Genomic DNA, 225,036 nt, shown 5'->3' on the forward strand with positions numbered 1-225,036 from the left:
CGGTCGTTCGGGGATCGGCGCCTCGAGCGTGGCGCCAAGGGCCAGCCCCAGTACGTCGCGCGTCTGCACGGGGTCGATCACCCCGTCGTCCCACAACCGCGCGGTGGCGTAATAGGGGTTGCCCTCGTCCTCGTATTTCTGGCGGATCGGCGCCTTGAAGGCTTCGGTCTCCTCATCGCTCCAGCTGTCGGCATCGCGGTGGACCGTCGCCAGTACCGAGGCGGCCTGTTCGCCCCCCATCACGCTGATCCGCGCGTTGGGCCAGGTGAACAGGAAACGCGGGCTGTAGGCGCGGCCGCACATGCCGTAATTGCCCGCCCCGAAGCTGCCGCCGATAACCACGGTGATCTTGGGCACGCTGGCGGTGGCGACTGCAGTGACCAGCTTGGCGCCATGCTTGGCAATGCCTTCAGCCTCGTACTTGCCGCCCACCATGAAGCCGCTGATGTTCTGCAGGAACAGCAAGGGGATCCGGCGCTGGCACGCCAGTTCGATGAAATGCGCACCCTTCTGCGCGCTTTCGGAAAACAGCACGCCATTGTTGGCGAGGATCGCGACCGGCATGCCCCAGATATGGGCAAAGCCGCACACCAGCGTGCTGCCGTAATGCTGCTTGAATTCGTGGAACTCGCTGCCGTCGACCAGCCGGGCGATGACCTCGTGCACGTCATAGGGCGCGCGGACATCGTCGGGGATCAGCGCATAGAGGTCCTCGGCATCGAATTGCGGGGCGCGGGCATCGCGCCGTTCCACGCTTTGCGCGGCGGCCGGGTTCTCGCCCAGATGGCTGACGATGTCGCGCACGATGGTCAGCGCATGCTCGTCGTTCTCGGCCAGATGGTCGACCACGCCCGACTTGCGCGCATGCAGATCGCCGCCGCCCAGGTCTTCCGCGCTGATCTCCTCGCCCGTCGCGGCTTTCACCAGCGGCGGACCGGCAAGGAAGATCGTGCCCTGTTCGCGCACGATCACCGTTTCGTCGGACATGGCCGGGACATAGGCCCCGCCCGCGGTGCAGCTGCCCATCACGCAGGCGATCTGCGGGATGCCAAGCGCGGACATGTTCGCCTGGTTGAAGAAGATGCGCCCGAAATGGTCGCGGTCGGGGAAGACCTCCGCCTGGTGCGGCAGGTTCGCCCCGCCGCTGTCGACGAGGTAGATGCACGGCAGGCGGTTTTCCTGCGCGATTTCCTGTGCGCGCAAGTGCTTCTTGACCGTCAGCGGGTAATAGGTGCCGCCCTTCACCGTGGCATCGTTGCACACGATCATCACCTGCCGGCCCGCAACGCGGCCGATTCCGCAGATCAGCCCCGCGCCGTTGATTTCGTCCTTGCCGTACATCCCGTTGGCTGCAAGCTGGCCGATCTCGAGGAAGGGCGAGCCGGGATCGAGCAGCCGCTCGACCCGTTCGCGCGGGAGCAGCTTGCCCCGCCCGACATGCCGCTCGCGGCTGCCTTCGGACCCGCCGAGCGCGGCTGCGGCGACGGCGGAGCGCAATTCGGCTGCGAGCGACCTGTTGTGCGCGAACCGCGCCTTGGCGTCGGGCGCTTCGCGGTCGAGCGTCGAGGTCAGGACCGGTGCGGTCATCCCGCCGCCCCGATGAGCTCGCGGCCGATCAGCATGCGGCGGATCTCGTTGGTGCCGGCGCCAATGTCGAGCAGTTTGGCATCGCGCATGTAGCGTTCGACCGGCCAGTCGAGCGTATAGCCCGCCCCGCCCAGCGCCTGGACGCTTTCGGCGGCCACACGGAAGGCGCTCTCGCTTGAATAGAGGATCACGCCGGCGGCATCGAAGCGCGTCGTCTGGTCGGCATCGCAGGCCTTGGCGACCGCATAGGTATAGGCCCGGGCGGTTTGCAGCGCGACATACATGTCGGCCACCTTAGCCTGCATCAGCTGGAAGCTGCCGATCGGCTTGCCGAACTGCTTGCGCTCGCGCAGGTAGGGGATGACCGTGTCGAGACAGGCCTGCATGATGCCCAGCTGGATGCCCGACAGCACCACGCGTTCGTAATCCAGCCCGCTCATCAGCACGCCGACGCCGCCGTTCAGCGGCCCCATCACGCGGTCTTCGGGCACGAAGCAATCGTCGAACACCAGTTCGGCGGTGGGCGACCCGCGCATGCCGACCTTCTCGATCTTCTGGCCGATGGAGAACCCCGCATCGTCCTTCTCGATCAGGAAGGCGGTGATCCCGCGGCTGCCCGCGCTGCCATCGGTCTTGGCATAGACCACCAGCGTATCGGCATGGGGCGCATTGGTGATCCAGAACTTGGTACCGTTGAGGCGGTAGCCGCCATCGACCGCTTCGGCCTTGAGCTTCATCGACACCACGTCCGATCCGGCGGAGGCTTCGGACATGGCGAGGCTGCCGACATGCTCGCCCGAGATCAGCGGGGGGAGATACTTGGCCTTCTGCTCGGCATTGCCCCAGCGGCGGATCTGGTTGATGCACAGGTTCGAATGCGCGCCGTAGCTGAGGCCGAGCGAGGCCGAGGCCCGGCTGACTTCCTCGACCGCGATGACGTGTTCGAGATAGCCGAGACCGAGCCCGCCATCCTCTTCGCTCACGGTGATGCCGTGCAGGCCCAGCTCGCCCATCTGGCGCCACAGTTCTTCGCGCGGGAAATAGTCTTCGCGGTCGATCTTCTCGGCCTGGGGGGCGATCTGTTCGTCGGCGAAGCGGGCCACGGTGTCGCGGATCATTTCCGCGCTTTCGCCAAGCTGGAAATCGAAATCGGGGGTCGCGCGCATGCTCTCTCCTTGGGGCTGGCGAAGGTTCTCTTTAGTTGCGCGGGCCGATAGCCGAGCGCGCCAGATGGGGCAAACGCAATAGGCCTGCTTTGCCCGCACCTGCGTGGAAATGCTTTACGCCATAGACGCTTGCTTCTAACCGCCTTGGCTGACCGATGTTTCGCAAGACGAGCATTCCATGGCCCGAAGGCAAACCCCCTTCGGATGCCTATTGCGACGACGAGCGCCGGCTCGCGGTGCTTGCTGCACACGGTACCGACGGGATGATCGACGATCCCGAGCTGCAGGGTATCGTCAATCTCGCCGCGAAACTGTGCGATGTGCCGATGGCCATGGTGACCATGGTCGAACAGGAACGGCAGCTGTTCCTCACCCGCACCGGGATCGATGCGCGCGAGACCCCGCGCTCGACCAGCTTCTGCGCGCATGCCATGCTCGAAGCCGAACCGATGGTGGTGCCCGACGCGCGCGAGGATCCGCGTTTCGCCGAGAATCCGCTGGTTACCGGCGAACCGCATATCCGCTTCTACGCGGGCCAGCCGCTGATCTCGGCCGAAGGCGCCCCGCTGGGCGCGCTGTGCGTGATCGACGACAAGCCGCGGCCCGAAGGCCTGACCGAACTGCAGCGCGAAACGCTGGCGGTGCTGGCCAGGTCGACCATGCGCGCGATTTCGCAGCGCCGGCTGGGCGAGACCGCGCAGGAAGCGGTGCACATGCGCGAGAGCTATCTCCAGCGGATGATCGACAGCGTGCCGGGGATCGCCTGGTCGGCCGATGGCGCGGGCAATTTCGACTATGTCAGCGCGCAGTGGAGCGAGCTGACCGCCACCGCCCAGCCGCGCCGGCTGGCCGACTGGCAGAATGCGGTGCACCCGGAAGACTGGGCGCAGGCCTCGGGCGCGTTCCAGGCCTCGCTCGAGAGCGGCAAGCCGTTCGAATACGAATGGCGGCTCAAGCTGTCCGACGGCAATTACCGCTGGATGCTGGCGCGCGCGGTGCAGACCCCCACCACCGAAGGGCAGAACCGCTGGTTCGGGACGGTCATCGACGTCGACCGGCAGCACCGCCTGTCCGAAGCACGCGACCTGCTGGCGAACGAACTGTCGCACCGGATCAAGAACATCTTCGCGGTGGTGTCGGGGCTGATTGCAATCCGCGCGCGGGGCAAGCCCGAGATCGCCGAATTCGCTGCCGAGCTTAACGATACGATCCGCTCGCTGAGCGCTGCGCACAATTACGTCCGCCCCGGACACGGGCAGCGCGCCAGCACGCTATCGGGTCTGCTGGCCGACCTGCTCGCCCCCTATGGCACGCCGGACCAGGAGCGTTTCAGCGTGACCGGGCCGGGCATCAGGATCGGCGCGCGCGCGGCCACGCCGCTGGCGCTGATCTTCCACGAACTGGCCACCAACTCGGCCAAATACGGCGCATTGTCGGCCCCCGACGGGTTCGTCACGGTGACGGTCGAGGCCGATTGCGAGGGCGACGACACGGTCTGCGTCACGTGGGACGAGAACACTCGCGGCGGCGCCGTTCCCACGCCGGGATCGCCCGAAGGCTTCGGTTCGCGGTTGCTGCGCATGGCCGTCGAAGGCCAGCTGAGCGGCACGTTCGAGCGCACCTATTCGGACGACGGGCTCGACATCCGGATCGTTTTCCCGCGCGCATCGATCCAGACCTGACCCGGGCTGCGCCTTGCGTGTGGGGCGCGGCTGTGCTTTGCCAGACCTCATGCTGAGCGATGCGAAATTCCTGCCGCGGCGACTGGCGCTGGCCGGCCTTGTCCTGTCCGCGCTCGCCGCCTGCAGCCCGACCGAGCAGCAAAGCGAAACGCTCACCGCGACGCAGCAGGCCATCGCCACTCCCACCGGCGAACCCGCGCCCGAGGTGTTCGCCGCGACCGCCTGGCGGGTGCTGGCGGCCGATGGCGCGCGCTACACCACCTATCTCGACCAGGACGGCACCTACCGCGACCTGCGCAACGGCGATCCGTGGCAGACCGGCAGCTGGCGGTATTCGGAGGAAGAAGGCAACGGCAAGCAGCTGTGCCTGCGGCCCGATGACGAAAACGGCGTCGAACGCTGCTGGGAACCGGACCGGATGCGCACTGGCGTGATGCGCGCCGAAAACGATGCGGGCACGGTGATCGAACTGGAAAGCGTCACCTACGCCCTGCCGGTCGAGACCGCCGACGAAGCCGCGTGAGCGGGGACCCGCCAGCGCTGGTCGAATTCAGCAACGTGCGCAAGAGCTATGGCCCGACGCTGGCAGTAGCCGGCGTGTCGCTGGCGGTCGGCGATGGCGAATTCGTCGCGCTGGTCGGCGCCTCGGGCTCGGGCAAGTCGACGCTGCTCAAGACCGTCAACCGCCTGATCGATCCGACCGCCGGCGCAGTGCGGTTCGCGGGCGACAATGTCGAAGGCCTGCCCTTGGCGGCGCTGCGCCGCCAGATCGGTTACGTGTTTCAGTCGGTCGGGCTGTTCCCGCACATGACGGTGGGCGAAAACATCGCCATCGGCCCGCGGCTGGTCGGCGAACGGCTGGCGGGCGAACGGATTGCCCGCCTGCTCGAACTGGTCGATCTCGAACCCGAAATGGCGGACCGGCTGCCCGACGAATTGTCGGGCGGGCAGCGCCAGCGGGTCGGTGTGGCGCGCGCACTGGCCAATGAACCGCGCTTGCTGCTGATGGACGAACCCTTCGGCGCACTCGATCCGATCACGCGCGACGCGCTCGGCGACCGGGTCCGCGCCCTGCATGGCGAATTCGGCCTGACCACGGTGATGGTCACTCACGACATGGCCGAAGCGTTGCTGCTGGCTGACCGCGTGCTGGTGATGGATGCCGGGAAAGTGGTCGCGGACGAAACCCCGCACGCGCTGCTGTCGGGGGCCGGCGGCGCCATCGCGCAGGGTCTGGTCGCGGTTCCCCGCGCGCAGGCCGACCGGCTGGCGGAGCTGGCCCGGTGAGCGCGATCTGGACCACGCTGCTTGGCCTCGGCGACAAGCTGGCCGCGCATGTGCTGCTGTCCGCTGCGGCGATCGCGCTGGGGATTGCAGTGGCCTTGCCGCTGGCGGTCTGGGCCAGCCGTTCCGAACCGGTCGCGCGCGCCACGCTGGGCTTTGCCAGCCTGGTGCAGACGATCCCCGCACTGGCGCTGCTCGCGCTGTTCTTCCCCATATTGCTGTCGCTGCGCGCCGTGTTCGGCGAAGGCCTGCCCACACTGGGTTTCCTGCCCGCGCTGCTGGCGCTGGCGCTGTATGCGCTGCTGCCGATCCTGCGCAATGCGGTGACCGCGCAGGTCAATCTCGACCCGGGCGTGATCGAGGCCGCGCACGGCGTCGGCATGAATTTCTGGCAGCGCCTGCGGCTGGTCGAAGCTCCGCTGACCGCGCCTTACATCATGGCCGGCATCCGTACCGCATCGGTGTGGACCATTGGTGCCGCCACACTGGCCACCACCATCGGCCAGCCAAGCCTGGGTGATCCGATCTTCGCCGGTCTGCAGACGCAGAACTGGGTGCTGGTGCTGGCGGGCTGTATTGCCAGCGCCGGTCTGGCGCTGGTCGCCGATGCGCTGCTTGGCCTGATCGAGAAAGGGCTCGCCACGCGCCGCCGGATGCTGACGTTCGGCGGACTGGCGGCGGTCCTGCTGGGCATTCTGGCCGCGCTTGCCGTCCAGTTCGGCGACCGGGGGGGCGACCGCATCGTCATCGGGGCCAAGGGCTTTTCCGAGCAATACATCCTCGCCCGCCTGATCGGGCAACAGCTGGAGGCGGCGGGGTACGGGGTCGAATACCGCGACGGGCTGGGTTCGGCGGTCGCGCATCAGGCGGTATCGACCGGGGCGATCGACGTGCTGGTCGATTACACCGGCACCATCTGGACCAACCAGATGGAACGCAGCGACAATCCCGACCGCGAAACCATGCTTGCCGAGATTGCCGCGTGGGAAACCCGCACCAGCGGCACGCATGTGCTGGGCCGGCTGGGATTCGAAAACGCCTATGGCCTCGCCATGCCGCGCGCGGCGGCCGAGGCCGGCGGTTTCGCCAGTATCGGTGATCTGGTGGGACGCGCGCAGGGCATGACCATCGGCGGCGATCCCGAATTCTTCGAACGGCCCGAATGGATCGCGGTGCGCGAGGCCTATGGCCTGCGCTTCGCCGCACGGCGCAATTTCTCGCCCACCTTCATGTACAATGCGCTGACCTCGGGCGAGGCCGACGTGATCGGTGCCTACACCTCCGACGGGCGGATCGCGGCGGATGACCTCGTGATCCTCGACGATCCGGAAGGCGCCTTCCCCAATTACGATGCGATCATCCTGCTCGCCCCCCAAACCGGGACGGACGACGCGCTGGTCGCCGCGCTCGAGCCGCTGATCGGTGCGATCGGCGTGGAAGCAATGCGCGAAGCCAATTATTCGGTCGATCGCGACGAAGACAAGCTGTCGTTCGGGGAGGCCGCGCGCCGCCTCGCCGAACGGATCGGCGGGTAGGCTAGCGTGCGCGCTGCCAGACCTGCGTCTGGCAGAAGGGGCCGATGCAGCCCTTGACCTCGAGCCGGTCGGGACCGCGGCGGCGCACTATCGAACGATAGGTCTTGCCGTTGTTCGGATCGTAGATCTCGCCGCGCCACGAATCCTCGTCTTCGGTGAAGCCGGTGAGGATCGCCATGCCGAGCAGCTTGCGGCTGCGCTTGGCGGCATCGCGGTTGTTGACGTCGCGCTGGTCGGCGCCCTGCGGCGGGGTGACGAGGAATTTGGCGATCCGCCCGCAGATGCTGCGCCCGCAATCGCCGATCTGCACGATGGCATCCCGGTGTTTGGTCACCCAGCGCCCCTCGATCGGTTCGGCGGCGGCCAGCGGCGTGGCAGCCAGTGCAAGCGCAGCCAGGGCGAACAGGTGTTTCATGACGGCGGCGTCCTTCGCTGGCCTTCGGGGAAACCCGCGCCGCGCGGCCAGTCGCGCGCGGACAGCGCCATGCATTTGAACAGGTCGCCCATGGCATCCTCTTGCACGAGGCGGTCATGCGCTTGCTGCACTTCGCGCGCGCGGCCGGGCGCCGCAGCGACCAGTGCCTGCGCGCGCAGGCCGATGCCCATCGCGGTCAGCCAGGCGCCCTGCGTGGTCAGCGAACTGGCCACGCCCTCGCGCCGCGCAATCGTGTAGAGCGTGGCGAAATCGACATGCGCGGTGAGGTCCATTTCGCCCGGTGCAGCGAAGACATCGACCTTTTCATGCGCACGGACGGCCTGCAGCGTCGCCCCGGTGCGAGGGGCGAGATGGCCGTAATCGATCAACAGCGCCGCGCCGCCCTGGACGTCGATCCGCCGCGCCAGCGCCTCGACCAGCGCCGCGGCGGCGGGGGAGGTTTCGATGACCGTGCCGACCGGCGCACTGCGCTGCGCGTCGGGCACCGCCGCGTCGAGCGGGCTCGGCCCCGAAACGAAGGCCAGATCGCCGTCCTCGATCCCGACCATCCGTTCGCGCCAGCCGGTTTCGGTCCGAACCAATTGCCGCACCGGCAGTGCATCGAGAAACTCGTTGGCGAGCAGCAGGATGGGGCGATCGGTCGGCAGGCTGTCGAGCGAATCGTGGAACTGCGCCCCGGCCAGCGCCGCTCCCTGGACCGCGCGCAGGGCCTCGGATCCCTCGACCAGATGCACCTGCGGGCGCAGCCCCTGGCTGGCCATCGCACGCAGCGCATCCTTCGCCAGCGTCCCCCGGCCCGGCCCGAGCTCGACATAGAGCGCGTCTTCCGGGCGCCCCGCCCGGGTCCAGATATCCGCCAGCCACAGACCCGCCATTTCGCCAAACATCTGGCTGATCTCGGGCGCGGTGGTGAAATCGCCGGCCGCGCCCAGCGGATCGCGCGTGGTGTAATAGCGGGCGTTGCTTTCGCCCATGTAGCGCGTGACGGGCATCGGCCCGTGCTGGGCGATCAACCTGCGGAAACTGTCCGCCAGCGGGGTCGAAACGGCTTCGCTCATGCGCGGCGGGTCTTGCCCGCCCCGGCGCTGCCCGTGGCCGGGCGCAGCAGCGCATAGACCAGGACCACGACACCGATCAGGATCATCGGCAGGCTGAGCCACTGTCCGCGCGAAAGGCCGGTTTCGACCACCACATAGGCGAGGTGCGTGTCGGGTTCGCGGAAGAATTCCATCAAAAACCGCCCCAGCCCCATGCCGATGGTGAAGACCGCCACCAGCAGGCCGGGCCGGTACCGGGCACGGGTCTGCCAGAACAATGCCAGCAGCAGCAGCCCCAGCAGCAGCCCTTCGAAGCCTGCCTGGTACAGCTGGCTGGGGTGGCGCGGGAGCTGGTCGGGATCGGTCGGGAAGACCATCGCCAGCGGGTAATCGCTGGCAACCGCGCGTCCGTAGAGTTCGCCGTTGACGAAATTCGCCAGCCGCCCGAGCATGTAGGCCAGCGGCACGTTGACCGCGATATAGTCGCAGATGCGCAGCCAGTTGAGCCCGCCGCGCCAGGCGACCCAGCTGATCGCGATCAGCACGCCGATGACCCCGCCGTGGAAACTCATCCCGCCTTCCCACAGCTTGAACACGTCCGCGCTGGCGAACAGTTCGGGTTTGTAGAACGCCGCATAGCCGATCCGCCCGCCAAGGATGACGCCGAGCGTGCAATAGAAGAACAGGTCGTCGGCATGGCGCTGCGCCATCGGCGCGCCGGGGGCCTTGATCATTTTCGACAGATGCCAATAGGCGAACAGGATGCCGAGCAGGTAGGCGAGCGAGTAGAACCGCAGCTGGAACCCGCCGACCTCGAACAGATAGGGCCGCAGCCCCAGATTTTCCCAGTAGATCGGCTCTGCCGCGCCCGATGCAGCCAGTAGTGACAGCAAGTGGTTATCCCCTTAGAGGTGAGTCGAAGGCCGCAACCGGCGACCCATCGGGGCGGCTTTTGGCATAGCAGGGGTTTTGGGGAAAGCCTGCGTCGAGCCGCAATTACTGCGCGAGCCTCGATCACGGGGCCGCGCGCCGATTTGGAGAGGACACTACACCACCCATGCCGACACAACTCGACAAGGATATCAGCCGGATCACCCAGGCGGTTACCGCACCGGGACAGATGTTCGAACTGACCGAAACGACGCGCCGCGGCGTCACCATGCCGGCGTTCAAGAACGCGCCGCCCAGCCTGGCGCATTTCTTCGCGCATTTCTGCAACGAGAAGAAGGACGAGCTGTTCATCGTCGATGGCGACATGCGGCTGACCTTCGGCGAAGTCTGGCATGCCGCCAGCCATGTGGCGCATAGCCTGTCAAGCCAGCACGGGATCGAAAAGGGCGACCGCGTGGGTATCGCCGCGCGCAATTCGGCCAATTGGATCATCGCCTATATGGGCGTGATCATGGCGGGCGGCTGCGCGACGCTGCTCAACGGCTGGTGGACCGGCGAGGAAATGGCCTACGGAATCGGCCTGTGCGATTGCAAGCTGGTGCTGGCCGATGCGCAGCGCGCTGAGCGGCTCGAAGGCGTCGAACACGGCGCGAAGGTCGTCGTGTTCGAGCACGGCGTCCCGTCGGAAGGCCTCGCTCCCGTATGGGCGGCGGGCGACACCGCCATGACCATGCTGGGGCAGATCGGCCCCGACGATCTCGCCACCATTCTCTACACTTCGGGTTCGACCGGCCATCCCAAGGGGGCCTATTCGGATCATCTCGGCGTCGTTTCGGGCACGATGAACTACGTCTGCCAGACCGCGATGATGCTGCAGCTGCTGACCGAGCGCGGCGAAGCCCCGACGGTCCAGCCCAGCGCGCTGGTGGCGGTGCCGCTGTTCCACGTCACGGGCGAGGTCCCGCTGTTCCTGCAGAGCTTCGCCATGGGCCGCAAGCTGGTGCTGATGCCCAAGTGGGATGCGACCAATGCGCTCGAACTGCTCGACCGGGAACAGATCACCTATTTCGTCGGCGTGCCGCTGATGAGCTACGAGATCGCGGTTCACCCGGAACGCGAGAAATACGATCTGTCGCAGTGCAAGACCTTTGCCGGCGGCGGTGCCGCGCGCCCGATCGAACACGTCAAGAAGATCAAGGATGCCTTCAAGGACGGCTTCCCCGCGCTGGGGTATGGCCTGACCGAGACCAACGGCGTCGGCGCGGGCAATCTCAACGAGAACTATCTCGCCAAGCCCAACAGCACCGGCATGCCTTCGCTGCCGCTGGTCGACATGGCGATTCTCGACGACGATGGAAAGCCGCTGCCGCAGGGCCAGATCGGCGAGGTCTCGATCCGCTCGGTGTGCAACTTCCTCGGCTATTGGAAGAACGAGGATGCTACTAAGGCGGCCTATTCCGACGATGCCTATTTCCGCACTGGTGACCTCGGATACCTCGATGAAGACAATTACCTCTTCATTGTCGACCGCAAGAAGGACATCATCATCCGCGGCGGCGAGAACATCAGCTGCATCGAGGTGGAGGAAGCGATCTACGCGCATCCCAAGGTTGCCGAATGCTCGGTCTTCGGCCTGCCCGACGAACGCTTCGGTGAAATCCCGGCCGCAGTCTATTACCCGCATCCGGGACAGACGCTGTCGGTCGAGGAATTGCAGGACTTCCTGCGCGAGCACATCGCTCCCTTCAAGATCCCCTCGGTGATGTGGCAGAGCGAGGAACAACTGCCCCGCCTCGGCACGCAGAAGGTCGACAAGCGGACGGTCAAGGCCACCTACGCCAAGGAGCATCTTCCGGCTTGAGCACGACCCAGGTTCCCCGCCAGCGCGCGATCATCGACAGGCGCAGGCTTGCCTCCGAAATCGGCTCGCTGGTGGAGGAGCATGGCGAGCAGGCGCGTGGGCCGGTCGTGCAGCTGCTCAAGACCGCGCTCGACAAGGGGCGCGCCGAACTCGAGAGCCGGCTGGAGGCCAAGCCTTCGGCCGGCCACGAGAATGCGGGCGGTTTCGCCTTCCTCATCGACCAGCTGATCCGGGTGATCCACGATCACGCGACCACCCATCTCTACCCCAGCGCCAACCGTTCGCAGGCCGAACGGCTCACGGTGATCGCGGTGGGCGGCTATGGCCGCGCGGAAATGTCGCCGCATTCGGATGTCGATGTCGCCTTCCTCGTCGGCGGGAAGAAAACCGCCTGGTGCGAACAGGTGGTCGAGGCGATGCTCTACCTGTTGTGGGACCTCGGGCTGAAGGTCGGCCATTCGACCCGCACGCTGGACGAGGCGATGCGGCTGTCGAAGAACGATCTGACCATCCGCACCGCGCTGCTCGAAGGACGTTACGTCTGGGGCGACCAGGAGCTGTTCGAGGAAGGGTCGCGGCGGTTCACCGCCGAGGTCGTGCAGGGCAACCAGCGCAATTTCGTCACCGAGAAACTGGCCGAACGCAACGCTCGCCACAAGCGCATGGGCGACAGCCGCTACGTCGTCGAACCCAATGTGAAGGACGGCAAGGGCGGGCTGCGCGACCTCCACACGCTCTACTGGATCGGCAAGTTCATCCACCGGGTACGCACCGCTTCCGAACTGGTCGATGTCGGCCTGTTCACCCCGGCCGAGTATCGCAGCTTCCGGCGCGCGGAAAACTTCCTGCTGGCGGTGCGCAGCCACATGCATGTGATCACCGGCCGCGCCGAGGATCGGCTGACCTTCGATCTGCAGCGGCGCATTGCCGAACGCATGAAATTCGCCGAGCGGCCGGGCAAGAGTTCGGTCGAACGGTTCATGCAGTTCTATTTCCTGCAGGCGAAACGCGTCGGTTCGCTGACCGGCGTGTTCCTCGCGCATATCGACGACCAGTTCGAAGCCAAAACCGCGCGGCGCGGCTTCTTCGCCGGCTGGAAGCAGAAAGCCCGCCAGCTCAAGGGTTATCGCGTGTTCGGGGGCAAGATCGCCGCGCCTTCGGACGACTGGTTCAAGAAGGACCCGGTCCGGCTGATCGAGATCTTCCAGCTGGCCGAGGCCGAAGAGCTGGAGATCCATCCCGAAACCATGCGGCAGGCCGACCGCGACAGCGGGGCGATCGACAATGCGGTGCGCGAGGATCCGCGCGCCAACACGCTGTTCCTCGACCTGCTGTGCGGCCGCAACGATCCCGAAATGGTGCTGCGCTGGATGAACGAGACGGGCGTGTTCGGCAAGTTCGTGCCCGATTTCGGCAAGGTCAATGCGCAGATGCAGTTCGACATGTACCACCATTATACGGTGGACGAGCACACCATCCGCGCGATCGGCCTGCTCAACCAGATCGAGAAGGGCGAACTGGCGGACGACCATCCGCGCGCCACGCGGCTGATCCACAAGGTCGGTTCGCGCCGCACGGCCTATGTCGCGGCGCTGTTGCACGATATCGCCAAGGGCCGCGGGGGGGATCATTCGGTCCTCGGCGCCGAAGTCGCCGAGGACCTGTGCCCGCGGTTCGGCCTCAGCCCCAGCGAGACCGAAATGGTCGCCTGGCTGGTGCGCAACCACCTGCTGATGAGCCACACCGCACAGAAGCGCGATCTGACCGACCCCAAGACGATCGAGGATTTCGTCGCACTGGTGCAAAGTCAGGAACGGCTGCGCCATCTGGCCATCCTGACCGCGGTCGATATCCGCGCGGTCGGGCCCGGTACGTGGAACAGCTGGAAGGGGCAGTTGCTGGGCGAGCTGTACGATGTCTCAAGCGAACGGCTGCGGCTTGGCCACATGCGCCACGGGCGCGAACAGAAAATGGCCTACAAGCAGCAGGAAGTCGCCAAATTGCTGGGCGAGGACGCCGCGCTGGTCGATGAACTCGCCAAGACCATGGGCGATGCCTACTGGATCGCCGAGCCGACCGATATCATCGCGCTCAACCTGGTGCATTATGCCGCCGCCCGCGCGGCCGAACACGAGCTGTCGATCCACTGCGAATATTACGAAGCACGCGGGGCGACGCTGGTGACCGTGATCGCCGCCGACCATCCGGGCCTGTTCTACCGCATTGCAGGCGGCATCCACCTGGCGGGCGGGAACATCATCGACGCGCGCATCCACACCACGCGCAAGGGCTGGGCGCTGGACAATTTCCTCGTCCAGGACCCGCATGGCGAACCCTTCGCCGAGGCCGGCCAGCTCGACCGGCTGAAGAAAAGCATTGCCGATGCGCTGGCCAACAAGGTCGACCTCGCCCCGCGGCTGGCGCAGCGCCCGCTGCCGCACAGCCGGGCCCGCGCCTTCGACGTCGCCCCGCGGGTGTTGTTCGACAACAAGGCGTCGAACAAGTTCACCGTCATCGAAGTCAATGCGCGCGACCGGTCCGCGCTGCTCAACCGGCTGGCCCGGGCGCTGTTCGAAAGCCGGCTGGTGGTCCATTCCGCGCATGTCACCAATTACGGCGAACGCGCGGCGGATACCTTCTACGTGACCGATCTCACGGGCGGGAAACTGCAGCCGGGCGACCGGATGAACCGGATCGAAGCGCGGCTGATGGAAGCGGCCAGCGATGCCACGCAGGACCGGCTAGAGAACGCCTAGCTCTGCACTCCTCCGCCTTGCCGTTCGAGGACGGTCCAGTAGCTACCCCGCAGCAGGGCGGGCGCCGAACAGGGCCGTGCCCACGCGCACATGCGTCGCACCCAGCTTGATCGCGGTTTCGTAATCCCCGCTCATTCCCATGCTGCGCCCTTCCAGCCCGTGATCGCGCGCCAGCTTGTCGAGAAAAGCGAAGAACGGAGCTGGCTCGATGTCCTGCGGGGGCAGGCACATCAGGCCCGCTAGCGGAATGTCCGCCTGCCGCGCCTGTTCGATCAGCGCGGGCAATTCCGCCACCGGGCAGCCCCCCTTCTGGTCCTCTTCACCGACATCGACCTGGATGAAGCACGGCACGCGCTGGCCTGATTTGTCCATCGCCTTGCCCAGCGCCTTCACCAGGCTGGGGCGATCGAGCGAGTGGATCGCGTCGAACAGGGCGACCGCGTCCTCCGCCTTGTTCGATTGCAGCTGCCCGATCAGGTGCAATTGCACCGCCGGATAGGCTTCGCGCAACGCGGGCCATTTGCCCTGCGCCTCCTGCACGCGGTTCTCGCCGAAGTGGCGCTGTCCTTCGCCCAGCACCGGTTCGATCGCCTCTGCGGGATGCATCTTGCTGACCGCGATCAGCGTCACTTCTTCCGGTTCGCGGCGGGCGATCCGGCAGGCGGCGGCAATATTGGCCTGCACGTGTTGAAGCGGGGTCTCTGCCTTTTCCATCGCAGCGCGCTATAGCGACAATATGCGCGATAAACAGTCCCTGCCGCTGATCTGGTTGCTGAGCGATGCCCGCAACGATGCGCAGCTGGAACAGGCGCTCGCCGACCTGCCGCGGGGATCGGGTTTCGTCTTTCGCCACTACCACCAGTCCCCCGAGGCGCGGCGCGCGCGATTCGATACGCTCGCCGCGCTCGCGCGCCGGAGTGGGCATGCGGTGGTCCTTGCGGGGACGCAGGACTGGGGCGCCGATGGCCGCTATGGTGCGCCCGAGCGGCTGGGGCCGGGCCTGCGCCTCGCGACTGCGCATGACCGCGCCGAGATCGAAGCCGCGCTGGCCGCGCGCGCCGACGGTATCTTCCTGTCGCCGGTGTTTCCCACCGCGTCGCATCCCGGGGCAAGCACACTGGGCAGCGCCGGGTTTCACGCGCTCGCACGCCTGTCGAGCGTACCGGTGATCGCGTTGGGGGGCATGACCGCGGCGCGCGCGCGCGACCTTGGCTGGCCGCGCTGGGGGGCAATCGACGGACTCGCTTCGACGAAGGCCGCTTGACGGGCGACTCCCCGAAGATTCATACTGCACGCTTTCTACGGATCAGGGGAACACCGATGGCCTCGCGCGCAGGCGCAGCACCAGACTGGCGCGCGGCATTTCGCCGCAGCTTCCGCCGCGCCACGCACATGGCGGGCGCAGGACTGCTGTTCGTGCTGCTGGTCTTCCTGACGCTGGCGCTGGCCAGCTACACCCAGACCGATCCCAGCCCATCGACTGCCGCGAGCGATGCCAACATCGGCAATTGGATGGGCGCCAGCGGGGCCTGGGCCAGCGAACGCGCGCTCAATTTCCTCGGCCTGCCCGCCGTCCTGCTGCTGCCATTGCTCTATATCGCAGCGCGCCGGCTGTGGAGCGGCGTCGAGCGCGACGACGAGGACGAGACGCCCGGTCGCTGGTGGCGACCGCTGGCCATGCTGCTGGCCGCAATCGCCTTGCTCGGCACGGTGCTGGCGCTGGTGTTCGAACCGGGTAGCGGCAGCCTGCCCGCAGGACCCGGCGGTCTGTTCGGGCAATTGGGCGGCCTCGGGATCGAAGCGGTTGCCGAACGCTTCGGCGGCAGCTTTGCCGGCTGGATCGTGCTGGCGCTGGCGCTGGCTGCGCTGGGCGGCGGTATCGCGCTGGTCACCCGGGTGTTCGCGCTCGACTGGGCGCAGTTCCTGACACTGCCCGAATTCGTCAAGCGCAAGGCGCAGCTCCCCGAATTCGACCTGCCGCTGGCGCCCAAGAAACAGAAGCGCGCCGCCCCCGCCGCAAACGCGCCCGAAGACGCCGACCTGCCGGTTCGCGAACCGCGCCGCGCGCCCGAAATCGCCGACCCGGCGCCCACCCCCGCCCAGCCCAAGCCGGCCACGGCGAAGCAGCGCGACATGTTCGCCAATTACCAGTTGCCGAGCCAGGACCTGCTCGACGACGCGCCCGACAACACCGCGCCCAAGCTCGACAAGATGGCGCTCGAACGCAATGCGCGGCTGCTCGAGAACGTGCTCGACGACTTCAACGTGAAGGGCGAGATCACTGCGGTCCGCGCCGGTCCGGTGGTGACCATGTACGAGCTCGAGCCGGCGCCGGGCATCAAGGCCAGCCGCGTGGTCGGCCTGGCCGAGGATATCGCGCGCAACATGAGCGCGATCAGCGCGCGCGTTTCGCCCATCCCGGGACGCACGGTGATCGGCATCGAACTGCCCAATGCCGACCGCCAGATGGTCAGTTACAAACAGCTGTCCAATTCGGCCGCCTTCGTCGACCACAAGGGCAGCCTGCCGATGATCCTGGGCAAGGACATCGCCGGCGAACCGATCGTCGCCGATCTTGCCGCCATGCCGCACCTGCTGGTCGCGGGCACCACCGGTTCGGGCAAGTCGGTCGGCCTCAATGCGATCCTGCTGTCGCTGCTCTATCGCTTCACGCCCGACGAATGCCGCCTGATTCTGATCGACCCCAAGGTGCTGGAACTCAAGAGCTACGACGATATCCCGCATCTCCTCAGCCCGGTCGTCACCGAACCGCACAAGAGCGTGCGCGCGCTCAAATGGGCGGTCGAGGAGATGGAGAAACGCTATCGGATGATGTCGTCGGTCAACTCGCGCAATATCGCCGGCTTCAACGAAAAGATCCGCAAGGCAGCGGAAAAGGGCAAGCCGCTCGGCCGCCGCGTGCAGACCGGCTTCGACCCCGAAACGGGCGAGGAACTCTACGAGGAAGAGCAGCTCGATTACCAGCCGCTGCCGCTGATCGTGCTGATTGTCGACGAGCTGGCCGACCTCATGGTCACGGTGGGCAAGGAAATCGAGGTCCTGATCCAGCGCCTGTCGCAGAAAAGCCGCGCCGCCGGCATCCACCTGATCATGGCGACGCAGCGCCCCTCGGTCGACGTCATCACCGGCGTCATCAAGGCCAACCTGCCCACCCGGATCAGCTTCAAGGTCACCAGCCGCATCGACAGCCGCACGATCCTGGGCGAACAGGGTGCCGAGCAGCTGCTGGGCAAGGGCGACATGCTCTACAAGCCCAATACCGGCGCGATGATCCGCGTCCACGGTCCCTTCGTCTCCGACGAGGAGGTCGAGCGGGTGGCCGATCACTGGCGCGGACAGGGCAAGCCCGACTATGTCGATGCGGTCACCGAGGAGCCCGAGGACGGCGGCTTCAATTTCGAGGACGAGTTCACCGCCAGCGACAATCCCGACGAGCGCAAGTATCGCCAGGCCTGCCAGATCGTGATCGAGAACCAGAAGGCATCGGGTTCGTGGCTACAGCGCCAGATGGGCGTGGGCTACAACACCGCGGCCAAGTGGATCGAGCGGATGGAAAGCGAAGGCCTGGTCGGCCCCGCCAACCATGTCGGGCGGCGCGAGATCTTCCGCGATCAGGACGGCAACCCGCTGTAGCCATGCCCCGCACCGGCCCCACCGGGCAAATTAGGCGCGACGCGAGCAGATCAACGGGTTAGATCATCCGGCGATGAGTATTGCGAGCGAAACGACCGGACAGGTCGCCCGGGAAGAAAAGGCCGACAAGGCGGATGGCACTGCCCGCCGGCCGATCAGCCGCTGGACGATCCTGCGCGCATTGGCCGAAATCCGTATCTGGTGGCGCGACGGCGTGGTCGCCGATCTCGATCATGTCGCCACGGTCGAACGGGTTCGCGGCGAATCGCTGCTGACCAGCCGCTATATCTTCATGACTGCGATGAGCGCAGGCATCGCCATCCTCGGCCTGCTGCTGTCCTCGCCAGCCGTGGTGATCGGCGCCATGCTGCTATCGCCGCTGATGAACCCGATCATCGGTACCGGCTTCTCGCTCGCCACCGGTGATGCGGGCTGGTTGCGCCGCTGCGGCAAGGCGCTGATCGCCGGGTCGATCTTCGCCATATTGTTCTGCGCGCTGATCGTGTTCCTTTCGCCGCTGCAAACCGTGACCGAAGAAATCGCCGCGCGCACCCGGCCCAATCTGTTCGACCTGCTGGTCGCATTGTTTTCCGCGCTGGCAGGTTCCTATGCGGTGATTCGCGGGCGCGAGGGCACGATCGTGGGGGTTGCCATCGCCACCGCCTTGATGCCGCCGCTGGCGGTGGTCGGCTTTGGCCTCGCGACGTTCAACTGGACGGTCTTCGGCGGCGCGCTGGGGCTCTACGTCACCAACCTCGTGACCATCGGGCTGACCGCGGCCGTGATGGCGCGGCTGTACGGCTTCCAGTCGGACCTGACGCACCGCCAGAGCCGGGTGCAGTCGATCGGCATCATGGCGATTTTTATCGCGCTGGCGGTGCCGCTTGCCTTCTCGCTGCGCACCATTGCCTGGGAAGCCAATGGCCAGCGGATCGTCAATCAGGAAGTGGCGGAAGCCTTTACCGACCGCGCGCGGGTGGAACAGCCGATCGTCAACTGGGCCGCCAAACCGGTGACGGTCTCGGCCAGCGTCTTCACGCCCGAGTTCAACCCGTCGGCCGACACCGATGTGGCCGAGCGCTTGGCCGAACGGCTGGGCCGGCCGGTGGTCGTCACGATCGACCAGTTCCAGGTCGGCACCGATCCGCGCGCAGCCGAACAGGCGGCGCTGGCGCAGGCGCGCGCACGCGAGGCCGCCGAAGCAAGCGAGCGCCAGATTGCCGCGCTGGGCCGCAGCCTCGCGCTGATTGCAGGGGTCGAGCGCAAGGATGTGCTGCTCGACCGGGAGAACCGCCGCGCGCGGGCCGACGCGCGGCCGCTCGAGGGGCTCACGCTCGCCGGCTACCGCGAGCTCGAACAGCGGCTTGAAAACTCCACCCCGGGCTGGGCGGTCGAACTGCGCCCGCCGCTGTCGGCATTGCCCGAGATCAGCGTTGCCGAAGACGGTCTCGACAGCGCGAATGCGGGCCGGGTCGCCCTGATCGCATGGGCGGCGCAGCGTTCGGGCGTCAGGGTATCGCTGTCGGGGAGCGAAGCCGCCTTGCAGGCGGTCACCGGCGCGCTTGGCGATGACACCCGCCTGTTCGACACGCGAACCGAAGGCGAAGGCAATACGGTCGTGGCCGACTGGAGTGTGGCGACCGAATAGCGGCGCGGGAGCAGGCTGAAACGAGCGGCACGGGCCCCGGGGGCAAGGCGAAGCGGACGGGCCGGGCTTGCCGCATCTTGGTTGCAGTTGTAACGGACGCGCGCAATCAAGGAGTCCCCCCATGCGCATCGGCAGCCCCAAGGAAATCAAGAACCACGAATACCGCGTCGGCCTGACGCCCGAGAGCGCGAAAGAGCTCGTCATGCAGGGCCACGAGGTGTGGATCGAGACCCAGGCGGGTGCCGGCATCGACGCCAATGACGACCAATATGTCGCCGCAGGGGCGAAAATCGTCGACGGTCCCGATCCGATCTTCGCCGAATGCGAAATGGTGGTGAAGGTCAAGGAACCCCAGTCGGTCGAGCGCAAGAAGCTGCGCGAGGGTCAGATCCTCTACACTTACCTGCACCTGGCACCCGATGCGGACCAGACGAAGGAACTGCTCGACAGCGGCGTCACCGCGATCGCCTATGAGACGGTGACCGGTCCGCGCGGCCAGCTGCCGCTGCTCAAGCCGATGAGTCAGGTGGCCGGCCGGATGAGCGTACAGGCGGGCGCTACCGCGCTCGAAAAGGCGCATGGCGGACGCGGCGTGCTGCTTGGCGGTGTCCCGGGCGTCATGCCGGGCAAGGTCGTGGTGATCGGCGGCGGCGTGGTCGGCTTCAATGCCGCGCAGATGGCGGTCGGCCTCGGGGCCGACGTGACCATTCTCGACCGCGATCCCGAAGTGCTCGAAAAGGTCGGCACGCATTTCGAGGCGCGCGCCAGCACGCGTTTTTCCAACGCCGCCAATCTCTACGACGCAGTGACCAATGCCGACCTGGTGATCGGGGCGGTGCTGATCCCCGGGGCCGCGGCACCCAAGCTGGTGACACGCGAGATGCTCAAGGACATGCACAAGGGTGCGGTGCTGGTCGATGTCGCGATCGACCAGGGCGGGTGTTTCGAAACCAGCCGCGCGACCACGCATGCCGAACCGACCTATGTCATCGACGATGTCGTCCATTATTGCGTGGCCAACATGCCCGGCGCGGTGGCACGCACGAGCACCTATGCGCTCAACAATGTGACGCTGCCGCATGCGCTGCGCATCGCGCGGATGGGCTGGAAAGATGCGCTCGCCGCCGATCCGCATCTCGCCGAAGGGCTCAACGTCCACCGCGGCGAAGTGACCTATGAAGCGGTCGCCACCGAACTCGGCTACGACTATCGCCCGACGGCGGAACTGCTGCGCTAGGTCAGACGAACGGCGCGATCACTTCGGGGCGCACCCGCGCGGGGCGCCCCGAAGTGCGATCGAGCATGGCCCAGGTGGTCGCCGCGCTGACGATCACCCGGCCCGCAGAATCGCGAAAATCGACGCGGCGTAGCGACTTGGCGCCGCGTGCCCCGCCTTCGATCCAGGTCGTCCCTTCGACGCTTTGCCCCAGGTCGATATTGCCGCGGTAGTCGATCTCGTGGCGGACCACGAGCCAGACATATTGCTCGCGGTCATCGGGCCGCGCCGCGGCGTCCCAATGCGCGGTCGCCATGTCCTGTATCCACTGCACCCACACCGCATTGTTGACGTGCCCCATCTCGTCGATGTGGCGCGCCTCCGCGGTGAAGCTGCGAGTGAAGCTGGGTATCACTCGGCCTCGCCCATCTGCCACAGGATGAAGGCGACCTCCTCGGCGGTTTCGTAGATCGACTGGAAACGGCCCGACTTGCCGCCATGGCCCGCGCCCATATTGGTCTTGAGCAGCAGCTCGCTGTCGCCGGTCTTCACCTCGCGCAGCTTGGCCACCCACTTGGCGGGTTCCCAATAGGTCACGCGCGGGTCGTTGAGGCCGGCGGTCACCAGCATCGGCGGATAGTCCTGCGCGGTCACCTGGTCATAGGGGCTGTAGCTGAGGATATAGGCGAAGGCCTGCTTGCTCAGGATCGGGTTGCCCCATTCGGGCCATTCGCCCGGCGTCAGCGGCAGTTCTTCGTCGAGCATGGTCGACAGCACATCGACGAAGGGCACATGCGCCACCACCGCGCCCCACAGCTCGGGATCGGTGTTGACCACCGCGCCCATCAGCTCGCCGCCCGCCGAACCGCCCGAAATGCTGATCCGGCCTTTCTCGGTATAGCCCTTGGCGACCAGCCCCTTCGCCACGTCAACGAAATCGTTGAAGGTGTTGGTGCGTTCGTTGAGCTTGCCCTGCAGGTACCACTTACGGCCCAGGTCGTTGCCGCCGCGGATATGCGCGATGGCATAGGCATAGCCGCGATCGACCAGGCTCAGCCGCGAGGTCGAGAAGCCCGGTGGCACCGCATAGCCGTAAGCGCCGTAGGCATAGAGGTGCAGCGGCCCGGTCTTCGGCCGGTCCTTGCGCATGATGATGCTGACCGGAACCATCGTGCCGTCGCGCGCGGCGATCTCGACACGCTCGGTGGTGTAGAGCGCGGGGTCGTAACCGCTGGGGATTTCCTGCTGCTTGAGCAGTTCGAGTTCGCCCGTGGCGACGTGGTAGTCATAGACCGAATCCGGCGTGACCATGCTCTCGTAGGCCAGCCGCAGGATGTCCTGGTCGTATTCGGGATTGTTGCTCAGCCCTGCGCTGAAGCTGGCCTCGGCAAAGGCGATCGGCTTGACCAGATTGGCATCCTTGTAGGACCGCAGCTGGATCTGGTCGAGCCCGCGCAGTCGCCCTTCGGTGACATAGAAGTCCTTGAACAGTTCGAAACCGGTCAGGTAAAACTCGTCCGATCCGGAAATCAGCGTGGTCCAGTCGCCCGGCGTATCGAGCTTGGCGGTCGCCAGCCGGAAATTGACGTGGTCGTCATTGGTATGGACCCACACCATCCCGTCGCGCACATCGACATCGTATTCGACGCCCTTCTGCCGCGGCTTGACCAGCACCTGCTCCGCCGTGGGATCGTTCGCCGGAACCAAGCGGACTTCGCTCGTCTCGTTGTCGCCGGTCGAAATGATCAGCCAGTCTTCCTGCGCCGACAGGCTGGTGCCGACGCGAAAACCCTCGTCCATGGTTTCGCGGTAGAGTTCGACGTCTTCGCTGACCGGCGTGCCGAGGACATGCATGGTCGCATCGTGGACGCGCCAATTGTCGTCCGCAGTGCCATAGACCAGCGCCGTATCGTTCTTCACCCAGACGAGGTCCGACAGCGTGCCGGGGATCTCGTCGGGCAGCAGTTCGCCCGTTTCCAGGTCCTTGATTCGCGCGGTAAAGCGTTCGGAGCCGTTGGTATCGGCCGAATAGGCGAGGTAGCGGCCGTTCTGCGACACCGAAAACGCGCCCAGGCGGAAATATTCCACCCCTTCGGCCAGCGCGTTCTCGTCGAGGATCAGGACGTCGTCGCCCCCGGCAACCGGCTTGCGGTAATATTTGCGGTATTCCGCGCCTTCCTCGAACTCCGACCAGTAGAGATAATCCCCGCGGCGCTGCGGCACGGTGGAATCGTCTTCCTTGATGCGCGCCTTCATCTCCGCGAACAATTCGTCGACCAGCGGCTGCTGCGGCTTCATCCGCGCTTCGAACCACGCGTTTTCGGCCTTCAGATGGTCGAGCACGTCCTCGTCGTCGATCGTCGGATAGGACTGGTCGCGCAGCCAGTGGTAGGGGTCGGCAATCGTTATCCCGTGATGCGAATAGCTGTGGTCGCGTTTTTCGGCAGTCGGCGGCGAAGTCGGCTGTGGCACTGTGGTCCCTTCGGAGTTCTGGGCGTGGAGCGGCGCGCTGAGCGCCAGCGATGCGGCAGATAGGAACGCGGCGTATCGCATGAAAGGCATAGGTGGTCCTCCCCCGGGCGGCGCAAAACTGGAAAGGATCGCCGCGGATGACTATGACGGGGGAGTGATTATGCGGCTGCGCCACGCGCCGCAAGCACCGAGTCGCTCCCCAGCGCGACCGGCGCGAAGGAAAGGATTTCTCGATGCTGATGCAGACCCATGAAGCCCGTCTCGACGGATTGCGCAAGGAACTGACCCGCCGCGGCCTCGACGGCTTCGTCATTCCCATCTCGGACGAGCACATGAGCGAATATGTCGGCTCCTATGCCCAGCGGCTCAACTGGCTGACCGGTTTCGGCGGCAGCGCCGGAAGTGCCGCCGTGCTGCAGGACCGCGCAGCGATGTTCACCGACGGGCGCTATACCGTCCAGGTACGCGAGCAGGTCAGCGGAACGCTGTACGATTACGAGGATGTGCCTGCCACATCGCCCGCCAAATGGATCGCCGAACATGCGCCCGAGGGGGCGAAGATCGGCTATGACGCATGGCTGCACGGGATCGGCTGGGCCGAGGAAGCCGAAGCCGCGTTCGCCCGCAAGGGCATCGAACTGGTCCCGGTGGACGGCAATCCGATCGATGCGATCTGGGACGACCGTCCGCAGGCCTCGCGGGCCGCAGCGGTGCCGCATGGCGACGCGCACGCCGGACGGTCGAGCGCCGACAAGCGTTCCGAAGTGGCCGACTGGCTCAAGCAGGAAGGCTATGACGCGACCGTCGTCAGCGCGCTCGATTCGGTCGCGTGGCTGCTGAACATGCGCGGCAGCGATGTCGACAACACGCCGGTCGCGCTGTCCTATGTCCTGGCGCATGCCGATGGCACCGCCGAACTGTTCATCGCGCCCGACAAGGTCACGCCCGAACTCACCCAGCATCTCGGCAATGCGGTGACGGTGCGCGACCGCGCGGAATTCGTACCCGCGCTCGAGGCGCTGGAGGGCAAGCGGGTCGCGGTCGATCCGAACCATGCGGTGGCGGGCATCTTCCACGCGCTGGAGCAGGGCGGCGCCAGCGTGGTGCGCACCGACGATCCGACCGTGCTGCCCAAGGCGATCAAGAACCCGGCCGAACAGCAGGGCCACCGCGATGCCCAGTCGCGCGATGGTGCCGCCGTGGCGCGGTTCCTGCGCTGGCTCGGCATCGAAGCGCCCAAGGGCGCCGTCGACGAGCTCGCCGCGGCGGCCAAGCTGCGCGAATTCCGCGAAGCGGGCGGCCTGCTCAAGGATGCGAGCTTCGACACGATCAGTGCCGCAGCGGGCCATGCCGCGCTGCCGCATTACAAGGTCGATGAAGACAGCAATATCCCGATCCCACCGTCGTCGATCTACCTCGTCGATTCGGGCGGCCAGTATCTCGACGGCACCACCGACATCACCCGTACCGTGTGGATCGGCCCGGGCGAGCCCAGCGCCGAGATGGTCGAGCGCAACACGCGCGTGCTCAAAGGCCATATCCAGCTCGACATGCAGAAATTCCCCGATCGCACCACGGGCGGCGCGCTCGACGCGCTGGCCCGGATGCATTTGTGGAACGGCGGGGTCGATTACGGCCACGGCACCGGTCACGGCGTCGGCAGCTTCCTTTCGGTCCACGAGGGCCCGCAGCGGATCAGCAAGCCGGGCGGCGCCTTCCCCGGCACCGAAACCCCGCTGCGCGAGGGGATGATCCTGTCGAACGAGCCCGGTTACTACAAGCCCGGCGAATACGGCATCCGAATCGAGAACCTCGTGCTGGTGGTCGATGCGGGCCTTGCGGACAGCGAGGGCAAGTATCTCGGCTTCGAAACGCTGACGATGGTTCCGCTCGACCGGACGCTGGTCGACCGCGCGCTGCTCAGCGAGGCCGAAATCGGCTGGTGGAACGACTATCACACCGCGGTCTACGCTACGCTTGCCCCGCAGCTCGAGGGCGATGATCTCGCCTGGCTCGAGGAACAATGCGCGCCCTTGTAGGCCAGATCATGTTCCCCTAATGTTCCGCCGGTCGCGAGTCGTTTTCGACAAGGAGAGTGCAGATGATCGGATATGTGACACTGGGGACCAACGATCTCGAGCGGGCGGCTCGGTTCTACGATCCCATCGCGGCCGAACTGGGCGTGGGGCGGATGATGGATTTCGACAGCTTCATTGCCTGGGGCAATATGGACGGCGCGGCGGGTATCGCTGCGACCAAGCCGTTCGACGGGAACGAGGCCAGTGTGGGCAACGGCACGATGGTGGCGCTGCAGGCGAAGGACCGCGACCAGGTCCGCCGGCTGTATGACATTGCGCTCGCCAATGGCGGCAGCGACGAGGGCGAACCGGGACCGCGCGGCGAGCCCGATGCCAATGGCATGGTGTTCTATGCCGCCTATTTCCGCGATCCCGACGGCAACAAGCTCAACGCCTTCCTGATGGACAAGGCGGCCTGACGGGGCGATCGCGCCGCCGCGCTTGCTGCGCGATGAACGCGGCCGGCGGCGTGATACCTTCCGTTACAATTCAGGCCAGGTTCGGGATATTGCTGCGACATTGCCGGCCTAGAACAGGGACACGAGCTGCGGCGGGCCTGACCTCCCTCCCCTCAGACCCCAGTCCGTCGCAGCTCTCCAGACCTTTGGAGATATCCTATGAACAAGACCATCCTTGCCCTTTCCGCCGCCGCACTGGCGCTGACCGGTACCACCGCGATCGCGCAGCACCGCGGGGCGCATAATCCCGATACCGATGGCAACGGCAGTGTCACGCTGACCGAAATGCAGGCCGCGAGCGCCGAACGTTTCGCCCGCATGGATGCCAATGGCGACGGCGTGATCAACGCTGCCGACCGGCAGGCGCGCGGTGCCCAGATGTTCGCCCGCGCCGATGCCAATGGTGACGGCGAGCTCACCGCAGCCGAAATGCAGGCTGCCCGCGAGGCGCGCAAGGCCGATCGTCCCGAGCGCGGCGAACGCAGCGAACGGCGGGCCAAGCGCGGCGGTGACCGGACCGAACGGATGGCCCAGCGTTTCGCGCAGGCCGATACCGACAATTCGGGCGGCCTCTCGCAAGCCGAACTCGCCGCAATGCACGAAGCGCGCGGCGAACGCGGCAAGCGGGGCAACCGCGGCGGGAAGCGCGGCGGCATGTTCCTGAGCGCCGATGCCAATGGCGACCAGGCGATCAGCCGCGCCGAATTCGATGCCGCGGTGCAGGCACGTTTCGCCAAGCTCGACAGCGATGGCAATGGCGCGATCTCGGCCGAGGAGCGCGAAGCCCACAAGGCGGAACGCCGGGCCGAACGGCAGGCCAAGCGCGGCGAGCGCCGCGGCCAGTAACGCTTGATCGCATGGACCGCTGGACGGTAGGCGCGCAAGTGCAAGACCTATGACCGAACCCGCGCCCACCTCCATCCTGCTCGTCGATGACGAGCCCAGCCTGCGCGAACCCCTGGCGGAGTATCTCTCCCGCCAGGGGTTCGTCGTGCGCGAGGCGGACAGCGCCGCGCAGGCGCGCACGCTGATCGCGCAGGAATTGCCCGATCTCGCCCTGCTCGACATCATGATGCCGGGCGAGGACGGCTTGTCGCTGTGCCGCCACCTCGTCGAAAGCCGCGGCCTGCCCACGATCCTGCTGACCGCCAAGGGCGAAGCGATGGACCGGATCATCGGATTGGAAATCGGCGCCGACGATTATGTCACCAAGCCGTTCGAACCGCGCGAGCTGGTGGCGCGCATCCGTTCGGTGCTGCGCCGCGCCGAACGGCCGGCCGCTGCGGCAGCGGACGAGGAACTGCTCTACCATTTCGAGGACTGGCAGCTCGATCCGCTCAAGCACCGGCTGACCGATCCGACCGGCGCGCTCGTACCGCTGTCGACTGCCGAGTTCCGCATGCTCCGGGCGTTTTGCGATCATCCGCGCCAGGTGCTCGACCGCGACCGCCTGCTCGATATGGTGCAGGGGCGCGAAGCCCAATTGTTCGACCGCGCGGTCGACAACCAGATCAGCCGGCTGAGACGCAAGATCGAAACCGACAGCCGCAATCCCCATTTCATCCAGACCGTGCGCGGCGGCGGCTATCGCTTCGGCGCCGAAGTGACGCGCGTCGCGCGCGGCGAGACGGCATGACGCGGCTACTGCCGCGCAGCCTGCTGGGCCAGGTCATGCTGGCACTGGCCGCGGCGCTGCTGATCGCACAGGCGATTTCGGCAGTCATGCTGTACCGGGCCGCATCCGAACGGCGCGAGTTCGCACTGGCCAGTGCCGCCAGTTTCCAATTGCTGGGCGGCCAACGGCGCGATCTGCGCGGCGAGCGGCGTGCCCCCGGACCGCCGCGTTCGATCACCCGCCGCATCCCCGGTGCCGAGCGCGGCCTGCGCCTTCCCCGCCGAATCCGCTTTACCGAGACGGCTGCCGTTCCGCTGCTTCCCGGCGAGAGCCGCAACCCCGCGCGCGAAGCCACCATAACCCAGCAGCTCGAACGGCAGGGGCTGGCCGTGGCCGAAGTGGTCGCGACCGAGCGCGACGTATCGGCCGATCCGCTGATCGCGCAGTCCGCGGCCGATTCCCCCGAATGGCGCGAGCGGCTGCCCGCAAACCGCGAGACATTGCTGGTCGTGGGGCTGAGGCAGGCGGGCAGCGACGACTGGCAGGTCGCGCGCCTTGCCGTGCCACCGCCCGATCGCGGACCCGTGCGCTCGCTGGTGCTGCAGACGGTGATCCTGTTCCTCGTGCTGGTCGGCCTGCTCTATTTCGTCCTGCGGCGTATCACCCGCCCGCTGGCCGCGCTGGCCGAGCGCACGCGGCGTTTCGGCAGCGGCGCGGTCCCCGGCGATCCGCTCAGCCCGAGCGGTCCCGACGATGTCCGTCGGCTGATCCACGCGCATAATGCGATGGAGGCGCGGATCGGTTCGATGCTCGACGAGAAGGACGTCATGCTCGGGGCGATCGGCCACGATCTCAAGACCCCGCTGGCGGCGCTGCGCGTGCGCATCGAAAGCGTCGAGGACGAAGCCGCACGGGCAAAGATGGCGGCCACGATCGAGGACATCACCCGCACGCTCGACGAGATCCTTTCGCTCGCGCGGATCGGGCGCAGCGATGCCGCGCCCGAGATGACCGAACTGGGCGCGCTGGCCGCTTCGGTGATCGAGGAATTCGAGGACATGGGCCAGCCGGTCACGCTTGCCAGCGGGAGCCGCATCGCCGCGGCGGTCCATCTCACCTGGCTCAAGCGCGGGCTGCGCAACCTGGTCACCAATGCGCTGCGCTATGCCGGCACGGCGAATGTCAGCGTGCTGCGCGAGAGCGGCATGGCGGTGCTGCGGGTGGAAGATGGTGGCCCCGGCATCCCCGAAGAGCGCATCCACGACATGCTCGAACCGTTCACGCGCGGCGAGGCCAGCCGCAATCGCGAAACGGGCGGGTCGGGGCTGGGGCTGACGCTGGCGCGTGCGGTGGCCGAACAGCATGGCGGCACGCTGTCGCTCGCCAATCGCGCGCAGGGCGGCCTGCGCGCCGAGATCCGCCTGCCGCTCTAGCGCATCAGGCCGCCGACCAGATTGCGGACGAAACGGCCCGCGATGCTGCCGCCGAATTCGGTGGCGATCGTCCCCGCCGCAGAGGTTGCCGCAGTGCGCACCGGATTGGCACGGCTGGTCCGGCCCATCACCTTGGCCGCGATGATCGAGGCCGCGCTACTGGCGGCGGCCCCTGCCGCGGCCTTGCCTGCACGCTCCCATAGCGAAGTGGTCTTGCGGCTGCGCTTGCGCACTTCCTTCTCGCCCTTCTCGGCGACTTCCTCGGCAGTGGCGGCGGCGTCGGCGGCCTTGGCAGCAAGCACTTCCTCGGCGCTTTCACGATCGACCGCGACGTCGTATTTGCCATCGACCGCGCTCACCGAATTGACGATCGCGCGTTCCTTCTCGGTCACCGGGCCAAGCCGCGATTGCGGAGGCTTGATCAGCGTCCGCTGGACCACGGTGGGCGCGCCGTCCCCGTCGAGCGTCGAGACCAGCGCCTCGCCCACCTTGAGCTCGGTGATCGCCTGCTCGACATCGAGTTCGGGATTGATGCGGAAGGTCTCCGCTGCCGCCTTGATCGCCCGCTGGTCGCGCGGGGTGAAGGCGCGCAGCGCATGCTGGACGCGGTTGCCCAGCTGGCCGGCGATCTTCTCGGGAATGTCCACCGGGTTCTGCGTGACGAAATAGACCCCGACGCCTTTCGAGCGGATCAGGCGGACGACCTGTTCGACCTTGTCTTCGAGGGCTTCGGGCGCATCATCGAAGAGAAGGTGCGCTTCATCGAAGAAGAACACCAGTTTCGGCTTGTCCGGGTCGCCCACTTCGGGGAGGCTCTCGAACAGTTCGGCGAGCAGCCACAGCAGGAAGGTGGCATAGAGCTTGGGCGCGCGCATCAGCTTGCTCGCGGCGAGCACGTTGATGACGCCGCGCCCCTGCGCGTCGCATGCGAGGAAGTCGTCGATTTCCAGCGCGGGCTCGCCGAAGAACCTGTCGGCGCCCTGGCTCTCGAAGCTGAGCAGCTGGCGCTGGATCGCGCCGACGCTCTGTTTGGCCACATTGCCGTATTTGCCCGACAGGTCTTTCGCATTGTCGTAGGCATAGGCCAGCATCGATTGCAGATCGCCCAGGTCGAGCAGCAGCAGCCCGTTGTCGTCGGCATAGCGGAAGACGATGTTGAGCACGCCTTCCTGCGTCTCGTTCAGGTCGAGCAGCCGTGCGAGCAGCATCGGCCCCATTTCCGAGATGGTGGTGCGGATCGGGAAGCCCTGTTCGCCGTACAGGTCCCAGAACACCGCGGCGTTGTCGGCATAGGCGTAATCGTCCATGCCCAGTTCCTGTGCGCGCGCCTCGAGCTTGTCGGCATGCTTGAACTGCGGCGATCCCGCCAGCGAGACCCCGGCGAGGTCACCCTTCACATCGGCGACGAACACCGGCACCCCCTGCGCCGAAAAGCTTTCGGCAAGGCCCTGCAAAGTAACCGTTTTCCCGGTCCCGGTGGCGCCCGCGATCAACCCGTGCCGATTGGCCTGGTCGAGCCGCAAGTGCTGGCGCTGGCCATTCGCGCCCAGTCCCAGAAAAATCTCGCTCATGCACTCAATCCCCATTCCGCAGGCCCGCCGATGCCGGCCATCTGACGCAGCCTTGTGGGTGCGGTCAAGCAATCCCTCGACAGGCGCTGCGCTTGCGGTAAAGGCTGGCACCGATGGCGGAACGGCAGCCCTTTGTCCTGCTCGACGATGCGCGTGAAACGGGCGCAGCCGATGCCTTGCTGTTCGAAAAGCCGCGCCGGGTCTTCGTCGCCCACCGTCCCGAACAGGTCGCCCGGGTGCTTGCCGATGCCGATGACGCGCGCCGCGAAAGCGGCGAGCTGGCGGGCTATATCGCCTATGAGGCCGGGCTCGCGCTCGAAGACCGGCTGGCCGACCGCGCGGCGGTGCGCAGCGGCGGTGCGGGTCCGCTGGTGTGGCTGGGCCTGTTCGGCGAACCGGTCCGGATCGCCGCTGCCGAAATGCCGCACTGGTTGGCGGCGCGCGCACCGGGCGGCGGCAGCATCGGCCCGCTGGAACCGCAGCTTTCGCCCGGCGGCTATGCGCAGGCCTTCGCGCAGCTGCAGGAGGCGATCCGCGCGGGCGATATCTACCAGGCCAACCTGACTTTCCCGCTGGCGGGCGGCTTCTCGGGCGATCCGCTGGGCCTCTATGCCGCGCTCAGGCCTGCGGCGCAGGCCGGTTACGGCGGCGTGGTTTTCGACGGCGCGCACTGGCTGCTCAGCCTCAGCCCCGAACTGTTCGTGTCGCTCAAGGACGGCGAGGCCAAGGCCAAGCCGATGAAGGGCACGCGCCCCCGCGGCGGAGATAGCGCCGCGGACGACGCGCTGGCGGGCGAGCTGGCCGCTTCGGTCAAGGACAAGGCCGAAAACCTGATGATCGTCGACCTGATGCGCAACGACCTGTCGCGCGTCGCGGAAGCGGGCAGCGTGCGCGTCGACAATCCGTTCGCGGTCGAGAGCTACCCGACGGTGCACCAGATGGTCAGCGTGGTGCGCGCGCGGCTCAAGCCGGAATGCGGCGCAGCCGATCTCGTGCGTGCGCTGTTCCCCTGCGGGTCGATCACCGGCGCCCCCAAGATCCGCGCGATGGAACTGATCGACGCCGCCGAACGCGACCCGCGCGGGCCCTATTGCGGCGCGATCGGGCGGATCGGCGCGGGGGGCGACGCCGCCTTCAACGTCGCGATCCGGACGCTGCGGCTGACCGAGATAGAAAACGCCCGCGGCAAGGCCGTGCTGGGCGTCGGCGGGGCGATCGTCGCCGACAGCGAGCCGCGCACCGAATGGCGCGAAGCACTGCTCAAGGGCGCTTTCGCGCGCACGTCCTCGCCCGCGCACCAGGCCGCGCAATTCGACCTGATCGAAACCATGCGCTTCGTCCCCGAAACCGGGATCGCCATGCTCGAGACCCATCTCGAACGGCTGAAGGCGAGCGCTGGAGAACTGGGCTTCTCCTTCGACCGGCACGATGCTCGCAACCAGCTGCACGCGCTCTGCTTCGTGCTGGAGAAGCCAAGCCGCGTGCGCCTGCTTGCTGCACGTTCGGGTGCGATCGCGCTCGAGGCGCAGGACATGCCCGCGCCTTGGGGCGAGCCGGCCCGCTGCATTATCCTGCCGCTGCCCGTCGATCCGGGCGACTGGCGGCTGCGCCACAAGTCCAGCGACCGCGGGTTCTACGACGAAGCGCGCCGCGTGGCGCAGGCGCATGACGCCGACGAGGCGCTGTTCGTACGCGAGGACGGCCTGCTCACCGAAGGCAGCGTGACCAACATCTTCGTCCCCGGCCCCGACGGAGTGCTGCTGACCCCGCCCGCCCGGCTGGGCCTGCTGCCCGGTGTCTTCCGCCGGACACTGATCGAGGAAGGCCGCGCGCGCGAAGCGGAATTGCGAATCGAGGACCTCGCGGGCGGCTTCATGCTCGGCAATGCGCTGCGGCTGATGATGGATGCGCGGCTGGTCGGGGAATGACGCCCGCACGCCTGCCGCTTGTCGCGCGGCAGGTTTTTCTCCAAGGACGGCGCATCCCTCCCCCTACGGCCCTTCGACACGCTCGGGGCGAACGGAAAGCTCTATGTCCCATATCCCCATCCTGTTCGAAGACGGCGAAGCGCTGGTCATCAACAAGCCTTCCGGGCTGCCGATCGAACGCCCCCGCCGCGGCGGGGCCTCGCTCGAGGACCATTTCGAGGAATTGAAGCTGGGTTTCCAGCGCGCGCCCATGCCCGTGCACCGGATCGATACCGATACCAGCGGGTGCCTGCTGCTGGCGCGCAACGCCAAGGCGCTCAAGCGCTTTGCCAAGGCGTTCGAGGAACGTCTGGTCGAAAAGCGCTATCTCGGGGTACTGTCGGGCGTGCCGGCCGATAGCGAAGGCACGATCGAACTGTCGCTGTCCAAGATCAGCAGCGCGGAAAAGGGCTGGCGGATGATCGCCGCGAAAAAGGGCAAGCCCTCGATCACCCACTGGCGGGTGCTGGCCGAGCACGGTGGACACACGCTGGTGGAATTCCGCCCCGAAACCGGGCGAACGCACCAGATCCGCGTGCATTGCCAGGCGGGGCTGAACCTGCCGCTGCTGGGCGACCCGGTCTATGGCAATGGCAAGGGCGCGCCGCGCACCATGCTGCATGCCGCGGCGCTGACCGTGCCGCGCACGGGCAAGCCGCCGATCGATGCCGCCGCCCCGCTGCCGCGCGATTTCGCCGCGCTCGGCTTTGCCGATGGGTAAGATTGCCGACCGGGCACTCGAAATCGCCGAAGAGAAGTTCATCGCTTCCTCCGGCCCCGGTGGGCAGAACGTCAACAAGGTCGCAACCTCGGTCCAGCTGCGGGTGGACGTCTTCCAGATCGGCCTGCCGCCCGAGGCTTTCGAACGGCTGAAGGACATCGCGGGAAGCAAGCTGACCAAGAATGGCGAAATCGTCTTTACCGCCAACGAATACCGCACGCAGGAGCAGAACCGCGAGGCCGCGCGGGAACGGCTGGTGGCGCTGCTCCACGAGGCGCTGAACCCGCCGCGCAAGCGCAAGAAGAGCCGGGTTAACCGCGTGGGCAAGGTCAAGCGGCTGAAGGCGAAGAAGGTCCGCGGCGATGTCAAAGCCAAGCGCGGCAAGGTGGACTGGTAGGATAATGCAAAGGCCCGCCCGCCGGCGCAGCGCCGCCGGGGGGTCGACCGGCAGCGCAAATTGCCGCCGCCGGATGCTTGACTTTCGCGCGTGAATCGCCCAATGGCCGCGCCGGAACGGCGGTGCTGTGCGCGCCGCCCTTGTTTTTTCGGGCCCGACCGGCCCCTTTCAGATCTTTAGGAACACGCCATGGCGAAGCCCGCAACCGTCAAGATCAAGCTCGTCTCGACTGCCGATACGGGCTTCTATTACGTGACCAAGAAGAACCCGCGCAACCACACGGAAAAGTTCACCTTCCGCAAGTACGATCCGGTTGCCCGCAAGCACGTCGAATTCAAGGAAGCGAAGATCAAGTAAGGCGCGCCTTGCTGAACCGCGGGAACGCAGTTGGTTCAGTGATGGTTCAACGCTCCGTGTCTATCAGCAGGAGCATGAGCACCTTGTCTTCGAAATCGAACAAAACGATCCGCGCCGCGCTGGCTCTTTCGCTGGCTGCGGCGCTTCCCGTATCGGCCGTGCTTACGCCTGCGCCCGCAGTGGCGGCTGAAGGCGATCTCGATCGCGCGGTGACCGCGCTGCGCGGGATTTCCACCATGAAGGCCGATTTCGTCCAGACCGACCGCAGCGGCCAGACGGTCCGCGGCGTGATGACGCTCAAGCGTCCCGGCAAGATCCGCTTCGAATACGAAAAGGGCGTCCCCATGCTCGTCGTGTCGAACGGCAAGTCGATGTACATGGTCGATTACGAGGTCAATCAGGTGCAGCGCTGGCCGATCAGCAATTCGCCGCTGGGGGCGTTGCTCGACCCCAGCCGCGACGTGAAACGGTATGGCAAGCTGGTCCCGACCAGCCATCCCGATGTGGTCAGCGTCGAGGTGCGCGACACCAAGCGGCCCGAATTCGGCGTGATCACGCTGATTTTCGCACGGGACCGCGCCGCGCCCGGCGGGCTGCGGCTGACGCATTGGGTCTCGCTCGATTCGCAGAACCACCGGACCACGGTGCAGCTCGCCAACCAGCGCTATGGCGTCGCGGTGGCGGACAGCGCGTTCACCTTCCGCGATCCGCGCCGTTCATCCCGTCGCCCGGGATAAACGGCCTCGCGGCGAACGGTGCGCGGTGTGCGATATCCCGCAATGGCGCGTTCATAGAACAGCAATCGGCCCCGGCCTAATTTAACCATCACGAGACGACACGAAGCGGGTTTCCCCCCTGTTGACCCCTTCGATCCGGTTCATCTCGTACCAAGCGTGACGAACGCTCACAGGAAACCCCCGCACCAATGCCCCCGGTGCGGGGGTTTTTTGTGTCTGGGCGCCGTGCTGGTGGCGGCCCGGACGCAAGGTCCGGGCCGCGCCGCCGATCAGTCCGCCGGCCAGCCGTATGCCTTGCGGATCACGTCGTAGATCAGGTTCTGCTCCATCACGCCGCGCACGCTGCCCGCGCCCGGGCCATTGGCGTAGAGCGCGACATCCTCGCCCGCATGCGTTTCCGAGCCCAGGGGGACCAGCGCCTGCTGATGCGCCATCACCCCGGTTTCGGGGGTCGGTCGGCCGGCGCCCGCATCGTGCTTCACAGCCCCCGGACCATTGGCATAGCCAAGCGTGGTGTAGGGCTGGCCATCGGCGGCCAGCATCGGATCGGCGTCGTCCCCGCCCCCGCCGGCGGGCGGGACGACGAAGCCGAGGATATCGTTGCCGCGCCGCGGATAGCCCGCGATGGTGAACACATGGCTGTGATCGGCCGTGACCATGATCAGCGTTTCGGCCGGGTCGGTGTTGTCGATCGCCCACTGGATTGCGCGCGCGAACTCGACTGCTTCCTCCAGCGCGTAGCCCGCCTGCCCCGCGTGGTGGCCGTGATCGATCCGCCCGCTTTCGACCATCAAATAGAAGCCGTCCGGGTCGCCTGCCAGCCGGGTAACGGCCGCGGCGGTCATGTCGGTCAGCGTGGGTTCGCTGCTCTCGGCGTCGCGATCGACCATGTAAGTCATGTGGCTGGGCGAAAAGAGCCCGAGCAGCGGCGCATCGGCAGGAGCTGCGGCCAGATCGGCGGCGGTGGTGACGAAATGGCCCCCGGTGGCGGCCTGCCAGTCGCCGGGCAGGTCGGCGCCGTCATCGAGCCGCAGTCCGCCGTTCTGCTTGCCATAAAATGCCACGCTGCCGCCGCCCAGCGCGACATCGAACGGCGCGGCGACCAATTGCTGCGCGATGTCGCTGCAGCCGCGTCCGCGCTGGTCTTCGGGAATGGCGGTATCGCCTTCCCAGTCGCGCGACACGCTGCGCGCATAGACCGAGGCGGGGGTCGCATGCGTGAGCCGCGCGGTGCTGACGATGCCCAGCGCCAGTCCGCGCTGCTTCACCTCTTCGCCCAGCAGGCCCAGTTCGTGCCCGCTGCCCGAAGCGCAGTCGCCCGTGGTCACGCCGGGCCCGTAGCCGAGCACGCCGATCCGGGTTTTCACGCCCGTATGCATGGCGCTGGCCGTGCCCGCGCTGTCGGCAACCTGCGCGTCGGTGTTGTAGGTCTTGACCAGCGCGACATTGTCGAAAGTCTCGAACGGCAGGACGTATTCCTCGCCGCTCTGCCCCTGCTTCTGGCCCGCATAGATGCGCGCGGCGGTGACGGTGGAAATCCCCATGCCGTCGCCGATGAACAGGATGACGTTCTTCGCCTTGCCCGCTGCCTGTGTTTCGCTGGCAACCGGTGCGGCGCGCGCCTTGTCGGGATAGTTGTAATTGTTGGTGGTGGTGCAGCCACCCAGCAACAGCGCGGCGGATGCCGCCAGCGCGGCGAAGGAAGGGGTCCGGATCATGTAGCTCTCCTGGCAATCGCCCCCCGCGCTATCGGCTCGATGCGAAAAGGGAAAGGTGGAGTTTTCCCGGCGCGCGTCCTAAGTCGCTGGCCATGGTTTCTATCGCTACCTGGAACATCAATTCCGTCCGCCTGCGCATGCCCATCGTCGAGCGCTTCATCGAAGAGCAGGCGCCCGATGTGCTGTGCCTGCAGGAGATCAAGTGCCAGGAGCACCAGTTCCCCTACGAGGCGTTCCGCGCGCTGGGATACGAGCATTTCGCCGTGCATGGGCAGAAGGGCTATCACGGCGTCGCGACGGTGGCGAAAACGCCGCTCAAGGAATTCAGCCGCCACGACTGGCAGGACAATGGCGAGGCGCGCCATGTCGGGATCGAGCTGACCGAGCATGACGGGATGATCGTCGAGAATGTCTATGTCCCGGCGGGCGGCGACGAGCCCGACCGCGAGAAAAACGCCAAGTTCGGCCAGAAGCTCGATTTCCTCGACCGGATGACCCGCTGGGCCGATGCGGTCGACCGCCCGACGCTGATCGTCGGCGATTTCAACATCGCCCCGCTCGAAAGCGACGTGTGGAACCACAAGCAATTGCTCAAGGTGGTCAGCCACACGCCGATCGAGGTCGAGAGCCTGCAGCGCTTCATGGACGCGCATGGCTGGAGCGATATCGGGCGCGAACACGTCAAGGCTCCCGAACGCTATTACAGCTGGTGGAGCTACCGGTCGAAGGACTGGAAGGTGAACGACCGCGGCCGCCGACTCGACCACATGTGGGCCAGCCCCGAACTCGCGCGGCAGGCCACCGGCCATTCGATCCACGAATACGCGCGCGACTGGGATAAGCCGTCGGACCATGTGCCGCTGGTGACGGAGTTCACGCTCTGAGCACGGCCTCCCCTTCACGGCGTGCGGCGCAGGCGGTGGACGCGCTGCGCCACGGCTGGCCGCTCGCCATCGAAGGGGCCCCGCTGCTGCAACCGGTCGAAACCGCTTTCGGCGAGCTGGCGGGATCGGCCATGCTGATCTCCGCCACGCGCGCGGCGACGCTCAAGCTGGCCAACCAGATCGAAGCCGCCGCGCCGCGCCAGCCGGTGCTGATGCGCGGCGCCGACCGGTTCGACCTGCCGGCCGCGCTGGCGGTCGCCGATCCGGCGCTCGACATGGCCAACCCGCTCAAGGGGCCGTTCAAGGCCATGGCGCTCGAATGGGAGGAGCAGGCGCGCGCCGCGCTCGACCTCGCCCGCCTCGCCGGCGTGCTGCCCGCCTTTCTGGTCGATCCCGAGAATGCCGGCGAAGCGGTTGCGCTGAATGCTGCCGATGTGGGCGCCTTTACCAATGCCGCGCGGCTGCAGATCGCCTCGCGCGCGCGGCTGCCCGTGGCCGCCGCCGACGATGCGCGGATCGTCGCCTTCCGCAGCCCCGACGACACGCGCGAGCATGTCGCGCTGATCATCGGCGAGCAATCGGCCGACCGCATTCCGCTGGTCCGGCTGCACTCCGAATGCCTCACGGGCGATATCCTCGGCAGCCTCAAATGCGACTGCGGCCCGCAGCTCGCCGCCGCGCTGCAGGCGATGGCGCAGGAAGCGGACAAGGGCGGCTGGGGCATATTGCTATACATGCGGCAGGAAGGCCGCGGGATCGGCATCATCAACAAGCTGCGCGCCTACCGCCTGCAGGATCAGGGCTTCGACACGGTCGACGCGAACACGCGGCTGGGCCTGCCCGACGAAGCGCGCGATTTTCCCACTGCGGCGCGGATGCTGGAGCTGCTCAATGTCGGGGAGATCCGGCTGATGACGAACAATCCGGCCAAGGTCGCGGCGCTCGCCGCGGTGGGCGTACCGATTGCCGAACGCGTGCCGCATGCGCTGCCCGACAACCCGCACAACGCCCATTACCTTGCGACCAAGCGCGACCGGTCGGGACATTTGCTGTGACCGCGATCGCGATCCGGCCCGAACGCGGCGGCGATGCACCGGCGATCTTCGCGCTGACCGAGGCGGCGTTTCGGGACATGCCCCATGCGGACGGCGACGAGCAGCAGCTGGTCGACCGGCTGCGCGCCGAAGGCGATCTGGCGCTGTCGCTGGTGGCCGAGGATGCGACGCGGATCGTCGGCCATGCCGCGTTTTCGCCGGTCACCATCTCCGATGGCAGCAAGGGGTGGTTCGGGCTCGGCCCGGTCAGCGTCTCGCCCGACCTGCAAAGGCAGGGCATCGGTTCGGCGCTGATCAAGCGCGGCATGGCCGATCTGCGCGAAAGCGGTGGGCGCGGGATCGTGCTGGTCGGCGACCCGGCCTATTACGCGCGCTTCGGTTTCGAATGCGATCCCGCGCTGCGCTACGACGGGGCGGAGCCCCGCTATTTCCAGCGATTGGTGCTTGGAGGCGACGCACCGCGCGGCGCGGTGACCTTCGCTCCAGCGTTCAGCGCCGCTCGAAGCGCCTGACGTTGCTGCCGAGCCTGTTGTTCTCGATCACCAGCGCGTCATTGGTCCAGTCGGCAACAAAGGCCGGACTGCGCGACAGCCCCGGGACCATCCGCGCATCGTTGTCGGCAATGACCAACCCGTCGGACGTGTAACGCGCGCCTTCGGCGCCGATGGCGATCATCGTCGACCAGTTTTCCTTGTCGCGCCCCTGGACGAACCAGTTTCCGCGGATCGCACCGGTCCCGCCATTGGGCAAGTCGATCAGGTAATTGGTACCGTGGCCGTTGGCATCGTCGAAACTGTTGCCCTCGATCACGTTGCGCGCCGCGCGCGACTTGAGATAATGGCCGCCGGTGCCCTGTTCGAACCGGCTGCGCGTCACCGTGACGCGGCCGTAATCGCCGGCATAGATCGAATGGGCGCAGCCGCCCGAATTTTCGCAAGTGCCCAGCCGGGTGAAGGTCGATTTGTCGACCACCAGCTCGCTGTCGACACCATTGGTGGTCAGAATGCCCTGCTGGCTGTCACGGAACCAGCTTTGCGAAACGCGCAGCGGCCCCTCTTCAAGACGGATACCCGCGCCATTGCCATCGGCAACCGCGATATCGGCAAACACCAGGCCTTCGACGCTGGCCCCGCGTCCGCGCAGCACCAGCGATGCCTTGCCTTCGCATGCCTTGCCGCCCAGCAGCGCTTCGCCCGGCTGTTCGGCACGGAAATGCACCACGCCGTCACGTTGCACGGCGCATTCGTTCCAATTGCCTGCGGCAATCACCACCGTGCCTTCGCTATCGCCGATCGCATCGACTGCAGCCTGCAGCGAACTGTAGCCGCGGCCGGTTTCGGCCACGGTGAAACTGGCGCGGCCCTCCCCCTGTGCCAGCAGCGCGGCCAGCGGGATCACGCCCACCGCCGCCGCGGCGATTGCGGCGAGAAGCCAGCGCGGCAGGCGCGAGGCAGGAGGGACGAAAGGCGAAGCCATGGGCAACGCCTAGCCCATAATGGTTAACGGCGGAATAACTCCGTCCATCGCGCTGTTCCTGTCAATCGCGTTCGCCGTGGCGCCAGCGCCAGCCGCCGCGTGTCTTGCGCTTTGCGACGAGCAGGAAAAACGCTGTCGCGAAAATCCAGACGGCTGCGGCAATGCCGGTACCGAGAATGGGATCCCATTCGAGGAGAGGGGTGGGGGCGAGCATCACCGCGATGTAACCGGCCAGCAACGCCCAGCCCTGCCAAGCGATCGGCAGCCCTGCGCCATAGCCGAAGCGTTTGGGTGCAAACCATGCCCCGTCATCACGCTCGCTCATTCGCTTGCTCCCCTATCGCGCGTCACGAAATCCGCCACGCCCGCGACCAATGCGCGCGATACCGGGAGCGAGGGGTCGCCATAACTTGCGCGGTTCGCTGCGGCCGCGCCGTCCGGAATTTCCTTGAGCACATGGTTCATCGCCGGAATTTCGAGATACTCGGCCTGTGGAGCCGCCGCACGAAGCATTTGGGCATCCTTTGCAGTGGCTTGCAGATCGGCGCCGCCATGGACGATCAGCATGGGCAGGTCGGCCTGCTGTGCCAGCGCTGCGGGATCCAGCGCCATCAGATCGATGAGAAAGCCCTGCACCGCGGGCGCGAAGAGGCCCTGGAGCGCAGGATGCAGCGGGGTGACATCGACGCGTTCGCCGGTTTCCAGAGTCGCGATGGCCGCCTCGGCTTCGTCCAACAAGGGCGCATTGGCGGGATTGGCGCGCAATTGCTCGCGCAGCACGGTGGCCAGCGGGCGGCCCGGCACAGCGACGAGGATGATCCCGCACAGATGCGATATCTCCTGCGCCGCAGCGAGCGCGACGATCCCGCCCTCGCTATGCCCCAGCAGCCAGAGGCACTCGGCCCCGGTCGCAGTGCGCGCCGCGCCAACCCAGCTTGCAGTGTCGGTGACATAATCGGCAATCGTGACCCCATTGGCGTCCGCTACCGCCGCCTTGCTGGCGAACATACCGCGCTTGTCGATCCGCAATGTGCCGATGCCGCGCTCGGCCAGCGCGTCGGCGAGCAGGCGATAGGGTGCCGCAGTCACTCCCAGCGGACTGTTTCCATCGCGGTCAGTCGGGCCCGAACCCGGGATGATCAGGACCAGCGGCTGCCCTTCGACGGGCGCAACCAGCGTTCCTGCAAGATCGCCTTGCGGCCCGGGGGCAACCAGCGTTTCCTGGGCCACCACGGGCGCGGTGCCCACCGATGCCAGCAGGGCCCCGGCGCTCAGCCAGTGAATCACTGTCATCTCACTCCTCCTCCTTCTTTGGTCGGCCGCGCTTGGGCGGCTTCGAAACCGGCACCTCGATCCCGCGCTTTGCCAGCGCTTCGCGCAGCAGCATTTCGATCTGCGCATTGGCGCTGCGCAATTCGCTTGCCGCGAGCCGCTCGATCGCGGCGTGGACCGCCGGGTCGAGGCGCAGGGCGAAGGCCTTCTTCGTCATCGGATCGCGGGGCTGGGCATGGCTACTGGTAGAGCGAGCCCGCATTGATGACGGGATGCACGTCCTTCTCGCCGCACAGCACGACCATCAGATTGCTGACCATGGCCGCGCGGCGTTCGTCGTCCAGTTCGACGATGTCGTCCTGCGCCAGCTTGGTCAGCGCATCCTCCACCATGCCGACCGCGCCGAGCACGATCTTGGCCCGTGCCGCGATGATCGCATCGGCCTGCTGCCGCTTGAGCATGGCGCTGGCGATCTCGCTGGCATAGGCGAGGTGAGTGAGGCCCGCCTCGTCGACGAGGATCCCGGCAGCTTTCAGCCGGTCGTTGAGTTCCTCGAGCAGTTCGCGGTTGATGACGTCGGCGCTGCCGCGCAGCGTCACTTCCTCGTTCTCGAAATCGTCATAGGGATGGCGCGACCCGACAGTGCGCAGCCCCGCCTCGATCTGGATGTTCACGAATTCCTTGTAAGCGTCGACGTCGAAACTGGCCTGCGCAGTATCCGCCACCCGCCACACGACGTTGCAGGCAATTTCGATCGGATTGCCGCGCAGATCGTTGATCTTCACCCGCTCCGAATGGATGTTGTGCGCGCGGACCGAGAGCTTGGTCCGGACCATCCACGGCCACACCCAGCGCAGGCCCTCGCGCCGCTCGGTGCCGCGATAGGCGCCGAACAGCGTGATCACCGCGGCCTGGTTGGGCTGGATCATGAAAAAGCCCGCCGCCAGGAAGGCGAGCACCAGTATCGGCAGGATCAGCAGGCCGACGAAGGTCAGCTTGGCGGCCCTGTCGGCGTCATGCAGCGGCATGTTGCCCGCGATGTTCCATGCCGCCAGCACCAGCAGCAGCGCGATCAGCGCCAGCACCGGATAACCACTGAAGCTGGAGCCCGGATGCTCGCTGCTGGTTTTCATTCCCCTGAGTTCGACAGCCATGACGAATCATCCCTCCAATAATTATGATATCACTTTTATATCACAGGGTGACGGGGTTCAATGGTCTCCGATCACACGGAGGAAGCGCTCGCCATAGGCTTCGAGCTTTTTCGCTCCGATACCGGGGAGCCGGCCCAGTTCGCCGAGCGTGCCGGGGCGCGCGCCGGCCATCTCGCGCAGCGTCGAATCGTGGAAGACGACATAGGGCGGCACCTGCGCTTCCTCGGCCAGTTCCTTGCGCAGCGCGCGCAGCGCCTCGAACAATGGATCGCCCACCGGGTTGGGGGTCGCATCGCCGCGACGGCGCCGCTGGCGCTTGGGCGGCACAACGATCTCGACCGCGCGCTCGCCGGTCAGGATCGCGCGCGCCGAGCCGCCCAGCGCGAGTCCGCCATGCTCGGTCGCGACCAGGTCGCCGCGCGCCTGCAACGCCCGCGCGACCGGCTGCAGCAGGCGCGCGTCCTCGCCCTCGACGATCCCGAAGACACTCAACCGGTCGTGCCCGCGCTGGCGCACGCGCTCGTCCTCGCTCCCGGTCAGGACCTTCTGCAGGTGGCCCATGCCGAAGCTTTGCCCCGTGCGGTAAACCGCCGAGAGCAGCTTGCGCGCCAGCTCGGTGACATCGGTCACGCTCGGCTGTTCGAGGCAATTGTCGCAATTACCGCAGGTCTCGGGCGGGTTCTCCCCGAAATGACGCAGCAGCACCGCGCGGCGGCAGGCGGCGGTCTCGACCAGCCCGGCAAGCGCGTCGAGCCGCGCACGCTCCGCACCGCGCCGCGCCTCGTCGATTTCGGCCAGCCGCTGCCGCGCGGTGGCGAAATCACCCGCGCCCCAGAACATCACCGCTTGGGCCGGATCGCCGTCGCGCCCCGCCCGGCCGGTTTCCTGGTAATAGCCCTCGATCGACTTGGGCACGCCGACATGCGCGACGAAGCGCACGTCGGGCTTGTCGATCCCCATGCCGAAGGCGACCGTGGCGACGATGACCATGTCCTCGCTGGTCACGAATGCCGCCTGGTTGGCAGCGCGCGTCCCCGCATCGAGCCCCGCGTGATAGGGCAGCACCGCGCGCCCGGTGGCAGCGGCCAGCTTGTCCGCCAGATCCTCCACCTTGCGCCGCGTCGGGGCGTAGACGATCCCCGGACCGGGTGCGGCGGCCATCAGATCGGTCAGCTGGCGCACCGGGTTGTCGCGGTGGCGAATGGCATAGCGGATGTTGGGCCGGTCGAAGCCTGCGAGCACCAGCCCGTCGTCGGGGATGCCCAGCTGCGTCATCACGTCGCTGCGGGTCTGCTTGTCGGCGGTGGCGGTCAGCGCCAGCCGCGGGACCTGCGGGAAGGCATCGAGCATGCTGCGCAGCATGCGGTAGTCGGGGCGGAAGTCGTGCCCCCATTCGGACACGCAATGCGCCTCGTCGATCGCGAACAGGCATAGCGGTGCGGCACCCAGCAGGTCGCGGAAACCCGGCTGGCTGGCGCGTTCGGGCGCGACATAGATCAGGTCCAGCTCGCCAGCGCGGAAGGCATCCTGCGTTTCGCGCCAGTCGGCATCGGCGCTGGTCAGCGTGGCCGCCCGGATGCCGTTGGCGCGCGCGCTGCGCAGCTGGTCGTGCATCAGCGCGATCAGCGGGCTGATGACCACGCAGGTCCCCGGCAGCATGACTGCGGGCAGCTGGTAGGTCAGCGACTTGCCCGCCCCCGTCGGCATGACCGCCAGCGTCGACTGCCCGTCCAGCACGCGCGCAACGACCTCTTCCTGCCGCCCGCGGAAACCGTCGAAGCCGAAGACATCCTTGAGGGAATGATATGCGCTGGCGATCCCGGTCATGTGCGCCTGATGGCAGATGGTTTGGCGCGCGCAACCGGCGCACCGCGATTTTCCCCTTGCCCAGCGCCCGTCGCTTGCGCTTTACCCGCCGCGCAAGTTCGAAACCGGAGAGAGAACCGCCATGAAATTCCGTATCGCCCTGACTGCTGCCGCCTCGCTCGCGCTCGCCGCCTGTGGCAGCAGCGAAGATGCCTCGACCGAAGCCGAGGCCGACACCGTCGAAATGACCGCCGACGAAGCGCTGACCGATGTCGAGGAAATGCCCGTCGAGGATCCCGCCGCCAACACCGCCCCGGTCGAGATGGACACCGCCTCGCCGAGCGAGGAAGCGGAGATCCAGGAAGCCGGCGACAGCGCCGCCGACACCGCTGCCGCAGCCATGGATGCGATGGCCGAAGACGCGAACTGACCGGCCTGCACACGCGCCGCGTTCTTCCGGACGCAGCCACGCCGTAACGTCCTTTGCGCGGCCCGTGTGTACGCCTAGCCTTCGCGTCCATGACCCGACTCGTCGCCCCTGCCGCCGCGCTGCTTGCGCTGTCCGCCACGCTCGCCTGCAGCGATAGCAGCGAGGGCGATCAGCCGCCCGGAGCCGTGACCCAGAGCGAGGCTGCCGCGCTCGACGATGCGGCCGCCATGATTGACGAGCGGCGCCTGCCCGAAGGCCTCGTGCCCGACGACGGGGCGATGCCGCCCGCCGCGGCCCCGCGCGAAACGGGCGGACCGGAACCAATGGAGCTTCCCCAATGAGTGTCACCACTGCCCCCGGCATGGATGCCGAAACCTTCGACCAGTTCCTCGACCAGCTCGAACGCTATGTCCGCGAACGGCTGATCCCGGCCGAGACCGAAGTCATCGCCAACGACCGCATCCCCCACGAGATCGTCGCGGAAATGAAGGAGATGGGGCTGTTCGGCCTGACCGTGCCCGAGGATTTCGGCGGCGCCGGCCTCAACACCACCCAATATGCCAAGGTCGTGCAGACGATGGCCTATGCCGCGCCCGCCTATCGCTCGATCTTCTCGATCAATGTCGGCATGTTCAATTCGGCGATCAAGAATGGCGGGACCGACGCGCAGAAGGCCGAATGGTGGCCCAGGATCGCCGAGGGCGCGATCGCCTGCTTCGGCCTGACCGAACCCGGTTCGGGCAGCGACAGCGCCGCCATGGCGACCACCGCGCGGCCCGATCCCGAAGGCAACGGCTGGATCCTCAACGGGACCAAGCGCTACATCACCAATGCCCCGCATGCCGATGTCGGGCTGATCATGGCCCGCACCGAGAAGGACGCGCAGCCCAAGAACGCGCATGTCAGCGCTTTCATCGTGCCGATGGACACGCCCGGCGTATCGACCAGCAGCCCCGACAAGAAGATGGGCCAAGCGGGCAGCCATATCTCCGACATCATGCTCGACGACGTGCACGTCCCCGGCGATGCGCTGCTGGGCGAACAGACCGGGCAGGGCTTTCGCTTCGCCATGATGAGCCTCGACAATGGCCGTATCTCGGTCGGTGCGGCAAGCACCGGCTATGCGCGCCGCGCGCTCGATTCGGCGCTCAAATACGCCAATGAGCGGCAGGCCTTTGGCGAACCGATCGCCAATTTCCAGCTGATCCAGCAGATGCTCAGCGAAAGCTGGACCGAAATCTACGCTGCCGAGGCGATGATGGCCGATGTCACCGCGCGGGTCGATCGCGGCGAGAACACCGTCAAGCACGCCGCGGCATTCAAGGTGTTCGCCTCCGAAATGTGCGGCCGCGTGGTCGACCGGGTGGTGCAGATCTACGGCGGCGCGGGCTATCTGGCCGAATACGATGCCGAACGCTTCTTCCGCGATGCGCGCATCTACCGCATCTATGAAGGCACCACGCAGATCCTCCAGCTGCAGATCGCCAAGCACATGCTGCGCGATTACGCGGCGGGGATCTGAGCGTGTACCAGCTTCTCGACGGACTGAGCATTATCGAGGCCTCGAGCTTCGTCGCCTCGCCCACCGCCGGCCTCTATTGCGCGCAACTGGGCGCCGAGGTGATCCGCGTCGATCACAAGGAAGGCGGGCTCGATTACGACCGCTACATGCTGACCGAGCAGGGCCGCAGCCTGAGCTGGGAAAACCTCAACCGGGCGAAGAAATCGGTCGCGCTCGACCTGCGCAGCGGCGAGGGGCGCGAACTGCTGGTCGCGCTGTCGGCCAACACGGGCAATCTCATCACCAACCTGCCGGAAAAGAGCTTCCTCGGGCATGGTGCCATCGCCGCGCAGCAGCCCGAAGGCGCGCCCGAACTGGTCAGCGTGCGCATCATGGGCTGGCACGATGGGCGCCAGGCGATGGATTTCACCGTCAACGCGGCAAGCGGCTATCCGCTGATGTGCGGGCCCGAGGACTGGGACATGGCCAATGCGCCGCCGGTCAACCAGGTACTGCCCGCATGGGACTTCATCACCGGCGCCTATTGCGCCTTCGCGCTGCTCGCCGCGCTGCGCCAGCGCGATGCGACGGGCCAGGGCAGCGAATTGCGCGTGCCGCTGGGCGATGTCGCGATCGGGACCATGGCCAACAGCGGCGCATTGGCCGAGATGCTCTATCGCGGCGGCGACCGCGAACGTCTGGGCAATGCGATCTGGGGTGCGTTCGGGCGCGACTTCCGCAGCCGCGACGGGGTGCGCTTCATGGTCGCAGCACTGACGGCCAAGCAATGGGACGGCCTCGTCGCCGCCTTCGGGATCGCAGACGCGATTGCCGCGCTCGAGGCCGAGCTGGGCGTGCGCTTCGCCGATGGCGACCGGCCACGCTTCGAAAACCGCCACCGCCTGTTCGCGCTGTTCCAGGAACGCGCGGACAGGATGGACTGGGACGAATTGTCCGCCAGTCTCGCGGCGCATGGTACCACTTTCGAGCGCTACCGCACTATGCACGAGGCGGCGAACGACGCCGCACTGGTGGCCGACAACCCGCTGTTCGGTGCTTCGCCCGCCAATCCCAGCGGCTTCGAATATCCCGCCACGCGCAGCTTTGCGAATATCCCTTCGCGCGAAGCCGGGGCGCCCGCGCCCGCGCCCTATCTGGGCCAGCACACCGAGGAAGTGCTCGCCGAACGGCTCGGCCTGTCCTCGGGCGCGATCGGCAAGCTCGTCGATCGCGATATCGCCCGCCTCTCCGACAAGGATTAAGCCATGACGACACTCCGCCGCGTAGCCATCTGCAAGCCCCTGCGTACACCGGTCGGCAAGTTCCTCGGCAGCCTCGCCCCGCTCGAGGCGGGCGCGCTCGGAGCAGTGATCATCAAGGCGCTGGTCGAACGCAGCGGGATCGATCCGCTGCGGGTGGACGATGTGGTGTTCAGCCAGGGCTACGGCAGCGGCGAGGCCCCCGCGATCGGGCGCTGGAGCTGGCTGGCGGCGGGCTATCCGATCGAGGTACCCGGCTTCCAGCTCGACCGGCGCTGCGGCTCGGGCCTGCAGGCGGTCGCGACTGCGGCGATGATGGTCCAGACCGGCGTCGCCGACTGCGTGCTCGCGGGCGGGGTCGAGAGCATGTCCAATGTCGAACATTACACCACCAAGGCGCGCCACGGCGCACGGCTGGGCGACATGGTGCTGTGGGACCGGCTGACGCGCGGGCGGTTGATGAGCCAGCCGATCGAACGCTTCGGAGTGATCACCGGCATGATCGAAACCGCCGAAAATCTCGCCAAGGATTACGACATCAGCCGCGAGGCTGCCGATGCATTCGCGGTGCGCAGCCACCAGAACGCCGCCCGCGCCTGGGCCGAAGGCAAGTTCGACGAACAGCTGGTCCCGGTGGAAATCCCCCAGCGGCGCGGCGATCCGGTGGTCTTCGCGCGTGACGAGGGTTTCCGCGAGGATGCCAGCATGGACACGCTGGGCAAGCTGCGCCCGATCGACGGCAAGCGCGATGCGGATGCGATCGTGACGGCGGGCAATGCCAGCCAGCAGAACGACGCCGCCGCCGCCTGCCTGGTGGTGGCGGAGGACAAGGTGGAGGAATTGGGCCTCGAACCGATCCTGTGGTTCCATTCGTGGAGCGCGGCCGGCTGCGATCCCAGCCGGATGGGGATCGGCCCCGTTCCCGCGGTCGAACGGCTGTTCGCCAAGACCAATATGGGCTGGGACGATATCGGGCTGATCGAACTCAACGAGGCCTTCGCCCCGCAGGCGCTCGCCGTGCTGAAGGGCTGGGGTTTCGCCGAGGACGACAGCCGCCGCGAGCTGGTCAACGTCAACGGGTCGGGCATTTCGCTGGGCCACCCGATCGGCGTGACGGGGATCCGCATCCTCGCCGACATGGCGCATGAAATGCAGCGCCGCGAGGTGCGCTACGGACTCGAGACCATGTGCATCGGCGGGGGCCAGGGAATGGCCGCCGTCTTCGAACGCGCCGCCTGATGTCCGATTGGGCCGACTGGATCGGGCGCGAGCAGCGCGCGGCAGACCGGCTCGATCCGGCGCTCGCCGCGCGGTGGTACGCGACCTTCGATCACGGCGCGCCGGCCTCGACCGCCATGCCGCAGGGGATCCATTTCTGCCTCTGCACGCCCGAAGCACCGACTGCGCGGCTGGGCCCCGACGGGCATCCGCTGCGCGAGGACGACCCGGCGAGCTTCCTGCCCCCGATCCCGCTGCCGCGGCGGATGTGGGCGTCGAGCGATATCGAATTCCGCGCCCCCATGACGATCGGTGCGACGATCGAGCGGACCAGCCGCGTCGTCTCGATCACGCCCAAGTCGGGGAGCCGCGGCGAAATGGTTTTCGTCGAGATCGACCACGAGACCAGCGCCGACGGCAAACTCGCCGTGCGCGAGCGGCAGAGCGCGGTCTATCTCGAGGCGCTGGCACCCGATGCCCCCCTGTCGCCGCCGGCACCATCCCCCGAAGTGTTCGACCCGCAGGCATGGGACCTCCATCGCCAGCTTGTGCCCGATACGCGGCTGCTGTTCCGCTATTCGGCGCTGACCTTCAACACCCATCGCATCCATTACGATGCGCCCTATGCGCTGGAGCAGGAGCGTTATCGCGGCCTGGTGGTCCACGGCCCGCTGACCGCCAGCCTGCTGCTGCAACTGGCCGCCGAACGCTTCGGCGAGAACCGGCTGGCGCAGTTCGGTTTCCGCGGGGTCAGCCCCGCGATTGCCGGCGAAGCGTTGCATCTGGTCCTGCGCGGGGCCGGCGACGACATCGAGCTCGCCGCATTCGCGGGGGACGGGCGGCAGGTGACAAAAGCCTCTGCCCGCCTCGCCTAGTCGCTCGGGAAGCTCTCGATCGGTTCGATCACCGTATAGCGTTCGACCTTGGGCTCGCGGCCCAGCGGCGGAAAGTCGATCTGCGGCGGTGCGACACGCGTATCCGGCAGGCGGTCGAGCAGGTCGCGCAGCAGCGTCAGCCGGCCGCGCTTCTGGTCGTTGAAATCGACCAGTGTCCACGGCGCCCATTCGGTATGCGTCGCCGCCAGCATCGCCTCACGCGCTTCGGTATAGGCATCGTATTTCTCGCGCGCCGCCAGGTCGACGGGGGACAGCTTCCAGCGTTTGAGCGGATCGTCCAGCCGTTCGCGCAGCCGTTCCTCCTGCTGTGCCTGATCGGTACCGAGCCAGTATTTGAACAGCAAGATGCCGTCATCGACCAGCATCTTCTCGAAGGTCGGGGCCTGCTCGAGAAACCGTGCGACCTGCGGCGCATCGGCATAGCCCATGACCTTCTCGACGCCCGCGCGATTGTACCAGCTGCGATCGAACAGCACGATTTCGCCCGCGCTCGGCAGGTGCCGGACATAACGCTGGAAATACCACTGGCTCTGTTCGGCCTCGGTCGGCTTGGCGAGCGCGGCGATATGGCACTGGCGCGGATTGAGTTTTTCGGACACCGCGCGAATCGCGCCGCCCTTGCCCGCAGTATCGCGCCCCTCGAACAGGACGACGATGCGCTGCCCCGTCGCTTGCGCCCAGCGCGCCATGGCGGCCAGTTCCTCACGCATCGGTGCGAGCGCGGCCTTGTAGTCCCTCGATTTCATCACGCCCTCGGCATTTGTGTGCGGGCGCCAATGATAGTATCATCCGCGACGATATGGCTACACTTGCACAGACCGAACAGGATTTTACCCGTTTGCCGGACCTTCCGGCAGAGGTATTCACCGCCCCGCTCAAGAAACCAAACCGCGTGGGCGACGACTGGCTCGAGCCCGAACAGACCCAGTATTCGAGCGACGACGACGCGATCTGGAACGCCCTGTTCGAACGGCAGATGAAGGTGCTGCCGGGACGCGCGGCCAGCGCGTTCATGGCCGGGCTGGACAAGCTCGACCTCAGCCGCGGCGGGGTGCCCGAATTCGGCCGCCTGTCCGAAGAGCTCGATACGCTCACCGGGTGGAGCGTGGTTCCCGTGCCGATGCTGATCCCCGATCACGTGTTCTTCTGGCACCTGGCCAACCGGCGCTTCCCCGCGGGCAATTTCATTCGCACGCGCGAGACCTTCGATTACATCCAGGAACCCGACGTGTTCCACGACGTGTTCGGCCACGTCCCGATGCTGACCGATCCGGTCTATGCCGATTACATGCAGGAATATGGCCGCGCGGGCTGGAAGGCGATGCGCTACAACCGGCTCAAGGCGCTCGGTTCGCTCTACTGGTACACCGTCGAATTCGGGCTGCTGCAGGAAGCCGACGGGATCAAGGCCTATGGCGCGGGGATCCTCTCGGGCCCGACCGAGGTGGTCTATGCCACCGAGGCCAAGAGCCCCAACCGCATCATGCTCAATGTCGACCGCGTCATGCGCACCGATTACGTGATCAGCGATCTGCAGCCGACATATTTCGTGATCGAGAGCTTCGAGGACCTCTACCGCCAGACGGTCGAGCGCGATTTCGACCAGCTCTACAAAAGCCTCGGGCCCGGGTTTACCTATGCCAACACCGCGGTGATCGATGTCGACCATGTGGTGAACCACGGCTCGCTCGAATACACGCTGCGCGGCGGGCGCGGGTCGGGCGCGGCCCCGGTCTGACCTCCGCAAGGTCCGGCGAAAACCAGCGCCCAACAAAAAACGGCCCCGGATCGCTCCGGGGCCGCATGATCGCATAACGATCGACGATGCTTACATTTCGTCGATTTCGTCAGCCTGCTCTTCCATGGATTCTTCCATGGCGTCGGTCTGGTCGTCCATGACGTCGGCCTGGTCTTCGGTGATTTCACCGGCTTCTTCCATGGCGTCAACCTGGTTGTCGCGAGCGTCTTCCATCTCTTCGATGTTTTCTTCGGCTTCGTTTTCTGCTGCGCTGTCGCAAGCGGCAAGGCCGAGGCTCATGGCGGCGGCGGTAGCGACGAGCGTTGCTTTATTGAACTTCATGTAAATTCCCCTTTTGTCGTTCCAGCCGCGTTTTCGAAATGCGGCAAGAATGTGATGAACGGACTATTGTTCCTTCGGTTCCCGGCAGTCAAGCAAGAACGCCGGGGGTGGAGGTTTGCCGTATCGGATACGAAATGGCCCGGGGAACGCCCGGGCCGTCAACCATATGCGAGACGCCAATCCATTCCGTCCGCGTTTGTACCCGATGATCGGGCGATGTGAAGCGGGATTCAGTTATAGGCCCGCTGGCGGATGAGGTTGAACACCCCGATCGCGACGACCGATCCGAGCACTGCCCACAGCAGCGCGACGCCGCTGACCGTGCCGAAAACCGCCCCGTTGCCGGCGATCAGCCCGGTCACGAGCGAGCCGAGCACGCCGACGAGCGCATTGGCGAGGATGCTGCGGCCATCTTCGATCCTGAGAATAATCGTTGCCAGCCAGCCCAGGAGGGCTCCTACGACAACCAGAATCAACAAACCCATCGGTGCGTACCTTTGTCTTTCATTCACCGGAGACAAGCACGCAAATGATCAAAGGTTCCTTACGGCAGACCCCGGATCGCTCGCTCCGTGGCATCCATGCCACACTTCGTCAGGCGAAAGTCAGCCAGGCCAGGGCGGCGGAACCGGCGATGATCCGGTACCACGCGAAGGGCGTGAAGCCGCTGCGGCTGACATAGGCGACGAAGGCGCGGATCACGAACAGCGCGACGATGAAGCTGACCGCGAAGCCGAGCGCAATATGGTCCCAGCCCACCCGTGTCGCGCCGGCCATCATCTCGTCGTATTTGGTGGCGACTTCGAGCGTGGTCGCGCCGACCATCGTCGGCACCGCCAGGAAGAAGGAGAATTCAGCCGCCGTCTTGCGATTGATGCCCATCGCCAGCGCCCCCATGATCGTCGCGCCCGAACGGCTGACGCCCGGCACCATGGCGAGACATTGGGCGAACCCGACGCCGAGCACCTTGGCGAGCGGCAGTTCGGCCACGCCGCGCCCTTCGTCGCGGGGGTTGGCCGCGCGTTCGATCACGATGATCGCCACCCCGCCGGCAATCAGCGCCCAAGGCACGATCCCCGGGTTGCCGAGCATGGCCTCGAAGCTTTCGTAGAGCGCGAAGCCGATCACTGCACTGGGCAGGAAGCCGAGCAGGATGTTGCGTGCGAACATCAGCCCTTCGCGTTCGCGCTTGAGCACGCCGATCCCGGCCGACCAGAAGGTGCCCCAGTATTGGTAGACCACCGCCAGGATCGCGCCCAGCTGGATCACCACGTTGAACATCGCCCATTCGTTGGGATCCGCGCCCGACAGTTCGGTCGCGAGAATGAGGTGACCGGTCGATGAAACCGGGATGAATTCGGTGAGCCCCTCGACGATGCCGAGGAAGATCGCGGTGATGTAATCGTTCATTGCGGGACGCCCCAAGAGCAGTGGACTGCGCGAGTCAAGCGGTCAGGCGCTTTCCAGACCGAACTGGAGCGAAGCGAGCCGGGCGTAGAGCCCGCCATTGGCCGACAGCGTGTCGTGCGTACCCTGTTCGACGATCCGGCCATCCTCCATCACGACGATGCGGTCGGAAGCGCGGACGGTCGACAGGCGGTGGGCGATGACCAGCGTCGTACGCTCGCGCATCAGGTGTTCGAGCGCATCCTGCACCAGCCGCTCGCTCTCGGCATCGAGTGCGCTGGTTGCCTCGTCGAGAAGCAGGATCGGCGCAGCGCGCAGCAGCGCGCGGGCAATGGCGATGCGTTGGCGCTGGCCGCCCGACAGCTGCGTGCCGCTTTCCCCGAGATAGGTGTCGAGCCCCTGCGGGAGCTTGTCGAGGAATTCGGCAGCATTGGCCGCCTGCGCAGCGGCCCGGATCTCGTCCTCGCTCGCATCCCAATTGCCATAGCGCAGATTGTCGCGCGCATTGGCGCTGAACAGGACGCCTTCCTGCGGGACATAGGCGATGCGCCGCCGGATTTCGGCGGGATCGGCGCTGGTCAGCGGAATGCCGTCGAGCCGGATCGAGCCTGCCTGCGGATCGTAGAAGCGTTCTGCCAGCTGGAAGATGGTCGACTTGCCCGCCCCCGACGGCCCCACGATGGCGACGGTTTCGCCCGGTTCGACCTCGAGGCTGAAATCGGTGATCGCCGGCGCATCGAGCCGGGTCGGATAGCGGAAGGTGACATTGCGGAACGACAGCCCGCCGCGCGGCGGCGCGGGCAATGCCTGCGGCCGTGCGGGTGCGGTGATCGAGGGTCTTTCCTCGAGCAGTTCGGACAGCCTGCTCGCCGCGCCCGCGCCGCGCAGCAGGTCGCCGTAGACTTCGGTCAGCGCACCGATCGCGCCTGCGACGAGGCCTGCGGTGAGCACGAATGCGGCGATCGTCCCGCCCGAGATTGCGCCTTCGCTGACCGCCTGCGCGCCGCGCCAGACCAGCAGGGTGATGCCGCCGAAAACCAGCAGGATCACGATCGCGGTCATCGCCGCGCGGATGATGACCCGGCGCCGCGCGACCGAGAAGGTGCGTTCGACCGCCTCGCGGAAGCGCGCATGTTCGCGTTCTTCCTGGTTGAACCCCTGGACGATCTTCATCGCCGACAGCACTTCGGTGACCATTGCCCCGATATCGGCGACGCGGTCCTGGCTGGTGCGCGAGACCTTGCGCAGGCGCCGCCCGAACAGCGTGATCGGGATAACGATGGCGGGGATCAGCAGGAACAGCCCCATGGTCAGGCCGGGGACCAGCCAGAACAGATAGGCCGTGCCCCCGATCGCCATCAGCGCATTGCGCAGCGCGACCGAGACAGTGGTGCCGACCACCTGTTCGATCAGCGCGGTGTCGCTGGTCATGCGGCTGGAAATTTCCTTGGGACTGTTCTCTTCATAGAACCCCGGCGCCAGGCGCAGCAGGTTGTCCTGCACCCGCAGGCGGATGTCGGCGACCACGCGCTCGCCCAGCCAGCTGACGAAATAGAACCGCATTGCAGTGCCTGCGGCAAGCACGGCGACGATCATCAGCAAATAGCGGAACCAGCGGCCCATGTCCTCGGGCGTCGCCCCTTCGGCAAAGCCGCGGTCGATCACCATCTTGAAGCCCGCGGGGATCGCCAGCGTCGCCGCCGCAGTGATGAACAGCGCGAGGATGGCGAGCGCGACATGGCCGGGATAGCGCGTGCCCGCCTGCCATACCATGCGCAGTGAACCCAGCGAACGCTGGCGCGGGGCATCCGCAGCGGCGCGCTTGCGTGCGAACCGGCCGCGGCCGTCGGTTTCCGTCTGGTCCTTGGCTGACATGCGCACGCAGTTACGTCGCCGCGCGGTTAAAATCCACTGTGCTGCACATGCTCAGGCACATTTAAACCGATTGTGCATTGCACAATTATCGATCGAACGGCAGGATTGCCATATTCCACCCGCACGACACAGCCATACAATGCCGGGTACGCAGGGGACATTTATTGCTCTACCACGCCTATGAACTGCAGCGCAGCTGGCTCAACTCGGCCAGCGCCTTCGCCTCGATCGGGGTGGAAATGCTGAACAACCCGGCCAATCCGTTCAATTACGTCGGCCCGATGGGCTATATGAACATCGGCCCGGTGGCGGCGAGCGCGCTGGAAGTCTTCGCGCATGCGACGGCATCCTACGGCAAGCCGGCGTGGAACCTCGAGGCGATCGATGTCGATGGTAAGCCCGTGGCGATCGTCGAATCGACTGTGGTCAACCGGCCCTTCGGCGATCTGAAGGCGTTCCACCGCGAAGACCTGCCCGAAGACGCCCCGCGCCTGCTGGTCGTCGCGCCGATGAGCGGGCATTACGCCACGCTGCTGCGCGGCACGGTCGAACGGATGCTGCAAGGCTACCGCGTCTATGTCACCGATTGGGCCGATGCGAAGACCGTCCCGCTGCACGAAGGGACCTTCGATCTCGATGATTACATCGATTACGTGATCGGCTATCTCGAACACATCGGCCCCGATGCACAGGGCGGCGGTGCGCATGTGATGGCGGTGTGCCAGCCTTCGGTGCCCGTCTTTGCCGCCACTGCAATCATGAACCGCGATGGCCATCCGTGCACGCCGCGCACGCTGACCATGATGGGCGGGCCGATCGACACGCGCTGTTCGCCGACCAGCGTCAACGATCTGGCGATGGACCGCCCGATCGAGTGGTTCCGCCACAATGTCATCGCCACCGTGCCGATGCAGTATCGCGGCGCGGGCCGGCGGGTCTATCCCGGCTTCATGCAGCTGGCCGGGTTCATGAGCATGAACCTCGGCAATCACATGATCAGCCATTACGAGATGTTCAAACACCTCACCGTCGGCGACGACGAAAGCGCGCAGGCGACCAAGGATTTCTACGACGAATACCGCAGCGTGTGCGACATGACCGCCGAGTTCTACCTGCAGACGGTGCAGGAGGTGTTCCAGGACCATGCGCTGCCCAACGGCACTTTCCTGCATCGCGGCAAGCGCATCGACCTGGGCGACATCACGCAGACCGCGCTGCTGGCGATCGAGGGCGAGCGAGACGATATCTCGGGCCTGGGGCAGACGCGGGCCGCGCTCGAACTGACGCCGCAGCTCGATGCCGGCAAGAAGCGGTATTACATGGCCGAAGGCGCGGGCCATTACGGCATTTTCAACGGCAGCCGCTGGCGCGACAAGATCGCCCCCGTGGTCGAGGAGTTCATCGCCGAACACGGCTAGGCGTCGGCGGCCTCCCACGCGGTCAGCCGCGGTGAAGCCGTTCCAGCAAGCATGCCAAGAAGAAGGGCGGCGCGGGGTTTTGCCCCGGCCGCCCTTCTCGGTTTCAGGCTAGGTTGACCCTAGAAGATTTCGAACAGGCCGGCTGCGCCCATGCCGCCGCCGACGCACATGGTGACGACGCCGTATTTCGCGCCCATGCGCTTGCCTTCGAGCAGCACGTGGCCGGTGCAGCGTGCGCCGGTCATGCCATAGGGGTGGCCGATCGAGATCGAGCCGCCGTTGACGTTGAGCTTGGCGTTATCGATGCCGAGCTTGTCGCGGCAGTAGAGCACCTGCACCGCGAAGGCTTCATTCAGTTCCCAGATGCCGATGTCGTCGACGCTCAGGTCGAAGCGCTTGAGCAGCTTGGGAATCGCGAAGACCGGGCCGATGCCCATTTCGTCGGGTTCGGTCCCGGCGACTGCCATGCCGACATAGCGGCCGAGCGGCTCGAGGCCCTTCTGTTCGGCGACCTTGGCTTCCATGAGCACGCTGGCCGACGAACCGTCCGACAGCTGCGAAGCGTTGCCCGCAGTGATCGTGGTGCCGTCGCCCATCACCGGCTTGAGGCTGTTGAGGCCTTCGAGCGTGGTCTGCGGGCGATTGCCCTCGTCCTTGTCGATGGTGATTTCGACGTCCGAAATCTCGCCCGTTTCCTTGTCCTGCACCTTGTGCGTGGTGCTGACCGAGACGATTTCGTCGTCGAACTTGCCGGCTTCCTGCGCGGCGGCGGTACGCTGCTGGCTCTGCAGCGCGTATTCGTCCTGCGCTTCGCGGCTGATGCCGTAACGCTGCGCGACCGTTTCGGCGGTCTGCAGCATCGGCATGTAGATCGCGCCGTGCATGTTAACCAGCTCGGGATCGGGCATCACGCGCATTTCCTTGGTCTGCACGAGGCTGATCAATTCCTGCCCACCGGCGGCCACCACGTCCATGCGGTCGGTGATGATCTGCTTGGCGGCGGTGGCGATGCTCATCAGGCCGCTCGAACACTGGCGGTCGATGGTCATGCCGCTGGTGCCGATCGGGCAACCGGCGCGCAGCGCGACCTGGCGGGCGAGGTTGCCGGCCTGCGCACCCTGCTGGAGCGCGCTGCCCCACAGCACGTCGTCGACCTCGCCGGCGTCGATGCCGGCACGCTCGATCGCGGGCTTGAGCGAATAGGCGCCGAGCGTCGGGCCCTTGGTGTCGTTGAACCCGCCCTTGTAGGCACGGCCGATGGCGGTGCGGGCGGTGGAGACGATGACTGCGTCACGCATGGGTATTTCCTTGGTTGTGGTTGTGTCTGGATCCTCGCCGGGGAGGAGGGGGAAATCAGACGAAAATCTGGGTGATCCACTCGGTGATCAGCGCGGGCTTTTCCTCGCCCTCGATCTCCATGGTGATCTCGCAGGTCTGCTGCCACTGGCCGGGACGCTTCTCGGTCATTTCGACCAGCTTCCAGTGGCCGCGGATGCGCTTGCCGCTGCGGACGGGCGAGATGAAGCGGGTTTTGTTGCCGCCGTAGTTCACGCCCATCTTCACGCCGTCGAGCTTGGGCATGTCCGATTTGGCGCTTAGATAGGGGATCATCGACAGCGTGAGGAAGCCATGCGCGATGGTGCCGCCGAACGGCGTCATCTTGGCCTTTTCCTCGTCGATATGGATAAACTGGTGATCGCCGGTGGCATCGGCGAACTGGTTGATACGCTCCTGGCTCATGTCGACCCATTCGCTCGTGCCGATGTTCTCGCCGACCTTGTCTGCCAGTTCCTGCGGGCTCATACGCCTCTCCTCTGTTCGAAAATCATGGTTTGGCGCGACTCCGGTCGCGCGTGCGGCGCGAGTCATGGCGCATGTGCGGGATGCGCGCAACACCGCCGAACGTGCCGCTACGGCATGGGGAAGCGCCATGTCCGGTGATGGAGGAGGCGGCACGTATTGAGCCGATTCGTACAGGCGGTATGGTCCGGCAGGCGGCGCACCGGTGCCCGCGATGCTGGAGAAACCATGCTGGCCCGTATCCTCGGCACTGCGCTCAAGCCTGCGCTCGGCGTCCCGCTGGTCGCTGCCATCGTCGCCGCCGCAGAGCTCATCGTCGCCGACCGCAAGTACGGCGTGTTCACCGGCGGGTTCGGCCAGTCGAGCGCGGTCGACACCGGCGGGGAACTGGCCCTGTTCCTGATCGGCTTCACGCTGGCGCATACCGCAGTCGCCCTGCTCGCCTGGAAGCTGGCCGCTCGGCTGGCCCGATCTTCCGGGGCGCAGTCCGCCGTACTGCATTTCGCGTTCCTCTATGGCGGAACCAGCCTGCTGGTGCTCAGCCTGCGTTACCAGCTCCATTCCTATTTCAGCGATGCGGTCAGCTTCGCGCTGCTAAAGCAGCTGGGCGGTGGCAGCGCGGCCGATGCGCTGCTGTTCGCCAAGAACGAGATCATGCTCGGCGTGGGCGCGCTGCTGCTCTTCCTCGCGGCATGGTGGCTGGCAGCACGCCTGCTGCGCGGATGGCTCGGCAGACAGCCGGCGCTGGCGTCCCCCTGGCCGCGCTGGAAGACAGTCGCCCTCGTGTGGCTGGCCTTCGCCGGCGCGGTAATCGTGTTGCCGCGTCTCGGCGGCGATGCGCCGCGCGGTCTGGAGCGGATCGTCGCCTGGCAGGGGCTGGCCGACGGGCTGGCACTGGCGAGCGATTTCGACGGCGATGGTTACGGCCTTGCCGGGCGGACCATCGACCCGGCCCCGTTCGATGCCGGCCGCCATCCGCTCGCGCTCGACATTCCCGGCAATGGGATCGACGAGGATGGCTACGGCGGCGATCTTGCGCTGGTCCCGGTTGCCGAGCCCCTGCCCGCCACGCCAATCGGCGGCGCGAAGCCGCATCTCGTCATCGTCGTTTTCGAAAGCACCCGCGCGGATGTGCTGGGCAAGCGCATCGACGGGAAACCCGTCGCCCCCAATCTCGCGCGCGTGGCGGCGCAGGGCGGCGCCCTCGCGCCCGCCTACAGCCATGTCGGTTTCACCACCGCCTCGCTCAAATCGCTCTTCGCGGGCAGCTTGGTCGTGCCGCCCGGATCGCCGAGCCTGTTCCGCGAGCTCGATGCCAGCGGTTACGAGATCGGCGTGTTCTCGGGACAACCGGAGGATTTCGGCGGTATTTCGGCAGCTGTCGGAATGCGCGAGGTTGCCGACCGCTTCGTCGATGCCGAAGTGCTCAAGGACCAGCGCGCCTTCAGTTTCGCCGCGCAGGGCTCGCTGCTGGTCGACGAGAACATCGTGCTCGATCGCTTCGACGCCGCGCTCGGCGATGCCGCAGCGTGGGAGACGCCGCAATTCGTCTACCTCAATTTCCAGACGCCGCATTTCCCCTATCACCACGACGCCGTCCCGCACCGCTTCGCCACCCCCCCGCTGGAACGCGGCCAGATCGCCGAAGACAATCGCGAGGCGCTGGAGCGGACCTACTGGAACGCGGTCGCGCACACCGACGCCGCGCTGGGCCGGCTGATTGCGAAGCTGGAAACGATGGGCGTGTGGCAGGACACCGTGCTGATCGTCACCGGCGATCATGGCGAGGCCCTGTTCGAGGACGGCTTCCTCGGCCATGGCCATGTCATCAACGACCGGCAGAATGCGACTTTCCTCGCCAGCAACCGTCCGCTGGGCGCGGCACGCGCGCCGCTGGCGCTAAGCGACTACCGCGCGATAATCCTGCGGCTTCTGGGCGCGGATGTTCCCGCCGCCGCGCCGCCCGCGCCCTTCCTCCACATCGGGCCGCTCGGCGAACCGACCGCGATCGGTCTCGCGCATGAAGAGCTCGGCGTGATTTCGCTGCGGCTCGACAGCGGCGAAGCCTGCGTCACGCGCGCGCGGCAGTGTGCGGATTACGCCTCGCTCCCCGGGGCCGAACGGGCCGCGTTCGATGCGCTGGTGGCGCGTTGGGGCTCCGAGCGTTGGGCCGCGCGCCTGCGCGAGGAGCGCGGCTCGGCGGCCGTTTCCTCGCAGCGCTTGAGATAGGTCCACAGCCCGCATTGCAGGGCGATGATCAGCAGGATCACCGGCTGGTAGGCGATCCCCTGGAACAGCGACCCGACCAGCGCGATGACCTGCGTCATCTGTAGCGCGCTTGCCAATGGCGATTGCCAGCTTGCCCCCTCGCGCCCGCGCCACCGCCGCCGCAGCTTTTCCATCTGCCACAGCCCGCTGGCATGGAGCCAGACCCACAGGAACAGGCCGATCCACCCTTGTTCACCCAGCACCTCGAAGATCGACGAGTGAAAGGCGCGGGCTTCGTCGACCACGTCCTTGTATTCGACGGTGGTCGTGCTGCCATTCTCGCTGACCTGCGGCAGGCGGTATTCGAACTTGTTGCCGCGGTAGGAATCGAATCCGCCGCCAAGCGGGTTCTCAAGCGCGTATTCATAGGTCCATTGCCAGACCGCAAGGCGGGTCGATGCCGACTGGTCCTGTTCGTGCCCGGTGATCAGCCCCATGCGTTCGTAATAGCTGGTCGGCAGGAAGGGCGCGGCCATCAGCACGAGGGCAATGCCGCCGACGATGAAGGTCATCCGCCGCTTCACGTCGCGCAGCAGCAGCAGCGCGAGAACGCCGATACAGACGAGCCCGGTACGTGCTTCGGTTCCGACGGGGATCAGCAGGCAGGCAAAGATGAACGCGCCGCCGAACAGCTTGACCCGCCAGTCGGGCGGGAAGATCCGCCCGTGGTTCATGAACCACCAGATGATTGGGATCAGCCCGATCGCGACCGTCGAGAGCGTCGAACTTTCGTAGATGTTCGAATTGTCGTTCACGAAGAAATACAGGCTGCCATAGCCCCCGCCGCCAAGCGCGGTCTTGAGACCGGAGGAAATGATAATGGCCCCCGCGGTGAGCGTGACGACCAGCAGCGCGAGCTCCAGCCGCAAGCGCGTGACCAGCGTGAAGGGCAGGAAGATGGCGAACACCATCGCGCGCCAGACCCATTCCCACTTGTAGGCCGCATCCTCGGGGAAGTCGGCCCATTGCAGCGTGAGGAAGCACCATCCCAGGAAGGCGATGAGAATGCCCTGCCGCAGGGTGAAGCGGATCTGCGATTTCGCATCGACCAGTGCCCATCCTGCGAAGGCGAGCATGAAGGCGATGAAGGAAATCGGCAGCATCGGCGTAAGCGTCCAGCCGATCTTCTGCGGGGCCAGGATGTCGATATAGAGATAGGCGAGCACCCAGACGAAGGGGCGCCTGAGGCCGAGCGCGAACAGCGTCATCACGAAAAGGAACAGCGCCGCGTCAAGCATTGCGCGCCTTTCCGCCTGCGCGCCGCGCACGGCGGGCCTCGCGCCGGCTCGGTTTCGCCTCCTCCGGCTCCGCGCCCGGCCGATCCTCGCAGTCGAAGTCGTCGCGCATGAACACGCGCAGGATCGCGATCAGGATCAGCGCATGCGTCAGTGCGAGGGCGAGATAGTCGATCACGAGTGCTTGGTCTCCGTAGCGGCTCCTAATGCATCGCAGTTGACGCGCCGTTAAGCGTAATGTGACACATCGGCCCGCGATGACCCGCGTGCTTCACATCCTCGACCATTCGCTGCCGCTGCAATCGGGCTATACGTTCCGCACGCGTGCGATCCTCACCAGCCTGCAGAAAGCGGGGGTGGAAGTGCGCGCGATTACCGGCGCGCGGCATTCGGCCGAAGGTCCGCCCCGGGAAACGATCGACGGACTGACTTTCGAACGCCTGCCGGCTGCGCCTGCGCCGGGGGGGGCACCCGGCCTGCGCGAATGGCGCGAGATCGAGACCTTGCGCAAGCAGATCGAACGCGTCGCCCACGACTGGCAGCCGGATATCCTGCATGCCCATTCGCCCGCGCTGTGCGGAATGGCCGGCCTGCGCGCGGCGCGGCGGCTGGGCCTGCCACTGGTCTATGAAATCCGCGCTTTCTGGGAAGATGCCGCGGTCGGCAATGGCATGGGCCGCGAAGGATCGCTCAAGTACCGCCTCACGCGTGCGCTCGAAAACCGCGTGGTCGCGGGGGCCGAAGCCGTGTTCACGATCTGCGAAGGGCTGCGTGCCGACTTGGTCGGGCGCGGTCATGATGCAGGCAAGATCGCCCTGTCGCCCAACGGTGTCGACCTGTCGCTGTTCGGCGAACCCGTCCCGCGCGACGATGCGCTGGCGCGCGAAATCGGTATCGGCGAAGGCCCGGTGATCGGCTTTATCGGCAGCTTCTACGATTACGAGGGGCTCGATGACCTGATCGCCGCGCTGCCCGCGCTGCGCGAGCGGCACCCCGGTGCCCAGCTGCTGCTGGTGGGCGGCGGACCGATGGATGCGGCGCTGCGCGCGCAGGCCGCGGCCTCGACTGCGACCGGCGCGATCGTCTTCACCGGACGCGTGCCGCATACCGAGGTCGAACGCTATTATTCGCTGATCGACGTGCTCGCCTATCCACGCAAACGCTCTCGGCTGACCGATCTGGTCACCCCGCTCAAACCGCTCGAGGCGATGGCGCAGCAGCGTATCGTCGCGGCCAGCGATGTCGGGGGCCACCGCGAACTGATCGAAGCTGGAACCACCGGTCTGTTGTTCCCGCCCGGCGATCCGCCCGCGATCGCGGGCGCGCTGGCCGCGTTCATCGATGCCCGCGACAAGTGGCCCGACATGCGCCGGGCGGGCCGGGAGCATGTTGCCCGTCACCACGACTGGGCGCGGAATATCGATGGTTATCAGCATGTTTACCAAAAGCTGCTAGCAACCAATTCTTCCGCAGCCGCATAAGCGCCTGCCTAGTCTATAACGGGATCCCATGAGCGCAGCGAATCACCCTGCCCCGATCAGCAATCACCCCGCTTTCAAATGGGCGGTAGGCGCGTGGTTCGCGCTGTTGCTGGGTCTCGGCCTCTTCGTCATGCCGGCTGCCGTCCATCTGTCACTGGGCGAACGGCTGGCGCTCGACACGGTGCTGACCGATCCCGCTCTCTTGCGGATGGCGCTATCGGCCCTCGCTGCCTTGCTCGGCCTGCTTCTCGGCCTGGCGATCGCGGGGCGCATCGCCGCGCTCACTGATGCAAGCTATGGCGAAGATGATCCCGTCGAAGACGCCCCGAGCGAATCCGAGCCCGAAACGAAGATCTGGCTGGGCGATGTGGATGAGCCTGCCGCACCCGTCCCGCACGCGCCGCCCGAGCCGGCAGCGGCACCTGCGCCGCGGCGGCTGTTCAACCCGCGCGAGGATCTGGCCGAGGAAGGCATTGCTCCCTTCCGCGATCCGACTGCCATTCCGCCGCTCGCGATCGATCCTGTCGAAACGGCGCCGCAGGACGCCGAATTCGAGAATATCGAACCGGCTGGTCAAGACCCGTTCTCCACCGAGCTATGGGCCGACCCGCTATCCGGCGACCGCGACGATGACGCCTGGACCGTGACGGAACACGATCCGCTGGACCATCCGGAAGAACCGGTCGAGTTGCCGCCCTCCGCGCCCGAACCTTCGATCACCGCGCCTGCCGACCCAGAGGAGGAGGAGGAGGATCACTATCCCATCGCCCGCCAAGCGACGGATGAAACTGGTTTCGGGATGGCCGGAGAAGGCGATTGGCAATCGGCGGACCCATCGATCCCCCCGGCCTCGCTCAGCGAACTCTCGCTCGAGGAACTGACCCAGCGCTTGGGTGACGCGCTGGCAGCCTGCAAGGCCGGCGATGAGGATGCCGGGGCGCCGGCCGATTCGGTGGTTGCATTCCTCCAGCGCGAAACCGGGCGCGAAGCTGGACAGCACCACGTGGCTCAAGGCGAACCGGAGCAAGAGGATCCGCAGGCCGAACTGCGCCGCGCGCTCGACAAGCTTACCCGGATCGGGAAGCCCGACTGAACCCTACGGGCTGACCCGGGGCCTTCCGTTACGGAATCCCGCAATACAGCGTAATTCTTGCGACGGCTGAAATTTTGCTACGCGTCTCGCAGTTGCAAAATTTCGATGCTGTCGGCATGAAGCTTCTTCGCGCAATTTTGCAGGTGTCGCCAGCGGCACTGCCAGACCATGCTCCCGGCCGCCCCGCCATCGCTGCGAGGCCGGTCGGCGGGCCCGAAGAAGGACGCTTCGCCCATGGGACGCACGCCGCCCCAAGCCGCCACGGGTCTTTACGATCCGCGTAACGAACACGACGCCTGCGGCGTCGGCATGGTCGCGCATATCAAGGGCGCGAAGAGCCATGACATCGTTACCCAGGCGCTCAAAATCCTCGCCAATCTCGACCACCGCGGGGCGGTGGGCGCCGATCCGCTGCTGGGTGACGGCGCTGGGATCCTGCTGCAGGTGCCCGACCCGCTGTTCCGCAAATGGGCGGACGAGCACGGCCACTACCTGCCGCAGGCAGGCGATTATGCGGTGGCGATGTGTTTCCTCCCCGCGCAGGACGAGGCGCGCGATTTCGTCGAGAAACAGCTCGAGCGGTTCGCCGAGAAGGAAGGCCAGCGCGTGGTCGGCTGGCGCGACGTTCCCACCACGCTCGACGGTCTCGGCAAGGCCGTGATCAATTCGATGCCCGTCATCCGCCAGTGCATCATCGCGCGCGGCGAAAACTGCCCCGACGGCAACGCGTTCGAACGCAAGCTGGTGGTGATTCGCAAGCAGACGCTCAATCCGCTGGCTGCGCTCGAGGGCAAATACGACCTTCCGGGCCTGACCACTGCCTACATCCCGAGCTTCTCGAGCCGCACCGTGGTCTACAAGGGGCTGCTGCTGGCGAACCAGGTGGGCAGCTTCTACGATGACCTGCGCGATCCCGATTGCGTATCGGCGCTCGGCCTCGTCCACCAGCGTTTCAGCACCAACACCTTCCCCAGCTGGCGGCTGGCGCACCCCTATCGCTTCATGGCGCACAATGGGGAAATCAACACGGTTCGCGGCAATGTGAACTGGATGGAAGCGCGCCGCCGGACGATGGAAAGCGAGCTGCTCGGCTCGGACCTCGACAAGATGTGGCCGCTGATCCCGCATGGCCAGTCGGACACCGCCTGCCTCGACAACGCGCTCGAACTGCTCGTGACGGGCGGTTACAGCCTCGCGCATGCGATGATGATGCTGATGCCCGAAGCCTGGGCGAAGAACGCGCTGATGGACCCGGCGCGCCGCGCATTCTACGAATATCACGCGGCGCTGATGGAGCCGTGGGACGGCCCGGCGGCGGTGTGCTTTACCGACGGGCGCCAGATCGGCGCCTGTCTCGACCGCAACGGCCTGCGCCCGGCACGCTGGTGCACCACCAAGGACGATCTCGTCGTGCTGGCGTCGGAAAGCGGCGTGCTGCCGTTCGACGATGCCGATATCACGCGCAAATGGCGGCTTCAGCCGGGCCGCATGCTGCTGATCGACCTCGAACAGGGCCGCATCGTCGAAGACGAGGAGCTCAAGACCGAGCTCGCCAATGCGCAACCCTATGAGCAATGGCTCAAAGCGGCGCAGTACAAGCTCAAGGACCTCGACCATATCGAGCCCGATCTGAGCGAGATCCCGACCACCGCCACCAGCCTGCTCGAACGCCAGCAGGCGTTCGGCTACACGCAGGAAGACGTGTCCCGCTTCCTCGAGCCGATGGCCCGCGGCAGCGAAGACCCGATCGGATCGATGGGCACCGATACCCCCATCGCGGTGCTGTCCGACCGCAGCCGGCTGCTGTACGATTACTTCAAGCAGAACTTCGCCCAGGTGACCAATCCGCCGATCGATCCGATCCGCGAAGAACTGGTGATGAGCCTGCTGTCGATGATCGGTCCGCGGCCCAATTTGCTGGGGCGCGATGCCGGTACGCACAAGCGGCTCGAAGTCAGCCAGCCGATCCTCACCAATGAAGGCCTGGCCAAGATCCGATCGGTCGAAGTCGCGCTCGACGGGGCATTCCGCACCGCCACCATCGACATCACCTGGGACGCCAGCACCGGGGCCGAAGGGCTTGCCATGGCGCTCAAGGAAATGTGCTGGGCGGCGACCGAAGCGGTGCTGGGCGATGCCAACATCCTCATCCTGTCCGACCGCGGCCAGGGCCCGGACCGCATTCCCATGCCCGCGCTGCTGGCGACCGCCGCCGTGCATCACCAGCTGGTGCGCCAGGGGCTGCGGATGCAAACCGGCCTCGTCATCGAAACCGGCGAAGCGCGCGAGGTGCATCATTTCTGCGCGCTGGCGGGCTACGGCGCCGAGGGGATCAACCCCTATGTCGCGTTCGAGACGCTCGAGGACCTGCGCGCCAAGCGCTTCCCCGACCGCGATCCCGCGGACGTGCGCCAGAACTACGTCAAGGCAGTCGGCAAAGGCATTCTCAAGGTCATGTCCAAGATGGGCATCTCGACCTACCAGTCCTATTGCGGCGCCCAGATCTTCGACGCCGTCGGGCTCAATTCCGAGTTCATCGATACCTATTTCACCGGCACCGCGACCACCATCGAAGGCATCGGCCTCGCCGAGGTAGCCGAAGAAGCGGTGCAGCGCCACGCGCAGGCTTACGGCAACAATCCGCTGTACAAGGGCATGCTCGATGTCGGCGGGATCTACCAGTACCGCCTGCGCGGCGAAGCGCATGCCTGGACCCCGCAATCGGTCGCGCAATTGCAGCATGCCGTGCGCGGCAACGACGCGAAGAATTACGAGGAATTCGCGCGTTCGATCAACGAACAGAGCGAACGCCTGCTGACCATTCGCGGGCTGATGGAACTGACCCCGGCCGAACAGCCGCTGTCGCTCGACGAGGTCGAACCCGCCGCCGAGATCGTCAAGCGGTTCAGCACCGGCGCGATGAGTTTCGGCTCGATCAGCCACGAAGCGCATTCGACGCTGGCGATCGCGATGAACCGCCTCGGTGGCCGTTCGAATACCGGCGAAGGCGGCGAGGAGCCCGAACGGTTCCTGCCGCTCGACAATGGCGATTCGATGCGCAGCCGGATCAAGCAGGTCGCCAGCGGCCGCTTCGGCGTGACCACCGAATATCTCGTCAATTCGGACGATATCCAGATCAAGATGGCCCAGGGCGCGAAGCCCGGCGAAGGCGGCCAGCTGCCCGGCCACAAGGTCGACAAGCGGATTGGCGCGGTGCGCCATGCGACGCCCGGCGTCGGGCTGATTTCGCCCCCGCCGCATCACGACATCTATTCGATCGAGGATCTGGCGCAGCTGATCCACGACCTGAAGAACGTCCAGCCCGAAGCGCGCATTTCGGTCAAGCTGGTGTCCGAAGTGGGGGTCGGCACGGTTGCCGCGGGCGTGTCGAAGTCCAAAGCCGACCACGTCACCATTTCGGGCTATGACGGCGGCACGGGCGCCAGCCCGCTGACCAGCCTGACGCATGCCGGAAGCCCATGGGAAATCGGCCTCGCCGAGACGCAGCAGACGCTGCTGCTCAACGATCTGCGCAGCCGGATCGCGGTGCAGGTCGACGGCGGGCTGCGGACCGGGCGCGATGTCGCGATCGGCGCGCTGCTCGGCGCGGACGAGTTCGGCTTCGCCACCGCGCCGCTGATTGCGGCGGGCTGCATCATGATGCGCAAGTGCCATCTCAACACCTGCCCGGTCGGGGTCGCCACGCAGGACCCCGAACTGCGCAAGCGCTTCACCGGCACGCCTGAGCACGTCATCAACTACTTCTTCTTCGTCGCCGAGGAATTGCGCGCGATCATGGCAGAGATGGGCTTCCGCACGGTCGAGGAAATGATCGGCCGCGTCGACCGTCTCGACATGCGCCGGGTGGAACGCCACTGGAAGGCGCACGGCGTCGATCTCAAGCGCGTGCTCCACGCGGTCCCGCTCGAGGAGGGGCGCGAGCTGTTCCAGACCGAGCGGCAGGACCATGGCCTGGCGGCGGCGCTCGATGTCGAACTGATCGAAGCCTGCAAGCCCGCGATTGAAAGCGGGCAGGCAGTGCAGCTCACCCGCCCGATCCGCAATGTGAACCGCACGGTCGGCGCGATGCTGTCGGGCCGGATCGCCGAAGCGCATGGTCATGCCGGGCTTCCCGCGGACACGATCCGGATCGACTTCACCGGCGTGGCCGGCCAGAGCTTCGGGGCCTGGCTCGCGCATGGCGTCACCATCAGCCTGACGGGCGATGCCAACGACTATGTCGGCAAGGGCCTGTCGGGCGGACGGATCATCGTCCGCCAGCCCGAAGAGGCGCCGCGCGCACCGGGTGACAACATCATCGTCGGCAACACCGTGCTCTACGGCGCGATCGCGGGCGAAGCCTATTTCGAAGGTGTCGCGGGCGAACGCTTCGCAGTGCGCAATTCGGGCGCGGTCGCAGTGGTCGAGGGCACGGGCGACCATGGCTGCGAATACATGACGGGCGGCGTCGTCTGCGTGCTGGGCGCAACGGGGCGCAATTTCGCGGCCGGAATGAGCGGCGGGATCGCCTATGTCTACGACCCCGAGCGCCGGTTCGTGGATCTGTGCAACCCGGCGCAGGTCGATGTGCTCGATGTCCGGTCGGGCGATGGCGAAGGCGCCGACAAGAGCTGGGGTGCCCCGCAGCAGCGGCCCGTCACGGTCGAGAATGCCGGGATGGGCGATCCGCTCTACCACGATGCCGAACGGCTCAAGATCCTGGTCGAGCGCCACCACCTGCATACCGGCTCGGCCAAGGCCAAGAAGCTGCTCGACAATTGGAGCGCCGAACTGGGCAATTTCCGCAAGGTCATGCCGCGCGACTACCAGCGCGCGCTCAAGGCCCTCGAGGACGAACGCGAACAGGCCGCGATGGAAGCGGCGGAGTAAGGGTCATGGGCAAGGAAACCGGCTTTCTCGAATACGAGCGCGAGGATCGCACCTATCGCGATCCCGAAGAACGGCTGACGCATTACAAGGAATTCGTGGTCCCGCTGAGCGAGGAGCAGCTGCGCCGGCAGGCGGCGCGCTGCATGAACTGCGGCATTCCCTATTGCCACAACGGCTGTCCGGTGAACAACATCATCCCGGACTGGAACCACCTCGTCTATGAAGACGACTGGAAGAACGCGCTCGACGTTCTCCATTCGACCAACAATTTCCCCGAGTTTACCGGCCGGGTCTGCCCCGCCCCGTGCGAAGCGGCCTGCACGCTCAATATCGTCGATTCGCCGGTAACGATCAAAAGCATCGAATGCGCAATCATCGACCGCGGCTTCGACGAAGGCTGGGTCAAGCCGCAGCTGCCCGAACAGCGCACCGGCAAGTCGGTCGCGGTGATCGGCAGCGGGCCTGCCGGCCTGGCCTGCGCACAGCAGCTGGCCCGCGCGGGCCATGCAGTCACCGTGTTCGAGAAGAGCGACCGGATCGGCGGATTGCTGCGCTACGGCATTCCCGACTTCAAGATGGAAAAGCACCTGATCAACCGCCGCGCGGTGCAGATGGAGGCCGAAGGCGTCCAGTTCCGCACTTCGAGCGAAGTCGGGGTCGAAGTGAGCTTCCAGGCGCTGAAGGAGAATTTCGACGCGGTGGTGCTTGCGGGGGGTTCGGAAGAAGCCCGTATGCTCGACATCCCGGGTTCCGAACTCGACGGCGTGCGGCTGGCAATGGAATTCCTGACCCAGCAGAACAAGCGCAACGCGGGCGACGACGAAGTCCGCGCCGCGCCGCGTGGCAGCCTGACCGCAACGGGCAAGCATGTCATCGTGATTGGCGGCGGTGACACGGGCAGCGACTGCGTGGGCACCAGCAACCGGCAGGGCGCAGCCAGCGTCACCCAGCTCGAGATCATGCCCAAGCCGCCCGAAAAGGAAGACAAGGCGCTGACCTGGCCCGACTGGCCGCTCAAGCTGCGCACCTCGTCGAGCCACGAGGAAGGCGTCGACCGCGACTGGGCGGTGCTGACCAAGCGCGTGATCGAGGAAAACGGCGTTGTTTCAGGGCTCGAATGCGTACGGGTCGAATGGAAAGACGGCCGCATGCAGGAAGTGGCCGACAGCACGTTCACGCTCAAGGCCGACCTGATCCTGCTCGCCATGGGCTTTACCGGTCCCAAGCGGCGCGGCCTCCTCGACCGGGCGGGAGTCGATCTGGACGGGCGCGGCAATGTCGCGGCGGACACCGACTGGTATCTCACCAGCGAAGCCAATGTGTTCTCCTGCGGCAACATGCGGCGCGGGCAGAGCCTGGTGGTGTGGGCGATCCGCGAAGGCCGGCAATGCGCCCGCGCCGTCGACCTGGCCCTGATGGGCGCAACCGAACTGCCGCGCTAACCAATCGCGGGGTAGCGGCTTCGCGCGGCTATCCCTGCGTGCGGCCGCGCGCCTGGACGGCGGCGCGGCGGGCTTCGAGCTCGGCGGGGCGCACGGCGCTGTTGGCGGCCGAGGACTGCCGGTGTTCGATCGCCAGCCCCTCGCCGAAACTGGCGGCATAGCCTTCGTCGATCAGCCGCTTGTATCCGGCAAGGAAGGCGGGGTCGACGCTTGCCATGTCGGCGGCCAGGCGGCGCGCCTCCGCGAGCAGCGACTCCGGCGCGACCACGCGGTTGACGAGCCCCCAGCGTTCGGCCGTGGCGGCATCGAGGAAATTGCCGGTAAAGCTGAGCTCCTTGGCGCGACTGATGCCGATCATCCGGCTGAGTTTCTGCGACAGCCCCCAGCCCGGCACCACGCCGACCCGCACATGCGTATCGGCGAAGCGCGCGTTGCTGCTGGCAATCAGCACGTCGCAGGCGAGCGCGACTTCGAACCCACCGGTGATCGCCACGCCATTGATCGCGCCGATCACCGGCTTACGGCAGCTTTCGATCGCCTTGACCGGGTTTTCGTCCGCCCCCTCGGCATTGGCTGCGCCCAATGCGCCTTCCTGCGATCCCAGTTCCTTGAGATCGAGCCCGGCAGTAAACGCCCGCGTCCCCGCGCCGGTGAGGATCACTGCCCGCACACCGTCATCGGCATCCAGCGCGGTCATCACCTCGTAGAGATGATGGCGCAGCGCTTTCGACAGGGCATTCATCGCTTCGGGGCGGTTGAGCGTGACGGTGGCAATGCCGTCGGCGATCTCGGTCAGGATGAGGTCGGTCATCCTGCCAGCCTAGCGAACAAGTTGCATCTTGCAATCTTTCGCCCGCTGCCCTTCACTGCGCGCCGAGCGAGAGGAGACGCAAATATGGCTTTCAAACCCTTCGACCTGACCGGCAAGACGGCAGTGGTCACCGGCGGCAATGGCGGTATCGGCCTGGGCATGGCCGAAGGGCTTGCGGCAGCGGGCGCCGACGTCGCGATCTGGGGGCGCAATGCGGACAAGAACGCCGCCGCGCTCGAACGGCTCAAAGCGCATGGTACGCGCGTGGAGGCGCTGGAGGTCGATGTTGCCGATGAACAGGCGGTGGTCGATGCGATGGCCGAAAGCCTGTCACGCCTAGGCCGGATCGACAGCTGCATCGCCAATGCCGGCGTGGGCGGCGGCGCGCCGCTGACCGAACAGACGACCGAGCAGTGGCGCAAGGTCACCGCGGTCAATCTCGATGCGGTGTTCTGGACCTTTCGCGAAGCGGCGAGGCACATGGTCGCGCGCGCCGAGGAAGGCGACAAGGGCGGATCGCTGCTGGTCACATCGAGCGTGTCGGCGATCCATGGCGCGCCGCAGAACCAGGCCTATGCCGCGACCAAGGCAGGCGTACTGGCGATGGTCCGCGGTACCGCAGTCGAACTGGCGCGCCACGGCATCCGCGCCAATGCGATCCTGCCCGGCTGGATCGCCACCGAAATGACCGAGCGGTTGCAGAACTGGGATGCGTTCAACGACAAGGCGATTGGCCGCGTGCCGATGCGGCGCTGGGGCGAGGGCGAGGATTTCGCCGGCATGGCCGTGTATTTCGCCAGCGATGCGAGCAAGTTCCACACCGGCGATTCGGTGGTGATCGACGGCGGCTATTCGATCTTCTGAGCTAGAGGCCGCGCAGCCGGGGGGAAAGGTTCGCGTGCCGGCGGATCGCGCGGACCTGCCCGGCTGCATCGCGTTCGAAAGTCACCGCCTCGCGTTCGGCCCCCTTGTCGGTCACCACGCGGAAGCGGTCACCGCCCAGCGGTTTCAGGCGCCACAGCGCGCGGGCAGGCTCGACCGCATCGGGATCGAGCCAGGTCAGCCCGCCGGCCCAGGGAATCAGCATGAAATCCGAATCCCACGGCTGGCCGCTATACACGCCGGCATAATCTGCCAGATCGACCCCCGCGACGGGGTCGAACGGCGCCGCTTCGCCCCGGGCCTTGACCAGCGCGGCAATCCCGCGGGCGATGCCGCCGGGATCATCCATCGCATTCATCGCCACGGCCACGCCCGTGCCTTCCGACGGCGCCAGCATCAGCACGCTGCGATAACCCGGGCACGCGCCGCCATGGCCAACGACCGTGGTGCCGCCTTCCTGCCGGACGGAGAAGCCGAGGCCCCAGCTCGTTTCCCAATCGGGCGAGATATAATGGACGCGCTGCATCTCGCGCAGGGTCGAGGGGCGCAGCACTTCTTCCTCGCCGCTGCTCGCCAATCGGAAGGTCCAGCTAGCGAATTTGGCGAGATCGGCCACGCTGGCGGTGAAGCCCGCCGCAGGCGTGATCCCCGCCGGATCGAACAGGCCGACCTCGGGCCGCGTGCCGTCGGCTTCGAGCGCGCCCCAGCCGACGGCCATCTGCTGGCCATAGAGCTGCGCAGGAATGCCGGCACGCGTATCGTCCAGTCCCAGCGGGCCGAGGATATTGGCGTCGACATAATCGGCATAGGGCGTGCCGCTGACCGCCTCGACGGTTTCGCCCACCAGCGTGAGCCCGAGATTCGAATATTGCCAGGTGGTCGATGCGGGATAGAGCGGCGTCTGCTCCCGAATCGCCACGCGGACCTGCGCTTGGGAAGGGAAGGCGAAGTCGGGCCCAGTCCAATAGGGGAAGTCGGCTTCGCGCGGCAGGCCGGCCGAATGCGTCAGCAGGCCGCGCAGCGTGATCGGCACGCTGTCCCGCGGGTCGTCGGCCAGCCGGGCCCAGGGAAGATAGCGTTCGATCGGCGCGTCGAGAGCGACCGTGCCGCGTTCCCACTGCTGCATCAGCGCAACGGTGGTGAACAGCTTGGAAATCGAACAGATCGAATAGATCGTATCGGGCGTCGCCGGGATCCGGCCCGCGCGGTCGGTGGTGCCGAAGCCCTTCGCCCAGACGGTGGCATCGCCCCGCACCAGCGCGGCCGAGATTGCGGGAATCCTGCGATACCGCCGCTGCCCGTCGATCCACAGTTCGGCAGCGCGCATCGCCTCACCCAGGGCGGCGGCCTTCGCCGGATCGAGCGCCTCGGCGCCGACCGGCGGGGCATCCTGCGCACCTGCGGCGCCCGGAACCGCCATGCCCAAAGCCGCGAGTGCCGCGCCTGCCCGGAAAACCGCCTTCATCGCTCGTACTCCCAGAGTGGAGCGCGACTGTCCTATACGCGCCGGCCCATGGCAAGCGGCTCCGCCTTGGGGCAGCTAGACCTGCCAGTCGACCGGGGCGCGGCCACGCTCTGTCAGGAATGCGTTCGCGCGGCTGAAGGGGCGCGAACCGAAGAACCCGCGATAGGCCGAGAGCGGGCTGGGATGCGGGCTTTCGATCACGCAGTGCTGCCCGGCACGCAGTCCTTCGATGCGTTTCGCCTTGGCCTGCGCATGGCTGCCCCAGAGGATGAACACGCTGGGCTCCGCGCGCGCCGCCACTGCAGCGACGCAGGCATCGGTGACCGTTTCCCAGCCGCGCCCGGCATGGCTTGCGGCCTTGCCGCCTTCGACCGTCAGCGTATTGTTGAGCAGCAGCACGCCGCGGCGCGCCCAGGCGCTCAGGTCGCCATGCGCGGGGCACGCGATGCCCAGGTCGGCTTCCAGCTCCTTATAGATGTTCGCCAGGCTCGGCGGGACCTTCACGCCTTCGGGAACCGCAAAGGACAGCCCCATCGCCTGCCCCGGCCCGTGGTAGGGGTCCTGCCCCAGGATCACCACCTTGACGCTGTCGAGCGGGGTGAGCTCCAGCGCCTTCAGCCGGCACCCCTGCGGCGGATAGACCGGCTTGCCTGCAGCTTCCTCGGCCACCAGGAAACCGCCCAGTTGCCGGACCTCGGGCGCCGCTAGCGCGGGTTCGAGTACGGGCCGCCAGCTTTCGGGGATCGCATCGCTTGCCATGGCAGCAGGAGTAGGCCGCTGCGCAGGCGCGCGCCAGCACCCCCTTCCCAGCAATCCCCGATGCGCCTAAGGCCTCGGCCATGGCAGTGCATTTCCACGAAGAAGACCTCCCCGCAGGCGTCCTCGCTGATGGCCCCGTGGCCGTCGATACCGAAACCATGGGTCTTGTCACGATCCGCGACCGGCTGTGCGTCGTCCAGATCAGCGACGGCAAGGGCGACGAGCACCTTGTCCGCTTTGCGCCCGACAGCGATTACGACGCGCCCAATCTCAAGGCGGTGCTGGCCGATCCCGCACGGCTCAAGCTGTTCCATTTCGCGCGCTTCGACCTCGCCGCGATCGAATATTACCTCGGGGTGGAAGCGACGCCCTGCTATTGCACCAAAATCGCCAGCAAGCTGGTCCGTACCTATACCGACCGCCACGGGCTCAAGATGCTGGTCGAGGAACTGCTCGGCGAAAGCATTTCCAAGGCACAGCAGTCGAGCGACTGGGGCGGCCCCGACCTCAACGACGCGCAGCGCGACTATGCCGCAAGCGACGTGCGCTACCTGCACCGCATGAAGGAAGAGCTGGACCGCCGGCTGGCGCGAGAAGGCCGTACCGAAATGGCGCAGGCCTGCTTCGATTTCCTGCCCACCCGCGCGCGGCTCGATGTCGCCGGCTGGGCGGATCACGATATTTTCAGCCACATGTAAGGATCACGCGGGTTGGCGGGACACATGGCATTGCGGCAGCGCAGGATCGAAACCCAGGAGGCGAAGGAGCGCCGCGGCGAACGCCGCCTCTGGGCCGAGCCCGGCGGCTCGCACGACCGGCTGGTCGCCGTGCTGGCCCGCGTGTTGCCGATGGGCGTCGGCGTGCTCGCCGCGCTGATGGTGATCACCCCGCTCAGCCCGCGCGGCGAGATCAGCTTCCTGCTCGACCGGAACAAGGTCGCGGTGATCGAGGACCGGCTGCGCGTCGATAACGCGCTCTACCGCGGCGCCGACAACCAGGGCCGGCCCTTTTCGCTGACTGCCGGCGAAGCGGTCCAGCGCTCGAGCGCGGAGGGCATCGTCAGGATGAACGATCTCGTCGCGCGGTTGCTGCTCGAGGAAGGTCCCGCGCGCCTGAGCGCGCAGGCCGGGCTCTACGATATCGACGAAGACACCGTGGCGGTGACCGGACCGATGCGGATGATCGCGGCGGATGGCTACCGCATGATGGCGCGCGATGTCTCGGTCGATCTCGAAACCAAGCAACTCGTCGGTGCGGGGGGCGTCGAAGGCGCGATTCCCGCCGGGACGTTCAGCGCCGATCGCTTGACCGCCGATCTGTCGGCGCGCACCGTTACCCTGACGGGCAATGCGCGGCTGCGCATGGAGCCCGGCAAGCTGAGGATGCCCTGATGAAGCCCCTGCTCTCCACCATCGCCCGCTGGGGCATCGGATCGTTTGCCGTCACCGCCGCAGGTTTCGCCGGCATCCAGCTGTCGGCGCAGGCGATCGCCTCGCACAATTCGAACGCGCCGGTTTCCTATGCCGCCGACCGGATCGAATTGCAGGACCGGGAAAACCGCGTCGTCCTGTCGGGCAATGTTCAGATCACGCAGGCCGGGCTCGGCTTGTCCGCAGCGCGCACGATCGTCAGCTACTCGGACGCCGGCAGCCTCAGCATCCAGCGGATCATGGCGACCGGCGGGGTAACCGTATCGCGCGGCAACGAGCGCGCGCGCGGCGATACCGCGGTCTACGACTTCAACCGCCGGATCATCACCATGGCCGGCAATGTTCGGCTCAACCGCGGGGGCGATACGCTCAACGGGGGACGGCTGGTGATCGATCTGGCCTCCGGCGTGTCGAGCGTCGACGGCCGCGCCAGCGGCTCGTCCTCGGTTACGGGCGAAGGCCAGTCGGGCGGCCGCGTAACCGGCAGCTTCTCGGTCCCCGAGAACTGAGCCGGCTGCGGCGCGCCTAGCGCGCCCGTGCCCCGGCAACGCGGGCGATATCGGCGAGACCCTGCGCCAGCAGCAATTCGGCAGCCTGGCTGTTGGTCAGCAATTCACGGTGCAGCGTCACCAGCCTCTGGGTCAGCCGGCCCAGCTTGTCGCCGTGCCGCCACAGCGCCAGCTGCTGGCCGATGTCGCGCTTTTCTTTGAAGAAGATCCCCAGCCGCGCTTCCTCGCCGCGGTCGAGATCGCCGAAAGACCGCGGGCCCAGCGCGGCGGCGATGCGCGCGAGCTGCGCCGCCCGGCGTTCGAATGCCAGAAGCACTCCGACAGGGTTGAGCCCGAGCTGCTTCATCCGCGCCAGTTCGGTGCCTACCTTGGCCGCCTGTCCGCCCATCACCGCATTGACCAGCGGGGTGAAGCCATCGTCCTCGCTCGCCGCGCCGATCGCATCGAGGTCTTCCGCGCCGGCGCTCTGCGGGCTCTGCGCTGTGGCATCGAGATAGAGCGCCAGCTTCTCGACCTCGCTCTTTGCCAGCCGCACGTCGAGATTGGCCGCGCGTGCAATCCGTTCGGCCAGGTTGCCGCCCAGGCGCACCCCCGCCCCGTCGGCAAGGCCGCGCACGCTGCGGGTGACCGATTGCAGGTCGGGTGGATAGAACATCGCCACCAGCGCATCCTTGCGCTTTTCGAGCAGCTTGGCGGAGCGCGACTTGTCGGTGGCCGAGGTGGCGATCACGATGACCGGGCAAGCCTCGCCGCCGCCCGCTTCGCTGGTTTCAACCAGCACCTTGAGCGCTTCATGCGCCTCGTCGCCGTTGGCCCGCACCCAGATATGCCGCTGGTCGCCGAACAGCGAATTGGTCCGTGCCTCGTCGCCCAGCCGCGCGGGATCGCTGCGCAGCTCGGCACCCGACATTTCGACGCGTTCGCCCGGTTCGGGCAGCCAGGTCACGAGGTCGTTGGCCGCCGCACTCGCGCCCGCTTCGTCCTGTCCGCAGAAAAAGAAAATGCCGCAGCCCTGGGCGGCGCTGCGTCCCTTGGCCGCGAAATCGCGGTTGCTGAGCTTCACTGTGCCGCGTCGCCCTGCCGCCGCAAGGCCAGCGCGATCCGCGTCACCATCCGCTGCGCAAGATCCTGCGACAGGTTCTGCAGCGCGGTCTGTTCAGCGGCAATAACCGCATATTCGCTCGACACCACGTCGATCCCGGCATCCGAGCCATCGGTCGCGTCGAGCAGGATCTCGCCCGTGGCGAGGTCGACCAGCTGATAGCGCGCCCGCAGCGTCCGCCGTTCGCGGCTGATCGTATCGTCGCGCAGCACGGCGAGCCCTTCGAGTTGGTCGTCGAGCCGGACATCGATCCGGTATTGCGGGCTGACCATGCCTGCTGCGCCGAAGCGTTCCTCGAGCGCACTGCGGACCAGCCAGCCGGCCCGCCCTTCGATCGGCGCGACCTCGATCGCGGCCATGGATTGCGCGACCGCGCCGCTGCCGCCGCCCGCATACATGGGCGACAGACCGCAGGCCGAGAGCGTGCAAAGGGAGAGGCAGGCGAAAACGATGCGCATCAAGTGACGATATTCACCAATCTGTCGGGCACCACAATGACCTTGCGGATTTCCGCCCCGTCGAGCGAACGCTGCACCTTTTCCGAGGCCAGCGCCATTGCTTCGAGATCTGCCTTCGAAGCGCCCTTGGGCGCGGTCAGCGTGTCGCGCAGCTTGCCCTTGTGCTGGACCGCGATGGTGACCTCGTCCTCGACCAGCAGCGCGGGATCGACTGCGGGCCAGGCGGCATCGGCCACCAGGCCATCGGCGCCCAGCGACGCCCAGGCTTCCTCGGCCAGATGCGGCATCATCGGCGCGACCAGTTGCACCAGCGTGCGGATCGCGGCCGACCGGCTGGCCGAAGGCTGCGCCTTCTCGACCGCGCCGGTCAGTTCGTAGATCCGCGCCACCGCCTTATTGAAACCCAGCGATTCGATGTCCTCGGCCACCGCCGCGACCGTCTGGTGCATCTTGCGCAGCAGCGGCTTGTCCTCGCCTTCGGCCCCTGCGTCATGGGCCGCGAACAAGCGCCACAGGCGATGCACGAAACGGCTGCAGCCCTCGATCCCGGCTTCGGACCACGGCAGGTCGCGTTCGGGGGGGCTGTCGGACAGCATGAACCAGCGCACCGCGTCGGCGCCATAGGTGTCGACGATGGTGTCGGGGTCGACCACGTTCTTCTTCGACTTGGACATCTTGATGACGCGGCCGATCTCGACCGCGCCGCCATCTGCCTTGAGCAGCGCGCGTTCGGCTTCGCGGCTGATCTCGTCCGGCGCGAAGTAGAGCGTCTTGCTCCCGTCCTTGCGGCTGTAGGTCTCATGCGTGACCATGCCCTGCGTGAACAGCGAGGCGAAGGGTTCGGTCACGTCGATCTGGCCCATATGCGCCAGTGCGCGGGTCCAGAACCGGGCATAGAGCAGGTGCAGGATCGCGTGTTCGATCCCGCCGATATACTGTTCGACCGGCAGCCACTTGGCGATCTCGTCCCTGTCGAACGGCTTGTCGGCAGGCTGGCTGGCGAAGCGCAGGAAATACCACGAACTGTCGACGAAAGTGTCGAGCGTGTCGGTCTCGCGTTCCGCCTTCCCGCCGCATTTGGGGCAATCGACATGTTTCCAAGTGGGATGGCGCAACAGCGGATTGCCGGGGGTCCGGAAATCGACATCCTCGGGCAGCGTGATCGGCAGGCTGTCCTTGGGCGCGGGGACCACGCCGCATTTCTCGCAATGGATGAAGGGGATCGGCGTGCCCCAGTACCGCTGGCGCGACACACCCCAGTCGCGCAGCCGCCACACGGTCTTGCCGCTGCCGCATCCCTGTTCCTCGATGCGCGCGATGATTGCGCGCTTGGCGTCCTCGACTTCCATCCCGTCGAGAAAGTCCGAATTGACCAGCACGCCCTCGCCCGCCTCGGCCTCGCCGTCGAAGGGCTTGTTCGCCTGATCGGCGCTGGGCGCGACGACCCGGGGGATCGGCAGTCCGTATTTGGTGGCGAATTCGAAATCGCGCTGGTCGTGGCCCGGTACCGCCATGATCGCGCCGGTGCCGTAATCCATCAGCACGAAGTTCGCGATATAGACGGGCAGGTCTGCGCCGGTGAACGGGTGCTTGGCAGTGATCCCGGTATCGAAACCCAGCTTCTCGGCGGTTTCGAGTTCGGCCGCCGTGGTGCCGCCCTTCTTGCATTCGGCAATGAAGGCGCGGGCCTCGACGCTGTCGACCGCTTGCGCGACCGGATGGTCGGCGGCAACGGCGACGAAGCTCGCCCCGAAGATCGTGTCGGGCCGCGTGGTGTAGACCGGCAGCGTGTCGCCATTCGACAGATCGAAAGCGAATTCGAGCCCCTTGGACTTGCCGATCCAGTTTTCCTGCATCAGCCTGACCTTGTCGGGCCAGTTCTCGAGGCTGCCGAGCCCTTCGAGCAGCTCTTCGGCGAAATCGGTGATCTTGAGGAACCACTGGTTCAACTTGCGCTTCTCGACCTCGGCGCCGCTGCGCCAGCCCTTGCCGTCGATCACCTGTTCATTGGCGAGCACGGTCATGTCGACCGGGTCCCAATTGACCTCGCTTTCCTTGCGATAGACGAGGCCCGCTTCGTAGAGATCGATGAACAGCGCCTGCTCGTGCCCGTAGTAATCGGGTTCGCAGGTCGCCAGCTCGCGCGACCAGTCGAGCGCGAAGCCGAGGCGCTTCAGCTGCGCCTTCATGTGTTCGATATTGTCGCGGGTCCAGCCGCCCGGATGGACGCCCTTTTCCATTGCCGCATTTTCGGCGGGCATGCCGAAGGCGTCCCAGCCCATCGGGTGCAGCACCTCGTGCCCCACCGCCTTCTTGTAGCGCGCCAGCACGTCGCCCATCGTGTAATTGCGCACATGGCCGATATGGATGCGCCCCGAAGGATAGGGAAACATCTCGAGCACGTAGCTCTTGGGCTTGGGGGAATCGCTATCCGCGCGGAAGGTCTGCGCCTGTTCCCACGCGCTTTGCCAGCGCGCATCGGCGCGGGCGGGATCGAAACGGGTTTCGCTGCTCATGCGAGCGGCGTTTACGGATTTTGCGGGCTATGGGAAGGCGCTTTTCCGGTTGCGCCCCCGCGATCAGCTCACCGCTTCGCGGCGCAGTTCGCGGGCCTTGGTCAGGATGATGTCTTCCAGCCGCTGGACGGTCGCCGCCTGGACCGGTGCGTCGACCCAGTTGCCCGACTGGTTGACCTGGCGGCTCGCCGCCACGCGCAGCGCGTCGGCGCGCAGGTCCGAATCGAGGATCGTCACCGTCACCTTGACCCGTTCGCCCGGGTTGCTGGGATTGGCGTACCAGTCGCTGACGATCACGCCGCCATTGCTGTCCGCCTGCAGCAGCGGGGCGAAGCTGAGCGCATCGAGCGCCGCGCGCCAGAGGTAGGAATTGACGCCGATCGTAGTGACCTGCGCCGCCGCCATGTCCGCCTGCGGCCGTTCACGCCCGCCGCCGCATGCCGCGAGGCCGACCGTGGCGGCAATCGCAACGGCAAAGGTTGCAGGGCGGCGAATGGTTGCAAAGGCGCTCATGTCGATCCTTGGTATCACTGACGTTCCCGGCTCTATAAAGACTGCGCGCGCACGGGCAAGCGTTCGTCCCGCGCGGCACAGTGCCCGTCTGGCCTCCATGCCACTGAATGCCGCCTGAATTCGCACGGCGGCATGCCGCGATCATCGTATGCCGGGCGAGCAGGCCGCCGCTCCGCAGCGGCCGTGCATCGCGGGGCGTTCCAGAGCGCGGAGGGCATCGCCCATGCTGCTTGCGGCATTCGATAAGTTACCGGGAAGAGCCGGAAAATTCCGCTGGCAGGCACTTTGCCACCGCGCTTGTGGGCAAACCGCAACACCTTTTGCGAAACTGTCGCAGATGCTGTGGAAAAGCTGGCCAAGGCACCGCCCGCTGGTACCATGGCCGGAGAACAGACAGGACTCGGCTGCGCTTGTGCAGAAATACAGGAACCGTTCAGCGGACCTGTGACTTGAAGTTCCTGAAGATGAAGGGTGCGGGTTCGCAATGGCACGTTCGGGTACAGATCAGGGCAAGACGCGGTTCGTTCCGGCAGCGCTTATTGCTGCCGGTCTGGCGCTGACCATTCCCGCCGCCGGTCTCGCCGTGGTGCAGGCCGACGGGGCCGAAGCCCTGCCCGAAACCGTATCCTACCTCCCCTTCACGCCCGCCAATTCGGATCCGCGGCTGGCCGCACGCGTCGCTGCCCTGATCGGCGAAGACGGGCTGCGCTTCACCCCTGCGAACAAGTCGGGACTGGCGAAAGACCGCACCGTCACCGTCGCGGTACGGGTGGACGATGCCACGGCGCGGGCCATGTCGGTGCGCACGGCAATCGATTCGGTGGGCACCGCCGGCAGCGCCGAACGCGTGCTCGCGATCAGCCCGACCAGCTACAATCTGGGCATCTCGCGCGGCTACCAGAGCTTCGCGCAGACCGCCAAGCCGGCCACCGTTTCGGTCGGCCTGCGTGACATGGGCATGCCCGATCTCGCCAATTTCGCGCCCGACAAGGGTGACAAGCCGGCAAAACCTGGGCGGTTCGATTCGCGGCTCGCGCTCGAGAAGCAGGACAATGCCGGCCGTGCACCGCGCACGCTCGAAGGCATGGGCAACCAGAGCGTCGATCTCAGCACGTCCTACCGCGTGGTCGGCAATCTCAACGTGACCGCCGGCGTGCGCCTGTCCAAGGACAGCAACCGCCTCGCGCCGCTGACCGACGGGGTCGAAGACGACCAGGCCGTCTACGTCGGCACCCGCGTCAGCTTTTAGGCTCCGCCCCATCCGGTAAATACGTCTGCACGCGCCCCGCGCGCGGACAAAGCGCTTGGCGCGATCGGCTCCGCTCGCTTAGTCTGCGCGAACGCTACGGCAAGTTGGGGGGAAATCTATGTCACGGGTGGCTATCGTAACCGGGGGCACGCGCGGGATCGGCCGCGCGATCTGCGAACGGCTGCGCGACGAGCGCGGGTTCACCGTCATTGCCAATTACGCGGGCAACACCGACGCGGCGGCGCGGTTCACCGAGGAGACGGGCCTGCCCACCGCGCGCTTCGATGTCGGCGATCCCGACGCGGTCCATGAGGCCTGCGCCCGGATCGAACGGGAACACGGGCCGATCGACGTGGTCGTCAACAATGCCGGCATCACCCGCGACGGCACGCTGCTGAAAATGAGCTATGACGATTGGGACGCGGTCATGCGCACCAATCTGGGCGGCTGCTTCAACACCGCCAAGGCCACTTTCGCGGGAATGAAGGAACGCGGCTGGGGCCGGATCGTCAACATCGGGTCGATCAACGGCCAGGCGGGACAATACGGCCAGGTCAATTACGCCGCCGCCAAAAGCGGGATCCACGGCTTCACCAAGGCGCTGGCGCAGGAAGGCGCGCGCTTCGGGATCACGGTCAACGCCATTGCGCCGGGCTATATCGACACCGAAATGGTCGCCGCGGTGCCCGAGCCGGTGCTGGAAAAGATCGTCGCCAAGATCCCCGTCGGCCGGCTCGGCCGCGCCAGCGAGATCGCCCGCGGGGTAAGCTTCCTGTGCTCCGAACACGCCGAATTCGTCACCGGTTCGACGATGAGCATCAATGGCGGACAGCACATGTATTGATCGGGTGCGCCGAGGCGCACCCTCCCGCCGCGCCCCGGGAACGTTCCGGGGCCTCTCGCGAAAAAAATCGTGGTGCGAGCGCTGCGGATATGTAGAGGGGGCGCCGATGACTCCCCCCTATCACCCGCCGAAGAAATACTCGGTCCGCATCGACGGCCACCGTACCTCGATCAGCCTCGAACCCCTGTTCTGGGAAAAGCTCACCACTGCAGCGCGGATGCGCAACCAGTCGATCAACGCGCTGGTGGCGCAGATCGACGCCGAACGCATCCGTGCGGATACGCCGCCCGGGCTGGCCGGCGCGATTCGGATCTGGCTGGTCACGCACGAAAAAGGCGGCTGGATCACTCCAGCCGCCCCGGTGTCGGAACTGGCCGACAGCTGAACCCTTCCGGGTCAGTATTTCGCGGTCGCGTCGCTCGCCGGATAGGTTTCGTCGAGCGCTTCGTCGGTTGCGCTCATCGTGTCGCCCTTCGTGCCGGTCGCTGCCGCGCCCGCATCGCGGAACTGGCCCTCCGGCTGGCCGTCGGCAAAGGCGACGCCATTCTTGTCGACACGGTTCTTCTCGTAATAGCGATAGCCGGCATAACCGAGACCGCCGAGTGCCAAAAGCTTGAGTAACATGAGAAAACTCCTTTCTTGCTGCCCCAACGTACGGGTCGCCGGAAAGGTCCTTCAATCATGCCTCAATCGTCGCCGACGCGCTCCACATCCGCGCCCACCAGTTGCAGCTTCTCTTCCAGCCGCTCGTAGCCGCGATCGAGGTGGTAGAGCCGGCGCACGGTGGTCGCGCCTTCGGCGGCCAACCCGGCGATCACCAAGCTCATCGAGGCACGCAGATCGGTCGCCATCACTTCGGCGCCGGTGAGACGCGTGGGCCCGCGCACGATCGCGGTGCGCCCCTCGGTCTCGATATCCGCGCCCATCCGCGCCAGTTCGGGCACATGCATGAAGCGGTTCTCGAAGATCGTTTCCTTGAGCACGCTGGTGCCCTCGGCGCGGGTCAGCAAGCTCATCAGCTGCGCCTGCATGTCGGTGGCCAGCCCCGGGAAAGGCGCGGTGGTGAGATTATGCGCCTTGAGCGGCCCGTTCGCGGCCACGTTGATGCCGTGCTTGTCGCTCTCGATCTCGACCCCGATGTTGCGCAGCGCATGCAGCGTGGAGCCCATGTCGCCCGCTTCCGCCCCCTCGAGCCGCACTTCGCCGCCCGTGATCGCTGCCGCGCAGGCATAGGAGCCCGCCTCGATCCGGTCGGGCATCACCCGGTAGGTCGCGCCGTGCAGCTTGCTGACCCCGTGGATCGTCAGTTCGGACGTGCCGACCCCTTCGATTTCCGCCCCCATCGCGGTGAGCAGGTTGCACAGATCGACAATCTCAGGTTCGCGCGCGGCGTTGACCAGCCGGCTGGTGCCCTTGCACAGCACCGCCGCCATCAGCGCATTCTCGGTCGCGCCGACCGAGACCACGGGGAAGTCGAATTCGCCGCCGGGCAGCCCGCCGTCGGGCGCGCTGGCTTTCACATAGCCCTGCGCCAGTTCGATATGCGCGCCAAAGGCTTCGAGCACCTTGAGATGCAGGTCGATCGGGCGGTTGCCGATCGCGCAGCCGCCGGGCAGCGACACGGTCGCCTCGCCGGTGCGCGCCAGCAACGGACCGAGCACGAGGATCGAGGCGCGCATCTTGCGCACCAGATCGTAGGGCGCGACCGAACTGGTGATGCGCATCGCCTCGAGCGTGACATTGCGACCGAACTCCTCGGGCCGCTTCCCGGGGATCGTATGGCTGACGCCGAACTGCGTCATCAGGTGCTGGAAGCCGTCGATATCCGCCAGCCGCGGCAGGTTGCGCAGCGTCAGCGCCTCTTCGGTCAGCAACGCGCAGGGTATCAGCGTGAGCGCGGCGTTCTTGGCGCCCGAAATGGGGATGGTCCCCGACAGGCGGTTGCCGCCGCGAATGATCAGTTTGTCCATGGAACCGTGCTTTACCCTCGCGCGTCATGCTGGCAAGCGTCACGATAGCGTCGCAGCGCCGCACCAGCGGATGTATCGTCGACCGATCCCGTGCGCCCCCTCGCGCGAAAACAACCGCGCAAACAGGCAGGAGGAACAGAGATGTCAGCCCGTAAACCGATCAAGAAGGCGGTGTTTCCCGTCGCCGGTCTCGGTACCCGCTTTCTCCCCGCGACCAAGGCGATCCCCAAGGAATTGCTGCCGATCGTCGACCGTCCGCTGATCCAGTACGCGGTCGACGAGGCGCGCGAGGCGGGGATCGAGCAGATCATCTTCGTCACCGGCCGCGGCAAGACCGCGATCGTCGAGCATTTCGACGTTGCCTTCGAACTCGAAACCACCATGGCGGAGCGCGGCAAGGACCTCTCCGTGCTCGAACCCACCCGCGCCACGCCGGGCGATATCATCACCGTGCGCCAGCAGGTGCCGCTGGGGCTGGGCCATGCGATCTGGTGCGCGCGCGCGATCGTCGGCGACGATCCCTTCGCCATCCTCCTGCCCGACGAGCTGATGGTCGCGGCCAAGGGCGGCGGCACCGGCTGCATGAAGCAGATGGTCGAAGCCTATGAAGAGGTGGGCGGCAATCTGATCTCGGTGCTCGAAGTGCCGCATGACGAAGTGTCGAGCTATGGCGTCATCGCGCCCGGCGCCCAGCTGTCCGAGACGCTGACCGAGGTGACCGGGCTGGTCGAAAAGCCCCCGGTCGACGAGGCGCCGTCGAACAAGATCATCTCGGGCCGCTACATCCTCCAGCCCGAGGTGATGGGCGTGCTCAAGGACCAGGGCAAGGGCGCGGGCGGCGAAATCCAGCTGACCGACGCCATGGCGAAAATGATCGGCAACCAGCCCTTTCACGCCGCCACCTTCGCCGGCCGCCGCTTCGACTGCGGCAGCAAGACCGGCTTCGTCGAGGCGACGCTGGCACTGGCACTCGAACGCGAGGACATGGGCGCCGAAGTCCGCGCAATGGCGCAGCGGTTGCTGGCGGAGTAGGCTTCCGGTCCGCCGCATCGGCAGCCGCCGTTCGAGCGATATCGTCACTCTGAACCTGGTTCGGGGGTTTTACGCGCGCTCTCTTTGAACTGGAGGGCCGCAGCTATCGGCGCGATTGCTATGCGGCCAGGAGCGCCGGGCCCCATACTGCGTGGCTGGGCGATTTTCCTACACCGCCGGCGTTTGGTAGCCTTCGTCCGGTGCTGCGTTCTTTCCTCTCCCTTTCACACCCTCACCAAAGGGCGTTCCGTCGCCAGAGACGGCTTGCGGTCACAGAACTGGATGGCCGGAAGGTCACAGTCAGACGCGGCACCGTCCCCGTGCACCCACGCTTCGCGGCGGCAGGCAGCGGAAGGTCACGCTTTCTCACAGCGCGATTGCCGGTCCAGCGCGGCGCAGGTCGCCGTGAGGCCGGTCAGGCTGCAGTGAAGCGCAGCGGCAGCGTCTTGAGCCCGCCGACGAAAGTCGATTTGGACCGCGCGGGTTTGCCCGCCAGTTCGACGGTCTCGATCCGGTCGAGCAGCACTTCGAACAGGATGCGCATTTCCAGCCGGGCGAGATGCAGGCCGAGGCACTGGTGCGCGCCCGCGCCGAAGGCGAGGTGGCGGTTGGGGCTGCGCGCAGCATCGAAGCGGCGCGGGTCGTCGAAATGCGCCGGGTCGTGATTGGCGGCGACATAGTTCATCATCAGCCAGTCGCCCTTGGCGATGGCCTGCCCGCCGACCTCGGTGTCCTGGGCCGCAGTGCGCATGAAGTGCTGCACCGGCGTGGTCCAGCGGATCGCTTCCTCGACGATACCGGGCAGCAGGCTGCGATCGGCGCGCACCCGCGCCCATTGGTCGGCATCCTGCGCCAGTGCGAGCATCGCGCCCGCGGTGCTCGCACTGGTGGTGTCGTGCCCCGCGGCGGCAAGGATGATGTAATAGCCCATCATGTCGCGGTCGTTGAGCGGTTCGCCGTCGACCACCGCATTCGCGATCGCGCTGGCGACATCGCTGGTGGGATTCGCCCGGCGCTTGGCGGTGAGCTTGGCAAAATAGGCCTCGAAGTCCTTGACCGCGCCCGCCACCAGCTGGGTGATCGCCTCGGGCGGGAGGTCCTTCATCCCCGACTGGTTGAGGTCCTCGTCGCTACCGCCGAACATCTGCTGCGTGAGCGTCAGCATGCGCGGCTCGTCTTCCTCGGGCACGCCGAGGATCTGCATCACCACATGCAGCGGATAGGGCGCCGAAACAGTCTTCACGAAATCCGCCTCGCCGCCGCCCGCCAGCAGCCGGTCGACCGCCGCATGCGCGATGCCGCGGATCTCGTCCTCCACGCCGCGCAGGTTCTTGGGCATGAACCATTCCTGCGTCAGCTTGCGATACTTCATGTGAACCGGCGCATCGAAGGTGACGAGGCTGGCGACCATGTGTTCGCTGCCGCCGGTGAGCGCCTTGGCGAACTCGATCCCCTCGGTCAGGCTGAAGACGACGCTGTGCGGGTTGTTGAGGAAGGTCGCATTGTCCTTCGACATGCGCATCACGTCGTCATAGCGCGTGACCAGCCAGAACGGCGGGTGCACCGCATCGTCGGCCGGCTCGACCCAGGCGACGGGGGTATCCTCGCGCAGGCGGTCGAACGTGTCCAGCAGGCCGTCCCATTCGGCATAGCTCTGCGGGTCGATCACCGCGCGGGCGGTGGCGGGATCGAGCCGGGGCCGGTCCTGCGCCGCCATCACGCCTGTTCCGTCTGCTGCTCGGCCTGCTGCTGGTATTCGTCGCGCAATTCGCGCTTGTACAGCTTGCCATTGGCCTCGCGCGGGAGCTGGGCGCGGAAGTCGAACAGCTTGGGCATTTTGATCTTGGACAGGCTGGGAGCGAGGAAATCGCGCAATTCGGCCTCGAGCGCATCGCCCGCGTCGGCCATGTCGATCGGCTGCACCACCGCGACCACCTTCTCGCCGAAATCGGGGCAGGGCGCACCGATCACCGCGGCGTCCATCACCTTGTCATGCGTGACCAGCAGATTCTCGATCTCCTGCGGGTAGATGTTGACCCCGCCCGAGATGATCATGTGGCTCTTGCGGTCGGTGAGATAGAGGAAGCCGTCCTCGTCGACATGGCCGATATCGCCCAGCGTCATCCAGCCCTTGGGATGCATCGCTTCGCGCGTCTTCTCGGGATCGTTGTGATAGGTCGGGATGAGATCGTTCTCGAAATAGAGCAATCCGTCCTGGCCCGCGGGGACCTCTCCCCCCTCGGCATCGCAGACATGCAGCGTGCCGTGGATCGCCTTGCCGACGCTGCCGGGATGGGTCAGCCAGTCCTCGGCCTTGATCAGCGTCATGCCGACGCCTTCGGAGCCGGCGTAGTATTCGTTGATGATCGGCCCCCACCATTCGATCATCTCGCGCTTGATCGGCACCGGGCACGGCGCGGCGGCGTGCAGCGCGCGCTGGTGGCTGGAGAGATCGTAGCGCGTGCGCACCTCGGGATCGAGTTTGAGCATGCGCACGAAATGCGTCGGCACCCACTGGCTGTCGGTGACCTTGTATTTTTCGATCGTCTCGAGCGCGTGTTCGGGATCGAACTTCTCCATCACCACGACCGTGCCGCCAAGCCGCTGGGCGGTGGTGCACCAGCCGATCGGTGCGGCATGATAGAGCGGCGCGGGCGAGAGATAGACCATGCTGCCATCGGCGGGCATGCCGGCGCCCATCACCGCGAGGCCCATCAGCGGATTGGTCGCGAGGATGTCGTCATCCTCGGGCGGCGCGGGCTTGACCCCCTTGGGGCGGCCGGTGGTGCCCGAGGAATAGAGCATGTACTGGCCCGGCGCCTGGTCGGCGATCGGCTCCGCAGGCTGCGCGGCGAGCGCGGCTTCGTAATCTTCCTCGCCCTCGCCATCGACGATCAGCAGCGGCAGGTCGGCGCATTCGTCGCGGATGCCCTCGATCGCCTCGGCATAGCGCGTGCTGGTGAGCAGGAACTTGGCTCCCGCATCCTTGAGGATGTAGCAGATCTCGGGCGCGGTCAGCCGGGTCGAGATCGGCACCATCATCGTGCCCGCACGCTGCGACCCCCACACCACCTGCAGGTAATGGACGTTGTTTTCCATCAGCACTGCGAAATGGTCGCCGCGCTTGAGCCCGCGTGCCCGCAGCAGTTGCGCAAAGCGGTTCGCATAGGCGTCCATTTCCGCGAAAGTCACGGTCTGGCCGCTACCCGCCATGATCATCGCGGGATGGTCGGGGCGCGTCTGCGCATGGGTGATGGGGTGCATTGCTGGCTCTCTCCTCTCTGTCGGTCCGCTGTTCGTGCGCGGACTCGTCCAGTTTCGAGAAGAAACCTACCTATGCGTTTCACATGGGCAAGGAAAAAGGCGCCGGGATCGCTCCCGCCGCCTTTTTATCCTGCCCGGAAGGCCGGCTCGATCAGTTGTCGTCGCCGTCGCCCTGCCCGCCAGTGCCGGTGGCGAGCGCGAAAGCCCGCTGTGCTTCCGATTCGACCATATAGGGAACCGGGTTCACGGCCTTGCCGGCGATGCGGACTTCGTAGTGGAGGTGCGGGCCGGTCGAGCGGCCGGTCGAACCGACATAGCCGATGACGTCACCCTTCTTCACGCGGGTGCCGGCCTTCACCGTAATGCCCGACATATGTGCAAACCGCGTCTGCAGATCGGCGCCATGTTCGATCGAGACGAACTTGCCGTAGCTCGAGAACCATTCCGCCTTGCTGACATAGCCATCGGCGGTGGCATAGATCGGCGTGCCGGTCGGGGCCGACAGATCGACACCCTTGTGGCTGCGGCGACCACCGAGCACGGGGTGCGTCCGCATGCCGTAATCGCTGGTCAGCCGCGTATCGTCGAGCGGCATCCGCGAAGGCACCGAGACCCGCGCCGCTGCCGGCGTCGAGCGGTCGAGTTCGTCCCATTTGGCGAACAGCTGCTGGAACTGGGCGTCGTCACCCGGCTGGGCCGACTGGGCCACCTTGCTCATGTCGATGGCACCGACCGCCGCAGCGGCGTTGGTTTCCTGCGCTTGCGCCGGAGCGGCAGCAAGACCGAAACCGGCCATAATTGCGAAAGCAAGCGTTGCGCGCTTGGTGATCATGCTAACCCGTCCATCCGACGCTTTGCGCGCCTTTTGCTCTTGGCGAAGACAGCGTCCCATGCCGCTTTCGCCATTTTTACGTCACTGCCGGAACCCCCCGGCGTCTCGTGAGTTTGGGTTATCGGGTAAAAAATCGATCAGGCAAGTGCTGCGGAACGGACGCGCGGCAGGCCGCAAGCGAAACGCGTTGAGTCGTTGAAACCCCGCTCCCACCCCCCGAAAATCGACTTCGACACGCGATTTTGCAGCGATTTCCGATATTTTCGACCGAATCCGGCAGTAATCCGCGAAATCGGTTGCAGCCGAACCGGGCAATACCTGCAGCAGGGTCAACGATTCGCTAGCTGCAGACCGCAGGAGCGCCCGGTGCTTGCCCGCCGCCTGCGCGGTCAGGCGGTGCGCGCGGCTTCGAGGACTTCGTCGACGTGGCCCTTGACCCGGACCTTGGGCCAGATGCGCAGGATGCGCCCGTCTTCGCCGAGCAGGTAGGTCGAGCGAATCATGCCCATATAGGTGCGGCCGTAATTGGTCTTCTCGCCCCACACCCCCAGCGTATCGGACAGACCGCCTTCCTCCTTGTCGGTCGCGAGCGCGACGGTCAGATCGTGCTTGGCGATGAAATTCTGGTGCTTCTTTGGCGAATCCTTGCTGACACCGAGCAGGCGCGTTCCCGCCTTCTCGAATTCCTGCTTGAGCGCGGAAAATTCCTTCGCCTCGGTGGTGCAACCGGGCGTGTTGTCCTTCGGGTAGAAGAAGATCACCGCCTTGCTGCCCGCGAGGTCCGCCTTGGTTACCGTGCCGCCGTCGGGGGTTTCCATGCTGAAGTCGGGAAAGGCATCGCCTTCGGTAAAAGTATCGGTCATCCATCCATCTCCAAAGTTTCGCCGAACACGTCCTGCCAGGCCGCCGCGACGCTCTCGCGCGCGCCTCGCAGGCTGCGCAGCAGATCGGCATAATTATCGCAGCCGCTTTGCCGCGCGAGCAGGGCCGCCGCGGCGGGATCAGGCCGATCGAGGTCGGGCGCCAGCAGCCGTGTACCGACCAGCAACCGCGTCATCAATCCATGCGCATCGGCAATCCCGGCGGGCAGCAGGCCGGCTTCGGCCAGCTCGGCCATAGCCTGCGCAAGACCCGGCACCAGACCTTCGTGATCGCGCAGCTGGAGAAAGTGGACGAGGAATTCGAGATCGACCAGCCCGCCGCGCAGCAGCTTCGCATCCAGCGGACCCTTGGCAGGCTTGTGCCCCGCCATCTCGGCGCGCATCTTCAGGACATCGCCGCGCAGCCGGTCGGCATCGCGCCGTTTGCACAGGATACCGCGGACCACCGCGTCGACCTCGTCGCGGGCGCCGGTGCTGCCGACCAGCACGCGTGCACGCGTCAACGCCATGTGCTCCCACGTCCAGGCGTCCTCGCGCTGGTAGCGCGCGAAGCTCTCCACGCTCACTGCCAACGGCCCCTGGTTGCCTTGCGGACGCAGCCGCGTATCGACTTCGTACAGCGCCCCTTGCGCGGTCGGCACGCTGAGCGCAGCCGTGACGCGCTGCGCCAGGCGATTGAAATAGAGTGTCGCGCCAAGCGGGCGCTCGCCATCGGATTCGCCGTCATGCGTGCCGGTGAACAGATAGACGATGTCGAGATCGGATGCATGCGTGAGCACGCCGCCGCCCAGCCGGCCCAGACCGAGCACGACCAGTTCGCTGCCCGCGATCCGTCCGTGCTTGGCGGCGAATTCCTCTTCGGCGGCAGTCACGGCGACCTGCAAAGCGGCTTCGGCGGTTCGCGCCAGTCCGGCGGCGATCGCCAGCGGGTCGTGCGCCGCCTCGACCAGTTGCACTGCCAGCGCGAACCGCTCTTCCCCGGTCACCACGCGCAAGCGGTCGAGCTGCATTTCGTAGTCGTCACCGCGTTCGCGGCGGCCCATCTTGGCCGCAAGTTCATCGACCCCGCCGGGAAGATCCAGCGCAGTGCGATCGATCAGCGCATCGAGCAGGTCGGGGCGCCGCGCGAGTTCGTCGGCCAGCGGCGGAGCGAGCGTCAGGCAATCCGCCAGCAGGGCGAACAGACCCGGCCGCGCTTCGAGCAGGCGGAACAGGTTTACCGCGCTGGGGAGACGCGCGATCAGGCTTTCCCAGCGGAGCACTGCGGCATCCGGGTCGGGCGAGGCCGCAATCGATGCCAGCAGGTCGGGCCGGATCGCGTCGAACGCGCTCAGCGCGGCCGAACTGCGCAGCGCCTGATATTTGCCGCTGGTCCACCCGGCGACGCGCTCCACCAGTTCCGGAGCGATATCGGGGGCATGGCTGTCCTCGCCCAGCACATGCGGCGCGCTTCTGGGAACCGATATACGGTCCTCGTCCAGCAGCGCATCGAAGCGCTCCGCGACCGGGCGGGCAAGCGTCTCCACCGCTTCGACCAGCTGCGCGCCGGTATCGAGACCGTGCAGCCGCGCGACCTCGTCCAGCGCCTGGCCGCTTGGGAGGCTGTGGGTCTGCTGGTCCCCGACCATCTGCAGCCGGTGTTCGATCGTGCGCAGCCCGTCATAGCTGTCACCCAGCCGGCGCGCGTCACTCTCTCCGATACGGCCGGTTGCCGCCAGCGCATCGAGCGCTTCGCGTGTCCCGCGGCCGCGCAGCGAGGGATCGCGCCCGCCATGGATGAGCTGGTGGGTCTGCGCGAAGAATTCGACTTCGCGAATGCCCCCGCGGCCCAGCTTGAGATGGTAGCCCGGACCCGGTTCGGCAGGCCCGCGCTGCTCCTCGCGGATCCGGTGGGTCAGCCGGCGCACTTCGTCGATCGCGCCGAAATCCAAGTTGCGTCGCCATACGAATGGCCGGATATGGTCGAGAAACGCCTCGCCCGCGGCGATATCGCCCGCGCAGGAACGCGCCCGGATGAACGCCGCGCGCTCCCAGGCCAGCGCCGAGCTTTCGTAATGCGTGATCGCCGCATCGAGCGGCAGCGCCAGCGGGCTCACTTCGGAAGCGGGTCGCAGCCGCAGATCGACGCGAAAAACATACCCCTCGCTGGTGACTTCGGACAGCAAGCGCACGGTTTCACGGGCATAGCGTTGCGCCGCTTCACCCGGCTCGTCGCGCTCGCGGCGTGGCAGCGTCGCGGGATCGTAGAGCAGGATGGGGTCGATGTCGGATGAGTAGTTGAGCTCGCCTGCCCCGTGCTTGCCCAGCGCAAGGCCGATCATCCCCGCTGGCTCCGCATCCGGAACGCGCTTGCGGATCGCCGCTTCGATCGCTGCATGGAGTGCGCGATCGGCGAAAGTCGAAAGTTCGCGCATCACCTTGTAGAGATCGAATGCCCCGGCAAGGTCGCCCACGGCCAGCACCAGCGCGAGGCCGAGCCGTTCCTGCCGCAACGCGCTCGCGACATCGGTTGCGCGGACCTGCTTGGCGGCGCGCAGCGCAGCCTCGCCATCGCCGCTTGCCATGAGTTCCGCCAGCTCGGGGCGGCGTTCCAATGCGCGGGCAAGGAAAGGCGCGTGTTCGCGGGCGCGGTTGAGCGCAGAAGTCCAGTCGGCAGCCATCGCCTGTCCCTCTGCCGCAAGGCGGCGCGGATGCGCAAGCTTGCCCTTGCCGCGCCATGCTGACAAGACGCGCGCATGTTCGAATTGAGAGGACGCCCTTCGATGAAACGCTTCGTTCTTGCTGCCTGTTCGGCGCTGCTGCTGACCGCCTGCGATGGCGCGCTGGAAACCGGCGCAGGCGCCGATGCCATGCTCGACCTGCCCGAAGTCGCCGACGGCACGCTTTCGGAAGCAACGATGAAGCGCGTCACCGAGCGCCTGTCGTCGGACGAATTCGAAGGCCGCGCGCCAGGCACCCAGGGCGAAGAAAAGACCGTTGCCTATCTGATCGAGGAATTCGAGAAAGCAGGCCTCGAACCGGGTAATAACGGCAGTTGGGTACAGGAAGTGCCGCTGGTCGAAATCACCGGCAAGGATTACGCCCCGCTGACGATCGCAGGCGCCGATAGCGGCCCGATCGAACTCGACTACGCCTCCGACTGGGTCGGCGTGAGCTATCGCGAGGATGTCGAGACCGCGCTGGAAGATAGCGAACTGGTCTTCGTCGGCTATGGCATCAACGCACCCGAAAAGGGGTGGAACGACTATGCCGGGCTGGACATGGCAGGCAAGACCGCGGTCATCCTCGTCAACGATCCCGATTTCGGCGCCGAGACGCTGGAAGGCCCGTTCAACGGCAAGGCCATGACCTATTACGGCCGCTGGACCTACAAATACGAGGAAGCCGGGCGCCAGGGCGCAGCCGGGGCGCTCATCATCCACGACACCGAACCCGCCAGCTATGGCTGGAACGTGGTCGAAAGCAGCTGGTCCGGCCCGCAGGCCTATGCCTCGCGCGGGGACAACCCACCGCCGATGACGCAGCTCAATGGCTGGGTGCATAACAGCGTGGCTGAACGCCTGTTCGCCGCGGCGGGCAAGGATTTCGGCGAACTGACCGCCGCCGCGCGCGAAGAGGGCTTCGCCCCGGTCGCGCTCGGACTGACCGCCTCGACCAGCTTCCGCAACGACATCCGTACCTTTGCCTCGAAGAACGTCATCGGCATGTTGCCGGGCAGCGAACGGCCTGACGAATATGTGATGCACACCGCGCACTGGGACCATCTCGGCCGGTGCACGCCGGCACCCGATGGCGACGACATCTGCAATGGCGCGGTCGACAACGCTACCGGCACCGCCGCGCTCGTCGCATTGGCCGAAGCGCATGCCAAGGCCGGCCCGGCCAAGCGCAGCCTCGTCTTCCTTGCGGTGACCGCGGAGGAATCGGGCCTGCTCGGCGCGGACTATTACGCTGCCAATCCGGTGTTCGCGCTCAACCAGACGGTCGGCGGCGTCAACATGGACGCCTTCCTGATGGCGGGCGCTGCGAAGGACGTGACCGTAGTCGGACCGGGCAAGTCGCAGCTCGACCTGTTCCTCGACAAGGCGCTGATGAACGACAACCGCGTCACCACGCCCAATCCGAACCCTGAAGCGGGCTATTACTATCGTTCGGATCATTTCGCCTTCGCCAAGCGCGGCGTGCCGATGCTCTATCTCGACGGCGGCGAAGACCTGATCGAGGGCGGCACCGAAGCGGGCGCCGCCGTGGCCGCCGATTATCGCGAAAACCGCTATCACGGGCCGAAGGACGAATACGATCCGAACTGGAACTGGTCGGGCGTGATGAGCGATCTCGCGCTGTTCTACCGCATCGGGCGCATGCTGGCCAATTCGACCAGCTGGCCCAACTGGAACGAGGGCGACGAGTTCAAGGCCACGCGCGACGAGGATTGCGCCGCCGAAGGCGCTGGCTGCGCCGCCTGACCCTGCCGAGCGGGAGAACCGGTCCATGACGTTGCGCATGCCGCCCGAATGGGCACCGCAGGACTGGCTGTGGATCGGGTTTCCGCATGACGCGAATGAATGGCCCGCAGTGCTCCCGCGCGCGCAGGAGCAGATCGCGGCCTTCGCCAATACCGTGGCCGAGAGCGGACAGGAAGTTCGCCTGCTGGTCCGCGACGCCGCCAACGAGGCACGCGCGCGGCAGCTGGTAACCGGCGCCGTCACGCTCGAACGGCGCAGCTACGGCGATGTCTGGCTGCGCGACACCGGCCCGCTGGTGCTGAGCGACGGATCAGGCAACCGCGCCGCGCGGCGGTTCGGTTTCAACGGCTGGGGCGGCAAATATCTGATGGACGGCGACCAGACGGTCGGCGCCGAACTGGCCGAAGAAGCCGGGCTGCCGCTCGCAGTAGCGGACTGGATCCTCGAAGGCGGGGCGATCGACGGCGATGGCACCGGGCTGGTGGTCACGACCGAGCAGTGCCTGCTCAACCCCAACCGCAATCCGCAACTGTCGCGCGAAGAGATCGAGGCCCGGTTGCGGCGCGATCTCGGTTTCACGCGCGTGCTGTGGCTCGGCGAAGGGCTGATCAACGACCACACCGACGGTCATGTCGACAATCTCGCGCGCTTCGTGGCACCCAACACGCTGTGCCTGCCGCGCGCAACCGGGTCCGACGATCCCAATGCGGCGATCTATGCCGATGCCAAGGGGCGCGCCGAGGCCGCCGGCGTGACCGTCGCAGAGATTCCCTCGCCGGGGCGCGTGACCAGCGGCGACCGCATCGAACCGGCGAGCTATGCCAATTTCGCGATCACCAGCCATCTCGTGGTCGTGCCGACCTTCGACAGCCCGCATGATGCCGAAGGCGTCGCAGCCGTAGCCGAACTGTTCCCCGACCGCGCAACGATCGGCCTGCCGGGCGATGCCGTGCTTGCCGGCGGAGGCGGGTTCCATTGCGCCAGCCAGCAAATGCCCGCGGCCGGATGGCGGCCTTAACCTTTCATTAGCTATTGCAGCCGAGAATGGCGGTCATGGTCAAGTCCACCGCTCTCTCCCGCACGCAGGCCCCCGCCCAGTCGGTGGTCGATCTCGCGCGCGCGCTGATCGTCGGTGGCTGCGGCCTTGCGCTGGTCCTCGCCGGACCGGTGCTGCCGTTCTGATCGCCTAGAGCAGTCGTATCAGCGCCGCGAGCGCAGCCCCGCCCAAAATCACGCCGACGACCGCGCGCCACAGCGCGTCCCCGATCTGCCCCGCAGCCCGATCCCCGAGCCAATTGCCCAGCAATACGGCGGGGAACAGCAACGCCGCCAGCAGCGGCAAGCGCCAGGCGAGGATTCCCAGTGCGGCGCCCGAAACCAGGCCCGCGCCTGCCGCAATGGTGAAGATCAGCATCATCGAGGCCTTGGCCGTCTCGCGCGGGATGGCCCGCCCGACATAATAGGGCACGACCGGCGGGCCGGGCATTCCGGCATAGCCCGTCATCAGCCCGCTGAGCACCCCCACCCCTCCGGTGGCCAGATGCCCCGGTTCGGTGCCCGCCCGGCGTGGCAGGAGAATGGCGAAGAAGGCGGACAACGCAATCATCGCGATCAGGAAGCGCGCGAGGTCATCGCTCGTCGCGGCCAGCGCCAACAGGCCGAGCGGGGTAACCAGCACTACGAGGATGGATATCCGCCACGCCGATCGCTCCGCCCCGCGCACCAGCCGCCGAACCTCGCTCAGCCCGATGAAGAGCGAGAGGAAATTGGCCAGCAGCACCGCCTCCACCGGCGGCAATGCCAGCGCGAGGATCGGCACCAGCAGGATCGCCATGCCGAAACCGGTCAGGCCGCGCACGAAGGCCGAGCCGAAGGCCGCGGCAAGCGCCGCCGCCAATTGCCACGGCGCATAGGCCGCCAGCAGGTCCATCGAGTGCGGTCCTTCTAGCGCAGGTCGGGCGGCGTAGCTTCGCTACGCAGCATGGCGATCGCTTCGTCGAGGCTCATCACGCGCTGGTCCTTCTCGCCCAGCGTACGAACGGCGACCGTGCCTTCCTCGGCTTCGCGATTGCCCACCACCAGCAGGTGCGGGACCTTGGCGAGGCTGTGCTCGCGCACCTTGTAGTTGATCTTCTCGTTGCGCAGGTCGCTCTCGACGCGGATGCCCGCGGCCTCGAGCTTGGCTACCGCTTCCTTCGCATAGTCGTCGGCGTCGGACACGATCGTCGCGACCACCGCCTGCACCGGGGCGAGCCAGACGGGCAGGCGCCCGGCGAAATGTTCGATCAGGATACCGATGAAGCGTTCGTAGCTACCAAAGATCGCACGGTGCAGCATGACCGGGCGATGCTTGTCGCCATCCTCGCCGATATAGGTCGCATCGAGACGATCGGGGAGCACGCGGTCACCCTGGATCGTGCCCACCTGCCAGGTCCGGCCGATTGCATCGGTGAGGTGCCATTCGAGCTTGGGCGCGTAGAAGGCGCCTTCGCCTTCCAGTTCTTCCCAGCCGAACTCCTCGCTCATCATGCCGGCTTCCTCGACCGCATCGCGCAGTTCCTGCTCGGCCTTGTCCCAGTCCGCATCCGAACCCAGACGCTTCTCGGGCCGCAGCGCCAGCTTGATCGCGAAGCTGAAGCCGAAGTCCTTGTAGACCTCGGCGGCGAGGCTGCAGAAGGCGCGCACTTCCTCGACGACCTGTTCCTCGGTGCAGAAGATATGCGCATCGTCCTGCGTGAACTGGCGCACGCGCATGAGGCCATGAAGCGCCCCATGCGGTTCGTTGCGGTGGCAGCAGCCCATCTCGCCCAACCGGATCGGCAGGTCGCGATAGGAGGTGATGCCCTGCTTGAAGACCAGAACATGCGCGGGGCAGTTCATCGGCTTGATCGCCATCCAGTCGGCGTCCTTGGCGACGCTGGGATGCGCACCCGCACCGCTGTCGTCGACCTCGGGCACCAGGTCGGGCACCGCGAACATGTTCTCGGCATATTTGCCCCAGTGACCCGATTGCTCCCACTGGCGCACGTCCATCAGCTGCGGCGTCTTGATTTCTTGGTAGCCGGCGCCGTCCATCTTGCGGCGCATATAGGCTTCGAGTTCGCGCCAGATACGGTAGCCCTTGGGGTGCCAGAAGACGCTGCCATGCGCCTCTTCCTGCAGGTGGAACAGGTCCATCTCGCGGCCCAGCTTGCGGTGGTCGCGCTTGGCCGCTTCTTCCAGCCGCGTAAGATGCGCGTTGAGCTGCTTCTTGTTAAGCCAGCCGGTGCCGTAGATGCGCGTGAGCTGCGCATTCTTCTGATCGCCGCGCCAATAGGCACCCGCCACCCGCATCAACTTGAACGCCTGCGGGTCGAGCTTGCCCGTGCTCGGCAGGTGCGGCCCGCGGCACATGTCGAGCCAGTCCTCGCCCGACCAATAGACCGTCAGTTCCTCGTCCTCGGGCAGTTCGCGCGCCCATTCGGCCTTGAAGGTCTCGCCTTCGGCTTCCCACTTCTCGATCAGCTGCTGGCGGCTCCAGACCTCGCGCCGCAACGGCTTGTCGGCCTTGATGATCCGCCGCATCTCTTCCTCGATCGCGGGCAGGTCGTCCATGCTGAACGGGTCGCGGCTCTCCGGCGCTTTCACATCGTAATAGAAGCCGTCGTCGGTCGCGGGGCCGAAGGTGATCTGCGTGCCCGGCCACAGCGCCTGCACCGCTTCGGCGAGCACATGCGCGAAATCGTGCCGCGCCAGTTCGAGCGCATCCTCTTCGTCGCGCGCGGTTACCAGCGCCAGCTCGGCATCGCCCTCGAAGGGGCGGTTGATGTCGCGCAATTCGCCATCGACGCGCGCCGCGATCGCCGCCTTGGCGAGGCCCGGTCCGATCGCTGCGGCAACGTCGGCCGGCGTCGAGCCCTGTTCCATTTCGCGCACCGATCCATCGGGCAGGCTGATCTTGAGCAGTTCCGTCATGTCATTCGTCGTCCGTCTGGTTGCGGCGCCCATGGCACAAGGGCGCGCGCGCTTGAAGCGGCGTTTGCGCAAAATCCTGTTTCGGGAGGAAACGCCATGCCACCCGAAACCGGGCAGCGGCGGCGCGGATCAAGCCGCGACCGACCGCCCCCGGTCACCCGGGGTGGTGGTAGTGGTCGTGGTGATGCGCGCGTCGGGCATGGCCTGCACATTAGGTGCGGGCCGCGGGTTTCTCAACCCATATCGAGCGCGCGGCTTCCCGCCTGCGTCGAAACGCGGCGGGTATCGTTCACCCCGGCGCCCTTCTCGCGCACGCTGGAAACGAAGCGGAACTCGCTCGATGCGCTGGCCGGGGTGAGCTCCACCGCCATGTATCCGCGGCGCGATCCGTCCATCCACTTGAGCTGGCGATTGTGCGCAACCGTCTCGCGTTCGAGGACATCGACCGGGAGGTAGGAGGCGTAGCTTTCGAGTCCCGGGGAGGTCACCCCCTGCACGCCGAATTCGACGCCGACCTTCTCGCCCGCATGATCGAGATCGAAAGCCCAGGCATTATGCGTGTCGCCCGCCAGGCTGATGAGATTCGCATTGGCGTCGAGTGCGGCCCTGAACACGCGTTCGCGCGCGGCGGGGTATCCGTCCCACGCATCCATGTTGAGCGGCAATTCGGCGCGGCCGGCCATCGCCCCGGCCAGGATGCGCTGGCGGATATAGGCGGGCAGATCTGCGGGCAGCCCTTCGGTCAGCCGCGGCGCCGTGGCCAGATTGCCCATCAGCACCTGCTGCACCAGCACCTGCCACGGCTTGCCCGCCGATGCCGAGCGCTTGAGACCTTCGGTCAGCCAGGCCTGCTGCTTCATTCCGAGCAATTCGCGGCTGCCATCGCGGTAGTCGCCCTCGCGGAAGGCGACGAGCGCCGCCATCGCGGCTTCGGGACTGGTCTTGCCCGACAGGATCTGGCCGTAGGAAAACTGCTCGGCGCGGGCGGTCAGCCGCGTCTCGAGCCGGTAGAGCGTCGCGAGGTCGCCCACTTCATAGGCGGCCCATGGCTCGTCCGACACGGGCATCCATTCGCGGTAGGCCTTCGCTGCGGCGGCCTTGCGCACCGACCATTCGCCCTCGGTTTCGCTCTGGTGGTTCTGCGCGCCGCCTTCCCACGAATCATTCGCGCTCTCGTGATCGTCCCAGCCGGCGATCATCGGGAACAGCTGGTGCAGCCGGCGCAGGTCCGGATCGCGGCGATAGGTCGCATAGCGCATGCGGTAATCCGCCAGGCTGACGATCTCGTGCGCGGGAAACAGCACGCGGCCCGATTGCGCCTCTTCGTTCGAGGGATAGGTGCCGGGACCGTATTCGTAGAAATAGTCGCCAAGGTGCAGCGCGCAGTCGAAATCGCCATCGGCGGCGGCATGCGCATAGGCGTTGAACCAGCCGAACCCGAGGTTCGAACAGGAGAACACCGCCATCCGGAACTTGTCGGTCTTGCCCACCGGCAGCGTCTTCGTGCGGCCGACGTCCGAGTGCGACCCGTCGGGTGCAGTGAAGCGGTAATAGTACCAGCGGCCCGGCTCGAGCCCTTCGGCCCAGGCCTTGCAGCACCAGTCGTTCTCCGCGCGCGCAGTCACAGAGCCTCCGGCCGCGACGCGCGAAAAGTCGAGCGTTTCGCTGACCTCGAATTCGAGCGCGGTGTCCTGCGCGCCCACAAAACGGCTCCATAGCAGAACTCGCTCGGCCGCCGGTTCGCCGCTGGCGACGCCGTGGCTGAACCCCTTGCCCCCCGACTGCGCAGCGAGAGGGGCGCCGGCCACCCCCAGCCCGAGAATGCCGGTCTTGAGCAGCGTGCGGCGGTTAAGTGCGGATAGCGGGGCAGCGGCAGGCGGTTCGGTCGCGAACATTCGAATTCTCCTCTTCCGGCCCCCTGCCTGCGCCCGATGACGGTGTGGTGACAAGCCAATTTGCGAAGCGACAAGCACGCACGACCTATTGGAAGGCATGCTTGACAATGGGCCTAGCTTATGACAAACATGCTTTACATTACGGAAAGGACCATTGCCATGTCACTCAAGACCCCCCTCTTGTTCGCCAGTGCGATCATCGCGATTGCCGTGCTGGCGATCTTCGACGTTATCCCTGAGCAATTCGCGCGGTTCAGCGTGATCCTCCTGCCCGCGCTGGCAGCCATCCATATCGCGCGCCGCGGCTCGTGCGGGTGCAGCGCGAAGTTCGGCGCATGAGCGGTTCCGGCAGGCCCTGGCTGCTCACGTCGCCGGGACGCTGGGTCGCGCTCTATTTCCTCAGTGTCGTCATCATAGCGGCGCTGAAACTGACCGGGGCGATCGAATCGCCGGTCGGATTCATTCTGCTGGCAGCGGCAACCTGCCTGCTCTTGCCACTGGCACGGCGCCGGCCCGACGGCTGCACCAGCCGCGCCATGGCCGATTACAACCGGCGGATCGTGTTCAGCAGCCTGGGCTACGTTCTCGGGCTCGGCATCGCCGTAACATTATGGGATCGTTATGAACTGTCGGACGCGCTTGTTTTCGCAATCGCGCTGCTCCCGACACTCCCGACCTTCGGCATCATCTGGGCGATGGGGCGCTACCTCGCCGAGGAACAGGACGAATATCTGCGCCACCGCACGATCATGGCCGCCCTGGTCGCGCTCGGCCTGGTGCTCGCGCTGGGCATCTTCTGGGGCTTCCTCGAGATGTTCGAGCTGGTGCCGCATGTCTGGGCCTGGTGGGTGCTGCCTGTCTGGGCGATCGGCCTGGGTCTGGCGCAATTGTGGCAGAAGGTGCGCGGCGCATGAAGAACCGCCTCAAGGTGCTGCGCGCCGAACGCGACTGGAGCCAGCAGGACCTCGCCACCCGGCTCGAAGTGTCGCGCCAGAGCGTCAACGCCATCGAGACCGGCCGCTACGATCCGTCGTTGCCGCTCGCCTTCCGCATCGCCGATGTATTCGGTCTGACCATCGAGGAGATCTTCCTGCGCACCGAGTAGTCATGCACCATGATTGACAGGATCGTTCCGATCCTCGACCCGTGGCGGCGGGTTTTTCAAGGGACACGAACTTGCTCGATGGGTCGCACCATGCCGACAGCGCGGACAGCGCTTTCACATTCGAAGGCAACTGGCAGGATTTTGCGCGGATCGCGCTGCCCAACCTCCTGCTGACGATCGTCACGCTGGGCATCTACCGGTTCTGGGCCACCGCGCGCGAGCGGCGCTATCTGTGGTCGCGCACGAGGTTCGTCGACGAGCATCTCGAATGGGCAGGCACCGGGATGGAGCTGTTTGCCGGTTTCGTCATCGTGCTGGTGCTGTTCGGCGTGCCCTATTTCGGAGTGAGCTTCGTTTCGCAGGCGCTGATCGCCCGCGGCTACGAGGCGCTGGGATCGGCGCTCGGCGTGGGGGCGCTGCTTTCGATCTTCTATCTCGGCGGAGTCGCGCGGTTCCGCGCCCTGCGTTATCGCCTGTCGCGCACGCGCTGGCGGGGCATCCGCGGGGGCAGCGACAGCAAGGGCTTCGCGTTCGGCCTGTCCTACATGTGGAAGACCGCGGTCGGCTGGCTGCCATTTGGACTGCTGCTACCCTGGTCGATGACCAGCCTGTGGAACGAACGCTGGAGCAAGATGAGCTTCGGCCCCTTCGCCTTCCGCAGCGATGGCGAGGCGGGCGGGGTGTTCGCCCGTTTCCTGCTGTTTTACCTCGCTCCCTTCGTGCTGTTCGTCGGCGGGGTGATCATGGCCGGCATGGGCATGCTCGCCGGCTATGGCATCGGCGGCGAGAACGGAGTGGCACTGGGCGGCCTCGTCGGGCTGATCGGCCTGGTGCTGTTCTTCTATCTCGGCCTCGGCCTGATCGCTGTGGCATTCTATGCCAAGTTCTACCGTGAAATGGTCGGCGCGACACGCTGGCGCGACCTGCGTTTTAGTTTCGAGGCCTCGACGCTCGACTGGGTCAAGCTGCTGCTGGGCGATGCGCTGCTGGTGGTCTTCACCCTCGGCATCGGGCTGGTCTTCCTGTCGTACCGCCACTGGAAGTTCTTCATGACCCATATCGAGGCGAGCGGCGAGATCCTGCTCGACGAATTGACCCAGTCGCGGACCCGGACCGCCGGGCATGGCGAAGGCCTGCTCGATGCGTTCGACATGGGCGCGATCTGAGCCGATGGATACCAGCTTCCAGCTTGCCGCCGAATGGTACGACGGACGCAGCGCCCTGCGCCACGCGGGCGAGTTGCACTGGGACGGGCACGCCGGGCTGGTGCTGCATGCCCCGACGGCGCGCGCCGAATTCGCGGTCGACGACCTGCAATTCGCCGATACGCGGCCCGGGCAAATGATCTATCGCCGCAAGAGCCAGCCCGATTTCCGGCTGATCCTGCCCGCGGACATGCCGCCCGGCCTGGCGGCCCGGCTGCCGCGGCCAAGCACTTACGGCCGCTGGATCGACCGGCTCGGGCTGGGCCGGGCAGCGGCGATCTTCGCCGTCGCAAGCGCGGCGGCGGTGGCGCTGTTCCTGACTGCACCCGCTTGGCTCGGCCCGCGTATCCCGGCCGGCTGGGAACGCCAGATCGGCAACGCGTTGATCGGCGATTTCGGCGGACGGATCTGCCATACGCCCGCAGGCGACGCCGCGCTCGCCAAGCTGCTGGCCAAGGTCGACCCGGCCGACAACGCGCAAGACAAGGTGCGCGCTGGCATCGCCAACATGGACATGGTCAATGCCGTTGCCCTGCCCGGCGGCCAGGTCCTGCTGTTCGACGGGCTGGTCCAGCAGGCCGAGAGCCCCGAGGAGCTGGCGGGCGTGCTGGGGCACGAGGTAGGACATGTCCGCGAACGCCACGTGATGACCGCGCTGCTGCGCCAGTTCGGCATGTCGATCCTGCTGGCGGGGGCCGATTCGGGCGTCACCAACGGGGTCTTCGGCCTGGCCGCCATGGGCTATTCGCGCGACGCCGAACGCGAGGCCGACGAATATGCCCGCGCAAGGATGGCCGAAAGCGCGATCTCGCCGCTGGGCGCGGCCGATTTCTTCGCCCGCATGGCCGACGAACGCAGCGACAGCGAGGAGGGCCCCGCCGTGCTCGGCTGGCTCGCCAGCCATCCCTCGGCCGGCGAACGCGCGCAGGCCTATCGCACCGCTGCCCGCACGGCCCCGGCCTATCCCCCGGTCCTGTCCGATGCCGAGTTCGCTGCGCTGAAATCGATGTGCGCCGACGATCCCGATGTCGCGGAATTCGACTTTTTCTGACCCTTGCAATCGCGCCCTGCGACGTGAACAGCATGCGCGCATGAGCGACATCCAGTTCCACGCCATGCCCGACGGGCGGCGCATCGCCTATCGCTTCGCCCCCGGCAGCGGCCCCGCACTGGTGTTCCTGCCCGGCTACATGTCCGACATGGCCGGCAGCAAGGCGACCGCGCTGTTCGACTGGGCGCAGCAGGGCGGGCGCGCCTGCCTGCTGCTCGACTATTCGGGCTGCGGCGAGAGCGATGGCGATTTCGCCGATGGCACCTTGTCGCGCTGGCGCGAGGAAGTGCTGGCGCTGGTCGAGGCTCACATCACCGGCCGCGTGCTGGTCATCGGGTCGTCGATGGGCGGCTGGCTGATGCTGGCGGTCGGCGCAGCGCTCGGGCCGCGCCTTGCCGGCATAGTCGGTATCGCTGCCGCGCCCGACTTTACCGACTGGGGCCGCAGCGCAGATGAAAAGGCGCGATTGCGGGCGGGCGAGACGCTGTACGACCACAATCCCTACGGGCCCGAACCCACCCCGATGCATGCCGGTTTCTTCGCCGACGGCCAGGCCCAGTTGCTGCTGGGCGGCGAAATCCCCATCGATGCGCCGGTGCGGCTGATCCATGGCCAGCGCGATCCGGACGTGCCCTGGGACATCAGCCTGCAGCTTGCCGAACGGCTGCGTTCGGACGATGTACAGGTGGCGCTGGTAAAGGATGGCGACCACCGCCTGTCACGCGAACAGGACATCGCCCTGCTGCTGCGCACGGTGGCTACGCTTTCGAAAGGTCCTGCATGATTGCCTCCGCTCTCGCCCTGCTGCTGATGCAGGTCGGCCCCGACCCCACCCAGGGCAGCTTTCCCGGCATTCCCGAGGAATTGCGCGACCGGCCCCAGCGCGAGAGCGTGGCTGCGCCGCCGGCTACCTTGCCGTCATCCGGTGGCAAGCTGGCCGAATGCGTTACCCTGGCGACGGAGGACGCTTCCGCAGCCAGCGATATGGCGCAGACCTGGCGTGAAACCGCCGCCAACCAGCTCGAGCTGGCCCAATCGGCGCATTGCCTTGGCTTGGCCCTGGTCCGGCTGGACGATTTCGACGGCGCCCAACGCGCCTTCGACCTAGCTACCGACGAAGTGCCCGACGGCGCCCCGGCCTACCGGGCGCGGCTGGCCGCAATGTCGGGCAACGCCGCGATGGCGCAGGGCAAGCCCGCGATTGCCGAGATCGCCTTCGCGCGTGCCAGCCGCTTCGCTGCCGCGTCCGCCGATGCGCCCCTTACCGCCAGCATCGCAGTCGACCGCGCGCGCGCACTGGTGGCGCTGGACCGCCGCGAGGAAGCCGCTGCGGAACTGGCGCAGGCGCGGGCGAGCGATCCCGCCAATGGCCGCGCATGGCTGCTCTCGGCCACGCTCTCGCGCCGGCTGGACCGGCTGGGCGAGGCGCGTGAACAGATCGCACAGGCTGCATTGCTGGCACCGCAGGATCCCGCCGTGGGCCTCGAAGCGGGCGTGATCGCCGCGCTTTCGGGGCGCGAGGACGATGCGCGCAGGAGTTTCGAATCGGTGCTGCAGGTCGCGCCGCAAAGCCCCGAAGCGACCCGCGCCCGCAGCTATCTGGAGCAACTCGCCACATGACCGATTTTTCCGTTCTCGATCTCGTCCCCGTCCGCGAAGGCGGCTCGGTCGGCGATGCCCTTGCCGCCGCGACCGCGCTCGCCCGCACGGCCCAAGACGCGGGCTGCAAGCGGTTCTGGGTTGCCGAACACCATGCGATGAAGGGCATTGCCGGGGGAGCGACTTCGGTCGTGCTCGCGCATATCGGCAATGCGACCTCCACGATCCGCATCGGATCGGGCGGGATCATGCTGCCCAACCACTCGCCGTTCCAGATCGCCGAACAATTCGGCACGCTGGATGCGCTGTTCCCCGGCCGGATCGACCTGGGGCTGGGCCGCGCGCCGGGGGCCGGCCCCGAACTGCAGCGCGCGCTGCGCAAGGACCTGCACCGGGCGGCGGAAATGTTCCCGCAGGACGTGGCCGAACTGATCGCGCTGATGGCAGGCGAAACCGCCGTCCAGCCCACTCCCGGCGTTGGTGCGAAGCCGCAGTTCTGGATGCTCGGGTCGAGCCTGTTCGGGGCGCAGCTCGCCGCCAAGCTCGGGCTGCCCTACGCCTTCGCCAGCCATTTCGCGCCCGATCACCTCGATACCGCGCTCGAGCTCTACCGCCGCGATTTCCAGCCCTCCGAAGCCTGCGAAAAACCGCATGTCATGGTCGCGATGAACCTGTTCGTCGCCGACACCGAAGACGAGGCTGAATATCTCGCCACCTCGCAATTGCAGGCCTTCGTCGCCTTGCGCACGGGCACGCCGGGCAAGCTGCCCCCGCCCGTGCGCGGCTATCGCGCCAGCCTGCCCCCGCAGGCACAGGCCATGCTCGCGCATATCGGCCAGGCCAGCGCGACAGGTACGCCGCAGCAGGCTGCCGAGGCCGTGCGCGCGTTCATTGCGCGGACAGGCGCCGACGAAGTCCTCTTCGGGGGGAGCATGTACGATCCCGAAGCGCGCTGCCGCTCGCTGCGACTGGCGATGGAGGCGCTTGCGGCTTGAGCGTGCCGTAGCGTCGGCGGGGCGCTGCCGCGCCACCCACGGGCGTGCGAATTCTGTCGCACGGCACCTTGCGGGGCGCCTGCAACAGGGATAGGCGCGGCGCTCAGGTCGTGGCGGACACGGCCCAATTATTTCGCGGCGCTGAAACGATCATGCGCCGACAGGAGAGAGGCCCCGTATGGGTTCGAACACTGCCGCGCTGCCCAAGAAGCTCCAGAACGCAATTACCGAACGCATGCGGCTGTCGCTGCTGTCCGGCAACACGCCCTTCGAGAAGGCACGTCTCGAAGATGCCGCCGCTTTCGTCGGGGAGCTGGCTTCCCAGCGCACGCGCGGCCGGTCGGCCATGGCGATCGAAAGCGTCAGCGACGACCGGCGGCTGACGCGGATCGCGATCATCAACGAGGACATGCCCTTCCTCGTCGATTCGGTCGCGGCGACCATCGCCGCGCTGGGCCTGTCGATCGACCGGCTGGTCCACCCGGTGATCCCCGTCGAGCGCGACGGCAAGGGACGCCTGCAGGCGATACCCGACCGCGACAAGGACGATGCCGACCGCGAATCGATGATCTACATCGAGACCGCGCGGGTCGATGCGAAGACCCGGCGGCAATTGCAGGAAACGCTCAAGCTGACGCTGGGCGACGTACGCGCGGCGGTGTCCGACTGGCCGCAGCTGCGCGACGCGATGGCGGCCGATGCCGAACGGATCGCCGGCGACAGCGAAGAGGGCGCCGAACTGCTCGAATGGCTCAATTCGGGCATGCTGACGCAGCTGGGCCATGTCACCCGCTACCGCGACGGGCGCCAGGAAGACGAGCTCGGCATCTGCCGCAAGAGCGCGGCGCAGCTGCTCGCCGAGGCATCCTACGACCGCGCCTTCGCCTGGTTCGCCGCGGGCAACGACCCACGCCGCCCGCTGATTATCAAGGCCAACCACCTCAGCAATGTCCACCGCCGCGTCCCGCTCGACCTGTTCATCGTGCCGGTCGAGGACAATGGCGAAACCGTCGCGCTGTCGCTGCATGCAGGCGTCTGGACCAGCGCCGCGCTGGCGGCCCCGCCGCGCAATGTGCCGCGCCTGCGGCGCCAGCTCGACATGCTGCGGGGCCGCCACGGCTTCGACGACGGCGGCCATGCGGGCAAGGCGCTCGTCCATGCGCTGACCACGCTGCCGCACGACCTGCTGATCGGCTTCTCGGAAAGCGACGTCGAACGCGTCGCAATCACCATGATGAGCCTGGTCGACCGCCCGCGTCCGCGCCTTGCGCTGGTCGAGGCGCCGCTGGCACGCCACCTGTTCGCCTTCGTCTGGCTGCCGCGCGACATGGTCGCCACGCAGGTCCGGCTGGAAATCCAGGCGCTGCTCGAGGAAGCCGCCTCGGCGCGGCTGCTCGACTGGAGCCTCGAGGTCGAGGGCGGCAATCTCGCCACGCTGCGGTTCGTCTTCGATATTCGCGACGGCAACCAGGCGCCCGACGAGGCGGCGCTCGAGGAGCAGATGCAGACGCTGCTGCGCGGGTGGAGCGAAGCGGTCGAGGCGGAGCTTTCCGCGCTCGAGGACAGCTCGCGCGCGGCAGCGCTGGCAATGCGTTTCGCCGAGCATTTCCCGACCGGTTTCCGCGGCCGGTTCGGCCCGCGCGAAGCCGCGCTCGACATCGCCCGCCTCCACGATCTGGGGGCCAGCCTCGAGAGCGAGGAAGTCGTGCGCGGCGCGCGGATGTATTATTGCGAGCGCGATACCGAGGGCTGCCTGCGGCTCAAGCTGTACCAGTCCGAAGGCAGCCTGCCCCTGTCCGAAGGCGTGCCCGCGCTGGAGGATTTCGGGTTCTACGTGCGTTCGGAAATGCCCACCGTGCTGGACGATGGCCGGCTGGGCACGGTCCACGACTTCCTGCTCGACCTCAAGCCGGGGGCCGACCCCAAGGGGCTGATCGACCGCGCCGATGCGATCGAGGAAGCCATTGCCGCGGTGCTCAACGGCGAAGCCGAGAACGATCCCTTCAACCGGCTGGTCCCCGAAGCGGGTCTCTCGTCGCGCGAGGCCAATTGGCTGCGCGCCTTCTATCGCTATCTGCGCCAGGCCGGGATGGGTTTCACCATCTACACCGTGGTCGACGCGCTGGCCGCCGCGCCCGACGTGACCCGCGCGCTGATCGCGCTGTTCACCGCGCGGCACGATCCCGAGTTCGGCAACGGCCGCGACGCCGCCATCGAAGAGGCGCGCGGCGCGATCAAGCGCGGCCTCGCCAAGGTCAAGGCGATCAACGACGACCGCCTGCTGCGGCTGTACAACGCGCTGATCGATTCGATCCTGCGCACCAATGCCTTTGCCGATGCCGCCGCCGAGGCGCTGGCCTTCAAGATTGATTCGGCCAGGGTTCCCAACCTGCCCAAGCCGATCCCCTACCGCGAGATCTTCGTCTATTCACGGCGGGTCGAGGGGATCCACCTGCGCAGCGGCCCCGTCGCGCGCGGCGGCCTGCGCTGGTCCGACCGGCGCGACGATTTCCGCACCGAGATCCTCGGGCTGATGAAAGCGCAGCGGGTCAAGAACGCGGTCATCGTGCCGACCGGCGCGAAGGGCGGGTTCTATCCCAAGCAACTGCCGAATCCGGCGCTCGATCGCGAGGCCTGGGCGGCCGAGGGGCGCGCCAGCTACGAGACCTTCATCCGCACGCTGCTGTCGGTCACCGACAACATCGTCGACGACCAGGTCGTGCATCCCGACGATGTCGTCATCACCGATGGCGAAGACCCCTATTTCGTGGTTGCCGCGGACAAGGGCACCGCGACCTTCTCCGATGTCGCCAATGCGATCGCCAAGTCGCGGGACTTCTGGCTCGACGATGCCTTCGCCAGCGGCGGTTCGAAGGGCTACGACCACAAGGCCATGGGCATCACTGCCAAGGGCGCCTGGGTCAGCGTCCAGCGGCACTTCCTCGAAATGGGGGTGGACGTGCAGGAAGACCCGGTCGAGGTGGTCGGCTGCGGCAACATGTCGGGCGACGTCTTCGGCAACGGCATGCTGCTGTCAAAGGCGATCAAGCTGGTGGCGGCCTTCGATCATCGCCACATCTTCATCGATCCCGATCCCGATCCGGCGGCCAGCTGGAAAGAACGCAAGCGCCTGTTCGACCTGCCGCGATCGAGCTGGGAGGATTACGACACCGCGCTGATCTCGCGCGGCGGCGGCGTGTTCCCGCGGGATGCGAAAAGCATCAAGCTGTCGAAGGCGGCGCAGGCGAAATTCGGCATCGACCAGGCCCAGATCGAGCCCGAGGCGCTTATTTCGGCGATCCTCACCGCGGCAGTCGACCTGATCTGGTTCGGCGGCATCGGCACCTACATCAAGGCCGCGCACGAGAACAACGTCCAGGTCGGGGACCCGGCCAACGACGCGCTGCGGGTCGATGGCCGCGACGTGCGCGCCAAGGTGATCGGCGAAGGCGCCAATCTCGGCATCACCCAGGCCGGCCGGATCGAATTCGCGCAGCGCGGCGGCCGTTCGAATACCGACTTCATCGACAATTCGGCGGGCGTCGACTGTTCGGACAATGAAGTGAACATCAAGATCGCGCTCGCCGCGGCCAAGCGCGCGGGCAAGCTGAGCGAACCCAAGCGCGTCGACCTGCTCGAATCGATGACCGAGGAAGTCGGGCAGATCGTGCTCGAGGACAACCGCCTGCAGGCTCTTGCGCTCTCGATCGCCGAATATGGCGGCGCACGCGCCATGGCCTCGCAGCGGCACATCATCGACACGCTCGAGGCGGGCGGCAATCTCGACCGCAAGACCGAAGGACTGGCCGACGACCAGACCTTGCAGCGCCGCGCGGCGGACGGCGGCGGCCTGACCCGCCCCGAGCTCGCAGTGCTGCTGTCGTCGTCCAAGCTGGTCCTGCAGGACGCGATCGAGCAGGGCGAGCTGGCGGACGATCCGCTGCTCGAGGACACGCTGTTCGAAGCCTTTCCCGAACCGATGCGCAAGAAGTTCAAGGCGCAGATCAACGGGCACCAGCTGCGCCGCGAGATCATCGCGACCAAGCTGGCCAACCGCATCGTCAACCGCATGGGGATGGTCCATCCCTTCGAACTGGCCGAAGAAGAGGGCGTCGAACTGCACGAAGTCGCCGCCGCTTTCGTGGCTGCGGAAGAGCTGTTCGACTTGCCCGCACTGTGGGCCGCGATCGATGCCAGTGCCATGCCCGAAAGCGCCCGGCTGATGCTGTTCGACCGCATCGCCGCAGCCGCTGGCAACCTCATGTCCGACGTGCTGCGCACTTCGTCGGGCAGCGTCGACCCGACCCGACTGGTCGAAGAGATCGGCAAGGCGGTCAGCAAGCTGGCGGGTGCCACTGGCGAATTGCTCAGCGCCGAATCGCGCCAGCAATCGGATCGGCTGCGCGATCAGCTGGTGTCGGCGGGCGCGCCCGAGGCGCTCGCTGCGCGCGTGGCGCATCTCTACGACCTCGACGGGGCTGTCGGGCTGGCCAAGCTGTCGAGCGAAACCGGCATAGCGCCGATCGGCCTGACCGAGGCCTTCACCGATGTCGGCCGCCGTCTGGGCCTCGACTGGGCGCAGTCGACCGCGGCGCTGATGAGCCCGTCGGACGTGTGGGAACGCCTGCTGGTTTCGGGGCTGGCGCGCGATTTCCAGCAGATGCGGCTCGAACTGCTGCGGCGGTTGGCGCGGCGCAAGGATGCGAAGAAGGATCTGGCTGCCGTCGTCGCCAAATGGGCCGAGGAACAGTCCACCGCGGTGACCAATTTCCGCAGCATGATCACGCGGGCGCAGGGCCAGTCCCCCGTGGCCCCGGCCATGCTGGCACAGGTCGCCAGCATGGCGCGCAACCTGCTCGGACGTTAGCACTGCGCTTGACCGGCTGGCGTTTTCGCGTCAGCCAGCACGGCGATGGAACATTACGACGTCGTTATCGTGGGGTCGGGGCACGGGGGTGCCCAGGCCGCTATCGCACTCCGCCAGAACGCGCACGAGGGCTCGATCCTGATGGTCAGCCGCGATCGCAACCCGCCGTATGAGCGGCCCCCGCTGTCGAAGGAATATCTGGCGGGCGAAAAGCCGTTCGAACGCATCCAGATCCGTCCAGAACAGTTCTGGGCCGACAAGGACATCACGCTGCGCCTGGGGCGCAACGTCAATGAAGTCGATCCGGTCGCGCGCGAACTCGGCCTGTCGGACGATACGCGGGTCACCTATCGCAAGCTGATCTGGGCCGCCGGCGGCGATGCCCGGCAACTGTCCTGCCCGGGCAGCGACAATGCGGGCATTCACTACATCCGCACGCGGCGCGACGTCGATACGCTGAAGGGCGAGCTGGCGGCCGGCGCCCGGCGCGCGGTCATCATCGGCGCGGGCTATATCGGGCTCGAAGCGGCGGCCGTGCTGCGCAAGCTCGGCCTGGACGTTACCGTGGTCGAAATGCTCGACCGCGTCCTCGCACGTGTCGCGGGTCCGCAGCTGTCGGAATTCTACGCTGCCTATCACCGCGAGCAGGGTGTCGACCTGCGCCTGTCGACCGGCGTCGAGACGATCAGCGGCAACGATGGCCGCGTGACCGGCGTGGTGACCGACAGCGGCGAGACGATCGCCTGCGACGTAATCATTGCCGGGATCGGCATCGTGCCGTCAGTCGGGCCGCTGATCGCGGCGGGCGCGGCGGGATCGAACGGGGTCGACGTCGACAGCATCTGCCGCACCACGCTCGATGACATCTACGCCATCGGCAACTGTGCGAGCCATGCGAATGCCTATGCCGACAACAAGGTCATACGCCTCGAATCGGTGCAGAACGCCAACGACATGGCGACCATCGCGGCCAAGGCGATCATGGGCGACAAGCAGGATTACGACGCCGTCCCGTGGTTCTGGTCGAACCAGTACGATCTCCGGCTGCAGACGGTCGGCATGTCGATCGGCTATGACGCCACCGTGCTGCGCGGCGATCCGGCGGACAAGAAGTTCAGCGTGGTCTATCTGCGCGAAGGCGTGGTGATCGCGCTAGACTGCGTCAACAACACCAGGGATTACGCGCAGGGGCGCAAGCTGGTGATGGCGCGCGCCGAAGTGGATCCCGACCTGCTGGCCGACGCTGCGGTGCCGCTCAAGGACATGCTGTGATCGCGGCCGGGGACGGTCGCGCGATGTTCGAAGGGCTTCGCGTGATCGACATGACCTCGGTCGTCTTCGGGCCCTATTGCACGCAGATCCTTGCCGATTTCGGGGCCGAGGTGATCAAGGTCGAGGCCCCCGGCGGCAACGTGTTCCGCTATGGTGCGCCCTCCGCGCGCAGCAAGGCGATGGGGCCGGGATACATCGCGCTCAATCGCGGCAAGCAGTCGCTGGTGCTCGATCTCAAGCAGGAGGCCGACCGCGCGATACTGCACGATTTGCTCGCCGATGCCGACATCTTCATCCACAATGTCCGCGCCGAAGCGATCGAACGGCTCGGATTCGATTCCGACAGCGTGCGCGCGCTTGCTCCCGACATCATCTATGCGCATTGCGTCGGCTTCGGCTCGGGCGGGCCCTATGCCGGGCTGCAGGCCTATGACGACGTGATCCAGGCCGCCAGCGGCACCACCACCCTGCTGCCGCGCGCGGACGGCAACGAGCGCCCGCGCTACCTGCCATCGCTGATCGCCGACAAGGTCGCCGGGCTGCACGCCGCTTATGCGGTGATGGCCGCCGTGGTACACCGCCTGCGGACCGGGCAAGGCCAGCATGTCGAAGTGCCGATGTTCGAGGCCTTCAGCAGCTTCATGCTCAAGGAGCACCTCGGCGGGAACACTTTCGATCCGCCCGTCGGCCCGCCCTGCTATGGCCGCCAGGTCGACCCGGATCGCCAGCCGTTCCCGACCCGCGACGGATATGTCAGCATCGTGCCTTACCGGCTCGACCATTTCACCAGGGTGATCGCGCTGATGGGCGACGAGGCCTTCGCGCAAGAGGCGCGCTTCGCCACGCCTGAGGGGCTGATCGCGGGGCAGGCCGAACTCTATGCCCGGATCGCCGAACTGACCGCCGGTTTCGCGACCGACGAACTGGTCGCGCTGATGCACGCCAATGCGATTCCCGCAATGCCGGTGCGCGACATGGCCGACATGGCACAGGAGCCCCATCTTGAAGCCGGGGGCTTTTTCATGCGGCGCGAACACCCCACCGAGGGAACGCTGGTCGAGATGCGCGAACCGTCGCGCTTTTCCGCCTGGGACGCCCCCGATCCAGCGCCCGCCCCGCTGCTGGGCGAGCATGACCGGGATTACCGCGAGGGCTAGCCGAGCCGCCGGGCGGCCCAATCAGCCGCTTCGGAAACCGCGGGATCGGGATCGCCGCGCAGCCCTTCGACCAGCGGAGCGAGAGCTGCCGAACCGCTATTCCCTGCCGCATAAAGGCAATTGCGCACGAAGCGGTCGCGGCCGACGCGCTTGATCGGCGAGCCCGAGAAGAACTGCCTGAAGCCCGCATCGTCAAAGGTCAGGAAGCTCGCCAGGTCGGGCGCCATCAGCTCCTCGCGCGGCGCCAGCTTGAGGTGCCGGTGCGCCGTATCGGCAAACTTGTTCCACGGGCAGACCGCGAGGCAATCGTCGCAGCCGTAGATGCGGTTGCCCAGCGCCTCGCGAAACTCCTCGGGGATCGGCCCCTTGTGCTCGATCGTGAGGTAGGAAATGCAGCGCCGCGCATCGAGCTGGTAGGGCGCGGGGAAGGCGTCGGTCGGGCAGGCATCCTGGCACGCGCGGCAATTTCCGCAGCGATCGGGATGCGAGAGGTCGGGCGCGAATTCGAGCGTCGAATAGATTGCGCCGAGGAACAGCCAGCTGCCATGCGACCGGCTGACGAGATTGGTATGCTTGCCCTGCCAGCCGATCCCTGCCGCCTCCCCCAGCGGCTTTTCCATCACCGGGGCGGTGTCGACGAAGACCTTCAGTTCGCTTGTCGGCTCGCGCGCGATCAGCCACCGCGCCAGCGCCTTGAGCGCCTTTTTCACGACGTCGTGGTAATCGCGCCCTTGCGCGTAGACCGAAACCCGCGCTTTTTCCGCCGCGTCGGCAAGCGCCAGCGGATCGACATCGGGGGCGTAGCTCATCCCCAGCGCGATCACGCTGTTGGCTTCGGGCCATAATCCTTGCGGCGAGGCACGCTGCGTCTTGCGCGCTTCCATCCATTCCATCGAGCCATGACGCCCTTCGCCGAGGAATTGCTCCAGCCGCGCGGCGCGCTGCGGATCGGGCGCGGCCGACGCAAAGCCGCAGGCGACGAAGCCGAGCCGCTCCGCCTCCTCGCGCAATTCCGCCTGCAACTCGCCATTAACCACGCTTGCGTGTGCTCCCGTTCACGGCCAGCATCTAATCATGGCCGCATGCTTATCGAGACAGGCTCCATGACGCGACCTTCGGGCGGGGACAACCGCAAGCTTACCATCGAGGCCCACGGGCTGGTCAAGCGGTTCGACGACACGCTGGCGGTCGACGGTGTCGACATCGCGGTTCCCGAAGGCGCGATCTACGGCATTCTCGGGCCCAATGGCGCAGGCAAGACGACCACGCTGCGCATGCTGCTGGGCATCATCGATCCCGACGCAGGCGTGCGCCGCGTGTTCGGCAACGACCGGCCGCATGAAGTGGCCAAGCTGATCGGCTACCTGCCCGAGGAACGCGGGCTCTATCCGGCGATGAAATGCGACGAGGCGATCGCCTTCCTCGGGGCGCTGCGCGGGCTGCCGCTGGAAGAAGGCAAGGCGCGCGGGCGCGTGCTGCTCGAGCAGCACGGCCTGGGCCATGCGGTGGATCGCCAGATCCGCCAGCTGTCGAAAGGCATGGCGCAGACCGTCCAGCTGCTCGGCACGCTGGTCCATCGCCCGAAGCTGGTGGTCTTCGACGAACCCTTCAGCGGGCTCGACGCGATCAACCAGGGCAAGCTGGAAGTGATGATCCGCGAACTGGCCCACAGCGGCACCACGGTGATCTTCTCGACGCATGTCATCCACCATGCCGAACGCCTGTGCGACGAGGTGGCGATCATTGCCGGGGGTAAGGTGCCCTATGCGGGATCGGTCGACGCCGCCCGCGACCGGATCCCCGCGCAGGTCCGGCTCGAGACGCGCTCCGCATCCGGGCCCTGGCGCAGCGCGCTGCCCGGCGATGCACGGCACGATGCGAAGGGCGAGGCCAGCCATTTCTGGTACTTCCCGGTCCCCGAAACCGGGATCGAGGAGTTGCTCAAGCCGCTGATCGAAGGGCAGGCGGGCATTCTCTCGCTGTCGATCGAGCGCGCCGGACTGCACGATGCCTTCGTCGAAATCGCGGGCGAGGCCGCCGCGCGCGCGCTCGAAGAGGACAACGCCCGGGGAGCCAAGCCATGAAAGATACGACCCGCCTGTCGCGCTTCGAGGCCGCCCGCGTGATTGCGCAGCGCGATTTCCGCGCCATCCTGTTCAGCCGCGCATTCCTGTTCTTCCTGCTCGGGCCGCTGTTCCCGATCATAATCGGCGTGCTGGCCGGGGGGATCGGCGGACAGGTGCAGCGCGATGCGAACACCCGGCTCATGGCGGTTGCGATGAGCGAGGCGGATACGCAGGCGCTGATCGCGGCGCGCGAGCGGCTCGCCCCGCAGATCGGGAGGGCGCTGCCCGAACTGGCAATGGCCGATGCGGGCACTGCCCCCGAAGTCATCCTGCGCGAACCCGGCAAGAATTACGTCGCGGTGGTCGGCGGCACGCTCGCCGCGCCCGAACTCACCGCCCCGCAGCCGGCGATCGACTATTGGAGCGGGCCGGTGGCCATGCTCGCCGCCGAAGCCGGGACGCGGCAGGTGGCCGCATATCCCGCCGTGGCGCCCCGCCCGGTAGCCACCAGCATCGCCGCGCAGCGCGGCAACCGGATCCGCACCGCGCAGGCGGGGCAGTTGCTGCTGTTCCTGCTGATGATGCTGCTCGCGGGGATGGTGCTGTCCAACCTGGTCGAGGAGAAGGCCAACAAGGTGATCGAGGTGCTCGCAGCGGCGGTCCCGATGGATGCAGTCTTCCTCGGCAAGCTGGTGGCGATGCTGGGCGTCAGCCTGGTCGGGATCGCGGTCTGGGCCGCGGTCGGCTCGGCGATCGCCCTGCTGGCAGGCAATGCGCTGCCGCAATTGCCTGGCCCCGCGCTCGGCTGGCCGCTCTTCCTGGCGCTCGGGCTCGTCTATTTCGCCATGGGGTATCTGCTGCTCGGTTCGCTGTTCCTTACCATCGGGGGCCTCGCGACCACGGTGCGCGAGGTGCAGACGCTGTCGATGCCGGTCACCATGGCGCAGCTGCTGGTGTTCTTCCTCGCCGCATCCTCGATCACCCGCCCCGGTTCGCCGATGGAACTGTTTGCCGCCGCCTTTCCGCTTTCCTCGCCCTTCGCGATGCTCGCCCGCGCGGCGCAATCGGACGCGCTGTGGCCGCATGCCCTCGCGCTCGGCTGGCAGGCGCTGTGCGTGCTTCTTTTCGTCCGCTTCGGGGCACAGATATTCCGTCGCCGCGTCATGAAGTCGGGCAAGGGCGGCCGCGCGGTAAAAGGGCATGTCGGGAGCTTCAGGGCGCGCTGAGACCCCGCCTCGCCCGCGATTGGGTAGCGAATTGCAACGCACTATTGACACGTGTGTCAGTTAAGGCAGGATGGCCGCAATGACGAGAGCGGCCGATGGAGTCGCTCCTGCGAGGAGAGAGACATGGCCACCGCTGCAATCGAACGTCCGCAATGCCGTACCGAACCGTCCGCCTATGAGGCGCTGAAGAAGCATTTTGCCGAGCACCCCGAAGAACGTCTGAACCATCCCCACAAATGGGATGTGAGCCGCAGCGATATCTACGCCGAGAACACCTGGCATCCGATCTTCCGCGAGATGCGCGAAGCCGGTCCGCTGCACTACATCCCCGAGAGCCCCTATGGTCCCTATTGGGCGGTCGTCGGGCACAAGGCGATCCAGCATATCGAGGCGCTGCCCGATACGTTCTCGTCCAGCTGGGAGCATGGCGGGATCACGATCCTCAACCGGTTGAGCGAGGAAGAACTGGCCGAAGCCGGGATCGAGGAACGGCGCGAGCTGCCGATGTTCATTGCCATGGACCGCCCCCAGCACACCGGCCAGCGGCGCACCGTGGCCCCCAAGTTCACCCCCAGCGGCATGGCCGAAATGGAAGGCGAGATCCGCCGCCGGACCGGGGAGCTGCTCGACACGCTGCCGCGCGGCGAGGTGTTCGACTGGGTCGACAAGGTGTCGATCGAACTGACCACCGGCATGCTGGCCATCCTGTTCGGCTTCCCTTGGGAAGACCGCCGGCTGCTGACCTTCTGGTCGGACTGGTCGGGCGACACCGAACTGGCCACCGTGCGCGACCTCGACGAGATGCGCTGGGGCTTCCTCCACGAGATGGCGGCCTATTTCCAGTCGCTGTGGGTCGAGCGGACGCACGACAAGGAGCCGGGCGACGATCTCATCTCGATGATGATCCATTCCGAGGCCATGAACCAGATGAGCCCGCAGGAATTCATGGGCAATCTGATCCTGCTGATCGTGGGCGGCAACGACACCACGCGCAATTCGATGAGCGGGATCATCTACCAGCTCGACAAGAACCCCGACCAGCGCAAGCTGTTCGAACAGCAGCCCGAGCTCATTCCCAACGCCGTGCAGGAAATCCTGCGCATGCAGACCCCGCTCGCACATATGCGCCGGACCTGCACCGAGGACACCGAAGTCTTCGGCCAGACGATCAAGAAGGGCGACAAGGTCGTGCTGTGGTACCTGTCGGCCAATCGCGACGAGGAAGTGTTCGAGAACCCCGACAAGCTCGACATCCAGCGCGACAACGCCCGCCGCCATATCGCCTTCGGCTATGGCATCCACCGCTGCGTCGGGGCGCGGCTCGCCGAATTGCAGCTGCGCATCCTGCTCGAGGAACTGCACAAGCGGCGCATGCGGGTGCATGTCGCGGGCGATATCGAGCGCGTCCGTGCCAATTTCGTGCACGGCTTCCGCAAGCTCGAAGTCGAGATTACCGACTTCTGAGGCACCGCTGCGCCGGCGCTGTACCCGCGCAAGCATAGGTTCAGGCGTGGGGGACTATTCCTCCACGCCATGACCCGGAGCGATTTGACCCGCCTTCCCATTGCCCGCCGCCGCCTGTTCGGCTGGATTGGCGCCTCCGCCAGTTTCGCGGCGCTGACCGCTTGCGGTTCGCGGCCCGCGGAAGCCAGGAGTTTCCCCGTCGAGCTGACCGAAGCGCAATGGCGCAAGCGGCTGACCGCACAGGAATATCGCGTCCTGCGCGGCGCGGGGACCGAGCGTGCCTATTCATCGCCGCTCAACGAGGAGGACCGCGCGGGCACCTTCGTCTGCGCAGGCTGTGGCAACGCGGTCTACAGTTCCAAGACGAAATACAATTCGCGCACCGGCTGGCCCAGTTTCTGGCAACCGATCGACAAGGGCGCGGTGGGCACCAGCACCGATTACAAGATCGGTTATCCGCGCACCGAAGTGCATTGCGCGGATTGTGGCGGGCATCTGGGCCATATCTTCAACGATGGGCCGCGGCCGACCGGCAAGCGCCACTGCATCAATGGCGTCGCGCTCGATTTCAAACCCGCGTAAACCAGCGACGGGTTGAACGGTCTCAGGGAATGCGCGGCCAGGCCTCGTCTTCCTCGACCAGCGCCGGGCACTGGACCCGTGCGGCGGCGAGTGCGAATTCGCGCAAGGTGAAAGTGTCCTCGAACACGAGGCCGTAATTGGCATCCCTGCGCCAGCGCACCGTACAGCGAATATCGGGCAGGCCTTCGCAGGAAATCGTCAGCCGCTGGCCGACCGCGAAGATGCTTTCGCATTCGATCCGCGCGCCCTGCTGCGACATGTTGAGCGTGATCGCTTCGGCACGGCCCGAGAGCGAGGCCACGGTGAGCGGCATCATCAGATTGAGCCGCAAGCCACGCTTGGGGAACTTCCAGTTTTCGCGGATCAGCCGTTCGGCTTCGATCGGGGCTTCGAACCGGTAGCTCGCCTCGAAGCCTTCGCTGCGGACCAGTTCGAGCTCGTAGCTTTCGCCGTTCTGCAATTCGAGCGCGATCGCTTCGTCGGTGGGCAGCTTGTGGAAGGTGCGCAGCGAGACACCCGTGGCCGACACGTCGCGGATCACACAGACGAATTCGCCCTGGCCGCAGACCAGCTTCGCCGCGCGGATGAGCGAGGTGTAGCGCGGAGCGCCGCGCTGTTCCTCGCCGTTTGTCGAACCATTGTCCTGCATGCCGGTCCCGGTGGTGAATTGCATAGCCTAGTTATGTCCAACGCGTACGCGGCTTCATGGCAGCCGCGATGGCGCCGCGAATCAGTATTGCTTCCCCGCGAAGCCTAACTGCGAAAGTGTTAATGCCGGGATAAGGGTATCACCCGATAGGGCCGGCAAGCGAACGGGTGGCTGGTACGGGTGGCGGGACTCGAACCCGCACGAGCAAAGCTCAGGGGATTTTAAGTCCCCGGCGTCTACCATTCCGCCACACCCGCCGATGGGGGCCGCTCTAATCGCTGCCGGTCGGGCGGGCAATCGCGGATCGTGCGCCGGCCAGCCAATCGCTCACTCGTCGTTGAGGCGCCGGCGCATGTCCTTGCCCGGCTTGAAATAGGGGACCCGCTTGGCGGGTACGTCGACGGTTTCGCCCGTCCGCGGATTGCGGCCCTTGCGCGCTTCGCGTTCGCGGGTGGAAAATGCCCCGAAGCCGCGCAATTCGACCCGGCCGCCTTCGGCCAGTCGCTGCGCGATTTCCTCGAAAAAGATATCGACGACCTGCTCGACCTCTTCAGCCCGCAATTCGGGATTGTCCTGGGCCAGAGCGGCAAGAAGTTCGGATCGGATCATATGGATCTCCGGGTGCGTTCGATCGCAAATATCGTTTCCACGATGCGTCCCCGCCGAAATCACGCTCTCCCGCCCGATTCCAACCGTCAGACTGTGGCAGAACTGCTTGGCTGCCGCAAGGATGCAAAACGCCCCCCGGCGCAAGCGCCGCGGGCGCTGTCAGGCGTCGGCCAGCAATTCGCGCGCCGAGACGCCGAGGCGGTCCATCCGGGCCCGGATCTCGGGCCATTCGACCTGCAGGAACTGTTCGCGTTCGGACTGGCGGAGCCGGTTCGCGGCGCCCTCGACCACATACATGCCGACGCCGCGCTGAACTTCGACCAGGCCGTCGTTCTGGAATTGCTGATAGGCCTTGGCGACGGTGAGCGGATTGGCGCCCTGCTCTGCCGCCAGCGCGCGCACCGAGGGCAGCATCTCGCCCTCGGCATAGCGGCCGTCGATGATTGCCGCCGCGATCATGTCGCGCAGCTTCATATAGACCGGCTTCGACTGGTTGCTCATCACTTGTCCCCGCAACAGACTGCATCAGTGCCATAATACAGCGCGGCGCACAAGGTTCCCGCCCTAGCAGGGAATACCTAGGGGCGCCCGCTGACAGACGGTCACTGCTGTAACTAATGCTTCACATGGGCGCGCAAGACGTTACGGTGCGCCGCCATTCGGCCATCGGGTCGCACAACGAATTTGGTTCAGGGAAAGGCCACTGAATGAAGGACATGGCACTGTGGAACGAAGGGGACTGGATCGCCGCGATCGCGTCGGTCATCCTCGCAGCGTTCCTGATTGTAGGCGCTTACGCGGTTACGCGACCGCAGGAAGAGGTCGGAGGACACCCCAAGGGCCTGTATATCCTGTTCTTCGCCGAAATGTGGGAGCGGTTCTCCTACTACGGCATGCGCGCGCTGCTGATCTTTTACCTGACCCAGCACTGGCTGTTCAACGATAGCGCGTCGAACATCGTCTACGGCGCGTATGTCAGCCTCGTCTACATCACCCCGGTCCTCGGCGGCTGGTTGGCCGACCGTTATCTGGGCCAGCGCAAGGCCGTGCTGTTCGGCGCCGTCCTGCTGACCTTCGGCCACTTTTTCATGGCCTTCGAAGGCGGCGGCGGACAGGCCGATCCGATGATCAACGTGTTCTGGCTGGCACTGGCCTTCATCATCGTCGGTTCGGGCTTCCTGAAAGCGAACATCTCGGTGATCGTGGGCCAGCTCTACCCGCGCACCGACGTGCGCCGCGACGGTGCCTACACCATCTTCTACATGGGCATTAACGTGGGCGCCGCGGTTGGCACGATCATTGCCGGCTATCTCGGCCAGACGCTCGGCTGGGCCTATGGCTTCGGTGCCGCGGGCATCGGCATGCTGCTCGGCCTCGTGGTCTTCGTGCTCGGCAAGCCGCTGCTGCTCGGCCGCGGCGAACCGCCCAAGCCGCTGGCCAAGACCACCGAGATCACGATGTACGGCATCGGCATCCTCGGCGTCGCCGTCATGTGGGCGCTGATCCAGTACCAGTCGGTCGTCGGCGGCCTGATGCTGGTGTGCGGCATCGCCCTGCTGGCATACGTGCTGATGCAGGCGTTCAAGCTCGAGAAGGAACCACGCGAACGGCTGTTCGCGATCCTGTTCCTGATCGCGCTACAGCCGCTGTTCTGGGGTCTGTTCGAACAGGCGGGTGGTTCGCTCAACCTGTTCACCGATCGCTATATCGATCGGCAGGGTGTCCCGGCATCGCTGTTCCAGTCGATCAACCCGATCTACATCATCCTGCTGGCCCCGGTGTTCGCCTCGCTGTGGACCTGGCTCGGTCGGCGCGGGCTCGAACCCTCGACACCGGCCAAGTTCGGTCTGGGCCTGATCCAGCTGGGCTTCGGCTTCCTGGTGCTGGTCTGGGGCGCTGCGACGGTGGATGCGAATGCGCTGATCCCGGTGATCTTCCTCTTCGGCATCTACCTCTTCCACACCACCGGCGAACTGTGTCTCTCACCCGTCGGGCTTTCGGCCATGAACCGCCTTGCGCCGACGCATCTCGCGTCGCTGATCATGGGTGCCTGGTTCTTCGCCACGGCCGGCGGCAATTACGTGGCCGGGATGATCGGGGCAGCGACCGGCGGCGAAGACGGTGTGATGACCCGCGAAGGCACGCTCGATATCTACTGGCAGATCGGCCTGATCGCCATCGCCGTGGGCATCGTCGTCATCCTCATCTCCGGATTGGTGAAGCGTCTGATGCACCTCGATACGCTGCAGGACGACGACGTCGGCGACGACCTGCTCGGCCAGAGCGAGGGCCCGGGCGAGCCGCAGGGTGCCGGGATCCATCCGGAAACCCGCCCCAACAGCTGACGGGCAACCGGCGCCGATCTGCGAACCGCTTGATAGCGCCGACAAAATGCAATTGACCGCACGGGCCGGGGCAGCGATGCTCCGGCCCGACTGCATTGGGGGTTCCATGACACGTATTGCCTTGCTCGCCTGCGCGGCCGCATTCGCGGTTGCCGGATGTTCCACCACCGGGGGCGACGGCGTGGCCTCGGCCTCCGCAAAGGACTGGAGCGCCCCCGTCGGCGAGGACGGCAGGGTGCCCTTCGCATCGACTTATGCACCCTATCCCGGCCGCCCGACCGCGCTGACCGGCGCAACCATCTATGACGGGCGCGGCGGCATGATCGAGAACGGCACCGTGCTGTTCCGCGATGGCAAGGTGGTGGCGGTGGGCGATGCCTCGCTGGCCACCGATGGCTACGACCGGATCGATGGCACCGGCAAGTTCGTCACCCCCGGCGTGATCGACATCCATTCCCACCTGGGCGACTATCCCACCCCCAGTGTGCAGGCGCATTCGGACGGCAATGAAGCGACCAGCCCGATGACGCCCGAAGTCTGGGCCGAACATTCGGTCTGGCCGCAGGATCCGGGTTTCACCCGCGCGCTGGCCAATGGCGGCGTCACCAGCCTGCAGATCCTGCCCGGTTCGGCGAACCTGACCGGCGGCCGGTCGGTCACGCTGAAGAACGTTTCCGCGCGCACCGTGCAGGGCATGAAGTTCCCCGGCGCGCCCTATGGCATGAAGATGGCGTGCGGCGAGAACCCCAAGCGCGTCTACGGCGGCAAGGGCCGCATGCCCTCGACCCGGATGGGCAATTTCGCGGTCAACCGGCAAATGTGGCTCGATGCGCAGGCCTATGACGGCAAGAAACGCGATCTCGGCAAGGAAACGCTTAAGGGCGTGCTCGACGGCGAAATTCTCGTCCACAACCATTGCTACCGCGCCGACGAGATGGCGCTGGTGATGGATATGGCCAAGGAGATGGGCTACAAAGTCACCGCCTTCCACCACGCGGTCGAAGCCTACAAGATCGGCAACCTGCTGCGCGAAAACGACGTCTGCAGCGCGATCTGGGCGGACTGGTACGGCTTCAAGATGGAAGCCTATGACGGCATCCTCGAGAACGCTGCCTTCCTCCAGCGCGAAGGCGCCTGCGTCGTGATCCATTCCGATGACGAGAACGGCATCCAGCGGCTCAACCAGGAAGCCGCCAAGGCCCAGGCGGCGGGGCGCCGTGTCGGTCTGGACATTCCCGACGCCGAAGTGGTCGGCTGGTTCACCTACAACGCCGCGAAGGCCATGGGCATCGCAGAGATGACCGGCAGCCTCGAGGCCGGCAAGATGGCCGATGTCGTGCTGTGGAACGGCAACCCGCTGTCGGTCTATTCGCGGCCCGAAAAGGTCTGGGTCGATGGCGCGCTGATGTTCGACGCGATGGACCGCAGGCGGCAACCGGTCAGCGATTTCGAGCTTGGCCAGCCCGGCGAAGGAGACGTGAAATGATGCGCCTTGCTACTCTCCTTGCGACCGCTGCCTGCGCCCTTGCGACGCCCGCCGCCGCGCAGACCTTCGCGGTGACCAATGCCACGGTCGCAACCGGCGACGGCGGCGAACCGATCGAGGACGGTTATGTCGTCGTCGAAAACGGCGCGATCGCACAAGTCGGCCACGGTACGCCCAGCGGCAACTATTCCGTGATCGACGCGGGAGGCGCTTGGGTGACCCCCGGCATCTTCGCAACGGTGACCAATCTCGGATTGTGGGATGTCGGCGCGGTCAGCGAATCCAACGACAGCCGGGCCGGCAATTCGCCTTTCAGCGCGGCACTCGACGTCGCCCCGGTGGTCAATCCGGCATCGCAGCACATCCTCGTCCACCGCGCCGCGGGGATCACGCGCGCAGCGACCGTAACGATGCCTTCGGCTTCGATCTTCGGCGGCCAGGGGGCGCTGATCGATCTCGGCGCCGATCCGCAGGCGATCAGCCGTCCGCGCGCTTTCCAGGTGGTCACGCTGGGCGAGCGCGGCGGGCGGATTGCCGGCGGAAGCCGCGCTGCGACGCACGCGTTGCTCCGCAATGCCCTGCGCGAAGCGGGCAGCTACGGTGACGGCGCACGCATCCCGGCGGGCGGCGCCCGCGCCGACCTGCGCACCGGCGACGACTTGCCGATTGATCCTCGACTGACGGGACGCGAAACCGAGCGCGCCGGCGATGCCCTGCTGACCCGGTTCGATGCTGCCGCGCTGGTGCCCGTGGTGCGCGGCGAACAGCCGCTCTATGTCTATGTCGAACGCGCGTCGGACATTCGCGCCGCGCTGGCGCTGACGCAGGAATTCCCGCGTCTCGAACTGGTCCTGGTGGGCGCCAGCGAAGGCTGGCTGGTCGCGGACGAGATCGCAGCCGCGGGCGTTCCGGTGATCGCCGACGGGCTGGACGACCTGCCCGCGAATTTCGAGGAACTGGCTGCCACACAGAGCAATATCGGCCGGATGGTGAAGGCGGGGGTCAAAGTGGCGATCAACGCCGCCGCGATGGAAAACCCGCGCAACCTCAACCAGTATGCCGGCAATCTGGTGGCGCTGACCCGCATCCCGGGTGCCGACGGGCTAAGCTGGGGTGAGGCTTTCGCGGCAATCACGTCCGTGCCGGCCAGCATCAGCGGCATGGGCGGCAAGGCGGGCGTGCTGGCGCCGGGTGCGACCGGCGATCTGGTGATCTGGGACGGCGACCCGCTCGAAGTCGGCGCCATGCCGGTGAAGGTCTATATCGACGGGATCGAGCAGCCGCTCGACAGCCACCAGAGCCGCCTGCGCGATCGCTATCGCGATCTCGACACCAGCGATCTGCCCAAGGGCTACGACTGGTAGGGCGATGAAGGACATGCGCACCACCCTGCTGGCGCTTGGCGCAGCGGCGGCAGCCATCGGCTTCCACGCGCTGGCGGCGCAGGATACGGCTGACCGGTCGCAGGATATTGCCTGGATGAACGCGCAGCAGGCCTATCTCACGGGATTGTCCGCCGAAGACGGCTGGCGGGTGATGCCCGGCGGCCTGCGCTGGCGCTATGTCGATTATGCCGGAAGCACGCAAAGCCCGCGCGTCGAAGACACGGTGACCGTGCATTACGCCGGCACCTTCATCGATGGCGAGACCTTCGATTCCAGTTTCGAGCGCGGCGAACCGGCAACCTTCCCGCTGAACCGCCTGGTCAAGGCGTGGCAAATGGCGATCCCGGAAATGGGCGTGGGCGACACAATCGAAATCGCCGCCCCTGCCGACCTCGCTTATGGGCCCCGCGGCAAGGGGCCGATCCCCGGCGGAGCCACGCTGCTGTTCACCGTCCAATTGCTCGGCATCGAACCCGCCGCCTGACTTGCTATCGACGATGCCGCTTGCTTCGCGGCACAGGCCTGCTACCCATGTTGATGCTGTAAACATGGAGGGGTTAATGGATCACGCCCTGGTTTCGCTGCTTGCCGCTTCGCTCGCTTTCGTCGGCATGCATTTCGCGCTGTCGCATCCGCTGCGTGCGCCAATGGCCCGCAAGCTGGGCGAGAACGGCTTTCGCGCGCTCTATTCGCTGGTCGCGCTGGCTACGTTCGTCTGGGCCGCCCGCGCGTTTCGAGCCGTCGGGCCCGGCGGCACTCCGCTGTGGAATGGTTCGGGCGACGCCATATGGGCCCTTGCCACCGCCATCATGCTCATCGCCTCGATCCTGCTGGCAGGCTCTTTCCAGCGCAACCCCGCCCTGCCCGATCCGCGGGCGGCAGCGCATGCGGCGCTGGCCCCGCACGGGGTCTTCCATGTCACGCGGCACCCGATGATGTGGTCTTTCGCGCTCTGGGCCGCCGCGCACATCCTGGTGAGCCCGACTCCGCGCCAGATCATCCTTGCCGGCGCCATCGGTCTGCTCGCACTGCTTGGTGCGCATCTGCAGGACCGCAAGAAGGAAAGCCAGCTGGGTGATGCATGGGCCGGCTGGGAAGCACGGACGAGTTACTGGCCGCGCTTCGCCGGGCTTGCGCGCGCAGGTACTGCGGCCTGGATCGGCGGAATCGTAATCTGGCTTGCCGCCACCTACGGCCATATCCACGCCAATGGCATCGCCGCTGGCGTGTGGCGCTGGTTCTAACCACCCTCTGACGGTTCAAGGCAGCGGCGCTCGTCCTGACAGGCCCGCATATCCTCACGCGATTTGCGGTCGATCGCGACGAACCGGTCCCATTCGCGGCCGTTCATCCGGCTGATTTCGGCAGCGACATAATCATGCCGGTCCGCCGCGTCGTCGGAGACGCCCGAGCGCAGGGCGAACTCCGTATGGTCCAGATTGATCTGGTACGAAGCCTTTGCGCCATAGACCGGCGCCACGAAGGAGCGGCGAAACGCGGACAGGTCATCGCCGCATTGCCGGGCAGCCACGCGGGAGATTTCGGGCCGTGATCGTCCCTGCAGGGTGGCAACGCACTGCGGATAGGGTTGCTGCTCTGCGCAGGTGAAGTCGGGCGGCTCGCCCAGATGGTCGCGCGCCCAGTCGGCCAGTGCCTGGGGTACGGCAACCCCGCAGCGTGCCACTGGCGGGCGGGGATCATCCGGAACCGGTGTGCGCGTCGGAACCGGCGTTGGCGTCGCGGTGGGTGCAGGCGTGGGCCCTGGGGGCGCGTCGGTGCGACTGGGGTGCGGGCCAGGCGAGACGAATGGCGAGGGTTCCGGCATGGGAGTGGGCTGCGGCGGAAGGCCGCGTTCGCTGGCGAACACGAATGTAGCAAAGCCGACCACGCCGCCGACCAGCGGAAAGACGACCGAGCGCTTGAGCCACTTGCCCGTTTCCTCGTCACGCGGCTGCCAAATCCCGGCAAGCGCGGCGAAACCGAGCAGTACGACCCCGACAAACAGGCCGACGCACGTCCAGACGACGACCGCGAGAACCCCTGCCGGCATGCCATTTCCCCCTTCGCTCCGGCGCGAAGTCTCACCGATTTTCGGGCGACTGGCAAGCGCGGCCCCGACCGGGCCCGGTCAGGTGCCCTTGAAGACGGGCGCGCGTTTCTCGAGCAGGGCGTCCACCCCTTCCATGTGATCATCGGTCAGATGCATCATCGCCTGCGTGTTGGCGGCCAGTTCAAGCGCCGAATCGTAGCTCATCGAACGCCCCTGCCGCATCAGGTTCTTCGCATGGCGCAGCGCGTGCGGGGGCATGGCGGCGATCTTGGCGGCGAGCGCCTGCGCTTCGGACACCAGCGCTTCGCCCTCGACCACCCGGCTGACCAGTCCCCAGTCGCGCGCGGTGGCCGCATCGATCACATCGCCGGTGTAGAACAGCTCCGCCGCGCGCGCCTCGCCGATGATCCGCGGCAGGATCCAGGTTCCGCCATCGCCCGGGATGATGCCCAGCTTGAGGAACGTCACGCCGAACTTGGCACGGTCGCTGGCGATCCGCATATCGGCGAGGCAGGCGAGATCGCAGCCGAGCCCGATTGCCGGCCCGTTGACCGCTGCGATCAGCGGCACGCGCAGCGAATACAGCGCGCGCAGGACCTTGTGGATGTTGTTGCGATAGCCATCGGAAATCTCGGGCGCGGTCCCGCCGAAAGTGCCCGTGCGCTGTTTCATCGCCTTGATGTCGCCGCCCGCGCTGAACGCGCGTCCGGCCCCGGTCAGGATGACGCAGCGCACATCCATATCGGCATTGATCGCATCGCAGGCGGCGACGAAAGCATCCCCGTCGCCCTTCGCGCCGAGCGGGTTCATGGTGTCCGGACGATTGAGCGTCAGCGTCGTGACGTGATCGGACGTTTCTACAGTCAGCAGGGTCATGCAGCCTCTCTTTCGCCCGCGGTCTTGCCAGTCCGCAGCGCGATGCGAAAGAGCTAGCATGGGCGGGTGGCAGCCCGGTGGAACCGCGGCAGAAAAACGCGGACACCCGCGCCCGGTCAGGCGCGCGCTTCTTCGACCCCGGCGCTGTTGTGCCGCAGCGCGTTCAGCACCGTATCGACGATATGCGGCGCATTGAGCCCGGCTTCGTCATACTGCTTGGCGGGATCGTCATGGTCCTGGAATACGTCGGGCAGCCGCATCGTGCGCACCTTCAGCCCGGAATCGGTCAGCCCCTCATCGCTGGCGAAGGTCAGGACATGCGCGCCGAGGCCGCCCACGGCGCCTTCCTCGACCGTCACCACCACATCGTGGCTGCGCATCAGTTTCTCGATCAGCGCGGTGTCGAGCGGCTTGGCGAACCGCATATCCGCAACCGTGGTCGACAGCCCCTTGGCTTCGAGCAGGTCGGCAGCCTTCTTCGCCTCTTCCAGCCTTGCGCCAAGTGACAGGATCGCGACTTTCGAGCCTTCGCGCACGATCCGGCCCTTGCCGATTTCCAGCTTCTCGAGTTCTTCGGGAATTCCCACGCCCGTGCCCGCACCGCGCGGATAGCGGAACGCGATCGGGCCTTCGTCATATTCCGCCGCAGTGTAGGTCATATGCGCCAGCTCGGCCTCATCGGCGGCGGCCATGACCACGAAATTGGGGAGCGTCGCGAGATAAGTGACGTCGAAGCTGCCGGCATGCGTGCAGCCATCCGCACCGACCAGACCGGCGCGGTCGATCGCGAAGCGCACGGGCAGGTTCTGGATCGCCACGTCGTGGACCACCTGGTCGTAGGCCCGCTGCAGGAAGGTCGAATAGATCGCCGCGAAAGGCCGCATGCCCTGCGCCGCCAGCCCTGCGGCAAAGGTCACACCGTGCTGTTCGGCGATGCCCACGTCGAACGACTTGTCCGGATGCGCCTTGGCGAACTTGTCGACGCCGGTGCCGCTGGGCATCGCGGCGGTGATCGCACAGATACGCGGGTCGGTGTTTGCAAGCTTGGCGAGCGTTTCGCCGAAGACGTTCTGGTAGGCGGGCGGTCCGCCCTTCGACTTCTTCTGTTCGCCGGTGACCACGTCGAACTTGGCGACACCGTGATACTTGTCCGCGCTGTTTTCGGCCGGGGCATAGCCCTTGCCCTTCTGCGTCACGACATGGATCAGCACCGGGCCCTGTTCGCTATCGCGGATGTTCTCGAGCACGGGAATGAGGTGCTCGAGATTGTGCCCGTCGATCGGCCCGACGTAATAGAACCCCAGCTCTTCGAACAGAGTGCCGCCGGTCGCCATGCCGCGCGCGTATTCTTCTGCCTTCTCGAGCCCGCCCCACACACGCCGGCCGAGCTTCTTGGCGATCTTCGAGGCCATGGTGCGCAGCCCGAGATACTCGCTCGAGGACACCATGCGCGCGAGATATGCCGACAGCCCGCCGACCGGCGGCGCGATCGACATGTCGTTGTCGTTCAGAATGACGACCAGCCGGTTGCCTGCCTGTTCGGCGTTGTTCATCGCCTCATAGGCCATCCCCGCGCTCATCGCGCCGTCGCCGATCACGGCGATGCCACGGCCGGGCTGGCCCTGCATCTTGTTCGCCATGGCGAAGCCGAGCGCAGCCGAGATCGATGTCGAGCTGTGCGCCGCGCCGAAGGGATCGTATTCGCTTTCGGCGCGCTTGGTGAAGCCGCTGAGGCCTCCGCCCTGCCGCAGCGTGCGGATGCGATCGCGCCGCCCGGTCAGGATCTTGTGCGGGTAGCACTGGTGGCCGACGTCCCAGACGAGCTTGTCCTCGGGCGTGTTGAAAACATAGTGGATCGCCGTGGTCAGTTCGACCACGCCCAGCCCCGATCCCAGATGCCCCCCCGTCTGCCCGACGGCGTCGATCATTTCGGCGCGCAATTCGTCGGACAATTGGCGAAGCTGGTCCTTCCCCAGCTGGCGCAGATCTTCGGGGGTATTGACCGTATCCAACAACGGCGTCTTGGGGCGGGTAGTCATAAACGAAGGCCCTACACCGGTAGAACGAAACTGTCGATGAACGCTTTAGCGGCAGGATCGCACGATCCGCCGCTGGCGCTCAGCTGGCGCAATCGTCGCACAGGCCGCGCAATTCCACCACCGGCCGGACATCGGTAAAGCCGGCATCGCGGCCCGCTTCGCGCAGCGCGCCCGAGACGCGTTCGTCGTCGATATGGGTGGCCTTGCCGCAATCGTCGCAGATCAGGAAAATGCAGTCGTGCCGGCAACCGGGATGCGTGTTGACCAGATAGGCATTCGCGCTCTCGATCCGGTTGGCCAGATTGCTGCGGACGAACAGGTCGAGGATGCGGTAGACGCTGTTGGGAGCCACCCGCTTGCCGCGGCTTTGCGACAGATTGTCGGCAATGTCGTAGGCGCTGGCGGGTTTGTCGTGCCGCGCCAGTTCTTCGAAGACCGACTGCCGCATGCCAGTCCATTGCTCACCGCTGTCGGTGAGGGTGTCGCGCGCGGCCGCGATGAGTTCCGCGCCCTGATGTTCCTGATGTGCGTGCCTGGCCATGCGCCCGAAGTAAGCGCGCGCAGGGCCTATCGCAAGCTAGTCGGGCTGGAAACGCGCCGAATAGGCCCCCGGGTAAAGCGCCTTGAGAGCCTTCACCTTGGGAGCGTCCCACCGCACGATGTACCGGTGACGCGGGTTCTTGAGCATGAAGTCCTGGTGATAGGTTTCGGCAGGATAGAACGCCTGCGCGCGTTCGATCCGCGTGACGATCGGCTTGTCCCACAGATCGACAGATCGCAGCTGCGCCAGATAGGCCTTGGCGACCGCGTTCTGTTCGGCCGACAGCGGCACGATCGCGCTGCGATAATGCGCCCCGACGTCGGGGCCCTGCCGGTCGAGCTGGGTCGGATCGGTGACGACCGAAAAGAAGATACGCAGCAGCTGGTCATAGCGGATGACCTTGGGATCGTAGGTTACCCTGACCGCCTCGGCGTGGTCGGTGATCCCGCTCGATACGAGCTTGTAGTGCGCCTGCCGCTCGGTCCCGCCATGGTATCCGGAAACCGCGCTGGTTACGCCGCGGACATGGCTGAAAACCCCTTCGACGCCCCAGAAACAGCCGCCGGCGAAGATCGCGGTCTTGAGGCCGGATCCCTCCTTGGCCGCCCGCTTTGCCGCCGGTGCCTCGACCGCCTTTTCAGCGGCGAGCAGCGGTTGCTGACACGCCGACGCGCCAAGCGCGAGCGCTGTTGCAGCGATGGCGTGACGCCAGCGCATCACAGGATCGAGGCGACCAGTTGCGGAACCGCAGACAGGAAATCGCTGCCATTCGAGAGCAGGACTGCCACGGCACCAAGGCCGAAGCCGATGCCGAAATTGCGATAGAGGTCGGATGTGAACAGGGCCATGAGGGGGGTGCTTTCGTTACGCTGACCCAGATGGCTACACCCACCGGACTTGCAACCGCCTTAATGGCCCCGTCGTCGGGCGTTCAGCTTCGTTCGTCGATCGCCTGCGCTCAGTGGCGGAAGTGGCGCATGCCCGTGAAGACCATGGCCAGCCCCTGTTCGTCGGCGGCCGCGATGACCTCTTCGTCGCGGATCGAACCTCCGGGCTGGATGATCGCGCTCGCACCTGCCTCGGCTGCGGCGAGCAAGCCGTCGGCGAAGGGGAAGAACGCATCCGATGCGACCGCGCTGCCAACCGTGCGGCTCTGGTCCCAACCGTATTTCTCCGCTGCCTCGGCTGCCTTCATCGCGGCGATGCGCGAAGAATCGCGGCGGTTCATCTGTCCCGCGCCGATACCCGCGGTTGCGCCGTCCTTGGCATAGACGATGGCGTTCGACTTGACGTGCCGCGCGACGGTCCAGGCGAACAGGCAATCCTTCAATTCCTGCTCGGTGGGCTCGCGCTGGGTGACCACCTTGAGATCGGCTTCGGTGATCGCGCCATTGTCGCGCGTCTGAACCAGCAGGCCGCCAGTGATCGGCTTGACTGCCAGCCCGCCGCGGCGGGGATCAGGCAGGTCGCCGGTAACCAGCAGGCGCAGGTTCTTCTTCTTAGCAAACGCCTCGCGCGCCGCATCGCTGACCGCGGGGGCAATCACGACTTCGGTGAAGATTTCGCAGATCGCCGCTGCGGTGGCGCCATCGAGTTCGGTGTTCACCGCGACGATGCCGCCGAAAGCCGATACGCTATCGCAGGCAAGCGCGTGGTTCCACGCCTCGAGCAAGGTCGCAGCCTGAGCCACGCCGCAGGGATTGGCGTGCTTGACGATCACCACTGCGGGATCGCCGCCGGCGAATTCGGCGCACAGTTCCAGCGCGGCGTCGGCATCGTTGTAATTGTTGTAGCTCAGTTCCTTGCCCTGCAGCTGCTCGGCCTGCGCGATGCCCCGGGCATGCGGACCCACGGGCGTGTAGAGCGCCGCCTGCTGATGCGGGTTTTCGCCATAACGCAGCTCGACGGGCGCCTTGCCGTTGATGGCCAGGAACTGCGGAAAACGCTGCTCTTGGTCGGCAAAGGCGAACCACTGGCTGATCATCGAATCATAGGCAGCGGTGGCGGCGAAGGCCTTGGCTGCGCACTGGCGGCGGAAATCGAGCGAGGTCGCGCCCGATGCCTCGAGCTCGCCCAGCAGCGCGGGATAGTCGGCGGGGTCGGTGACGATGGTGACGAACTGGTGGTTCTTCGCCGCGCTGCGGACCATGCTCGGCCCGCCGATATCGATATTCTCGATGATCTCGTCACGCCCTGCGCCCTTCGCCACGGTCGCCTCGAACGGATAGAGGTTGACCACCACGAGGTCGATCGCGCCGATGGCGTGCGCTTCCATCGCCGCGGCGTGTTCGGGATTGTCGCGCACGGCGAGCAGGCCGCCATGGACCATCGGGTGGAGCGTCTTCACGCGCCCGTCCATCATCTCGGGAAAGCCCGTCAGATCGGACACGTCGCGCACGTCGAGCCCCGCTTCGCGCAGCGCCCTGGCAGTGCCGCCGGTCGAAACCAGTTCGACGCCCCTCGCGGCCAGAGCTTCGCCCAGCTCCACCAAGCCGCTCTTGTCGGACACCGAGAGCAGTGCCCGCTTGATCGCCACGTCAGCCACGTAAAATCACCCCATGCGTTTGAGCAGCCAGGGGAACCGTCCCCCGCTGCGCGATGTCAGCCCTTCGACGACCAGTTGCTTGGTGGCGCGCGGGCGGCCCTGCCCGTCGACCCACAGACTGTCCTCGATCGCGATATGCGCCTCGCCGCTATCGCCTCCGAGACGGAATTGCCAGTAGCTTCCATCGGGCAGCGCGAGCCCCGCGCCGCGCCGGTCGTCGGCCAGTCCGGCTTCGATCCCCGGACCGAGGTGGAAACGGATTGCAAAGGATATCTTGCCCCGCTTGCCCTGCCGGCCCGAAGGTTCGAGCACGTCTTCGCCGGACAGCCCGCTGCCGTCCGCGCCAAGCAGGAGGGTGCGCCGGTGGATGAGGCCATAGCGTGCCGCATAGCCATTGTGCGACGCTTCCAGCCGCGCCGTGTCGCGGCCCTTTTGCTTCACCGTGGTGCGAGCGATATCGACTTCCTCGACACCCTTGCCGATCTGCCCCTTGATCAGGACGGCAGTGGAATTGGCATCGTCGAGCACCAGCGTCGAATGGGCCGCGGTGCCGCGCAGGCCCTGCTCGATCCGCACGGGCACCTGCCCGCCGGCCAGTTCCCCGCCGCCGCAATTCACCACCACGCGCTGCTCTGCGTAGGACAGCTCGAATGCCAGCGTCGAGGCGCAGCCGTAGCGCGAATGGCGCGAACGCGGCGGGGGCGCGGCATCAAGCACCAGCGTGGCCTTGCCGGCATCGACGCGCTGGTATCCCCAGTGCTTGGAATCCTTCCCCGGCCGCGCGCGGATGCCGCTTGCTGCGACGAGCGCATCGACCCGTGCCGCCGAAGTGGCACCGGCGCCCTGCCAGCTGCCCAGCCCCCGGTCGCCCATCCGCAGCGCGAGCAGGGGCGGTACGAGCAGGCCGAGCATGGTTTCGAGCGCCGGCGGAGGATCGCGATCGACTGCCGCATAACAGGCGCGCAGGTCGATCAGCAGCGCGATCGCATCCATCTGCGCGAGCGGGCTCCGCGACAGGACGCCGCCATCTTCGGCCACCAGTTCGCCCAGCGCGCGCAGCAGGCCGGCTTCGCCGAACACGCGCCGCGGGCGACCGTCGGGCAGCAGCAGGCCGGCCGCCACGATGGCGCACCAGCCCGCGACGCGGCCCAATCGGTCTTCGGTATTGGCGACCTGTCGGTCGAGATAGCGGGCAGTGGCTTCCATCGCTGCCAGCGTGCGGGCACGCAGCCCCGCATCGCCGCCGAGCAGGAGCGGCGCATTGACCAGCCAGCCCAGCAGCCGCAGCCCGGCGTGTTCGACAGTCCACGCCGGACCGCGGGCCGGCACCGGATTGGCCTTCAGCCACCGCGCCAGCAGCTTTTCACCGATCCCGGCGCATTCCTCGCGCGGGGCACAGGCCCCGAGATCGCGCAGCCAGGTGAACCCCTGGACCGCGCGCTGGACTGGCGGGGTCAATGGTGCGTTGCTGGCGAAGTCCACCTTGTCGACGGGAACCTTGAGCCCGTGAACGACGAACTGGCCCGCCCGCAGCGCCATGCCCGCCCCGCGCTCTCCGCGCAGCGGGCTGGACACCGTGGCCAGCAGGCGCGGCGCGGCGGGCTTGCGCAAAGGGGCGGCGAGCACCGAACCGGGCACACCCATGCGGTAAGCCAGCCGCAGAACCGCATCCACCGGCCCGGTGCGCGGCGCTTCGAATTCGGCCAGCACCAGCGCGCGCGCCGGTTCGAGCGGGACCGCTTCGGGCAATTCCTCCGGTTCGGTCTCGACCAGCGGTTCGTGCACTTCGCCGAGCGGCAATGCAGGCGCGGCGCTTTCATCGGGCGCGGCGCCTCCCTTCAAGAGAGTGCGCACCCCGGCGTTCACGCCTGGCCCTTCAGCGCGGCGATATTGGCGGCATAGCGCTCCGGCCCGCCCTTGAAGGTCGCCGAACCGGCCACCAGCACATCGGCGCCGGCATCGACGCACAGCCGCGCGGTCTCGGCGTTGACCCCGCCATCGACTTCGAGATGGATGGGCTTGCCCAGTTTGTCGATCCGCTCCCGGATCGCTTCGACCTTGCGCAATTGCGAATGAATGAAGCTCTGCCCGCCGAAGCCGGGATTGACGCTCATCACCAGCACCAGATCGACATCTTCGAGGATGTAGTCCAGCGCCTCGACCGGCGTGCCGGGATTGAGCACCACCCCTGCCTTCTTGCCCAGATTGCCGATCGCCTGCAGCGTGCGGTGGATATGCGGCCCTCCTTCGGGATGGACCGTGATGATATCCGCGCCGGCTTCGGCGAAGGCTTCGAGATAGGGATCGATCGGCGCGATCATCAGGTGCACGTCGAACGGCTTGTCGGTATGCGGGCGCAGCGCCTTCACCACAGCGGGGCCGATGGTAATATTGGGGACGTAATGGCCGTCCATTACGTCGACATGGATCCAGTCCGCCCCGGCAGCGTCGATGGCGCGCACTTCCTCGCCCAGCGCAGCGAAGTCGGCAGACAGGATCGACGGGGAAATCAGCGGGGTGGTCATGGCGGGCGTGGGGCCTCGGGTCGCGGGATAGCCTGGGCCTGCCCTACGCGCGCGAAACGAGGGTTAACAAGCGACCCGTCCCGCCTTTTCCACATTGACCACGCGCTGGATGAGCGCCGGGGCAGGGAATTCAGGCCCAATTCAGCGCGATTTGATAAACCGCACGTCATATCGGAGAACAAACAGCCGATCGGGCGCATGCGCGCCGAACCCTTTCCAGTTGAAGACGGACCCTGATCCTATGAACCGCAATCTCGTCGCCATCGTCGGCATTGCCACGCTTGCCATCGCCGGGCTCGCAGCCCCGTCCCCGGCCGAAGCGCAATATCGCCAGAAAATCACCAACGATGCCGCCAAATGCGCAGCAGGCGCAGGTCCCGCGGTCCGCGTCACCGTGACCGACATCAAGGAAAGCAAGGGCACGATCCGTGTGCAGAGCTATCGCGGGACGAAGGAAGACTGGCTCGAGAAGGGCAAGTGGATCTACCGCATGGAAGCGCCCGCCAAGGCGGGATCGATGACCTTCTGCATGCCCGTGCCCAAACCGGGGACCTATGCCATCGCGGTGCGCCACGATGTGAACGGCAATGGCGATACCGATATCTTCGCCGACGGCGGGGCGATGTCGAACAATCCCAGCATCAACATCTGGAACCTCGGCAAGCCGAGCTACACCAAGACCCGGTTCGATGTCGGAACGGGTGTCGAAACTATGTCGATCCGCATGCGCTACCGCTGAGCGCGGCGCTTGCGCCACAGTTCGAACAGCGCACCGGGCGCTGCGAGCAACGGATGCCGCGCGCGAAACGGCGTGACTTCGAGCGTTATGCCGGTGTGGCGCTGGAGCTTCCACGCGGCGTAATCGGCAGCGCCATCGAAGGTCGTGGTGGCCTTGGCCAGCCGCAGCAGGTTGAGCGGCTTGCCCAGCCGTGCGCGGCGGCGCCACCACTGCAGTACGCGCGCGCGTTCCGCCGCCGGCAGGTCGGGCTCGTACAGGCCATCATGGCATGCAAAGGCGATCCCGCCCGCCTCCCAGGCAAGCGGCAGCAGGCCATCGAAATGCGCCGCGTTCACCTCGAGGATGGCGTTCTCGCGCCCCGGCTTCTCCACCCGGAATTCGGCCTGGTAGGTCGCACGGAACAGCGCCCGCCAGAAATCTTCCGCAGTGCCGCGTGATGGACCGACCGCCGCCGCCAGCTGCGCTGCGGTTATGGCTGCTGCACCGAGCGCTGCCAGCACCTGGCTACGCGCCTCGTCATGGGCGGACCACACCAGCGCCGACGGCTGCACGAACCGCGCCCAGATCGTCGTATCGCGCGATCCGCCGTTCGCGGCCTGCGCGAACTGCTGGAGCGACAGCGTGGCGATCTTGGCCCTGAGCCGCACCCCTGCATGATCCCATTCACGGTAGCTGACGCGCGGCCAGATCGCCTCGCGCTGGTCGCCGGGCAGGAGCACATAGAAATCGAGCACGCCGTCAAGCGATCCGGTACGCAGGTTCGACCCGTAGAACAGGACCGCCTGCGCACCCGCCTCCTCGCCGAGCCGGCGGGCGTAGGCCGCGACCGCAGCGTCGACCGGCCGCTCGAGTGCGGGTGCGATGCGATTGGCGAGGGTCTCGCTCACGTGCTGACGAAAGTAAGTTCCGGGCCCTGTTCGACGCGGTAGCGCCCGGGCGGAAAGGCTTCCCCGTCGAGGATGACGGGTTCGGCGACATCGACAGCCAGCCCTTCGGCATCGAGCTGGTGCAATCCCGCGCGGGACAGCCATTTCGGCCGCCACCCCATGAGCACTGCAGGCAATATCGCCAGCACCGAGCGGCGCGGACGATCGAGTACGGCCAGCTTGAAGCCGGGCCGTTCGGGCCCGTAAAGCTGGATGCCCATCGGCATGCGCTTGAGCGTCGAGACCAGCAACACGTGGCGCCGCGCGGGATTGCCCGAGGCGGAGCGCGGCACCGGCTCGCCCGAGGGCAGGAAATCGAGTTGCATTGGCGTCCCTCGCCGCCACTTGTTGCGGTCGGTCCCGAACAGGGCCTGCAGGATTCCCCATGCGCTGGTCGCCCCCACGGCAAGGCTGTTGAAGAAGCCCAGCGAATGCGCGTCCTGGCCGGCCTCGATACCCAGCGTGAACGCGCCCGCGCCGAAGATGAACCCGAGCATGGTCGGATCGTCATGGCCTTCGCGGCTCACGGCCAGCGGGCGGCGGACCAGCCGCCGGCCGGAACCGTAGGCCTCGATCGCCCCTTCGAGCGACCAGTCGGCCGGGGCGCCGAGATCGACGTTGAGCGCATTGGTCTTGCCCTTGGGCAGCACGGCAATCGCCGGCCAGCGGTCGGCAAACACCGCCTGTCCCATGGTCAGCACGTCGCGCACCGTGCCATCGCCGCCGTTGATGATCAGGAAATCGATCCCGTCCCGTGCGAACCCCGCCAGCGCATGCGCGATCTCCTCGCGCGTGCGCGGCTGCGCGACCATGACGGTGTCGGCGCCGGCGCAGGCCAGGTCCTGCCCCTGGTTGCGGTGGCTGCGCGGATTATAGATGATGCCGATGCGCGGCTCGCGCGTCTGCGGTGCACGGTAGACCGACCGGCGCTGGGGCGCTGCCGGGGGAGTGCTGCGCATGGGCAGGCTGTCGAAATTGTAGATTTGCCGGTCCATCAACCTTGTGCCTTAATCCGCCCCGCGGGCGCATACCTAGGGCATTTTCGTCATATTGTAATGGTGGGGCACAGGTTTCTTGGCTTGAGGATATCTGTCAGTAGCGGTTCCGCAGCCCACCATCGGCGGCGCGTGTCTACCCTCACCATGTCAGATGCTTGCGGGTGCTCGGATACCATAGTCATGTTCCCATGAGATTCGAAACCGGCGGGCTCCAGGCGAGTGCCGAGATCATGGATCGGTTGAAATAGACTGAGTATGATGCAGCGCAGCTGCGAGTTGAGATGCACCGAAGCTTTGTGTGCAGGAAGCCTGCAAGAGCCGCCGATTGCCGTTCCTTCCGACATCGCAATGTCGCAACGGCAATTCGTTTCGCGATACTTCCCAAGCTGACGCGTGGTGCACCCGACAGGATTCGAACCTGTGGCCTCTGCCTTCGGAGGGCAGCGCTCTATCCAGCTGAGCTACGGGTGCTGGTCGCCGTGGCGAGGGGAGCGCTTAGCAAAGCGTATTCATGCTCGCCAGTGCTAAAACGGCCTTTGCCCAGCCTGGCGCCGCCGCGCGTTAGGCTTTTTGCAAGATTGCCCGTGTACCTCCGCCAGCATGAATGCGCTGTCCAACGAGTTCGACCTGGCCGAAGCCACCATGCTGTCGCCCGATACCGGGACCGCGGGCGAGCCCGACCCCGCGCTGGTGACCGAGCAGTGGGAAGCAGTTCATGAAGCAGCGGCCGCGGTCGGTGTTCTCGCCCAGCTGGGCCGCGAAACGATCGCACCCGAAGTCGCCGACCTGCCGCAACGCGCGGCGCGCAAGGGCGGTTGGCACTATGCCATGGCAGCGCGCGGCATCGACGACATTGCCGCCTTCATGCAACCGGGCCTGCGCGCATTGCTGGCGCTGACCGCCAAGGGCCAGGACACCACCGCCGCGGCGCTGACGCTGTGGCGCGAATTCCACGCGGCGCGCTGCGCCATCGGCGAGCTGGTCGAGACCGCCTGAAGCCACTTCTCCCCGGCACGCTAGGCGTGTCCGTGCGCAGCGTGAAGTGTTCCTGCCCCAACCCTTGACCACGTTCCTCCTATGTTCCAGTTCGGGGGCATGAGCGAATCAACCCTGGCAGCCACCATGGCAAGCGACGTCGCCCGCGGAGTAGCGCGGCTGTTCGCGCGCAACGATATCTGGTGCCTCACCGAAATGCCGCTGCGCAATGGGCGGCGCGCGGACATGATGGGGATCGACGCCAAGGGGCAGGTGATCATCGTCGAGATCAAGGTCCAGCGGGGCGACCTGCTGGGCGATGGCAAATGGCCCGATTATCTCGATTTCTGCGACCGGTTCTTCTGGGCCCTGCCCCCGGGGATGGATCGCAGCCCGCTCGAAGGCGACGCATATCGCCCCGATTGCTGCGGCATCGTCGTGGCCGATGGCTATGACGGGGAAATTGTCCGTCCCGCCCCGCTCCATCCGCTGGCCGCCGCGCGCCGCAAGCTCGAGGTCGAACGGCTCGCACGAACGGCATTGCGCCGGGCGCGCGTGGCGCTCGATCCGCAATGTGCGCCCTGGGGTACGTCCGAGTAGAACTTCGCCTGTTCCCCCCGGCGCCGCGCGGGGCTAGGGTCGGCCCATGCCCTGGGCCGCCATTCTCCTGTCCGCTGCCGCCATGACCGCGATCGTGGCGCTGCGCTATCTTGCCGCCAGCGGGGCCTTCGCCTTCGTCACCGCGCGGGTGCGCCCGGGGTACCACGCACGGCTGGGCCCGCAGATCCGCCGCGAAATCGGCTGGTCGCTGGCGTCCGCGGCGATCTACGGCATTCCGGCAGGCATCGTCGCCTGGGGATGGCAGACCCACGGCTGGACCCGGATTTATACGCAGTGGGATGCCTATCCGCTGTGGTATCTGCCCGTCGCCGTGCTGTTGTACCTGCTGGCGCATGACACGTGGTTCTACTGGACTCACCGCCTGATGCACCGCCCCAAATGGTTCCGGAAAATGCATGCGGTCCACCATGCCAGCCGTCCGCCCACCGCCTGGGCGGCAATGAGTTTCCACCCGTGGGAAGCGATAACCGGTGCCGTGGCCATCCCCGCGCTGGTGTTCCTGATCCCGATCCATGTCGCCATGCTGGGCACGGTGCTGCTGATCATGACGGTCATGGGAGTGACCAATCACATGGGGTGGGAGATGTTTCCGCGCCGACTGGTTCATTCCAAGTTAGGCGAGTGGGTGATAACTGCCAGCCACCATCAGCGTCACCATGAAGAGTACAGATGCAATTACGGCCTCTATTTTCGCTTCTGGGATCGCGCCTGCGGGACCGATCGCGGGCTCAGCCCCAACGCCTGAAGAGGGCGGCGGCACTTGCCCTGATCCCGGCCGGCGCCGCGCTGGCTGGGGCGGTGCCCGCTCCCCCGGCGGGCCCGGCTACCAGTGTGCAAGCGCCGGGGGCGACGATCACGATCACGGTGACCGACCTGCGCAGCGCCAAGGGCATCGTGCGCGCCTGCATGACTGCGGACGAACACAGCTTCCCGCGCTGCCGCGGCGTGGCGGGCGCATTCGGCGCGACGGCGCAGGCGCGCGAGGGCAGCGTCTCGTTCACCTTCCGGCACGTCCGGCCGGGGCATTATGCGATCGCGCTGCTTCACGACGAGAACAACAACGGCAAGGCCGACCGCGCGCTGGGAATGATGCCCCGCGAAGGGTTCGGCTTTTCGCGCGATGCCAAGGTGCGCATGGGTCCGCCGAGCTTCTCCGATGCCGCGCTCGACCTCGGCGGGAAGGATCGCGAGCTGACCATCCGGATGCGTTACATGCTCTAGACCGCCCGCATTTGCCTGCGGCATTCGGGACCCATGGTTAATTTCCTTTACCCGATGTTTACCGCGCCAGTCGCATAGCGGCCCCCTACGAGCAGAACTCTTCGGGGACAGACGCAGTGATAGACAGGCTAGGCGGCTTTTTCGGCTCGCGCGATGTGGACGAGGACTTCGACGACGATATCGAGGACTTCGACCCCGTCCCCGAACCGCCACCCTCGCCGGTTGGCCAGGATGAGCGCCGCATGCAGGTGCGGGCTTATAATCACTGGGCAAGCCTGCTCGGCGAATTCGACCTGCCGCTGGTCGCCGACCTCGATCCCGACGCGCTGCCCGATTTCGGCCCCTATTCGGTCCTGCTCGACCTGACCGGCGACATCGACGACCCGCAGTTGCGTTTCGTGGGGCGCGAGCTGGCCAGCGAAGCCGGGCTGACCGGCGCATGCCCCGAGCTGCTTTCGGCAGTGCCCGGACGTTCGGTGCTGAGCCGAATTACCGACCATTACCTGCAGATCCTTGCCAACCAGGCGCCGATCGGGTTCGAGGCGGAATTCGTCGGGGCAAGCGGTGCCGCCCTGCTGTACCGCGGGATCCTGCTGCCCTATTCGAGCGACCGCCAGACGGTCGATTTCATCTATGGCGTGATCAACTGGAAGGAAATTGCCGACCAGCATACCGCCGACGAGCTGTTGCTCGCGATCGACCAGTCGCTGGCCATGCCCGAGGAAGCCGACAGCGGCAGCGAACGCACGCTCGAAACCGCCGAAACTCTGACCCGTGCAACGCGCGAGGCAGCGGAGGCCGAAGTGCTCGAGCTGGGCGTCACGCACGTGCTGGAGCATCGTGAAAACCTGCCCAGCCCCGCCTTCGGCTCGATGATGCCCGGCGCCCATATCGACCTCGATGACGAAATCGGCCTCGACGACGAATTCGCAGCCGATCTCCCGACCGCGAGTCTGCCCGCGGCGACTGGCGGCGGTGGCCGGGTCGACGCCCTGGGCAACCGCGTCGGCGGGAACGCCCCCAGCGACGATGACGGACTGGACGACAGCGGCGAGTTCGACAGCGCGATCAAGACCGCTGCCGATTACGGCCTGCCCGACTGGGACGACGAAGAGGACGAGGGCGATGTCGACTCGGTGGTCGACCCCCTGGCCGATGAAGATACCGCAAGCAGCCTGGTCGCGCTGGTCAATCGCGGCGATCGCACGAAGAAGGCGATCGACCTTTCGCTCGATGGCGGCGGCGCGGCGATCCCACAGGCCTTCGAACCCGCCGAACCGGCCCCGCCGCCGGTGCCGCAGGCGTTCGAACCCGCGCCCGGCATGCCCTTCGACGCCGAGGAAACTGCCGAGCCGATGGGGGCCGAGCTCTCGATTCTCGCGGAAAAGCCCGGAGCGCCGGAGCGCGACATTTTCGTTCCCGAACACGAGGCGCCGGCCCCGCAGCCAGCCGACAGCGCCGCGAACGAACCGCCTGCCGGGCTTTACGACAGCCTCGCCGCCGCGCGCGAAATGGCGCAGGCCGCGCAGAACACCGAGGACCGCAGCCGCAAGACGCTCTACGAAGCGGTCGGACGTGCGTATGACTTCAGCCTTGCCGCGCAGGACAATCGCGCCGACTTCGAGGCGCTGCTCAGCGACAACGGCCTGGTCCAGCAGGACCGCGCGCCGATGACCCCGGTGGTGAAGCTCGTCTTCGGGGCGGATTACGACAAGACCCGCCTGACCGAATACGCCGCCGTGCTGACCCATGCCCATCGCCGGCAGGTCGAACCGGGCGGACTGGCCAGTTTCCTGCGCCAAGCCGACGGCGGGCTGAAGGGCGTGGTGCAGGAGGAGCGCCGCCTGCGCCGGGAAGAGCAGGGCAAGCCGGTCGAGGACAGCCGGGTCGTTCGCCCTGCGCTGGCGCAGAAGCTGCGCGACGCGGACGCGCTCGAAATGGCCGACCTCGAGGAACACGATGGCGCCGAATTTGCGCTGGTCATGGTGCGGCGCACGCCCGAAGGGGCGCTGGAAATCATCGGCGAAGTGCCCGACGACGTGCCGCTGGTCGAACGCGCCGCGCGCAAGCTGCTGGGCTAGCAGGGCAAAGCGGGGAAAAGGCTTGTCGGGTCCGCGCTGCTCCGGCTAGCGCCCGGCGCATGCCATTCCTTCCGACCGCCCCCGTCCGCATCCAGCCCTATCTCGGCTATCGCAACCGCGAGCGCCTGCACATTACCGCACGCGCCCTGCGCTCACGCGTCGGCAAGTTCGAGAAACGCAGCCGCTGGCGTGCTGCGAAGACGATGATCGGCCAGTTCGCCAGTCACGAGGTCGCCGACATGCCCGTCGAACTCGAGATCGCGCGGCCGGGCGCGCCGCCGCAGCGGCACCGGGGCCTGACCGACGCGGAGGGGTTCGTCCGGTTCGATATCGAGTTCGATTCCGCATGGGATTACGACGAGCACCCCGCCTGGGAAACAGTGGTCTTCCACTGGCACACCGGCGACGAAGACCAGTGCATCGATGCGCATGTCCTCGCCCCGGGCGACGATACCGGCCTGGCGGTCATATCGGACATCGACGATACGATAATCGAAACCGGCATTACCGGCGATTTCCGCAAGGTGATGCGCAATTGGCGGCGCGTGCTGATGCAGATGCCCGAAGAGCGCATCATCGTGCCCGGCGCCGATGTTTTCTACAATGCGCTGGGCGGCGGCGAGGTGCTGGCCGAAGGCGCGGGCCATGTCGGCGATCGGCAACCGGCCACGCACCGGCCGTTCTTCTATGTATCGTCCAGCCCGTGGAACCTGTTCAGCTATCTGGTGACCTACATCCGCGGCCGCGGCCTGCCGCTGGGCCCCATCGCGCTGCGCGATTGGGGGCTCGATCGCGCGACGTTCGGTTCGTCGAGCCATGGCGCGCACAAACGCACCGCGATCGAGGGCATTCTCGGCACCTTCCCCGATCTGAAGTTTGCGCTTATCGGCGACGACAGCCAGGGCGACCTGACGGCCTTTGCCGATATTGCGCTGTCGAACCCCGGGCAGGTGCGGGCTATTTTCATCCGCAAGGTCGGCGAGACGATGAGCCCCGAGGAACTGAACGCCAAGGCCCAATTGCGCGCTGCCGATGTGCCGCTGTGGCTGGGCAACAGCTACGACACCGGTCACCAGTTCCTCGCTTCGATCGGCCTGCTGGCCGATGACGAGGCAACGGCCATCGTCGATTCGGTCGAGGCCAGCGACCCGGCGCGGAAATGAGCCGGGGCATGAAAATCTTCATCGCACTGCTCGCCGTCGCCCTGCTGGCCGGAGCGGCGCTGCTGGTGGCAATCCGCACCAACGGGCCCGCAGTGCTCAACGCGCTCGACCGGGTCACGGGCGGCAGCCGCGATGTCGCACTGGTCGCCCGGACCACCTATGGCGAACATCCCGCACAGAAGCTGCGCATCTATGCGCCCGCGGATGCGGCCGGCCCGCTGCCGGTATTCGTAGTCGTCCATGGCGGCAGCTGGAGCTGGGGCGATCCCGACGATTACGATTTCGTTGCCCGTGCGATTGCGCCGGCAGGCTTCGTGACGGTGCTGGCAGGGTACCGGCTGGGCGAGGACGGGCGCTATCCCGCCATGCTCGAAGACACGGCGGCGGCGATTGCCGAAGCGGCGAGGCTGGCGCCGCAATATGGCGGCGATCCCGCGCGCATCGTGATCGCCGGGCATTCGGCGGGGGCGTACAACGTCGTCCAGGTGGCGCTGGAAGAACGCTGGCTGGCAGCCAGCGGGGTGCGCCCGGCCGGAGTGATCGGCCTGTCGGGACCATATGATTTCTACCCGTTCGACAGGCCGTCGGGCGAAGCCGCATTCGGATCGGTCGGTGCCGGGCCCGAGAGCCAGCCGATCAACCATGCGCGCGCCAATGCGCCGCCGATGCTGCTGGTCCATGGCGAACAGGACACGCTGGTCAAACCGCGCAACACCCGCGTGCTGGCGGCCGCGCTCGACCAGCTGGGCGCACCGGTCGAAACGCTGCTCTACGATTCGTTCGATCACAACGCCCCGCTGATCTCGCTTGCCAGCCCGTGGCGCGGTTCGCGCGATGTGGATGACGCGGTAATCGCCTTCGCGCAGCGGCACACCGAGGTTTCAGTTCCGGTTCAGGCTCAAACCCCCTAAAGCAGTCGCGATGCGTCTGATCGCCCGCCTGCTCGCCTTCCTTGCAGCTGCAACGCTTGCGGCCCAGCCGCTCGCCGCCCAGTCGATCCTGCGCGACGCCGAGACCGAGGCCTTTCTCGACGAGATTTCCGCCCCGCTGATCGAGGCCGCGGGCCTCGAGCCGGACAATGTCGACATCGTGCTGATCAACGATCCGTCGATCAACGCTTTCGTCGCGGGCGGACAGGCGGTCTACCTCCATTCGGGGCTGATCGACGCCGCCGACAGCGCCGAGGAAGTGCAGGGCGTGATCGCCCATGAACTGGGCCACATCACCGGCGGCCATATCCTGCGTTACGGCGAAGGCATGGCCGCGGCTTCGCGCATATCGCTGCTGTCGATGATCGCCGGGATCGGCGCCGCACTGGCCGGTGCGGGAGACGCGGCCATGGGAATCATGATGGCCGGCCAGCAAGCGGCGATGGGCAATTTCCTGTCCTTCAGCCGCACGCAGGAATCTTCTGCCGATTTCGCCGGCGCGCAATATCTGTCGGACGCGGGGATTTCGGGTCGCGGCTCGCTCGAATTCTTCGGCAAGCTGCTCAACCAGGAATATCGCTATGGGTACAGCCAGAGCGACGAAGCCGGCTTCTATCGCACGCACCCGCTGTCGGGCGACCGTATTTCCGCGCTGCGCGAAGTGTACGAAGGCGATCCTGCATGGGAGCGTCCGCCCGATCCGCGCAACCAGGCGAATTTCGAGCGGGTGAAGGCCAAGCTGACCGGCTATATCTCGAAGCCTTCGGTGACGCTGCGCAAGTATCCGGAAACCGACCAGTCGATCCCGGCGCTCTATGCACGCGCCTATGCCTACCATTCGAACGCGCGCGTAGATCTGGCGCTCGATGCCGCCGACCAATTGCTCGCCAAGGACCCCGCGGATCCCTATTTCCTCGAGCTCAAGGGCCAGGTCCTGCTCGAATCCGGGCGCCCGCACGAAGCGCTCGATCCGCTGCGCCGCGCCACCGCGATGACCAATGCGGAACCGCTGATCGCGAGCCTCTTCGGGCATGCCCTCATCGCCACCGAGGACGACGGCAATTTCGAGGAGGCGGAACGCGTCCTGCGCGCCGCGGTGGGCCGCGATCGCCGCAATCCCTTCGCCTGGTACCAGCTCGGCGTGGTCTATGCCGCACGCGGGGATACCGCGCGAGCCCGGCTGGCCTCGGCCGAACAGCAGGTGATGAACCGCCAGTACGGGCTGGCCCTGCGCAGCGCGCAGGCGGCCGAATACGGGCTCGAGCACGGCACCCCCGACTGGATCCGTGCACAGGATATCGGCATGCAGGCGCGCGCGCTGCTCGAACGCCAGTGCGAAATGGAACGCGGCCGCGATTGCGCGCCCGGCTGAAGCGAACAAGGGGCACCATGAAGAACCATCTGCTGACTGCGCTGATCGCGCTGGGATGCGGCTTTGCGGGTGCGGCCCTGTGGTCGCTATCGGGGCTGGGCCATGACCAGACCCGCGAATATCTGATCGCCAATCCGCAGATCCTGCCCGAAATGAGCGAAGCCTATCAGCGCCAGGAAAGCCAGGACCGGCTGGCGGGCATTGCGGACGAGGTGCGCGAGCCATTCCCCGGGGCGGTGCTTGGCAATCCGGACGGCGGCACGGTGCTGGTCAAGTTCACCGATTACGGCTGCACCTATTGCCGCCAGTCGATTGCCGCGATCGATGAACTGATCGCAGGCGACCCCGATCTGAAGGTGGTGATCCGCGAATGGCCGATCTTCGATGGCAGCGAACAGGCCGCGCGCATGGCGCTCGCCGCAGCAAGGCAGGGCAAGTATCCCGCCTTCTACCACGCGCTGTTCGAACAGGGTCCCCCAAGCGATACCACGATCGCCCGGGCTGCGCAGATCGCCGGCCTCGATATCGAGCAGGCCCGCGCCTTCGCTGCGTCGGATGATGCCACCGGCGAACTGGCGCGCAACATGGCGCTGGCGCGCACGCTGCAGTTCACCGGCACGCCGAGCTGGGTGGCCGGTGGCGAGACGATCCAGGGGCTGGTCCCGCCCGAGCGCCTGGCCGAAGCGCTGGCCGCCGATAGCTGACCGCTTCGCAGCGGCTATTCCTGTTCGAGCGCCTTGGCATAGGCCGAGGCAAGCGGACGGGCCATCACCCGGCGCACCATCGGTTCGAAGAATTCGAGCGGTTCGCTGTCGTAATCGGGATCGAAGGCCGCCTGGTCGTATTTCTCGCAGAACAGCCGGCACGCTTCGTAATGCGGGTGACCGGTGAACTTGTCGCGCGCGTTCTGGTCCATGCCGAGGAAGTGGAAGTAGTAATACCCCTGGAAGGCGCCGTGGTTCTGGCAGATCCAGTGCACTTCCTCGCTGACGAAGGGCTTGATGATCGACGCGGCCACCTCGGGGTGGTTGTAGCTGCCCAGCGTGTCGCCGATATCGTGCAGCAGCGCCATCACCACATATTGCTCGTCCCGCCCGTCGCGGTGGGCGCGCGTGGCGGTCTGCAGCGAATGTTCCAGCCGGTCGACCGGGAAGCCGCCGAAATCGCCGTCGAGGAGCCTGAGATGGTCGAGCACGCGGTCGGGCAGCCCCTTCGCGAAGGCACGGTATTCGCCGCCGATGATCGCCCAGTCGTCGGCTGTGCCCTGTTTCATTTCGCGGAACTTGGCGCGTCCCGGTCCCGCTTCGTCGATAGTTTCCTGCACGCCCATCGCGTCTCTCCCTCGCTTCGGCTGTCACCGACGGTGTAGCGGCTGGCGCAATTCGCTGCAATTGCGCTAGGGAGGGTGGCTCATGGCCGTTTTGCCCATTCGTCCTACGCCGTTCTTCGCCAACAAGAACCAGGCGTTCTGGAACCTCCAGCTGGCCGGCTGGGGCGGGGCGACGATGCTGCGCGGGATGTCGGCGCTGGCCAATGGCCAGTCGCCCGACCGGCTGGTGATCATCCTGATCGCCACGATCACGGGCTTCTCGCTCAGCCTGATCCTGGCGGTGGCGTACGGCCGGCTGATTCGCCAGCGGCCGCTGGTTACCTGGGGCGCCACCGTGCTGGTGCTGGCTGCCGCGACCGCGGTATACGCCTTCATCGACAGCTGGGTGCTCGATGTCGCCGGCGCTTCGGCGGGCAGCGCGAGCTTCGCCAATCTGTTCGTCGGGATCTACTTCATAGACCTGACACTGCTCGGCGCATGGTCGGCGCTCTATTACGCAATCAATTTCTTCCTCCAGGTCGAGGAGCAGGCGGACCGGCTCGAACGGCTCGAAGCGCAGGCGACCAGCGCGCAGCTGGCCATGCTGCGGTATCAGCTCAATCCGCACTTCCTGTTCAACACGCTCAATTCGATCAGCACGCTGGTCCTGCTCAAGCAGAGCGAGACCGCCAACGCCATGCTAACCCGGCTCTCAAGCTTCCTGCGCCACACGCTGGTGACGCAGCCGGGCGGTAAGGTGACCGTGGCGCAGGAAATGGAGACGCTGCAACTTTATCTCGGCATCGAACAGATGCGGTTCGAGGAACGACTGCGGTCCAGCTTCCGGATCGAACCCGAAGCGGCCAAGGCGGAACTTCCCGCCATGCTGCTGCAACCGCTGGTCGAGAACGCGATCAAATACGGCGTCAGCCCCCAGGAGGAAGGCGCCGAGATCGACATCGTGGCGCAGGTCGTCGGACCGCGGCTGCGCGTGACCGTATCGGATACCGGCCCGGGCATGACCATGAACAGCGTCGAGGATGGCCTGCCCGCGGTGCGCCACACCCATGCCCGCCGCGATTCGACCGGGGTCGGCCTGGCCAATATCCGCGACCGGCTGGCCCAGGCTTACGGCGAGGAACACCGCTTCGAGATCCGCTCGCCCGAAAGCGGCGGGTTCTCGGTCCTGATCGAACTGCCTTACGAAACCAAGGAATCCCCCGCGTTAAGCGAGGCGCAAGCCGCACCCGCGCAGGCGCTGTCGCAGAAACCCTCGGCACCCCCGGCCGTTGTACCCTCACCCCTACCCCCGAAAGCACCCCAGACGACATGACCATCCGCACCATTCTCGTCGACGACGAAAAGCTCGCCATCCAGGGTCTCCAATTGCGCCTCGAACCCTTCGAGGACGTCGAGATCATCGACACCTGCCAGAATGGCCGCGAGGCGATCCGCGCGATCAAGACGCAGAAACCGGACCTGGTTTTCCTCGACATCCAGATGCCCGGCTTCGACGGTTTTTCGGTTGTGCAGGGCGTGATGGAAATCGACCCGCCGCTGTTCGTCTTCGTCACGGCGTTCCAGGAACATGCAATCCGTGCCTTCGAGGCGAATGCGGTCAATTACCTGATGAAACCGGTCGACGAGGACAAGCTCGCCGATACGATCGAACGCGTGCGCCAGCGGCTGGCGGAAAAGAAATCCACCGAGGAAGCCGAAAAGCTCAAGAGCGTGCTTTCCGAGGTCGCACCCGAAGCTGCGGAGAATCTCGCCGGGGAAGATCCCGAAGCGGCCAGCCGGTTCGAAAAGCTCATCAACGTCAAGGACCGGGGGCAGATCTTCCGGGTCGAAGTCGGCACGATCGAGCATATCGAGGCCGCTGGCGATTACATGTGCATCTATACCGGCGATAATTCGCTGATCCTGCGCGAAACGATGAAGGATCTCGAACGCCGCCTCGACCCGCGCAAGTTCCAGCGCGTTCACCGCAGCACGATCGTCAATCTCGACCAGGTGCGGCAGGTCAAGCCGCACACCAATGGCGAATGCTTCCTCGTGCTCGAATCGGGCGCGGAGGTGAAAGTCAGCCGCAGCTACCGCGACGTCGTCGCGCGGTTCGTGCACTGACTTGCTTTTCGGCCCCGCAACTGCGGGGCCGTCCTCGACGCTGTCCCTCCGCTTCGCTACGGGCGTCTGCGGGCGGGCGGTCGCCCTTGCCGGGCCTCACCCGGCCCGTTCTGGAGCGATCACTGTGACATTCAATCTCGACGGTTTCGACCTCGACGCCTTTGTCCGCAATACGCTGGCGGAGGACCTCGGCGTGGGGCTTTCGGGCGGCGGCCGCGACGTGACCAGCGAAAGCGTCATCCCTGCCGATGCCCGCTTCGCCGGGGTGATGGACACGCGCGATGCGATAGAGGTGGCGGGGCTGGGCGTGGCCGAAGCCTTCTTTCGCGCACTCGATCCGGACATGAAGATAGAAATTGTGGTCGCCGATGGCGAAAGCGTGCCCGCGGGGACCGACCTGATGCGCCTTGAAGGCAATGCCCGCGCCATGCTGACCGCCGAACGCAGCGCGCTCAACACGGTGCAGCATCTTTCGGGCATCGCCACGATGGTGGCGCAATATGTGCGCGCGATGGACAATCCCGACTGCACCCTGCTCGATACGCGCAAGACCATCCCGGGCCTGCGCCACCTGGAGAAATACGCGGTGCGCATGGGGGGCGGCGCGAATCACCGGATGGGGTTGTGGGATGCGGCGATGATCAAGGACAACCACGTGCTGGTCGCCGGATCGGTCGGGGAAGCGGTTCGCCGCGCGGTTGCCGCCGGGGTTTCCGATATCATCTGCGAAGTCGACAGGATCGACCAGATCGAACCAGCGCTCGCTGCAGGGGCCACGCGGCTGCTGCTCGACAATATGGAGCCCCCGGTGCTGCGCGAAGCGGTGGCGCTGGTCGGCGGGCGCGTCCCGACCGAAGCAAGTGGCGGGATCAATCTCGAGACGATCCGCGCCAAGGCGGCGACGGGGGTGGATTATGTCTCGGTCGGCCGCCTTACCCAGAGCGCGCCGGCAGCCGATATCGGTCTGGACTTTACGCCCTTGTGATTCGGCGGCATTCATCGCCTTTCGCCGTAGAGGGATAATCCATGCGCCCGACCTCCATCGTCCTGTTCGAACGCCTTTTCCTGCTCAGCCTGGCGATCGCGCTGGTCAACGGGTTCCTCCAGTATGACGCGCTCGTCGCACAGGTCGGAAACGATCCCGCACTGGCACAGCTGGGCTGGGGTAGCGGCGCGATCCTGGTCGTCATGGCGATCAGCCTGCTGATCCCCTTGCTGCTGTGGTATTTCATCGCCCGCCGGGCCAGCAACATCGCCAAGTGGATCCTGGTGGTGATGACGCTGCTCGGACTGCTGTTCGTCAATCTCGAACCCGGCCAGCTCGGCAGCCTGGCCGGCATCGCCTCGCTGGCCGTGACCATCCTTCAGCTGGTCGCCATCGTGCTGCTGTTCCGCGCCGATGCGCGCGCGTGGCTGAGCGATGATGCCGATGATGCCGAGGCGCCCTAGCCTAACCGTCTTGGCGCCCCTGGCCTGCCTGCTGGTGCCCGCCGCACCGCTGGCAGCGCAGCACTACCAATGCAGCGTCCCGCGCAGCGTCAACGTGCCCCGGGTAACGCCCGATGCGCCGCCGCGTCCCATGCCCGTCACCGGCTATACGCTGGCGCTCAGCTGGAGCCCCGAATTCTGCAAGCCGCGTCGGGGGCAGCCGCGCCATGCGCGCCAATGCAGCGGGCAGGCCGGACTGTTCGGTCTGGTCGTGCATGGCCTGTGGCCCGAAAGCGGCCGCAGCTGGCCGCAGTGGTGCCCATCGCGCCGCCAGCTGCAGGCACGAGATCTGGCGGCGAACATGTGCCTCTCGCCATCGGCGGCGCTGCTGGCCCGCCAATGGGCCAAGCACGGCAGCTGTATGGCGCGAAAACCGGCAACGTACTTCCGGGTAACGCGGATATTGTGGGACGGCCTGCGCTTGCCCGATTACGACCGGGTGAGCCGCGAGGACGGGCTTACTGCCGGCACGATCCGCACCCGCTTCGTCGATGCCAACAGGGGCTGGCCGCGCGAGGCAGTGGGCGTGAAGCTGAATGCGCGCGGCTGGCTGGAGGAATTGCGGCTATGTTACGACAAGCGGTTCATGCCCGCACGCTGCGACCGGACGCGCTTCGGCGCGGGTGATGCCGCCCCGGCCAAGATCTGGCGCGGCATTTAGCCGGCTCTTTGACGCGAAGCGGGCGGCGTTCACCGTCGCTGCCTGAAAAACCCCTGCAGCATGTCCGCGGCGCGCTGCTCGCCGATTCCCGCATAGACTTCGGGACGATGGAGGCACTGCGGCTGGTCGAAAACGCGCGCGCCATGTTCGACTGCCCCGCCCTTCGGATCGCTGGCCGCGTAATACAGCCGGCCGATCCGCGCGTGCACGATCGCGCCCGCGCACATCGCGCAGGGCTCCAGCGTGACCCACAGGTCGCAATCGGTCAGCCGCTCGGTACCGAGCGATTCGGCAGCGCGGCGAATCGCGAGGATTTCGGCATGGGCAGTGGGGTCGTGAAGATCGCGCGGCGCATTGTGCGCTTCGCCGACGATTGCGCCGTTCCGGGTGACGACTGCGCCGACGGGCACCTCGCCCGCGGCGGCGGCGGCGCACCCCAGTTCAAGCGCGCGGTCCATGAAGCGCCGATCTATCACGGCGCTTGCCGTCCGTTTCGATGCCGAGGACCGCGCGCCGATACTTATTCGTCGCCGGTTACGGGTTCGCCAGCGGCATCGTCCGGGCCATCGACATCGACGTCGAGCGTCGGGACTTCGACGGTTTCGGTACCGGTGTCGACATTCACTTCGGGGCCTTCCACGTCGAATTCGGGCATGTTGCCGCCATCGACATCGACTTCGGGCATTTCGCCTTCTTCCGTCTGGTCGACATCGCATGCCGCCAGCGACAGCGAGGCAAAGGCAACCGCGCCAGCAAGGACAAATTTACGCATAGAAGTGCTCCTAAGGATTGGAAGTGTATGGTAGGTGCCTGTGCGAACCGGCGCAACAACGCATCTACCTTGACGATTCGGCCCCTCGCCGCTATCCGCGCCGCTTTCCGGGACAAACCGAGCCCCGAACCCGATTTTCGGGGCACCAACACTCGAACGAGAGACGTATCATGTCGCGCATTTGCGAACTCACCGGCAAGGGCCGCCAGGTCGGTCACAATGTGAGCCACGCCAACAACAAGACCAAGCGGGTGTTCCTGCCGAATCTACAGAACGTCACGCTGATGAGCGAGAAGCTCGATCGCAGCTTCAAGTTCCGCGTGTCGACGCAGGGCCTGCGTTCGGTCGAACACAATGGCGGGCTCGACAACTGGCTGCTCAAGACCAGCGACGAGAAGCTGTCGACCAACGCGCTCAAGGTGAAGCGCGAACTGAAGAAGGCGAACGCCGCTTCCGCATAAGCCGTGCGGGCGCTGCGGCGCCCCGGCACCTGCGGCGGTTCGAAGGGCGCGCGAGGGCTACTCGCGCGCCTTTTCGCGTGTCTGCCATCGCAGCTTGAGCAGCAGCGTCCGCTGGAAGGACATGAAGTTGTCGTCCGAGATCAGCCAGACATGCTGCCCGTCGGCATCCTCGGTAAGGGTCAGGCCCTCGTAATTGTCGCGCGGGATGGTTTTTCCCAGTTCGGCCAGCAGGCGGGCCGTCACGATCCCGTCATCGTCGGGCGCGTCGACATCGAGTTCGGCGATCGCGGTTTCGAACCCCAGCGGGATGCCCCAGTCCAGACGCCGCAGCAGAACCAGCGCGCGGCCCTTCCCGACCGGAGCGGCATCGACCGGACGATATCCGGCAGGAATATCGACGACCACGCTTTGCGGATTGTCGTCCTCCACCGGGTCGCCTGAAAACAGCACCGCCATATGCCGCGATCCACGCCAGCGGCGCGAACGCTCCTCGATCGCGAGAAAGCGTCCATCGGCGAGACGAACGAGCAATTCGACACCCGAATTGCTGGCCCAATCCGCCATCAGCGCTGGCCGCACTTCCTTGTCGGGCCGGAAAGCGGCATCGAGCCGGACGATCGCTTCGCGATATTCATAGCCGGCCCAGACCGTTCCGGTTTCCGGATCGACCGCCAGCGATTCGAGGTCCCGCCCCATCTTGTAGGATGTCTCGCTCGGCTCGAACGCGCTGAACAGGCCCGTCCGGCGCCCGCGATCGGGTCGGTGGAACTCGAGCTTGCGCCCCGTATCGCTGCCGGCAAGGAAGCGGCCATCGGGCAAGGCGACGAGCGCCGAGATTCCCCCGAAGCGCAGGCGATCGCCCGCCAGCTCCCATGCGCCAAGCAAAGTGAAGGGCCCAGCCGTGCGTTGCTGCGCCGCGATGGGTGTCAGAGTGACGTCAGGCTGCAATGCGCGGGGCGGCGGGGGCGAGCGCAGCCAGGTCCCGGGGGCGAGCGCGACCGTCAGCGCGGCGGCAAGGAGAAGGCGCTTTGGACGCATGTGAGCGGGTCTCTCCAGAGCGCGCGGACGCGCGTCAAGCGCTCAACGCATCGGCCCGGTGAAGAGCAGGGGATCAAGACGTGAATTGCGCCATTTCAGGCTCCAGTGCAGATGCGGCCCGGTCGCGCGGCCCGATGCGCCGATATCGCCGATATGCTGGCCCTGCCGGACCTGTTCACCCTCGCTCACGTAAAGACGCGAGGAATGCAGGAACGCGCTGTTCAGGCCCTGGCCGTGGTCGATGATCAGCAGCTTGCCCTCGAGGCTGAAATCCTCGGCCGCAAGCACCACCACGCCGTCGGCAGGGGCAACATAGGGCGTCCCGCTGCCACCGGTCGCGATATCGATGCCCGAGTGGTAGCTGCCCGGTTCGCCGCGGTAGATACGCTGCGCCCCGAAGCGGCCCGAAATGCGTCCCTTGACCGGCCAGATGAAATCCTGTCGCCAACCCGTCGCCCCGGTCTCCCTGAGCCGTGCATCCCAGATTGCGTCGAGTTCGGGCTGGCGGCGCCGCATGAACGATGCCGAGCTTCCACCGGCGCGGCGTGCGACGTTCACGCGTTCGATGTCCCAGGCCCGCGGTGCAATCGCGAGCGGTCTGGTGACGGTCCGGCCATCGGCCAGCGTCGCCCGCAGGGTCGCGGCCGGGTCCGCATCGCGGTCGAAGGCGGCAAAGAACCGCCCGTCTTCGTCCAGCGACAACGGTTCTTCGCCGAGCGCGGCTTCCACGGTTCCGGCGGGTACACGCCCCCGGATCCAGCCGCCCTGCTCCAGTTCGCCATCGAAGGTGAATAGGGGCGCGCGGGCAGCGGCCGTGCTGGGACTGGGTGTGGGAGTGGGCACCGGCGCAGGGGTGGCCCGGACGGGCTGTACGACTTCGGCCGGGGCCGCGGATTCCGGCTCGGCAGTCGGAACGCAGGCGGCGGCTACGAGGAAGAGCGGCGCGACCCGGATCGGATTCACGGTGCGAGCCGCTCGGTCGCGAGCTGCGCGCTGGCATAGGCTTCCTGGTGCTCGACCGACCAGTAACGCAGCTCGTCGAGCGGGATCGGCACCCCGCTCATCGCACAAAAGACATGGTTGCCCGCGCGCAGGACGCGAAAGCCCGAGGGGCCGTACTGCAGTTTGGCCTCGCCATTCGCCGGGCCCGAATTCTTGTTCATCAACATGGCGGCGTCCCTAGCATTTGCGCGTCACCCGAACAAATCATCCTGCTTGGGTGGGGTTCCGGATTTGCGCGGCTTGCGACGCGGCGCGGGGAGAGGAGGCTCCATGCCAGTCGCCACCACGAGTTCGCCATCGCGGAACTTGAGCGTAAGCGCCGCCTCCTGCGCCGCCGCCGCCCGGTCGGTGATGGTCCGCCCGTCGGGCCCGGTGACGCGCACATAGCCGCGCGCCAGCGGGCGGTCGGGATGAAGCTGTCCGGCCAACCGTGCGAGCGCCGCCAACCGCTCGCGCCGCTCGGCCAGCGGGCGTTCGACGAGCGCGGGTGCAAGCTTCAGCCCGGCGAGCGCGCGCTGCGCCTCGCGCAGATTTCGCTTGAGCACGACCGGGGCCAGCCGCAGGTTGGAGAGCTTTTCGCGCCCCTGCGCCGCGCGGTCGCGCAAGCCCCGGCGCAGGCGTTCGGACAGATCGTCGAGCCGCTGCGCATGCGGCTCCAGCAGCGCCTCGCGCTGGGGGAGCCGGTCGGCGCGCGCCTGCAGCCGTTCGCGCCCCAGCTGTACCGGGCGCAGGATCGCGCGTTTCTTGCGCGCTTCGAAATCGGCCAGCACCGCGGCGAGCTCGGCGCGCACCGGCACCGCCATTTCCGCCGCGGCGGTCGGCGTTGGCGCGCGGCGATCGGCGGCGTAGTCGGCCAGCGTGGTATCGGTTTCATGGCCGACCGCGCAGATCGTGGGGATGGGGCACTCGGCAATCGCGCGCACCACCGCTTCTTCGTTGAAGCTCCACAGATCCTCGATCGACCCGCCACCCCGCGCGACGATGACCAGATCGGGCCGGTCGGGGTGTTCGCGGGGCATCTGCGCGAACCCGCGGACCGCGCCCGCGACCTGCTCGGCAGCACCCTTCCCCTGCACCAACACCGGCCATACGATCACGCGGCTGGGGAAGCGGTCGGCAAGCCGGTGGAGGATATCGCGGATCACCGCCCCGGTGGGCGAGGTGACCACGCCGATCGTTCGCGGCAGGAACGGCAGCGGCTGTTTGCGCTCGGCCGCGAACAGGCCTTCCGCCGCCAGCCGCGCGCGAGTCTTCTCGAGCAGCGCGAGCAGCGCGCCCTCGCCCGCCAGCTCCATCCGCTCGATCACGATCTGGTACTTGGAACGGCCGGGATAGGTCGTCACCTTCCCGCTGGCGACCACTTCGAGCCCGTCTTCGGGATCGAACGGCAGGCGCTGGGTATTGCCGCGCCACATGACCCCGTCGATCACCGCCTGTTCGTCCTTGAGCGCGCAATACATGTGGCCCGATGCCGCGCGCTTCACCCCCGACAACTCCCCGCGCAAGCGCACGAAACCGAAGCGGTCTTCCACCGTCCGCTTCAACGCCTGCGAAATTTCGCTCACGCTGAGCGGCTCGGCGTTGTCGCCCGTGCGGCGCTTCGCTACCAAGCTCGCATCTTCGGAATCTGACGGGAAATCGGCGGCCATGAATATCCTTCTACTCGGGTCGGGCGGGCGCGAACATGCATTGGCGTGGAAACTGGCGCAATCGCCGCGGTGCGACAAGCTGTGGGCGGCGCCGGGCAACCCTGGTATCGCACAACATGCCGAATGCACCGCGCTGGATGCCGGCAACCACGACGCCGTGGTCTCCTTCTGCACGGACAACGCGATCGCCCTGGTGGTGATCGGACCCGAAGCTCCGCTGGTCGACGGGCTCGCCGATACGCTGCGCGCGGCGGGGATCGACACCTTCGGTCCCTCGCGCGAAGCCGCGCAGCTCGAAGGCAGCAAGGGCTTCACCAAGGAGCTGTGTCAGCGCGCGAACATTCCCACCGCACGCTACGAGCGCTGCGTCTCGCTCGAACAGGCGTGGGGCGCGCTCAAGCGCTTCGATCCGCCTTTCGTGCTCAAGGCTGACGGGCTCGCCGCGGGCAAGGGCGTGGTCATCGCCGAAACCTACGAAGAAGCCCAGCACGCGCTCGACGAGATGTTCGACGGCAAGTTCGGCAGCGCGGGCAGCGAAGTGGTGATCGAGCAGTTCCTGATGGGCGAGGAGGCCAGCTTCTTCGCGCTGACCGATGGCACGGCGATCGTGCCCATCGGCACCGCGCAGGATCACAAGCGCGTGGGCGCGGGCGATACCGGACCGAACACCGGCGGCATGGGCGCCTATTCCCCCGCTCCGGTACTGAGCGAGGATCTGCAACGTCAGGTCATGCGCGAGATCGTCGAGCCGACGGTGCGCACCATGGCTGCGGAGGGTACCCCCTATTCGGGCGTGCTCTATGCCGGGCTGATGCTGACCAAAGACGGCCCGCAACTGATCGAATACAATGCGCGCTTCGGCGATCCCGAATGCCAGGTGCTGATGATGCGGCTGGAAAGCGATCTGGTCGAACTGATGCAGGCCTGCGCGCAAGGACGGCTGGGCGACATCGCCGAGCCGGCGCTATCGGGCGATTTCGCGCTGACCGTGGTGATGGCGGCCGAGGGCTACCCCGGCACGCCCAAGAAGGGCGGTACGATCGATCTGGGTGAGGCCGAAGCCGGCGGCGCCAAGGTCTTCCACGCCGGCACTAAACTCGCAGGCGAGACGCTGACCAGCAGCGGCGGCCGCGTGCTCAACGTCACCGCGCGCGGAGCAAGCGCGACCGAAGCACAGGCAAAAGCCTATGAGGCGGTCGACGCGATCACCTTCCCCGACGGCTTCTGCCGCCGCGACATCGGCCAGCGCGAAGTGCGGCGGGAGCAGGCCTAACGCGCGACGAAGCCGGACCCCGGACGGGCCTGGGGTGATTTCATCGGTAGGCGGAGGAAGGTGGCCTAGCCCAGCTTCTCGGCAACCAGCGCCTTGAGGTCGGCTTCGCTGCGTGCGCCGTAGTGCGAGATGATCTCGGCGGCGCAGATCGCGCCCATGCGCAGGCAGGTTTCGAGAGTTTCGCCGCGGGCATGGCCGGTCAGGAAGCCCGCTGCGAAGAGATCGCCCGCGCCGGTGGTGTCGACGACCTTGTCGATCGGTTCGGCGGCAATTTCGGCGCGCGCGCCATTGGCAATGCCCACGGCGCCCCTGGCGCTGCGCGTGGCGACCAGCACGGGTACCTTGTCCTGCAGCATGGCCAGGCCCGCGTCGAAATCCGCTTCGCCGGTCAGCGTCGCCAGTTCGCTTTCATTGACGAAGAGAATGTCGATCTGACCTTCCTCGATCAGCGCGCGGAAATCGTCGCCATGACGATCGATGACGAAGCTCTCGCTGGCAGTGAAGGCGACCTTGCGGCCCGCGTTGCGCGCTACCTCGATCGCGCGGCGCATTGCGCGGCGCGGTTCTTCCGGGTCCCACAGATACCCTTCGAGATAAAGGATGCCTGCGCTGGCGATCAGCTCGTCGTCGAGCGCGGCGGGGGGGAGGAACTGGCTTGCCCCGAGGAAGGTGTTCATCGTCCGCTCGCCATCGGGCGTGACGAAGATGAGGCAGCGCGCGGTCGAGGGCTGGCCTTCGCGGGCCGGCGTGTCGAAATCGATCCCCACCGCGCGGATGTCGTGGCTGAAGACGTCGCCCAGCTGGTCGGTCGCGACCTGCCCGACGAATGCGCATTGCGCGCCCAGCGCCGACATGCCGGCAAGCGTGTTGGCGGCCGAGCCCCCGGAAATCTCCTTTGCCGGCCCCATCGCCTCGTACAGTTGCCGGGCGCCGTCCTCGTCGACCAGCGTCATCCCGCCCTTGTTGAGATCGAGTTCGGCGATCAGGTCTTCTTCGCAAGGGGCCATCACATCGACGATGGCATTGCCGATGGCGATTACGTCGTAACGGGGTTCGGTCATGGGTACTCCGGGGAGGGGATAATCGGTGTGTCGGGCGCGGTTAGCGGCTCGTCGGGGTTTGGCCAAGGGCAGCGTTGACTTGGGCAGGGCGCGCGCGCATCGCAGTGGCCCTATGGTGTCGCTTTCCCGCGCTCTTGTTCTGGCGATCGTCCAGCTCGGCGATCCCGCTATCCTGAAAGTGCTGGCAAAGACCGCAGTGGTCACGCTGCTGGTTTTCGCAGCGGGGGGCACGGCGCTCTATGTCGCGCTCGACAGCGCGATCGGTACCGCCTTCGGGATCGAGGCCGCCGGTCTCGGTGCACTGGGCGCGGCGGCGGCGACCGTGCTGGCTGCATGGTTCCTGTTCCGGGTAGTCGCGCTGTTCGTGCTGCAGTTCTTTGCCGAGGACGTGGTCCGCGCGGTCGAGCAGCGTCATTACCCGCAAGCTGCGGCGAACGCCCGGCGAATCGGGTTCGGCGAGGAGCTGGGCCATGCCTTGCGTTCGCTGGGCCGCACGCTCGTAGCCAATGCGCTTGCATTGCCGGTTGCCGGCCTGCTGCTGTTTACCGGCGTGGGCGCAGCAGCGGTGTTCCTGGTGGTCAACGCCTTGCTGGTCGGGCGCGAACTGCATGACGCCGTATGGCTGCCCCACCGCGCGCATGCGGCCGAAGCCGCGCCGATTGGCGGCGCGACCCGATTTCTGCTCGGCGCCGTGGTGGTGGCGCTGCTTGCAATACCTTTCCTCAACCTCCTCGCCCCGATACTGGGCGCGGCGAGTGCGACGCATCTCGTCCACCGCGCTCGAGAGAAAGGTCCGCATGCGTAAGTCCGTCCTGTTCCTGCTGCCGCTGCTGGGCGCCTGCGCCACCGGACCCGTACCCGGCTCCACTGCACCGTCGCGGCCGGCGTCCGCGCCGCCGCCGCAGCAAGTGCGGGTGGCTCCGTCGACCCCCGACTTCCGCGCGCCGCGGGTCATGAATGTGCCTGGCCTCGAAGGCGTGATCGGCCGCAACCAGACCGCGCTAGCGAATATTTTCGGGCCGCCGCGAATCGACGTAACCGAAGGTGACGCGAAGAAGCTGCAATTCGTGGGCGAGGCCTGCGTACTCGACATCTATCTCTATCCGCTCAGCCCGGGTGCGGAACCCAGTGCAACCTATGTCGATGCACGCCGCGCGAGCGACGGGCTCGATGTCGATCGCGCGGCCTGCGTGCGCGCGCTGCGCCGCTGAAGCCCGCATCCGCTAACCCGGACTTAAGCAAACCGCGCTAGGCTCCGCGAACCGGTGTTAGGCGGGAGTTTGGTACAGATGAGCGTGCATTTCGGCGAACTGGCGATGAAATTCGGTGCGGACGGCGTGATTTCGCCGGGCGAGGTGCTTGCGCTACGGCGCGAAGCCTGGCCCGATGGGCATATCTCGCAGGCCGAGGCCGAAGCGATCGTTGCGCTCAACCACCAGCTTACGTCGCGCTGCCGGGAATGGGTGGAATTCTATGTCGAGGCGCTGGGCGAATATGTCGTCAATCAGCGTGCGCCGAAGGGCTATGTCGATGCCGAGAACGCGGCATGGCTGATGGCGCAGCTGGACGCCGATGGCACGCTTGGCTCGATGGCCGAGATCGAATTGCTGGTGCGCGTGTTCGAATGCGCACAGAACGTGCCGGTATCGCTGAAGGACTATGCGGTCGCGCAGATGGAACACGCCGTTCTCGAGGGGACGGGGCCGACGCGCGATGGCGGCATGCTCGAAGCCGGCAATGTCAACGCGGCCGAGGCATTGCTGCTGCGGCGGGCGATATTCGCCCCCGCAAGCGAACGGCCCGCGGCCGTGGGACGCAAGGAAGCCGAAATGCTCTTCCGGCTCAAGGATGCAACGCTGGGCGCGGACAACGCCCCCGAATGGAAGCATCTGTTCGTGCAGGGCATTGCCAATTACCTGCAGGCCTACAGCGATCCGAATGCGCAGCTGAGCCGCGAACGCGCGGTCGAACTGGATGCCTTCATGGGCGATACGCAGGCGCGGGTCGGCGGCTTTCTCGGCCGCATGGCCAAGGCCTCGCCCAATGCATTTGGCAAGATCTTCGGCCGCAAGGCGCCTGCTCCGGATCGCTCGGAGGCCGTCGGCCGCGCATACGCCGTTACCGATGACGAGCGGGAATGGCTCGAAGCGCGGATCGAGGCCGATGGTCAGATCGACGAATACGAGCAGGCGCTGCTCGATTTCCTCGCCGAAGACTGAGCTTCACTTGCGGAGCGCGTGAAAACCGTTCTTGGCGAGCGCGCGCCAGCGTTTTTGCCGGTGCGCGTAGAACAGGCGCGCGAATCCCGCGACCAGCGGCGTCAGCATGCCCGCATCGATATGCACGCGATCGGTGTAGCGCGTGCAGCCGTCACCGGGGGCGATTTCGATCCAGTGATCCCAGCGGCGAACCAACGGTGAATGGCCATTGTCGCGCAGCACATGCGCAGTCGGCGGAGATGCGGGAAATTCGATCCCGATGACCTGCCAGCCGATGGGAAAGATCCCGAAGACGAACATCCACGCGCGGTATTCGCCCGGGGTCCAGCGGCGGGGAAAGCGCCCGCCGCACGGCACGAAGCGAATCAGCGGCGCAGCCACATGCCGGAGGAGGGCGCTCGTCTGCGCGTGATCCCAGACCGCCTCGGGTGGCGCGTCGAGCCAGGTCGTCAGCTCGGCGGTGCGGGTCACACCATGAAGCTTTCGCCGCAACCGCAGGCGCCCTTGGCATTGGGATTTTCGAACACGAAGCCGGCGGTGAAATCGTCTTCCACCCAGTCCATCGTGCTGCCAATCAGGTAGAGCACGCTGGCGCTGTCGATATAGAAGGTCCCGCCGGGGGTTTCGATCTTCTCGTCGAACTTGGCTTCCTCGGTGACGTAGTCGACCGAATAGGCAAGCCCGGAACAGCCGCGCCGGGGCGTCGACAATTTGACACCGATGGCTTCGTCGGGCGCTTTCGCCATCAGCTGCGCGACGCGCTGTTCCGCGCGCTCGGTCAGGATGACGGCTGCCTTCGGCGCCGCGCGTGTCTTCGTATCGCCCATCACAGCATCCCCAGTTCGAGCCGTGCCTCGTCGGTCATCTTGTCCGGGCCCCAGGGCGGGTCCCACACCAGATTGACTTCCGCATCGCGCACGCCGGGCACGCTGGCCGCACGCAGTTCGACTTCGGCAGGCATGGTTTCGGCGACCGGGCAATGCGGCGTCGTCAGTGTCATGGTGACGGTGACATCGCTCTCGTCATCGACCTCAACCCCGTAAATCAGCCCGAGATCGTAGATATTCACCGGGATCTCCGGGTCGAAGATTTCCTTCAGCGCGGCAACGACCGCTTCATAAAGGTCGCCGCCCGGGGCGCCCGCGGGCAAGCCCTCGGGCTTTTTCTGCAGGAACCCTTCGAGATAGTCGCGCTTGCGCTCCATCGTGGCGCGCGCGCTTTCCTCGGGATCGACCGCATCCTCCACCCGGGCGCGCGGCGGCTTTGCCGTTGCCACGTCTGCGGGCGATGGTGCCGCGATCCAATCCTGGTCCTTGTTCGTTCCTTCGCTCATCCGAAGATCCTCTGGGTGCGTTCGATACCGCGCAGCAGCGCAGCGATGTCGTTTTCGTCGGAATACAGCCCGAAGCTCGCCCGGGCGGTGGCGGGAACCCCGAGATGGTCCATCAGCGGCTGCGCGCAGTGATGGCCAGCCCGGATCGCCACATTCTCTTCATCCAATATGGTGCCGAGATCGTGCGGATGAACCCCCTCGATCGCAAAGCTGACGATGCCGGCGCTTTCTTCCGGGCCGAACAGCGTGACCGAATTCAGCGCACGCAATTCGTCGCGCAGCTGCCTGGCAAGGCCCGCCTCATGCGCGAACAGCCGGTCGGGTCCCAGCGCGGCGACATAGTCGATCGCGGCATGCAGCGCGATCGCCTCGGTGATGATCGGGGTTCCGGCTTCGAACCGCTGCGGGGGCGGCGCATAGGTGGTCTTTTCGAAAGTGACCCGGTCGATCATCGCGCCGCCGCCCTGCCACGGGGGCATGGCACCGAGAATTTCCTCGCGCGCCCACAGCACGCCGATCCCGGTGGGGCCATAAAGCTTGTGACCCGACAGCGCGTAGAAATCGCAGCCGAGCGCCGCCATGTCGAGCGCCATGCGCGGCGCGGCCTGACAGCCGTCCAACAGCAGCTTCGCACCGACCGAATGCGCGATATCCGCCGCGGCGCGTGCATCGAGCACGCTCCCGAGAACGTTCGAGACATGCGCCAGCGCGACCAGCCTGGTCCGCGGAGTCATCATGGCTTCTAGCGCACCCAGATCGATCCGGCCGTCTTCAGTCAGCGGGCAAACATCGATCTGCGCGCCGGTCCGTTCGGCGACCATCTGCCACGGGACGATGTTCGAGTGATGCTCCAGCATCGACAGGACGATGCGATCGCCCTCGCCGATCTGCGCCATGCCCCAGCTCGCCGCGACCAGATTGATCGCTTCGGTCGCACCGCGGACGAAGATCACCTCGTCCTCGCCCTTCGCGCCGATGAATTCGGCAACGCGGCGACGCGCGGCTTCATAGCCAAGCGTCATTTGCGCGCTACGTCCGTACACGCCGCGATGGACGGTGGCGTAATCCACGCCGAGCGCGCGGGTCATCGCATCGATGACGGCCTGCGGTTTCTGCGCGGTGGCGGCTGTGTCCAGGTAATGCCACGGCGCGCCATCGCCGGTTACCATGCCGGGGAAATCGGCACGGACATCGGCGGCAGGCGAAAGGGTGGCAGCGACGCTCACAGCGCCTTGTCCACCTTGTCGAGCGCGATCTGCATCAAGGTTTCGCGCGTTTCGTCATCGTCGAGAGCAACCAGAGCATCGCCGAGGAACGCCTGCACCATCAAGCGGCGGGCGAGTTCGGGAGACACGCCGCGCGCGGCCATGTAGAACCGTGCGGTCTCGTCGAGTTGGCCGACACTGGCGCCATGCGCGCATTTGACGTCGTCGGCGAAAATCTCGAGCTGCGGGACGGCGTTTACGCTCGCGCCTTTCTCCAGCAGCAAACCCTTGAAATCCTGTGCCGCGTCGGTCTTCTGCGCATGGCGCACGACATCGATATTGCCGAGGAAATTGCCCGTCCCGTGGCCCCAATGGACCGCGCGAACGGTCTGGTTGCTGGTGGCTTCGGGTTCGGCGTGGATCGTCCGCGTGACGAATTCGCGCACCGTATCGCGGCCGCCAACGGTGATTCCGCCGAATTCGAAATGCGCGCCCTTGTGAAGCGTGACTTCGACTTCCAGCCGCGCATATTCGGCGGCGGCAAGGACGGCGAAGAGTTCGCATGTCGCGCCTTCGCCGATGGTCACGCGCCAGCGGTGCAGCCGGGTGGGTTGCGGATCGTCGGCATCGCGGATCACCAGAGTATCGCGGAAGGTTTCACCCGCCGCGATATCGATCGTACGCCAGTCGTCGAGCGCTTCGCCCTGCAGCCGTTCGACTGCAGAATAGCGCCAGCCCTCCTCGCGCCGGGTGGGAAGTTCAGCGGCTTCAGGCATCGGCCATCACCGCGTCATAGCCTTCGTTCTCGAGTTCGATCGCCAGTTCGGGACCGCCGGTGCGCACGATGCGGCCCTGCGACAGGATCGACACCTTGTCGGGCTTCACCACTTCGAGCAGGCGCTGGTAGTGGGTGATCAGCAAGACGCCCTTCGCCGGGTCGCGCATGATCGCATTGATACCATCGCCCACGACGCGCAGCGCATCGATGTCGAGACCGCTGTCGGTTTCGTCGAGCACGGCGAACTTGGGATCGAGAATGCCCATCTGCACCATTTCGGCGCGCTTCTTCTCGCCGCCCGAGAAGCCGACATTCACATGCCGCTTGAGCATGTCGGGATCGAGCTTGAGCAGGGCCGCCTTGTCCTTCGCCAGCTTGAGGAACTCGCCGCCGGTCAGCGCTTCCTCGCCCCGCGCCTTGCGCTGCGAATTCAGCGCTTCGCGGAGGAATTGCAGGTTCGAGACCCCCGGGATTTCGACCGGGTACTGGAACCCGAGGAACAGCCCCGCAGCCGCGCGTTCATGCGGTTCGAGGTCGAGCAAATCGACCCCGTTGAAGCTGACCGAACCCTGCGTCACCTCGTAACCGGGACGTCCGCCCAGCACATAGGCCAGCGTCGACTTGCCGGCACCATTGGGGCCCATGATGGCATGGACCTCGCCCGCGGGAATTTCGAGCGTCAGCCCGTTGAGGATCGTCTTGCCGTCGATTTCGGCGTGGAGATTGTCGATTTTCAGCATGTCAGTTCCTGTCGTCGCGACGCGGTCCGCGGCTGGGGCGCCGGGGCGTCGATCCGTATTTCGATTGGTGTTCGCGGCGCGCGGTCTGCTTGTCGCGGTAGCGCGCGTTCATGGCAGCGAAGATCGGCTGCATTGCTGCTTCCACGTCTTCGAGAATGGTTTCGGCGGGGATCCGCAGCACTTCGATGCCCACTGCGCCGAGGCTCTTGTCGCGCCGCCGCGCAAGCGCGTCGTTCTGCTCCGGCTCGTCGATTGCGACCGCCAGGCCGAGCGGGTGCGAGACGAAATCGAGAATCGCCGAGCCCACCACAGTGTGGCGCGTGAACTTGAACTTACCGAAATCCTCTTTCGCAAAGCGCGCGGCGAGCGCCTTGTGCGCTTCGGTCGAATGCCGCCGCAGGTCGCGCGCACGATCGTGCAGCGCGTCGAGCCGCTTCTCCGAGATCTCCCAGCCGCGACCCTTCTTCTTGATCGTGAGCGCGGCATCGGCGGTCTCCGACGGATCGCGCAGCTGGAGAGTCTTGCGTTCGGTCATCCCACGCTCCCTTCGAGCGAGATCGCGAGCAGCTTCTGCGCTTCGACGGCGAATTCCATTGGCAGCTCCTTGAGCACGTCCTTGGCGAAGCCGTTGACGATCAGCGCCATGGCCTCCTCGTCGTCGAGACCGCGCTGCTGCGCGTAGAACATCTGGTCGTCGCTGATCTTGCTGGTGGTCGCCTCGTGCTCGATCTGCGCGCTGGGGTTCTTCACCTCGATATAGGGCACGGTGTGCGCACCCGACTGGTCGCCGATCAGCAGCGAATCGCATTCGGTGCGATTGCGCACCCCATCAGCGTTGGCGGCCACGCGGACCATGCCGCGATAGGTGTTGTTCGACTTGCCGGCGGAAATTCCCTTCGAGATGATCGTCGAACGGCTCCCTTTGCCATTGTGGATCATCTTGGTGCCGGTATCGGCCTGCTGGTAATTGTTGGTCACCGCGACCGAGTAGAATTCGCCCACGCTGTCTTCGCCGTTGAGCACGCAGCTGGGATATTTCCACGTCACCGCGCTGCCGGTTTCTACCTGCGTCCAGCTGATCTTGCTGCGCGCGCCCTGGCACAGGCCGCGCTTGGTGACGAAATTGTAGATCCCGCCCACGCCTTCGGCATTGCCGGGATACCAGTTCTGGACGGTGGAGTACTTGATTTCGGCGTCTTCCATCGCAACCAGCTCGACCACCGCGGCATGGAGCTGGTTCTCGTCACGCATCGGCGCGGTGCAGCCTTCGAGATAGCTGACATAGCTGCCCTTTTCGGCGATGATCAGCGTGCGTTCGAACTGGCCGGTGTTCTCCGCATTGATGCGGAAATAGGTGCTCAGCTCCATCGGGCAGCGCACGCCTTCGGGCACGTAGACGAAGGTCCCGTCGGAGAAGACCGCGCTGTTCAGGGTTGCGAAGTAGTTGTCGTGCTGCGGGACGACCTTGCCGAGCCACTTCTTGACCAGCTCGGGATATTCGCGAATCGCCTCGCTGATCGACAGGAAAATGACGCCGGCCCGCTTCAGCTCCTCCCGGAAGCTGGTGGCCACGCTGACGCTGTCGAACACGGCATCAACGGCCACCTTCTTCGCGCCCTTTACGCCCGCAAGCACTTCCTGCTCGCCCAGCGGAATGCCGAGCTTGTCGTAGACGCGCTTGATCTCGGGATCGAGTTCGTCGAGCGATTCGAGCTCAACCTTCTTCTTCGGGGCCGCGTAATAATAGGCGTCCTGATAGTCGATCGCCGGATAGCCGAGCTTGGCCCAGTCGGGCTCCACCATTTCCTGCCACAGGCGGAAGGCCTTGAGGCGCCAGTCGAGCATCCACTCGGGCTCGCCCTTCTTGGCGCTGATGAACCGGACCGTGTCTTCGGTCAGGCCCTTTTCGGCGAATTCGGTCTCGATGTCCGAAGACCAGCCGTGTTCGTACTCGGCGGCCTTTTCGGCAGCTTCACGCGCTTCGCGGTCCTGGATGTCGATTTCTTCGCTCATGCAATCTCTCTTTCGCGCGCCAGCTGGGTCAGCGGTATCGCTGCCAGCGCACCACGCAGTGCTTCATTGACAACCGGCCAGTGCGGCTTGACCAGGCATTCGTGTTCGACTGAACAGTCCGCGCCTTCGATGCAGGCGGTCAGTGCGATCGGCCCTTCGACCGCCTCGACGATATCGGCCACGGTAATCGCCGCGGCCGGCCGGGCGAGCTGCAAGCCGCCGCCTGCGCCCCGGCTCGACCGGAGCAACCCTGCCGCCGACAGCTTGCTGACCAGTTTCTGCACGGTCGGGACCGGCAATCCGGTCTCCGCGGCGAGTTCGCCCGCACTGGTCTTCGCGCCGCCGCAGTGACGCGAAGCGGCGCACATGGCGACCACGGCATAATCGGCTAGGTTGGAAAGGCGCATATCAAATCGGACCAAATCGTTCCGATTGGCCAATTAGGGGCGCCTCCCCAGCTTTTCAACGGGAAACAGCGTGTTGCGAGTCGTTAGCAATCAGAGCTCGTCGAGAGGCTCCCGGCCCAGCTGCTCGGCTTCCCCGGCGCCGAACAGGCTCACCGAACTGTAGCCGTCGGGGCCCAGCATGTCATTGATCGTGGAGCCCGAATTGGGCTGCAACCGCTTGGGTGTGCGCCCGGTGAAGAAGCGGATTTCCTTGATCAGAATGTGCCTGGTCGTAAAACGCTTCGCGGATTTCCGCTTCGATCTCGTCGGGCAATTGCGGCATCGACAGCAGGGTCGCCGCACGCACCGCGCGGTAGCGGCGCACCAGCCGGACCGGCGATTGCCCGAAGAATTGCGCGACGAGACGCTGCGCCTGTCGCTTTGAGTAGGGCAGCTGGTCGTACAATACGTCGAGCTCGGGCTTGAACGAACTCGACAGCCATTCGAGCGTGCGATCGATCACGGTCAGATGCTGGTCGGGCAGGCTCGACAGCCCTTGGCGGACGATGTCGCACATCGCGTCGAGCAATTCGCCATCATCGATCTCACCCGCTCGCCAGCGCGGCGCCAGTGTCGTATGGCGTTCTGCCAGCGGGTCCTTCAGTACCGTTTCCGGCTGCAGGAAGGCGTCGTGGTAGTCATGAACCGAAAGCCCGGACAGCGCGGCCCAGCCCCGGAAGTTGAGCGATACGCCGAATACAACCCCGGGCCCGCTGACGCTGAAGTTGCGCGCCTGGCACAGCGGCGCGACAAAGAACGCGTCGCTGGTATCGGACACCACATCGTCGAACTGCATTCGCCCGACACCGCGCCCGAACACCACCATCTGGCCCGAATAGGCCGGCAACACGTCGTCGAGCTGCCCATCGCTGGTGCGCCAGATATAGAGCGAGTTGAGATAGGGCGCGAGATCGGGTGGCGCCGCTACGAACTCGAACGAATGTGACGCCTCGCCGCTTGGTACAACCGCCAAACCCCTGCCCCCAAATCTCTTCCTCAACCAATTGTATAAATACGCCAATCCCGTTTGCTCCGCAATCGCTTAGTAAACGAGCTGTTTGGGATGGGCGGAAAAAAGGGGGCAGCCTCGCAAGGTGCCCCCCTTTGAAGTCGAGAACTCGTTGCAGGAATGCTCCGAGCCCTTCGGGTCGCAAAACCCTCTTACGCCGGTCTTGCGGTAATTCATTGTATGCAAGCGACAACGCGGGCCCTGGCGGGTTGTTCAGCGGCGTTTTTTGACGCTGCATCGCGCGCCCCAGCCGCGCGGGCGCTCGACAGCCTTCGCGGAACGCGGCAATGCGCGGTGCATGCTGTTCGACCTTGCCCGCCCTGTCCTGTTCGCGCTCGATCCCGAGCGCGCGCATCGCCTGACTGTGAAAGCGCTCGCCGTTTCGCCCCGCACGGCGCCGCCCCCGGCCGGCCCGCTGGCGATCGATGTCGCGGGGCTCGCCTTCCCCAACCCGGTCGGCATGGCAGCGGGATTCGACAAGGACGCCGAAGTCCCCGACCAGTTGCTCGGCCTGGGCTTCGGTTTCACCGAAGTCGGTTCGATCACTCCGCTGCCGCAGGCGGGCAATCCCAAGCCGCGGCTGTTCCGGCTGGTCGAGGACCGTGCGGTGATCAATCGGATGGGGTTCAACAACGGCGGGGCCGAGGCCGCGCTCGCCCGGCTCGAACGCCGCGCCGGTTGGCCCGGCATTGTCGGGATCAATGTCGGGGCGAACAAGGACAGCGCGGACCGCGCGGCCGACTACGCGACGATGACCCGCATCATGGCACCGCTGGCCTCGTATCTCGCGGTCAATATTTCCAGCCCCAACACCCCGGGCTTGCGCGCTTTGCAGGACGAAGGGGCGCTGATCGGGTTGCTCGATGCAGTGTTCGAGGCCCGCGGAGACCGGGGCCCGCCCGTATTCCTCAAGGTCGCGCCCGATCTCGAACCTGCGGATGTCGACGCGATTGCACGTATCGCGATCGACCGGGGGCTTGGCGCCCTCATCGTGTCCAATACCACTATCTCGCGTCCGGCGCTGGCCTCGGCGCATGCGGGAGAAACCGGCGGGCTGTCGGGTGCTCCGCTCCGCGATCTCGCACAGCAGCGCCTGCGCGACTTCCGCAAGGCAACCGGCGGCGAGCTTCCGCTGGTGGGCGTGGGTGGCATCGCCACCGCAGCGGACGCCTGGGCCCGCATCCGCGCGGGCGCCAGCCTGGTGCAGCTCTACAGCGCGATGGTTTATGGGGGCCCCGGCCTGCCCCGGCAGATCGTCCGGGGCCTCGAGCGGTTGATGCGCCGCGACGGTTTCGCTTCGATTGCCGAAGCGGTCGGAAGCGAATAGCGTCGCATCCATGAACAGACTGATTTCCATTCCGCTTCTGGCCGCTGCCCTGGCTGGCTGCTCGATCAATCCAGCGCCGGAATCCGCACCCCCTGTCACGCCGGCCGCTTTTGCAGGTGCAGTCAGCGCGGCCGACCCGCGAGCGCAGGCCGCGGGCGAAGCGATGCTGGCACGGGGAGGCAGCGCCACCGACGCCGCCATCGCCGTCATGCTGGCGCTGACGGTGGTCGAACCGCAGAGCTCGGGCATCGGCGGCGGCGGGTTCATGGTCCGCGGCATGCCGGACGGCACAGTCGCAACCTTCGATGGCCGCGAAACCGCTCCTGCCGGCGCCACGCCGGAATGGTTTCTCGACGAAAACGGCGAAGTCCCGCCGCGCAGCGAATCGGTCCGCAGCGGGCTGTCGGTCGGGGTGCCGGGGAACATCGCGCTCGCCGCCAAGGCGCACGCCGCGCATGGCAAGCTCGCCTGGGCTGACCTTTTCGAGCCGGCCATCCGCCTTGCGCGCAGCGGGTTCGAGATCAATCCGCGGCTCAATGGCATGCTCGAGAGTGCCCGGAACCGATCGGCACATTCCGCGGCCGCGCGATCGCTGTACTTCGACGATCAGGGCGATCCCCGGCCAGTCGGCACGCTGGTCGTGAACGAGCCGCTCGCGCAGACGCTCGAGATGATAGCGGGCGGTGGGCCGGAAGCCTTCTATTCGGGCGAACTGGCGGAACGGATCGCCGAGACGGTCAGCGCCGATACGCCGCGCACGGGCGCGATGACCTATGCCGACATTACGGGTTACGAAGCCAAGACCCGCGATGCTGTCTGCGCACCCTATCGAGCCTATCGCGTCTGCACCATGGGCCCGCCGACGTCGGGCGGTGTCGCGGTCTTGCAGATGCTTGGGCAGCTCGAGCGGTTTCCAATCGCCGAGATGGGAGTGCGCAATCCGCTGACCTGGCATCTGTTCGTTGAATCGCAGCGGCTGGCCTACGCCGACCGCGAGTTGTACCTGGCCGATAGCGATTACGTGCCTGTCCCCGTCGCCGGACTTGTCGATCGGGATTATCTCGCATCGCGCAGCGGATTGATCGCCCCCGACCGCAGACTGACCGAAGTCACTGCCGGAACCCCTCCAGGCGCGGACACTGCGCTGGCCGATGGCGACGAACCCGAAGAACACGGCACCTCGCATTTCGCCGTCGTCGACGCTGACCAGATCATGATCAGCTACACCTCGACGATCGAGGGGGCGTTCGGTTCGGGCCTGATGACGGGCGGGTTTTTCCTCAATAACGAGCTGACCGATTTCAGCCGGTCGCCCACGGTCGACGGGCAACCCGTCGCCAACCGGGTCGAAGCGGGTAAGCGTCCGCGCAGTTCGATGGCCCCTACGGTCGTCTACGATCCTGAAGGCAAACCCTTCCTCGCGGTCGGTGCTGCAGGGGGAAGCACCATCCCGGTGCAGACCGCGCGCAGCATCATCGGGGCAATCGATTTCGGCCTTTCGGCAGAAGAGATCCTCGCCCTGCCCTTCGTCATGGCCTTCGGCGACCGGCTGCTGCTTGAACGGGGCACCTGGCTCGAAGAGCAGGCCGATGCCTTCCGTAGCCTCGGGCACGAACAGGTTCTGGTGCGCGAAGCCCCCGTCAAAGGCGGCGCCGTGCTGCGGACTGCGGCTGGGTGGGAAAGCGCCCGCGACCCGCGGCTCGAAGGGCAGATCGAAATCCCCTAGCACGGCTCGCTTGCCGTGGACCGGCGGGCGTCCTAAGCCGTGCCCCGAACTGCGTCGTGAAGAACACAGCCGTTGAGGAGCCTGCCGTGCTGTCGGAAATAGATTCCGCGAACAATCTCGTCGAACTTTTCCTCAAACGTGCGGATGAAAAGGGCGACCAGCCGTTCCTCGGCGCAAAGCGCGAGGGCGGGTGGCAGACCATCAGCTGGCGCGAAACGGCCGAAAAGGTTTGCCTGCTCGCCGAAAATCTGCGCGGCCTCGGGCTGAAGGATGGCGACCGCGTATGCCTGGTGTCGGAAAACCGGCCCGAATGGTGCATTGCCGACCTGGCGATCATGGCCGCAGGCTGCGTTACCGTGCCGGCCTACATCACCAATACCGAGCGCGATCACGTGCATATCCTCGACAATTCGGGGGCGCGTGCGGTGATCGTTTCGACCGAGAAACTTCTGCGCCCGCTGCATGGCGCGCTGCAGGCGTCGGGAGTGGCCGAACATGTTATCGGGATCGACGATCTCCATCGCCAGCAATCGGGCAGTTTCGGATATTACAACTGGGCGACCATGCTCGAAGGCGATCCGGCGGCTGCGCGTGCAGCGGTCGAGAACCGCATCGCGGCGATCGGGCGCGGCGATACAGCCTGCATCATCTATACCAGCGGCACCGGCGGCGCCCCGCGCGGCGTGCGCCAGCACCACGGCGCGATCCTGTGCAACGTGGCCGGTGCCGGCGAAATCCTGACTGATGATTTCGGCATCGACCGCGACGAACGGTTCCTGTCCTTCCTCCCGCTCAGCCATGCCTATGAACACAGCGGCGGGCAGTTCCTGCCGATCGGTGTGGGCGCGCAGATCTATTACGCCGAAGGGCTCGAGAAGCTCGCCAGCAATATCGAGGAAACCCGCCCCACGATCATGGTTGTCGTCCCGCGCCTGTTCGAGGTCTTGCGGACCCGGATCATGAAACAGATCCAGAAGCAGGGCGGCGTCGCCGAAAAGCTGATGAACACCGCGCTCGAAGTTGCCGAGCGCCGCGTGGCGGACGATCCCAAGTTCGGAGACGGGCTCAAGGACATGGCGGTCGGCCGCTTGCTGAGGCCCAAGATCCGCCAGCGCTTCGGCGGAAGGATTAAGGCCATGGTGTCGGGCGGCGCGCCACTCAACCCCGAAGTCGGTGTCTTCTTCGAAGCAATGGGGCTGACCGTGCTGCAGGGGTACGGGCAGACCGAAGCCGGCCCCGTCATCAGTTGCAACCGCCCCGCGGCGGGCATTGCGATGGACACGGTCGGGCCGGCCATGCGCGGTGTGGAAACGCGCATCGCCGACGATGGTGAAATCCTCGTCCGCGGCGAGCTGGTAATGCACGGCTATTGGCAGAACGACGCCGAGACCGAGCGCACCATCAAGGATGGCTGGCTGCACACCGGCGACATCGGTCATATCGACGACAGGGGCCGGATCGTAATTACCGACCGCAAGAAGGACATGATCGTCAACGACAAGGGCGACAATATCGCCCCGCAGAAGGTCGAAGGCATGCTGACGCTGCAGCCCGAGATCGGGCAGGCGATGGTGGTCGGCGACAAGAAGCCCTATGTCGTCGGGCTCATCGTTCCCGATGCCGAATGGACGCTCGAATGGTGCCGTGCGCAGGGCAAGCAGTTCGACTGCAAGCAGCTGCAGGAACTGCCCGAATACCGCAATGCGGTGCGCGCTGCGGTCGACCGGGTGAACAAGGACCTGTCAGTCGTCGAGAAGGTGCGGCAGTTCTCCTTCGCCGATGAACCGTTCACGATCGAGAACGAGGAGATGACTCCCTCGATGAAGATCCGCCGGCACAAGATCAGGGACCGCTACGGCGAACGGCTGGAAAAACATTACCGCAGCTAGGCGGCGGCTTCCTCGATATATTCGGGATAGAAACTGGGCGCGCGGTCGCTCCATCGCGGCGCAGTAGCGGCCGCTTCGCTGAGCGATTGGAGCAGCATCTTGCGCCGTTCGGGCCGGATTTGCGGCAATGCCGCTGCTGCACAGAACGCGCTGGGTAGCCAAGGCCGCGCAGCCGCGGACACCAGCCGCTCGTAAAGAAAGCGGAAGGCGGAAAAACACTCGATCCGCTCCTGCGCGAGATCGAACGCGGCGACCCGGGTGAGCTTGCCCAGGAACCCTTCGATGCTGTCGAACCCTGAATCGACGGGCAGCGACTGACGCAGCGCGGCGAGCTCGCGATAGGCGACATACTGGCTGCGTATCGCAGCGTTTTCGCCCGGGTCGCGGCCCCACACGCGAAAGGCGTCGCAGCGGCCGAGGCCGATATCGAGGCTGCGGCGGATGTAGCGTTGTTCGGCAGCGGTGAAGCCGGCGAACTCGCGCAGTTCAGCGATCGTCGGCGATGCAGTTTGCGTAGTGGCCATCACGGCACTCCCCTGTTGCCCGGCGAGTGTGTCCAAAGATGGTTAAGAAGCCGTAAGCGCGCAGTCCGTGCGTCAGATAAGGCCCGCCAGCGGGCTCGAGGGATCCGCATATTTGCGGGTCGCCATGCGCCCGGCAAGATAGGCATCGCGGCCGGCGGCAACCGCCAGTTTCATTGCCCGCGCCATGCGGATCGGATCCTTGGCCTCGGCAATGGCGGTGTTCATCAGCACCCCGTCGCAGCCCAGTTCCATAGCCACGGCCGCGTCCGATGCCGTGCCCACGCCGGCATCGACCAGCACCGGAACGTTGGCGCCTTCCTTGATCAGGCGGATCGTCACCCGGTTCTGGATGCCCAGCCCCGACCCGATCGGAGCGCCAAGCGGCATCACTGCCACCGCACCTGCATCCTCGAGCTGCTTGGCCGCGATGGGGTCGTCGGCGCAATAGACCATCGGCAGGAAGCCCTCCTTGGCGAGCGTTTCGGTCGCCACCAGCGTTTCGCGCATGTCGGGATACAGGGTGCGCGCTTCGCCGAGCACTTCCAGCTTGACCAGATCCCAGCCGCCGGCTTCGCGCGCCAACCGCAGGGTGCGGACCGCTTCCTCGCCGGTGAAGCAGCCGGCGGTGTTGGGCAGATAGGTCACTTTCTTCGGATCGATGTAATCGGTCAGCATCGGGGCCTTGGGATCGCTGACATTGACCCGGCGGACCGCCACGGTGACGATTTCGGCCCCCGATGCCTCGAGCGCCGCGGCGTTCTGTTCAAAATCCGCGTATTTGCCCGTTCCGACGATCAGCCGGCTCGAGAAACGCCGCCCGGCGACGCTCCAGCTGTCGTCGTCCTGTCCGCCGCCGACGAAATGGACGATTTCCAGCGTGTCACCATCGGCGATCCCGATGGCGGCAAGTTCGCTGCGCGGCGCGATCGTGCCATTGCGCTCGACAGCGACCTTGGCGGGATCAAGGTCGAGTTCGCGAACCAGTTCGGCGATGGTGGAAGCGGCGGTACGGCGGGTATCGCCATTGACGGTCAGGGAGATCATGCGCCCCGACTTAGTCGCCGCAGCGCTCCTTGCAAGCGGGGGAATGGACATGGCGCAAGTTGAGCACATGGCCGAGCGATACCAGCGCCACGCCGATAATCGTCAGCACGGCTTCCTTGTAGCCATGCGGTACGGCCAGCGCGCCGCCCATGAAGGTCAGCCCGGTCATGGCAATGACGAACGGCATCGCCATGCGGTGCCGCAACGCGCCCCAGCCGATCGCCACCGCAGCGATCACGGTCGCGAGCAGCAGGCCGACGCGGTGGAATTCGGGCGCGAGCAGGAATTCGCCGCCCAGCCCGAGGCCCGATACCAGCAGGATCGAAAGCACACAGTGGATCGCGCAGGCACCCGACAGGAAGATACCCGCACGGTCGAGCCTGCGACGAATCGGCAAGGTGGCACGCTGGAACATGTTGTGGCAGCTATGTGATGTTGTATCTTATTACAAGCGAAACCGCGCAAGCACGGCGTTTGCGTACTTGCAACGAGCTGTGTGGCGCTTGCCCGTTTTGCACTTGCGCCCCGGAGTGTCGCAAATCACAGACGGCATATGTCGCATTCTAGCAAACCCACGCGTCCTGCCGCGCTTGCCAACTGGCTGATGATCGTCGCTTTCCTCGTCGTCCTGATGGTGGCGGTGGGGGGGATAACCCGGCTGACCGAGAGCGGGCTGTCGATCACGCAATGGAAACCGATAACGGGCGCCATCCCGCCGCTTTCCGAGGCAGCCTGGCAGGCCGAGTTCGCGCTCTATCAGACCACCGGCGAATATCAGACGGTCACCGGGCCAGCCGGGATGGACCTTGCGGCATTCAAGTTCATTTTCTTCTGGGAATGGTTCCATCGGCTGCTCGGCCGGCTGATCGGCCTGGCATTCGCGGTCCCGCTCGCGTGGTTCTGGATCCGCGGCGCCATTCCGCAGGGTTACAGGGGCCGGCTGGTCGCGCTGCTGGCCCTCGGCGGGCTGCAGGGCGTTTTCGGCTGGTTCATGGTTCGCAGCGGCCTGGCGGGGACGATGACCGATGTAAGCCACTTCTGGCTTTCGATCCACTTGCTTACCGCGCTGTTCACCCTTGGCGGACTGATCTGGACGGCGCTGGACCTGCGGCAGCTGGCGACCGGCGCTTCGCGGCCCGCACGCTGGACCGGTATCGCCAGCTGGGTGGGCGCGATCCTGTTCGTCCAGCTGCTGCTGGGGGCCTGGGTTGCCGGACTCAACGCCGGTCTGGCATCCGATACCTGGCCACTGATGCAAGGACAGCTCGTTCCGGAATACGACCGGTCGCGCGGCCTTGCCTGGGCCGTGACGCACGACCCGTTCCTGCTTCACTTCCTTCATCGGTGGTGGGCCTGGATTGCAGTCATTGCGCTGGTGGTGATGGCGCGGCGCGTCAAACCGCTCGTGCGGCAGGCTTCGGTTGCAATCCATACCGCCTTCGGCATCCAGATCTTGCTCGGCGTTGCCACCGTATGGACTGGCGTGGCGCTATGGGTTGCCGTGGCGCACCAGGTCGTAGGTGCGCTGCTGGTCGCCAGCTTTGCCTGGGGCGCGCATATTCTGGGTCGGCGCACCGCATAGTCGCAGCGCGAACGCACAGCGCTTGCGCTCGTGAGATCCATTCGCAATAACAAGGAAATCACGCGTCGCTGCGGGGGCTACGGCGCGTGACCCCGGGCATGCCCGGGTGCTATGCGAAGGGGGCGGGATGACCACAAGCAACAGACGCGCATTTCTTGGGCAGCTCGGCATGGCCGCTGCCACCGCCGCTTCGGGCCTGCCGATATCGGCCATCGCACAAACCGGCGCTATCATCGTCCCGTCGGGGCCTTTCCGGTTGCAGCGCGAGCTCGAACGCGGACTGAAAGGCGGGCAGGCAGTGCGCGTGATCCGCGAATGGGATGGCCACTTCCTGCAGGACCGTGACGGCTTCAAGGCGATCGGCGAACAGGTTTCGTGCGTCGTCTCGGCCCCTGCCGTTCTCGAACCGATCGCCGAGATCGAACGCAATCGTCAGGATGCGGGACCCTTCCCAGCGCAGATCGACCGGCAGGGCCGGATCGTCAAAGCCGGGCGGGCTGGCGGCGGTGCAGACGCCGCTGCCGCGGTTGCAGCCGCGATATCGATCCTCGAGCAGACGGGCCGATCATCGGGCGAGCTTGAGGATGCCAAGAGGTACCTCAACCGCCTTGCGCGATCGGCCGATACGGTCTTTGCCGATCCGCCGCCCGACCTGTTCTTTCCCAGACCGGGGCGGGCCACGGACCGGCGCGCTCTCGCGCTGCCCGACGCGCTCACGGGTGAAGTGCGCGTGACGCTGGAAGCGACCGCGCGCGACGACGGCCTGCTAGACCGGTTCGAACGGCGCATCGTCACCCAGATCGGCGATGACGTGCGGCCGTCGCACGAAATCTGGACGCTGCGGCTCCTCTGAACGGCCTGCGGTGCTATTTTACCTCCCGCGAGACACGCGGAAACGCTTGACTGAAAGGCGATCAGGCGCCATTTGCCGCGCGCTTCGCGAGTTCGCTCGTTCGGATTCGCCGATTGACGCCGTCGCCTTTCTCAAGACGCGGCACGAACACTAAGAACGGAAATCAGCCATGAAGGCTCTTACGAAGATCACCCGGTCGATCAAACCGGCCGAGGTCGAAAAGAAGTGGCACATCATCGACGCCGAAGGTCTCGTCGTCGGCCGTGTCGCGGCGATCATCGCCAACCATCTGCGCGGTAAGCACAAGCCGAGCTACACCCCGCATGTCGATTGCGGCGACCACGTCGTCGTGATCAATGCCGACAAGGTGAAGTTCACCGGCAAGAAGCTCACCGACAAGATCTATTACAAGCACACCGGTCACCCGGGCGGCATCAAGGAAACCACTCCGGCGAAGGTGCTGGAAGGCAAGTTTCCCGAGCGCGTGCTCGAAAAGGCTGTCGAGCGCATGATTCCGCGCGGCCCGCTCGGCCGTGCACAAATGCGCGCGCTGCACGTATTCGCCGGCACCGAGCACCCCTATGACGGCCAGAAGCCCGAAAAGCTCGACGTTGCCTCGATGAACCGCAAGAACAAGGTTGTCGCATAATGGCCGACGAAACCAAGAACGAAACCGTCTCGGATCTCGCCGATCTGAAGGACATCGCCGGCAACGCTCCCGAAGGTGACGCGGCGCAGATCGCCGAAACCGCCCAGGTTCCGCTGCGCGAGCAGGAACTGGACAAGGAAGGCCGTGCCTACGCCACCGGTCGCCGTAAGGACGCCACCGCCCGCGTCTGGCTCAAGCCGGGCAGCGGCAAGGTCATCATCAACGGCAAGGACCAGGAAGTGTATTTCGCACGTCCGACGCTGCGCCTGATCATCGACCAGCCCTTCACCATCACCGACCGCCAGGGTCAGTACGACGTCATCGCCACCGTGCGCGGCGGCGGTCTGTCGGGCCAGGCCGGCGCGGTGAAGCACGGCATTTCGCAGGCGCTCACCAAATACGAGCCCGCGCTGCGCAGCACCGTCAAGGCGGCAGGCTTCCTGACCCGCGACAGCCGCGTGGTCGAGCGTAAGAAGTACGGCCGCGCCAAAGCCCGCCGTAGCTTCCAGTTCTCGAAGCGCTAAGCTTACCCGATCTTATCGATCACCGAGTGGGGCGGTTCCGGAAGGAGCCGCCTCTTTCGTATGTGCGGCGCTAGCGCTGCAGCGTCATGATTCCCCAGGCCAGCCCGGTTCCCGCGAGGAACAAGGGCCACGACCACCAGAAGTCGAACTGGTAGATTTCCGCGCGAAAGATGGCGAGCTGGCCGCCCTTCGACCCTTGGGAGCCGATCAGCAGCGCGACCACGAAAGTCAGTATCGCGCCAAGCGGCAAGGCCTTTACCAGTTCCATCGCTTTCCCCTGTCCTGCAGCAAGTAAACGCGGTGCCTATGCAACAGGGGTTGCCGGTCCGGTTCCGGATTGGCTTAGCAGGGCTGGTTAACGCGCCTAGCTCAGTGGACGGGGGGATCGACCCGCGGGACCTGGCGCACCGGGGCCACGGGTTCGCCCTCGCTGCGCGGCGGGAGGGCATTCTCGGGGACATCGTCGATCTGCATGTCGCGCGTATCGACCTGCTGCAGATTGCGCACGCAGACGGTCAGCTTGCGGCCGTCCCATTCGATTTCGTTGAAGCTGGGCGGCGTTGAGCGAGTGCGCTGCGACAGCGTTCCCGCACCGATCATCCGCACCGGCCCTTCGCTCGTATCCTCCATGATGTCGAAAGCATCATGGACATGGCCTGAAAGAACAGCGGTTACATTGCGCTTGGCCAATTCGCGCAGCGCAAGGTCGCCGTGCTTCGTCAGAGCGGTCCCCTGGGTCCCGACTTCGCGCAATGGATGGTGGACCGCGACCAGCGCCTGGATCCCTTTCGGCAGCGCGTCAAGGGCGGTCAGGCAACGATCGAGCGCGCGCTGGCTCACCCATCCTTTCGACCAGTTGAGCCGAGGCTGCATGCGCACCGCAGTCTTCAGCGGGACGATCGCCAGCGCGCCGAGATCGAGTTCCCGTTCGACCTTCTCCTTCATCCCGCGAAACCGCTCGTAAGGGGCGAAGAAGCGTTCGATCAGGTTGAAATAAGGCATGTCGTGATTGCCCACCTCGACAGTCACCGGCGCGTCGAGCGAATTGATCCACTGCGTCGCGGCAGCAAACTCGCGGTGACGCGCGCGCATCGTCAGATCGCCGGTAATTGCCACGGCATCGGGCTGTTTCTCGGCAATCTCCTGCTTCACCCAATCGAGCGCCCGGGTGTTTTCGAGGCCGAAATGGATGTCGGAGAGGTGGAATATCCGCCGCGTGTCAGTAGCCATGGGCGGTCGCTAGCAGATCGACGGGGCACTCAGCCACCGAGAATTCAGCCCGCGGACCGAGGCTGGCCGGTTCGCCATCGATCAGCAATTGCAGCGGTTCGGCCGCGCAGTTTTCGATGGTCAGACAGTCGAGCAGGCCGAGCCGCTCGTGCGGACCTTCGCGGAACCGCCGACGCAGGACGGCAAAGCTTTGCTGCAGGAATTCGGCGGCACTCTCGAGCAGGAAGCCGTCCACCTGCAACCCGCGGTGACTGGGGGTGAGTTCGATAAGCGGATAGCCGTTCTGGTCGCCGATTGCGGGATCGGCCATCCGTGCCCGGGATCCGCCGGTGGTTTCGGCTAGCGCCTCGCCGGCGCCCTGCGCCAGGCCGGCGACATCGAAATCGCGCATGGCTTCACGTACCCCGGCCCAGGCCGTACCGGGCCCGACCAGCAGGCCCGCATGCGCCCGCCCGGCCGCACAGGCAGCCATCGCGGGACGGACCGGACGGAAGGCCCCCCGGGCGATCCGCTCCAGAATGGCATCGCAGGGCGTGTCTTCGCCATGCAGGCGGCCGCTCAACAGGTTCATCGTCCCGCCGGGAAGGACCAGCACGGCCCCAGCCCACCCGGACACTGCGTCGATCACCGCATTTAGCGTGCCGTCACCGGTAAACACGATGAGCTGCGACACCCCGGCGGCTTCCAGATCGGTGCGCGTGGGAAGCTCCTGCGCGGGAAATTCGATGGTTCGCGCCACACCCAGCCCATGCCTGGCCAGCGAGGCTTCCAGCTCGCGGAGCGCGGCTTCGCTGTTGCTGCCGCTGCGCTCGTTCACGACCAGCCAGGATGCGGAAGGGCTCATGCCGACCAAGCGCCGGACACGGCCTGCGGTTCCCGCGGTCAGATGCGGTGGTTGAGCAGCAACCAGGCGGTAACGCCATTGAGAACGCTGTAGAATGCATAGATCCACGCAGCGGCGGGCCAGTCGTGCGCGGCCAGCAGCATTGCCAGCAGCAGGATCAGGAACTCGAGCGCGAGCGAAATCCGACCGCCACCCGCGCGGAAAGCCGCGGGCAGGCTGTCCAGAACGGGGTGATTCAACTCGAGCATCGCCTTGTGCATGGCGAAATTGGCCATTCCCAGCACGAAGAGGATCCCGAGCAGCATGCGACGAGCGTCTTACCCCTGTCGTATGCCGATTGCCAAATGCCATTGGTCGGGCCGACTGCGCACCCGGTCCAATCACACCGCCGCCCGTCGAGGGGCGCGTGCGATTACTGGTGTAGCCGTGCAATACAGTTCGTGCAGCGAGCCTCTCCCCCTCTATTGATCGGGGCTCGCTGCAGACCTGGAGATGGAACCATGAAAACGCTTTTCGCAACGCTCGCCGCCGCCGGTCTGGCGCTGTCCGCAACCGCCGCTCAGGCCGAGTCCGTGCGTGTCACCTATAGCGACCTCAACCTCGCGAGCCCCGAGGGCCAGAAGCAGCTCTCGCAGCGCATCGACCGCGCTGCCCGCGATGTCTGCGGCCACACCCGCGGTGGCACGCGCAATCTTCAGCTCGACCGGGCGACCCGGGCCTGTTTCGAAAAGGCGAAGGCAGACGCGGGGGCGCAATTCGCCGCCCTCGTAAGCGACCACGCCTTGGGCGGCTGATACCCCAAGTTCGCCCACCTTTGGGCCCCGGCCGGATGCAGTCCCCCGGCCGGGGTTCTTTTCGTCACTTGTATGCCGGCAGCCAGATGCGGCGCGATGAACCTACCGGCCCGCCATGGCCTTGACCTTGGGCAGGTAGGTCCGCCCGATCCGCAAGGCTTCTCCCGCGTCCAGTTCGACCGACCACACGCCGAGCCCATCGTGGCGCAGGCCGGTGATGCGGTCCTTGCGCAGGATCGTCGAGCGGTAAATCCGGATGAACTTCGCCGGGTCCAGCCGCTCCTCGAGGCCGGCGATCGTCTGCAACAGCAAATAGGTGCGCGCCGCATCGCCTTCGCCGACATGAAGGCGGACGTAATCGCGTTCGGCATCGATTCGCCCCACTTCCGAAGTCGCAATGCGGATGAGCTCGCTGCGATGCGGGATCCACAATTCTTCGAGCCATTCGCTGTCGCTGCGTTCGGCATCGCCCCGCCGCGCCAATGCGCGGGCCACGGCGCGTTCCAGCCGTTCGGGCTTGACCGGCTTGAGCACGTAATCGACCGCTTCGAGATCGAAAGCCTCGACCGCATAATTGTCATGCGCGGTGACGAATACGATCGCTGGCCGGTGCGCTTCCCTGGTCAGCGCCTTGGCCACCGAGATTCCGTCCACCTCGGGCATGGTCATGTCGAGCAGCACCAGATCGGGCTCGAGCGCCCCGATCAGGCGCAGCGCCTGCGCCCCGTCGCTGGCGGTGCCGACCACTTGCAACGCGTCGATCTTGGCGCAGATAACCTGCATCCGTTCGACCGCCAGCGGTTCGTCATCGACGATAAGCGTGCGCAGTTTGTCGTCGGATTCGTCAGCCATGTTTCACCATCGGTATCCTCAGCTCGGTTTCGTATCCGGTCAGCGATGGTCCGGACACGATCGTGGCGGCATTCCCGAACCGGGCCTCGATCCGGTCCCGCACATTGGCGAGGCCGATACCGAAACCGTGATGGCCGGCGGTGCCGGGTCCGTCGTCGCTGACGGTGAGCACGAGGCGACCGTACTCCTCGCGCGCCGCGATCGTGATCGTTACGGGCCGGCTCGAGGCCGAGACGCCGTATTTGACCGAATTTTCCACCAGCGGCTGCAGGATCATTCCCGGGACCTTGAATCGGGCGAGGTCGGCAGGAAGGTCGACCTTCACCTTCAGCCGTTCCGGGAAGCGCACCGTCTCGATTTCGAGATAATGTTCCTGCAGGTCGATCTCATCCTCAAGGCTCACGTCGCCGGTCGAATCGTCGGCCAGGCTATGGCGGTAGAAGCGCGAGATCGTCTGGATCATCTGTTCGGCCCGGTCGGTCTTGCCGGTCATCACGAGGGCCGACAACGAATTGAGCGTGTTGAACAGGAAATGCGGATTCACCTGATAGCGTAGCGAGCGCAGTTCGGCGGCCTTGGCCGCGGTCCGGAAGCGTTCGCCGCGGCGCTCCGCCGCCCGGGCCTGCGCGCCGGCGAGCAGGGCGAGGAACAGCGCCGCCCAGGCGAGCAGCAGGAAGTAGCGCCCGATCGCCAGATCGAATGTCATCTTCCACTGGTCGAGCGATGTCGGTGCAGGGGCAATCAGCACGCTTTGCGGAACCGCCTCCTCTGCCTGGTCGACGTCCTCGCCGATCTGAGCGCGGGGCAGGTCGATCAGCAGATTGCCGGCATCGTCACGGCGCAGCGCAATCCCGCGCTCCTTGCCCATCTGCTGTTCGACCTTCGCCTCGATCGAATCGAAGATCCAGCGATTTGCCTGCGCGATCATCATCGCCCCCGGCATCGCGGCGATCAGCGCGACGGCGATCTTGATCCCGAGGGCGCGGTTCTCGACCACCCGCAGGACGAGCCACAGGAGACCGGTCACCGCCACCCCGATCGCACAGACGAGTGCACGGCGCCAAAGCAGCTCATCCTGGAAGTCGAGCCCGACCACCACGCTGCGCAGCGTGATGAGCAGGAAATAGCACAGCCACACCCCGACCATGGAGGCAAAGACCACCTTGCCGGAAAGGCGTTCGTCTTCGGGATTCACCTGGCGTTCATCGATTGGCACCGTTGCGATGTGCCCCTTTGCGTCCTTGGATGCCAGCGCGGCGGTCGAACGGACTGCGCCGTTGGTCGACCAGCTGAGCTATTCGGCGGGCTCGAACTCGCCCGCCGCGATTCGCTGGCGCCACTCGGCGGGGGCGAGCGTGTGGACATTGTTGCCCGCCGCATCGACCGCCACGGTAACGGGCATGTCCTGCACTTCGAATTCGTAGATTGCTTCCATCCCAAGATCCTCGAAAGCCACCACTTCGGCGCCCTTGATCGCGCGGCTGACCAGATAGGCCGCACCGCCGGTAGCCATGAGGTAGGCGACCTTGAACCGGCTGATCACATTGACCGCATCATGGCCGCGTTCCGCCTTCCCGATCATGGCGAGCAGCCCGAGGTCGAGCATCATTTCGGTGAACTTGTCCATCCGGGTCGCCGTGGTCGGGCCGGCCGGCCCCACGACTTCGCCCATCACCGGGTCGACCGGGCCGACGTAGTAGATAGCGCGGCCCTTGAACTCGACCGGCAGCTCTTCGCCCGCCTCGAGCATGTCGTTGATCCGCTTGTGTGCCGCATCGCGCCCGGTCAGCATCTTGCCCGACAGCAGCAGGCGGTCGCCGTGGTTCCAGCTGGCGACCTCTTCGGCGGTCAGCGCGTTGAGATCAACTCTCTTGGCCGCGCTGTCGGGCTGCCAGGTAACTTGCGGATAATCGTCGAGGCTGGGCGGTTCGAGATAGGCCGGACCCGAACCGTCGAGCGTGAAATGCGCGTGGCGCGTGGCAGCGCAGTTGGGAATCATCGCCACGGGCTTGCCGGCGGCATGGCAGGGCGCATCGAGTATTTTCACGTCGAGTACCGTCGCCAGTCCGCCAAGGCCCTGCGCACCGACGCCCATGGCATTGACCGCATCGAAGATATCGATGCGCAATTGCTCGATATCGTTCTGTGCGCCGCGCTGCTTGAGCTGGCCCATGTCGATCGGATCCATCAGGCTCTGCTTCGCCAGCTTCACGCAATGCTCCGCCGTGCCACCGATCCCGATGCCCAGCATCCCCGGGGGGCACCAGCCCGCGCCCATCGAGGGGATCTGTTCGATCACCCAGTCGACGATATTGTCGCTCGGGTTCATCATCTTGAACTTGGACTTGTTCTCGCTGCCGCCGCCCTTGGCCGCGACGTCGATCTCGACCCGGTTCCCCGGGACCATTTCGACCGACAGGACGCAGGGCGTGTTGTCGCGCGTGTTGCGGCGGGTGAAGGCGGGATCGGCAAGGATCGAGGCGCGCAGCTTGTTGTCGGGATGGTTGTAGGCGCGGCGCACGCCCTCATCGACGACTTCCTGCAACGATTGCGTGCTGTCGAGACGGCAGTTCTGTCCCCATTTGACGAACACGTTGACGATTCCGGTGTCCTGGCACAGCGGGCGATGGCCTTCGGCGCACATGCGGCTGTTGGTCAGGATCTGCGCGATAGCATCCTTCGCCGCCGGACCCTTCTCGGCCTCGTAGGCTTCGCCGAGCGCGTGGATGTAATCCATCGGATGGTAGTAAGAAATGTACTGGAGCGCGTCCGCTACGCTCTCGATTACGTCGTTTTCCGTGATGACGGTCATGTCGCTCATCGCCGCAAATTCCCATGTTGCAGATTTGCGCTCCCCGATAGGCGCGTTAGCCGCCATCGGTCAAAGCGCTTGGCCACACCCGGCCATACGCCTAAGGCAACCGGAGCTTGCATAAGCGTGTTATTGATGTAATACAGCTCGCGGAACAACCATGACCCTGACCACGACCCGTCCCGACTATGCTGCCGCCCGCAAGGCGATGATCGACAGCCAGCTGCGCACCAGCGGTGTGAACGATACCTTCGTTCTCGAACGCATGGGAACGCTCCCGCGCGAGGACTTCGTCCCCGAAGGCTCGAAGGCAACCGCCTACATGGACCGCGCCATCCGGCTGGCCGACGGCGGTTTCCTGCCCGCGCCGCTGTTCCATGGCGCGATGCTGGCCGAGGCGCAGCCCAACCCCGCGGACAAGGTGCTCGTGATCGATGCGGGCAGCGGCTATCTCGCGGCGCTGGTCGAACCTCTGGTCGGCACGCTCGATACGATCGCCCCCGACAAGGCTGCCAATGGCAGCAAGCGCGGCGATTACTCGCTGGTCCTGGTCGACGGGGCAATCGAACACGTCCCGCCGGCGCTCGCCAAGCTGGTCGCCGAAAACGGCCGGATCGTTACCGGCATGGTCGATCGGGGCGTTACCCGCCTTGCCACCGGCCGCAAATCGGGCAAGGCGCTGGCGCTGCTGCCGCTTGCCGAAATGGGTATCCCGCGGCTCGGCGCATTCGACCGGCCGCAAAGCTGGAGCTTCTGAATGCGTCGTGGAGGGGTAGCATATTTCCTGGTCTCGGGAGCCAGCGCGGTCGCGCTGGCGCAGGCCGCTCCGGCGCACGCCGATACGCTGCAGGAAGCGCTTACCGAAGCCTATCTCAACAACCCTTCGCTGCTCGCCGCGCGCGCCAACCAGCGCGCGACCGATGAAAACGTCCAGATCCAGGAAGCGCCCGGTATCCCCGGCGTAAGCGCGTCCGGAAACTACATCGAATTCATCAAGAACTCGCCCAACAGCTTTACCGCACCCGATCGCCGGTTGCAGGTCGGGCCGGAACTGACCGTGCCGGTCTATTCGGGCGGTGCGATCAGGAATGCGGTGAAGGCTGCCGAAGAACGCGTGGCCGCAGGGCAAGCAGAGCTGCGCGCCACTGAAAGCGCGATCTTCAGCCGTGTTGTCGCAGCCTACATGGATGTCCTGCGCACGCAGGCGCTGGTGGCGCTGTCGCGCAACCAGGTCGAATTCCTCGCGGTCAATCTGCAGGCCACCAGCGACCGGTTCGAGATCGGCGATCTGACGCGGACCGACGTCGCACAATCGCAGTCGCGACTGGCTCTGGCCCGCGGCAACTACAGGAACGCGCAGGCCAACCTCATCAACGCGCGCGAAACCTATATCGAGCTGGTCGGCGAAGCGCCCGACGACCTCCAGCCGCCGCCGCCGCTGCCCAACCTGCCCAGCGATGTGGCTACGGCGGTCGATATCGCCCTGTCGAACAACCCCGACCTGATCGCCGCGAAAGAACGCGCCGATGCCGCCGGCTTCGACAGCGAGGTTGCAGGGGCGGGCCGGTTGCCGCGCGTCTCGCTCTTCGCCGGGGCGAACTACACCGACTATTTCAATACGCTGGCCAGCGGCGCCACCAACGTCGTCCAGGAAGAAACCACGGCCAATGCCGGGGTCAATTTCAGCATTCCGATCTTCCAGGGCGGCTTGCCCGCGGCGCGTCAGCGCCAGGCGCAGGCCCGCGAAACCGCGGCGCTGGAACAGGTGATCGCGGCAGAACGCAACACCATCGCGCAGGTTCGTGCAGCCTGGTCGAGCTGGCAGGCTTCGCTCGCAGTGATCGAAAGCAGCCAGGTGGCGGTCGAAGCCGCAGCGCTCAGCCTCGAGGGTGTCCGCGCCGAGAACTCGATCGGCAGCCGCCAGATCCTCGACGTGCTCAATGCCGAACAGGAACTGCTCAGCGCACAGGCGCAATTGGTGACCGCACGGCGCAACGCCTATGTCGCGGGCTTCAGCCTCCTCGCCGCCATGGGCCGGGCCGAAGCGCGCGATCTCGGTTTCCTCGATGAAGGCGTGCTCTACGATCCGCTGCAGAATTACGAGCGGGTCAAGGGCAGGGTATGGGATTGGGGCCGCGATCCGGAACCCGAATCCAGCGCCAGCCGGACGGTCGATATCGCCGCTCCCGACGCGTCGGTTCCGTCAGAGGATGAAACCGGAACCGAATCCGGCTATTGAGCGCTGTATCGAATCGGGACCGCACCGATTCGCCGACAGGGGCTTGGAACACGATGCAGCAACAGGACGAACCTTCGGTCGAAGAAATCCTCGACTCAATCAAGAAGGTGATTGCACGCGATAATCGCGAAGGGGCGATTCTCGATCGGCGCCGGCGTACCGCCAGCACCTTGCGCGAAGCCCATGCCGAACCCGCCGGCCCCGAAGAGGCGGAAGAGGTGCTCGAACTGGCAGAAGAAGTCGCGCTCGACGATGATTCGGAAAGCGACGATTGCGCGGCCGAAGCCGATGCGCTGACGCGGGGCGACACGCGCGAGGCGATGCGCCAGAATTTCGCTGCACTTGCCATGCTTTCGCAGCCGGGCAGGGAACCGCAGATCGTGCGGTCGGGTGAAACCTCGCTCGAGGGCCTGACCCGCGAGATGCTGCGCCCAATGCTGGCGCAGTGGCTCGACGACAACCTCCCCGCAATGGTCGAGGAACTGGTCAAGGCCGAGATCGCGCGCATTGCCGGCAAGCGCAGCTAGGCTTCCCGCACAACCTTTGACCGCGACACCGAAATCCCTACGCAAGGCCGAAAAAGCGCTGGCCAAGATCGGCGGCGCGCGTGCGCAGCGGCACATCTTCCTGTGTTCGATCTCGGAAAAGCAGAAATGCTGCAGCCGTGACGAAGGCAAGGAAGCCTGGAGCTATCTCAAGAAGCGCATGAAGCAGCTGGGGCTGGCCGGACGCGAAGGCACCGTGCAGCGGACCAAGGCCGACTGCCTGCAGGTCTGCGAAGCGGGGCCGATCGCGGTCGTCTGGCCCGATAACGTCTGGTACCATTCCTGCCGGCCCGAGGTGCTTGAGCAGATCCTCCAGCAGCACCTGATCGGCGGTGAGCCGGTGGCGCAATACCGGCTTGAGCCGGCGGCGGACTAATCGTCCTTGCGCAGCGGGTCTTCGACCGATTCGTCGTGCCCGGTTCCCGAAGACAGGAACACCAGACCCATCAGCGCGCTCGTCAGCAGCATGGTGAAACCGATGCCCAGCGCTACCGCGATGTAGAAATGTACCGACACTTCCTCTTCGCCGAATTTGAAGAGCAGCGCCATCGCAATTGCCACGATCCCGACCGTCAGCAACAGCATGAAGCGCATGATCCGGCGATAACGGGCCCAGGCGAAGGCGGCGTTCTGCGGGTCGTCGAGCGGGCTCTTTTTGGTCATCGCAGATGCAAATGGCGGGTTTGGGCGGCGGTTTCAATCGCTGCGCCGGACCCGATTCGCTTTTTGGCGGCGAAAATGGCACTTTGCTGAGCAACAACAGAAGGAGTGCGGGGATGGAAATTGGCAAGCTGATCGAGGATCGGGCCGGATCGCAGATCGTCTCGGCTTCGGGCGATATGCCGGTTCGCGAGGCTATCGCGCTGCTGGCAGCGAAGCGGATCGGGGCGATCCCGGTGATGAATGGTGACGCCGTCATCGGCATCTTTTCCGAACGCGACGTCGTCTACCGCCTCGCCGATGAAGGCGAGGTGTGCCTGACGCGCCCCTTGGCCGAAGTGATGACCGCGCCGCCCATCAGCGTTAAGCCGACGAATACGGTGCTCGACGCGCTGGCGCTGATGACCAAGCGCCGGATCCGCCACCTGCCGGTTATCGACGGCGATGCGATGTGCGGCTTCATTTCGATCGGCGACCTGGTCAAAGCGCGGCTCGACGAGATCGAACACGAGGCCGAAGCGCTGCGTACCTATATCCAGACGGCTTGAGAGGGCCGGCCGGCCACCCTACATAGGCTACATGACCACTGCCCCCACGCTCACCGATGCCGCAGCCCAGCGCATAGCTGCAATCGCCGAAAAGCAGGCCAAGCCGGCCATTTTGCGACTGTCGGTCGAAGGTGGGGGCTGTTCGGGGTTCCAGTACAAATTCGGCCTCGCCGACGGGGTCGATAGCGATGATTCGGTCAGCGACAATGCAGGCGTGAAGCTGGTGGTCGACCCGGTCAGCCTCGATCTGATCGCGGGCAGCACGGTGGATTTCGTCGAATCGCTCGGCGGGGCGGCTTTCCGGGTGGAAAATCCCCAGGCCGCCGCCGGCTGCGGCTGCGGATCGAGCTTCGGTATTTGAATTAGACCCGCGCCGGCGTTTGGGGCATCAGGCCGCCATGCGAATAGCGAGCTTCAATATCAACGGGATCAAGGCGCGACTGCCGCGTCTTCTGGAATGGCTGGAAGAAACCCGGCCCACCGTCGCCTGCCTGCAGGAAATCAAGACGATGGACGAAGGCTTTCCCGCCGACGCCTTCGAGAAGATCGGCTACAGCGCGATCTGGCACGGCCAGAAGAGCTTCAACGGCGTCGCTATCCTCGCCGATGGGGTGGCGCCGGTCGAAAAACAGCGCGGGCTGGGTATCGATGGGCCCAAGGAAGGCGAGGGGGAGCAGGCGCGCTACCTCGAGGCCGAGGTCAATGGCGTGCGCATCTGCAATCTCTACCTGCCCAACGGCAACCCCCATCCCGGGCCCAAGTTCGATTACAAGCTGGCGTGGATGGAACGGCTGCGCGCGCGCATGGCCGAACTATGGGCGCAGGAAATCCCTACCGTGGTGCTGGGCGACTTCAATGTCATTCCGGAAGACAAGGATGTCTGGTCGGTCCGCGCGATGGCAAACGATGCGCTGATGCAACCCGAATCGCGCGATGCCTACCGCCGGATGCTGGGCGATGGTTGGACCGATGCCATCGATACGCTCAACCCGCGCGGCGGCGTGTGGACCTATTGGGATTACCAGGCCGGCGCGTGGCAGCGCGATCACGGCTTCCGCATCGACCACCTGCTGCTGTCGCCCGAGCTGGCCGACCGCATGCAGGCCGCAGGAGTCGACAAGGAATATCGCGGCCGCGAGAAAGCCAGCGACCACACCCCGGTTTGGGTCGAACTCGCGGAGTGACCGCCCCAACGAGACGGGGCCGCCGCAGCAAGTGCGACGGCCCCCTTTCCGGAACAGGCTGACCTCAGCGGTAGAAGACGTGCGTGTCGATCGTGGCGAGGGCGACCTTGCGGCGGCTCCAGCTCGGCCGGACGTAATTCGCATGGAAGTACAGCGCGTCGCTGGCTTCGCTGTCCCAAAGACCGCGGTGCGCGATGCGAGCCACTGCCTGCGCGCGTTTCCAGGCGAGCGTGCCCGTACGGATGCGCGGCATGTGGCCGTTCTTGACGAAGGAGAACTGCGAGCGCTGGAACACGACGCCGCAATAGCTCGAGGGAAAACGCCGGTCTTCGGCGCGGTTGATGATGACCTGCGCGACGGCCAGCTGGCCGGCAAGCGGTTCGCCGCGCGATTCGAAATAGACCGCGCCGGCAAGGCATTGCATCTCTTCGGAAAGGCTGCCCGCGGCAGGCATGGTCGCCACGAGTTCACGCAGACTCGAAGCCTGGGTCTCGGTGGCAGGAATCTCGGTGTCGGCTTCCGGCGTCTCGGGAAGCTCCTGCACCACTTCCTTCTCGACGAACACGGGCACCACCTCTTCGGTGAGCTGCGCGTCGGGAGCGGTGTTCTGGGCTGCTTGCGCCGCAACCTGGGCGTTGGCGCCGGAACCTTCCGCTCCGGCAAAAACTGTAAAGGCAATCGCCGCGATAACCGCGGTGAACCCGGTAGTCTTACGAACCATTTTTTTCAGACAACTAAGCGGTTGGCGGTCTGTCGCAGGCTGGGATCCATGGGCACCGTGGCGCCCGTAAAGCCGGATCCATCACGTGGCCTGCCGACCACCCCCCGTCTGCGTGCTAGCGTGTCGACCCCATTGCCGTCCAAACGCCGCCTACGCATCGAAGCTGGCGGTCAAATAGTCGCAATTGCAATCAAGTCAAGTTAACCCGGACCCGGTGCGACGAAGCGTTCTGCATTCTCGATATCCAGTTCGATCACCCAGCAATCGGGGTCCGAACGCCGTCTCTTCCCCACGTATTCATCAATTTCTCGTGGATTTTCATCGTCTTGCTCGCGTGTGCAGCTGAACTTCCGCGACCCGTCCAACTGCGGCATACGTTCCCACAAGCGCGTATTCCGGCCATTCTGCGTGGTTAACACGAGGATCGTACCGGCGTCTCTCTCGCCCTTCTGCAGGACCATGGCGAAGCCCCCTGCGCTTTCGACGGCGCGAATCAGTCCGGACACCTCGACATGGGCGGGCAGGCGTGCGTCCACCGGGCTCAGCCCTGCGCAACGTAGCCGGGCAGGCTCGACAGCGGGATATGCGAACGCATGAAAGTACCGGTGCCGCGGCCGATCTCGTCCCCCTCCTCATCGACCAGCCGCGATTCGGCAACGAAAACCCGCTTCCGCCCGCTGACCCAGCGCCCCTCGGCGACGACCTGCCCGACTCGCACCGGTTTGGTGAAATGCAGGTTGAACGACGTGGTGAGCAGGAAACGGTCGCTGACGAAGGTGTTCGCCGCGTAGAAACCGGCATCGTCGAGCATCTTGAAGTAGATCGTGCCATGTGCGGCGCCGGCAGCGTGATACACTTCCTCGGTCACGTCGAAGGTGATCCGCGACGTGCCTTCCCCCGTTATCTCCAGCCGCGAGGCGAACTGCGCATTGATGGGCGCGGACGCATAAAGGCTTTCGAGCGCGCGGAAATGGCGTTCCGCCCCGCTGGTTGCGGCACCGGTCATTGCTGTGTTCGCCCTCCCTAGCGGGGTTCGACCCAGCCGATCGAACCATCGTGGCGGCGATAGACCATATTGTGTTCGCCGCTACCGCCATTCTTGAACAACAGGCCGTTGGCATTCTGCAGGTCGAGCAGCATGACCGCATCGGCCACGCTGCATTCCGGGATCATCGCCTTGGTTTCGGCAATCACGGGCGGGCTGTCCGCGCCGACTTCCTCGTCATTGTCGGCTTCGGGCGAGGCGAGGATCGTATAGGCCGCCTCGGCCTCGCGCACCGCATGCGCCGTCTGCGCGTGGCGGTCCTTGATCCGGCGCTTGTAGCGGCGCAGCTGTTTTTCGATCTTGGCGGCCGCGGCATCGAACGCCTGATGCACGTCATGCGCTTCCGCGTGGCCCTTGAGGATCAGCCCCTGCATCACATGCGTCACGATATCGGCAGTGAAGGCGCCGCCCGGCCCCTTGCCGAAGGTCACATGCGAAGAAATCGCGCGGCTGAAATACTTGTCGACTATGGAGTTCAAACGATCGTCGACATGCTCCTGCAGAGCTGCGCCGGTATCGATCTGGTGGCCGGAAACACGAATATCCATCTTGCCATTTTCTCCTTTGCCGTCCCGTGCGATCCCAACGCTCCGACCATGCGGCCGGTTTCCCTTGCAGCCGATTTAACCCCAGAGCGGGTTTTCAATCCCGGCCATGAATTCGCGGTGCCGGGCCAGTTCGGCCGCGCTCGGTTGATGCGGCCGCGGTTCGCGGCGCGGACCGGTCGGCGCCATGCGCACGGCCGGTCGGTCAGGAGTGGTGGTAATCTCGACCACCGCGGCCTCCGCCGCCAGTTCGAAGCCGATCTGGCGCCCGCCCTTGAGTTCGACATAGACCTGCGCAAGCAATTCGGCATCGAGCAGGGCACCGTGTTTGACGCGGTGGCTGCGATCGATCCCGTAGCGTGAGCACAGCGCATCAAGCGACAGCTTCGCCCCCGGATGCCGTTTGCGCGCCAGCGCCACCGTATCGACCATCCGCGTGGTACAGACAGGTTCGAGCTGGCACAGGCCGAGTTCCGAATTTAGGAAGCCGAAGTCGAAGCCCGCATTGTGCGCGACGAGGGGGGAGTCGGCGATAAAGGCGAGGAGGTCTGCAGCCTGATCGCGGAACAGTGGCTTGTCCGCGAGAAATGCCGCGGACAGGCCATGCACGGCCTCGGCACCGGCGGGCATGTCGCGCTCAGGATTGAAATAGGCGTGGAAGCTGTTCCCGGTGGGCACGAGATTGACCATCTCGATGCAGCCGATCTCGACGATGCGATCCCCGGTCTTCGGGTCTAGCCCAGTGGTTTCGGTATCGAACACGATCTCGCGCATTGGCTCTTCTATCGGCCCCGCTAGGCAAGATTACAAGAGGATTACGATGCTGCCCCATCCGGGTGCTTGCCACGCAATTCGGCGATCAGGCCGCGCACCGCATCCTCGGTCTGCGCCAGCGTGCTGCCGGTGTCGATGATATGATCGGCGCGCCCGCGCTTTTCGCTGTCGGGCGTCTGCAATTCGAGGATGTGGGCGAATTTCTCTTCGGTCATCCCGGGCCGGGCGAGTACGCGCTGGCGCTGGGCCTGCGGCGGGGCCGACACCACCACCACGCTGTCGACCATTCCGGCACCGCCTTTTTCGAACAACAGCGGGATGTCGAACACGACCAGAGGCGCGCCCGCATGTTCGATCAGGAAGGCCTCGCGCCGTGCCGCGACCGCAGGGTGGACCAGCGCCTCGAGCCGGGCCAGCTCCGCGGGATTGCCAAACACCAGCGCGCCGAGCTTTTCGCGCGATACGCCGTCCGCATCGGTGCTGCCTGGGAAGGCCTGTTCGATCGCCGGTACCAGTTCCCCTGAAGGGCCCTGCAGCGCGCGGACTTCGGCGTCGGCATCGAAAACCGGCACGCCGGCCGCTTCGAACATCCCCGCGACCGTCGATTTGCCCATGCCGATCGACCCGGTGAGCCCCACGATAAGCGGACGAGTCATCCGCCAAGCCTTTCGCGCAACGCGGCATCGTCGCCGCGCGGCGGAGCGACGCCGAAGAAATGGGTGAAGGCTGCGGCAGCCTGCCCGATCAGCATCGCGAGGCCATCGATGGTGGCAAATCCCGCCGCGCGCGCCCCGGACAGGAATGGCGTATCGACCGGATCGGTCACGATGTCATAGGCGATCGAACCCGGCGGCGCATGACTCCAGTCGAATGCCAGCGGAGGCTGTCCGCGCATTCCGAGCGGCGAGGCATTGATGATCAGATCGCAGCATCCTTCGCGGTCGTCGAAAGCGAAATCGCTTGGCCCGGCGAAGTGATCGAGCGGCGCGACATGGTGGTCGCCCGCGGGATCGATCTCGTCGAGCAATGCGCGCGCCTTGTCGGGGTTGCGGCCCGCCAGCACCAGAGTGAAGCCTTCCTTCGCCAGCCCGGCCACGATCGCACGTGCCGCGCCGCCCGTGCCCAATATCCGCGCCATGCGGAAATAGTGCCGGTGGCCCAATCGTTCGGTGAGGGGTTCGAGAAACCCTGCGACATCGGTGTTGCGGCCCACCAGCTTGCTATCGGCCGCCCTGACGACTGTGTTCACAGCCCCGACGCGCCTGGCCAGCGGTTCCAGCCGGTCAAGCAGCGGCATGATCGCCTGCTTGTGCGGCATCGTCACATTGCAGCCCCGCCATTCGGGATCGGCCCTGCGCTCCTGCAGATAGGCAGCCAGCCCGTCACCGGTTACATGCGCCGCCCGGTAATCCGCATCGAGCCCGAGCTGCTCGATCCAGAAACCGTGGATCACGGGGGATTTGGATTGGCGGATCGGATCGCCGATGACTTCGGCATAGGCGGTCATGCGGGCAGTGCCCCCTCTTCGCGCAAGGCGCCCAGGACCTGGAGCAGCGGCATGCCGAGCACGGTGAACTGGTCGCCAGCGATGCTGTCGAACAATTGTACCCCGGGCCCTTCGATCCGGAAAACGCCGACGCAATAGGACACCGCGGGCCATTCGGCATCGAGATAGGCCTCGATGAACGCGGCGCTGAGTTCGCGAACCCTGAGGCGTGCGAAATCCGAGCCCATCCACAGGATTTGCGACCCGCGTGCCAGCGCCGCGGCGCTGTGCAGCGTCATGACCTTGCCGGAGAATGCCCGCAGATGGTCGGCCGCATCGGCGCGGCTGGCGGGCTTGTCGAAACGCCGGCCACCGACCTCGACCAGCGAATCGGAGCCCAGCACCAGATCGCCAGGAAGGGCTGACGAAACGGCAGCGGCCTTTGCCGCAGCCAGCGCCTGCGCGATTTCGGCCGGTTCGGCGCCGGCCATCTCGTTCTCGAGCGCGCGTTCGTCGATATCGGCGCCCCTGGCGGTGAACGCGATCCCGGCGGCTTCGAGCATCGCCTTGCGCGAGGCGCTGTTCGAAGCGAGGACGATCCCGCTGCCATCGAGTGTCATATCGGCTTGATTCCCTGCTGGCTGCCACGCGCCTCGCGCTCGTTGTACAGGCGAATGACCGCGGCCGCGGTTTCCTCGATCGAACGGCGCGTCACGTCGATCACCGCCCAGCCATTGTCGGCAAACATGCGGCGGGCGAACTTGACCTCGTCCTTTACCCGTTCGTTATCGACATAGTCGGTTTCGCGCTCCTCGTTGAGCGTCAGCAGACGGTTGCGCCGGATCTGCACCAGCCGTTCGGGCGCGGTGGTGAGGCCGACGATCATCGGATGCTTCAATTCGAACAGCTTGGGCGGGGGCGGGCTCTCGACAACCAGCGGGATATTGGCGACCTTGTAACCGCGGTTGGCGAGGTAGATGCTGGTCGGCGTCTTCGAACTGCGCGAAACCCCTGCAAGCAGGATATCCGCCTGTTCCCATTCCTCCCAGCCGATCCCGTCGTCATGGGCTATGGTGAACTGGATCGCTTCCACGCGGTTGAAATAGGCCTGGTCCATGGCGTGCTGGCGACCCGGGCGGCCGTGCGCTTCCTGACCCAGCGCCTTTTCCAGCGCCTCGGTCACCCGGTCGAGAATCGGCACGGCGGGCAGGCCGAGCTGCGTACAGGCTTCTTCCAGCCGGTGGCGCGTTTCCGGATTGACCAGCGTGAACAGCACCAGGCCGGGATTGCCCTTGAGTTCGGGAAGGATCCGCTCGAGATGCTGCCGGCTGCGAACCATCGGCCAGAAATGGCGAACGACGTCGGCATCCTCGAACTGGGCAAGCGCTGCCTTGGCCAGCATTTCCAGCGTTTCGCCGGTGGAATCGGACAGCAGATGCAGGTGGATGCGGTTGGAAATGGCTCGATCCCGGTGCCTGTGGAGAACAAGGGCATAAACCACGGGAGAAAGCTGGCGACAAGTTCGGGGAGGAAAACGCTCCCCGATACGAGTCCTCCACGGGCCGATTCCCGCACAGCAAATCCGAGTTTTGCGCAGCCCCGGGGATAGCAGGGATAAGTTTGACTCGACTCAGACGGCTGGGCGAGTCGCTCACGCGCCTCGACCCTTTGCAGCGCGGGAGAAATCGGGCAGGGGCCGGTTATCCCTGAAATCCACAGGGCCAACAGACACCATCAACCTCTATATATACTATTATTTTATTGGATTGGACTCAGCGATGCCCGGTCTCCTGCTCGATACGCTGAACGGCAAGCCCGCCGATCGGACCCCCCTGTGGCTCATGCGCCAAGCAGGGCGCTATCTTCCCGAATATCGCGCGCTGCGGGCCGAAAAGGGCGGGTTTCTCGCGATGGCTTACGACAGCGAAGCGGCGTGCGAGATTACCCTGCAGCCGATCGACCGGTTCGGCTTCGACGGGGCAATCCTGTTTTCCGATATCCTGATCGTACCGCATGCGCTTGGTCAGCATCTCGAATTCATGGCCGGCGAAGGGCCGAAGCTTTCGCCGCCGCTGGTCGATGCGGTTCTCGCCGACCTGACGCCTGATCCCACCCGCTACGATCCGATCTACGAGACCGTGCGCCTGTGCCGCAAGCGGCTGCCCGACGGTGTGACCATGTTGGGCTTTGCCGGCAGCCCGTGGACGGTGGCGACCTATATGGTCGCGGGCGAGGGGAGCCGCGACCAGCATGCCGCGCGCGCGATGGCCTATGCCGATCCGGGCAAGCTGGATGCCATCCTTGACCGGATCGTGTCCGAGACGATCACCTATCTCTCCGGCCAGATCGCCGCCGGGGCCGAAGCGGTGCAGCTGTTCGACAGCTGGGCGGGCAGCCTGGCGCCCGACGAATTCGAACGCCTAGTGATCGCCCCCAATGCTGCGATCACCACTGCCCTGCGCGAACGCCATCCGGAAACGCCGATCATCGGTTTTCCCAAAGGTGCGGGAGAGAAATTGCCCGCCTATGCGCGCGAAACCGGGGTTGATGCTGTCGGGGTCGACGAAACGCTCGATCCGGAATGGGCTGCGCGCGAATTGCCCGCCGGCATGCCGGTCCAGGGCAATCTCGATCCGCTGCTGCTGCTTGCCGGAAGCGACCGGCTCGAACAGCGGGTTCGCACGATTCTCGAAGCGTTTGCGGGCCGGCCGCATGTCTTCAATCTCGGCCACGGGATCGACCGCCGCACGCCGATTGCCCATGTCGAGCGATTGATATCCACCGTTCGTGCGTTCGAGGGGTGACGCGGCGGTGAGTGGTCCCTACATGAAGTTTGAATGCAGGATTTGCTTGCCATGACCTATCTCTGGCTCAAGGCCGGACACATCATTTTCATGGTGTTCTGGCTCGCTGGCCTTTTCATGCTGCCGCGGCAGATGATCTACCTTCACCCCGCCAGCCCCGGGTCCGATGAATCCGCCCTGTGGGCGAAGCGGATAGGGCTGCTGCGCAAGGTCATCCTCACTCCCAGCCTGATCGTGGTGTGGGTTCTGGGACTGCTGCTGGCAATGACCATCGGTGCCTGGGACCAGGGCTGGTTCCACGCCAAGCTGCTCTTCGTCCTGCTACTGACGGCGTTTCATGGGATCATGGTTGCCCGATCGAAGAAAATGATCGCCGGCGATCGTCCGATGAGCGAGAAACAGCTCCGGATGTGGGGCGAATTTCCCGGCATCATGCTGGCGATCATCGTGATCCTGGTTATCGTCAAACCCTTCTGACGAGCGGCGCGTCGCTTTGTGAATTGACGGCCCGACAGCGGGCCCGTATTCCGTGCCCACCCACCGGCGATAGGCCTCGCATATCGACGAGGCCGGGTCCGCTTTCTCCAAGCCCATACCGACCCGCCGGCCATCCAAACCCGAATACCGAGTAAAACTGATATGCATCTCAAGGATCTCAAAGAGAAAACCCCGGCCGATCTGGTCGCGATGGCCGAAGAACTGGGCGTCGAAGGTGCCTCGACCATGCGCCGGCAGGACCTGATGTTCTGCATCCTGCGCGAACTGGCCGAGGACGAGGAATACGAAGAAAAGATCATGGGGATCGGCACCATCGAGGTGCTGCAGGACGGCTTCGGCTTCCTGCGCAGCCCCGAAGCCAATTATCTCGCCGGTCCCGACGATATCTACGTTTCGCCCAATCAGGTCCGCAAATGGGGCCTGCGTACCGGCGATACGGTCGAAGGCGAAATCCGTGCGCCGCGCGAAGGCGAGCGCTATTTTGCGCTGACCGAGATCTACAAGGTCAATTTCGACGATCCCGATGCGGTCCGCCATCGGACCAATTTCGACAATCTCACGCCGCTGTACCCGGAAGAGAAGCTGTCGCTCGACACGCTCGACCCCACGGTCAAGGACAAGTCGGCGCGCGTCATCGATATCATCTCGCCGCAGGGCAAGGGCCAGCGCGCGCTGATCGTCGCCCCGCCACGCACGGGTAAGACTGTGCTGTTGCAGAACATCGCCAAGGCGATCACCGACAACCACCCCGAGGTTTTCCTGCTGGTCCTGCTGGTCGACGAGCGCCCCGAAGAAGTCACCGACATGCAGCGCAGCGTGAAGGGCGAGGTCATCTCCTCGACCTTCGATGAACCTGCCAACCGCCACGTGCAGGTCGCTGAAATGGTTATCGAAAAGGCCAAGCGCCTGGTCGAGCACAAGCACGATGTCGTGATTCTGCTGGACTCGATCACCCGCCTGGGGCGTGCCTACAACACGGTGGTGCCCAGCTCGGGCAAGGTGCTGACCGGCGGTGTCGACGCCAACGCACTGCAGCGGCCCAAGCGCTTCTTCGGTGCAGCCCGGAATATCGAGGAGGGCGGTTCGCTGTCGATCATCGCCACCGCGCTGATCGATACCGGCAGCCGGATGGACGAAGTGATCTTCGAAGAGTTCAAGGGCACCGGCAACAGCGAAATTGTGCTCGATCGCAAGGTCGCCGACAAGCGCATCTTCCCCGCGCTCGACGTGGGCAAGAGCGGCACGCGCAAGGAAGAGCTGCTGGTCGAAAAGGACAAGCTGTCGAAAATGTGGGTCCTGCGCCGCATTCTCATGCAGATGGGGACGATCGACGCCATGGAATTCCTGCTCGACAAGATGAAGGATTCGAAGACTAACGAAGACTTTTTCGCGACCATGAACCAGTAGGGGTTCGTACGCGATGCCCGTCCAGAGAGCCGCCATTACTGGGGCTCCCGGGGCGGGCAAGTCGACGCTGCTGGCAGAGCTGTCGCGCCGCGGCGTGGCGACGGTCTCGGAAGTCGCGCGGACGATCCTGAAATCCGCCGGCGGCATGGCGCTTCGCGAAGAGGATCCGCTCGCCTTCGCCGATGCAATGCTCTCAGCGCAACTGGCGGCATGGGAAGATAGGCAGATCGAGGGGTCGGTCGTATTCGACCGTGGCTTTCCCGATATTGCCGGTTTCCTGCGGGTCGAAGGACTACCCGTCTCCGACGAGATTACGCGGGCATGCGATGAATATCGTTTCGAGGGGCCGATCTTTCGCGCACCGCCGTGGCGCGCGATCTACACGCCCGACGACGAGCGGATCCAGGATTGGGAAGAAGCCATTGCCAGCGACCGGGCCGTGTGTGCGGCCTGGCGCGACCATGGCTATGCGCTGATCGACCTGCCCATGGTTTCCGCCGAGGAGCGCGCGTCGTTCGTTCTCGCGCGCCTATGATGCTTTCATCGCCTCCAGCATGGCCGCCATCTGCTCCCAGACCTTGTTGACCGCCTTCAGCGGCCGCACCATGACCTTGAAATCGACGATCTTGCCGTGTTCATCGAAACGGATCAGGTCGATGCCGTTGACGTGGACACCGTCCATTTCGGTGATGAACTCGAGCATCGCATTATCCCCGTCGACGAGCTCGCGGACGTATTCGAAACTGTCGTTGCCGAGCGTTTGTCCCGCAGCAGCGAGATAGGCGACCACGAGATCGCGCCCCTGTTGCGGGGTGTGGACGACGGGCGAATGGAACACGGCATCTTCATGGATGATCGCGGCGAGCGCCTTGGGCGAATTGCCGCCCTCGATCACATCGTGCCATGCCTTGAGTCCGCGTTGCGCCGTCATATCGCCTCCCTGAATGTCTCCGCCCGAGCGGCGGCCCAGGCGTGGGCATAAGGGGTCGATTCGGGCAAGTCGAGCAGCGCGCCGGGTTGGAGAAAGCCGTGCAGGCGATCGAGGCTATCCGACTGCGCGCCATTGAGCCGTTCGGAGATGTCGCCGGGTTCGATCTGCCAGGGATTGTCGAGCCCCATCGCGACCACCATCTCGCGGAATGAGTGCAGCGTATGGCGTTGAAAACGCGCGACTCTCTCGGCTTTTTCCATGGGCACGAGGCCACGCTGGCGGGTCGCATCCTGCGTGGCCACTCCCGTCGGGCAGGTATCGGCATGGCACTTCATCGATTGCACGCAGCCCAGCGCGAACATGAAAGCGCGGCCCGCGTTGCACCAGTCTGCACCGAGGCCGAGATTCATCGCCATGCCCGCGCCTGAATGGACCATGCCCGCAGCGGCCAGTTTCACTTCGCTCTTGAGACCGGTCCCGACGAGCGCATTGCGGACAAGGATCAGTCCTTCGCGCAGCGGCATGCCCACGCGGTTGGAGAATTCCACCGGTGCCGCGCCGGTGCCGCCTTCCGCGCCGTCGACCACGATATAGTCGACCGTGATACCGGTTTCGCGCATCGCTTTCATGATGGCGAAGACTTCATGGGGCTTGCCAACGCACAGCTTGATGCCGACCGGCTTTCCGCCCGACAGGTCGCGCAGCTGCGCAGCCCATTCGAGCATGCCGGTGGGCGTGGAAAAGGTCGAATGGGCCGGAGGCGAGATGCAATCGGTGCCGACAGGGACACCGCGTGCCTCCGCAATTTCCTCGGTGACCTTGCTGCCAGGCAGGACGCCGCCATGGCCGGGCTTGGCGCCCTGGCTGAGCTTGATCTCGACCATTTTGACCTGCGGATCCTGCGCGGTTTGTGCAAACTGATCGGAATCGAAGGAGCCGTCATCGGTCCGGCAGCCGAAATAGCCGCTGCCGATTTCCCACACGAGGTCACCGCCGTGCGAACGGTGATAGCGCGAGATGCCCCCTTCGCCGGTATCGTGGTAGAAATTGCCCGCGGCGGCCCCCTTGTTGAGCGCCATGATCGCATTGGCCGACAGCGATCCGAAGCTCATCGCGGAGATATTGAGGAGCGAGGCCGAATAGGGCTGCGCACATTGCTTGCCGCCGACATCGACCCGCCATTCCGACGGGGCCTGCGCATTGGGCACGACCGAATGGGCAAGCCATTCATACTCGTCCGAATAGACATCGAGTTCGGTCCCGAAGGGATGCGAATCGAGCTGGCCTTTCGCCCGGGCGTAGACGAGGGCGCGCTGCTGGTGGTTGAACGGGCGTCCCTCGAGATCGCCTTCGACGATATAGGCCCGCGCATAGGGGCGCAGGTCTTCCATGATCCAGCGGATATGCGCGAGCAGCGGGTAATTGCGCCACAGCGTGTGCTGGCGCTGGAAGAAATCGTACAGCGCCAGCAACAGCAGAGGAACGGTGACTACCAGGCCCCAGCGCAAGGGTTCGACCAGCAGGAAGACCGCGCAGAGTAAAGCGACGACCGCGGTCGGCCCGAACCGCATCAGCAGTTCGGACAACTCGCGCAGATTGGCCCGGTTGCGCATCAGGCGAGGTGCTGGGTGAAGAACTCGCTTGTGCGCTTGTCGGCCAGCTGGGCCGCTTCTTCGGACCGCCGCTTGCCGAACTCGGTGGCAAAGCCGTGATCGAGCCCCTCGTAGTCATACAGCGTGACCTTGGGGTGATCGTCCAGTCCTTCGTGCATGGCCTTCTGCGTATCCTTGTCGACGAAGCCGTCCTCGGTCGGCACATGCAGCATCAGCGGATGGGCAATGGCATGCTTTTCATCCAGCAGGCCGTCGATGCCAACTCCGTAATATCCGACGCTCGCATCCACGTCGGTACGCGCGGCAGTCATGTAGGCGAGGCGGCCGCCAAGGCAGTATCCAACGCAACCAACTTTCGCGATCTTCTCCGCTTCGCGCACCTGTTTGATGGTTGCTTCGATGTCGCGGATGCCCTGATCCTGATCGAACTTGCCCATCAGATCGAGCGCGCGCTGAAATTCCGGTTCGACATCGGGATCGAGCTCGATCTTCGGTTCGAGCCGCCAGAAGAGGTCGGGAGCAATGGCGAGATAGCCGTCTTCGGCGAGACGATCGCACTTACGGCGGATCCCCGCATTCACGCCGAAAATTTCCTGGATCACGACGATCGCGGCCTTGGGGGAGCCGGCCGGCCGCGCCACATAGGCGGTGAACTCTTCGTCGCCGGACAGGGCGGTGATAGTGACGGTTTCGCTCATGGTGGTTTGGCTCCCTCGCTTCGTTTGGTGTCTTACGCTTGCATGACGCGTGATGCGGACCCAGATAGGCTCCTGCAAGCCATAACGGAGAAATCGCGATGAAGGTCCATATCGAAATCGACTGTTCGCCCGAAGAGGCGCGGACCTTCATGGGCCTGCCCGATGTCGGCAAGGCGAACGATGTCTATGTCGACATGATGTCCAAGGCGATGAAGGGTGTGAACAACACCGAACAACTTCAAGAATATGCCAAGCAATTGGCTCCCATGGGCCAGGCGGGGTTCAAGCTGTTCCAGAGCTTTATGGAAGGGGCCAATGCGGCGCGCAGTTCCTCCGCAAAGAAGCCGTCGGACGACAGCTGAGCCATTCTTTGCATGGATGACACGATCTTCGCGCTGTCGAGCGGGGCTCCGCCGGCGGCCATCGGTATTATCCGTATAAGCGGCCCGCGATCGGGCGCGGCATTGGCCGAACTGGCAGAAAAGCTGCCTCCGGCGCGGTCCCCGCGGGTGCGGACGCTGCGTGATCGGACCGGTGCCGTCCTGGATACGGCACTGGTTCTCTGGTTTCCCGGACCGCAGACCGCGACCGGCGAGGATCTTGCCGAAATTCACTGTCACGGGGGCAGGGCGGTAATCGCCGCGATCTCCCGCTCACTTGCTGACATGGATGGATTGCGCGCCGCCGAACCCGGGGAATTCACCCGCCGCGCCTTTGCGAACGGTCGGATGGACCTCGCCGAGGCCGAGGGTCTTGCGGATCTGCTTGCAGCTGAAACCGAATTGCAGCGGCAGGGCGCCCTTCTTTCCGCTGGCGGCAGCCTGTCAGAGCGCATCGATGAATGGCGCAGCCGGATCCTCGGGTTGGCTGCTGCCGTCGAAGCTGTCATCGATTTCGCAGACGAGGATGATGTCGCAGGCCTTCCGCCCGGTTTCACCGATGAAACTGCAAATCTCGTCGCGGAAATCCGCCGGGTCGCCGGGCGGCCCGAGGCGGAGCGTTTGCGGGATGGTGTCCGAGTGATACTCGCAGGCCCGCCCAATGCAGGGAAATCTTCGCTTTTCAACGCGCTGCTGGCCGATGATGCGGCGATCGTGACACCCGAAGCCGGAACGACCCGCGATGTGCTGGAGCGCTCCGTTGGCATTGCGGGAGTGCCATTCGTGCTGGTCGATACTGCGGGCATGCGCAAGGAAGGGGCGGGCGTGATCGAGGAGATGGGCATCCAACGCGCACGCCGGGCCGTCGAATCGGGTCAGATCGTTCTATGGCTGGGCGAACCGGTGGAGGCGCCCGATGGCTCGATCATCGTCGCATCGAAAAGCGACCTTGGATCGGCGGACCAGGGGCCGGCCGATGTGAAAGTTTCATCTGTAACGGGGCAGGGCATGGACCGCTTGGTCGACATGATCGTCGAGCGGGGGAAGGCCGCGCTGCCCCCGGTGGACCGGATTGCCTTCAACCGCAGGCAAAAGGAATGCGCGCTCGCGGCCGCTGACAATCTAGCGCAGCTTGACATATCGGGTGATCTCCTGATTGGGGCGGAACGGCTGCGCAGCGCCCGGCGCGCGCTAGATCGGCTGGTTGGGCGCGATTCGACCGAGGAAATGCTCGACGCGTTGTTTGGGCGGTTCTGTATCGGCAAATAGTGTTTCACGTGAAACACGGCTTTTTGACGCGTGAGGCGGCGCCGGTTAAAGGGCCCGTCTGATGCACGAATTCGATGTCCTTGTTGTCGGCGGCGGCCACGCCGGAGTGGAGGCGGCCTGCGCAGCTGCCCGGATGGGTGCGCGAACGGGGCTGGTGAGCCTCGATCCCCACAAGATCGGCGCGATGAGCTGCAATCCCGCGATCGGTGGATTGGGCAAGGGGCATCTCGTTCGGGAAGTCGATGCGCTCGATGGCGTGATCGCGCGAGCGGCCGATGCGGCAGCAATCCACTACCGGATGCTCAATAGATCGAAGGGCAGCGCGGTCTGGGGGCCACGTGTGCAGGCGGACCGCTCGTTGTTCCGCACCCAGGTCCAGGCCATCGTCGCCGAAGAGGCATTGCTGACCGTGATCGCCGGAGAAGCGGCGGCCCTGCTGCTATCGGGCGGCGCCGTTTCGGGCCTCACACTTGCGGACGGGACAAAGCTTCTCGCGCCCGCCGTCGTCCTTTGCACTGGCACTTTTCTTGGTGGTGTTCTCTACCGGGGGGAGGAACGGTTCGAGGGGGGCAGGATAGGTGAGGGCGCAGCGCACCAGCTCGCCGAGCAGCTGCGTGGCGCCGATCTGCCCATGGGCCGGCTCAAGACCGGCACCCCGCCGCGGCTCGATGGGCGCACCATCGATTGGGCAAGCCTCGAAGAGCAAGCGTCGGATAGTGACAACTGGACGATGAGCGCCTTGTCCGGCGCGCGTGTGAACCCTCAGGTGTTTTGTGCCATCACTCGCACGAACGAGCGGGCACACGATATCATCCGCGCAAATCTCGACCGGTCCCCCCTGTTTTCGGGCGCGATCGGAGCCGCAGGGCCGCGCTATTGCCCGTCAATCGAAGACAAGATCCATCGCTTTGCCGACCGCGACGGGCATCAGGTGTTCCTCGAACCGGAGGGGCTAGATACGAACCTTGTCTATCCCAACGGCATCTCCACCTCGCTTCCCGTTGACGTGCAGCTCGGCATGTTGCGCGAAATGGACGGACTGGCACGCGTGGAGATGGCGGTGCCCGGATATGCCGTCGAATACGATCATATCGACCCCCGGGCGCTCCGGTCTACACTCGAACTGCATGCCATTCCCGGTCTCTACTGTGCCGGCCAGATCAATGGCACCACGGGATATGAAGAGGCGGCAGCACAGGGTCTGGTGGCCGGGATGGGCGCCGCGTCCGCGGTTCTCGGCAAACGACCGGCAGCGCTCGATCGGGCAAATTCCTATATCGCCGTAATGGTCGACGACCTCACGCTCCAGGGGATTACTGAACCCTACAGGATGCTGACTTCTCGCGCGGAGTACCGGTTGCGGCTGCGGGCAAGCAATGCCGATACGCGGCTCACGCCCCTTGGCATCGAATGCGGCATTGTTGGAGAGCGACGCGCAGATTGGTACCGGCAACGCGAACAGCGGCGCGCGGAGTATGAGGAAAGGTTCGCCACCCAGATACACTCACGCGATCTGGTCGAGGCGGGGTTTCACGTGAAACAGGACGCGGGACCGCGTTCGGCGTCGGAATGGCTGGCTGCAGGCCATATCGACCTAAGCGAGGCAGCGCTCTGGATTGCGGTGGATCCGGTCGATCCGCTTGCAGTAGAAATGGCGGAGGACGCTTTCTACGCCCCTTATCTGGCGCGCCAACAGGCCGAACTCAGCGATTTGCGCAAGAGCGAGACACAGGTTCTTGCGCCCGATTTTCCTTTCGCCAGCGTGCCCGGCCTTTCGAATGAGATGGTCGAACGATTGTCTCTCGCCAAACCCGAGACGCTCGCCGCGGCCAGTCGGATACGCGGCATAACGCCTGCGGCGCTTGCCGCTCTGCTCGTTCATGCGCGCAAGCTGGACCGTGCAGCGTGACCGCGATTGCGGATGAGAGCGAGGCGAGGGCCTATGTCGCTTCCCTGTGTGACGGTATCGCCATGGACCGACTGGCGAAATTGAGCGATCTGCTGATCGCGGAGAATGCTTCGCAGAACCTGGTCGCCAAAGCCACTATTCCAATTGTCTGGCAAAGGCATATTGCCAACTCGGCACAGCTCCTCGAACTTGTCCCGGCCACGCAGGCACCATGGCTCGACCTCGGGAGTGGAGCGGGTTTCCCGGGCCTAGTTATTGCCGCAATGCGGCCCGATCTCGAAGTAATATTGGTGGAATCGCGCAAGCGGCGGGTGGATTGGCTCGAACGTGCCAGAGAGGGGTTGGCTCTCGAAAACTGCCGCGTCGCAGGCTGCAGGCTCGAGGACGTCGAACGGATCGATGCCGGGACGGTCTCTGCTCGTGCCTTTGCGCCACTCGACCGCTTGTTAGGCTTGGCCGGGCGCTTCTCCACAAAGACAACCGATTGGGTGTTGCCCAAAGGGCGTTCGGCAGCGCAAGAAGTGCAGGGACTGCCGAAGAATCGCCGCAAGATGTTTCACGTGGAACAGTCTCGGACCGATCCCGACGCAGGCGTCGTCGTAGGACGCGGCCAGTGGAGCGCTAAACCATGATCACCATTGCAATTGCCAATCAGAAGGGCGGGGTGGGGAAGACCACCACCGCGATCAACATTGCTACGGCGATGGCAGCGACCGGATGGAAAACGCTGCTGATCGATCTCGACCCGCAAGGCAATGCATCAACTGGTCTGGGCGTTGCGGGCGCCGACCGCGAATACACGAGCTACGATCTGCTGCTCGATCAGGGTACATTGACGGAATGCGCGCAGCCTACCGACATTCCCGGGCTCGACATCGTACCAGCGACGCAGGATCTATCCGGAGCCGAAGTTGAACTGGTTTCGGTCGATGATCGCACCGCGCGCTTGAGGAAGGCGCTGGATACGCAGGGATACGATGTGTGTTTCATCGACTGCCCACCCTCGCTGGGATTGCTGACGCTCAACGCGCTCTGCGCGGCCGATTCACTCCTTGTCCCTCTGCAATGCGAATTCTTCGCGCTCGAGGGGCTAAGCCAGCTCCTCCAGACGGTCGAACGGGTCCAGCAGGGCTTCAATTCCGACCTCGGCATCATCGGGGTCGTCCTGACCATGTTCGACCGCCGCAACCGTCTGACCGATCAGGTTGCCGACGATGTGCGCGATTGCCTGGGCAAGCTGGTTTTCGAGAACGTGATTCCGCGCAACGTCCGGCTCAGCGAAGCGCCCAGTCACGGGATGCCGGCGCTGGTCTATGACCACAATTGCTCGGGCAGTCGCGCGTATATCGGGCTGGCGCGCGAATTGATCGGGCGTCTCCCGCAGAAAAGGAAAGCGGCATGAGCGAATCTTCCGCAAGCACCGGCCCTCGGCAGATCGATCGCAAGAAGAAGCTCGGCAAGGGCCTTGGCGCGCTGCTGGGCGAAACCCGCCGCGAAGAGCCGCTGGTCCGCTCGGATAGCGGCCAGAACCAGAATGATGGGCAGGCGCAGTCGTCCGCAACGACGGCGGAACCGGCGGCGAACGGCCTTACCTCGATTCCCGTTGCGAATATCGAGCCGCTGCCCGGTCAGCCGCGTACGCATTTCGACGAGGAAAGCCTCAATTCGCTGGCTTCCTCGATCGCCACGCGTGGTGTGATTCAACCGATCATCGTCTCGCCGCTGGGCAAGGGGCGCTATCGGCTGGTTGCGGGTGAGCGCCGGTGGCGCGCCGCGCAGCGCGCCCGGCTGCACGAAATTCCTGCGCTGGTGCGCGATCTCGACCAGCGCGAGGTGATGGCGCTGGCGCTGATCGAGAACCTCCAGCGCGAAGACCTCAATCCGGTGGAAGAAGCGCGCGCGTACCAGAAGCTTTCCGAAGACGATGGGATGACGCAGGCCGAAATCGCCAAGCTGGTCGACAAGTCGCGCAGCCATGTGGCCAATTTCCAGCGTCTGCTCGCCTTGCCGGACACGGTTCTGGCGCTGGTGGCCGATGGTGCGCTTTCGATGGGCCACGCACGGGCGCTTATCGGGCGCGAGGAAGCCAGCGAACTGGCGCAAAAGGCCGTGTCCGAAGGACTGTCTGTGCGTCAGATGGAAGCGTTGACCCGCAAGCCGCGCACGCGCCAACCATCATCCTCGGCCGGCACCACGCATGGCGCCGCTGGCGATGATGCCGATATCGCAGCGGTGCAGGGTCATCTGGAGGAGTTCCTCGGCATGCCCGTCAAGATCACCACCGATACGACGCCCAACAGCGGCGCAGTCACCATCCGCTTCCGCACGCTGGATCAATTAGACCTTATTTGTCAGCGCCTTACCGGCGGTGATATCTAGGCAGCCCATTCGCCGAACGCTTTCGCGCGAACTGACTACGGGCTGCGAAGCCGTGATCAGTTGGCGGGCGTCCCGTCACGGTAGACGCTCATCTGCGGCACTTCGACGGTAACCGGCACCAGCATGTACTGGCCCGGCTGGTTGTACTGCGTTGCGCCGGCATCGGCTGTGGCCCGTTGCATGTAATCGTCGAGATAGGCCTGGCACTGGCTGCGGCTGTCGCTGCGGCGACGCGAACCGTCTTCGATGGCATCGCCGGCGGCCATGCCCGCCAGCGCGCCTGCGCCTGCGCCGATCAACGTGCCGGCGGTGCGATTGCCGCTTCCCGCGATGCGGTTGCCGAGCAACCCGCCCGCTGCCCCGCCAAGCAGCGCGCCGATGATTTCGCCCCGTTCGCTGTCGTTTTCATAGGTGTCGAGCCGCACCCGGCATTCCTCGATCCAGGCGTTGCGATCGAAATCGACGACCTGCGATCCGGCAGGCAGATAAACCGAGGTGGCGTTTGGCGCCGGCTGGTAGCCCCCGGCATATTGCGGCTGGGCGCCGCCCGCGGACCCGCCGCGGTAGATGACGCGCGAAGCGCCGCCCGCAGCCTGCGTCACCATGCCTTCCTGTGCCGGATAGACATAGACCACCTGCGGTGGCTGCTGGATGTAGACATAGGTCGGCTGGGCTTGCTGCACTGCAGGCACGGCGCTGCGGTTCTGAATCGAACGCACGGCCAGTGCGGGTTGCGCCTCGGTTTGCTCAAACACGTAGTATTCGGGCTGCGAGGGATCGATCGGCTGGATCGTCGGGGACCGGACGAATACGGGCGTCTCGGCGCGTGCGGGAATGCTGCGCGCTGCGCCAACGGGCTGGTCCGCAGCTGCGGCTTCAATCGTTTCGGTGACGACGTCGTCGTCCAGTTCGGGTAGCGCCTGCGCATACTCATACTCCCCGGTCTCGTAGGAGATCGTGTTCTGCGCCGAAACATGCGCCGGTTGCAGCGCGATCGTCAGCGCGATCAGGGGAAGGGTAGTGCGGACAGTCATGATGCGTGTTCCTTTGAGCGACTCGATCACGATCGATGCCGAAACCATGCCTGCACGTTAGCATTGCCCCGCATGCACGCCAAAGTGCGCTGCCGGGGTGTTCCGCTATGGGGCAGCCGGTTCAGATGCGATCGGCGAGCATCGCTGCGAGCGCTTCGATTCCGGCAGCGTCGTGCTGGTCGAAGCGGCCCTTCTCGGGGCTGTCGAGATCGATCACCGCAATAGCCTTCCCATCCCGCAGGACGGGCACCACCAGTTCCGAATTGGTCACCGAATCACAAGCGATGTGACCGGGGAAGGCGTGAACGTCTTCCACCAGCTGAGTCATCGCTTCGCTCGCGGCAGTCCCGCAGACGCCCTTGCCCAGCGGGATGCGGATGCAGGCCGGGCGGCCCATGAAGGGGCCGAGCACGAGTTCGCCATCGACCATGCGGTAGAACCCCGCCCAGTTCAGCTGGGGGAGGAAGTCCCATAGCAGCGCCGCGACATTGGCCATGTTGGCCACCGCATCGCGCTCGCCCGCAGTAAGCGCCCCCGCCGCGTCGAGCAGCTGGCGATAGGCTTCGGGCTTGGGCGTGCCCGCATCGGGTCGGAAATCGAACATGGTGGGCGATGTAGCGCGGCGCGCCCCGGCTTCAAGCCCCATTGCCCGCGGCACGCGGCTCGCTTATCCCAGCGCCATGGGTATCCTCAAGAAACTGGGCATCGCGCTCCTCGTCATTGTGCTGGTCGCTGTAGTCGCCGGCTATTTCCTCACCCGCGGCGACACCGCCGATGTCGCCTTCGACGAGACGGTGGGCACCGACCCGACGCTCGACGAACCCGAAGAAGAAAGCATTCCCACGGTCGCGATTGCCGAGCCGGTCGGCTGGGGCGAGGATGAACTGCCGACCGCTGCCGAGGGACTGGCAGTCACCCGGTTTGCCGATGGGCTCGATCATCCGCGCACGCTGCAGGCCCTGCCGAATGGCGATATCCTGGTCTCGCTGACCCGCGCGCCCAAGATCGATAGCGGCGAAAGCAACTTCTTCCGTGATCTCGTTGCCGGTTTCCTGTTCCGCAAGGCCGGGGCCGGGGGGGAAAGCGCCAACCAGGTCGTGCTGCTGCGCGATAGCGATGGTGACGGTGTTGCGGAACGCCGGTTCGTCCTGCGGGAGGGTCTCAATTCGCCGTCCGGCCTCGCCTGGGGGGATGGCACGCTGTACATCGCCAATCACGACGAGGTACTCGCCTTCGATTACGAACTTGGCGCAACGCGACTTGCCGGCGAAGGGCGCAAGATCGCCGATCTTGCCGAGGGCACGGGACACTGGATGCGCAATCTCGCGCTCCATCCCGATGGCGACCGGCTCTATGCTGCAGTGGGTTCGAAATCGAATATCGCCGAAGACGGTCTCGAAATCGAGGAAGGCCGTGCGCTGATCTGGGAGATCAATCTCGAAAGCGGGCGCCAGCGCGTCTTCGGGGTTGGCCTGCGCAACGCCAACGGGCTCGATTTCAGCCCGTGGTCGGGCGAATTATGGACCACGGTCAACGAACGCGACATGCTCGGTTCCGACCTCGTGCCCGATTATCTCACCAATGTCCCGGTGGGCGTTCATTATGGCTGGCCGTGGATCTATTTCGGCGACAATTTCGACCGCCGCGTCAAATATCCCATTCCGCAGGCGCTCAGCTACGTCCGCACGCCCGAATACGCTCTCGGTCCGCATGTCGCGGCGCTCGGTTTCGTGTTCAGCGAAGGCGGCGCGAAAATGGGTCCCGATTTCGCCAGCGGCGCCTTTGTCGCACGGCATGGCTCGTGGAACCGCAAACCCCCTTCGGGCTACGACGTGGTCTACGTCGCCTTCGACGAACGCGGCAATCCCATCGGCAAGCCGCAACCGGTCCTGACCGGCTTCCTACAGGGCGATGGCACCACGCGGGGTCGGCCGACATGGGTCGAATGGGCTGCCGACGGATCGCTGCTGGTTTCGGATGACACCGCCGGGATCATCTGGCGGGTTCATGCCCCGGGCGCCGAGGCGCAGGACGCGATCGAACGGGTTACCGGCGACCGGCTGCCCGCGCAGCGTGAGCTACGCGGGCAGGAAGCGAGTTTCGGCGAAGACGATTTCGCGCGTCGCGTGACCGCCGAATAGATCAGCCGACGAACTGTTCGGCCGTAAGCGCGTAGAGCGGTTCGGCCCCCGCCGTCGCTGCGGCCCGGAGCCCGCTGGCCTCGGGCACGATACGGTCGAGGAAGAAACGCACCGTCGCTGTCTTGGTCGTAGCCTGTGCGCTGTCGCTGTCGCCAATCGCGCGGCGCTGGCGCAGCAATTGCCACCCCGCCACGGCGACAGCGAACATGGTGCAGAACGGCACTGATCCGGCCAGGCGATCGTCAAGGCTCGCTTCATCACGCATCCATCCCGCGACGGCTTCGCAATCCGCTGCCAGCGCGGCAAGCGCGGGTTCGTCGCCAGCATCGCGCGCGATATCCGCGATCAGTCCCGACAGCGCCTGGCCGCCGTCCATCCCCAGCTTGCGGGTGACGAGGTCGGCGGCCTGGATGCCGTTGGTGCCTTCATAGATCGGCGCGATGCGCGAATCGCGCCAATGCTGCGCCGCGCCGGTTTCCTCGACGAAGCCCATGCCGCCATGCACCTGCACCCCAAGGCTGGCGACTTCGATGCCGATATCGGTGCCCCATGCCTTGATCAGCGGGGTGAGCACTTCGCCGCGCGCCTTAGCATCGTCATTGCCCAGCGTCCCGCGGTCGACCTGGCCTGCAGTGTAATAGAGCAGTGCGCGAGCGCCTTCGGTCAGCGCCTTCATTCGCAGCAGCATGCGGCGCACGTCGGGATGTTCGAGAATGGCGACGGGGGCCTTGTCGGGCGAACCGGCCCGCGCGGACTGGATCCGCTCGCGTGCGTACATCTGCGCCTGTTGGGTGGCACGCTCGCCGATCTGCACGCCCTGGTTGCCGACATTGATGCGCGCGTTGTTCATCATCGTGAACATCGCCATGAGCCCGCGGTTCTCCGCGCCGACCAGTTCGCCGATGCATTCGCCTTCGTCGCCATAGGACATCACGCAGGTGGGCGAGGCGTTGATGCCGAGCTTGTGTTCGATGCTGACACAGCGAACATCGTTGCGTTTCCCGAGCGAACCGTCGGCTTCGACATGGTATTTGGGCACGATAAACAGCGAGATGCCCCGGCTTCCTTCCGGCGCATCGGGCACGCGGGCGAGGACCAGGTGAATGATGTTTTTCGCCAGCTCGTGCTCACCCCAGGTGATGTAGATTTTCTGGCCCTTGATGCGGTATTTGCCCGCATGTTCGCCGTCCTCGATCGGGTGGGCGGTGGTGCGCAGCGCGCCGACATCGGAGCCTGCCTGCGGTTCGGTGAGGTTCATCGTCCCCGACCATTCGCCGCTGACCAGCTTGGGCAGGTACTTTTCCTGCAGCTCTTTCGACCCGTGGTGTTCGAGCGATTCCATCGCGCCGACGCTGAGCATGGGCAGCAGGTTGAACGCCATGTTGGCCGTGCCGAGATTCTCGAGCACGTTGCACGACAGCGTGAAGGGCAGGCCCTGGCCGCCGAACTCGACGGGGCCGGCAATCGCATTCCAGCCCTGCTCGACGTAATGTTCGTAAGCTTCGGCAAAGCCATCCGGCAAGTGGACCGTGCCATTTTCGAGCCTGGCGCCTTCGAGGTCGCCCACCCGGTTGAGCGGGGCCCATTCGCCGGCAGCGAATTCGCCAATGCCGCTTACGATCGCCTCGACCATATCGGGCTCGGCGGCAGCAAATCGTTCGGATTGCGCCAGCTCTTCGATCCCGGCGTTTACGCGGATGGCGAGCAGCTGGTCCTGGGTGGCGGGGGTATAGGTCACTTCGGTTCCTCTTGGCTTTGGCTGGCGTGCAGATATAGCGCGCACGCATGAGGGGCAAATACGTTACGGAAACGCTTCGGGTCGAGGAAAGTGGCATTGCACGTGCCGCAGAAACTCTGCGTGCCGGAGGCCTGGTCGCTGTCCCCACCGAAACGGTCTATGGCCTTGCTGCCCGGGCGGACAGCGAAGCCGCCGTGGCCGACATCTATGCGGCCAAGGGGCGACCGAGCTTCAATCCGCTGATCGTGCATGTCGCCAGCCTCGACGCGGCGCGCGAATTCGCCGACTTCTCGCCGCAGGCCGAAACACTGGCGCAGGCATACTGGCCCGGCCCGCTCACTCTCGTTCTCCCGCGCAAGCCCGAAGCGGGCCTCGCTGCCGCAGTGACTGCCGGGCTCGACACGATCGCGCTGCGCATGCCGGCCCATCCGGTCATGCGCCGAGTGCTGGAGGAGACCGGCCTGCCGCTCGCCGCGCCTTCGGCCAATCGCAGCGGCTATATCAGCCCGACTTCGGCCGCGCATGTGCTGGCATCGCTCGATGGCCGGATCCAAGCGGTGCTCGATGGCGGCGAATGCGAGCGCGGCCTCGAATCGACGATCGCAGCCGTGCGCGGCGACGGGACGGTCGAAATCCTGCGCCCCGGGCCCGTCGAACTGGATGCGGTCAAGGGCGCGGGCGGGGGTATCGAGGCACCCGGCCAGCTCGCCAGCCATTACGCGCCGGGCAAGCCGGTCCGCCTGATGGCGACGCAAGTTGCGCCAGACGACTTCGTGATCGGGTTCGGCGACATCGCCGGGGACTGTTCGCTGTCCGAGAGCGGCAACCTGGCCGAAGCGGCAGCGCGGCTCTACACGTGTCTTCACCTGGGTGCGCGATCGCCCAAACCGCGTATCGCGGTGGCGCCGATCCCCGCAGAAGGCATCGGCATCGCGATCAACGACCGTTTGCAGCGCGCGGCGACGCCGCCCGATCAGTCGTCCTCGGGCTCGTAGAGGATCGAGGGGATGATCTGCTGCATTTCGGCATAGGTGTCGCGGGCGTCATCGCACGCCCGGCGATCGCCATCCTCGCAATCGTCGAGCTGCTTCTCATAGTCGCGTTCGAGCTTGGCGAGACGTTCCTCGCGCCGCCGGATTTCGCGGCCGCGCTTTTCATCAGCCTCGGACTGGCTGGTGGTGGCAAGATCCACACCTTTGCTGACGACCTTGACCGGCGCCGTCGCGACGTCGACCACTGCCTTGGCGAGGCAGCCCCCCAGCATGAGCGTGGCGGGCAAGAGCAGGATGAGAGCTTGGCGGCGCATGCGAATTCCTTTCGCTGCGCCGCCTAGCCGATAATCGCCTGGCCGTCGATCAACTCAGGCTTGCGGCTCGGTTTCCGCCTCGGGCTCGTCGTTCGGCGCCGCCGTGCTGGCTGCGCGGCAGTTGAGCTTGCCCGAACCCATCGAGGAGACGGTGCAATCGGCGCGTCCGTTCACCGTGACCGTGCCCGAACCCATGATCGAGGCTTCGACCTTGCCGTCGGAAGCGAATTCGGCATCGCCCGATCCGGCAACGGTGATGTCGGCGCCGCCCGCCTGCAGGCCGGCCATATCGGCCTTGCCCGAACCGGCGATCGTCAGGTCGAGCTGGTCGACCCTGCCCGATGCCTCGAAATTGCCCGATCCGGCAATGGTGAGGTCGAGCGATTTGGCATCGAGATCGGCAATCCGGGCCTTGCCCGAACCGGCGATGGTGACAGCGCTGTCTGCCGCCGATTGCATCGATGCCACCTCGACGTCGCCCGATCCGGCGAGCACCAGCGTGCTGATATCGGGCGTGGTTACGCGAATGGTCGCGATACCCGTACCGCCCCAGTCGCTGCTTTCGCGGCTGATACCGAGCGCATCGTCGTCGAGCGAAAAGCGCAGCTCGGCGATTGCATCCTCATCGCCCGATACGTCGATGTCGAGCGTGTCGCCCTTGGTGACGATAACCTTGTCGGGGCCGGCAAACACCAGTTCGCTGGGCGGCGCGCCGGTCATGTCGAGTTCGGCCAGCGGGACACCATCGGAATCGCCGATCTGGATGTCCACCCCATCGCATGCCGATACCAGCATCGCTCCTGCAAGCGTTGCCAATGGGGCGAAGCCTTTGAGCACTCGATGTATCATTGCGATGGATCCTCCTAAACCGGTTGCTGCGTGTTGCTGATATAATACAGCATGGCCAAAGCTTCAAGTCATGTGGGGGAAACGGGCAAAGCAGATCACCGCGTGCAGGTAAGACGGCCCGATCCCATGCGGTTCTGCGTGCAATCGCGCGTGCCGGTGACTGCGGCATTGCCGCTACCGACGATACTGGCGGAAACGCGTCCGCTGGCATGCAGCCGGGCATCGCCGGACCCGGCGATCGCCAGCTCCGCGTCGGTCACCCGCATAGCTTCGCCGGAAAGATCGCCGCTGCCGGCGATCTGCACCTGCATGGATGCCGCGCGGCCGGCCAGCCGCATGTCGCCCGAGCCTGCGATCTTTGCTGCCAACCTGCCCACGCGGACCCGTTCGATCGCGAGTTCGCCCGACCCGCTGACTGCGGCCCGGCCCGTCTCGCCATCGAGATCGGATACGGTTAGCCGACCCGAGCCGGCGAGATGCGCGCGCCTTATGGCGGGGGCGGACACTTCGATCCGCGCCGTCCCGGCCGCCGGCGTGCGTCGCCAGCGACGCCCGATCAGCAGTTCGCCATCTTCAACGACGAACCGCAGGTCGTCGAGCACCGCGCGGTTGCCGGAAGCCCGGATGCGCCAGCGATCCCCTTGCGAGACCACGACGTCGTCTGCCCCCGACAGCACGACCTCGTCGAATGCCTCGGTGGGGGACCATGCGGCTGGTATCGGCATCCCCTCGTCAAGCCGCGAGGAACCGGGCTGCGGGAAAGCGGGCACTGCGGCGAACAGCAGGAGCGCGGCCAGACCGCGTGAACAAGGGGAAAGAAAGCGGGTCATCGGTGATCTCCAGAATGCGGATCACCAGGCTCGCGCTAGCGCAGCAGTTTGTCGACCGCGTTCGTCGACAAATGTAATCGCTTGGCAGAGATGCTTTGCCAATTGCGATGCCGAACGAAAAAGGGGCGCTGGTGAGCGCCCCTTTTCCGAATGATTGCGAATGCGCTTACGCGTCTTCGGTGTTCTCGTAATATTGCGGCGCATGTTCGCGCAGCACGTCGAGGATCTTCTCGAGCGCGGTCGGCTCGTCGGTCTTTTCCATCGCGGCGAGTTCGCGCGCGAGGCGGCTCGAGGCGGCTTCGAAGATCTGGCGTTCCGAATAGCTCTGCTCGGGCTGGTCATCCGGGCGGAACAGGTCGCGCGTGACCTCGGCGATCAGGACGATTTCGCCCGAGTTGATCTTCGCCTCATATTCCTGCGCACGGCGGCTCCACATGGTCCGCTTGACCTTGGGCTTGCCCTTGAGCGTCTCCATCGCTTCCTTGAGCGTCTTGTCGCTCGACAGCTTGCGCATGCCGATCAATTCGACCTTGTTGACCGGAACGCGCAGCGTCATGCGTTCCTTCTCGAAGCGAAGAACATAAAGATCGAGCTGCATGCCGGCGATTTCCTCGCTCTGCAGTTCGATGACACGGCCAACGCCGTGCTTGGGGTAAACAACGTAATCGCCAACGTCGAAGGCATCAGCCTTGCTTGCCATGCAATCTTTCCTTTCGTCCGAGCAGCCTACGGCCAGCAACGGCATGACCGAAGCCTCTGGCCGCAGCCCTTGGCGGGATGCGGTCGGGCGCCGGTGGTGACGTTGCTGGTGACCTGCCCTTTCAATTCTCACACCTGGCCGGGAGCAAACCGGCGCAGTTGTTGCATTATATAGCACAGCTTGTGGTAAATTGCGAGTCCGGCGGAAATCACCCGGCGCGTGTCAGCTGCGCCGGTTGCGAAGTGCGGTCAGTTCGCCGCCCAGCAGCAACAGGAAGCCGGTGGCCCAGAACCACGTGATCAGCGCAACCACCGCGCCGAGCGCGCCATAGGTCGCGTTGTAGCTGCCGAAATTCGCGGCATAGAAGCCGAAGGCGGCGGTTGCCGCGAGCCAGGTCACCGCAAAGAAGCACGCGCCCGGCCAGATCGCGGCCCAGGCGGGGGCGGGGGCATGGGGAGCGAAGCGATAGAGCAGACCAGCGGCAAGCGCTGCGACGCCAAGCAGGAGGAGAAAGCTGGCGATACTGCCGAACATGCCGGCGATATTGGCGAGCGCCGCGCTGGCTGCCGCGGTCAGCACCAAGCCGGCAATGCCAGCCGCAGTGATAGCAAGAGCCATCAGATTACCCCCGAGGAATCCGCGCATACCGTCGACGCCGAAGGCGATGTTCAGCCCGGTCATCAGCGAGCGGGCGCCATTGCGGGCCCCGAACAGCGCAATCGCCAGCGCGACCAGCAAACCGGCGCCTTGGGCACCGCTCGACCCCTGCGCCACGCTTTCCAGCTGGTCGGTGATGAGCTCGGCCGCGGAAGGTGGCAGCTGCGCGGAAATCAGCGTGATATGCGAAGCCACCGTCGCGGCATCGGCGAACAGGCCGTAGGCCAGCACCAGCGACCCCAGCGCGGGAACGAGCGCAAGCAGCGCGTAATGCGCAATGCCCGCGGCCACGATCCCGATATTGTCTGCGCTGCCGGCCTGCCAGGCCGCTTTCAGGTCAGCCAGCACGCGGCGCGGCAATCAGTCGCCTTCGCCAGGTTCGGGCGAGAAGAACTTCTCGAACTTGCCCTCTTCGCCCTTGTGCTCGTCGGCATCTGCGGGCGGTTCTTTCGACTGGGTGATGTTCGGCCATTCGGCGCTGAACTTGGTGTTCAGCTCGAGCCATTTTTCGAGATTGTCCTCGGTGTCGGGCAGGATCGCTTCCGCCGGGCACTCGGGCTCGCATACGCCGCAGTCGATGCATTCGCTCGGATTGATGACGAGCATGTTCTCGCCTTCATAGAAACAATCGACCGGACAGACCTCGACGCAGTCGGTGTACTTGCACTTGATGCAGTCATCGGTGACGACATAGGTCATGAGTAGCGTAATCCCTCGAAAATCATTCCAGACCGCGCTGCTAGGGGGAATTATCCGCCCGGGTCAAGCTCCCGATAACACGCCCGGGCCTCGCGCGGCGCACCGCGCCGTTCGGGAAGCGCGATGATCTCGACCAGCCTGACCGAATTGCCGAGCGGCAATGTCAGCACGTCCCCTTCGAGGATATCGCGCGAGGCGCGGGTGACGCGTTCGCCATTGCGGCGGATGTGCCCTTCGTCGACCAGCCGGTGTGCAGCGCTGCGCGTGCGTACGAAGCGCAGGTAGCACAGCAGCCGGTCGATTCTCATTCAGCGGTCGCCATCAGCGGACCAGATCGGCCAGCGCGGCAAAGGCATTGCCCTCGCTGGGCCGGGCGGGTTTCGTGCGTTCCTGCTTGCGGCGCGAGGGGCGCCATTCCCAGCGATCGGGGCGGGGCGGTCCGAACTGCCCTTCGGCCTGCGGCTGGGCCCGCTGCACGCGGAAGCCCGCATTGCCAAGCAGCCGCGCGATATTGCCTTCCTCGAGCCCGATCGAAACCGGCAGCGCGTAATCGAGCACGAACTTGCGCCGGCGATCCTTGGCCTGCGCCTTCGCACGCGTTTCGTGGGCGGCGCGCAGGATCTTCTCTGCCAGATCGATCCGGATCGCCTGCGTCCCCGCATGGCGGTAGCCGGACGGCAGTTTCCTGATCTCGCCCAGTACTGGCAGCATCGCTTCCTGCAGTGGCCGGCGATCGCGGCCCAGCGCATGCAGCAATTGCCGCGGTGCCGGCTTGAGCAGGGCGAGGGCAAAGATGTCGAGCGCGCCGAAGGTCACGCCGATCTTGCGCAGGAAGGGCCGCATCTCCTTGGGCAGATGCTCCAGCCCGGCCTGTTCGCGGGTGACGTAGCCATGCCCCGCGATCAGGTTGAGCAGCAGCGCCCGCGCCTGCGACCCCGCATCGGGGTTGCTTGCCGCGTGATGCATTTTCTCGAGCGCTTCGAGCGGGGCCAACTTGCCGGCCAGCCAGCTCTCCAGCGCGGCCACCAGCTTCGCCTGCGCCGCTTCGGGCAGCGCGGTAATTTCGCGTGCGGGCTTGATCAACGGGTACACCGTGCCCTCGCGCTGCTCCAGCTGCGCCAGGACCTGTCCCCTCCAGCGGATCGCGCCGCGCGCCAGCTCCAGCTCGGCCATGTCCGATGCGGCCAGCGCTTCGGCGCGTTCGCCCAGCAGCTTGGGCAAGCCCTTTTCGGCAGCGGCAAGCAGCATCCGGCGATCCTCGTGGCGTGCGGCCGGATCGACGCTGAACCGCAGTCCCTCGACCTGGCCGAGCGCCTCGCCCTCGATGGTCACGGCGCCATCCTCGCCAATTTCGATCGGCAAAATGCCGGCATCCTGGCCCAATGATTTCATCAGGATTGCGGTCCTCCGGTTTACGAATTGTTCGGTCAGCCGCGCATGCAACGCGTCGGACAATTTGGCTTCGACAGCGCGCGCACGCGCGGCCATCTCGTCTCGCGCCAGCACCCAGTCGGGTCGCTGGCAGATATAGGCCCAGCTGCGAATCGCAGCGATACGGCCCTGCAGCGTATCGATGTCTCCGGACATATTGTCGAGTTCGCTGATCCGCGCCGCGACGTAATCCGCGCCGATATAGCCGCGACCGAGATCCTGCCATAGCCGCGCGACGAACCGCGCATGCACATCGGGACCCCGCTGGCGGAAATCGGGCAGCGAGCAGGCCTCCCAGAACCGGCGCACCATGCCCGGGCCGCGAACCGCGGCGGCCGCCGGTTCGTCGGCGAGCCGCTTGAGCGTGGCCAGGTCGATCGCCTCGGGCGCAAGCCGCAGCACCGGGTCGTCGGGCGGCGTCTCGAGATCGGCGATCAGCGCAGCCAGCGAATCGAAGCGCGGTTCGGGATCGCGCCAGAAAAGATGAGTCAGCGGGGCGAAGCGATGCTCCTCGATCGCATAGACCTCTTCCTCGGTAAACTCGGGCGCCGCGCCATGCTTCGACATGCCCGACAGCGTGCCGAAAGTGCCGTCGCGCTGGTGCCGGCCCGCACGTCCGGCGATCTGCGCCATCTCGGCAGGCAGCAGACGGCGCATGCGGACGCCGTCGAACTTGGTCAGCCCGGCAAAGGCGACGTGATTGACATCGAGATTGAGCCCCATGCCGATCGCGTCGGTCGCGACGATGTAGTCGACCTCGCCGCTCTGGAAGAGCGCGACCTGCTTGTTGCGGGTTTCGGGACTGAGTGCTCCCATCACCACTGCCGCCCCGCCGCGAAACCGCCGCAGCATCTCGGCGACGGCGTAGACCTGGTCGGTGCTGAAGGCCACGATCGCGCTGCGCGGCGGCAGGCGCGAGAGCTTGCGCGGCCCGATATGCGTCAAGGTGGAAAACCGCGGCCGGTCCGATATCTCCGCTTCGGGGATCAGCTGGCGGACCAGCGGTTCGAGCGTGGCCGCGCCGAGCAGCATCGTTTCCTCACGGCCGCGGGTGTTCAGCAGCCGGTCGGTAAAGATATGGCCGCGCTCGCGATCGGCACCGATCTGCGCTTCGTCAAGCGCCACGAATGCCGCCCCGGCTCCGTCGCGCGGCATGGCTTCGGCGGTGCAGCACATATAGCGCGCATTCTTGGGTTCGATCCGTTCTTCACCCGTGATCAGCGCGACGGCATCATCGCCCTTGATCGCCCGGACCCGGTCGTAGACCTCGCGCGCCAGCAGCCGCAGCGGAAAGCCCATGCAGCCGCTCGAATGCGCGACCATGCGCTCGATCGCGAGATGCGTCTTGCCGGTGTTCGTGGGCCCGAGGACCGCCTTGATCGCGCTGCGCTGCACGCGCTCTAGGTGGCAGTCCGCGCCGCAGCGCGCAACCACCCGGCCGGTGCTGTGCTCGGCTCGTCGCAAGCTCGACTCGCATGGCCGCAAGTTAAGGCTGCCTTTACTTTGTTTTGCCAAGCAAAGCGGGCAGACGCGCACCAATCAGGCCGTGCGCGCGCGGTAGCGCCGGATCTCCGGACGGAAGGGACACAGCACGTGTACAGGTCCCCAGCGGACACCGATGATGGACAGGCTTTGCCGGCATCCTCCGCGCAGGGCCCCCACGCGGCCGCGCTGGCGCATGACCAGATTCTGGCCGACGAACCGCGCGCCGCCACTTCGTGGACGACGGTGCGCGATCGCCTGTCCGTACGACTGGCCGGGCTGGACCTTGCGCCCGATCTCGGCAGCGATATCGGCAGCCGGCGCTGGGTGCGCGGGGTAGGGACGTTCGTTGGGCTGACCGCCGTCGCACTCGCCTTCTGGCCCAGTTTTGCCCCGCTCGAGGCGGCGCCATCGGCCCATGTCGACGATGCCGTGCGCGACGAATACCGCAGCCAGATGATCCTGCCGCTCGCGCTTGGTGCCGACAGCGGGCGGCGCATGGGCGCGACCACGCTGGCTGCTCCGCTCGCGGCGGCGCCCGAACGCCCCACGCTCGAACTGGTGACCACGCTCGCACGCGGCGACAGCCTCGAACGCATGCTACGCCGTGCCGGGGTGGGCCGCGACGACACTGCAAGGGTCGCCCAATTGGTGGGCGGCGCGGTCCCGCTCGAGGAAATCCAGCCGGGGACCACCTTCGGCATCACGCTGGGCCGCCGCACGGCACCGGGCGCGCCGCGCCCGCTCGAGGCGCTCGATTTCCGCGCCCGGTTCGACCTAGCGCTCGAAATCGGCCGCTTCACCCAGGGGGCCGATCTGGCGCTGACCAAGAAGGCCATCCGCGTCGACGAGACCCCGCTGCGGATCCGCGGCACGGTGGGCGACAGCCTCTATCGTTCGGCGCGCGCGGCCGGCGCCCCCGCCAGCGCGGTGCAATCCTATCTCAAGACGCTGGGCCAATATGTGAATCTCGACCGCGATATCCGCGCGGGCGACACGTTCGATTTCATCGTCGCACACCGGCGCGCCGCGACCGGCGATCGGCAGGCGGGCCAGCTGCTCTATGCCGGGCTCGAGCGCGACGACACGCCGCGCGTCCAGCTGATGCGCTGGGGCGAGGACGGCGAATTCTACGAAGCCTCGGGCGTGGGCGAACAGCGCGGCGGGCTGATGGCACCGGTACCGGGGCGGACGACCTCGGCCTTCGGCATGCGCCGCCACCCGATCCTCGGCTATCGCCGGATGCATGCAGGGCTCGACTTCAAGGCACGGCACGGCACGCCGATCGTCGCGGTCACCGATGGCCGCGTCACCGGCGCGGGCCGCATGGGCGGCTGCGGCAATGCCGTGCGCCTGCGTCACGATGGCGGGATCGACACGCGCTATTGCCACATGAGCCGCATCGCGGTGAATCGCGGCCAGGCCGTGCGCCGCGGGCAGGTGATCGGCTATGTCGGTTCGACCGGCCTGTCGACCGGGCCGCACCTCCATTACGAAATGTACCGCGGCGGCCGCGCGATCGACCCGGCATCGGTGCAATATGTCACGCGCGCACAGCTGGCCGGCGCCGATCTGCGGCGCTTCAGG

Annotated in this window: 223 protein-coding genes, 2 tRNA genes and 1 pseudogene (2 of these 226 only partly in view); 115 read left to right on the forward strand and 111 right to left on the reverse strand. The window is 66.0% G+C overall.

The features are described from left to right. Window positions 1-1,587: the 5' portion of a carboxyl transferase domain-containing protein gene (locus SJY12_RS09400; protein ID WP_397505190.1), read on the reverse strand. Its footprint begins 24 nt before the window's first position; 1,587 of the gene's 1,611 nt are visible here — the first part of the coding sequence; its start codon is at window positions 1,585-1,587; its stop codon lies beyond the left edge, outside the window. Further along, window positions 1,584-2,753 (reverse strand): isovaleryl-CoA dehydrogenase, encoded by a 1,170-nt coding sequence (locus SJY12_RS09405; protein WP_348347148.1) that lies wholly within the window; start codon window positions 2,751-2,753, stop codon window positions 1,584-1,586. The genes SJY12_RS09400 and SJY12_RS09405 overlap by 4 nt, the downstream gene beginning before the upstream one ends. A 155-nt stretch (window positions 2,754-2,908) precedes the next feature. Here SJY12_RS09405 and SJY12_RS09410 point away from each other — a divergent pair, with 155 nt between their 5' ends. The 4 genes from SJY12_RS09410 to SJY12_RS09425 are packed head-to-tail and all read left to right on the forward strand — an operon-like array spanning window position 2,909 to window position 7,254. Next, window positions 2,909-4,435, forward strand: a complete 1,527-nt coding sequence (locus SJY12_RS09410; protein WP_230832116.1) for a sensor histidine kinase — start codon at window positions 2,909-2,911, stop codon at window positions 4,433-4,435. 49 nt (window positions 4,436-4,484) lie between these two features. Further along, window positions 4,485-4,958: a hypothetical protein gene (locus SJY12_RS09415; RefSeq protein WP_397505191.1), complete on the forward strand. Its 474-nt coding sequence runs from the start codon at window positions 4,485-4,487 to the stop codon at window positions 4,956-4,958. Then, window positions 4,955-5,722, forward strand: coding sequence for an ATP-binding cassette domain-containing protein (locus SJY12_RS09420; protein ID WP_050601662.1), 768 nt, complete (start codon window positions 4,955-4,957; stop codon window positions 5,720-5,722). Before SJY12_RS09415 ends, SJY12_RS09420 begins: the two co-directional genes overlap by 4 nt. Next, window positions 5,719-7,254: an ABC transporter permease/substrate-binding protein gene (locus tag SJY12_RS09425; RefSeq protein WP_397505192.1), complete on the forward strand. Its 1,536-nt coding sequence runs from the start codon at window positions 5,719-5,721 to the stop codon at window positions 7,252-7,254. The genes SJY12_RS09420 and SJY12_RS09425 overlap by 4 nt, the downstream gene beginning before the upstream one ends. Window position 7,255: 1 nt before the next feature. Here SJY12_RS09425 and SJY12_RS09430 read toward each other — a convergent pair whose 3' ends face one another. The 3 genes from SJY12_RS09430 to lgt are packed head-to-tail and all read right to left on the reverse strand — an operon-like array spanning window position 7,256 to window position 9,620. Continuing rightward, on the reverse strand, window positions 7,256-7,669 hold the full coding sequence (locus SJY12_RS09430) for a DUF2147 domain-containing protein (protein WP_230832119.1): 414 nt from the start codon (window positions 7,667-7,669) through the stop codon (window positions 7,256-7,258). Further along, window positions 7,666-8,748 carry a class I SAM-dependent methyltransferase gene (locus tag SJY12_RS09435; protein ID WP_397505193.1) on the reverse strand — a complete coding sequence of 361 codons (1,083 nt, stop codon included), beginning with the start codon at window positions 8,746-8,748 and terminating at the stop codon, window positions 7,666-7,668. The genes SJY12_RS09430 and SJY12_RS09435 overlap by 4 nt, the downstream gene beginning before the upstream one ends. Continuing rightward, entirely contained in the window at window positions 8,745-9,620 is an 876-nt protein-coding gene (gene lgt, locus SJY12_RS09440) for a prolipoprotein diacylglyceryl transferase (protein WP_397505194.1), read from the reverse strand. The genes SJY12_RS09435 and lgt overlap by 4 nt, the downstream gene beginning before the upstream one ends. Before the next feature lie 164 nt (window positions 9,621-9,784). Here lgt and SJY12_RS09445 point away from each other — a divergent pair, with 164 nt between their 5' ends. Together SJY12_RS09445 and SJY12_RS09450 are read left to right on the forward strand one after the other, a co-directional pair. After that, on the forward strand, window positions 9,785-11,479 hold the full coding sequence (locus tag SJY12_RS09445) for a class I adenylate-forming enzyme family protein (protein WP_397505195.1): 1,695 nt from the start codon (window positions 9,785-9,787) through the stop codon (window positions 11,477-11,479). Further along, window positions 11,476-14,235 carry a [protein-PII] uridylyltransferase gene (locus SJY12_RS09450; RefSeq protein WP_397505197.1) on the forward strand — a complete coding sequence of 920 codons (2,760 nt, stop codon included), beginning with the start codon at window positions 11,476-11,478 and terminating at the stop codon, window positions 14,233-14,235. The genes SJY12_RS09445 and SJY12_RS09450 overlap by 4 nt, the downstream gene beginning before the upstream one ends. A gap of 42 nt (window positions 14,236-14,277) precedes the next feature. On the opposite strand, the gene SJY12_RS09455 is transcribed toward SJY12_RS09450, so the two are convergent. Further along, window positions 14,278-14,949, reverse strand: coding sequence for a YggS family pyridoxal phosphate-dependent enzyme (locus tag SJY12_RS09455; protein ID WP_397505198.1), 672 nt, complete (start codon window positions 14,947-14,949; stop codon window positions 14,278-14,280). Between the two features lie 22 nt (window positions 14,950-14,971). On the opposite strand from SJY12_RS09455, the gene SJY12_RS09460 reads away from it, so the two are divergent. From SJY12_RS09460 to ald, 4 genes are all read left to right on the forward strand, one after another. Then, on the forward strand, window positions 14,972-15,499 hold the full coding sequence (locus SJY12_RS09460; protein WP_397505199.1) for a thiamine phosphate synthase: 528 nt from the start codon (window positions 14,972-14,974) through the stop codon (window positions 15,497-15,499). 56 nt (window positions 15,500-15,555) lie between these two features. After that, window positions 15,556-17,889: a DNA translocase FtsK gene (locus SJY12_RS09465; protein ID WP_050601653.1), complete on the forward strand. Its 2,334-nt coding sequence runs from the start codon at window positions 15,556-15,558 to the stop codon at window positions 17,887-17,889. Between the two features lie 73 nt (window positions 17,890-17,962). After that, entirely contained in the window at window positions 17,963-19,537 is a 1,575-nt protein-coding gene (locus tag SJY12_RS09470) for a DUF389 domain-containing protein (protein WP_063506465.1), read from the forward strand. A gap of 121 nt (window positions 19,538-19,658) precedes the next feature. Next, a complete protein-coding gene (gene ald, locus SJY12_RS09475) occupies window positions 19,659-20,774 on the forward strand; it encodes an alanine dehydrogenase (protein ID WP_397505201.1) in 1,116 nt (371 codons plus the stop codon). A 1-nt stretch (window position 20,775) separates the two neighbouring features. Here the strand turns inward: ald and SJY12_RS09480 are convergent, their stop codons facing one another. Then, entirely contained in the window at window positions 20,776-21,168 is a 393-nt protein-coding gene (locus SJY12_RS09480; protein ID WP_397505202.1) for an acyl-CoA thioesterase, read from the reverse strand. Further along, a complete protein-coding gene (locus SJY12_RS09485; RefSeq protein ID WP_397505203.1) occupies window positions 21,165-23,306 on the reverse strand; it encodes a S9 family peptidase in 2,142 nt (713 codons plus the stop codon). The genes SJY12_RS09480 and SJY12_RS09485 overlap by 4 nt, the downstream gene beginning before the upstream one ends. A 152-nt stretch (window positions 23,307-23,458) precedes the next feature. Here SJY12_RS09485 and SJY12_RS09490 point away from each other — a divergent pair, with 152 nt between their 5' ends. The 5 genes from SJY12_RS09490 to SJY12_RS09510 all read left to right on the forward strand — a co-directional run bounded on the left by SJY12_RS09490 (window position 23,459) and on the right by SJY12_RS09510 (window position 28,809). Further along, a complete protein-coding gene (locus SJY12_RS09490; RefSeq protein WP_397505204.1) occupies window positions 23,459-25,264 on the forward strand; it encodes an aminopeptidase P family protein in 1,806 nt (601 codons plus the stop codon). Between the two features lie 62 nt (window positions 25,265-25,326). Then, window positions 25,327-25,722, forward strand: a complete 396-nt coding sequence (locus SJY12_RS09495; protein WP_397505206.1) for a VOC family protein — start codon at window positions 25,327-25,329, stop codon at window positions 25,720-25,722. Window positions 25,723-25,920: 198 nt separating this feature from the next. Next, entirely contained in the window at window positions 25,921-26,607 is a 687-nt protein-coding gene (locus SJY12_RS09500; RefSeq protein ID WP_063511011.1) for a hypothetical protein, read from the forward strand. A 49-nt stretch (window positions 26,608-26,656) separates the two neighbouring features. Further along, window positions 26,657-27,397, forward strand: a complete 741-nt coding sequence (locus SJY12_RS09505; RefSeq protein ID WP_397505207.1) for a response regulator — start codon at window positions 26,657-26,659, stop codon at window positions 27,395-27,397. Beyond that, window positions 27,394-28,809 carry an ATP-binding protein gene (locus SJY12_RS09510; protein WP_397505208.1) on the forward strand — a complete coding sequence of 472 codons (1,416 nt, stop codon included), beginning with the start codon at window positions 27,394-27,396 and terminating at the stop codon, window positions 28,807-28,809. The genes SJY12_RS09505 and SJY12_RS09510 overlap by 4 nt, the downstream gene beginning before the upstream one ends. Here the strand turns inward: SJY12_RS09510 and SJY12_RS09515 are convergent. Beyond that, window positions 28,806-30,380: a helicase HerA-like domain-containing protein gene (locus SJY12_RS09515; protein WP_050601645.1), complete on the reverse strand. Its 1,575-nt coding sequence runs from the start codon at window positions 30,378-30,380 to the stop codon at window positions 28,806-28,808. The genes SJY12_RS09510 and SJY12_RS09515 overlap by 4 nt on opposite strands. 113 nt (window positions 30,381-30,493) lie before the next feature. Here SJY12_RS09515 and pabB point away from each other — a divergent pair, with 113 nt between their 5' ends. From pabB to SJY12_RS09540, 5 genes are all read left to right on the forward strand, one after another. Further along, entirely contained in the window at window positions 30,494-32,308 is a 1,815-nt protein-coding gene (gene pabB, locus SJY12_RS09520) for an aminodeoxychorismate synthase component I (protein WP_397505209.1), read from the forward strand. A gap of 103 nt (window positions 32,309-32,411) precedes the next feature. Beyond that, window positions 32,412-33,068 (forward strand): RluA family pseudouridine synthase, encoded by a 657-nt coding sequence (locus SJY12_RS09525; RefSeq protein WP_050601643.1) that lies wholly within the window; start codon window positions 32,412-32,414, stop codon window positions 33,066-33,068. Further along, window positions 33,061-33,465 carry an alternative ribosome rescue aminoacyl-tRNA hydrolase ArfB gene (gene arfB, locus SJY12_RS09530; protein WP_050601642.1) on the forward strand — a complete coding sequence of 135 codons (405 nt, stop codon included), beginning with the start codon at window positions 33,061-33,063 and terminating at the stop codon, window positions 33,463-33,465. The genes SJY12_RS09525 and arfB overlap by 8 nt, the downstream gene beginning before the upstream one ends. A gap of 189 nt (window positions 33,466-33,654) precedes the next feature. Continuing rightward, on the forward strand, window positions 33,655-33,822 hold the full coding sequence (gene rpmG / locus SJY12_RS09535) for a 50S ribosomal protein L33 (protein WP_050601641.1): 168 nt from the start codon (window positions 33,655-33,657) through the stop codon (window positions 33,820-33,822). A gap of 74 nt (window positions 33,823-33,896) precedes the next feature. Next, window positions 33,897-34,559: an outer membrane lipoprotein carrier protein LolA gene (locus SJY12_RS09540; protein WP_050601640.1), complete on the forward strand. Its 663-nt coding sequence runs from the start codon at window positions 33,897-33,899 to the stop codon at window positions 34,557-34,559. Window positions 34,560-34,828: 269 nt separating this feature from the next. Here the strand turns inward: SJY12_RS09540 and SJY12_RS09545 are convergent, their stop codons facing one another. Further along, window positions 34,829-36,277, reverse strand: a complete 1,449-nt coding sequence (locus SJY12_RS09545) for an alkaline phosphatase (RefSeq protein WP_397505211.1) — start codon at window positions 36,275-36,277, stop codon at window positions 34,829-34,831. A gap of 92 nt (window positions 36,278-36,369) precedes the next feature. On the opposite strand from SJY12_RS09545, the gene xth (SJY12_RS09550) reads away from it, so the two are divergent. Genes xth (SJY12_RS09550) through SJY12_RS09560 form a run of 3 tightly spaced genes read left to right on the forward strand, consistent with a single transcriptional unit; the run spans window position 36,370 to window position 38,728 of the window. Further along, window positions 36,370-37,161 carry an exodeoxyribonuclease III gene (xth, locus tag SJY12_RS09550; RefSeq protein WP_397505212.1) on the forward strand — a complete coding sequence of 264 codons (792 nt, stop codon included), beginning with the start codon at window positions 36,370-36,372 and terminating at the stop codon, window positions 37,159-37,161. 35 nt (window positions 37,162-37,196) lie between these two features. Continuing rightward, window positions 37,197-38,216, forward strand: a complete 1,020-nt coding sequence (gene ribA, locus SJY12_RS09555) for a GTP cyclohydrolase II (RefSeq protein ID WP_397505213.1) — start codon at window positions 37,197-37,199, stop codon at window positions 38,214-38,216. Continuing rightward, entirely contained in the window at window positions 38,213-38,728 is a 516-nt protein-coding gene (locus tag SJY12_RS09560; protein ID WP_397505214.1) for a GNAT family N-acetyltransferase, read from the forward strand. Before ribA ends, SJY12_RS09560 begins: the two co-directional genes overlap by 4 nt. On the opposite strand, the gene SJY12_RS09565 is transcribed toward SJY12_RS09560, so the two are convergent. The 6 genes from SJY12_RS09565 to recQ form a co-directional block, all read right to left on the reverse strand. Further along, window positions 38,706-39,692, reverse strand: a complete 987-nt coding sequence (locus tag SJY12_RS09565) for a right-handed parallel beta-helix repeat-containing protein (RefSeq protein ID WP_397505215.1) — start codon at window positions 39,690-39,692, stop codon at window positions 38,706-38,708. The genes SJY12_RS09560 and SJY12_RS09565 overlap by 23 nt on opposite strands. A 61-nt stretch (window positions 39,693-39,753) precedes the next feature. Next, a complete protein-coding gene (locus SJY12_RS09570; protein WP_230832137.1) occupies window positions 39,754-40,017 on the reverse strand; it encodes a hypothetical protein in 264 nt (87 codons plus the stop codon). Then, a complete protein-coding gene (locus SJY12_RS09575; protein WP_397505216.1) occupies window positions 40,014-40,985 on the reverse strand; it encodes an alpha/beta hydrolase in 972 nt (323 codons plus the stop codon). The genes SJY12_RS09570 and SJY12_RS09575 overlap by 4 nt, the downstream gene beginning before the upstream one ends. A 1-nt stretch (window position 40,986) precedes the next feature. After that, window positions 40,987-41,226: a toxin-antitoxin system HicB family antitoxin gene (locus tag SJY12_RS09580; RefSeq protein ID WP_269062139.1), complete on the reverse strand. Its 240-nt coding sequence runs from the start codon at window positions 41,224-41,226 to the stop codon at window positions 40,987-40,989. Continuing rightward, entirely contained in the window at window positions 41,204-42,118 is a 915-nt protein-coding gene (locus tag SJY12_RS09585) for an SPFH domain-containing protein (RefSeq protein ID WP_050601632.1), read from the reverse strand. Before SJY12_RS09585 ends, SJY12_RS09580 begins: the two co-directional genes overlap by 23 nt. 57 nt (window positions 42,119-42,175) lie before the next feature. Continuing rightward, window positions 42,176-43,945 (reverse strand): DNA helicase RecQ, encoded by a 1,770-nt coding sequence (gene recQ / locus SJY12_RS09590; protein ID WP_397505217.1) that lies wholly within the window; start codon window positions 43,943-43,945, stop codon window positions 42,176-42,178. A 121-nt stretch (window positions 43,946-44,066) separates the two neighbouring features. Between recQ and SJY12_RS09595 the strand changes: the two genes are divergently transcribed. The 6 genes from SJY12_RS09595 to SJY12_RS09620 all read left to right on the forward strand — a co-directional run bounded on the left by SJY12_RS09595 (window position 44,067) and on the right by SJY12_RS09620 (window position 49,207). After that, window positions 44,067-44,354, forward strand: coding sequence for a hypothetical protein (locus SJY12_RS09595; RefSeq protein ID WP_063511608.1), 288 nt, complete (start codon window positions 44,067-44,069; stop codon window positions 44,352-44,354). A gap of 89 nt (window positions 44,355-44,443) precedes the next feature. Then, the gene (locus SJY12_RS09600; RefSeq protein WP_202392322.1) at window positions 44,444-44,695 is read left to right on the forward strand and encodes a hypothetical protein; all 252 of its coding nucleotides are present in this window, start codon (window positions 44,444-44,446) and stop codon (window positions 44,693-44,695) included. Beyond that, complete coding sequence (locus SJY12_RS09605; protein ID WP_397505218.1) at window positions 44,692-45,876, forward strand: acyl-CoA dehydrogenase family protein; 1,185 nt, start codon at window positions 44,692-44,694, stop codon at window positions 45,874-45,876. The genes SJY12_RS09600 and SJY12_RS09605 overlap by 4 nt, the downstream gene beginning before the upstream one ends. Before the next feature lie 2 nt (window positions 45,877-45,878). Continuing rightward, window positions 45,879-47,117, forward strand: coding sequence for a CoA transferase (locus SJY12_RS09610; RefSeq protein ID WP_397505220.1), 1,239 nt, complete (start codon window positions 45,879-45,881; stop codon window positions 47,115-47,117). Between the two features lie 3 nt (window positions 47,118-47,120). Then, window positions 47,121-48,353 carry an acetyl-CoA C-acetyltransferase gene (locus tag SJY12_RS09615; protein ID WP_397505221.1) on the forward strand — a complete coding sequence of 411 codons (1,233 nt, stop codon included), beginning with the start codon at window positions 47,121-47,123 and terminating at the stop codon, window positions 48,351-48,353. Further along, window positions 48,353-49,207 (forward strand): MaoC family dehydratase N-terminal domain-containing protein, encoded by an 855-nt coding sequence (locus SJY12_RS09620; RefSeq protein ID WP_160766143.1) that lies wholly within the window; start codon window positions 48,353-48,355, stop codon window positions 49,205-49,207. Before SJY12_RS09615 ends, SJY12_RS09620 begins: the two co-directional genes overlap by 1 nt. Here the strand turns inward: SJY12_RS09620 and ppk2 are convergent. Next, complete coding sequence (ppk2, locus tag SJY12_RS09625) at window positions 49,204-49,974, reverse strand: polyphosphate kinase 2 (protein ID WP_348347595.1); 771 nt, start codon at window positions 49,972-49,974, stop codon at window positions 49,204-49,206. The genes SJY12_RS09620 and ppk2 overlap by 4 nt on opposite strands. Window positions 49,975-50,027: 53 nt before the next feature. Here ppk2 and phhA point away from each other — a divergent pair, with 53 nt between their 5' ends. After that, window positions 50,028-50,966 carry a phenylalanine 4-monooxygenase gene (phhA, locus tag SJY12_RS09630; protein WP_397505222.1) on the forward strand — a complete coding sequence of 313 codons (939 nt, stop codon included), beginning with the start codon at window positions 50,028-50,030 and terminating at the stop codon, window positions 50,964-50,966. Window positions 50,967-51,056: 90 nt separating this feature from the next. On the opposite strand, the gene SJY12_RS09635 is transcribed toward phhA, so the two are convergent. The 4 genes from SJY12_RS09635 to SJY12_RS09650 all read right to left on the reverse strand — a co-directional run bounded on the left by SJY12_RS09635 (window position 51,057) and on the right by SJY12_RS09650 (window position 54,590). Next, on the reverse strand, window positions 51,057-51,308 hold the full coding sequence (locus SJY12_RS09635) for a hypothetical protein (protein WP_050601624.1): 252 nt from the start codon (window positions 51,306-51,308) through the stop codon (window positions 51,057-51,059). Window positions 51,309-51,538: 230 nt separating this feature from the next. Beyond that, a complete protein-coding gene (locus tag SJY12_RS09640; RefSeq protein WP_050601623.1) occupies window positions 51,539-51,793 on the reverse strand; it encodes a GlsB/YeaQ/YmgE family stress response membrane protein in 255 nt (84 codons plus the stop codon). 109 nt (window positions 51,794-51,902) lie between these two features. Further along, on the reverse strand, window positions 51,903-52,718 hold the full coding sequence (locus SJY12_RS09645; RefSeq protein ID WP_063506293.1) for an undecaprenyl-diphosphate phosphatase: 816 nt from the start codon (window positions 52,716-52,718) through the stop codon (window positions 51,903-51,905). Window positions 52,719-52,760: 42 nt separating this feature from the next. Next, window positions 52,761-54,590, reverse strand: a complete 1,830-nt coding sequence (locus SJY12_RS09650) for an ABC transporter transmembrane domain-containing protein (protein WP_397505225.1) — start codon at window positions 54,588-54,590, stop codon at window positions 52,761-52,763. Between the two features lie 164 nt (window positions 54,591-54,754). Here SJY12_RS09650 and SJY12_RS09655 point away from each other — a divergent pair, with 164 nt between their 5' ends. Beyond that, window positions 54,755-56,008, forward strand: coding sequence for a polyhydroxyalkanoate depolymerase (locus SJY12_RS09655; RefSeq protein WP_063506291.1), 1,254 nt, complete (start codon window positions 54,755-54,757; stop codon window positions 56,006-56,008). A gap of 119 nt (window positions 56,009-56,127) precedes the next feature. On the opposite strand, the gene SJY12_RS09660 is transcribed toward SJY12_RS09655, so the two are convergent. Both SJY12_RS09660 and SJY12_RS09665 read right to left on the reverse strand, forming a co-directional pair. Continuing rightward, window positions 56,128-57,306 (reverse strand): acetyl-CoA C-acyltransferase, encoded by a 1,179-nt coding sequence (locus SJY12_RS09660; protein WP_397505226.1) that lies wholly within the window; start codon window positions 57,304-57,306, stop codon window positions 56,128-56,130. Between the two features lie 55 nt (window positions 57,307-57,361). Then, window positions 57,362-57,811 carry a MaoC family dehydratase gene (locus SJY12_RS09665; protein WP_050601618.1) on the reverse strand — a complete coding sequence of 150 codons (450 nt, stop codon included), beginning with the start codon at window positions 57,809-57,811 and terminating at the stop codon, window positions 57,362-57,364. Between the two features lie 651 nt (window positions 57,812-58,462). On the opposite strand from SJY12_RS09665, the pseudogene SJY12_RS09670 reads away from it, so the two are divergent. Continuing rightward, a pseudogene (locus SJY12_RS09670) lies at window positions 58,463-59,620 on the forward strand (sulfatase-like hydrolase/transferase); the annotation flags it as partial. Between the two features lie 284 nt (window positions 59,621-59,904). Here SJY12_RS09670 and SJY12_RS09675 read toward each other — a convergent pair. Then, window positions 59,905-61,314, reverse strand: coding sequence for a DUF5935 domain-containing protein (locus SJY12_RS09675; protein WP_397505228.1), 1,410 nt, complete (start codon window positions 61,312-61,314; stop codon window positions 59,905-59,907). Continuing rightward, window positions 61,307-61,489, reverse strand: coding sequence for a hypothetical protein (locus SJY12_RS09680; RefSeq protein WP_397505229.1), 183 nt, complete (start codon window positions 61,487-61,489; stop codon window positions 61,307-61,309). Before SJY12_RS09680 ends, SJY12_RS09675 begins: the two co-directional genes overlap by 8 nt. A 79-nt stretch (window positions 61,490-61,568) precedes the next feature. Here SJY12_RS09680 and SJY12_RS09685 point away from each other — a divergent pair, with 79 nt between their 5' ends. The 4 genes from SJY12_RS09685 (at window position 61,569) to SJY12_RS09700 (ending at window position 70,217) form a co-directional block, all read left to right on the forward strand. Next, a complete protein-coding gene (locus SJY12_RS09685; protein WP_397506687.1) occupies window positions 61,569-62,792 on the forward strand; it encodes a TIGR04063 family PEP-CTERM/XrtA system glycosyltransferase in 1,224 nt (407 codons plus the stop codon). Window positions 62,793-62,820: 28 nt separating this feature from the next. Continuing rightward, window positions 62,821-63,885, forward strand: a complete 1,065-nt coding sequence (locus tag SJY12_RS09690) for a hypothetical protein (protein WP_397505230.1) — start codon at window positions 62,821-62,823, stop codon at window positions 63,883-63,885. Window positions 63,886-64,119: 234 nt separating this feature from the next. Further along, window positions 64,120-68,775: a glutamate synthase large subunit gene (gene gltB, locus SJY12_RS09695; RefSeq protein ID WP_397505231.1), complete on the forward strand. Its 4,656-nt coding sequence runs from the start codon at window positions 64,120-64,122 to the stop codon at window positions 68,773-68,775. Between the two features lie 5 nt (window positions 68,776-68,780). Further along, window positions 68,781-70,217 carry a glutamate synthase subunit beta gene (locus SJY12_RS09700; RefSeq protein ID WP_397505232.1) on the forward strand — a complete coding sequence of 479 codons (1,437 nt, stop codon included), beginning with the start codon at window positions 68,781-68,783 and terminating at the stop codon, window positions 70,215-70,217. A gap of 28 nt (window positions 70,218-70,245) precedes the next feature. On the opposite strand, the gene SJY12_RS09705 is transcribed toward SJY12_RS09700, so the two are convergent. After that, complete coding sequence (locus SJY12_RS09705) at window positions 70,246-71,028, reverse strand: enoyl-CoA hydratase (RefSeq protein ID WP_397505233.1); 783 nt, start codon at window positions 71,026-71,028, stop codon at window positions 70,246-70,248. An 84-nt stretch (window positions 71,029-71,112) separates the two neighbouring features. Here SJY12_RS09705 and SJY12_RS09710 point away from each other — a divergent pair, with 84 nt between their 5' ends. Then, window positions 71,113-71,892, forward strand: a complete 780-nt coding sequence (locus SJY12_RS09710; RefSeq protein WP_348031173.1) for an SDR family oxidoreductase — start codon at window positions 71,113-71,115, stop codon at window positions 71,890-71,892. A 1-nt stretch (window position 71,893) separates the two neighbouring features. Here the strand turns inward: SJY12_RS09710 and SJY12_RS09715 are convergent, their stop codons facing one another. After that, a complete protein-coding gene (locus SJY12_RS09715) occupies window positions 71,894-73,375 on the reverse strand; it encodes a serine hydrolase domain-containing protein (RefSeq protein WP_397505234.1) in 1,482 nt (493 codons plus the stop codon). Window positions 73,376-73,450: 75 nt separating this feature from the next. Beyond that, window positions 73,451-74,134: a uracil-DNA glycosylase gene (locus tag SJY12_RS09720; RefSeq protein ID WP_397505235.1), complete on the reverse strand. Its 684-nt coding sequence runs from the start codon at window positions 74,132-74,134 to the stop codon at window positions 73,451-73,453. A gap of 80 nt (window positions 74,135-74,214) precedes the next feature. Here SJY12_RS09720 and SJY12_RS09725 point away from each other — a divergent pair, with 80 nt between their 5' ends. Genes SJY12_RS09725 through SJY12_RS09735 form a run of 3 tightly spaced genes read left to right on the forward strand, consistent with a single transcriptional unit; the run spans window position 74,215 to window position 76,073 of the window. Then, window positions 74,215-74,832: a ribonuclease D gene (locus SJY12_RS09725; RefSeq protein WP_050601606.1), complete on the forward strand. Its 618-nt coding sequence runs from the start codon at window positions 74,215-74,217 to the stop codon at window positions 74,830-74,832. 24 nt (window positions 74,833-74,856) lie between these two features. Continuing rightward, a complete protein-coding gene (gene lptC, locus SJY12_RS09730; protein WP_050601605.1) occupies window positions 74,857-75,525 on the forward strand; it encodes an LPS export ABC transporter periplasmic protein LptC in 669 nt (222 codons plus the stop codon). Beyond that, window positions 75,525-76,073 (forward strand): LptA/OstA family protein, encoded by a 549-nt coding sequence (locus tag SJY12_RS09735; RefSeq protein ID WP_063506281.1) that lies wholly within the window; start codon window positions 75,525-75,527, stop codon window positions 76,071-76,073. The genes lptC and SJY12_RS09735 overlap by 1 nt, the downstream gene beginning before the upstream one ends. A gap of 16 nt (window positions 76,074-76,089) precedes the next feature. Here the strand turns inward: SJY12_RS09735 and holA are convergent, their stop codons facing one another. The 4 genes from holA to SJY12_RS09755 all read right to left on the reverse strand — a co-directional run bounded on the left by holA (window position 76,090) and on the right by SJY12_RS09755 (window position 80,662). Beyond that, window positions 76,090-77,136, reverse strand: coding sequence for a DNA polymerase III subunit delta (gene holA / locus SJY12_RS09740; protein ID WP_397505236.1), 1,047 nt, complete (start codon window positions 77,134-77,136; stop codon window positions 76,090-76,092). Next, on the reverse strand, window positions 77,133-77,633 hold the full coding sequence (lptE, locus tag SJY12_RS09745; RefSeq protein ID WP_160766157.1) for an LPS assembly lipoprotein LptE: 501 nt from the start codon (window positions 77,631-77,633) through the stop codon (window positions 77,133-77,135). Before lptE ends, holA begins: the two co-directional genes overlap by 4 nt. After that, entirely contained in the window at window positions 77,633-80,149 is a 2,517-nt protein-coding gene (gene leuS / locus SJY12_RS09750; protein ID WP_397505237.1) for a leucine--tRNA ligase, read from the reverse strand. Before leuS ends, lptE begins: the two co-directional genes overlap by 1 nt. Window positions 80,150-80,212: 63 nt before the next feature. Further along, complete coding sequence (locus SJY12_RS09755; RefSeq protein WP_050601600.1) at window positions 80,213-80,662, reverse strand: DUF3576 domain-containing protein; 450 nt, start codon at window positions 80,660-80,662, stop codon at window positions 80,213-80,215. Between the two features lie 484 nt (window positions 80,663-81,146). On the opposite strand from SJY12_RS09755, the gene SJY12_RS09760 reads away from it, so the two are divergent. From SJY12_RS09760 to SJY12_RS09770, 3 genes are all read left to right on the forward strand, one after another. Next, window positions 81,147-81,911, forward strand: a complete 765-nt coding sequence (locus SJY12_RS09760) for a hypothetical protein (RefSeq protein WP_063506277.1) — start codon at window positions 81,147-81,149, stop codon at window positions 81,909-81,911. Between the two features lie 118 nt (window positions 81,912-82,029). Beyond that, on the forward strand, window positions 82,030-82,755 hold the full coding sequence (phbB, locus tag SJY12_RS09765) for an acetoacetyl-CoA reductase (RefSeq protein ID WP_348031185.1): 726 nt from the start codon (window positions 82,030-82,032) through the stop codon (window positions 82,753-82,755). 106 nt (window positions 82,756-82,861) lie between these two features. Then, on the forward strand, window positions 82,862-83,140 hold the full coding sequence (locus SJY12_RS09770; protein ID WP_050601597.1) for a ribbon-helix-helix domain-containing protein: 279 nt from the start codon (window positions 82,862-82,864) through the stop codon (window positions 83,138-83,140). Between the two features lie 11 nt (window positions 83,141-83,151). Here the strand turns inward: SJY12_RS09770 and SJY12_RS09775 are convergent, their stop codons facing one another. Together SJY12_RS09775 and murA are read right to left on the reverse strand one after the other, a co-directional pair. Next, a complete protein-coding gene (locus SJY12_RS09775) occupies window positions 83,152-83,379 on the reverse strand; it encodes a hypothetical protein (protein WP_050601596.1) in 228 nt (75 codons plus the stop codon). 62 nt (window positions 83,380-83,441) lie between these two features. Continuing rightward, entirely contained in the window at window positions 83,442-84,725 is a 1,284-nt protein-coding gene (gene murA, locus SJY12_RS09780; protein ID WP_050601595.1) for a UDP-N-acetylglucosamine 1-carboxyvinyltransferase, read from the reverse strand. A 141-nt stretch (window positions 84,726-84,866) separates the two neighbouring features. On the opposite strand from murA, the gene SJY12_RS09785 reads away from it, so the two are divergent. Further along, on the forward strand, window positions 84,867-85,757 hold the full coding sequence (locus SJY12_RS09785) for a UTP--glucose-1-phosphate uridylyltransferase (RefSeq protein WP_050601594.1): 891 nt from the start codon (window positions 84,867-84,869) through the stop codon (window positions 85,755-85,757). 415 nt (window positions 85,758-86,172) lie between these two features. On the opposite strand, the gene SJY12_RS09790 is transcribed toward SJY12_RS09785, so the two are convergent. From SJY12_RS09790 to glnE, 5 genes are all read right to left on the reverse strand, one after another. After that, a complete protein-coding gene (locus SJY12_RS09790; protein ID WP_397505238.1) occupies window positions 86,173-87,474 on the reverse strand; it encodes a cytochrome P450 in 1,302 nt (433 codons plus the stop codon). After that, on the reverse strand, window positions 87,474-89,021 hold the full coding sequence (locus SJY12_RS09795) for an acyl-CoA synthetase (RefSeq protein WP_397505239.1): 1,548 nt from the start codon (window positions 89,019-89,021) through the stop codon (window positions 87,474-87,476). Before SJY12_RS09795 ends, SJY12_RS09790 begins: the two co-directional genes overlap by 1 nt. Window positions 89,022-89,172: 151 nt before the next feature. Further along, window positions 89,173-89,853 carry a M23 family metallopeptidase gene (locus SJY12_RS09800; RefSeq protein WP_082835590.1) on the reverse strand — a complete coding sequence of 227 codons (681 nt, stop codon included), beginning with the start codon at window positions 89,851-89,853 and terminating at the stop codon, window positions 89,173-89,175. 389 nt (window positions 89,854-90,242) lie between these two features. After that, entirely contained in the window at window positions 90,243-90,716 is a 474-nt protein-coding gene (locus SJY12_RS09805) for a peroxiredoxin (protein WP_063506219.1), read from the reverse strand. Continuing rightward, a complete protein-coding gene (gene glnE / locus SJY12_RS09810) occupies window positions 90,713-93,394 on the reverse strand; it encodes a bifunctional [glutamate--ammonia ligase]-adenylyl-L-tyrosine phosphorylase/[glutamate--ammonia-ligase] adenylyltransferase (protein ID WP_397505240.1) in 2,682 nt (893 codons plus the stop codon). Before glnE ends, SJY12_RS09805 begins: the two co-directional genes overlap by 4 nt. 102 nt (window positions 93,395-93,496) lie before the next feature. Here glnE and SJY12_RS09815 point away from each other — a divergent pair, with 102 nt between their 5' ends. Genes SJY12_RS09815 through SJY12_RS09825 form a run of 3 tightly spaced genes read left to right on the forward strand, consistent with a single transcriptional unit; the run spans window position 93,497 to window position 96,382 of the window. Then, on the forward strand, window positions 93,497-95,200 hold the full coding sequence (locus SJY12_RS09815; RefSeq protein WP_397505242.1) for a M28 family metallopeptidase: 1,704 nt from the start codon (window positions 93,497-93,499) through the stop codon (window positions 95,198-95,200). 25 nt (window positions 95,201-95,225) lie between these two features. Then, on the forward strand, window positions 95,226-96,218 hold the full coding sequence (locus tag SJY12_RS09820; protein ID WP_397505243.1) for an agmatine deiminase family protein: 993 nt from the start codon (window positions 95,226-95,228) through the stop codon (window positions 96,216-96,218). Between the two features lie 35 nt (window positions 96,219-96,253). Next, a complete protein-coding gene (locus SJY12_RS09825; RefSeq protein ID WP_255357752.1) occupies window positions 96,254-96,382 on the forward strand; it encodes a hypothetical protein in 129 nt (42 codons plus the stop codon). A 4-nt stretch (window positions 96,383-96,386) separates the two neighbouring features. Here SJY12_RS09825 and SJY12_RS09830 read toward each other — a convergent pair whose 3' ends face one another. From SJY12_RS09830 to SJY12_RS09840, 3 genes are all read right to left on the reverse strand, one after another. After that, a complete protein-coding gene (locus SJY12_RS09830; protein WP_397505244.1) occupies window positions 96,387-97,130 on the reverse strand; it encodes a TSUP family transporter in 744 nt (247 codons plus the stop codon). A 14-nt stretch (window positions 97,131-97,144) separates the two neighbouring features. Further along, a complete protein-coding gene (gene thrS / locus SJY12_RS09835; protein ID WP_397505245.1) occupies window positions 97,145-99,154 on the reverse strand; it encodes a threonine--tRNA ligase in 2,010 nt (669 codons plus the stop codon). 233 nt (window positions 99,155-99,387) lie between these two features. Then, a complete protein-coding gene (locus SJY12_RS09840; protein WP_397505246.1) occupies window positions 99,388-101,049 on the reverse strand; it encodes an alkaline phosphatase D family protein in 1,662 nt (553 codons plus the stop codon). A 159-nt stretch (window positions 101,050-101,208) separates the two neighbouring features. Here SJY12_RS09840 and SJY12_RS09845 point away from each other — a divergent pair, with 159 nt between their 5' ends. The 11 genes from SJY12_RS09845 to SJY12_RS09895 all read left to right on the forward strand — a co-directional run bounded on the left by SJY12_RS09845 (window position 101,209) and on the right by SJY12_RS09895 (window position 114,300). After that, entirely contained in the window at window positions 101,209-101,388 is a 180-nt protein-coding gene (locus SJY12_RS09845; protein ID WP_063511875.1) for a hypothetical protein, read from the forward strand. After that, a complete protein-coding gene (locus SJY12_RS09850; RefSeq protein WP_397505248.1) occupies window positions 101,385-101,963 on the forward strand; it encodes a hypothetical protein in 579 nt (192 codons plus the stop codon). The genes SJY12_RS09845 and SJY12_RS09850 overlap by 4 nt, the downstream gene beginning before the upstream one ends. After that, window positions 101,960-102,154, forward strand: a complete 195-nt coding sequence (locus tag SJY12_RS09855) for a helix-turn-helix transcriptional regulator (RefSeq protein ID WP_050601583.1) — start codon at window positions 101,960-101,962, stop codon at window positions 102,152-102,154. Before SJY12_RS09850 ends, SJY12_RS09855 begins: the two co-directional genes overlap by 4 nt. Window positions 102,155-102,225: 71 nt before the next feature. Beyond that, a complete protein-coding gene (locus SJY12_RS09860; RefSeq protein ID WP_397505250.1) occupies window positions 102,226-103,320 on the forward strand; it encodes a YjgN family protein in 1,095 nt (364 codons plus the stop codon). Window positions 103,321-103,324: 4 nt separating this feature from the next. After that, on the forward strand, window positions 103,325-104,410 hold the full coding sequence (locus SJY12_RS09865; protein WP_397505252.1) for a M48 family metallopeptidase: 1,086 nt from the start codon (window positions 103,325-103,327) through the stop codon (window positions 104,408-104,410). Between the two features lie 40 nt (window positions 104,411-104,450). Beyond that, on the forward strand, window positions 104,451-105,194 hold the full coding sequence (locus SJY12_RS09870) for an alpha/beta hydrolase (RefSeq protein ID WP_397505253.1): 744 nt from the start codon (window positions 104,451-104,453) through the stop codon (window positions 105,192-105,194). Continuing rightward, complete coding sequence (locus tag SJY12_RS09875) at window positions 105,191-106,030, forward strand: tetratricopeptide repeat protein (protein ID WP_160766177.1); 840 nt, start codon at window positions 105,191-105,193, stop codon at window positions 106,028-106,030. Before SJY12_RS09870 ends, SJY12_RS09875 begins: the two co-directional genes overlap by 4 nt. Continuing rightward, entirely contained in the window at window positions 106,027-107,004 is a 978-nt protein-coding gene (locus SJY12_RS09880) for an LLM class flavin-dependent oxidoreductase (RefSeq protein WP_050601578.1), read from the forward strand. Before SJY12_RS09875 ends, SJY12_RS09880 begins: the two co-directional genes overlap by 4 nt. A gap of 178 nt (window positions 107,005-107,182) precedes the next feature. Beyond that, window positions 107,183-111,871 (forward strand): NAD-glutamate dehydrogenase, encoded by a 4,689-nt coding sequence (locus tag SJY12_RS09885; RefSeq protein ID WP_397505254.1) that lies wholly within the window; start codon window positions 107,183-107,185, stop codon window positions 111,869-111,871. Between the two features lie 45 nt (window positions 111,872-111,916). Next, window positions 111,917-113,143 (forward strand): NAD(P)/FAD-dependent oxidoreductase, encoded by a 1,227-nt coding sequence (locus SJY12_RS09890; RefSeq protein ID WP_397505255.1) that lies wholly within the window; start codon window positions 111,917-111,919, stop codon window positions 113,141-113,143. A gap of 23 nt (window positions 113,144-113,166) precedes the next feature. Further along, window positions 113,167-114,300 carry a CaiB/BaiF CoA transferase family protein gene (locus SJY12_RS09895; protein WP_397505256.1) on the forward strand — a complete coding sequence of 378 codons (1,134 nt, stop codon included), beginning with the start codon at window positions 113,167-113,169 and terminating at the stop codon, window positions 114,298-114,300. Here the strand turns inward: SJY12_RS09895 and queG are convergent. Next, complete coding sequence (gene queG / locus SJY12_RS09900) at window positions 114,297-115,337, reverse strand: tRNA epoxyqueuosine(34) reductase QueG (RefSeq protein ID WP_397505257.1); 1,041 nt, start codon at window positions 115,335-115,337, stop codon at window positions 114,297-114,299. The two genes, SJY12_RS09895 and queG, sit on opposite strands and share 4 nt — an antisense overlap. Window positions 115,338-115,403: 66 nt before the next feature. On the opposite strand from queG, the gene SJY12_RS09905 reads away from it, so the two are divergent. From SJY12_RS09905 to msrB, 4 genes are all read left to right on the forward strand, one after another. Further along, complete coding sequence (locus SJY12_RS09905; protein WP_397505258.1) at window positions 115,404-116,384, forward strand: ABC transporter ATP-binding protein; 981 nt, start codon at window positions 115,404-115,406, stop codon at window positions 116,382-116,384. Beyond that, on the forward strand, window positions 116,381-117,592 hold the full coding sequence (locus tag SJY12_RS09910) for an ABC transporter permease (RefSeq protein WP_397505259.1): 1,212 nt from the start codon (window positions 116,381-116,383) through the stop codon (window positions 117,590-117,592). Before SJY12_RS09905 ends, SJY12_RS09910 begins: the two co-directional genes overlap by 4 nt. 123 nt (window positions 117,593-117,715) lie before the next feature. Then, the gene (locus SJY12_RS09915) at window positions 117,716-119,056 is read left to right on the forward strand and encodes a cytochrome P450 (protein WP_050601572.1); all 1,341 of its coding nucleotides are present in this window, start codon (window positions 117,716-117,718) and stop codon (window positions 119,054-119,056) included. An 84-nt stretch (window positions 119,057-119,140) separates the two neighbouring features. Then, entirely contained in the window at window positions 119,141-119,638 is a 498-nt protein-coding gene (gene msrB / locus SJY12_RS09920) for a peptide-methionine (R)-S-oxide reductase MsrB (RefSeq protein WP_397505260.1), read from the forward strand. A gap of 22 nt (window positions 119,639-119,660) precedes the next feature. Here the strand turns inward: msrB and SJY12_RS09925 are convergent, their stop codons facing one another. From SJY12_RS09925 to SJY12_RS09940, 4 genes are all read right to left on the reverse strand, one after another. Further along, window positions 119,661-120,311 (reverse strand): PilZ domain-containing protein, encoded by a 651-nt coding sequence (locus tag SJY12_RS09925; RefSeq protein ID WP_050601570.1) that lies wholly within the window; start codon window positions 120,309-120,311, stop codon window positions 119,661-119,663. Between the two features lie 148 nt (window positions 120,312-120,459). Next, a tRNA-Leu gene (locus SJY12_RS09930) sits at window positions 120,460-120,544 on the reverse strand. Between the two features lie 70 nt (window positions 120,545-120,614). Then, window positions 120,615-120,896 (reverse strand): integration host factor subunit beta, encoded by a 282-nt coding sequence (locus SJY12_RS09935; RefSeq protein ID WP_050601569.1) that lies wholly within the window; start codon window positions 120,894-120,896, stop codon window positions 120,615-120,617. 159 nt (window positions 120,897-121,055) lie between these two features. Further along, entirely contained in the window at window positions 121,056-121,397 is a 342-nt protein-coding gene (locus tag SJY12_RS09940; RefSeq protein ID WP_050601568.1) for a GntR family transcriptional regulator, read from the reverse strand. A 206-nt stretch (window positions 121,398-121,603) separates the two neighbouring features. On the opposite strand from SJY12_RS09940, the gene SJY12_RS09945 reads away from it, so the two are divergent. The 5 genes from SJY12_RS09945 to SJY12_RS09965 all read left to right on the forward strand — a co-directional run bounded on the left by SJY12_RS09945 (window position 121,604) and on the right by SJY12_RS09965 (window position 127,356). Beyond that, a complete protein-coding gene (locus SJY12_RS09945) occupies window positions 121,604-123,241 on the forward strand; it encodes a peptide MFS transporter (protein WP_063505152.1) in 1,638 nt (545 codons plus the stop codon). A 106-nt stretch (window positions 123,242-123,347) separates the two neighbouring features. Next, window positions 123,348-124,727, forward strand: a complete 1,380-nt coding sequence (locus SJY12_RS09950) for an amidohydrolase (RefSeq protein ID WP_397505261.1) — start codon at window positions 123,348-123,350, stop codon at window positions 124,725-124,727. Continuing rightward, the gene (locus tag SJY12_RS09955; RefSeq protein ID WP_397505262.1) at window positions 124,724-126,091 is read left to right on the forward strand and encodes an amidohydrolase family protein; all 1,368 of its coding nucleotides are present in this window, start codon (window positions 124,724-124,726) and stop codon (window positions 126,089-126,091) included. The genes SJY12_RS09950 and SJY12_RS09955 overlap by 4 nt, the downstream gene beginning before the upstream one ends. Before the next feature lie 13 nt (window positions 126,092-126,104). Continuing rightward, a complete protein-coding gene (locus SJY12_RS09960; protein WP_397505263.1) occupies window positions 126,105-126,596 on the forward strand; it encodes an FKBP-type peptidyl-prolyl cis-trans isomerase in 492 nt (163 codons plus the stop codon). A gap of 76 nt (window positions 126,597-126,672) precedes the next feature. After that, window positions 126,673-127,356, forward strand: a complete 684-nt coding sequence (locus SJY12_RS09965) for an NnrU family protein (protein ID WP_397505264.1) — start codon at window positions 126,673-126,675, stop codon at window positions 127,354-127,356. Here the strand turns inward: SJY12_RS09965 and SJY12_RS09970 are convergent. The 9 genes from SJY12_RS09970 to rpe all read right to left on the reverse strand — a co-directional run bounded on the left by SJY12_RS09970 (window position 127,353) and on the right by rpe (window position 136,688). Next, complete coding sequence (locus SJY12_RS09970; RefSeq protein ID WP_397505265.1) at window positions 127,353-128,162, reverse strand: hypothetical protein; 810 nt, start codon at window positions 128,160-128,162, stop codon at window positions 127,353-127,355. The two genes, SJY12_RS09965 and SJY12_RS09970, sit on opposite strands and share 4 nt — an antisense overlap. 78 nt (window positions 128,163-128,240) lie before the next feature. Continuing rightward, window positions 128,241-129,038 (reverse strand): crotonase/enoyl-CoA hydratase family protein, encoded by a 798-nt coding sequence (locus tag SJY12_RS09975; RefSeq protein ID WP_397505266.1) that lies wholly within the window; start codon window positions 129,036-129,038, stop codon window positions 128,241-128,243. A gap of 116 nt (window positions 129,039-129,154) precedes the next feature. Further along, complete coding sequence (dxs, locus tag SJY12_RS09980; RefSeq protein ID WP_397505267.1) at window positions 129,155-131,077, reverse strand: 1-deoxy-D-xylulose-5-phosphate synthase; 1,923 nt, start codon at window positions 131,075-131,077, stop codon at window positions 129,155-129,157. A 79-nt stretch (window positions 131,078-131,156) separates the two neighbouring features. Then, window positions 131,157-131,618 (reverse strand): Fur family transcriptional regulator, encoded by a 462-nt coding sequence (locus tag SJY12_RS09985; protein WP_050601560.1) that lies wholly within the window; start codon window positions 131,616-131,618, stop codon window positions 131,157-131,159. Between the two features lie 36 nt (window positions 131,619-131,654). Further along, entirely contained in the window at window positions 131,655-132,335 is a 681-nt protein-coding gene (gene msrA / locus SJY12_RS09990; protein ID WP_063511531.1) for a peptide-methionine (S)-S-oxide reductase MsrA, read from the reverse strand. After that, complete coding sequence (locus tag SJY12_RS09995) at window positions 132,335-132,466, reverse strand: hypothetical protein (RefSeq protein ID WP_255357763.1); 132 nt, start codon at window positions 132,464-132,466, stop codon at window positions 132,335-132,337. The genes msrA and SJY12_RS09995 overlap by 1 nt, the downstream gene beginning before the upstream one ends. Window positions 132,467-132,576: 110 nt before the next feature. Further along, complete coding sequence (gene purH / locus SJY12_RS10000) at window positions 132,577-134,163, reverse strand: bifunctional phosphoribosylaminoimidazolecarboxamide formyltransferase/IMP cyclohydrolase (RefSeq protein ID WP_397505268.1); 1,587 nt, start codon at window positions 134,161-134,163, stop codon at window positions 132,577-132,579. 6 nt (window positions 134,164-134,169) lie between these two features. Continuing rightward, complete coding sequence (locus tag SJY12_RS10005; RefSeq protein ID WP_237452418.1) at window positions 134,170-136,005, reverse strand: heparinase II/III family protein; 1,836 nt, start codon at window positions 136,003-136,005, stop codon at window positions 134,170-134,172. Window positions 136,006-136,025: 20 nt separating this feature from the next. Next, a complete protein-coding gene (rpe, locus tag SJY12_RS10010; RefSeq protein WP_050601556.1) occupies window positions 136,026-136,688 on the reverse strand; it encodes a ribulose-phosphate 3-epimerase in 663 nt (220 codons plus the stop codon). Window positions 136,689-136,929: 241 nt separating this feature from the next. Here rpe and SJY12_RS10015 point away from each other — a divergent pair, with 241 nt between their 5' ends. Beyond that, window positions 136,930-137,427, forward strand: a complete 498-nt coding sequence (locus SJY12_RS10015) for a DUF2141 domain-containing protein (RefSeq protein WP_397505269.1) — start codon at window positions 136,930-136,932, stop codon at window positions 137,425-137,427. Here the strand turns inward: SJY12_RS10015 and SJY12_RS10020 are convergent. The 3 genes from SJY12_RS10020 to SJY12_RS10030 form a co-directional block, all read right to left on the reverse strand. Continuing rightward, window positions 137,418-138,314, reverse strand: a complete 897-nt coding sequence (locus tag SJY12_RS10020; protein WP_397505270.1) for a hypothetical protein — start codon at window positions 138,312-138,314, stop codon at window positions 137,418-137,420. The genes SJY12_RS10015 and SJY12_RS10020 overlap by 10 nt on opposite strands. Continuing rightward, the gene (locus SJY12_RS10025) at window positions 138,311-139,348 is read right to left on the reverse strand and encodes a diacylglycerol kinase family protein (protein WP_230832187.1); all 1,038 of its coding nucleotides are present in this window, start codon (window positions 139,346-139,348) and stop codon (window positions 138,311-138,313) included. Before SJY12_RS10025 ends, SJY12_RS10020 begins: the two co-directional genes overlap by 4 nt. A gap of 397 nt (window positions 139,349-139,745) precedes the next feature. Continuing rightward, window positions 139,746-139,822, reverse strand: a tRNA-Arg gene (locus SJY12_RS10030). Window positions 139,823-139,951: 129 nt separating this feature from the next. On the opposite strand from SJY12_RS10030, the gene SJY12_RS10035 reads away from it, so the two are divergent. From SJY12_RS10035 to SJY12_RS10075, 9 genes are all read left to right on the forward strand, one after another. After that, complete coding sequence (locus tag SJY12_RS10035) at window positions 139,952-140,347, forward strand: hypothetical protein (RefSeq protein WP_050601547.1); 396 nt, start codon at window positions 139,952-139,954, stop codon at window positions 140,345-140,347. A 99-nt stretch (window positions 140,348-140,446) separates the two neighbouring features. Continuing rightward, window positions 140,447-140,926, forward strand: coding sequence for an MmcB family DNA repair protein (locus SJY12_RS10040; RefSeq protein ID WP_397505271.1), 480 nt, complete (start codon window positions 140,447-140,449; stop codon window positions 140,924-140,926). Between the two features lie 46 nt (window positions 140,927-140,972). After that, window positions 140,973-141,692 carry a sterol desaturase family protein gene (locus SJY12_RS10045; RefSeq protein WP_063506930.1) on the forward strand — a complete coding sequence of 240 codons (720 nt, stop codon included), beginning with the start codon at window positions 140,973-140,975 and terminating at the stop codon, window positions 141,690-141,692. Window positions 141,693-141,745: 53 nt separating this feature from the next. Then, on the forward strand, window positions 141,746-142,168 hold the full coding sequence (locus tag SJY12_RS10050; protein ID WP_397505272.1) for a DUF2141 domain-containing protein: 423 nt from the start codon (window positions 141,746-141,748) through the stop codon (window positions 142,166-142,168). Between the two features lie 116 nt (window positions 142,169-142,284). Continuing rightward, window positions 142,285-144,249, forward strand: coding sequence for a hypothetical protein (locus tag SJY12_RS10055; protein ID WP_397505273.1), 1,965 nt, complete (start codon window positions 142,285-142,287; stop codon window positions 144,247-144,249). Window positions 144,250-144,308: 59 nt separating this feature from the next. Then, complete coding sequence (locus SJY12_RS10060; protein ID WP_230832190.1) at window positions 144,309-145,412, forward strand: phosphatase domain-containing protein; 1,104 nt, start codon at window positions 144,309-144,311, stop codon at window positions 145,410-145,412. Window positions 145,413-145,420: 8 nt separating this feature from the next. Then, window positions 145,421-146,323 carry an alpha/beta hydrolase gene (locus SJY12_RS10065; protein WP_397505274.1) on the forward strand — a complete coding sequence of 301 codons (903 nt, stop codon included), beginning with the start codon at window positions 145,421-145,423 and terminating at the stop codon, window positions 146,321-146,323. A gap of 10 nt (window positions 146,324-146,333) precedes the next feature. Further along, window positions 146,334-147,713, forward strand: a complete 1,380-nt coding sequence (locus SJY12_RS10070; protein ID WP_050601541.1) for a M48 family metalloprotease — start codon at window positions 146,334-146,336, stop codon at window positions 147,711-147,713. A 17-nt stretch (window positions 147,714-147,730) separates the two neighbouring features. Then, window positions 147,731-148,417 carry a DsbA family protein gene (locus tag SJY12_RS10075; protein ID WP_397505275.1) on the forward strand — a complete coding sequence of 229 codons (687 nt, stop codon included), beginning with the start codon at window positions 147,731-147,733 and terminating at the stop codon, window positions 148,415-148,417. A 14-nt stretch (window positions 148,418-148,431) separates the two neighbouring features. Here SJY12_RS10075 and SJY12_RS10080 read toward each other — a convergent pair whose 3' ends face one another. Continuing rightward, the gene (locus SJY12_RS10080; protein ID WP_050601539.1) at window positions 148,432-149,043 is read right to left on the reverse strand and encodes an HD domain-containing protein; all 612 of its coding nucleotides are present in this window, start codon (window positions 149,041-149,043) and stop codon (window positions 148,432-148,434) included. Between the two features lie 82 nt (window positions 149,044-149,125). On the opposite strand from SJY12_RS10080, the gene SJY12_RS10085 reads away from it, so the two are divergent. The 5 genes from SJY12_RS10085 to SJY12_RS10105 all read left to right on the forward strand — a co-directional run bounded on the left by SJY12_RS10085 (window position 149,126) and on the right by SJY12_RS10105 (window position 153,298). Then, window positions 149,126-150,355: a sensor histidine kinase gene (locus SJY12_RS10085; RefSeq protein ID WP_082835605.1), complete on the forward strand. Its 1,230-nt coding sequence runs from the start codon at window positions 149,126-149,128 to the stop codon at window positions 150,353-150,355. After that, entirely contained in the window at window positions 150,352-151,149 is a 798-nt protein-coding gene (locus tag SJY12_RS10090) for a LytTR family DNA-binding domain-containing protein (protein ID WP_050601538.1), read from the forward strand. Before SJY12_RS10085 ends, SJY12_RS10090 begins: the two co-directional genes overlap by 4 nt. A gap of 124 nt (window positions 151,150-151,273) precedes the next feature. Further along, the gene (gene nadC / locus SJY12_RS10095; protein ID WP_063506935.1) at window positions 151,274-152,134 is read left to right on the forward strand and encodes a carboxylating nicotinate-nucleotide diphosphorylase; all 861 of its coding nucleotides are present in this window, start codon (window positions 151,274-151,276) and stop codon (window positions 152,132-152,134) included. Between the two features lie 41 nt (window positions 152,135-152,175). Next, a complete protein-coding gene (locus tag SJY12_RS10100; protein WP_397505276.1) occupies window positions 152,176-152,598 on the forward strand; it encodes a hypothetical protein in 423 nt (140 codons plus the stop codon). A 10-nt stretch (window positions 152,599-152,608) separates the two neighbouring features. Then, window positions 152,609-153,298 carry a ribonuclease T gene (locus SJY12_RS10105; protein ID WP_397505277.1) on the forward strand — a complete coding sequence of 230 codons (690 nt, stop codon included), beginning with the start codon at window positions 152,609-152,611 and terminating at the stop codon, window positions 153,296-153,298. A gap of 29 nt (window positions 153,299-153,327) precedes the next feature. Here SJY12_RS10105 and SJY12_RS10110 read toward each other — a convergent pair whose 3' ends face one another. Both SJY12_RS10110 and SJY12_RS10115 read right to left on the reverse strand, forming a co-directional pair. Further along, window positions 153,328-153,756 (reverse strand): nucleoside deaminase, encoded by a 429-nt coding sequence (locus SJY12_RS10110; RefSeq protein WP_348347581.1) that lies wholly within the window; start codon window positions 153,754-153,756, stop codon window positions 153,328-153,330. Window positions 153,757-153,818: 62 nt separating this feature from the next. After that, on the reverse strand, window positions 153,819-154,070 hold the full coding sequence (locus tag SJY12_RS10115) for a hypothetical protein (protein ID WP_063506937.1): 252 nt from the start codon (window positions 154,068-154,070) through the stop codon (window positions 153,819-153,821). A 170-nt stretch (window positions 154,071-154,240) separates the two neighbouring features. On the opposite strand from SJY12_RS10115, the gene rpmB reads away from it, so the two are divergent. After that, the gene (rpmB, locus tag SJY12_RS10120) at window positions 154,241-154,531 is read left to right on the forward strand and encodes a 50S ribosomal protein L28 (protein ID WP_050601534.1); all 291 of its coding nucleotides are present in this window, start codon (window positions 154,241-154,243) and stop codon (window positions 154,529-154,531) included. A 57-nt stretch (window positions 154,532-154,588) separates the two neighbouring features. On the opposite strand, the gene SJY12_RS10125 is transcribed toward rpmB, so the two are convergent. From SJY12_RS10125 to xseA, 4 genes are read right to left on the reverse strand one after another with little or no spacing between them, the layout of a single operon-like run. Continuing rightward, on the reverse strand, window positions 154,589-155,569 hold the full coding sequence (locus tag SJY12_RS10125; RefSeq protein WP_397505278.1) for an esterase-like activity of phytase family protein: 981 nt from the start codon (window positions 155,567-155,569) through the stop codon (window positions 154,589-154,591). A gap of 42 nt (window positions 155,570-155,611) precedes the next feature. Next, complete coding sequence (locus SJY12_RS10130; RefSeq protein ID WP_397505279.1) at window positions 155,612-156,532, reverse strand: M23 family metallopeptidase; 921 nt, start codon at window positions 156,530-156,532, stop codon at window positions 155,612-155,614. Continuing rightward, window positions 156,529-156,738 carry a DUF2093 domain-containing protein gene (locus SJY12_RS10135; RefSeq protein WP_063505881.1) on the reverse strand — a complete coding sequence of 70 codons (210 nt, stop codon included), beginning with the start codon at window positions 156,736-156,738 and terminating at the stop codon, window positions 156,529-156,531. The genes SJY12_RS10130 and SJY12_RS10135 overlap by 4 nt, the downstream gene beginning before the upstream one ends. A gap of 24 nt (window positions 156,739-156,762) precedes the next feature. Then, window positions 156,763-158,220 (reverse strand): exodeoxyribonuclease VII large subunit, encoded by a 1,458-nt coding sequence (xseA, locus tag SJY12_RS10140; RefSeq protein WP_397505280.1) that lies wholly within the window; start codon window positions 158,218-158,220, stop codon window positions 156,763-156,765. On the opposite strand from xseA, the gene purD reads away from it, so the two are divergent. After that, on the forward strand, window positions 158,219-159,493 hold the full coding sequence (gene purD, locus SJY12_RS10145; RefSeq protein ID WP_063510550.1) for a phosphoribosylamine--glycine ligase: 1,275 nt from the start codon (window positions 158,219-158,221) through the stop codon (window positions 159,491-159,493). The two genes, xseA and purD, sit on opposite strands and share 2 nt — an antisense overlap. 65 nt (window positions 159,494-159,558) lie before the next feature. Here purD and SJY12_RS10150 read toward each other — a convergent pair whose 3' ends face one another. After that, window positions 159,559-160,554, reverse strand: coding sequence for an adenosine kinase (locus tag SJY12_RS10150; RefSeq protein ID WP_397505281.1), 996 nt, complete (start codon window positions 160,552-160,554; stop codon window positions 159,559-159,561). Between the two features lie 112 nt (window positions 160,555-160,666). Between SJY12_RS10150 and SJY12_RS10155 the strand changes: the two genes are divergently transcribed. From SJY12_RS10155 to SJY12_RS10165, 3 genes are all read left to right on the forward strand, one after another. Next, complete coding sequence (locus SJY12_RS10155) at window positions 160,667-161,359, forward strand: EI24 domain-containing protein (RefSeq protein ID WP_397505282.1); 693 nt, start codon at window positions 160,667-160,669, stop codon at window positions 161,357-161,359. Then, a complete protein-coding gene (locus tag SJY12_RS10160; protein WP_050601526.1) occupies window positions 161,352-161,765 on the forward strand; it encodes a hypothetical protein in 414 nt (137 codons plus the stop codon). Before SJY12_RS10155 ends, SJY12_RS10160 begins: the two co-directional genes overlap by 8 nt. A 78-nt stretch (window positions 161,766-161,843) precedes the next feature. Further along, complete coding sequence (locus SJY12_RS10165; RefSeq protein WP_397505283.1) at window positions 161,844-162,773, forward strand: hypothetical protein; 930 nt, start codon at window positions 161,844-161,846, stop codon at window positions 162,771-162,773. 3 nt (window positions 162,774-162,776) lie between these two features. Here SJY12_RS10165 and SJY12_RS10170 read toward each other — a convergent pair whose 3' ends face one another. The 10 genes from SJY12_RS10170 to SJY12_RS10215 form a co-directional block, all read right to left on the reverse strand. Further along, a complete protein-coding gene (locus tag SJY12_RS10170) occupies window positions 162,777-163,244 on the reverse strand; it encodes a hypothetical protein (protein ID WP_397505284.1) in 468 nt (155 codons plus the stop codon). Then, complete coding sequence (locus tag SJY12_RS10175; protein WP_063506612.1) at window positions 163,241-163,600, reverse strand: iron-sulfur cluster assembly accessory protein; 360 nt, start codon at window positions 163,598-163,600, stop codon at window positions 163,241-163,243. Before SJY12_RS10175 ends, SJY12_RS10170 begins: the two co-directional genes overlap by 4 nt. After that, window positions 163,600-164,106, reverse strand: coding sequence for an SUF system Fe-S cluster assembly protein (locus SJY12_RS10180; protein WP_063510547.1), 507 nt, complete (start codon window positions 164,104-164,106; stop codon window positions 163,600-163,602). Before SJY12_RS10180 ends, SJY12_RS10175 begins: the two co-directional genes overlap by 1 nt. After that, window positions 164,103-165,275, reverse strand: coding sequence for a cysteine desulfurase (locus SJY12_RS10185; RefSeq protein ID WP_397506689.1), 1,173 nt, complete (start codon window positions 165,273-165,275; stop codon window positions 164,103-164,105). Before SJY12_RS10185 ends, SJY12_RS10180 begins: the two co-directional genes overlap by 4 nt. Before the next feature lie 53 nt (window positions 165,276-165,328). Further along, window positions 165,329-166,087, reverse strand: a complete 759-nt coding sequence (locus SJY12_RS10190; RefSeq protein WP_050601521.1) for a SufD family Fe-S cluster assembly protein — start codon at window positions 166,085-166,087, stop codon at window positions 165,329-165,331. Then, a complete protein-coding gene (sufC, locus tag SJY12_RS10195; RefSeq protein WP_050601520.1) occupies window positions 166,080-166,829 on the reverse strand; it encodes a Fe-S cluster assembly ATPase SufC in 750 nt (249 codons plus the stop codon). Before sufC ends, SJY12_RS10190 begins: the two co-directional genes overlap by 8 nt. A gap of 1 nt (window position 166,830) precedes the next feature. Next, the gene (locus tag SJY12_RS10200) at window positions 166,831-167,364 is read right to left on the reverse strand and encodes a DUF559 domain-containing protein (RefSeq protein WP_397505285.1); all 534 of its coding nucleotides are present in this window, start codon (window positions 167,362-167,364) and stop codon (window positions 166,831-166,833) included. Further along, window positions 167,361-168,842, reverse strand: a complete 1,482-nt coding sequence (sufB, locus tag SJY12_RS10205) for a Fe-S cluster assembly protein SufB (protein ID WP_063506607.1) — start codon at window positions 168,840-168,842, stop codon at window positions 167,361-167,363. The genes SJY12_RS10200 and sufB overlap by 4 nt, the downstream gene beginning before the upstream one ends. Next, window positions 168,839-169,249 (reverse strand): SUF system Fe-S cluster assembly regulator, encoded by a 411-nt coding sequence (locus SJY12_RS10210; protein ID WP_050601517.1) that lies wholly within the window; start codon window positions 169,247-169,249, stop codon window positions 168,839-168,841. The genes sufB and SJY12_RS10210 overlap by 4 nt, the downstream gene beginning before the upstream one ends. Before the next feature lie 181 nt (window positions 169,250-169,430). Further along, entirely contained in the window at window positions 169,431-170,261 is an 831-nt protein-coding gene (locus SJY12_RS10215; RefSeq protein ID WP_397505286.1) for a hypothetical protein, read from the reverse strand. A gap of 334 nt (window positions 170,262-170,595) precedes the next feature. Here SJY12_RS10215 and SJY12_RS10220 point away from each other — a divergent pair, with 334 nt between their 5' ends. Genes SJY12_RS10220 through SJY12_RS10230 form a run of 3 tightly spaced genes read left to right on the forward strand, consistent with a single transcriptional unit; the run spans window position 170,596 to window position 175,239 of the window. Beyond that, a complete protein-coding gene (locus SJY12_RS10220; RefSeq protein WP_397505287.1) occupies window positions 170,596-171,624 on the forward strand; it encodes a quinone-dependent dihydroorotate dehydrogenase in 1,029 nt (342 codons plus the stop codon). 10 nt (window positions 171,625-171,634) lie between these two features. Continuing rightward, the gene (gene ggt / locus SJY12_RS10225; protein ID WP_397505288.1) at window positions 171,635-173,350 is read left to right on the forward strand and encodes a gamma-glutamyltransferase; all 1,716 of its coding nucleotides are present in this window, start codon (window positions 171,635-171,637) and stop codon (window positions 173,348-173,350) included. A gap of 56 nt (window positions 173,351-173,406) precedes the next feature. Continuing rightward, complete coding sequence (locus tag SJY12_RS10230) at window positions 173,407-175,239, forward strand: AMP-dependent synthetase/ligase (RefSeq protein WP_397505289.1); 1,833 nt, start codon at window positions 173,407-173,409, stop codon at window positions 175,237-175,239. On the opposite strand, the gene SJY12_RS10235 is transcribed toward SJY12_RS10230, so the two are convergent. The 3 genes from SJY12_RS10235 to SJY12_RS10245 all read right to left on the reverse strand — a co-directional run bounded on the left by SJY12_RS10235 (window position 175,236) and on the right by SJY12_RS10245 (window position 177,222). Further along, a complete protein-coding gene (locus SJY12_RS10235; protein ID WP_397505290.1) occupies window positions 175,236-175,763 on the reverse strand; it encodes a hypothetical protein in 528 nt (175 codons plus the stop codon). The two genes, SJY12_RS10230 and SJY12_RS10235, sit on opposite strands and share 4 nt — an antisense overlap. 72 nt (window positions 175,764-175,835) lie before the next feature. Then, on the reverse strand, window positions 175,836-176,807 hold the full coding sequence (gene thiS, locus SJY12_RS10240) for a sulfur carrier protein ThiS (RefSeq protein WP_082835636.1): 972 nt from the start codon (window positions 176,805-176,807) through the stop codon (window positions 175,836-175,838). Window positions 176,808-176,817: 10 nt separating this feature from the next. Continuing rightward, window positions 176,818-177,222 (reverse strand): MerC domain-containing protein, encoded by a 405-nt coding sequence (locus SJY12_RS10245; RefSeq protein ID WP_050601511.1) that lies wholly within the window; start codon window positions 177,220-177,222, stop codon window positions 176,818-176,820. 138 nt (window positions 177,223-177,360) lie between these two features. On the opposite strand from SJY12_RS10245, the gene SJY12_RS10250 reads away from it, so the two are divergent. The 4 genes from SJY12_RS10250 (at window position 177,361) to rpsI (ending at window position 180,415) form a co-directional block, all read left to right on the forward strand. Then, window positions 177,361-178,389, forward strand: a complete 1,029-nt coding sequence (locus SJY12_RS10250) for a COX15/CtaA family protein (protein ID WP_348346911.1) — start codon at window positions 177,361-177,363, stop codon at window positions 178,387-178,389. Window positions 178,390-178,516: 127 nt separating this feature from the next. Continuing rightward, window positions 178,517-179,242 carry a twin-arginine translocation signal domain-containing protein gene (locus tag SJY12_RS10255; RefSeq protein ID WP_397505291.1) on the forward strand — a complete coding sequence of 242 codons (726 nt, stop codon included), beginning with the start codon at window positions 178,517-178,519 and terminating at the stop codon, window positions 179,240-179,242. A 169-nt stretch (window positions 179,243-179,411) separates the two neighbouring features. Continuing rightward, complete coding sequence (gene rplM / locus SJY12_RS10260) at window positions 179,412-179,891, forward strand: 50S ribosomal protein L13 (RefSeq protein ID WP_050601508.1); 480 nt, start codon at window positions 179,412-179,414, stop codon at window positions 179,889-179,891. Further along, window positions 179,891-180,415, forward strand: coding sequence for a 30S ribosomal protein S9 (gene rpsI / locus SJY12_RS10265; RefSeq protein ID WP_082835593.1), 525 nt, complete (start codon window positions 179,891-179,893; stop codon window positions 180,413-180,415). Before rplM ends, rpsI begins: the two co-directional genes overlap by 1 nt. A gap of 70 nt (window positions 180,416-180,485) precedes the next feature. Here rpsI and SJY12_RS10270 read toward each other — a convergent pair whose 3' ends face one another. The 4 genes from SJY12_RS10270 to SJY12_RS10285 all read right to left on the reverse strand — a co-directional run bounded on the left by SJY12_RS10270 (window position 180,486) and on the right by SJY12_RS10285 (window position 182,794). Continuing rightward, on the reverse strand, window positions 180,486-180,683 hold the full coding sequence (locus tag SJY12_RS10270; protein WP_050601507.1) for a hypothetical protein: 198 nt from the start codon (window positions 180,681-180,683) through the stop codon (window positions 180,486-180,488). A 101-nt stretch (window positions 180,684-180,784) separates the two neighbouring features. Beyond that, on the reverse strand, window positions 180,785-181,645 hold the full coding sequence (locus SJY12_RS10275; RefSeq protein WP_397505292.1) for a metallophosphoesterase family protein: 861 nt from the start codon (window positions 181,643-181,645) through the stop codon (window positions 180,785-180,787). Beyond that, window positions 181,635-182,489: an acylglycerol kinase family protein gene (locus tag SJY12_RS10280; protein WP_397505293.1), complete on the reverse strand. Its 855-nt coding sequence runs from the start codon at window positions 182,487-182,489 to the stop codon at window positions 181,635-181,637. The genes SJY12_RS10275 and SJY12_RS10280 overlap by 11 nt, the downstream gene beginning before the upstream one ends. A gap of 38 nt (window positions 182,490-182,527) precedes the next feature. Continuing rightward, window positions 182,528-182,794, reverse strand: coding sequence for a hypothetical protein (locus SJY12_RS10285; RefSeq protein ID WP_397505294.1), 267 nt, complete (start codon window positions 182,792-182,794; stop codon window positions 182,528-182,530). A 195-nt stretch (window positions 182,795-182,989) separates the two neighbouring features. Here SJY12_RS10285 and SJY12_RS10290 point away from each other — a divergent pair, with 195 nt between their 5' ends. Beyond that, complete coding sequence (locus tag SJY12_RS10290; protein WP_397505295.1) at window positions 182,990-183,283, forward strand: UrcA family protein; 294 nt, start codon at window positions 182,990-182,992, stop codon at window positions 183,281-183,283. Between the two features lie 102 nt (window positions 183,284-183,385). Here the strand turns inward: SJY12_RS10290 and SJY12_RS10295 are convergent, their stop codons facing one another. The 3 genes from SJY12_RS10295 to SJY12_RS10305 form a co-directional block, all read right to left on the reverse strand. After that, the gene (locus SJY12_RS10295; protein WP_397505296.1) at window positions 183,386-184,135 is read right to left on the reverse strand and encodes a LytR/AlgR family response regulator transcription factor; all 750 of its coding nucleotides are present in this window, start codon (window positions 184,133-184,135) and stop codon (window positions 183,386-183,388) included. Next, complete coding sequence (locus tag SJY12_RS10300) at window positions 184,128-185,351, reverse strand: sensor histidine kinase (RefSeq protein ID WP_322842776.1); 1,224 nt, start codon at window positions 185,349-185,351, stop codon at window positions 184,128-184,130. The genes SJY12_RS10295 and SJY12_RS10300 overlap by 8 nt, the downstream gene beginning before the upstream one ends. 78 nt (window positions 185,352-185,429) lie before the next feature. Beyond that, entirely contained in the window at window positions 185,430-186,947 is a 1,518-nt protein-coding gene (locus SJY12_RS10305) for a fumarate hydratase (protein ID WP_397506690.1), read from the reverse strand. Window positions 186,948-187,107: 160 nt separating this feature from the next. Between SJY12_RS10305 and SJY12_RS10310 the strand changes: the two genes are divergently transcribed. From SJY12_RS10310 to SJY12_RS10325, 4 genes are read left to right on the forward strand one after another with little or no spacing between them, the layout of a single operon-like run. Further along, entirely contained in the window at window positions 187,108-187,704 is a 597-nt protein-coding gene (locus SJY12_RS10310) for a protein-L-isoaspartate O-methyltransferase (RefSeq protein ID WP_397505297.1), read from the forward strand. Continuing rightward, on the forward strand, window positions 187,705-189,186 hold the full coding sequence (locus tag SJY12_RS10315; protein ID WP_397505298.1) for a TolC family outer membrane protein: 1,482 nt from the start codon (window positions 187,705-187,707) through the stop codon (window positions 189,184-189,186). 53 nt (window positions 189,187-189,239) lie between these two features. Further along, complete coding sequence (locus SJY12_RS10320; protein WP_160766227.1) at window positions 189,240-189,713, forward strand: DUF2497 domain-containing protein; 474 nt, start codon at window positions 189,240-189,242, stop codon at window positions 189,711-189,713. 16 nt (window positions 189,714-189,729) lie between these two features. Continuing rightward, window positions 189,730-190,107 (forward strand): ferredoxin, encoded by a 378-nt coding sequence (locus SJY12_RS10325; protein ID WP_230832216.1) that lies wholly within the window; start codon window positions 189,730-189,732, stop codon window positions 190,105-190,107. Here SJY12_RS10325 and SJY12_RS10330 read toward each other — a convergent pair. After that, window positions 190,104-190,394, reverse strand: a complete 291-nt coding sequence (locus SJY12_RS10330) for a hypothetical protein (protein WP_050601496.1) — start codon at window positions 190,392-190,394, stop codon at window positions 190,104-190,106. The genes SJY12_RS10325 and SJY12_RS10330 overlap by 4 nt on opposite strands. 113 nt (window positions 190,395-190,507) lie before the next feature. On the opposite strand from SJY12_RS10330, the gene SJY12_RS10335 reads away from it, so the two are divergent. From SJY12_RS10335 to xth (SJY12_RS10345), 3 genes are read left to right on the forward strand one after another with little or no spacing between them, the layout of a single operon-like run. Next, window positions 190,508-190,939, forward strand: coding sequence for a CBS domain-containing protein (locus SJY12_RS10335; RefSeq protein WP_397505299.1), 432 nt, complete (start codon window positions 190,508-190,510; stop codon window positions 190,937-190,939). 31 nt (window positions 190,940-190,970) lie between these two features. Then, window positions 190,971-191,300 (forward strand): HesB/IscA family protein, encoded by a 330-nt coding sequence (locus SJY12_RS10340; RefSeq protein WP_397505300.1) that lies wholly within the window; start codon window positions 190,971-190,973, stop codon window positions 191,298-191,300. A 37-nt stretch (window positions 191,301-191,337) separates the two neighbouring features. Continuing rightward, window positions 191,338-192,123, forward strand: coding sequence for an exodeoxyribonuclease III (xth, locus tag SJY12_RS10345; RefSeq protein WP_050601494.1), 786 nt, complete (start codon window positions 191,338-191,340; stop codon window positions 192,121-192,123). A gap of 64 nt (window positions 192,124-192,187) precedes the next feature. On the opposite strand, the gene SJY12_RS10350 is transcribed toward xth (SJY12_RS10345), so the two are convergent. From SJY12_RS10350 to SJY12_RS10390, 9 genes are all read right to left on the reverse strand, one after another. Then, window positions 192,188-192,844 (reverse strand): cell wall hydrolase, encoded by a 657-nt coding sequence (locus SJY12_RS10350; RefSeq protein ID WP_050601493.1) that lies wholly within the window; start codon window positions 192,842-192,844, stop codon window positions 192,188-192,190. Between the two features lie 200 nt (window positions 192,845-193,044). Next, complete coding sequence (locus tag SJY12_RS10355; RefSeq protein ID WP_230832218.1) at window positions 193,045-193,380, reverse strand: DUF1491 family protein; 336 nt, start codon at window positions 193,378-193,380, stop codon at window positions 193,045-193,047. Window positions 193,381-193,385: 5 nt separating this feature from the next. Then, window positions 193,386-193,850 carry a PaaI family thioesterase gene (locus tag SJY12_RS10360; protein ID WP_050601491.1) on the reverse strand — a complete coding sequence of 155 codons (465 nt, stop codon included), beginning with the start codon at window positions 193,848-193,850 and terminating at the stop codon, window positions 193,386-193,388. A 17-nt stretch (window positions 193,851-193,867) separates the two neighbouring features. Beyond that, window positions 193,868-194,437, reverse strand: a complete 570-nt coding sequence (hpf, locus tag SJY12_RS10365; protein ID WP_397505301.1) for a ribosome hibernation-promoting factor, HPF/YfiA family — start codon at window positions 194,435-194,437, stop codon at window positions 193,868-193,870. 75 nt (window positions 194,438-194,512) lie between these two features. After that, on the reverse strand, window positions 194,513-195,208 hold the full coding sequence (gene dnaQ / locus SJY12_RS10370; protein ID WP_397505302.1) for a DNA polymerase III subunit epsilon: 696 nt from the start codon (window positions 195,206-195,208) through the stop codon (window positions 194,513-194,515). A 41-nt stretch (window positions 195,209-195,249) separates the two neighbouring features. Further along, complete coding sequence (gene coaE / locus SJY12_RS10375) at window positions 195,250-195,864, reverse strand: dephospho-CoA kinase (RefSeq protein WP_397505303.1); 615 nt, start codon at window positions 195,862-195,864, stop codon at window positions 195,250-195,252. Next, complete coding sequence (locus SJY12_RS10380) at window positions 195,861-196,715, reverse strand: shikimate dehydrogenase family protein (protein ID WP_397505304.1); 855 nt, start codon at window positions 196,713-196,715, stop codon at window positions 195,861-195,863. Before SJY12_RS10380 ends, coaE begins: the two co-directional genes overlap by 4 nt. Beyond that, window positions 196,712-197,314 carry a Maf family protein gene (locus SJY12_RS10385; RefSeq protein WP_397505305.1) on the reverse strand — a complete coding sequence of 201 codons (603 nt, stop codon included), beginning with the start codon at window positions 197,312-197,314 and terminating at the stop codon, window positions 196,712-196,714. Before SJY12_RS10385 ends, SJY12_RS10380 begins: the two co-directional genes overlap by 4 nt. Beyond that, window positions 197,311-198,096, reverse strand: a complete 786-nt coding sequence (locus tag SJY12_RS10390) for a pyruvate, water dikinase regulatory protein (protein WP_063506023.1) — start codon at window positions 198,094-198,096, stop codon at window positions 197,311-197,313. The genes SJY12_RS10385 and SJY12_RS10390 overlap by 4 nt, the downstream gene beginning before the upstream one ends. Window positions 198,097-198,472: 376 nt before the next feature. Here SJY12_RS10390 and hemE point away from each other — a divergent pair, with 376 nt between their 5' ends. The 4 genes from hemE (at window position 198,473) to SJY12_RS10410 (ending at window position 201,938) form a co-directional block, all read left to right on the forward strand. Beyond that, window positions 198,473-199,498, forward strand: coding sequence for a uroporphyrinogen decarboxylase (gene hemE / locus SJY12_RS10395; protein WP_050601485.1), 1,026 nt, complete (start codon window positions 198,473-198,475; stop codon window positions 199,496-199,498). Between the two features lie 33 nt (window positions 199,499-199,531). After that, entirely contained in the window at window positions 199,532-199,975 is a 444-nt protein-coding gene (locus SJY12_RS10400) for a CopD family protein (RefSeq protein ID WP_230832224.1), read from the forward strand. A gap of 162 nt (window positions 199,976-200,137) precedes the next feature. Beyond that, window positions 200,138-201,403, forward strand: coding sequence for a transcription termination factor Rho (gene rho / locus SJY12_RS10405; RefSeq protein WP_050601483.1), 1,266 nt, complete (start codon window positions 200,138-200,140; stop codon window positions 201,401-201,403). A 13-nt stretch (window positions 201,404-201,416) separates the two neighbouring features. Further along, complete coding sequence (locus tag SJY12_RS10410; protein WP_397505306.1) at window positions 201,417-201,938, forward strand: AAA family ATPase; 522 nt, start codon at window positions 201,417-201,419, stop codon at window positions 201,936-201,938. Here the strand turns inward: SJY12_RS10410 and SJY12_RS10415 are convergent. Genes SJY12_RS10415 through SJY12_RS10425 form a run of 3 tightly spaced genes read right to left on the reverse strand, consistent with a single transcriptional unit; the run spans window position 201,933 to window position 204,645 of the window. Then, the gene (locus SJY12_RS10415) at window positions 201,933-202,334 is read right to left on the reverse strand and encodes a nuclear transport factor 2 family protein (RefSeq protein ID WP_397505307.1); all 402 of its coding nucleotides are present in this window, start codon (window positions 202,332-202,334) and stop codon (window positions 201,933-201,935) included. The genes SJY12_RS10410 and SJY12_RS10415 overlap by 6 nt on opposite strands. Continuing rightward, on the reverse strand, window positions 202,331-203,947 hold the full coding sequence (locus SJY12_RS10420) for an FMN-binding glutamate synthase family protein (protein WP_397505308.1): 1,617 nt from the start codon (window positions 203,945-203,947) through the stop codon (window positions 202,331-202,333). The genes SJY12_RS10415 and SJY12_RS10420 overlap by 4 nt, the downstream gene beginning before the upstream one ends. Next, window positions 203,947-204,645, reverse strand: a complete 699-nt coding sequence (locus SJY12_RS10425; RefSeq protein WP_050601480.1) for a dienelactone hydrolase family protein — start codon at window positions 204,643-204,645, stop codon at window positions 203,947-203,949. The genes SJY12_RS10420 and SJY12_RS10425 overlap by 1 nt, the downstream gene beginning before the upstream one ends. A 98-nt stretch (window positions 204,646-204,743) precedes the next feature. Between SJY12_RS10425 and SJY12_RS10430 the strand changes: the two genes are divergently transcribed. The 6 genes from SJY12_RS10430 to SJY12_RS10455 all read left to right on the forward strand — a co-directional run bounded on the left by SJY12_RS10430 (window position 204,744) and on the right by SJY12_RS10455 (window position 210,582). Then, window positions 204,744-205,007 (forward strand): DUF6489 family protein, encoded by a 264-nt coding sequence (locus SJY12_RS10430; RefSeq protein WP_050601479.1) that lies wholly within the window; start codon window positions 204,744-204,746, stop codon window positions 205,005-205,007. Window positions 205,008-205,019: 12 nt separating this feature from the next. Continuing rightward, window positions 205,020-206,294: a tRNA uridine-5-carboxymethylaminomethyl(34) synthesis GTPase MnmE gene (gene mnmE, locus SJY12_RS10435; protein ID WP_397505309.1), complete on the forward strand. Its 1,275-nt coding sequence runs from the start codon at window positions 205,020-205,022 to the stop codon at window positions 206,292-206,294. A gap of 61 nt (window positions 206,295-206,355) precedes the next feature. Further along, complete coding sequence (gene mnmG / locus SJY12_RS10440; protein WP_397505310.1) at window positions 206,356-208,203, forward strand: tRNA uridine-5-carboxymethylaminomethyl(34) synthesis enzyme MnmG; 1,848 nt, start codon at window positions 206,356-206,358, stop codon at window positions 208,201-208,203. Next, window positions 208,200-208,835: a 16S rRNA (guanine(527)-N(7))-methyltransferase RsmG gene (gene rsmG / locus SJY12_RS10445; protein ID WP_397505311.1), complete on the forward strand. Its 636-nt coding sequence runs from the start codon at window positions 208,200-208,202 to the stop codon at window positions 208,833-208,835. The genes mnmG and rsmG overlap by 4 nt, the downstream gene beginning before the upstream one ends. Next, window positions 208,832-209,605, forward strand: a complete 774-nt coding sequence (locus tag SJY12_RS10450) for a ParA family protein (protein WP_050601476.1) — start codon at window positions 208,832-208,834, stop codon at window positions 209,603-209,605. Before rsmG ends, SJY12_RS10450 begins: the two co-directional genes overlap by 4 nt. Beyond that, window positions 209,602-210,582, forward strand: coding sequence for a ParB/RepB/Spo0J family partition protein (locus SJY12_RS10455; protein ID WP_397505312.1), 981 nt, complete (start codon window positions 209,602-209,604; stop codon window positions 210,580-210,582). The genes SJY12_RS10450 and SJY12_RS10455 overlap by 4 nt, the downstream gene beginning before the upstream one ends. 56 nt (window positions 210,583-210,638) lie before the next feature. Here SJY12_RS10455 and SJY12_RS10460 read toward each other — a convergent pair whose 3' ends face one another. Continuing rightward, window positions 210,639-211,616 (reverse strand): glycine zipper 2TM domain-containing protein, encoded by a 978-nt coding sequence (locus SJY12_RS10460; RefSeq protein WP_397505313.1) that lies wholly within the window; start codon window positions 211,614-211,616, stop codon window positions 210,639-210,641. Between the two features lie 121 nt (window positions 211,617-211,737). Further along, window positions 211,738-212,220, reverse strand: a complete 483-nt coding sequence (locus SJY12_RS10465) for a GAF domain-containing protein (protein WP_160766242.1) — start codon at window positions 212,218-212,220, stop codon at window positions 211,738-211,740. Between the two features lie 76 nt (window positions 212,221-212,296). Here SJY12_RS10465 and SJY12_RS10470 point away from each other — a divergent pair, with 76 nt between their 5' ends. Then, on the forward strand, window positions 212,297-213,757 hold the full coding sequence (locus tag SJY12_RS10470) for a PQQ-dependent sugar dehydrogenase (protein ID WP_397505314.1): 1,461 nt from the start codon (window positions 212,297-212,299) through the stop codon (window positions 213,755-213,757). A gap of 1 nt (window position 213,758) precedes the next feature. Here the strand turns inward: SJY12_RS10470 and SJY12_RS10475 are convergent, their stop codons facing one another. Next, window positions 213,759-215,495 carry an acyl-CoA dehydrogenase gene (locus SJY12_RS10475; protein ID WP_397505315.1) on the reverse strand — a complete coding sequence of 579 codons (1,737 nt, stop codon included), beginning with the start codon at window positions 215,493-215,495 and terminating at the stop codon, window positions 213,759-213,761. Window positions 215,496-215,542: 47 nt separating this feature from the next. Here SJY12_RS10475 and SJY12_RS10480 point away from each other — a divergent pair, with 47 nt between their 5' ends. Beyond that, the gene (locus SJY12_RS10480) at window positions 215,543-216,490 is read left to right on the forward strand and encodes an L-threonylcarbamoyladenylate synthase (RefSeq protein ID WP_397505316.1); all 948 of its coding nucleotides are present in this window, start codon (window positions 215,543-215,545) and stop codon (window positions 216,488-216,490) included. On the opposite strand, the gene SJY12_RS10485 is transcribed toward SJY12_RS10480, so the two are convergent. From SJY12_RS10485 to SJY12_RS10520, 8 genes are all read right to left on the reverse strand, one after another. Further along, complete coding sequence (locus SJY12_RS10485) at window positions 216,469-216,801, reverse strand: hypothetical protein (RefSeq protein ID WP_397505317.1); 333 nt, start codon at window positions 216,799-216,801, stop codon at window positions 216,469-216,471. The genes SJY12_RS10480 and SJY12_RS10485 overlap by 22 nt on opposite strands. Window positions 216,802-216,855: 54 nt before the next feature. Then, entirely contained in the window at window positions 216,856-217,572 is a 717-nt protein-coding gene (locus SJY12_RS10490) for a head GIN domain-containing protein (protein WP_397505318.1), read from the reverse strand. A gap of 173 nt (window positions 217,573-217,745) precedes the next feature. Next, window positions 217,746-218,480, reverse strand: a complete 735-nt coding sequence (locus SJY12_RS10495; protein WP_397505319.1) for a head GIN domain-containing protein — start codon at window positions 218,478-218,480, stop codon at window positions 217,746-217,748. Between the two features lie 166 nt (window positions 218,481-218,646). Beyond that, the gene (locus SJY12_RS10500; RefSeq protein WP_397505320.1) at window positions 218,647-219,180 is read right to left on the reverse strand and encodes a CarD family transcriptional regulator; all 534 of its coding nucleotides are present in this window, start codon (window positions 219,178-219,180) and stop codon (window positions 218,647-218,649) included. 222 nt (window positions 219,181-219,402) lie between these two features. After that, on the reverse strand, window positions 219,403-220,185 hold the full coding sequence (locus SJY12_RS10505) for a YihY/virulence factor BrkB family protein (RefSeq protein WP_397505321.1): 783 nt from the start codon (window positions 220,183-220,185) through the stop codon (window positions 219,403-219,405). A gap of 12 nt (window positions 220,186-220,197) precedes the next feature. After that, the gene (gene fdxA, locus SJY12_RS10510) at window positions 220,198-220,536 is read right to left on the reverse strand and encodes a ferredoxin FdxA (RefSeq protein ID WP_050601465.1); all 339 of its coding nucleotides are present in this window, start codon (window positions 220,534-220,536) and stop codon (window positions 220,198-220,200) included. A 50-nt stretch (window positions 220,537-220,586) separates the two neighbouring features. After that, entirely contained in the window at window positions 220,587-220,844 is a 258-nt protein-coding gene (locus SJY12_RS10515) for an RNA-binding S4 domain-containing protein (RefSeq protein WP_050601464.1), read from the reverse strand. Between the two features lie 13 nt (window positions 220,845-220,857). Beyond that, entirely contained in the window at window positions 220,858-223,362 is a 2,505-nt protein-coding gene (locus SJY12_RS10520; RefSeq protein WP_397505322.1) for a helicase-related protein, read from the reverse strand. A gap of 198 nt (window positions 223,363-223,560) precedes the next feature. Here SJY12_RS10520 and SJY12_RS10525 point away from each other — a divergent pair, with 198 nt between their 5' ends. Continuing rightward, window positions 223,561-225,036, forward strand: partial view of a M23 family metallopeptidase gene (locus SJY12_RS10525; protein ID WP_397505323.1) — the 5' portion only. The gene runs 132 nt beyond the window's last position; only the first 1,476 of its 1,608 coding nucleotides appear in the window; it begins with the start codon at window positions 223,561-223,563; its stop codon lies beyond the right edge, outside the window.

The organism is Qipengyuania sp. R86523, assembly GCF_044596365.1.
Lineage (GTDB): Bacteria > Pseudomonadota > Alphaproteobacteria > Sphingomonadales > Sphingomonadaceae > Qipengyuania > Qipengyuania citrea.

Coding starts and splice junctions, on each gene's coding strand:
- sufC (WP_050601520.1), bottom strand. CDS start 166,829: ATGCTGAAAATCGACAATCTCCACGCCGAAATCGACGGCAAGACGATC.
- phbB (WP_348031185.1), top strand. CDS start 82,030: ATGTCACGGGTGGCTATCGTAACCGGGGGCACGCGCGGGATCGGCCGC.
- SJY12_RS10455 (WP_397505312.1), top strand. CDS start 209,602: ATGAGCGAATCTTCCGCAAGCACCGGCCCTCGGCAGATCGATCGCAAG.
- lptE (WP_160766157.1), bottom strand. CDS start 77,633: ATGCGCATCGTTTTCGCCTGCCTCTCCCTTTGCACGCTCTCGGCCTGC.
- SJY12_RS09805 (WP_063506219.1), bottom strand. CDS start 90,716: ATGACCGATACTTTTACCGAAGGCGATGCCTTTCCCGACTTCAGCATG.
- SJY12_RS09690 (WP_397505230.1), top strand. CDS start 62,821: ATGAGCGCAGCGAATCACCCTGCCCCGATCAGCAATCACCCCGCTTTC.
- SJY12_RS10165 (WP_397505283.1), top strand. CDS start 161,844: ATGAGCGTGCATTTCGGCGAACTGGCGATGAAATTCGGTGCGGACGGC.
- leuS (WP_397505237.1), bottom strand. CDS start 80,149: ATGAGCAGCGAAACCCGTTTCGATCCCGCCCGCGCCGATGCGCGCTGG.
- SJY12_RS09645 (WP_063506293.1), bottom strand. CDS start 52,718: ATGAACGATTACATCACCGCGATCTTCCTCGGCATCGTCGAGGGGCTC.
- gltB (WP_397505231.1), top strand. CDS start 64,120: ATGGGACGCACGCCGCCCCAAGCCGCCACGGGTCTTTACGATCCGCGT.
- SJY12_RS10280 (WP_397505293.1), bottom strand. CDS start 182,489: ATGAGCCCTTCCGCATCCTGGCTGGTCGTGAACGAGCGCAGCGGCAGC.
- SJY12_RS10040 (WP_397505271.1), top strand. CDS start 140,447: ATGAGCGAATCAACCCTGGCAGCCACCATGGCAAGCGACGTCGCCCGC.
- SJY12_RS09965 (WP_397505264.1), top strand. CDS start 126,673: ATGGATCACGCCCTGGTTTCGCTGCTTGCCGCTTCGCTCGCTTTCGTC.
- SJY12_RS10255 (WP_397505291.1), top strand. CDS start 178,517: ATGACCACAAGCAACAGACGCGCATTTCTTGGGCAGCTCGGCATGGCC.
- SJY12_RS09525 (WP_050601643.1), top strand. CDS start 32,412: ATGTCCCATATCCCCATCCTGTTCGAAGACGGCGAAGCGCTGGTCATC.
- SJY12_RS09410 (WP_230832116.1), top strand. CDS start 2,909: ATGTTTCGCAAGACGAGCATTCCATGGCCCGAAGGCAAACCCCCTTCG.
- SJY12_RS10470 (WP_397505314.1), top strand. CDS start 212,297: ATGGGTATCCTCAAGAAACTGGGCATCGCGCTCCTCGTCATTGTGCTG.
- SJY12_RS09985 (WP_050601560.1), bottom strand. CDS start 131,618: ATGGCCAGGCACGCACATCAGGAACATCAGGGCGCGGAACTCATCGCG.
- SJY12_RS10305 (WP_397506690.1), bottom strand. CDS start 186,947: ATGACCGTCATCACGGAAAACGACGTAATCGAGAGCGTAGCGGACGCG.
- SJY12_RS09815 (WP_397505242.1), top strand. CDS start 93,497: ATGAAACGCTTCGTTCTTGCTGCCTGTTCGGCGCTGCTGCTGACCGCC.
- SJY12_RS10250 (WP_348346911.1), top strand. CDS start 177,361: ATGTCGCATTCTAGCAAACCCACGCGTCCTGCCGCGCTTGCCAACTGG.
- SJY12_RS09825 (WP_255357752.1), top strand. CDS start 96,254: ATGGTCAAGTCCACCGCTCTCTCCCGCACGCAGGCCCCCGCCCAGTCG.
- SJY12_RS09870 (WP_397505253.1), top strand. CDS start 104,451: ATGAGCGACATCCAGTTCCACGCCATGCCCGACGGGCGGCGCATCGCC.
- SJY12_RS10335 (WP_397505299.1), top strand. CDS start 190,508: ATGGAAATTGGCAAGCTGATCGAGGATCGGGCCGGATCGCAGATCGTC.
- SJY12_RS09755 (WP_050601600.1), bottom strand. CDS start 80,662: ATGAGCGCCTTTGCAACCATTCGCCGCCCTGCAACCTTTGCCGTTGCG.
- SJY12_RS09495 (WP_397505206.1), top strand. CDS start 25,327: ATGATCGGATATGTGACACTGGGGACCAACGATCTCGAGCGGGCGGCT.
- SJY12_RS10210 (WP_050601517.1), bottom strand. CDS start 169,249: ATGCGCCTTTCCAACCTAGCCGATTATGCCGTGGTCGCCATGTGCGCC.
- SJY12_RS09635 (WP_050601624.1), bottom strand. CDS start 51,308: ATGAAGTTCAATAAAGCAACGCTCGTCGCTACCGCCGCCGCCATGAGC.
- SJY12_RS10220 (WP_397505287.1), top strand. CDS start 170,596: ATGCTGTTCGACCTTGCCCGCCCTGTCCTGTTCGCGCTCGATCCCGAG.
- hemE (WP_050601485.1), top strand. CDS start 198,473: ATGCCCGGTCTCCTGCTCGATACGCTGAACGGCAAGCCCGCCGATCGG.
- SJY12_RS10175 (WP_063506612.1), bottom strand. CDS start 163,600: ATGGGCGATACGAAGACACGCGCGGCGCCGAAGGCAGCCGTCATCCTG.
- SJY12_RS09830 (WP_397505244.1), bottom strand. CDS start 97,130: ATGGACCTGCTGGCGGCCTATGCGCCGTGGCAATTGGCGGCGGCGCTT.
- SJY12_RS09505 (WP_397505207.1), top strand. CDS start 26,657: ATGACCGAACCCGCGCCCACCTCCATCCTGCTCGTCGATGACGAGCCC.
- SJY12_RS09445 (WP_397505195.1), top strand. CDS start 9,785: ATGCCGACACAACTCGACAAGGATATCAGCCGGATCACCCAGGCGGTT.
- SJY12_RS09650 (WP_397505225.1), bottom strand. CDS start 54,590: ATGTCAGCCAAGGACCAGACGGAAACCGACGGCCGCGGCCGGTTCGCA.
- murA (WP_050601595.1), bottom strand. CDS start 84,725: ATGGACAAACTGATCATTCGCGGCGGCAACCGCCTGTCGGGGACCATC.
- SJY12_RS10460 (WP_397505313.1), bottom strand. CDS start 211,616: ATGACTGTCCGCACTACCCTTCCCCTGATCGCGCTGACGATCGCGCTG.
- SJY12_RS10380 (WP_397505304.1), bottom strand. CDS start 196,715: ATGACCGCCTATGCCGAAGTCATCGGCGATCCGATCCGCCAATCCAAA.
- phhA (WP_397505222.1), top strand. CDS start 50,028: ATGGCTACACTTGCACAGACCGAACAGGATTTTACCCGTTTGCCGGAC.
- SJY12_RS10115 (WP_063506937.1), bottom strand. CDS start 154,070: ATGCGTAAATTTGTCCTTGCTGGCGCGGTTGCCTTTGCCTCGCTGTCG.
- SJY12_RS10465 (WP_160766242.1), bottom strand. CDS start 212,220: ATGTTCGATTTCCGACCCGATGCGGGCACGCCCAAGCCCGAAGCCTAT.
- SJY12_RS09455 (WP_397505198.1), bottom strand. CDS start 14,949: ATGGAAAAGGCAGAGACCCCGCTTCAACACGTGCAGGCCAATATTGCC.
- SJY12_RS10070 (WP_050601541.1), top strand. CDS start 146,334: ATGCGTCTGATCGCCCGCCTGCTCGCCTTCCTTGCAGCTGCAACGCTT.
- SJY12_RS09415 (WP_397505191.1), top strand. CDS start 4,485: ATGCTGAGCGATGCGAAATTCCTGCCGCGGCGACTGGCGCTGGCCGGC.
- SJY12_RS09510 (WP_397505208.1), top strand. CDS start 27,394: ATGACGCGGCTACTGCCGCGCAGCCTGCTGGGCCAGGTCATGCTGGCA.
- SJY12_RS09910 (WP_397505259.1), top strand. CDS start 116,381: ATGAAAGATACGACCCGCCTGTCGCGCTTCGAGGCCGCCCGCGTGATT.
- SJY12_RS09925 (WP_050601570.1), bottom strand. CDS start 120,311: ATGCAATTCACCACCGGGACCGGCATGCAGGACAATGGTTCGACAAAC.
- SJY12_RS09600 (WP_202392322.1), top strand. CDS start 44,444: ATGACCCGACTCGTCGCCCCTGCCGCCGCGCTGCTTGCGCTGTCCGCC.
- SJY12_RS09470 (WP_063506465.1), top strand. CDS start 17,963: ATGAGTATTGCGAGCGAAACGACCGGACAGGTCGCCCGGGAAGAAAAG.
- ggt (WP_397505288.1), top strand. CDS start 171,635: ATGAACAGACTGATTTCCATTCCGCTTCTGGCCGCTGCCCTGGCTGGC.
- SJY12_RS09960 (WP_397505263.1), top strand. CDS start 126,105: ATGCGCACCACCCTGCTGGCGCTTGGCGCAGCGGCGGCAGCCATCGGC.
- mnmG (WP_397505310.1), top strand. CDS start 206,356: ATGCACGAATTCGATGTCCTTGTTGTCGGCGGCGGCCACGCCGGAGTG.
- SJY12_RS10160 (WP_050601526.1), top strand. CDS start 161,352: ATGCGTAAGTCCGTCCTGTTCCTGCTGCCGCTGCTGGGCGCCTGCGCC.
- SJY12_RS09565 (WP_397505215.1), bottom strand. CDS start 39,692: ATGGCTTCGCCTTTCGTCCCTCCTGCCTCGCGCCTGCCGCGCTGGCTT.
- SJY12_RS09720 (WP_397505235.1), bottom strand. CDS start 74,134: ATGGCAAGCGATGCGATCCCCGAAAGCTGGCGGCCCGTACTCGAACCC.
- SJY12_RS10085 (WP_082835605.1), top strand. CDS start 149,126: ATGGCCGTTTTGCCCATTCGTCCTACGCCGTTCTTCGCCAACAAGAAC.
- arfB (WP_050601642.1), top strand. CDS start 33,061: ATGGGTAAGATTGCCGACCGGGCACTCGAAATCGCCGAAGAGAAGTTC.
- SJY12_RS09700 (WP_397505232.1), top strand. CDS start 68,781: ATGGGCAAGGAAACCGGCTTTCTCGAATACGAGCGCGAGGATCGCACC.
- SJY12_RS10430 (WP_050601479.1), top strand. CDS start 204,744: ATGAAGGTCCATATCGAAATCGACTGTTCGCCCGAAGAGGCGCGGACC.
- SJY12_RS10330 (WP_050601496.1), bottom strand. CDS start 190,394: ATGACCAAAAAGAGCCCGCTCGACGACCCGCAGAACGCCGCCTTCGCC.
- SJY12_RS10150 (WP_397505281.1), bottom strand. CDS start 160,554: ATGACCGAACCCCGTTACGACGTAATCGCCATCGGCAATGCCATCGTC.
- fdxA (WP_050601465.1), bottom strand. CDS start 220,536: ATGACCTATGTCGTCACCGATGACTGCATCAAGTGCAAGTACACCGAC.
- SJY12_RS09705 (WP_397505233.1), bottom strand. CDS start 71,028: ATGACCGACCTCATCCTGACCGAGATCGCCGACGGCATTGCCACCGTC.
- SJY12_RS10125 (WP_397505278.1), bottom strand. CDS start 155,569: ATGCGTCCAAAGCGCCTTCTCCTTGCCGCCGCGCTGACGGTCGCGCTC.
- SJY12_RS10495 (WP_397505319.1), bottom strand. CDS start 218,480: ATGACCCGCTTTCTTTCCCCTTGTTCACGCGGTCTGGCCGCGCTCCTG.
- SJY12_RS09890 (WP_397505255.1), top strand. CDS start 111,917: ATGGAACATTACGACGTCGTTATCGTGGGGTCGGGGCACGGGGGTGCC.
- SJY12_RS10185 (WP_397506689.1), bottom strand. CDS start 165,275: ATGGTAACCGGCGATGGCGCGCCGTGGCATTACCTGGACACAGCCGCC.
- SJY12_RS09785 (WP_050601594.1), top strand. CDS start 84,867: ATGTCAGCCCGTAAACCGATCAAGAAGGCGGTGTTTCCCGTCGCCGGT.
- SJY12_RS10515 (WP_050601464.1), bottom strand. CDS start 220,844: ATGAGAATCGACCGGCTGCTGTGCTACCTGCGCTTCGTACGCACGCGC.
- SJY12_RS09485 (WP_397505203.1), bottom strand. CDS start 23,306: ATGCGATACGCCGCGTTCCTATCTGCCGCATCGCTGGCGCTCAGCGCG.
- msrA (WP_063511531.1), bottom strand. CDS start 132,335: ATGCGCTGGCGTCACGCCATCGCTGCAACAGCGCTCGCGCTTGGCGCG.
- SJY12_RS09800 (WP_082835590.1), bottom strand. CDS start 89,853: ATGATCACCAAGCGCGCAACGCTTGCTTTCGCAATTATGGCCGGTTTC.
- SJY12_RS09820 (WP_397505243.1), top strand. CDS start 95,226: ATGACGTTGCGCATGCCGCCCGAATGGGCACCGCAGGACTGGCTGTGG.
- SJY12_RS09970 (WP_397505265.1), bottom strand. CDS start 128,162: ATGCCGGCAGGGGTTCTCGCGGTCGTCGTCTGGACGTGCGTCGGCCTG.
- SJY12_RS09715 (WP_397505234.1), bottom strand. CDS start 73,375: ATGAAGGCGGTTTTCCGGGCAGGCGCGGCACTCGCGGCTTTGGGCATG.
- rpmG (WP_050601641.1), top strand. CDS start 33,655: ATGGCGAAGCCCGCAACCGTCAAGATCAAGCTCGTCTCGACTGCCGAT.
- rpmB (WP_050601534.1), top strand. CDS start 154,241: ATGTCGCGCATTTGCGAACTCACCGGCAAGGGCCGCCAGGTCGGTCAC.
- SJY12_RS09850 (WP_397505248.1), top strand. CDS start 101,385: ATGAGCGGTTCCGGCAGGCCCTGGCTGCTCACGTCGCCGGGACGCTGG.
- SJY12_RS09735 (WP_063506281.1), top strand. CDS start 75,525: ATGAAGCCCCTGCTCTCCACCATCGCCCGCTGGGGCATCGGATCGTTT.
- SJY12_RS10415 (WP_397505307.1), bottom strand. CDS start 202,334: ATGACGGCGCAACGCGGACTCAAGGCATGGCACGATGTGATCGAGGGC.
- SJY12_RS10190 (WP_050601521.1), bottom strand. CDS start 166,087: ATGCCTGAAGCCGCTGAACTTCCCACCCGGCGCGAGGAGGGCTGGCGC.
- SJY12_RS09615 (WP_397505221.1), top strand. CDS start 47,121: ATGACGACACTCCGCCGCGTAGCCATCTGCAAGCCCCTGCGTACACCG.
- thrS (WP_397505245.1), bottom strand. CDS start 99,154: ATGACGGAACTGCTCAAGATCAGCCTGCCCGATGGATCGGTGCGCGAA.
- SJY12_RS09640 (WP_050601623.1), bottom strand. CDS start 51,793: ATGGGTTTGTTGATTCTGGTTGTCGTAGGAGCCCTCCTGGGCTGGCTG.
- SJY12_RS09575 (WP_397505216.1), bottom strand. CDS start 40,985: ATGACAGTGATTCACTGGCTGAGCGCCGGGGCCCTGCTGGCATCGGTG.
- SJY12_RS10235 (WP_397505290.1), bottom strand. CDS start 175,763: ATGGCCACTACGCAAACTGCATCGCCGACGATCGCTGAACTGCGCGAG.
- mnmE (WP_397505309.1), top strand. CDS start 205,020: ATGGATGACACGATCTTCGCGCTGTCGAGCGGGGCTCCGCCGGCGGCC.
- recQ (WP_397505217.1), bottom strand. CDS start 43,945: ATGACCGGGATCGCCAGCGCATATCATTCCCTCAAGGATGTCTTCGGC.
- SJY12_RS10320 (WP_160766227.1), top strand. CDS start 189,240: ATGCAGCAACAGGACGAACCTTCGGTCGAAGAAATCCTCGACTCAATC.
- lptC (WP_050601605.1), top strand. CDS start 74,857: ATGGCATTGCGGCAGCGCAGGATCGAAACCCAGGAGGCGAAGGAGCGC.
- SJY12_RS10270 (WP_050601507.1), bottom strand. CDS start 180,683: ATGGAACTGGTAAAGGCCTTGCCGCTTGGCGCGATACTGACTTTCGTG.
- SJY12_RS09545 (WP_397505211.1), bottom strand. CDS start 36,277: ATGATCCGGACCCCTTCCTTCGCCGCGCTGGCGGCATCCGCCGCGCTG.
- hpf (WP_397505301.1), bottom strand. CDS start 194,437: ATGGATATTCGTGTTTCCGGCCACCAGATCGATACCGGCGCAGCTCTG.
- SJY12_RS09660 (WP_397505226.1), bottom strand. CDS start 57,306: ATGCGTGACGCAGTCATCGTCTCCACCGCCCGCACCGCCATCGGCCGT.
- SJY12_RS10410 (WP_397505306.1), top strand. CDS start 201,417: ATGCCCGTCCAGAGAGCCGCCATTACTGGGGCTCCCGGGGCGGGCAAG.
- SJY12_RS09570 (WP_230832137.1), bottom strand. CDS start 40,017: ATGAGCGAGCGTGATGACGGGGCATGGTTTGCACCCAAACGCTTCGGC.
- rplM (WP_050601508.1), top strand. CDS start 179,412: ATGAAGGCTCTTACGAAGATCACCCGGTCGATCAAACCGGCCGAGGTC.
- SJY12_RS09995 (WP_255357763.1), bottom strand. CDS start 132,466: ATGGCCCTGTTCACATCCGACCTCTATCGCAATTTCGGCATCGGCTTC.
- SJY12_RS09710 (WP_348031173.1), top strand. CDS start 71,113: ATGGCTTTCAAACCCTTCGACCTGACCGGCAAGACGGCAGTGGTCACC.
- SJY12_RS09770 (WP_050601597.1), top strand. CDS start 82,862: ATGACTCCCCCCTATCACCCGCCGAAGAAATACTCGGTCCGCATCGAC.
- SJY12_RS10060 (WP_230832190.1), top strand. CDS start 144,309: ATGCCATTCCTTCCGACCGCCCCCGTCCGCATCCAGCCCTATCTCGGC.
- SJY12_RS10360 (WP_050601491.1), bottom strand. CDS start 193,850: ATGACCGGTGCCGCAACCAGCGGGGCGGAACGCCATTTCCGCGCGCTC.
- rpsI (WP_082835593.1), top strand. CDS start 179,891: ATGGCCGACGAAACCAAGAACGAAACCGTCTCGGATCTCGCCGATCTG.
- SJY12_RS09950 (WP_397505261.1), top strand. CDS start 123,348: ATGACACGTATTGCCTTGCTCGCCTGCGCGGCCGCATTCGCGGTTGCC.
- SJY12_RS09935 (WP_050601569.1), bottom strand. CDS start 120,896: ATGATCCGATCCGAACTTCTTGCCGCTCTGGCCCAGGACAATCCCGAA.
- SJY12_RS10390 (WP_063506023.1), bottom strand. CDS start 198,096: ATGCTGGCCAAGGCAGCGCTTGCCCAGTTCGAGGATGCCGACGTCGTT.
- SJY12_RS10480 (WP_397505316.1), top strand. CDS start 215,543: ATGAGGGGCAAATACGTTACGGAAACGCTTCGGGTCGAGGAAAGTGGC.
- SJY12_RS09490 (WP_397505204.1), top strand. CDS start 23,459: ATGCTGATGCAGACCCATGAAGCCCGTCTCGACGGATTGCGCAAGGAA.
- SJY12_RS09405 (WP_348347148.1), bottom strand. CDS start 2,753: ATGCGCGCGACCCCCGATTTCGATTTCCAGCTTGGCGAAAGCGCGGAA.
- SJY12_RS10080 (WP_050601539.1), bottom strand. CDS start 149,043: ATGGGCGTGCAGGAAACTATCGACGAAGCGGGACCGGGACGCGCCAAG.
- SJY12_RS10310 (WP_397505297.1), top strand. CDS start 187,108: ATGACCCTGACCACGACCCGTCCCGACTATGCTGCCGCCCGCAAGGCG.
- SJY12_RS09915 (WP_050601572.1), top strand. CDS start 117,716: ATGGCCACCGCTGCAATCGAACGTCCGCAATGCCGTACCGAACCGTCC.
- SJY12_RS10420 (WP_397505308.1), bottom strand. CDS start 203,947: ATGCGCAACCGGGCCAATCTGCGCGAGTTGTCCGAACTGCTGATGCGG.
- SJY12_RS09675 (WP_397505228.1), bottom strand. CDS start 61,314: ATGCTTGACGCGGCGCTGTTCCTTTTCGTGATGACGCTGTTCGCGCTC.
- rpe (WP_050601556.1), bottom strand. CDS start 136,688: ATGACCACCCCGCTGATTTCCCCGTCGATCCTGTCTGCCGACTTCGCT.
- SJY12_RS09895 (WP_397505256.1), top strand. CDS start 113,167: ATGTTCGAAGGGCTTCGCGTGATCGACATGACCTCGGTCGTCTTCGGG.
- SJY12_RS10485 (WP_397505317.1), bottom strand. CDS start 216,801: ATGCGCCGCCAAGCTCTCATCCTGCTCTTGCCCGCCACGCTCATGCTG.
- SJY12_RS09595 (WP_063511608.1), top strand. CDS start 44,067: ATGAAATTCCGTATCGCCCTGACTGCTGCCGCCTCGCTCGCGCTCGCC.
- SJY12_RS10200 (WP_397505285.1), bottom strand. CDS start 167,364: ATGACCGAACGCAAGACTCTCCAGCTGCGCGATCCGTCGGAGACCGCC.
- SJY12_RS10385 (WP_397505305.1), bottom strand. CDS start 197,314: ATGACACTCGATGGCAGCGGGATCGTCCTCGCTTCGAACAGCGCCTCG.
- SJY12_RS09840 (WP_397505246.1), bottom strand. CDS start 101,049: ATGTTCGCGACCGAACCGCCTGCCGCTGCCCCGCTATCCGCACTTAAC.
- SJY12_RS10110 (WP_348347581.1), bottom strand. CDS start 153,756: ATGGACCGCGCGCTTGAACTGGGGTGCGCCGCCGCCGCCGCGGGCGAG.
- SJY12_RS09500 (WP_063511011.1), top strand. CDS start 25,921: ATGAACAAGACCATCCTTGCCCTTTCCGCCGCCGCACTGGCGCTGACC.
- SJY12_RS09430 (WP_230832119.1), bottom strand. CDS start 7,669: ATGAAACACCTGTTCGCCCTGGCTGCGCTTGCACTGGCTGCCACGCCG.
- glnE (WP_397505240.1), bottom strand. CDS start 93,394: ATGGCTGCCGACTGGACTTCTGCGCTCAACCGCGCCCGCGAACACGCG.
- SJY12_RS09460 (WP_397505199.1), top strand. CDS start 14,972: ATGCGCGATAAACAGTCCCTGCCGCTGATCTGGTTGCTGAGCGATGCC.
- SJY12_RS10500 (WP_397505320.1), bottom strand. CDS start 219,180: ATGGCAAGCAAGGCTGATGCCTTCGACGTTGGCGATTACGTTGTTTAC.
- SJY12_RS10290 (WP_397505295.1), top strand. CDS start 182,990: ATGAAAACGCTTTTCGCAACGCTCGCCGCCGCCGGTCTGGCGCTGTCC.
- SJY12_RS09955 (WP_397505262.1), top strand. CDS start 124,724: ATGATGCGCCTTGCTACTCTCCTTGCGACCGCTGCCTGCGCCCTTGCG.
- xseA (WP_397505280.1), bottom strand. CDS start 158,220: ATGGCCGCCGATTTCCCGTCAGATTCCGAAGATGCGAGCTTGGTAGCG.
- SJY12_RS09435 (WP_397505193.1), bottom strand. CDS start 8,748: ATGAGCGAAGCCGTTTCGACCCCGCTGGCGGACAGTTTCCGCAGGTTG.
- SJY12_RS09865 (WP_397505252.1), top strand. CDS start 103,325: ATGGATACCAGCTTCCAGCTTGCCGCCGAATGGTACGACGGACGCAGC.
- SJY12_RS10425 (WP_050601480.1), bottom strand. CDS start 204,645: ATGAGCGAAACCGTCACTATCACCGCCCTGTCCGGCGACGAAGAGTTC.
- SJY12_RS10245 (WP_050601511.1), bottom strand. CDS start 177,222: ATGTTCCAGCGTGCCACCTTGCCGATTCGTCGCAGGCTCGACCGTGCG.
- SJY12_RS09975 (WP_397505266.1), bottom strand. CDS start 129,038: ATGACCCTGCTGACTGTAGAAACGTCCGATCACGTCACGACGCTGACG.
- xth (WP_050601494.1), top strand. CDS start 191,338: ATGCGAATAGCGAGCTTCAATATCAACGGGATCAAGGCGCGACTGCCG.
- SJY12_RS09685 (WP_397506687.1), top strand. CDS start 61,569: ATGACCCGCGTGCTTCACATCCTCGACCATTCGCTGCCGCTGCAATCG.
- xth (WP_397505212.1), top strand. CDS start 36,370: ATGGTTTCTATCGCTACCTGGAACATCAATTCCGTCCGCCTGCGCATG.
- SJY12_RS09795 (WP_397505239.1), bottom strand. CDS start 89,021: ATGCACCCCATCACCCATGCGCAGACGCGCCCCGACCATCCCGCGATG.
- SJY12_RS10275 (WP_397505292.1), bottom strand. CDS start 181,645: ATGGCTACTGACACGCGGCGGATATTCCACCTCTCCGACATCCATTTC.
- coaE (WP_397505303.1), bottom strand. CDS start 195,864: ATGACTCGTCCGCTTATCGTGGGGCTCACCGGGTCGATCGGCATGGGC.
- SJY12_RS10015 (WP_397505269.1), top strand. CDS start 136,930: ATGAACCGCAATCTCGTCGCCATCGTCGGCATTGCCACGCTTGCCATC.
- ppk2 (WP_348347595.1), bottom strand. CDS start 49,974: ATGAAATCGAGGGACTACAAGGCCGCGCTCGCACCGATGCGTGAGGAA.
- SJY12_RS10065 (WP_397505274.1), top strand. CDS start 145,421: ATGAAAATCTTCATCGCACTGCTCGCCGTCGCCCTGCTGGCCGGAGCG.
- SJY12_RS10350 (WP_050601493.1), bottom strand. CDS start 192,844: ATGGTTCGTAAGACTACCGGGTTCACCGCGGTTATCGCGGCGATTGCC.
- SJY12_RS09760 (WP_063506277.1), top strand. CDS start 81,147: ATGGCACGTTCGGGTACAGATCAGGGCAAGACGCGGTTCGTTCCGGCA.
- SJY12_RS10025 (WP_230832187.1), bottom strand. CDS start 139,348: ATGGACCGGCAAATCTACAATTTCGACAGCCTGCCCATGCGCAGCACT.
- SJY12_RS09540 (WP_050601640.1), top strand. CDS start 33,897: ATGAGCACCTTGTCTTCGAAATCGAACAAAACGATCCGCGCCGCGCTG.
- SJY12_RS09940 (WP_050601568.1), bottom strand. CDS start 121,397: ATGAGCAACCAGTCGAAGCCGGTCTATATGAAGCTGCGCGACATGATC.
- SJY12_RS09905 (WP_397505258.1), top strand. CDS start 115,404: ATGACGCGACCTTCGGGCGGGGACAACCGCAAGCTTACCATCGAGGCC.
- SJY12_RS10450 (WP_050601476.1), top strand. CDS start 208,832: ATGATCACCATTGCAATTGCCAATCAGAAGGGCGGGGTGGGGAAGACC.
- SJY12_RS09515 (WP_050601645.1), bottom strand. CDS start 30,380: ATGAGCGAGATTTTTCTGGGACTGGGCGCGAATGGCCAGCGCCAGCAC.
- SJY12_RS10340 (WP_397505300.1), top strand. CDS start 190,971: ATGACCACTGCCCCCACGCTCACCGATGCCGCAGCCCAGCGCATAGCT.
- SJY12_RS10285 (WP_397505294.1), bottom strand. CDS start 182,794: ATGCTGCTCGGGATCCTCTTCGTGCTGGGAATGGCCAATTTCGCCATG.
- SJY12_RS10315 (WP_397505298.1), top strand. CDS start 187,705: ATGCGTCGTGGAGGGGTAGCATATTTCCTGGTCTCGGGAGCCAGCGCG.
- SJY12_RS09605 (WP_397505218.1), top strand. CDS start 44,692: ATGAGTGTCACCACTGCCCCCGGCATGGATGCCGAAACCTTCGACCAG.
- SJY12_RS10075 (WP_397505275.1), top strand. CDS start 147,731: ATGAAGAACCATCTGCTGACTGCGCTGATCGCGCTGGGATGCGGCTTT.
- SJY12_RS09855 (WP_050601583.1), top strand. CDS start 101,960: ATGAAGAACCGCCTCAAGGTGCTGCGCGCCGAACGCGACTGGAGCCAG.
- rho (WP_050601483.1), top strand. CDS start 200,138: ATGCATCTCAAGGATCTCAAAGAGAAAACCCCGGCCGATCTGGTCGCG.
- SJY12_RS10045 (WP_063506930.1), top strand. CDS start 140,973: ATGCCCTGGGCCGCCATTCTCCTGTCCGCTGCCGCCATGACCGCGATC.
- SJY12_RS10400 (WP_230832224.1), top strand. CDS start 199,532: ATGCAGGATTTGCTTGCCATGACCTATCTCTGGCTCAAGGCCGGACAC.
- SJY12_RS10090 (WP_050601538.1), top strand. CDS start 150,352: ATGACCATCCGCACCATTCTCGTCGACGACGAAAAGCTCGCCATCCAG.
- SJY12_RS10100 (WP_397505276.1), top strand. CDS start 152,176: ATGCGCCCGACCTCCATCGTCCTGTTCGAACGCCTTTTCCTGCTCAGC.
- SJY12_RS09790 (WP_397505238.1), bottom strand. CDS start 87,474: ATGGCGGCGCAGGACCGGCCCCGGCTCGATCCCGCCACCGCCCGCGCG.
- ald (WP_397505201.1), top strand. CDS start 19,659: ATGCGCATCGGCAGCCCCAAGGAAATCAAGAACCACGAATACCGCGTC.
- SJY12_RS09875 (WP_160766177.1), top strand. CDS start 105,191: ATGATTGCCTCCGCTCTCGCCCTGCTGCTGATGCAGGTCGGCCCCGAC.
- SJY12_RS09725 (WP_050601606.1), top strand. CDS start 74,215: ATGGCAGTGCATTTCCACGAAGAAGACCTCCCCGCAGGCGTCCTCGCT.
- SJY12_RS10135 (WP_063505881.1), bottom strand. CDS start 156,738: ATGTTGATGAACAAGAATTCGGGCCCGGCGAATGGCGAGGCCAAACTG.
- SJY12_RS09580 (WP_269062139.1), bottom strand. CDS start 41,226: ATGCGGGCTCGCTCTACCAGTAGCCATGCCCAGCCCCGCGATCCGATG.
- SJY12_RS09465 (WP_050601653.1), top strand. CDS start 15,556: ATGGCCTCGCGCGCAGGCGCAGCACCAGACTGGCGCGCGGCATTTCGC.
- SJY12_RS09620 (WP_160766143.1), top strand. CDS start 48,353: ATGTCCGATTGGGCCGACTGGATCGGGCGCGAGCAGCGCGCGGCAGAC.
- SJY12_RS09585 (WP_050601632.1), bottom strand. CDS start 42,118: ATGGCTGTCGAACTCAGGGGAATGAAAACCAGCAGCGAGCATCCGGGC.
- SJY12_RS09775 (WP_050601596.1), bottom strand. CDS start 83,379: ATGTTACTCAAGCTTTTGGCACTCGGCGGTCTCGGTTATGCCGGCTAT.
- SJY12_RS10035 (WP_050601547.1), top strand. CDS start 139,952: ATGAATGCGCTGTCCAACGAGTTCGACCTGGCCGAAGCCACCATGCTG.
- thiS (WP_082835636.1), bottom strand. CDS start 176,807: ATGATCTCCCTGACCGTCAATGGCGATACCCGCCGTACCGCCGCTTCC.
- SJY12_RS09665 (WP_050601618.1), bottom strand. CDS start 57,811: ATGAGCCCGCAGGAACTGGCAGACAAGGTCGGCGAGAACATCGGCACG.
- dxs (WP_397505267.1), bottom strand. CDS start 131,077: ATGACTACCCGCCCCAAGACGCCGTTGTTGGATACGGTCAATACCCCC.
- SJY12_RS10295 (WP_397505296.1), bottom strand. CDS start 184,135: ATGGCTGACGAATCCGACGACAAACTGCGCACGCTTATCGTCGATGAC.
- SJY12_RS09845 (WP_063511875.1), top strand. CDS start 101,209: ATGTCACTCAAGACCCCCCTCTTGTTCGCCAGTGCGATCATCGCGATT.
- SJY12_RS10180 (WP_063510547.1), bottom strand. CDS start 164,106: ATGAGCGAAGGAACGAACAAGGACCAGGATTGGATCGCGGCACCATCG.
- purD (WP_063510550.1), top strand. CDS start 158,219: ATGAATATCCTTCTACTCGGGTCGGGCGGGCGCGAACATGCATTGGCG.
- pabB (WP_397505209.1), top strand. CDS start 30,494: ATGGCGGAACGGCAGCCCTTTGTCCTGCTCGACGATGCGCGTGAAACG.
- SJY12_RS10155 (WP_397505282.1), top strand. CDS start 160,667: ATGGTGTCGCTTTCCCGCGCTCTTGTTCTGGCGATCGTCCAGCTCGGC.
- SJY12_RS09880 (WP_050601578.1), top strand. CDS start 106,027: ATGACCGATTTTTCCGTTCTCGATCTCGTCCCCGTCCGCGAAGGCGGC.
- dnaQ (WP_397505302.1), bottom strand. CDS start 195,208: ATGCGCGAGATCGTGTTCGATACCGAAACCACTGGGCTAGACCCGAAG.
- sufB (WP_063506607.1), bottom strand. CDS start 168,842: ATGAGCGAAGAAATCGACATCCAGGACCGCGAAGCGCGTGAAGCTGCC.
- SJY12_RS09885 (WP_397505254.1), top strand. CDS start 107,183: ATGGGTTCGAACACTGCCGCGCTGCCCAAGAAGCTCCAGAACGCAATT.
- SJY12_RS09945 (WP_063505152.1), top strand. CDS start 121,604: ATGAAGGACATGGCACTGTGGAACGAAGGGGACTGGATCGCCGCGATC.